We start from the raw sequence: 230686 nt of genomic DNA, 5'->3' as shown, positions 1-230686 counted from the left end.
GCCTCGAGTCCGACGGCCGCGAGAACCGAGTTCAACGGGCCGTCCACCTGGAAGATGAAGCGGAAGATGTAGGAGACCGCGAGCGGGCTCAGGACGACGGGAAGAAAGAGCAGCACGCGCAGGATGTAGCGGGTCCGGATGCCGCGATTGAGGGCGAGAGCGAAAAGCAGCCCGACGACGTTGACGATCACCAGCGAGGCGAGTGCGAGAAAGACCGTGTTGCCGATCGACCCGAAGGCCTTCTTGTCACTCAGGATCTCAACGAAGTTGTCGAAGCCGATCCACTCGAACGAGCCGATGCCCTTGAAGTCGGTGAAGGCGTAGCCGGCGCCGATTCCCGTGGCGACGTAGTGCACCGAGAAGACCGCGAGCAGGCCCGGGAGCGCCCACCACCACGACCCGTAGGTCATGAGCTTGGGCCGGGCACGGGGGCCGGACTGACGTCCGGTCCCCGTGCGCCGGGTACTGCGGGAATCGGCCGAGGGAGTGATCGTGTGCGTCATTGCTCTCGTCGATTCCTCTGGGTGGTGCTTCAGCGTGGTGAGATTCTGCTCCTGGTTACCAGGATGCGTCCATCTCGGCGAGGACGTCGTCGACGGTTGCCTGGCCGGTGAGGATGCCCTGCACGCCCGTCCCGAGTGCTGCGTAGACCTCCGGCGATTCCCAGCCGGAGTTCGGCAGGGCGTAGGTCTTGCCGTCGGTCAGGAGCTGCGCGACTCCGCCGTACTGCGGCGGAAGGGCACCGAAGTCGGCTCCGACGACGGGCAGGTTGCCCGAGACGCTCGGGAAGACATTCGCACCCTCGCCCGAGGCGAAGTTGAGGAAGTCCTTCGCCAAGGCGATCACTCCGGGCGACGACTTGGCATTGATCGCCAGGGCGTAGTTGACGCTCGCCGACACGAACGCGTCGTCGGCGGTAGCGGCCGGGAACGGGTTCACCACGAACTCCGCGTTCGGGTTGGCTCCGCCGAGTCCGAATGCGGCGCCCGACGGGATGGCTCCCGCGTACGACAGCTCGCCGACGAGGTTGTTGGTGATCGTGTCGAAGGTGCCGGCCTCGGGCGAGTCCTGGAAGCAGCCCGCCTCGTTGAGCTCCTCGAAGCGCGAGAGGGTCTCCTGCCAGCCCTCGTCGTCGGCGAAGGTGACCTCATCGGCCTGACGCTCGACGTTCCACGACGGGTTCGGACCGTAGACGAGGTCACCGGCCATCACCATCGAGAAGAAGCCCGTGTTCGGCTGCATCGAACCGGCGATCACGAAGAACGAGTGTCCGTGGTCCCGTGCGACAGCGCAGGCATCCAGAAGGTCCTCGTACGTCGTCGGGTAGCCGTCGAGACCATCGGCCTTCATCAGGGCGAGGTTGGCGACGACGGCGGCAACGGTGAAGTCCAGACCCTGCGCGTAGATGGTCCCGTCGACCTCGAACAGCGCCTCGTTCCCCGCCGGGATGGTCGTGTCGGCCGCGGTGTCGTCGAGCGGCGCGAGATAGCCCGCCTCAGCGAGCGTGAGCACGCTGTGCAGCTGGCCGCGTCCGGGGCCCGTCAGGAAGACGTCGGGCGCGTTGCCCGCCTGAAGCTTGGTCGCGAGACCTTGAGCGTAGGTGTCGCCTCCAGCCTCCTCGACGTTGATCGTGATGTCGGGGTTGGCCTCCATGTACGCGTCGGCAAGGGCCTTGTAGGGGTTGTCGCCCGACTCGGCGACGGGGAAGTAGAGCGAGAACTCGGTCGCTTCCTCGACGGGAGGTGCGGTGCACCCCGTGAGCGCGAGCGCGCCCAGCGCGAGGAGTGAGACGGCGGGCGTGAGAACGCGGCGCAATCTCGGGGTGTGCTGTGACATGAGCAGACCTTTCTTGACGGCATTGTCATGCTCCGGCGGGGTCGCGGAGCCAGTCGCCAACCGAGGTTGACTGCTCTGATCCTACCTACTTGTGCACGTCTCAGACATAAGCATTGTTTTTTCGGACATTTGTGGTGGTGATAGCGATCCAGGGCTAGAACATCGGATGGTTGTTGGCGACCTCGTCCGGCATCCGCTGCAGAACGTCCCAGTGTTCGACGACCTTGCCGCCCTCGAGCCGATAGATGTCAGCCACGGCCGCGACCGGGTTCCCCGGGAAGGTCGCCTTGACGTGGATCAACGCGAAGTCGCCGTCGACGAGAATGCGTTGGATGTCGAAGGCGGCACCCGGCGTCGCGAACTTGTCGGCGAGCATCGCCACCGCCGCGGCTCGCCCGTCGGGTACCGACGGGTTGTGCTGGATGTAGTCCTCGACCACGTAGGTCGCGAAGGCCGTCGGCACGTCTCGCTCGGTGTAGAAGAGGCGAGCGAACTCGGTGACGATGGCGCGGTTGTCAATCATGGTCAGGCTCCCAGTTCGGCGGCGAGACGCCGAGCGCCGCGCACGGCGATCGCCATGCTCATCAGAGTGGGGTTCATCGAGGTCGCGGTGGGGATCAGCGCGTTGCCGCCGACGATGAGGTTCTCGAACCCCCAGACGCGCGAGTACGGGTCGGCGACCGACGTCCCGTCGTCGGCCGCGCCCATGCGCATCGTGCCCTGATAGTGCAGGCTCGAGCCGTTCGGCAACAGCCTCGGCTCGGCGACGAAGGTTCCCAGGGCCGAGCCGGCCCGACGCAGAAGTGTGGTCGCCTCGTCGACTTCGGCCAGCTCGCGGTCGGTGAGTTCGTAGTCGATCGTGAAGTTCGGCATCCCCCGGTAGTCGAGCTCGGCGTCGGTGAAGGTGGCGCCGTCTTCGACGCGGGGATGCTTGCGCAGTCCGTAGCCCATGTTGACGTAGCCCCATCGATTGTCGGCGTGCGGGTGGGCAGGGTCGAGCTGGAACGGCGGGGACTCGGCGTACATCACCTGCAGTGAGAACGGGTGCTCTCCCTCGGTGTAGGGGATGCGGTTGACGGCCGCGACCGGATCGGTCGGGTTGGTCGAGCGTCGCGCGAGCTCGCGATCGAGATCGCCCTCCGTGACGAACCGCAGCATCTTCTCCGCGTCGACCGCAACCGTCGAGATCACCACGGGGTGCTCGGTGAGGTAGCGCCCGAGCGCCGCGGGACGGATGCCGGACGCCCAGAGCAGCTGCGGCGACCGGAACGCGTCGGCGGCGATGATGACGGCATCCGCATCCAGCGTCGTCGTCGTGCCGGTGCGCAGGTCCTCGACGACCACGCCGGACGCCCGGTGACCGTTGTGAACGACGGCACGCACGAACGAGAGATCGCGCAGGTCGAAGCGCGTGCTCAGCGGCGAGCCCGGATCGATGAGGGGGCCGAGCACCGTGTCGGTTCCCGTCCACCGGATCGACCCGTCGGGCTGCGGGTCGCCCGCGACCGGAAGGGTGCTCGGACGGCTCGACTCGGGCAGCTCGGCGAACTCCTCGGCGAGAAGGAAGCGGATCGCACCCCCGATCGGCGAGTCGGCGAAGGCGGCGCTCTGCGCGTGCAGGAGCTGTTCGGCGGCCTCGATCAGCTCGTCCCACTCCGCGTCGTCGATGAAGTCGACCTTCTCGCCGCCCGAAGGGCGCGGGATGGCGCAGGTCCAGTGCGCGCCCTGGCCCCCGACGTTGGTCGACGCCGCGGCAGCGGGGAATCCGTGGGTGTGCGCCGACCCCGCGCCCCCGAAGTCGAAGAGGTGCGTTCCCTGCCGCGCCGTGAACATCCCCTCGACGACGACGGCCGCCGGGATGCCGAGCGACTCGCGGTGGGTGCCGGCCTGTGGCCCCTGGGAGAGTTCGCGGGCGCGCGCCTTCGCATCGGGGTCGGCGATGTTGCGCACGCTCTCCCCCGGCACCTCGGTGAGTTGCGGGCCGGCTTCGAACATCACGACCCGCGCGCTCGGGTTGCGCTCGAGCACGACGCGCGCGTAGGCGGCACCGATCGGACCGCTTCCGACAATGGCGACGACGGGGTGGGACGACATGGCCTCTCCTTCGAGGTTCACGCGGATTGCCTGTGGACGTGGGGTTCGGCGGACGTGGGATCGGCGACCGGGTCACCCGGCTGCTCATCCGTCAGGCGTCCGGACGGGAGGAGGATCGCGGCCACGACGCCCACGGCGTACACGCCGGCGAGGGCTGCGAACACGGGGGCCATGACGGCACCGTAGACCCCGGCGACCTCCTGTTGCAGGCCGACCGCGAGGCCGCGCACGAGTTCGGGGGTCAGGGTCGAGGCGTTGAGGCTCTCGGGCAGCCGAGCCAGCACGCCGATGCCGATGACCGCTCCGACCGCGGCCGTGCCGACCGTGGCGCCGACCTGACGTACGAGGTTGAGGGTCGCCGTGACCGAGCCGGTCTGCGCACGCGGAACCGCGCTCTGCACGACCGCGATGACGAGACTCATGAAGGCACCGGTTCCGATGCCGACCAGGCCCATGACCACCATCGGCACCCACAGCGGCAGGCCGACGGGAAGCAGAGCCATGATCGCCAGACCCGACGCCGCGACCGACGTGCCGGCGATCGCGAAACGACGGTACCGGCCGGTGCGGCTGGCCAGGAAGCCGGTCGCAAGACTGGCCAGCAGCATCCCGAGCACCGTCGCGATCGGGACCAGACCCGAGACGGTCGCCGTCGTGCGATAGGCCATCTGGATGTAGGTGGGGATGTAGGAGACGACCGAGAACAGGCCGATGCCGATGATCGCGCTCAGCGTGATCCCCGCCGCGACCGAGCGGTTCCGGAACAGGCGCAACGGCACGAACGGGTCGTCGACGCGTTGCTCGATGAAGAAGAAGGCGACGAAGGAGACCACGGCCACCCCGAGCAGGACGACCGTCGAAGCGCTGAACCCGCCGACGGTTCCGTTGACGGCGAGAACCAGCGCGACCATGGCGACGGTGAACGTCAGAGCGCCCGCGACGTCGAACCGGCCGCGCGGCTGCCCCGCGATCCGCGGGATGCCGACGATCGCCAGTACGAAGGCGGCGAGCCCCAGCGGGACGTTGATCCAGAACACCCAGTGCCAGCTGAGGTTGTCGCTGATCAATCCGCCGAGCACCGGACCGACGAGGATCGCGACCGGGAACGAGACCCCGAGGATGCTCAGCAGACGCGGTCGCTCACGCGGAGTCGTCACATTCGCGACGATCGTCTGCGACATCAACTGCAGTCCCGCCGAGCTGAGCCCCTGCACGACCCGCGCGGCCGTGAGCTGCACGATGTCCTGGGCGAACCCGCAGGCGATCGACGCGAGGAGGAACAGCGTGAGCGACGCCAGGAACACCCGGCGAGCGCCGAGCCCGTCGGCCAGCTTCCCGATCAGCGGGAGCGACACCGTCGCCGCGAGGGTGTACGCGACGACGATCCAGCTCATCTGCTGCAGGGCGCCGAGTTCGCCGGCGATCGTCGACAGCGAGGTGGAGACGATGGTGTGGTCGAGGGCCCCGAGGAAGGAGACGGTGAGCAGGGAGGCGACGAGGAGGCGCCGCTTCAGGGGAGTGAGTGTCATCGGTTGTCTGCCCAAACGATCGGGCGGTCGACGAGACCGGCTGTGCCCCGCGCGACGACGCGTGCGCGGGAACGGGCTCCGGAGAACCCCTGCGTCCCCGACATTCTATCGGGACTTTTGCCTACTTTCAACCAAAGGTCGCCCGTTCCGAGCTATCACCCGGGCTCCGCCATCTTCGTCGCGATCCCGAAGAGGAGCCCGGGGCGTTCGCGTCGCGGTCAGCCCTGCCCGTGCTTGGCGTACGGGTTGAAGAGGGCGTCCTTGATCTCGTCGGGCACCCCTTCTTCGGTCGCCGAGGGGCCGTCGGCCGGAGGGAAGGATTCCGTCATCGACATCGGCATCGCGCTGTTGCGATAGAAGTTGTTCGAGCCGAGCGACGGTCGCCAGGTGTTGGGCTCCCAGTCCGGCACGTAGTTGCGGTAGCCGCCGGTGTTGAGCTCGATGCGCAGGGTCGAGGGCTCCCGGTAGTACAGGAAGCTCTGCTCGCCGATGCCGTGGATCGACGGCCCGTACTCGATCGGGATGCCGTTCTCGAGCAGCACATCCGCCGCGATGAGGAGTTCTTCGCGGGTGTCGACCCAGAAGGCGTAGTGGTTGATGCGCCCGCCTCGCGTGGAACCATCGAGCACCACCCCGAGGTCGTGCGACTTCTCGTTGGTCGTCAGAACCGAGAACACCGAGATCGGTGCCTCGTCGAGGACGGTCTTGGCCATGATGCGGAAGCCGAGCACGCGGTTGTACCAGGCGGCGAAGTCGTCGACGCTGCTCGTCGCGATGGTGATGTGGTCGAGTTGGCGCGGGGCGCCGGCGACGCTGCTGCGCTTCTCGGGGCGGTCAGGGTAGATCGACGCCTCGGCGGGCGCGGCGACGCGGTGCTCGGCGTCCCAGTGGAGCGTCATGCTGTGGCCCCACGGCCCGACGAAGCGGTACGCCCGACCGATGCCATGACCCTCGAACCATTCGCCCTCGACGCCCTCGGCGTCGAGACGGCGGGCGGCCTCTTCGAGTGCTTCGGCACTCGACGTGCGCCAGGCCATCGTCGAGAGCGCCGGTTCGTCGCCCGGGAGGACGACGAGGCTGTACCGGTAGTAGTCGCCCCAGCAGCGCAGATACACGGCACCGTCGATGCGGTCGACGACCGTCAGCCCGACGCGCTTCTCGTAGAACTCCACGGACGCCTCGACATCGGGCGACGTGATCGCCACGTAAGAGAGGTGCGACAGCAGCTTGATCATCATCGATCCCTTTCGTACAAATCCTGTCTCAATAAGACTGATATCTACCTTGCGAGATCGCGGGCGCATCAGGGAACGCGAGGTTGTCTATCCGCTGTATTGCTTTCCCTGATCCGCGCCTCCTGCTCGCGGATGACCGCGACGAGCGTCACGTCCCGCTCCCACTCGGCGCACTCATCGGTGTCGCGACCGGCGTCGAGGGCCCGACGCACCACGACCCGCTCGGGCGACTCCCACCGCGGCGGCACGGTGAGGCGGCCCGCCGCCGTCGACCGGTCGACTGCGGCGGTGCCGCGAGCGTTGTCGATGGTCACTTCGACCCGGTCGGCACCGATCGCGGCCGCACGGATCCAGGCGGGTGCCGCTCGCCGGGATGCCAGCACCGTCACGGCGACCGGGCCACCGCCGGCATCGGCGGCCGGTCGTTCCAAGAACACGCACAGGCCCCGGGAGGTCGCCGTCACCTTCAGCAGGGTCAGCGCGCCACCGCCGAGCACGCGCGCCCAGCCCAAGGCATCCCTCAGAACCAGGTCGAACTCGGCGCTCGACCCGCTGCATTCCACCTGGATCAGAGCCAGCTCGGGAACCGGCGCCTGTGCGGCATCGAACGCGACGTCGGAGCGCAGCAGGAGGCGTTCGATGACGATCGGAGCCGTGCCAGCTGTGGCTTCCGGGCGGGCGGCGTCGATCACACCGGGATCCCGCACGATGATGGCGGCCGCCCCGTCGGCTTCGGCGCGTCGTGCCGCCTCGCGCCAGCCCGCATCCCCGGGCACGACGACGACCGCCCCGGCGCGTTCGGCGGAGCGGTGCGCGCTCAACGGGAGTTCGGCGACGGCGACCGCGTAGGGTCCGTCGGCGGTGTTCACGCCCCGGCTCATGCGCGCTGCCCGACGAGAACGGCCGCTTCGGCGGCATCGGCGAGGTCCGCGGCGAACACGGCGTCGTCGAGGATGTGGTCGTACTCGAGAACCCGCCCGGGGTGGAGCAGGTCGGCGAGGGAACGCCACTCCGCGAGGTACCCGTCGTCGTGGTCGGGACGGTACTCGGTGAAGCGCCCGTCGGCCGCCCACACCCGTGCGCGTGCACTCCCGGCATGCACGAAGGCCGGCGGGAACTCCACATCCAGCCGATCGATGTCGGTGACGATGCTCATCCGCCACAACGCGTCGGCGCCGCCGGGCACCATCACGGCCGAGGCCGTGATCAACGTCTCACCGCCGCGGATGCCCATGACGTAGCCGAGCGGGGGCACGAAGCGCGCGAAGGCGACCTCGTCGAGGCGGGGGACGACGTCGCGAAGCGCCGGCAGGTCGTGGATGCCGAGCCCGATCACGAGCTGACGCACGATGGCGGCCTGGGTGCGCGCGTCCAGCTCGGCCGGCGGACGACGGGTGGCGGCGAGCTCCCCCTCGAACTCCGTGACCAGCTGGTGATACCGCGTGTTGGGCGGCAGCGCGACCGTGATCGCCACGCTGTGCACGGGCCCGCCCCCCGCGTCGAGATGGTGCTTCGCCCGGCCCCAGGCCGGATCGAAGAGGTGGTTCGTGCCGACGACGAGCACGGTCCCCGCGGCGCGGCAGGCGCTGACCACCCGTTCGGCCTCGGCCACGGTGAACGCGATCGGCTTCTCGCACAGCACGGCGCGTTTACCCGCGGCGACGCACGCCAGGACCTGATCGGCGTGCTCGCTCGGCGGGCTGCACAACGCGACGACCTCGACGGCCGGGTCGGCGAGCAGGTCGGCGATGCCGGTCGACGACCGGGCATCGACCCGTTCGGCGAGTGCGCGAGCGCGACCCGAGCCGGAATCCGCGATGTGCACGACGGCGAATCGATCGGCGAGGCGGGCAAGGGTCGGCAGATGCAGGGCGCTGACGCCCGGGCCCGCGCCGACGAGGCCTACTCCGTGCACCATCATCGGCTCCCGACCGTCGCTCGCGGGCAAGAAGACTCTCGCCTTCTTCTGTCGGAAGCATACCTAAGTTGGCGTGAAGCTCGCTATTCGTAACGCAAAACGCGCTCATAGAACCCTCGCTTGTGTCAAAATTGGCCCATGGCCAGTCAATCGACCCTGCGTTTCGGCGCCCAGACGGACGAGATGACGAGCCTCCTGCGCATCGTCAACATGGTGCGCACGGGAGAGGCGACAACCCGTCCCGAGATCGGGCGGGTCACCGGCCTTGGGCGCGGTGTCGTCACCCAGCGCGTCGATCATGCGATCGACCTCGGCTACCTCGAAGACGGCGACTTCAGCCCGTCGTCCGGAGGCCGCGCCCCCCGTTCGCTGCGTTTCCGCGGCGATCGCGGGATCATCATCGTCTGCGCCCTCGGTGCCCTGCACATCCACGTCGGGATCGCGGCCCTCACGGGTGACATCCTCGACCAGAGCCACCGGGCCTGGGACATCTCGCGCGGCCCGGCGGAGACGCTCGAGGCGGCAACGGCCATGATCGACGAGGTGCTCGCCCGCAGCCCCGAGACCCCGGTCTGGGGGATCGCGGTCGGCGTGCCCGGGCCCGTCGACTTCGCGACGGGTCGCCCGGTGGCCCCGCCGATCATGCCCGGCTGGAACGGCTTCGACGTGCGACGCTGGTTCGAGCAGCGCTACGAGGCTCCCGTCTGGGTCGACAACGACGTGAATCTCCTGGCCTTCGGCGAGCAGGCCCGCCGCCGCGACGAGAGCCCCGACCTCATCTACTGCAAGGTCGGCTCGGGGATCGGCGCCGGGCTGATCTCGCAGCGACGGATCCATCGCGGCGCCAACGGCGCCGCGGGCGACATCGGGCACGTGCGCGTCCGAGACGCCGACGCGCTCTGCCGCTGCGGCAAGGTCGGATGCCTGGAGGCCGTCGCCGGCGGATGGGCGCTCGTTCGGGATGCCGAGCTCGCGATCGCCGAGGGGGCGACCGGCATGCTGGCCCAGTCGGGTCCCGACAACCCGGTGACGCCCGAGCGGATCTCCCGGGCGGCCGAGGACGGCGACGCGCTCGCCATCACCTTGATCCAGCGTTCCGCACGTGACGTCGGCGAGTCGATCGCGGCGCTGGTCAACATGTTCAACCCCGGCGTGATCGTCATCGGAGGAGCCGTCTCCGCCGCCGGCGAACTCTTCCTCGCCGAGGTGCGACAGCGCGTCTACGAGCTGTCGCTCCCCTTGGCCACCCGCGACCTGTCGATCGTGCAGTCGGTCGACGACGTGCGGGAACCGCTGCGGGGCGGGGCCGAGATGGTGCGGGAGCAGTTGTTCGACGTGACGTTCCCGCGCTGGTTCGCCGATGGACGCCCCACGGTGGCCGCCATCCGCGCCAACGGGTGACTCAGCCTTCGCGGTTGTAGTACGGCCACGGCAGGAACCGCCGCTCGCCGCGCCGGTCCGGGCCGGCCAGAATGATCTCACCGGTCGCGGCCCACTCGACGCCGCGCGGGAACATCATGATGAACTCGATCCGGCGGAACGTGTCGATGTCGTGACCGATCGTGATCGTGAATGACCGACCTGCTCCGTACTCGTTGATCCAGGCGATGGGTTGATCGGTGTCGATCCCGGCCAAGCCCGCCAGACCGTCCGGGCCGATCGCCACCGGATAGTGCGACATCGGCCACCGCGGCGCCTTCTCGTACGATTCGAGATCGTCGAAGACGGTCAGCAGCACCTGCGCGCCGTCGTAGAGCTGCACGCCGGTCAGGATGTCGTCGCCGGTGACCGTCCACGTCGCGCTGATGCCCTCGGTGATCGGATGCCGTGGCTCGGCTGTCGTCAGCAGGGCCTCACCCCACGGCCGGGGGCGGAGCCCGGTCGGCACGCTGAGCTTGGCGCCGCGCATGACGTTGTACTCCTCCGGGTAGCCCCAGTCGTCTTCCTGGGCTGCCGACCCGTGGAACCAGACGATGCCCTTGCCGTCGCGCACGAATTTCAGCAGCGCGGCATCCGTCTCGGCCCCGAAGCCGACCGCCTTCTCGTGGTAGCCGTCGCGACCTTCGAACACGACGATGACGACGTCGTACTTGTCGATGATCTCGGCCCCGAGCCCGCGCGGATCCTCGACGACCCGCACCCGGAATCGCCCGGTGTCCTCCAGCAGCGCGGTGATCCACTCGTTGTGCTTCCGGAAGCTGCGGAACTCGTTGTCGTGCTCCTGGGTCATGTGCCCGGACAGGATGAGGGCGTTCAGGACAGCGGTCACGGGATCTTCCTCCGGTCAGGCCACGTCGAGCGACACGCTCGGGATGGGGTCATGGTCGAGCTGCAGGCGGGCCGTCAGTCGGATCGGGAGTTCGAGGGGCCCGCCGCCGGGGCCCGCCATGAGGTACGGGATGAGCAGGCGGAACGACACGACGACGTCGTGCGCGCCCGGAGTCAGCGGTCGATCGACGTCGAGCACGAGGCGATCCTGGCTGAACCACCACGTCGTCTCGTCGACGACCTCGTCCGGGGAGAGTCGTCGCCCGCCCACGACGACGAGCGGTGCGGCCTCGATGCCGTCGATCATGATCGCGGGCGCTCGCAGGCACGCCACGGGAAGCGAGCGGATCCAGGGCAGTCCGACGCGCAGCCTGAAGCCGGTCGGGGTCGTCGTGAGCGCGTCATCGCGCAGGGCCGCCCGCATTCTCGTCTCCTCTGCTCACCCATGAGCTAGTCTTTATCCTGAACTCGACATAAGTCTGTCATGAACCGACACAAATGTCACCGAGCAAGGGACGACGATGACCACGGACCTCAGCACCGTCACGCTGTCGGCGAGCGCGTTCAACTGGACACCTGACGTGACCCGCGCCGAGCGATCGACCATCGACCTCGCCGTCGGCATCGTCGCCGACGGTCTCACCGAGGTCATCGAACTCGAAGCCGGACAGACCTTCCGCGGCTTCCCCACCCCGTCGGATGCCGAACTCGACGGCTTTCGCGCCCGGCTCGACGCCGTCGGGGGTCGGGTGAGCATCTTCGGCGCGAGCCTCGATGACGTCACCCCGCACGGCGGCCGGCTCACGGATGACGAGCGCGAGGCGTTCCTCATCCCCCAGCTCCGTGCCGCCCATCGGGTGGGCGCGTCCGGCGTGCGACTCCCCGTCGGCCAAGCCGGCGAGACCCTGCTGCGCCGCGTCCTTCCCGTGCTCCACGAGCTCGAGCTCACGCTGTTCGAGGAGATCCAGGGCCAGCAGACCCCGGACACGCCGCCCGTCGCCGCCGCCCTGCAGCTGCAGCACGATCTCGGCGACCCGCGCATCCGCATCCTCGTCGACATCTCGATGCTCATGCCCGCGCTGCCCCCGAGCTACCTCGAGCGGCTGCGGGCCGGCGGCGTGGCTGCCGACCTCCTCCACCGCCTCGAGACCGAGTGGCGCTCGCCCGACACGCACGCCGCCGTCGTCGACGTCCTGCGCTCGGGGCAGGTGCCGCCCGAGGTGCACACCCTGTACATGAACCTGATCGTTCGATTCGGTCGCTCGCAGGCCTCTGACCTGCGTGACATCCTGCCGCTGACCGGCGCCTTCCATCTGAAGTTCTGGGACCTCGACGACACCGACGACCGCGTGTCGGCGCCGATCCGCGACCTGGGCGAGGAACTGCGGCGCACCGACTTCGCCGGAACACTGTGCAGCGAGTGGGGCGGCCACGAATGGGTCACCGGCGTGAGCGGAACCGAGATCACCCGCGGGCATCTGGCCCTCGCGCGAGCCGCGCTGGCCGGGTGAGTCGCCTGCTCAGAACCGCAGCAGGCGAATCCGCACGACCCCGACCTCACGTACCGGGAGCAGCTGGAGTCGCTCGTCGCCGTTGAGGACCCGGGAGACGACGTGAACACCGTCCTCGAGTCGCAGCTCCTCTGCGCTGTCGATCTCGATGCGGCGGGTCGGATCGACGAAGTCGAGGGTGACCCCGCGGCCGATCACGAGGAACTCGTCGTCGGATTCGGCGGCGATCAGGGCGAACGGTCGCGGGTCCGCGGCAGCCGGCATCATGGCCCCCGGCTCGGTCTCGTCGGGGAACTCGGGCGTGGTCAGCGGCACTTGCACGCCGACATCCACGAGCAGGTGGTGGAACAGCACGACGGAGCCGCGAGCGTGTAGCTCCGTCTGGCCGAGTGTCAGCTCGACGATCTCTTCCGGTGACTCGATGACGACCGACCCGAGCCCGCGCCGCTCACGGGCCGCGAGGAGCGGCGCTTCGAGCGCGGTCAGGTGTCCGAGCAACTGGGCGATGGTGCCCTGCGACGTGAGCTCGTCGACGCCGAAGGCCGACCACCCGATCGCGGAGAAGGTGCCGAGGGCACGCACGAGTTCGCCGGTGCGGGGCTGCGACTCCGGCACGAACAGCGGTTGGTCCGCCCGCGCGTAGACCGCCATCGCGCCCGCCGCGTCCTCCACGTAGATGTCGGGCGCGACGAGGGCGAGCGTCGGCGCCATCGCCTTCCACACGTCGATCACGGTCGACGTCGGCCCGCCGCTGGGGTACTGCCCCGGCGACTCCTGCCCGGGTTGAGGGCCGAGCCAGGCATTCGTATACAAGGGCAGGATGGATTCGGCTCGGCCTCGCCGGGCGACACCCTCGATGTACGACGCGACGCCGCAGGCCATGAAGATCTCCTCGGCCCTGTCATCATCGCCGAAGACGCTCTCCCAGGTTCCCTCGAGCAGTCCGCCGCGCTCGCGCCAGCGCCGGGCGCTCGGAGAAATGCCATCCCCCGCAGCGAGCGCGGTGATCAGTTCGCGCGGCACGAGGGATGCCCAGACCGCGTCGGCCGTGCCGCTGCGGTCTCGGCTGTCGGTCAGAATGCCCGCCTCGTTCTCGACCTGCACCATCGCGACGATGCCGTCGTGGTCGACCTCCGTGATGCGACGCAGGAGCGCGGCGAACGCGGAGGCATCCGCCTGGAGCAGGTTCTCGCCGAACAGCGAGAGCACCGGCTTGGCGGTCGCTCCCTCATAGGTGAAGGCGGCCTTGCCGCGGCCCGACACGACCGCCCGCGGGAAGCGTTCGGGGTCGGCGCGCACCCAGCTGGGCGCGTATCCGGATCCGGCGTTCTTGACGGCGCCGAACCAGAGCGGAACCAGCCGCAGACCGTTCGCCCGCGCCTCCTCGATCATCCGGTCGATCAGCGTGGTGTCGAACGCACCCTCCTCGGGCTCGAACAGCGCCCAGCTGACCGGCGCCAGCACGGTGTTGGCGTTCACCGCGCGCGCCCTCGCGAAGGACTCCCGGATCGCGGACTCCGTCGAAGTGGAAGAGTTGTGCACCTGCCCGCCGAGCAGCAGGGCCGGCACGCCGTCCCGCCGCAGCACGCCCTGCTGATCGAGGGCCCACGCGCCCCGGCCCTGGCCGCTCACTTCGGGGTTGCGCCGGGGATCGACACCCACGCCGACTCGCGGCCCGAGCTGACCTCGACGGCCTCGAGAACGCGCTGCACGGCCAGGCCCTCGGCGAAGGTGCCATGCGGGTCGGTGCCGTCCACGATGCCCTCGATCAGGTCCTTCACCTGGTGCGAGAAGCCGTGCTCGTAGCCGAGCATGTGCCCGGCCGGCCACCACGCCGAGACATAGGGGTGCACGCCCTCGGTCACCAGGATCTTCGTGAACCCCTGCCGATCGGCGGGTGCGGTGCGGTCGTAGAACTGCAGCGAGTTGAGGTCTTCCAGATCGAACGCGAGAGCGCCCTTCGTGCCCGACACCTCGATCGTCAACTGGTTCTTTCGACCGGTGGCGAAGCGGGTCGCCTCGAACGAGACGAGTGCCCCGTTCGCGAGTCGCCCGGTGAAGATCGCGACATCGTCGACCGTGACCTCGCCGTAGCCGTCCGCGGCGGTCCCCGAGAGCCCGGAGCCCTCGCCGAGCAGCGGGCGCTGCTTCACGATCGTCTCGATCGTTCCCGACACGGCCGAAACGGCGAGGCCGGTCACGAACTGAGTCGTGTCGATCGCGTGCGCCCCGATATCGCCCAGAGCCCCCGAACCGGCGTGCTCCTTCTGGAGTCGCCAGGCGAGCGGCATCTCGGGGTCGACCAGCCAGTCCTGCCGGTACGCGGCGCGCACCTGCTGGATCTCGCCGACCACCCCTTCGGCGATGAGGTCGCGAAGGAAGGTGACGGCCGGAACCCGGCGGTAGGTGAATCCCACCATCGCCCGAACGCCGGTGGCGGCGGCAGCGGCCTGCGCCATCGCCTCGGCCTCCGCGACGCTGTTGGCGAGCGGTTTCTCGCAGAGCACGTGCTTGCCGGCCTTCAGCGCGGCGATCGCGATCTCGGCGTGCGAGTCGCCCGGGGTCACGACGTCGACGATGTCGATGTCGTCGCGGGCGATCACCTCACGCCAATCGCTCGCCGACTCCTGCCAGCCCCACTGCTCGGCAGCAGCGGCCGCGGCCTCGGGCTTGCGGCCCACGACCACGGCCATCTCGACGTCGGCGGGCAACGAGAACATCCGGGGCGCCTGTCGCCACCCGACCGAGTGGGCGGAGCCCATGAACCCGTGGCCGATCATCGCGACCCGCAGTGTCGTCACGCGATCACCACGTCCCGTTCGGTGGGGACGCGGTTGGTCACGTAGCGACCGGGCCCGCCGTCCTGACCGGGCATGATCTGCATGTAGAGCAGCCGCATGGTGAGCACGACCTCGACCGCGAGCTTCTCGCCGGCGTCAGGCGCGCGCCCGAGGTCGATGAGCAGGTCGGGGCGATCGGCGAGGAACCAGAGGGTGTCCCACTGGTCGGGCAGCTCCTCGATGCGGTAGCTGCGACCGTTGAGCACGAACGTCAGCTTCTCGGGGGGAATCGCGACGCCGTCGACGCTCGCGGCGACCCCGTCGACCGCAGAGAGCCAGAGGCTCCGGTACCAGGGGATCTGAAGCGAAACCGCGATGCCGGTATCGGTGCGCCGGACATCCTTCTCGCTGAAAGTGGTGTTGTGGGTGGCCATGACCGATCCGTTCCTCAGAGGTAGGTGTCGGTGAAGGTCGCATGCGGAACCGGCGGAGCCGGCTCGAGCTTCTGCACCGTCTCGGGGCTGTACGGGTGGTTCGGCTCGGCGACCGGCTCGTCGGCGGGCGGCATGAAGACCGGCTTACCGTCCTCGCCGAAGTACATGAGGTCGAGGTCGAACGCGCCCTGGTTCTTGAGGCCGAAGCTCACCCAGTTCTCCTCGAACGGGGCGCGAGCGAGCTCGTAGCAGCGGAACTTCCAGAACTTCCACTCGCCGTCCTGCTTGAGGAAGTCGATCGCGTACTTGCACCACACCCAGTGGGCCCAGACCTTCTTGCCGAGCACCTCTTCGGGCGAGTACATGTCGGGGAACGCCTCGGCGACCTTCGGGTCGGTGAGGCCCGACTCCGTGCCCGCCATCAGCCAGACGCCCTTGGCGGTCTGTCCGTCTCCCGCGACCTCGATCACCGGGGTGGTGGTCGCGTGGAGGATGAGCTTGCCCACCGGGCGGGGCCGGTCGCGGTGGTAGCGGGTCACGCTCTCCCACGTCGTGTACTGGCCGGCGTTGGTGTAGCGAGCGCGGATGCCTTCCGTGCCCTCCTTCACCCAGAGCGGGATGATCTGCTCGTCCTCGAACGCGTTGTGCAGGTGCATGTACCGGTTGAACAGGTTCTCGACCTGGCCCCGGTCCTCGGCACGCTGCGCCAGGTGGCGCACGGCGGCAAGCTCCTCACGCAAGGCCTGGATCTCGGCGGTGGTGTCGGTCACTTGCTTCCCTCTCGTACGGCGTCTTCGATGGTGGCGCGCATGAGCGCGTGCTGCTGCTGGACCTGCTTGATGGGATCGGCTCGTCCGAGGTCCTCGAACGCGTGGCCTTCCCACTCGCTCGACAGGTATCCGCGATAACCGCCCTTGACGAACTGGCGCACGATGCGCGGGATGTCCATCGCCGGCTCCTGACCCGATGCGTCGATGGCGTAGAACTTCGCGTGCACGTGGAAGATCTGCGGCATGATGTCGAGCCACTCCTCCGGCGGCACGAGGCCGTGCATGTTGAACGCGAGACGCGTGAACGGCCCGAACGCGAGGAAGTCGACGCCGTCGGCGGTGAGGACGTCCTCGAACTCCTGGTTGCGCACGTGCATCGGCAGTGGCTTGCGCCAGATCTCGTCCATGATCGGGAAGTACTTCTCGTCCATCCCCATCTCGCCGAGGGTGCGCAGCAGCGTCGGCGAGAGGCTGTGCATCGTCGACGAGAAGTCGGCGGTGAAGCCGAGGCGCTCGCTGCCGAGCTCGTCGTACACCTCGCGGATCTCGAGCACCTTCGGGTCGTTCGGACCCGAAGGTGCGTGGATCTCGTACCCGAGGTACTGGTCGTACTCCTCGGCCAGCGGCAGCAGCCGTCGCAGCAGCTCCTTGCCCGCGGATCGGATGACGATCCGGCGGAAGCCGAGCGTGTGCGCGGTCTTCAACTGGCGGGCGATGAAGTCGTGCTCCTCGTCCGGAGTCATGTCGCGATCCTTGCGGCGACCCATGTCGAGGTTGGTGCCGACGGCGCTCGCCTCGAGTCCGTACTTCTCGAGCGAGTCGAACCAGAGCTTCACGAAGTCGTCGTCGACGTCCGGATAGGTGCGCAGCAGTTGGGCGATGTTGAACTCCACGCCCGGCCCGATGCCCTCCTGCGCCACCGCGGCGATGAGCGTCTCGGGCGTGTAGAGCCCGGCGGCGAACTCGCTGGTCAGCGAGTAGAGGGTCGTGCCGAGCTTGATTCCGGTGCCGGCGATCCCGTCGGTGTCGGTCATGTCGTTCCTCTGGTCAGCCGCGCACGGGGCGCGCGAGATGGGCGGAATGCACGGCGCGTGCTTCCGCGGGGTCGGTGATCATCCGCGAACCCGCGTCGGCCGCAGCGGAGCGCTGGACCGCCTGCTCGGCGCGGATGATGTCGAAGGGGCTCTCCCAGTAGTTCCAGTGCCAGCCCTCGTACTCGCTCGACACCGCGCCGTTGTAGCCGATCGACACGAGCAGCGCGATGAGCTCCCGCACGGGCACCGAGGGCTCCTCGCCGTCGGCGTCGATGCCGAAGAACTTGCCGTGGCAGTGGCGGATGAACGGTGCGATCTCGAGCCAGGTGTCGACGGGGGCCGGCCCGAACAAGCCGGTGCCGTTGATGGCGAAGTCGATCCCGAGGTCGGGGCGGCCGTGCTGGTGGGCGAGACCGATGAACGCACCGAAGCGCTTGCCGTGCTCGGCCTCGGTCGTCGGCGGACCCTCGCGGTACGTCTGGTTCCACAGCTCCGACACCGCGGTCAGCAGCTCCTCGGTGGCGCCGCGTCGGCGGTAGGCCTCGAGCAGCGACGGCGCGAAGCCCTTGACCGTGGCGCCCCAGTCGGCGGTGAAGCCGAGCAGCGGGGAGTCGAGCTTCGCGAAGCGGTCGCGCAGCGCGAGGATGTCTTCGTGCCGTCCGTGGTGGTGGGCGTGCACCTCGAGGGCGAGCGTCACGCCGTACTTCTCGGCGACGGGGAGCAGCTGCTCCATCGAGTCGGGCGTGAGCGAGATCTGCACGCGCGCGATGGGGAAACCGAGTCGGGCGGCCGCCTCGATCTGACGCGTCATGTAGGCGATGAGCTCGTCCTGTGTCATCAGCTTCTGCGGCCGCAGCGCCCAGTCACCGTTGATGGCGAGCGACGTCGGCACGAGGTCGACCTCGGCGACGAGATCCCGGAACCAACCGACGTAGTCGTCCTCGAGCTTCGGGAAGCCCCGGAAGCTGGAGAAGCCGATGATCTCCAGGCCGGGGCCGAAGCCCTCGGCCGCGACCTTTCGGATGAGTCCCTCGAGGTCGTACTCACGGCCGTGGAAGGCCCGCGTGAAGCTGTAGAGGGTCACACCCTGCACGGGGGTGCCGAGCGTGTCGGTCATCGGGTCGCTGCCTTCATGGTCTTGGTGTCGTGCTCCTCGATACGCAGCACGCCGTGATCGGTCACGATGTAGGGGATGTAGAGCTTGAGCTCGACGTCGACCTGGTGCTCGGCACCGGCGTCGGCGACCGCGATGTCACCGGAGAGCTCGACCGAGTCGGTCGGGAACCACCATTCCTCGACCTCGTCGACCAGGTCCGCGAGCGCGAACGTGCGACCGTTCATGGTCCAGCGCACGGACTCGTCGGGGGCCCGAACGCCGTCGACCGTGAGGCTCGCCTCGGAGATGCAGGAACCGGGAATGGCGCGATACCACGGAAGGCGCACCTCCACCGTCGCGCGGGAGCCGTCGGTCGAGAGGGTGCCCTGCTCGATGATGCGATCGGGGATCATGAGACTCCTTTGTCGTCTTTCAACACTCTATTGTCGGATTCTGACGTAAGTCAAATGACCGGTCAGATGCTTCGGATGCCGGCGACCTGCGCGCCGTACTCGAGAGTCATGAGATCGGCGCCAGCACGTGCTGGACCTCCCAGCCGTTGAGCATGACGCTCGTGGCCGGGTGCGGCGAGAAGTCGCTCTCGACGACGACCCACCCCTCGTAGCCGGCCCGGACGAGCTCGGCGACGACGCCGGGCGCATCGACGAGCAGCGGTTCGGTCGCGAGCTCGTTGAACCAGCGCGGTACCACGCGGGCGCCGCCGGCCCGCAGGACGGTGTACTCGGCAGCGGAGGTGAGGTACTCCTCGTCGGTGTCGATGGCCGCCGCGTTCTTCAGGTGCACGTGCACGATCCGGTCGGCGTGGGCGCGCACCGCGGCGACGGCGTCCCGGCCCGCGATCGCGAACTCGGCGGTGTCGAGAGCGAGCCCCACGAGCGTGGGGTCGGTCGCCGCGAGCAGCCGCTCGAGCCCGTCGTCGGCGCGCAGCGACGAGAGGAAGTCGAAGTGCAGACCGAGCCGGATGCCGTGGGCCGCGATCGCGGTTCCCACGGCCTCCCACGACGCGGCGAGCGTCGCGATCGCCGCGTCGTCGAGGCGCGGCACCTGCCCGGCGTACGGCGCGGGGCGCACGACGAGTACGCTGCCGCCGAGTTCGGCGAGCGCCGCGGCGAACCACTCGGCGTGCGCGATCAGACCATCCCGCTTCGCCGGATCCGTCGGGTCGTCGCCGTGGGTGAGGTCCTCGCCGAAACGCGTCCACGGGTCCCAGAACCAGCTGCTGACGGCATCCAGGCCCGCCTCGCGCACGAACTCACCGAAGCCCGCGACCGAGCCGAAGTTCGCCGCGATCTGCGTCGGGTTGCCCAGCGGCTCCCAGCGCCCGGACCCGGACGAGAGTTCCACCCCGGAGAACCCCGAGATCGAGATGACCCGCAGGGCGCGCTGGTGCTGGCGCCGCCGCACGAAGTCGTCGAATTGCGGGTTGAACTGGTTGATCGCATAGCCCCAGCGGATCATCGGGCCACCTCCTCGGCCGCGACCTTCTCGAGCACGTTCTTCGCGTACCAGCGGGCGATCGCGGTGCTCTCGGCGTGGTCGCCGCCGAGCTTGTTTGCCTTGTCGTGCTCGACGCTCAGGTAGCCCTCGTAGCCGTGCCGCACGACCGCGCGCATGAAGTTCTCGAAGTCGACGAGTCCGCCCTCGTCGCCCATCTCGTGGAACCACTTCTCTGTGGTGTCGGCCATGATCTCCGAGTCGGGACGGCGGCGGTAGTCGCCGATGAGGTCCTGGTGGCGGGTGTCCTTGAAGTGGAACCCCGTGACGCGGTCCGCATACGACTCGTAGAAGTCGATCGGGTCGACGCTCGCGATGCAGTGCTGCGCGGTGTCGACGAACAGGTTCACCAGCTCGGGGTCCGTGTGCGCGTAGAAGGTGTCGAGCTCGGCCCGCGACTGGATGCCGCAGAAGAACTCGTGGTGGCACGTCAGTTTGACCCCCGCATCCTTCGTGATCGCGCCGACCTTGTTCCACAGCTCGGCGGTGGTCTTGATCTTGTCCTCGGTGACCGGCTCCATGTCGTAGTAGAGCGTCGCCGGCATCACGATGATGTTGTCCAGCTCGATGCCCGACCAGCGATCCATCGTCACCCGGAAGTCCTCGAGGATGTTCGCGTGCGTCTCCGGCACATGCGGGGCGTACACCCGCGGGTCGTAGTCGGCCGCGTGGAAGGTGTTCACGATCCGTTCCAGGCCGCGCTCCTGCACGAACTCCTGGTAGTTCGCGACCGAGCCGTACTCGCCCATGATCTGGTACCAGCGGAAGTCGAAAGTGTCGATCGCGTCGTAGCCGACCGCCGCCACCTGCTTGAGGAAGCGGTCCATCGAGGTGCGCGACTCCCACTGGTCGATCGGACCGTGCGGCGACATGCTGCGCCAGTGATCCATGTAGCTCCACTTCATGCGGCGCTCCCTTCGAGTTCGCGGGCGATCCGGCGGGCGCCGCGCACGGCGAGCCCCACCGAGGTCAGGGTCGGGTTGCACGCCGTCGGGGTCGGGATGACTCCGTTGCCCGCGACGAACAAGCCGGGCACTCCCCACACGGCGCTGTCCGGGTCGCACACGCTCGTGCCGTCGTCGGCGGTGCCCATACGCACGGTGCCCTGGTAGTGCAGCGAAGCGCCGCCGGGCAGGGTGAACGGCTTCTCGTCGAGCGGCTCACCGACCGCGCGCGCGAGACGCACGATCTCGGCGCGGGCGCGATCGAGCGTCGCGTGGTCGTTCTCGGTGAGCCGGTAGTGCAGGCGCATCGCCGGCATCCCGTAGCCGTCGACCTCGGAGTCGGAGAACTCGACTCGGTCATCCCACTGCAGATCCTTCGCGCAGAACAGCCCGAGGCCGACGATGGAGCCGGGCACGACGGGGTCGTCGACCGGAAGCGGCACCGGCGAGGTGTCGAGCTGCATGATCTGCCCGTGGAACGGCATCGCGTCGGTGAACGGCACCCAGCTGACTCCGCTCGTCTCACTGAGCGCTCCGTCGGCCGCCACAGCGTCACCCTGTGGCTGCGCGTCCCGGATGCGGGTGGCGAAGAGCACCTGCGGCTGGTCGTTGAGCGTGTGCCCGAGTGCCGGAGGGCGGATGCCGGATGCCCACAGCAGCTGAGGCGTGCGCAGGGCGTCGGCGGCGACCACGACGTACCGGGCTGCGACGTGAGCCGTCTCTCCCGTGGTCAGGTCGCGCACCTCGACGCCTGACACCTCACCGTCTTCGAGGGCGACCCGGGTCACCAGCGACTGGTCGAACAGCCGGAACCCCGGATTCGCGCGCGTGACGTCGCCGAAGACGACATCGGACCCCGACCAGACCAGCCGGCCGTCGGCCCGGCGATGCACCGCCAGGGGCATGCGCTGCACCCGTCGATCAGCGGGACGACCCTCGTCGACGACCGCCGCCAGGCGCTCGCGCACGAGCTCGGCGAACGGCGCGCCCTCGAACGCGTCGACCGTCACACCGAGCAGACGGTCGCCCTCGGCGAGCAGCTCGTCGAGGTCGGGGAGGAAGTCGATGCGCTCGCTCTCGCCGGGTCGCGGGCAGGCGGCCGTCCAGTGCGCCCCCATCCCTCCGACGTTGCTCGAGAACGCGGCGATCGGAATGCCGTCTTCACCTGGCGCCTGGAAGCCGTCGGGCAGCAGGTAGGTGCCGGGGCGCGCGCGCCGACCACCCATGTCTGCGGGCGACGCGGCCGTCTCCTGCCCCGCCGCCGGGCCCTCGGACAGTCGCTGGGCGCGAGCCCGGGCCTCGGGGTCGACGATGTTCTTCACGTGCGCGCCCGGCGGGTCGGAGACCGTGGGCCCGACCTCGAACAGGGCGATCGATGCTGCAGGTGAGCGCTCGCTGAGGATGCGTGCGTAGGCGGCCCCGGTCGGACCGCTGCCGACGATCACGACGTCGACGGCATCCGGGTACTGCCGGGGGCTCATGCCTCCGCCGCGACCTTCTGGATGAAGCGCACCGACTCGGCGGACGGCGTCGTCGGGTAGTACTCCAGACCGATCGGTCCGTCGTATCCGGCGGCGCGAAGGATCGCGAGGGAGGCGGGCCAGTCGATCGCGCCGGTGCCCGGCTCGCCGCGTCCCGGGGCGTCGGCGATCTGGACGTACTTGATCACGTCGGCGGCCGCGGCCACTTCGGTCGCCGGATCCTCCGACTCCACGGTCGAGTGGTAGAGGTCGTAGAGCACACCGAAGAAGGGCGAGCCGACTCCCCGTGCGACGTAGGCGGCTTCGGCCGTGCGGTCAAGGAGGGCGCCGGGGTGGTCGACCCGACCGTTGACCGGCTCCAGCACGAGCGTGATGCCCGAGCCGGCGATCTGCGCGCTCGCACGCGTGTAGATGTCGATCAGCTTGTCGAGCTGCACCTGGCGCTTGCTGCCGCCGAATCCGGTGCCGCTTCCGACGACGATGCGCGGGCAGCCGAGCTGCTGTGCGATCGCGACGCCTTCGTCGAGCTTGTCGAAGAAGGGGGAGTCGTCGAACGGCGGGATCATGAACTGGGTGCGGGGCTCCGAGAGCTGCGCGGTGAGTACCAGTCCCGTCTCGTCGAGAGCGGCCTTGAGCGCCGGGATGTCCTTGGGCTTGGCGGGGGCGTCGGCGCCCGTCGGACCCCACATCTCGACCGCGGTGAACCCCGCGGCCGCTGCGGCGCGGACCCGATCGGGGTAGTCGCCGGCCTCGGTGAAGAGCAGCTCGATGTTGGGGGCCAACTGATACATGGGATCTCCTCGGAGACAGTCGTCGTCTGCGGATAAGTCGAAACCAAGCATAACCTTTCCTGATTCACACATAAGACTTCGCGTATCGACCAATGCGATACGCCATCGATCGCGCATCCGTGCGAGCGATACACTGAAAGCCCGATGGAGAGAGGTGTCGCGACCGTGGCAGAGAACTCTCCCCTCTCGCGCCTGGACCTCAACCTCCTGGTCTCCCTCGACGCCCTGCTCACCGAACAGAGCGTCACGCGGGCCGCTGACCGACTCCACCTCAGCCAGCCCGCGTTGAGCGCCTCCCTCGCACGACTGCGCACCCATTTCGGCGACCAGATCCTCGCCCGCCGCGGCAACGCCTACGAGCTGACCCCCTTCGCGATCCGCCTGACCGAACACACCTCGACCGCTCTGGAAGCCGCCCGGCGGGTGTTCGAAAGCCAGGCGCAGTGGGAGCCGACCGAATCGACCCGAGAGTTCTCGATCTACGGATCCGACTACGGCTTCGTCACGATCGGCCGGGTCGTCTCAGAGCTCGCGAAGCAGCGAGCGCCCGGCGTGCGGTTCCGCTTCATGCTCCACAACCCCTCGATCGTCGAAGACGTGACCAACAGGCTGCGATCGGCCGACGGCATGGTCATTCCGCACGGCCATGTCTCCGACCTGCCGTACGCCGACCTGTGGCGCGACGAGTGGCGAGCCGTCGTCGCCGACGAGAGCGAAGTCGGCGAACAGCTGACGATGGACCACATCGCCCGGCTCCCCTGGGTCATGACCTACCAGTCGCGCTCGGCCTACACCTCGGCGGCACGTCAGGTGCAACAGCTCGGCGTCGAGCCGCGGATCGACGTCGTCGCCGAGAGCTTCCTCTCCGTCGCCCACTTCATCCGCGGGACCGACCGCATCGGCCTCATCCAGGCCGCGCTCGTCCCGCTCGCCCAACAGGCCGGCGGCATCCGAATCGTGGGCCTGCCCTTCGAGCCGACACCGCTGGTCAACGCCCTGTGGTGGCATCCCGTGCACGGCCGCGACCCCGAGCACGCGTGGATGCGCGGCCTCTTCGAGGAGGCGGGCCGCATCGTCGAGTCCCAGACGCACCGCGAGGACTGAGCGTCAGGCGGACCGAGCGTCAGTCCGCGTCGAGCCCTAACGAGCGCAGCGCCGCCTCGAGGACCGGCCGCATCACCTCGTACCCCGCGCGGTTCGGATGCACCCCGTCATTGCCGAGACGCTCGTCGAGGCCCGCCCCGGCGTCGGCGAGCGCCGGGAAGTAGTCGGCGTACACGGCACCGCGCTCGGCCGCGAACTCCCGCAGCCAGGCGTTCCAGCGGGCGATGATGGGGGCGGGATCGAGGTCGGGACTCCAGCCCAGGTTCGATGCGGGAATGATGCTGCCCAGGATCACGCGGATGCCGTTGGCGTCGGCGATGTCGAGCATCGACGTGACGTGGCCCTGGAATGTCTCGTCTGACACCGGGCCGAGGTTGCCGCCGATGTCGTTGGTTCCCACCATGACGTGCACGGCGCGCGGCTGCAGGCGCACGACATCCGGGGAGAAGCGGACGAGGAGTTGCGCGGCGATCTGACCGCCGATACCCCGGTTGACGAGGCCGCCGGCGAACAGGCCGGGATCGGCCGCGCTCCAGTTCTCGGTGATCGAGTCGCCGAGCAGGACGGCGGTCGGCGCCGGCCCGCGCCGCACCTCTTCGTTCGCGACGGCGTAGCGGCCGAGGTTGGCCCAGTCCAGCCGGAGGCGCTCCTCTCCCTCGCGACGGGCCTCCTGCACCTCGGGCGAGGCGAAGATCGCCTCGAGGTCCATCTTCACTCCGGGTTCGAGGATCTGCTCGAGGTACTCGGCCATCATGTTCTCGGTGCGCGACTTGGTCATCGGGTGTCTCCTTCGTTTCGTCAGTCAGTCGGTCGGTCGGGCCGCACGGCCCAGTGCGTGATCGCGTCGAGGGTCCGCAGTGCGCCCGGGTCGCCGGGATGGTCGATGTGACCGTGCTCGGCCCCGGGCTCGAGGTAGCGGGTCACCGGCACACCGGCCCGCTCGAGAGTGGCGGCGAAGGCCTCACCCGAGGGCCGGAGCCGGTCGTTCTCGCACAGCGCGATGAACGTCGGCGGGAAGCCGCGGCCGTCGCCGAGTCCGGCGAACACGCGATGGTCGGCGAGCGCCTCGACAGAGCCCGCGTAGTTGAGGGCGAGTTCGTCGAGGGGCGATGCCGGGTCCAGCTCCGCGGAGGGCGCGCTGCCGTTCGGGTGCAGCAGGGGGTAGACGAGCAGCAGTGCCGGCGGACGCCCCGGATCGTGCTCTTCGACCATGCGGGTGACGACGGCGGACGCGAGCGTGCTGCCCGCGCTCGCGCCGCCGAGGACGAGATCTCGCGGGTGCACCCCGAGCAGTCGTTCGGCGTTCTCGTGACCGAAGCGCCAGGCGGCGTGCACGTCGTCAAGCGGCGCCGGGAAGTGCACTCCGGCGAGGCACTTCACGTAGTCGACGGCGAGCACCGGGATGCCGCGGCTCGCGAGCTCGCGCGCCACCCAGTTCGACTCGGGCATCTCGAGGTGGCCGCCGATGAACGCACCCCCGTGCGCCCACACGAGGCCGCGCCCCGAGGGAGCCGCCGTGGGGTCGCGATAGGAACGCATCGGGATCGGCCCGTTCGGGCCGTCGACCGTGAGGTCCTGAGTCTCGACTGCGGCCAGGTGCGGGAAGCGGCGCACGAGGGAGTCGGTGTCGATGTCGGGCCGGGGGTCGGGCGGCTCCCCGTTCGCGGCGAGCCAGGCGAGAGCTTCCCGCACGGGCATCCGCCGGAAGTCGGGAAGCTCAGCCCGCTCGGCGGCCGGCTGGTCGGTCACGCGACCGCCCGCATGCTCGTGCGGATGAGATCGTGCTGACGGCGCACGAGCAGGAGCGGGTCGACCTCGCCGAGTTCGGCGAAGGCGTGACCCTCCCACTCGCTCGACCAGTACCCGCGGTAGCCGCCGTCGACGAACACCCGCACCAGCTCCGGGTAGTCGATCGCCGGCTCCTGACCCGATGCGTCGATGTCGTAGAACTTCGCGTGCACGTGCTTGATCTGGGGCATGATGTCGCCCCATTCCCGCGGGTCGACGTGCCCGTGCATGTTGAAGGCGAGGTGCGCGAACGACCCCAGCCGACCGGGATCGAAGTCGCGGCCCGTCAGGTAGCCGATGAACTCTTGCTGGCGTTCGCGCATCGGGGCATCGGTCGCCCAGATCTCCTGCAGCCGGGCGATGGCCTCGTCGTCGAGCCCGGCACGGCGCACGGCGCGCAGCAGCGTCGGCGACATCGCGTGCATCGTCGACGAGAAGTCGGCGACGAACCCGAGCAGTGGCGAGTCGAGGGTGTCGTAGAGGTCGCGCACCTTCATGATCTCGGGTGAGTTCGGCCCCATCGGCGCGTGGATCTCATAGGCGAGCACCAGCTCGAGCTGCTCCGCGATCGGCAGCAGCCGGCGCAACAGTTCCGGCTTCGCGCTCTGGATGCGCACGAGCGGAAAGCCGAGCTTCTTCGCGCCGCGGAACAGCAGTTCGGAGACCTCGAACTCCTCGTCGGGGGTCATGTCACGATCGCGACGGCGCCCCATGTCGAGGTTCGCCCCGAACGAGCTGGCTTCGAAGCCGTGACGGTCGAACGCCGCCCGCCAGGTCGCGACGAACTCGTCGCTCACCGCCGGATAGCTCGGGATCATCTGCGACGCCACGATCTCGATTCCGGGGCCGATGCCCAGTTCGGCCACCCGATCGAGCAGGCCGTCGAAGTCGTACCAGCCGGCGCGGAACTCGGCACTCGCCGAATAGAGCGTGACGCCCAGCTTGAACGGGTCGCCGCCCGCCTCGGGCACCGGCGGAAGGCTCTCGTGCCCGATGACGGGAGCCGGGGCATCCCGATCGGTCGCCGTCAGCGTCGACGACTGGCGCACGTGATTGGGAACGTACATGCCGGGTGCGCCGTCGGCGCCGGGAGCGATCTGCATGTACGGCAGTCGCAACTCACCCGAGATCGCGACCTCATGGCGCTCACCGAGCGCGATCGGGGTGTCGCGGCGCACGATGAGCAGCGGATGCTGCTGCAGGTACCAGAGCACCTCGCTCTGCTGCGCGAGTTCGTCGAGGCGATAACGGACGCCCGCGAGTTCGAGCGTCAGGTCGTCGGCGGGCACCGCGACGCCGTCGAGGGCGACCTCCAGCCGCACGACCGACGACAGCCAGAGGCTGCGATACCACGGCAGGGTGAGGGAGAGGGCGGCCCCCTCGGGGTGCACGCGAAGACTGTCGTCGGTGATCAGTCCGTTGGGCATGGCGTTTCCTCGTCGGCTAGAGACGTGCGGCGGTCTGACGCATCAGCGAGTGCTGGCGCCGCACCTGTTCGATCGAGCGCCAGGGGATGCGCTCGCCCTCGTACTCGCTGGAGAGGTAGCCGGTGTAGCCGGCGTCTTTCAGGGCCCGCAGGACGGGTTCCCACGGGATCTGCTGGTCGTGGAGGTTCTCGTCGATGTCGTGGAACTTCGCCTGGATGAAGACGACGTAGTCGATGATGTCGAGCACGTCGGCGGGGTCGACCCCGATGCCGTCGAGGAACGCCGGGCGGTGCCCGGGCAGTTCCCCCGGGCGGAGCGGAATGGGGCGATCCTGAAAGATCCCGGTGTCGAGCAGGATGCCGAAGTGCTTGGTTCCGGTGCGCTGGATCAACTCGATGTAGCCGTCGACGACCTCGTGCTTGATCGGGGTCGGCGAGTGGATCTCGGGACAGATGACGACATCCAGCTCGGCGGCGAGGTCGAGGCTGCGCTCGACGGACTCCGTCCAGATCGGGTCGGGCACGAGGTCGCTCGACACGACGCCGATCTTGGGCCGCACGAACGCGAAGCCGAGCTGTTTCGCCAGCCGGAGGTCACGCTGGATCGCCGCGGCTCCTTCGACGGGAGTCATCGAACGGCCCGGGTGCAGGCGGGTGTCGATCCACGAGCCGTAGTTGGTCGGTTCGAGCGAGTACTTCTCGAGCAGCCGGAACCACTCGTCGATCCACGCCGTCGAGGGATTCGGATATCCCGGGATGTGGCCTTCGCCGAGGATCTCGATGCCCGTCGCGCCGACGTCGGCGACGTGAGCCAGGGCGGTTTCCAGGTCGAGCACGGTGCCGAAGTCGCCCATGTAGCTATAGAGCGAGACGCCGTACTTGAAGGGGTCGCCGGCGATGTCGGAACTGAGGGTGATGTGGCGGGTCTCGCGATAGGTGCTCGGCTGGTGCTCGATCGGGATGTACGACATCCGCAGGCGCAGCTCGATCGACACCTCGTGGATGCCCTCCGGCAGGCCGCCGGCATAGGGCACGGTCACGACGGCGGCTTCGTCGAGCTGCCATCGCACGTCATCGCTCTCCCAGAGTTCGGCGAGCGTGTAGGTGGTGCCACCGAAGGTCCACAGCGGCGCGGTGACCTCGAACTCGAGGGCACCGACCTTCACGCCGATGCCGTCGATAAGGGATGCCGCCATGCCCCGGTAGGAGGGCATCCGCACCCGCAGCTGGAAGCCGGTGATCTCGCCCCCGGAGCGGACGTTGCGGAAGCCGGTCGCCTGGATGAGGTCTTTCTCGAGGAGCACGACCTGACGTTATCAGTATTTGTCAGAAAGATACATAAGTAGTCATGATCTACGCATAACATCGGGTGTGGCCCACTTCACGAATCCCGTTCTCGGGGGCGACCGTCCCGACCCGGCGGTCCTCCGAGACGACGACGAGTACTGGATGACCTACTCGTCGTTCGAAGGCGCCCCCGGGCTCCCCCTCTACCGTTCCACCGACCTCGTCACCTGGACCTACGAAGGCAGTGCCCTTCCTCAGCCTCCGGCGAGTGTCTTCGCCGTCGACATCGTCAAACACGGCGGCCGCTACTTCATCTACATCCCGTTCATCCCGACCTCGTGGTCGAGCGAGATCACCGAGCCGTCGATCGCCGTCATCCACGCCGACTCCATGCGCGGCCCGTGGAGCGAACCCATCGACCTCGGCATCCGCGGGGCGATCGACCCGGGTCACGTCGTCGGCGAAGACGGCGCCCGCTACCTGTTCGTCAACGGCATCCGCCGGATCCGGCTGACGGATGACGGGCTCGCCACCGTCGGGGAGCTGACGCAGGCCTACGACGGCTGGCGCTACCCCGACGACTGGGTCACTGAGGCGTACGCCCTCGAGGGGCCCAAGTTCTTCCGCCGCGGCGACTGGTTCTACCTCGTCAGCGCCGTCGGCGGCACGGCCGGCCCGCCGACCGGTCACATGGTGATCGTCGCGCGCTCGACGTCGGTGCACGGCCCGTGGGATAACCACCCCGGCAACCCGATCGTGCGCACGACCGATGCCGGGGAGCGCTGGTGGTCACGCGGGCACGCCACGATCGTCGCCGGGCGGGATGACGACTGGTGGATGCTCTCCCACGGCTACGAGAACGGGTACCGCACATTGGGCCGGCAGATCCTGCTCGAGCCGATCGAGTGGACGCCCGACGGCTGGCCGGTGGCGCCCGCCGACCTCTCCGGCGCGATCGACGGGCCCGCCGGCTCGGCACCACAAGCCGCTCGACCGCCGATCCACGGAGACTTCGCTCCCGTGCACCTCGGCGAGCGGTGGAGCTTCCACGCCCCCCAACCCGCCGAAGCCGAGCGGATCACCGAGGACGGTGGCGCACTGGTGTTGCGTGCGAAGGGCACCGGGATCGCCGACTGCTCCCCCCTCACCATGACCGTCGCCGACCGTGCCTACGAGATCGAGGTCACCCTCGAACTCATCGGCGGCCGGGTCGAGGGCGGTCTGCTGCTCTTCTTCAACAGCCGGCTCTTCTGCGGGTTCGGCATCACCGGCGAGCAGATGACCAGCTACTCCGGGGGCCTCCGTACTCATTGGCGCGAACCCGCCCCCGCGACGCGTCGCATCAGTCTGCGACTCCAGAACGACCACCACATCGTCACCGGCTGGTACCGCGTCGACGACGGCGAGTGGGTCAGGCACGGTGTCCGATACGAGACGTCGGGCTACCACGCGAACACGATGGGCGACCTGGTGAGCCTGCGACCCGCCGTGTACGCGGCCGGTGACGGGTCGGTGCGGTTCACGACGCTCGCGTATCGCGCCCTGACGTAAAAAACCCCGCCGCCGCTGGCGAGAGCGATGACGGGGTTTCGTACACCCCCCGGGACTTGAACCCGGAACCCACTGATTAAGAGTCAGTTGCTCTGCCAATTGAGCTAGAGGTGCGTAGCCCGCAAGCGGGACCGAGGGACAACGATAGCATGACCGCCGTGAGTGATCTCGTGCGTCTCGAAGCGGGTTCGCTCGCCCCCGACTTCACCCTGCCCGACCAGTTCGGGCATCCGTTCACGCTGTCGAGCACCCGCGGGTCGAAGACGATCGTCTACTTCTACGGCGAGGCGGGAACGCCCGCCTGCACCTCGCAGGCCTGCGACTTCCGCGACAACATGGCGGTCTTCGAGAAGGCCGGGTACCGGGTGGTCGGCATCTCCCGCGATGAGCCGAGCGTCAACGCCGGCTTCGCGCGCGACGAGCGGTTGCCGCAGGTCATCCTCAGCGATCCGACGCGCGCGGTGCACGAGCTGTACGGCACCTACGGCGAGAAGCAGCTCTACGGGCGCACGGTGAACGGGGTCATCCGCGCGACGTTCGTGCTGGATGAGGCGGGGCGCATCGACCAGGCGCTCTACAACATCAAGGCGACCCGGCACGTCGCGATGCTGCTCAAGAAGCTTCGTCTCGACCGCTGAGCCACGCGGCGGTCGGCCGGGCGACGGCGAGCACGAACCCGAGCACGGCGACCGCGATGAGCGGCCACCCCCAGCCGGGTTGAGCGAGCGCACCCTGCAGCGCGCCCACCCCGACCGCGAACAGCAGCACCTGGAAGACGACCGCGGCGGCACGCACCCAGGCGCGTCCCCGCCAGATGCCGAACAGCACGGCGCCGAGCGCGAACGCCACCAGACCGGCGAGCACGACGAGCGCGATCGCCGTGCCGGGCGACGCCGCGGGCGCGGTCAGCACCTCGACGAGCAGCAGGATGCCGAGCGCGAGCACGCCGAGGAACTCGGCCGCGACGACCACCATGAGGGCCCCGACGGTAGCCGGGCGGTTACCGGGAGCTGAAGGATCACCTATTGATTCGATGCTTCAAGTATGAAACCCTTACCAACGGTTGATGTGACGCCTACAGAGTCGTAGGTGAGTCCGGAAGGCCGAAACCCCAATCTTTCCGTTCTCACTTCGACCATGCGCGAATGTGCTTCCACAACAAGCAACCCGATTCGCGTCACGCGTCAGCAGCAACAAAAGGAGCACCACCCATGGATTGGCGTGACAAAGCCGCCTGTCTCACCGCAGACCCCGAGCTCTTCTTCCCGGTCGGCAACACCGGTCCAGCTGTCGATCAGATCGACAAGGCGAAAGCCGTGTGTGCACGGTGCTCCGTCACGGAACAGTGCCTTCAGTACGCCCTCGAGACCAACCAGGACTCCGGCGTCTGGGGCGGCCTGAGCGAAGACGAGCGTCGCGCTCTGAAGCGCCGCGCCGCCCGCGCGCGCCGCGCGTCCTGACTCACCCCCGCGTCAGCCAGAGCAGGGGCACGTCGATCGTGACCTCGGTGCCCTCGCCTTCGAGCGTGTGCCAGTCGATCGTGCCGCCGAGCTCACCCTGAATGAGCGTGCGCACGATCTGCGTGCCGAGGCCTGAGCCGACCTTCCCCTCGGGAAGCCCGACGCCGTTGTCGCGCACCCGGATCGTCAGGTGCTCGTTCTTGCGCTTCGCCGAGATCTCGACCTGACCGTCGGCGCGGCCCGCGAGTCCGTGCTCGACCGCGTTCGTCACCAGCTCGGTGAGCGCCAGCGCGAGCGGCGTGGCGTAGGCACTCGGCAGGGTGCCGAACTTGCCGGTCTTGATCGGACGCACCGTGGTGTTGTGGCTCGACGCCACCTCGGCGACGAGCAGCAGCACCCGATCGAACACCTCGTCGAAGTCGACGATCTGGTCGAGACCTTCGCTCAGGGTGTCGTGCACGACCGCGATCGCCGCCACGCGGCGCATCGCCTGGTTGAGGGCATCCTTCGAGTCGTCGCTGCGCGCGCGGCGGGCCTGGATGCGCAGCAGCGAGGCCACCGTCTGCAGGTTGTTCTTCACCCGGTGGTGGATCTCGCGGATGGTCGCATCCTTGGTGATGAGCTCCTGCTCCTGGTGCCGCACCTCGGTGACGTCGCGCACGAAGATCGCCGCCCCCACGCGTTCGCCGCGGAACTTGATCGGGATGGTGCGCAGCGTCACCGTCACCCCGCGGGCCTCGATGTCGGTGCGCCACGGGGCGCGCCCTGAGACCACGAGCGGCAGGGACTCGTCGACGTGCTGCTTGTTGGCGAGCAGGCCCGTCGTCACCTCGGCGAGGGATTCCCCCTCCAGCTCGCCCTGGAACCCCATGCGGTTGAACGCCGATAGCGCGTTCGGGCTCGCGAACGTGACGATGCCGTCGACGTCGAGGCGGATCAGGCCGTCGGAGGCGCGCGGGGCGCCGCGTCGCGGAAGGGTCGGGGCCGACAGGTCGGGGAAGTCGCCGCTCGCGATCATCGCGAAGATGTCGTTCGCGCACTGGTTGAACGTCAGCTCCTGCCGGCTGGGCGTGCGCGCCTCGCTGAGGTTGCTGTGCCGGGTGAGCACCGCGATCGGCTTCTCGGTGACCTCCTGCCCGCTCGGTGCGAGCCGGCGCACGACCGGAACCGCACGCACCCGGGTGGGGGTCTCCTCGTACCAGTCGGGCGCCGCGGTGTCGACGATCTGCGCGGTCTCGAAGGCGTCGGTCACCTGCTGCTTCCACTCGGGCTTGATCGGCTGCCCGACGAAGTCGCGGTAGAAGAGCGTGGCGGCGGATGACGGCCGCGCGTGCGCGACGGCGACGAATCCCCCGTCGGCGGTGGGCACCCAGAGCACGATGTCGGCGAAGGCCAGGTCGGCGAGCAGCTGCCCGTCGGCGACGAGCAGGTGCAGCCACTCGACGTCTGTCGCCGAGCGGTCCTGCGAGAGCATCAGCTCGGAGAGGGTCGACACGGCACCAACGTTACCCGCGCCCGCGGCCGGCAACCGGCGGGGTCAGCGGCGGGCGAGGTCGGCGGCGAGCTTGCGGATCACGGCCCGGGCGGCCGAGCGCGGCGCCGCCTCGGCGAGACTCCGGCCGCTCAGCAGCGCGGCGTCGAATCCGGCGGGATCCCACGGCACGAGATGGGCGGGGGTGACGCCGCCGAACCGCTCGAGGGTCGACCTCACCTGGGCGGCGGGGTCGAGGCCGACCACGCTGGAGCGCACCTTGTTGATCACGACGGTCACCCGATCCGGGGCGACGTGGTCGAGCAACTCGGCGTGCCCGCGCAGGAAGCGCGCCAGCCCGACCGGATCCGCAGCCCCGACGGCGACGACCCGGTCGGCGCGGCGCAGCGTCTCGACGGTCGCCGCGTTGCGGCGCGGGGCGGCCACGTCGCTCACCAGCTCTTCGTCTTGCTCGAGACCCGCGGCCACGTCGACGATCGTCACGCCCGCCCAGCCGCGCACGGCATCCAGAACCCCCGCGATCCGCTCGGCGGTGAGCTCCGGCCAGCGGGCCGGGCGGCCGATGCCGGTCAACACGCGGAACCCGCCGCGGTGGTGCGACGCGACCCGGTCGAGCTCGGCGATCGTCAACGAGCCGGTGCCCGCGAGCCGGCAGGCGGCCGCGAACCCCGGGGCCTCGTCGAGAAGGCCCAGCGACGGCGCGACCGCGGCCGCGTGGGTATCGGCGTCGGCGAGGGCGATCGGCACCCCCGACGCCGCGAGTTCCCCGGCGAGGGCGATCGCCAGGCTCGTTCGCCCCGGCGCTCCCCCGGGACCCCAGACCGCGATGACGCTCCCCCGCTCGACGATCGGCCGGGTGGGGCGACCCGTGGTCTCTTCGGTGACCTCGTGTGCGGGTGCCGCGACAGCGAGTGGCAGGGCGGGTGCGAGAGGCGGCACCACCGGGATGCCGCTGCCGGGGGTCAGCAGCGTCCAGGCCGGCGGCCCGGGCACGGGGTCGACCACCCCCAACCCGGCGGCGAACCGTCGCTCCCGCGGCGAGTCACCCACGACGACGAGCCGCACACCGTGCGCGTCGCACGCGGCGACCAGCCGCGGCGACAGGTGCGGCGCCGACGCGGCCGCGATGACGACCTCGGGTTTCGCGGCGGCGATCCGCGGGGCCAGTGCGTCGGCATCCGCCATCTCCGCCACCACCCGGTGCCCGTACCGCGCCGCCTCCGCACCGAGCCGGTCGGCGTCAGCGCTCGGCAGGGCGAGGCCGACGTCGGTCACAGCGACCCCAGCGGGATTCCCGACGGCACGACCGCGAGCGCGTCGCCGTTCGCGATCGCTTGCAGCAGCCGCGCGACGCGCGTGCGCGGCACCAGCACTTCGACCGTCGATGCGGCGCCGCTCGACCCGGCGATGAGGGTCTCGTCTTCGAGCACCCGCACCACCGTCGCCTGCGAGGCGAGCACGACCGGAGTGCCGAACTCGCCCTGATCGAGCGACGCGGTGCCCCAGACATCCACCAGGCTCCCGGTCTCGACGACGGTGCTCACCGGACCGCTGAGCTGCAGTACGAGCGAGGTGGCCCGCTCGCCGTCGAGTGACCCGGCGGCCGACAGCGGAACCAGCTGCCCGGCGGCGACCGGCTGCGCCACCACGAATCCGTCGGCGGGGAAGGCGTCGACGAGCAGATAGAGGTCTTCGGCACCGTCGAGGGCGACGCTGCGCTCCACCAGATCGTCGGCGTCGACGCGGTCGCCGGGTGCCAGCGACTCGGCGGCCGCGTAGACGGCGACGCGGGTGTCGGCGGCCCCGACGAGCAGGGTGACCGCGACCACGGAGGCGGCGACGAGGGCGAGGCCGATCAGCAGCCGCACGTCGAGCGCGAAGCGCCGACGCGGTGTCGGACGGGCGTCGGTCATCGGTTCCTCCAGATCGCGGCGGGGACGGCCCCCATGTTCACGCGCCGCCGAAACGGGGTGCGGAAGTTGTCCACAACCCCGTGCCGGATGAGCCGCCGGGTCGATAATCGGACCATGACGCACTCCGACACCGGCGGACTCGCGCGCTTCTTCACGCTCGCCGAGACCGCCGAGGTGCTGGCCATCTCGGTCAGCCAGGCGTACGCGCTCGTGCGTTCGGGCGAGCTGCCCGCCATCAAAGTCGGCGGCAACGGGCACTGGCGGGTCGAACGCACCGTGCTGCAGGGCTACATCGACGGCAAGTACGAAGAGAACCGCCGCCGCACCCTGTGGCAGCAGGCCGAGTACGCCGACGTGGCCGAGCTGTTCGTCGAGCGGTAGGCGTCGCTAGAACCTCACCAGGTCGAGGCCCGCGAACGCGACGATGCGGATGCGGGCCACCGCCGTCGTGCGCCGCGGTTCCCCCGGTGCGTGTTCGGCGAGGTCGAGATGATCCCGTCCGACGCGGTCGATCGTGCCGTGCCACCGCTCGGCACCCACATGCACCTCGACCGCGGTACGGCGTCGGCACAGGTCGCGCAGCACGAAAGCCAGCCCGAGGCGCGCCGAGAGCGCGGTGGGCGGTTCGGGCGTCGCGTCGGCCCGCAGGCTCGCCGCGAGCTGGGACCCGACGGGGTCGAGAGTCGTCACCGCAGCGAACGGCACGATCGCGGAACGCAGGATGCCGGCATCCAGCTCGCCCGCGAGCCAGTCGCGCCCGAGGGCGGCGATCGCGAGCGCCACCCGCTCGCCGCCGCGCAACGTCACACCGAGCGGCGACGCTGGGTCGGCGTCGTGCAGTGCTCGGATGCGGTCGCGCAGACTCAGCCGCCCGAGGCGCAGCCGCTCCTCCTCGGCGATCAGGTCGACCTCTTCGGCGCCGAGCTCGGTCTCGAGTTGGCTCTCCAGGTCGTCGAAGAGGTTCTGCCAGCGCACGGCGCGACGTTATCCACGCCCCCGCGCGCTGCCGGGGAGTTATCCACAGGGAGGTAGTTCCCATTTACGACCCGGTGACCGCGTGATCGGATGGGGCATCCCCGCTGGGACGGGAGGCACCGGAACCGATTCAGGGAGTTACCGATGACACATTCCCAGGCGTCTCACGCCGCGTTCGACGGCACCGCTGCGCGCCACCTGGAGCCGCGGTACCCGGCGGATGACTTCTTCGACCAGCAGCCGACCTCCTCGACGGCGTTACCCGATCCGCGACCCCTCATCGAGAACCTCACGCGTTGCGTCATCGAGATCCTGGCCGGCGCCCGCGAACTCGACCAGATCGCCCGCTGGCTCACCGACGACGTCTACCGCCACCTGCTCAAGCGCACCATCCTGTCGAGCCGGGCGCGGCAGGCGAAGGGAGCCCCGGCGCTGCGCCCGACGTTCTCGATCGGGTCGGTCCTCGTCTGCGAACCCCGAGACGGCATCGTCGAGGCGACGGTCGTCGTGCGGGGTCGCGCGCGCGTCCGCGCCGTCGCGCTGCGCCTCGAGGGTCTCGACCGCCGCTGGCGGGCCACCGCCATCCACGTCTTGTAGAGGCCCGCGGAGGGCAGAGCTTGCACGTGCCGAGCCCACCCCGATCCTGTCTCGACGCCCGCTGAGCAGCATTCCGTCGCGACACGCCGCCATTGCTCACCGACGGCGGCGTGTCGCTGCAGAACGGTGCTGAGCATTCGCCTGGCAGTCACTCCCGGTGGAAGCGGCCCTGCCGACACTTCCCGACTTCGGCGCTGTCGCGTTCGTGACGATAGAGGTGTCGGAGGTCAAGAACCGCTTTCATCGGGGTGGTCCCGATGCCATGCTCACCGTCGGACGCCCGCGCCTCGTACATCAAGCTGTGGCGCGGGCCGTACCAGCGCGTGATGCGGAAGCCCATCCGCAGCTACCGGCGCTTCTCCTGCGCGCGACGCTGGGCACGGTTGAGGGGCGGAGCCTGCGGGGCACCGCCTTCCTTCTGACCGAAGGCACCGCGCTGCGCCGCGGGAGCAGCACCTGGACGCCCCGCGGGCTGCTGCGGCGGAGCCGCCTGGCGGGTGAACGCCGCCGCCTGCTGGGCCGCCTGCTGCTGGGCGAGGGCCGTCGCACGGGCTTCGACCTGACCGCGCTGGTTGCGCACCTCGACCTCGCCCGACGCGTCGGCGCTGGGGGCGGAGTACGAGAGGGCCTGCTGCGGCGGCTGGTCGGCGTTCAGGCCGCGCGCGGCGATCCGCGCCTGGCCGGCCGCGTCACCGGTGACCTGCACGTCGAGGTTGAACAGGAAGCCGACCGCCTCCTCGCGGATGGCGCTCATCATGCTCTGGAAGAGCGCGTAGCCCTCACGCTGGTACTCGACGAGCGGGTCGCGCTGCGCCATCGCGCGCAGGCCGATGCCGTCCTTCAGGTAGTCCATCTCGTAGAGGTGGTCGCGCCACTTGCGGTCGATCACCGAGAGCACGACGCGCCGTTCGAGTTCGCGCATCGCGGGGGCACCGAGCTGCTCTTCGCGCTTGCGGTAGGCGACCTCGGCATCCGAGAGGATCTCTTCGGTGAGTCGCTTCGACGACAGCCGGCCCTTGCTGCCGACCTCGCTCAGCACCTCGTCGATCGTCAGCCCGACCGGGTAGAGGGTCTTCAGCTCGGTCCACAGGGCTTCGAGATCCCAGTCGTCGCTCGTGCCCTCGGAGGTGTGCTCGTCGATGACCTCGGTGAGCACCCGCTGCAGGAACTGCTGCACGCGCTCGTGCAGGTCGTCACCCTCGAGGATGCGGCGGCGGTCGGTGTAGATCGCGTCGCGCTGGCGGTTGAGCACGTCGTCGTACTTGAGCACGTTCTTGCGGATCTCGGCGTTGCGGCTCTCGACCTGCGACTGCGCGGAGCGGATCGCCCGGGAGACGAACTTGTGCTCGATCGCGACATCGTCGGGGATGCCGGAGCGCCCGAGCAGGTTCTCGACGGCTCCGGCGTTGAACAGCCGCATCAGGTCGTCTTGCAGCGACAGGTAGAAGCGGCTCTCGCCCGGGTCGCCCTGGCGGCCGGAGCGACCGCGCAGCTGGTTGTCGATGCGGCGGGACTCGTGCCGTTCGGTGCCGAGCACGTAGAGACCGCCGGCCTCCACGACCTTCGCCGCTTCCGCCTCGACCTCGCGCTTCACCTGCGCGAAGACCTCGTCCCACTGCGCCTCGTACTCGTCGGGCGTGTCCACGGGAGAGAGGCCGCGCTCGTGCATGCGCGCGGTGGCGATGAACTCGGCGTTGCCGCCGAGCATCACGTCGGTGCCGCGACCCGCCATGTTGGTCGCGACCGTCACCGCGCCCACGCGGCCGGCCTGAGCGACGATCGCCGCCTCGCGGGCGTGGTTCTTCGCGTTGAGCACCTCGTGCTTGATGCCGCGCTTCGCGAGCAGCCGCGAGAGCTCGTCGCTCTTCTCGACGCTCGTCGTGCCGACCAGGATCGGCTGCCCGGTGCGGTGGCGCTCGACGATGTCTTCGACGACCTGGGCGAACTTGATCGCCTCGTTCTTGTAGACCAGGTCGGACTGGTCGACGCGCACCATCGGCTTGTTGGTGGGGATCGGGATGACGCCGAGCTTGTAGGTCGCCATGAACTCGGCGGCCTCGGTCTCGGCGGTACCGGTCATGCCGGCGAGCTTCGTGTAGAGCCGGAAGTAGTTCTGCAGCGTGACGGTGGCGAGGGTCTGGTTCTCGGCCTTGACCTGCACGCCCTCCTTCGCCTCGATCGCCTGGTGGATGCCTTCGCTGTAACGGCGGCCCATCAGGATGCGGCCGGTGTGCTCGTCGACGATGAGCACCTCGCCGTTCATGACGACGTAGTCCTTGTCCTTCTTGAACAGGGCCTTGGCCTTGATCGAGTTGTTGAGGAACGAGATGAGCGGGGTGTTCGCCGACTCGTACAGGTTGTCGATGCCGAGGTAGTCCTCGACCTTCTCGATGCCGGGTTCGAGAACACCGACGGTGCGCTTCTTCTCGTCGACCTCGTAGTCTTCGCCCTCGACGAGGCGCTTGGCGACGTTGGCGAACTCGCCGAACCAGCGGTTGGCCTCGCCCGACGCGGGGCCGGAGATGATGAGCGGGGTGCGGGCCTCGTCGATGAGGATCGAGTCGACCTCATCCACGATCGCGAAGTAGTGACCGCGCTGCACCATGTCGGCCGTCTGCCAGGCCATGTTGTCGCGGAGGTAGTCGAAGCCGAACTCGTTGTTGGTGCCGTAGGTGACGTCGGCGGCGTACTGCTCGCGGCGCTCGGCCGGGGTCTGACCCGACAGGATGCAGCCCGTGGTCATGCCGAGCGCGCGGAAGACGCGGCCCATCAGCTCCGACTGGTACGAGGCGAGGTAGTCGTTGACGGTGACGACGTGAACGCCCTTGCTGGCGATCGCGTTGAGGTAGGCGGCGGTGGTCGCGGTCAGGGTCTTGCCCTCACCGGTCTTCATCTCGGCGATGTTGCCGAGGTGAAGGGCCGCGCCACCCATCAGCTGCACGTCGAACGGCCGCAGGCCCAGGGTGCGCTTGCTCGCTTCGCGGATCGCGGCGAACGCCTCGGGCAGCAGGTCGTCGAGGCTCTCGCCGTCGGCGTACCGGTCGCGGAACTGGCGCGTCTCGTCGCGCAGTTCGTCGTCGGTGAGGTCTTCGAAGTGCTCTTCGAGGTGGTTGATGGCCTCGGCGTAGTGCTTCAGGCGCCGGAGGACACGGCCCTCCCCGACTCGGAGGACTCTCTCGAGAACGTTCGCCACGGATGCTCCACTCGTCCTATTTCCCAGGCACGCGAGTGCCCGCCGTTACCGGCGCGTAACTCTAGCAAGCGTAGCGTTCGGGCTCCCTGTGAGCAGGGCTCAGCGTGAGCGGCGCTCAGCGCCGCCGCTTCTTCGCCACTTCGTCCTCTTGCTCTTCGAGCGAGATCACCCCGTAGTTCCAGCCCTTGCGGCGGTAGACGACCGACGGGTTGTCGGTCACGGCGTCGACGAACAGGAAGAAGTCGTGGCCGACGAGTTCCATGTGGTCGACGGCATCCTCTTGGGTCATGCGCACCGCGGGGAAGACTTTGTGCCGGATGACGACGGGGCTCCATTCGGGCTCCTCGCTCTCGGCGACCTGCACGGGGATCTCCCCCGTCGCGACGGCTTCGAGCAGCGCGGTGCTCGCCGGCACCAGCTCGGCGACGCGACCGTTGCTCGTCGCCTCCCCGATGGACTCGGGGCGGCGGGCGCCGCGGTGGATCTTGCGGCGATCCTTCGCCTGCCGGATGCGCTCGACCAGCTTCTCGAACGCGAGGTCGAACGCGGCGTACTTGTCGATGGCCGACGCTTCGGCCCGCACGACCGGCCCGGGGCCGATCAGGGTGAGTTCGACGCGGTCCTCGCCGGTCGAGCCGCCGGTCTCGTGGTGGCGGATGACGCGGATCTCGAGGGCCAACGCCTTGTCGGCGAGATGGGCGACCTTCTCGGACTTCTCGGTCGCGTAGTCCTCGAACCGGTCCGGGATCTCGACTCCGCGACCGGTGATGGTGATGTCCATGGGCGTCCTCCTCCTGTTCAGTGGCATTCGCCGTGACCCCAGGAGGCCCCGCCAGCGAGTGCCTGTGGCCCCACCGTAGACCCGCTCCCCTGGGATGTCACGGGAAGATCACGACGAGTTGCTGAGCATTCCCACTGAGCGCCCGTCCCGACGCGGGGTGGCGGCCAATGCGGCCGCTCCGACCACCGTCGCGCCGCCCGCGCGGAGCACGTGCGCGGCCGCCGCGAGGGTCGCTCCCGTGGTCACGACGTCGTCGACGAGCAACACCGGGATGCCGGGCACCGGCCGGGCGAGCGCGAACACCCCGTCGAGGTTGCGCGCCCGGTCGGCGACGCCGAGCGCCTTCTGGGCGGCATGCGGTCCTGCGGGCAGGAAGAGCGGAGAGAGCCGGATGCCGGCGCGATTCGCGAGCAGCCGCACCGGTTCGAAGCCGCGGCGGCGCATCGCCGGTCGTGACGACGGGACCGCCGTGATCAGGGCATCCGGTCGCCCGGCGAGTGCCGTCGAGACCGCGGCGGCGAAGGGAACGGCGAGCGGGGTGGCGAGCGCCGTGCAGCCCTCCTCTTTGAGCGCGAGCAGGGCGGCGCGGGCGACCCCGTCGTAGGCGAGCCCGGCGGTCACCGGTCCGACCCCCGGCAGGTCGATGGCGCGCGGCCGCGGGGCGAGCTGCGGTGTGCAGGCCGCACACAGCGTGCGACCCTCGGTCGCGCATCCCGCGCACGGCACCGGGAAGAGGAACGCGAGAGCGTCGACGAGGTCGGGGACGAGCATCCCGCCAGCCTCGCGCTCCGCAGCCGAACGCAACGAGGCGCGGGGCGAACTGGGGAGGCAGCTACTGCTGGGTGCCGAGGAAGGACGCGAGGACACCGGTGTCGCGCCAGCCGCCGGCCTCGCTCGGCCGGTGCACGGTGCCGTCCGCCAGCCGCACGCGGATGCCGGCGACGAGGTTGCCGCCGACGATCTCGACGGCTCCGTCGATCTCGCCGAGTTGCTCGGGCGGGCCCCCGAGCGCGAGCACGTCGACCTCGGTGCCGTCCTGCCCGGCCGACAGCACCGCGACATGCGTGCCGTCGACCCAGGCGACGTCGATGATCGATCCCCGAGGGTCGAGCTCATACACGGCCCCGAACGCCACCGGTACCAGGTCGGCATTGCGTTGCACCCCGATGACGAACAGCCGGGGACCGTTCGCGGTCGCGAGCGCGACGAGTGCTCGCGCGCCGTCACGCGACACCTCGAGGGCGACGACCTCGCCGTCGACGGCGAGCGGCAGCGGGAACTGCTCGCCGTCTCTCGTCACGATGAGCCCAGTCGGTGCGGAACGCGGCACCGTCCAGACGAAGCCGTACGGGTCGAGGCCGGGGGCGATCAGCCCGGCACGCCCGTCGACCGGTACCGGATCGCCGCTCGCTCCCACCAGGCTGACCCCCGCCGGGCCGAGCACGGCCACCGACTCGCGGTCCCGCGCCAGGGTGGCGGCGCTCGGCTGCAACGCGTCCGCGCGGGTGCGGATCACGGGGAGGGGCGCAACCCCCTCGGCGGTCAGTGACCCGAACTGCCCGTTCGACCCGCCGATCGTCCCATCGCCCACCCGGTAGTCGTCCTCCGGCGGGGCATCGTCCGAGGCCGGGGCGAGGTCGAACTCGCCCGCCGTCACCTCGAACTCGGTCACGTTTCCCAGCGCCCGCAGACTCGACTGGAGCTGATCCAGCATCCGCCGCTGAGTCAGCGCCGACTCGGTGCGCACCTCGGCGCCGAGTTCGACGCTCACCACGGGTGCCCGGTAGACGGCTCGTCCCGTCGTGCCCTGGGGGAACGCGCTGAAGAGCACGCCCGCCCCCAGCCATGCGGTCGGCCCCAGAAGGAGTTCATCGACGATGCGATCGGCGACCTCGCGGGTGATCGGGAACCACCGCAGGTCGGGTACCAGGAGCTCGAACGACGGGTCGTAGAAGTAGAGCGGGTAGGCGGCGAACGCGGTCGTGAACCCGTTACGGCTGAGCACCGTGCCCGGGTCCGCGCGCGCGATGCGGTTCTCGCCATCGACCGTCGTGATGTCGTAGCTCAGGGTCTGCACCTGCGACGGCACCTCGGTGTAGTGCCCCGACCCGTCGACCTCGCCGACCACCGTCACGGTCACGGCCACCGTGTCGGCATCCACGACGATCGGGTTGATCGCGCTCGACGTGACGAGCACGCGGCTCGTTCCGCTCCACTCCGCGCTCGGCGCGAGGAACTCCTGCGCCACCTGGTAGCGGTTCTGAGGCGCGCGACCCGCGTTGAGGAAGCCTTGCACGATCTCGACGGGCGTCTGACCCGGAACCGGGCTCGGCGGAAGGACGACGGTCGGCACCTCGTCGGGGTCGACCTCGATCTGTTCGGAGTGCACGTCGCCCGACATCGGAATGGCGACGCACCCGGCGAGCGCCACGGTCACCCCCAGTGCCACGATGACGGATGCCCGCCGCCTCGCCCTCACGAGAGCACCTCCTCGGGCGGCAGCCCGAGCGGTGAACCCCGCAAGGCCTCGCCCCGGTGCCGCGGCAGGGTGAGCCGGAAGCAACTGCCCTCGCCCGGTCGAGACCAGACTTCGAGCACCCCGCCGTGAACCGTCGCGTCTTCAAGCGCGATCGCGAGACCCAGCCCGGTGCCGCCCGTCGAACGCTGCCGCGAGGGGTCGGCGCGCCAGAACCGGTCGAAGACGTGCTCCAGGTCGCTCTCCGCCATCCCGATGCCGTGGTCGCGCACCGCGATCGCCACGGCATCCTTGTCGCTGTCGACGTACACGTCGATCGGCCGGCCTTCGCCGTGGTCGATCGCATTGCCGAGGAGGTTCTGCAGCACGCGGCGGATCCGCCGGGCATCGACGTCGGCCTCGAAGTAGCCGCCCGGCGCCAGCAGGCGCACCTCGGTCTGCTTCTCCTGGGAGAGGGGCGCGACCGCCTCGATCGCGTCTTCGACGAGCCGCACCAGGTTGGTGGGCTCGAACTCGAGCTGCACGGCTCCGGCGTCGTACCTGCTCATCTCGAGCAGGTCGGCGAGCAGGGTCTCGAATCGCTGAGTCTGCGCGTGCAACAGCTCGGCGGTGCGCGCCGTCGCGGGCGGGAAGGCATCCCGCTGGTCGTACAGCACGTCGCCGGCGAGGCGGATCGTCGTGAGCGGCGTGCGCAACTCGTGCGACACGTCGGAGACGAATCGCTGCTGGACGCGCGAGAGGTCGGCCAATTGCCGGATCTGACGCTGCAGGCTCTCGGCCATGCGATTGAACGACCGCGCGAGCGTGGCGAGTTCGTCGTCTCCGCCCTCCGGGAGGCGCTCTTCCAGCTCGCCCGCGGCGAGCTTCTCGCTCGCCTCGGCGGCGACCCGCACCGGCCCGACGACGAGACGCACGACGAGGTACGCGACGGCGCCGATCAGCAGCACGAGGGCGATGCCGGCGAGCACGAGTGCGCCCTGCACGAAATCGAGTGTCTCCTGCACCGCACTGAGGTTGTAGACGACGTAGAGCTCGTACTGCTGCCCCTGCGGCAACTGCACGAGCGACCCCACGATGATGCCCGGTTGCGCGCCGGACTCCGCGGGAATCGCGACCGACTGCCAGGTGAGGGTGTCGGGCTCGGCCCCGACGACGGCATCCCGAAGGTCCGCGCCCACCAATTCCTCTTCGAAGGAGTCGTTGCTCGCCTGGTCGAGCACGGGGGGCGGTCCGACCTGATCCGGTGCCCGGAACATGCCGACCATCGGGGCGGAGGAGATGATCGCCCGCATCGCCTCGAACGCCGCCACCTGGGTGACCTCGAGGTCGTCGACGATGCCCGCCTCCTCGGCATCCGCGAACACCTGTTGGGCGGCGAGGATCGCCCGCCCGGCCTCGGCCACCACCTGGTCGCGGTTCTGGTCGAAGAGGTTGCCGCGCACACTCGTGACGATGTAGGCGCCCACGATGGTGACGGCGACCGTCGACAGGGCGACCGTCAGCGCGATCGTGCGCAGCTGGAGCGAGCCCCGCCAGAGCCGGATGGCCCTCGCAAGGTAGACCCGCCAGTCGAATCGCATCTTCGGTCGTCGGGCTCCGCCGACGTCAGGTGACGGCGCCGGCGCGGTACCCGACGCCGCGCACGGTGGTCACGATGCGCGGGTCGTCGGGGTCGTGCTCGACCTTGGCGCGCAGGCGCTGCACGTGCACGTTCACCAGACGGGTGTCGGCCTTGTAGTGGTAGCCCCACACCTGCTCGAGCAGCATCTCGCGGGTGAACACCTGCTGAGGCTTCGTGGCGAGCGCGAGCAGCAGCTGGAACTCGAGCGGCGTGAGGCCGATCTTGGTGCTCCCGCGGCGCACCTCGTGGCCGGCGACATCGATCACCAGGTCGCCGATCGCGAAGGTCTCGCTGTCGACGGCGGGCGTCGGGCGCAGCCGGGTCTTGACCCGGGCGATGAGCTCTTTGGGGTTGAAGGGCTTGACCACGTAGTCGTCGGCGCCGCTCTCGAGGCCGCGCACGACATCCGTCGTCTCGCCTTTCGCGGTGAGCATGATGATCGGCACGCCGCTCTCGGCCCGGATGCGTTCGCACACTTCGATGCCATCGATTCCGGGCAGCATGAGGTCGAGCAGCACGAGGTCGGGGTTCGTCGCGCGGAAGGATTCGAGGGCGGCGGCACCGTCGGCGGCGAACGACGGCTCGTAGCCCTCGGCACGCAGCACGATGCCGATCATCTCCGAGATGGCGGCGTCGTCGTCGACCACCAGAATGCGTGCGTTCATCGTGCGGTACAGAGTAGTCGAGGCGTGCGCAGGTTCGAGGCGAGCAGGGCGTCGGGCATGAGAACATGGCGGTCAGTCCGTGACAGGGAAGGGCTCGCGTGAGCGACAGCGGATCCACCGAGGCGCCGATCGCGGCGCCTTCTTGGCGGGCGCCCGAAGTGCCGATCCCGGTCGACGTGACCCCGTCCGAGCTGCCGCGGCGCCGTCGCCTCGGGTGGACGCCGCCCCCGAAACGCGGCCTCGTGCCGTTGCGGCCGATCCCCTTCGGCGCCGTGCTCGGCGCGCCCTTCCGCCTGCAGCGTCGCGCGCCGCGCACCACCCTCGGGCCCGCGCTCGTCATCAGCCTCGCGACGACGACGCTCGCCGCGCTGCTGACCTGGGGGCTCACGGTCGGCCCGCAGGCCGCGCTCGACGCCGCGTACTACCAGGACTACCTGCTGGCCCAGAATCTGCTCGGCACGCTCGGAGTGATCGGCGGATTCGTGCCCCTCGTGCTCGCGCTCACCGGCAACGCCCTGCTCGCCGGTGCCGTCGTCGTCGCGGCCTCGCGTGCCGTGCTGGCCGAGCGGGTGTCGTTCCGCGGCCTGCGCTGGCGACTGCAGGGGCGCACGGGGCGACTCGTGGCGTGGACCGTCGTCGTGTTCCTGCTGACCGCCGGAACGCTAGTGCTCGCGTCGCTGCTGCCGCTGACGCTTGCCGTCAGTTCGTCTGCGGGTGCCGGTTTCGCGTTCGCGGTGGGCTTCCTCGAGGCGATCGCGATCCTGCTGGTGGGCGGGTATCTCGCGGGTCGCGTCGGGTTCACGAGCCACGCGATCGCTCTCGAAGGGCTCGGCGTCGCCGGGGCGCTGGCGCGCTCCTGGCGCCTCACCCGCCGCGCCGGCTGGCGGCTGTTCGGCGCGCAGCTGCTCATCTGGATCGTCGTCGGGCTCGCCGCCGCCGTGCTCACCCAGCCGATCAGCTGGGCGCTGGATCTCGGGGTCGGTCTGGTCTTCCCCACGGGGGCGACGCAGGCGCAGGGCGAGATCTACGCCGCGGCGCGCACCGTCATCCTCACGGCGGTCACGGCGATCGTCGGTGCCTTCGGCCTCGTCATGCAGTCGGTGTGCGCGGCGCTGCTCTACCTCGACCAGCGGATGCGGGTCGAGGGCCTCGACCTGGCGCTCGCGCGGTACGTGGATGAGCGGCAGCGCGGCATCAGCGTCGCCGACCCCTTCCCCGGTGGGGGCGCCGGATGACTCCCCCGACCCCTCGGCTCGACGTCCCGGTCGACCCCGACGACGAACAGGCACGCCGCTGGCTCGAAGACGAGCTGGGGCGCGGCGACGCGGAGTATCAGCCGCCCGAAGCGCCCGGGTGGTGGCAGGACTTCCTCGCGTGGCTCGAGAGCCTGTTCTCGGGTCTCGGCGGCTCCGAGGCCCCGACGCCGGCGTTCCAGACCGGCCAGACGGTCGGCATCGTCGCCCTGATCGTGCTGCTGATCGCCCTGCTCGTCGTGGCGTTCGCGATCTTCGGCCTGCCCCGGCTGCGCAAGCGCAGCAAGGTGACCGGTGACCTCTTCGGTGAAGACGACGACCGTTCCGCCCTTCAGCTGCGCACCGCGGCGCAGCGGGCGGCGGATGCCGGTGACTACACCGAGGCGTTCATCGAGCTGTTCCGCTCGCTGGCCCGGGATCTGGCCGAGCGGGGCATCGTGCTGACCTTCCCGGGCACGACGGCACGCGACTTCGCCCGGCGCACGGGCCTGGTGTTCCCCGCCGCCGCTGATCGGCTCGCCGAGGCGGCCGTGGTGTTCGACGACCTGCGCTACCTCGGCGTCGTCGGCACGCGCGAGCAGTGGCGACGGATGTCGGCGCTCGACGCCGAGCTGCGCGCCGCCCGTCGCCCCCGGGTGCGCGCCGCGGAGGCGCTGGGTCGCGCCGACGTCACCGCGGCCGCCGGGGAGGCATCCCGATGAGCGTCGCCGCCCCGCCCGCGCCGCCGACCCCGGCCGCCCCACCCCGCCGGACCTTGCGCGGGGTGCTCATCGGCGTCAGCCTCGCCGTGGTGTTCCTGCTCGTCGCGGTGATCGTCTACGCGGTGACCCGTCCGCAGCAGCGCGAAGTCGACTACCTGTCGCCGACCTCCGGCAGCCCCTACGGATCACGCGCCCTCGTCAACGTGCTGCGCGACCAGGGCGTCGACGTGGAGCAGGCGACCACCCTCGCCGAGGTGCGGGCCGTCGACAGCGACCCGGCCGAGACGACCCTCGTGCTCTACGACTACTACCTCGTGCTCGGCTCGGATCAGCGACGCGAACTCTTCGAGATCGCCGACCGCATCGTCGTGCTCGACCCCCTCGACGCCGAACTGGACGACTTCGCACCGGGCGTGCTCCACGCCGGCGACGACCTCGGCGACACCTTCCCGGCCGACTGCGACCTCCCCGCCGCCGAGAAGGCCGAGGCGGTCTCGGCGGCCCCCTACCTCTACGACATCGCCGAGGCCGACGCCGAGGTGACCGGGTGCTTCTCGGTCGGAGACGGGCTCTACTCGGTCGTGCACACCCGGACCCGTGGCTCGGAGGTCACGGTCGTCGGCCTCTCACCCGCCTTCACGAATGGCGAGATCCTGAAGGCCGGCAACGCGGCGTTCGCCCTCAACCTGCTGGGCGAGAACGAGACCCTGATCTGGTACCGCCCCGATCTGAGCGAACTGGAATCGGGCGAGATCCCGACCGCCGTCAGCCTGACTCCCCCCTGGGTGACACCGCTCGTGCTGTTGCTGGTGCTGCTCGGTCTCGCCGCCGCGATCTGGCGGGGGCGTCGCCTCGGACCGCTCGTGGCGGAGCGGCTCCCCGTCGTCGTGCGCGCCAACGAGACGATGGAGGGCCGTGCCCGCCTGTACGAGCGCGCGGGGGCCCGCGAGCACGCCCTCGACTCGCTGCGCATCGGCACGATCGCCCGGCTCGCCGTCTGGTGCGGACTGCCGCGACGTGCCACGGTCGACGAGGTCGTCGACGCCGTCGCCGCGCTCACGGGCCGCGATCGCGACACCCTCGCGCACCTCCTCGTCGACCGCATCCCGGCAGGCGACGGGGCGCTCGTGGAACTCTCCGACGAGCTGCTGGTGCTCGAAGCCGAAGTCACCCGCGTCGTGCGGGGACGTTGACCGACATGACCCCTCCCGTATCGAGAGAATGGCCCACATGACCGACAGCACCGACTCGCTCCGCGCCTCCCTCGCCGCCGTCCGCACGGAAGTCGGAAAGGCCGTCGTCGGCCAGGACGGCGCCGTGACGGGGCTGATCATCGCGCTGCTCGCGGGCGGTCACGTGCTGCTCGAAGGCGTGCCCGGCGTCGCGAAGACCTTGCTGGTGCGCTCGCTCAGCGCGGCGATGCGCCTCGACACCAAGCGCATCCAGTTCACCCCCGACCTGATGCCGGGCGACATCACCGGGTCGGCGGTCTACGACCCCAAGTCGGGCGAGTTCGAGTTCCGCGAAGGGCCGGTGTTCACCAACATCCTGCTCGCCGACGAAATCAACCGCACGCCCCCGAAGACGCAGGCGGCGCTGCTCGAGGCGATGGAGGAGCGTCAGGTCTCGGCCGACGGCGTGACCCGCAAACTGCCCGCCCCGTTCCTGGTCGCGGCGACGATGAACCCGATCGAGTACGAGGGCACCTACACGCTGCCCGAAGCCCAGCTCGACCGCTTCCTGCTGAAACTGGTGCTCGACCTGCCCGAGCGCGACGTCGAACTCGAAGTGCTGCAGCGGCACGCGAGCGGCTTCAACCCACGCGACCTGGCCGCCGCCGGGCTCACGCCCGTGCTCGACGCGGCGACCCTCGCGAAAGCCCAGGCGGATGTCGCGACCGTCACCGTGAGCCCGGACGTGCTCGGCTACGCCGTCGACCTCGCCCGCGGAACGCGGCACAGCCCGTCGGTGAAACTCGGGGTGTCGCCGCGCGGCACGACGGCGCTGCTCGCCGCGTCGCGAGCCTGGGCGTGGCTCTCCGGCTCCACGGGCGTGACACCCGACCACATTCAGACCATGGCCGTGCCGGTGCTGCGCCACCGCATCCAGCTGCGCACGGAAGCCGAACTCGAAGGCGTCGCGCCCGACACCGTGCTGCGTTCGGTGATCCAGCAGGTGCAGGTGCCGATCTGATGGGCGGCTGAGGCGTGGCCGTCTCGGGGTGGTTCGTGCTGCTCGTCGCGGCGGGTGCCGCACCTGTCGTGCTGCTCGGCGGCGTGCCCGGGCTCGCGCTGTGGGGCGTCGTGCTGGTGGCCGTCATCGCCGTCGATCTCGCGCTCGCGGGGTCGCCACGGGCGCTCGAGTTCGCGCGCGACCTGCCCCGCCGGTTGCGGCTCGGCGAGAGCGCCCCGGCCCGGCTCGCGGTCGCCAACCCGGGGCGTCGTGCGGTGCACGGCACCATCCGGGATGCCTGGGAGCCGTCGGCCGGCATCCGCCCGATGCGCCAGCGGCTCAGCGTCGCGGCCGGGGATGCCATCGCCCTGACGTTCGGCCTGCAGCCGGTGCGACGCGGCGAGCGGCGTGCCGCGCACGTGACGGTGCGATCCTTCGGCCCGCTGCGGATGGTCGCCCGGCAGGCCACCATCCCGGTGCCGGGCAGCGTGCGGGTGCTGCCGCCGTTCACCGCCCGCAAGCACCTGCCGTCGCGGCTCGCGCGCCTGCGAGAACTCGACGGTCGCACCTCGGTGATGGTGCGCGGCCAGGGCACCGAGTTCGACTCACTGCGCGAATACGTGCGCGGCGACGACGTGCGGTCGCTCGACTGGCGGGCGACGGCTCGGCGGCGTGACCCGGCGGGCGGCGGCGTGAAACTCGTGGTGCGCACCTGGCGCCCCGAGCGCGACCGCCGCGTCGTCATCGTCATCGACTCGTCGCGGACGTCGGCCGCGCGCATCGCCGACGAGCCCCGCCTCGACACGGCGTTCGAGGCATCCCTGCTGCTCGCCGCGCTCGCCACCCGCGCGGGCGACCGGGTCGACATGCTCGTGCACGATCGGGTCGTGCGCGGGCGCGTGCAGGGCGCGACCGGCGCCGACCTGCTGGCGAAGATGGTCGACGTGCTCGCGCCGATCGAGCCGGAGCTGCTCGAGGGCGACTGGCACGCCATCCCGGAACTCGTGCGCAGTGTGACCACGCAGAAGGCGCTCGTCGTCATCCTCACCTCGATCGACACCCCCGGCGGGTCGCGGCCGCTGCTCGCGATGCTGCCCACCCTCACCCGCCGGCACACCGTCGTGGTCGCGGCGGTCACCGACCCCGGAGTCGTCGAGGCCACCCGGGAACGCGGCGGCTCCGACGAGGTGTACCGGGCGGCCTCCGCCGAACGCGCCCTGCTCGACGTCGCCCGCGTCGCCACCGCGATCGGCCAGGTCGGCGCCGAAGTCGTCACCGCCCCACCCGCCGACCTGCCGCCAGCGCTCGCCGACCGCTACCTCGCGCTGAAGGCCGCCGGCCGGCTGTAGCCCGCACGGCGCGCATCCTGGGAAGCGGCTGAGGGCGGGAGTAGCGTTGCGGGTATGGCTGAAATCAACGCTCCCTCGTACGTCCGGCGCCTGATCGCCGAGACGTTCGGCACCTTCCTGCTCGTGTTCGGCGTCATCGGCGTCGCCCTCAACTACGGCGGCGAGGCCAAGCCCCTCGTCGTCGGTCTCGCGGTCGGCATCGCCGTTCTCGGCGGCGCCTACGCCGTCGGGCACATCTCCGGCGGGCACTTCAACCCCGCCGTCTCGATCGGTGCCGCGGCCGCGGGCCGGCTGCCGTGGAAGGACGTGCTGCCCTACATCGCGGCGCAGATCGTCGGTGGGCTCATCGCGACGCTCATCCACTTCCTCATCCTGCTGACCGCGGAAGCGCCGACGGCGGCGGCCTTCGCGGCCGTCTCGAACGGGTACGGCAACGGCTTCGCGGCACTCCTGCCGGTGCTGATCCTCGAGGTCGTCATCACCGCGGTGTTCCTGTGGATCATCCTGAGCGTCACCGCCGAGGGTTCGGGAGCGGGTGGCTTCGCGCCGCTCGTGATCGGCCTCGCGCTCGCCCTGTTCCACTTCATCGCGATCCCGCTCGACAACGCGTCGCTCAACCCGGCGCGTTCGCTCGCGACCGCCGTGTTCGGCGGCGTCGAACCGCTCAGCCAGGTGTGGCTGTTCTTCGTCGCCCCGATCGCCGGTGCCCTCATCGCCGGATTCACCTGGAAGCCCCTCTTCGGGCGCAAGTAGTTCGCTGTTTGCCTGGAAGCGCCCCTTCGGAGCTACTCGAAGGGGCGCTTTTGGGTAGATGGGCGGAATCTACGCCGAGATGGGGACCTTCGCGCCCGCGTCGAACTCCAGCACGTCGCCGGTCTCGCCCGCCCGGGCGGCTCGGCGGCCGACCACCCATTGGTAGAACAGGAACGCGGCGAGGGCGAAGGTGCCGATGCCGATCTTGAGGGGCCACGGCCAGTCCTGCCGCGTCACGAAGCCTTCGATGACACCCGAGACCAGCAGCGACAGCGCGAGGCCCACGACGATCGTGAAGAACGCGCGGCCGTCCTCGGCGAGGGCCTGCCGCCGCGTGCGGGCTCCGGGGGCGACCCATGACCAGAAGATGAGCAACCCCGCCGCCCCCGCGACGAAGATCGAGTACAGCTCGAGCTGTCCGTGCGGCGAGATGTAGAGGAAGAACTGGTCGAGCCGGTCGAACTCGTTCATCACCGCGGCCGAGATCCCCAAGCCTTGGGCGTTCACGAAGAGCAGGTAGACCGGATACACCCCGGTGATGCCGAACATCACGCACTGCGCGGTGAGCCAGGCGTTGTTCGTCCAGACCTGGCCGGTGAAGCCGCCCGACGAACTCTCCGAGTAGTACGAGACGAACTCCTGCTCGGCGTACTCGCGCCGCAGATCCTCGGGACCGAGCAGGTCGAGCAGGCCGGGGTTGACGGTGAACCACACCCCGAACGCGGTCGCGACCGCCCCGAACAGCACCGTGATGACGAGCGACGACCAGCGGATGCGGTAGAGCGCCGCCGGAAGCTGGTTGGCGAAGAACAGGGTGAGCTGGCGCAACGGATTGGTCGGGGCGCCGGTGAACCGCACCCGAGCCTTGGCGAGGGCGAGCGAGATGTGGTCGCCCTGCACGGTCTCGCCGACGGTCGCCTTGATCTCGGCGAGGTGAGCGGATGCCGACTGGTACAGGTCGATCAGCTCGTCGGCATCCCGCCCGCTGAGCCTCCGCTTGCCGGCCAGCACGGCGAGCCGATCCCACTCCGCGCGATGCGCAGCTGAGTAGGCGTCAAGGTCCATGCACTGGAAGGATATCGACATGGCCGCCGATCCCGACTCGGAGTGGATCGACGACTACGCCCCGGGCGAGGAAGGCACCCTCACGGGCGAGGCGGTCACGCTCGACCTGCACCCCACCGGCTTCCTGTTGCGGGCCCTCGGAGCCCTCCTCGATGTCGTGGCGAACGTCATCGTCTTCGTGGTGTTGCTGACGATCCAGAGCATCGCCTTCTTCTCCCTCGGTGTCGAGGAGGCAGTGCGGTCCGCCCTCTCGGTCGTGACGCTCGTGCTGTGCCTGGTCGGCATCCCGATCACGGTCGAGACCCTCACCAAGGGCAAGTCGCTCGGCAAGCTCGCGATCGGCGGACGCATCGTGCGGCTCGACGGCGGCTCGATCAACCTGCGGCACGCCGCCATCCGTGCCCTGGTCGGGGTCTTCGAGTTCTACACGACCCTCGGCGGGGCGGCCGCGCTGTGCGGGTTGCTCACGCCACGCACGCAACGCCTCGGCGACCTCGCCGCCGGCACCTACTGCCAGTACGAGCGGGTCTCGGGAACGGTGCTGCCGCTGTTCGGCATCCCGCCGCAACTGGCCGAGTGGGCGCACATCGTCGATGTCGCCCGGATGCCGACGCAGCTCTCGCGGCGCATCGGGCAGTTCCTCGCGCAGGCGCCGCAGTACGACCCCGAGCGGCGGGCGCGCATCGCCGCCGAACTCGCGGCCGAGGCCCAGGTGTTCGTCGCCCCGGTGCCGCCGGTGTCGGCGGAGCTGTTCCTCGCCGGCGTCACCGTCGTGCGCCGCGAACGGGAGGCCGAGGCTCTCCGCCTGGAACGCGAACGCCTCACCACTCTGCAACCCGCTCTCCGCGGTACCCCGCACGACTTCCCGCTCAGAGACGACTCCCCCGTGGGTCGAGGGCGTCGGGAGCGCGTTCAGTAGCGGTAGTGGTCGACCTTGTACGGCCCGGCAACCGGAACGCCGATGTAGGCGGCCTGCGCGGGGGTCAACTCGGTGAGCTCGACCCCAAGGGCGGCGAGGTGCAGCCGGGCGACCTTCTCGTCGAGCACCTTCGGCAGCACGTAGACGCCGACCGGGTACTGGGCGGTCTTCGTGAACAGCTCGAGCTGCGCGAGCACCTGGTTCGAGAACGAGTTGCTCATCACGAACGACGGATGCCCGGTCGCGTTGCCGAGATTCATCAGCCGACCCTCGGAGAGCACGAGGATGCTGCGGCCGTTGGGCAGGCGCCACTCGTGCACCTGCGGCTTGATCTCGACCTTCTCGGCTCCGGGGAGCGACTCGAGTCCGGCCATGTCGATCTCGTTGTCGAAGTGCCCGACGTTGGCGACGATCGCCTGGTGCTTCATCCCCTGGAGGTGCGCGACGGTGATGACGTCTTTGTTGCCGGTCGTCGTCACGAAGATGTCGGCGACCTCGAGCACCGACTCGATGCGCGCGACCTGGAAGCCGTCCATCGCCGCCTGGAGCGCGTTGATCGGGTCGATCTCGCTGACGATGACGCGCGCGCCCTGCCCGCGCAGCGCCTCCGCGGAGCCCTTGCCGACGTCGCCGTAGCCCGCGACGAAGGCGACCTTGCCGCCGATGAGCACATCGGTGGCGCGGTTGATGCCGTCGGGCAGCGAGTGGCGGATGCCGTACTTGTTGTCGAACTTCGACTTGGTGACCGAGTCGTTGACGTTGATCGCCGGGAAGAGCAACTGCCCCGCGGCGTGCAGGTCGTAGAGGCGGTGCACGCCGGTCGTCGTCTCTTCGGTGACTCCGAGGATGCCCGCGGCGATCCTCTGCCAGCGGTCGGGGCTCGCGGCGAGCGAGCGGCGCAGGGTGTCGAGGATGACGGTCCACTCGTGGCTGTCGCCGGGGGCGGCATCCGGCACGGCGCCGGCGAGCTCGAACTCGCGGCCCTTGTGCACGAGCAGCGTGGCATCCCCGCCGTCGTCGAGGATCATGTTCGGCCCCTCGAAGCCTTCCGCGCTCCAGTCGAAGAGCTGCTCGGTGGCCCACCAGTACTCCTCGAGCGTCTCGCCCTTCCAGGCGAACACCGGGATGCCGGCGGGCGCCTCCGGGGTGCCGGTCGGGCCGACGGCGACGGCCGCCGCGGCGTCGTCCTGCGTCGAGAAGATGTTGCACGACACCCAGCGCACCTGCGCGCCGAGCGCGACGAGGGTCTCGATCAGCACCGCCGTCTGAACGGTCATGTGCAGCGACCCGGCGATGCGGGCGCCCTTCAGGGGCTGCGACGGTCCGAACTCCTCGCGGAGCGCCATGAGGCCGGGCATCTCGTGCTCGGCGAGGCGGATCTGGTGGCGGCCGGCTTCGGCGAGGGAGAGGTCGGCGACCTTGAACGGCAGCGCGGTAGCGGTGGTCACTGGGGCGGTCATCCCCCCATCATCCCAGGCTCAGCCCCGTGTTACAGGGCCCGCGGTTTCAGCTCAGGCGCCGGGAGCCAGCTCTTCGACGACGACATGCCGCACGACCTGCCAGCCGAGGGGAACCGAGAGCCGTTCCGAATGTCGCGGGCACAGGTCGTAACTGTGCGGCTCGGGACGGTAGCTCAGCGGGCCCAGCACCGCCATCGCATCCGCGTAGTCGTAGGTGAGCGTGGCGACGGCATCCTCACCGCACGCCACCTTGCCGCACGGTCGTCCCCTCACCATGCCCCTTTCGCTGTTCGAGATCACGGTAAGCCCCCCGACCGCCATGGGCCGTCCGGCACGCCGCCGACACGGTCGCGCTTCGCGCCTAAACTGGGGCGCATGGCGAGGATCGGGCGGCGCAGCACGCCGAGCGCTCGCGCGACGTCCCGCGACCGGCACGGTCGCGGGATCCGCTCGTCGGTGACCGGACCGCTCCTTCGTCGCCAGCGCACCCGGCTTGACTTCTTCGACTCATGCATCGCCTCGGCGGTCGAGTACCTGCGCGACCTCTGGCCTGACGAGATGGGGCGGGTGCGGTTCGAGGTCGCCGCCGTCCCTCCCGGTGAACCGTCGAAGCACGGGGTCGATCGCTGGCGGGTCGACGTGGCGCGCCGCATCGTCCTGCTCTACCGGGTACCGATCGAGCGGCTCGCACACCTGCATAAAGACGACGAGTGGCACCGCCGCTCGCTCATCGAGAGCTGCGTCTTCCGCGCCGTCGCCGAGTTGCTCGGCAAAGACCCCTGGGACATCGCGCCGGAGCGCTACCGGCACTTCTGACCCGATCGGGACGCCGGTCAATCGGGGTGGACGACCAGCGGGCCCGCGACGGGTCGCGCTGGCGACGCGACGAAGGATGCCAGGGCGCCGGGCGCGGCGAAGGTCACGGCGATCGACAGCTCCTGAGCGCCCGACACCATGTATCCACCCGGTTCGACGCCGACCGACACCGCTCCGCCCGCGGGGATCGCGACGAGAATCGGGGTCGCGCCGGCACGGAGCGGGGCGAGTTCCACCTCGACGTCGCCCTGGGTCGGGTTGACGATCGACACCAGCGGAGAGGGAGCGTCGGGCACGACGACGAGCGCCTCGCCGTCGAGCGGCGGAGCGGCCGCGAACCACGCCAGGTCGCTGTCGGGGGCGTCGAGGATGGCGTCGGGTTCGGGTTCCACGCCGGAGTCGACAGCGGTCGAGGCACGCACCCCGGCCACGACCGGCACATCGGCGTCGACGAAGACCGTGTAGACGCCGTCGCCCAGACCCCCGACGGCCAGACCACCTACGCCACCGGTCTCCTCACCTGCCTCGCCGGTCACCTCACCCTCGCCGAACCCGGAGTCGAGCGGCACCTCGGTCACGGTGCCCGGTTCGAGGTCCAGCACGAACGACGTGCCCACCGACCCGGGGGTCTCGGGAACGACGCGCACGGTCGCGCGCCCCTCGGCGTCGCCCGGCGCGGCGATCCGGATCACCGGCCCGACGTCCTGCCAGTCGGCGAGGGCGCTCGCCCGGTTGGTGCCGATGGTGTCGACGACCCGCACACCCGGCACGACGAGACTCGCGGCGGGGTCGGTGCCGCCGCCCGTCGCCTCGACCCCCACGGCGTCGAGGCCGCGCACGATCGACTGCTGCAGCGTCGCCACCACCCGGCCGCCGCGCGCCGTGACGTGCACGATCGGTGAGGCGACCCCGGGGGCGAACCCGGCCAGGGAGAGCACCGTCTGCCCGTTCGCCGGCACATCGATCCCCGCCATGCCCGGTGCCGAGATCGGCCCCTCCTCGCCGAAGATCTCCAGGGTCACGCGCGACGGCACGTCGGTGGGATTCGCGAGCACCAGAAGGGTCGTGCGGCCGACCGTCATCGCGCCCCCCACGAGCCAGATCGATCCGCTCGGCTCGGCGCACGACGCGGCGGCCAGGCCGCGGAAATCGGTCGCGTCGACGCTCTGAATCTGTGCGCCGCCGATGAGGGCGCCGTCTCCGGGCGCGGAACGCAATTCCTCGGGAGCGGCCGCGGGAGATGCGCTGGCATCGGCGGAGGCGAGGCGAGTCCGTTCGAGGTCGCCCGTGAGAACCGCGCCGTCGGTCGTCGCGGCTCCGATCGCGAACGCGGTGTCGGCGCTGCCGCCGGTCTCGTCGCCGATGCGCATCGTCGCGCCCGGGCAGACCCGCACCTGGTCGGCGGGCGCGGGTTCGACGGTGACGGAGCGCGGCTCCGGGCCGACCGTCGGCAGGGGCAGGAAGGCGACCGCCGCGATGACGAGAGCGGCGACCCCGGCGGCCACGGTTCCGCTCGCGATCCGCGCCCCGATCACGAGACCCCGTTGATCAGCCACGGTCATCCCCGAATCCGTCATCGTCGAAGCCCGCCGAGTCGAAGCCCTCGTCGTGGTCGTCGTCGAGCTCATGGTGGGTTCCGGGGCCGGCGAGGCGCCGTCGACGACCGGTCGGCAGCGCGAGCAGCACCGTGAGACCGACGACGACGGCCTGGGCGGAGAGGGCGAGCGCCCCGAGCGACGAGGACCCTTCGGATGCCGCGACGGGCACGTGATCGGGGTACCGCCAGAGCGAACCCCGGCCGGTGTCCCCGACGGCGTCGAGGGCGGGCTGTGCGTCGAGGGCCTCGGCGGCCCGCTCGCGCACGAGCTCGCTGTCGCCCCCCGTGCCCGGGGTCAGCACGACGAACTCGATGCCGAGCCGGTCGAGGACGGGGGCCGGATCGAATCCGCCCCGCGACGCGAGGTTGCCCGCGAGTTCCGCGAGCTCGCGCTGACTCTCATCGGGGGCGGGTCGCGTCGCCGCGAAGGTCGACATCTCGTCGAGGGTCGTCCCCGCCCCGCGGTCGATCGACGCGGCGAGCGAGCCGTCATCCAGCGGACGCAGCACCAGCGTGCCGAGATCCGGATCGCCGACCGCCTCGGCCGCGACGATCGCGGGGAGCGTGCGGCCGTCCGTCGCGATGACCGGCCCTGCCCCCGTCGCGAGAGCGACGAGTGAGGGCGTGACCGCGAGGGCGGTCGAGAGCAGAACGGCGGCGCCGACTCCGACGGCGAGCCTTCCGAGGGCGGCCATCGCGACGACCACGGCCGCGATGAGGCCGGCCCAGTAGAGGCTGAGCCCGGTGCCCGCCCAGATGGTGACCGCGGAACCGCCCGAACTCGACGGGGCGAGGTGAACGGAGGCGACGGCGGTGAGCAACCCGCCGAGCGCGAGGACCGTGGCGGGGAGGGCCCGACCGGCGCCGGGCAGGAAGAGCGCGAGCAGCACGACCGCGGCGAGCGGCGCGAGCAAGGCGATCGAGGCCGGCGTCGCGACGAGTTCGGGAAGCCCGAGAGCGGAGGCGAACTGCGTCCACCCGCCGACCCCGGCGCTCGGCGACCCGAGCAGCAGCTGCCAGCCGCTGGGCACCGCGCTCGGCACGGCGACCCCGGGGTCGGCGAGCAGGCCGAGCGGGGTCCCGCGGGCGAGCTGTGCGGCGATGAGCGGAGCGGCGAGTACGAGCGCCGGGAGCGGGATGGCGACGATTCGGATGAGCGCCCGTGGATGCGCGACGGCCCACGCCACGATCGCCGCGACGAGCACCGGGGCGAGAACGGGAGCGCAGGCCACGACGGCGGCGAACAGCAGCCCGGCCGCCCCTGCCGCGCTCCACGACCGCGGGGCTTCGAGCAGGGCGAACAGCAACCAGGGCAAGAGCACGTGCGCGAGCACGGCCCCCGGACGACCCTCGATCAACGCCGCGAGGAACGACGGGGCGAGCATCCACAACGCTGCCGCCAGGATCGGCGGCCAGGTGCGCGTGCTCAGCCGCGTGGCGCACCACCAGGCGGCGAGTGCGGCGAGCGGGAGCGCGACGACCCAGAGCGCGACGAGCGCGAGCGACGGATTCCAGGGCGTGAGCGAGCCGAGGACGGCCAGCACGGCACGGAACGGGTCGACCGGGCCGTCCTGGGCGCCCCCGGTCAGCCCGGCCCACAGCGTGCCCGGGTCGACGGAGAGGGGGAGCAACGCGCCGCCGGTGATCGCGGTCGAGCCGAGGAGCCGAAGGGCGAGTACGGCCCCGAGCAGGGCGGCGACCAGGGTGACGGCGAGCCCCCCGGGGAAGAAGCCGGCGCGCACGAGGTCGGGAGGCCCGGTGCGCGCGTGTTCCCGATCGCGGGCGCTCGCGCGTCGTTCCCGCACGACGTCGGGCGGGATGCGCAGCGGCGCGATCGCCGTCCAGCCCACGCGCCGGGATCGGCGGAAGGTGCGCCGCGCTCCGGCCACGGACCCGTCGAAGATCGCCGTCAGCGCGGCGGCGATCTCACCGGGAATGGCGGCGGGACGCTTTCCGAGCAGCAGACCGAGGGACCGCACGAGCGCGAGCGGCAGGAGCGACAGCCAGTGCAGCGGCACCGCGGCACCAGGGGCGTACGCCATCCGACGGTGGAGCTGAGCCGCCCGCCGCGCGCGATACTGCGCCGCGGCGCCCAGCGGGCGACGACGGGTGAAGTCCTGCGGACTCGGCGCCACCGCGACCCGGGCGCCGGCGACGCGCACGACGCGGCCCCCGGCGAGGCGAGCGCGGATCGAGAGGTCGAGGCCCGCGTCGCTTCCTCGCAGGCCGGGGTCGGGTCCGCCGAGCAGATCCCACATGGCGCGTCGAACCAGCATCCCCGGGAGCACGACGCCGAGCACGTCGTCATCGGCGTCGTGCTGCGACTGGTCGAGTTCGTCGTCGGCGAGACCCACCGTCGCGCCGTAGCCCGTGACGCTCTCTCCGAACGATCGCAGCAGCGCCCGGTCGCCGGGATCGACGAGCTTCGGACCCGCGATGACGACGGAGGGGGCGACCTCGACGGCGGCGAGCAGTCGGGCGAGGGCATCCGGCTCGGGGACGGCGTCGGCAGGAAGCAACCACAGCCATTCGGGGCCGTCGGCCGTCGGCAACCCCGCGACGGCCCGGGCGAGCGACGTTCCCGCCGACACCACCACGACGGCATCGGGGCGTCGGGTCTGGGTGTCCAGCGCGCGCTCGGCGGTGTCGCCGCCGTCGCGGGCGACGAGGATCGCACTCACCCCAGGCATCGTCTAGAGGCTAGGCGGGTCTCCGCCCGTCGTGGGGACGACGCGCCCGCGCCCGTCCCGTTGGTGCAGTGCGGCGCGGAGCGCGGTGTATCGAGACCCTTACGCCGACTTCGACCGGCGGAGGCGGCGACGCTCCCGCTCGGAGAGCCCGCCCCAGATGCCGAAGCGCTCGTCGTTCTGCAGGGCGTAGTCCAGGCACTGCGCCTTGACCTCGCAGGTCGTGCAGATGCGCTTCGCGTCCCGGGTGGAGCCGCCCTTCTCGGGGAAGAACGCTTCGGGGTCGGTCTGCGCGCACAACGCGTCGGTCTGCCAGGCGAGCGGGTTGTCGTCATCGATCGGCTGGGGCCGCAGACCCGGGATGCCGAGCCGCACGGGGTCGACGAACCAGTCGTCCGGAACGGACGGCTTGTAGCTGCTGTGAGCCATCTCGTTCCTCGTCATGCGTGTTGCCCCTTCGGTTGTAACCGCCACCCCCCGCTGGGCGCCTTGGTGATAATTACACTGCTGTCATTCACCCGAAGTCAAGTCGCGGATCATAAGTCGCAGCTCGGGTTGAAGGTTGGCACGACGCGCCGACGACACCGGGATGCAACCAGCTAGTTCCCAAGCAACGCTCAGCTCGGGCTGACGGCGGCGCGTGCCGCCCAGGCGCTGGCGACCATCTCGTCGAGGGTGTGGCGCATCTGCCAGTCCAGATCGCGTGCCGCGAGGTCGCCGTTGGCGACGATCCGCGGCGGATCTCCGGGCCGGCGCGACGCGATCTCAGGCTCGAACGGGATGCCGGTGACCCGCGCGACGGCGGCCATGATCTCGGCGACCGACACCCCCTCGCCGCTGCCGAGGTTGTAGGCCGGTTCGATCGGCTCGCCGGCATCCAGTCGTTTCGCCGCCGCGACGTGCGCGCGCGCGATGTCGGAGACGTGCACGTAGTCGCGCACGTTGGTGCCGTCGGGGGTCAGGTAGTCGTCGCCGTTGATGTGCGGGGTGCGACCCTCGACCAGCGCCTCGAACACCAGGGGGAAGAGGTTGTGCGGGCTGGTGTCGCGGATCTCCGGATACCCCGACCCGACGACGTTGAAGTACCGCAGGCTCGTGTGTTTCAGCCCCGCCGCGATCTCCTGATCGCGCAACAGCCACTCGCCGATGAGCTTCGACTCGCCGTAGGGCGACTGGGGGGCTTTGGGGGTGTCTTCGGTGACCAGGTCGACGTCGGGGGTGCCGTAGACGGCCGCGCTCGACGAGAACACCATCTTGCCGACGCCGCGGTCCTGCATCGCGGCCAGCAGCACCGTCGTGCCGTCGACGTTCTGCTCGTAGGTGTGCAGCGGGCGTTGCACCGACACGCCTGCGTACTTGAAACCGGCGACGTGCACGACCCCGGTCACGTCGTGTTCGTCGAAGATCCGCTCGAGCAGGGCTCCGTCGAGGATCGTGCCGCGGGTGAACGACACCCGCCCGGGGATGAACCCGAGTTGCCCGGTGGAGAGATCGTCGAGCACGGTCACGTGCATGTCCGCCGCGAGGAACTCGCGCACGACGTGCGCGCCGATATAGCCGGCGCCGCCGGTCACGAGCCAGGTCACGACTCCAGGGTAGAGGCCGTGCGACGGGGGATGCGACGGTAGCCGTCGCGGCGCACGACGACGACGGTGGCGACGATCGCCACGACGGAGAGCAGGGAGAGAAGGATGAGCAGCACCATGGCAGAAACGGTATGACTTGTGCGTTTCCGCCACGAGTGGCAGGATTGCCGCAGTTCGTCGAAAAGCTGCCAGGAGGCGCTCGTGCTCAACAAGGTCGTCTGCCTCGTGCTTCCCGGCACCGCCCCCTTCGAGTTCGGCGTCGTCTGCGAAGTGTTCGGCGTCGATCGCAGCGCGATGGGCGGTCCGGCCCTCGACTTCCAGATCGCCACCGCCGACCCCGGGCCGGTCGCGACCAGCTTCGGTTTCACCCTCCAGGTCGACAACGACCTGTCGATCGCGGCGGACGCCGACCTGATCGCCGTTCCCGCCCACCTGGTCGGCGGCGAGATCATCGACGAGCGCTACCTCGAGGTCGTGCGCGCGGCCGCCGCCCGCGGCGCCTGGGTGCTGAGCGTCTGCACCGGAGCCTTCGTGCTCGCCCAGGCCGGCATCCTCGAAGGGCGCCGTGCGACGACGCACTGGATGCACGCCGACCGCCTCGCCGAGGCCCACCCGAACATCGACGTCGACCCCGACGTCTTGTTCGTGCAGGACGGCACGATCGTCACCAGCGCGGGCACCGCATCCGGAATCGACGCCGCCCTCCACATCGTGCGCGTCGAACACGGCGCCGCCGCCGCCAACGTCATCGCCCGCCGCATGGTCGTGCCTCCGCAGCGCGACGGCGGTCAGGCCCAGTACATCCCCACCCCGATGCCCGAGAACCGTGCCGACTCGTTCGCCGAGGTGACCGAGTGGATGCTGGAGAACCTCGACCAGGACCTCACGATCGACCAGCTCGCCCGCCGCGCGCTCATGTCGTCACGCACCTTCGCCCGCCGGTTCCGCGCCGACCTCGGCACGACCCCGGCGGCGTGGCTGAACCGGCAGCGCATCCTGCGGGCCCAGCAGGCGCTGGAACAGACGGATGCCGGCCTCGAGGAGGTCGCGCAGCTCGCCGGGTTCGGCACCGCCGCGGTCATGCGGCACCACTTCCTGAAGGTGCTGCAGACCACCCCCACCGCCTACCGGCGCGCGTTCACCTGCCGGCTCGACGAGGTGATGGCGGGCTGAACCTCACGGTGTCGCCCCGTTGCGCTGCCTGCGATCCGCTCGCACCTGGCTCGAGCTCGACAGGTACAGATCCGGATTGAGTCGGGGCCTGAGGTACCGAGGCAGTCGTTCGACGGCCGCGAGCATCCGGCGAAACCGACGAGGGTTGCGCATGAGTCGCAGCCCGAGGCGCCGCCGCCACGACATCTTCGAGCCGTCGATCCGGGCGATGTGCTCGAGTGCCCGGAGCGTGACGGATGCCCGGTCGTACTCCTGGAACGCGAGCGCCTGGGCGTAGTCGCGGATCGTCGCCTGGAAGAACCTCGGCCCGATGTACTCCGCCGACAGATACAGCCCCAGACGGTGATCATCCGGGATCGACCGCAACAGGTTCGTGAGGAACAGAAGGCGGCTTCGGAGGAACAGGGCGGTAGACGACGCCCCGCCGACGTGCATCCGGTAGCGCACGGTCGACTTGGCCACGTGGCGGTAGGTCCACCCGCGCCGAAAGAGGCGAACGAACAGGTCGTCATCCTCGTATCCCACGAGGCGACGATCGAATCCCTGCACCGACAGCAGGGCGCGACGGCGCAGGAGACTGGCGGAGGGCAACGCCATGATGTCGGCGGAGATCACCCCGGTCACGCTGTTGCGGGGGTGCTGCACCTGCGTGTCCTCGACGAAATTGCGCACCAAGGTGCGGCCATCGTGGTCGACCGCATCGAAGTCGGTGAAGACCCAGGCCAGCTCGTCGTCCCCGACCAGGGCTTGCTGAAGCGTCTCAAGGTGACCGGGGCGCCACTCGTCGTCCTGGTCGATGAACGCCACGAACGCGCCGCCGGCGGCTCGGATCCCCACATTCCGGGCCGAAGACTGGCCGCCATTGGGGCGGCGGATGATCACGACCGGGAACGGCACCACCATCGCCGCGACTGCTTCCGCCCCTCCGTCTGTCGAGCCGTCGTCGACGACGATCAGCTCCGCCGGCGCGACCGTCTGCGCGACGACCGATCGCACCGCTCGCTCGACGTAACGCACGCCGTTGTACAGCGACAGGACGACCGAGATCTGCGCCCTCTTCTTGCCCCTCGAGGTCGTGGGGCCCGCCGCGGCCCACAGGAGCGTCTCGTCGGATGGCGTAATGGACGGTGTCTCCGAAGGATCGACCGAGTCGGCGAGCTCGCTCACCGTGGCTCGGAGGTCGGCGAGCGCGATCCGCCGCGACGCGATCTCGTCGTCGGTCAGCACGCCGGGTGCGCGTTCTGCGAGCAGATCCTCCTCGAAGCCGATCCACCCGATCGCCGTCCAGCGCTCGCTCTTGGACCGTGAGATCGCGGCGAGGCCCCGTGCGGTGTTCATGGCGATGCGGACGCCATGAGCATCGGCCGGCAGGTGGGCGAGCCCGAGCTGGGCGTCAACCGCCATCCGGGACGCCTCAGCCAGGTGCCCATTGAGCGCGAGTTCACAGAATGTCCGGGTGACCCACTCCGCGGCCGCCTCCGGACCGAGTTCGGACAGGAGGCTCCTGGCCGCCTCCGGTGCCCGCTCGGGATCCACGCGCGCCAAGGCGATCGTGCGGTTGCGCCGTGCGCTGTCGAGCAGCGACTGGCTGCCGGCGTCGAGACCCACCTCCCCGCTCCTCAGCTGGTCAGCCGCTCGTTCGCACAGATCGAACAGCTCGACGACCCTCGCGGGTTCGCGTCCGCGGGCGAGTCGTGAGAGGGCGACCCCGTGCGCAAGGGCGAGCAACCCGCCACTCCCGCGCCTCGCATCCACCCCACGAGGCTTCGACAGGTCGTGGTCGTAGCGCGAGCTGAGGGCCGCGAGGGCGTCCGCCTCGCACGCATCCGCGGATTCCCAGAGGCCCTGGGCGACCAGCGAGGTGAAACGCCGGATCCGCATGCCGAGTCCGAGGGCGCCCGACAACTCCGCCCGACCGATCAGGTCGGCATAGTACTCGTCGAGCTCAGCGGCCGACGGACCGCTCGCGATCGTCGAGAGAGCCTCCCCCTCCCCGGCAGCGGCCACCGCCACGAGGCTGTCGCCATCCGTGGCGACCACCACGCTTCCGAACCCGGCGGCGGTCAGCATCTCCGCCATGGCGCGATCACTGTAGAGGGTCAGATGGGCGCCGAGCGCAACGGCCCGCTCCGCCGCGCGAGGACGGCGGGGCGTGACCGAAGCCGCGTCGGGGGTGGTGAGGACGAGGCGACCCCGGTCGGGGAGGTGCGCCCGGGCAGCGACGAGGAACCCCAGGGGATCAGACACGTGCTCGAGCACCTCGGACGCGATGATGAGGTCGAACGTGCGACCCAGCCGAGTGTCGGCCCGCAGCGGTTCCGAGCGGATGACGAGGCCGAGCTCCTCGGCTCCCCGGCGCGCTTCGGCGCCTGGATCGACGCCCACGGCGTCCCATCCGTTCCGGAACACGGCGTAGGCGATCGCCAAGCCGAATCCGCACCCGACGTCGAGAACCGATCTGACCCCGCCGACGCGGAAGAGATTCGCCAACAACGCGTCCACGCCGGCACCGAACTCCAGATAGTCATCGATCGCGTCGTCGGTCGCGATCGGATCCCCGTCGGCACCCACGATCTTGAGCGAGCCGCAGACGCTGCAGGCGACGACGTCGAGCCGCGGATTCGCACCGCGACGGGCGATCGTCGTGCCGTGCGTCCTGCGGCGGCACACGACGCATTCGGCCACGCTGGGTTCAGCGATCCAGTCGAGCATGCCGGCACTCCATGACGTTGTCGTTCCTCACGCTAGCAACACACGAGAGCGCGCCCCGCGGCGGAGGGCGCGCACGCAGCTGGACACGCATCCGCGCGCTCTGATTTCATGTCTCACCCGAGCAGTTCTCACGCTCGGCTCCCCCATGATGGCCGACTCCCCCGTCCCATCGCACCCGTCAAGGACTCCCCCTGCCTTCGCCCACCGTCGCCGCCCCACCCGAGCGGTCCCCTGCCGAGGCAGCCGGCGACCCCGTTCGGCGCGCCGTCGGCGTGTCACCACGCACCGTCCTCATCTCCTTCCTCGCGGTCGACGTGATCCTGCTGATCGGCTACCTGGTGAGCCGTGAAGTGCTGTACTCGGTTCCGCAACCGAGCCACTTCCGGTTCCACGCGACCCGCCTCTTCGACATCGGGGGTGAGCCGACCCTCGCCACGTGGTGGGCCGTCGGCCAGTTGCTCGTGGGCGCCGCCCTGATGGTGTGGGCCGGTGTCGCCGCGCGCCGTCGGCGACAGCCGGCCGTTCACTGGTTCGTGTTCGGCGGCATCCTCGCCTACATCTCGATCGACGAGCAGGCGGAGATCCACGAAACGCTCGTCGAACCCGTGCGCAAGCTGTTCGGCATCACGACCGGCCCCCTGCTTCTCGCCTGGGTGATCCCGGCTCTCGTCGCGGTCGCCCTCGTTCTCGTGTTCGTCGCCGCCGTCGTGCGCGCTCTGCCTCGGGTCACGTTCATCCGCCTCGCGATCGGTGCGATGGTCTTCCTGGTTGGCGCGATCGGCATGGAGATGGTCGACTCTGCGACATTCGAGACCCTTCAAGCTCAACCGACGGAGACCCTGCGTACCGCTAAGCACCTCATGACCGCGATCGAGGAGGTGCTCGAGCTCGTGGGCGTGACCCTCGTCGTCTGGGCCGTGCTCAGCGAACTCGCGGCGGGGCGACGAGGCGATGAAGTGATGCAGATCGCGCGAAACGACTCGGCCGTCGGCCAGGCGGTTAGCTAGTGGCCGTGCGTGTCGCGGTCGTCGGAGCAGGGATCGTCGGCACGCTGTCGGCGCTCTTCCTCGCCGGGCGCGGGCACCGCGTCGACCTGTACGAGCGCGACGCCGAACTGTGGTCGGGCGCCAGCGCCGTGAACGAGGGGAAGGTGCACCTCGGCGGCGTGTACGCCCTCGGCGGTGCGCGGACCCACGAGGTCATGATGCGCGGGGCCGTCGAGTTCGCGCCCTGTATCGAAGCCGCGATCGGGCAGCGTGTCGACTGGGACGCGGTCACGGGCGACCCGTTCGACCACCTGGTGATGCCCGACTCGCTGGTGAGCGTCGACGACCTCTCCCGGGCCTACGCCGCGATCAACCAGCGGGCCGCTCGAGTGATCGGGCCGTCGGAACGCTACCTGGGTCGCCGGGTCGACGAGGTCGTCGACCCCCGGCCGCATCAGGACGCCGACACCGGACTCGTCGCGTTCTCGACGCAGGAGCGAGCGGTCGACCCGCTGCAACTGCGGGCGCTCGTTCTCGGTGCGATCGCGGCGCAGCCGGGCATCCTCGTCAGGACCGGCACGCCGGTGACCGACATCACCACCGACGACGACCAGGCGACGCTTCACCTGTCGGCCTCCGCGGAGGGTTACGACGCCGTCGTCAACGCCACTTGGGCGTGGCAGAACCGTTTCGTCACGGCGGCCAGGCCGCGCAACTTCCGGGTGAAGGCGGCGGTGCGACTGAAGCCCGGCATTGCGCGACGCACGGTCACGATGGTTCAGGGACCGTACGGTGACGTCGTCGCCCACCGCGACCACGGCTACGCCTCGTGGTATCCCACCGGTCGGCTGATCACCGAGGAGGGCATCCATCCGTCGGCCCACGCCGAAGCCGCCCTCGACTCGATCTCACAACGCGACGACCTGGTGCGGAGCCAGCTCGACGCGCTCGCCGCAATCGGGGTCCTTCCCGCCGGATGCGACGGAGAGTCGATCGGCGGGATCATCGTCGGCGACGGCGCCCCCGACATCGACGACCCGACATCGCTGCTGCACGACCGCCCCGACTTCGGGGCGGAAGCGAACGGTCGGATCGTGACCCCCGTCACCTTCAAGTTCACGACCGGCCCCCTCGCTGCGCGTGTCGCGGCCGACACCATCGAGGCGTGGGCATGACGACGAGGCTTCGCACGACCGTCGCGATCCCCCTGCACGCCTCCGCACGCTGGTTCGAGGTCATCGACGCGAACCTCGACCGGCTGGTCGGCCACGCGCACCTCGTCGTCTCCGACCCGACGGGTCTCGACGACACTCTCGCCCGCCTCCGGGTCGGGCGGGAGCACCTCGCCGGGATCGAGTGGCGCACGACTCCGACGGCAGCGGGATGGGTGGCGCACTGCAACGCCCTCCTCGCCGAGGCGACAACCGAGTACTTCATGTGGTTGCCGCACGACGACGAAATCGGTCCGGAGTGGATCCACCTCGCCGAGCAGGAGCTCCAGGGCGACCCGAATGCGATGCTCACCGTCGGCGAGATCGTTCCGGTCGGCACGGGCGTCGAGTTCCCGTTCAACCCGGCGTTCACGCTCGCCGATCCCGAGGAGCGCGTGGCGGCCGCACTTGCCGACGTCGTCAACGGACGGGCGAGAACTCTGGGACTTCTCTACCGATCGGTGTTCCGACGCGCGGGTGCGAGCCCGCTGCCGGACACCGACTACGCAGATGTCCCGTGGGCGATCGCGATGCTGGCCACGGGTCACGCCGTGCAGATCGCCGCCCGCTACGGCAAGCGGTGGCATCCGACCTCGGTGAGCGCGTCGTGGTCGGGCATGTTGACCTCACCGCGGTTCCGCTCGACCCACATCGCCGACGCCGTGTCCCGGGTGGGCGCGCGCGCACCCGCCCTCCTGGCTCAGGCCTGGGAGAGCGAGACCACCGCGATCGCCACTCGCCGAGAAGCCCTTGCGGTCGAGCTGTACGCCCTGCAGCGTTCCCGCAGCTGGCGAGTCACCGCGCCGTTCCGGTGGTTGGCCACCCGGATGCGATCATCACGCGGGGGCGGCTAGGCCGCGCGCGCCGCCAGGAGTTGAGCGACCTGCGTCGACCAGTCGAGGAACTCGTCCCGACTGGCCGCTCCCGCCCCGAAGGACACGAAGCTCCCCTCGAGCGCGAACAGGATGTCGTAATAGCCTCCGTCCTCACCGAGGTAGGCGGTACCCAGCCCCTCGAGAGCGATCGCCTCACGCGGGGTTTCGTACCACTGCGTCGGCGGGTCGATCTGCCACTCCTCGGTGACCCAGCCGCCGCCTTCGACCACTACCAGACTGAGGTACCGTTCCGGGGCGCCTGCGGACGTGAGGGTGCACCACGACGGGGCGACCGCGTCGACCATGGCCGAGAAGGTCGGATCTTCCCAGTCGGTACCCGTCGGGTTTGGATCGGGCAATCCAGCGATGGCGCCGAGTTCGGCAATCGGGGCTTCGTCGCCGCATGCCCACCCCCACCCCGGGAGGGCGGACTCGGGCGCGGCCCACGCTGGGCGTTCGTGGGGAATGGCTTCGGCCACCGAACCGGCGACATCCTCGAGAACCGGCAGCATCAGCGGCTCGAGATCGAGTTCGTCCATGAGGTCGGGACGGTTCGCGTATCCGCCGATGAGATAGTCGCCGACGAGGATGCTGAAGCTGCATTGACCGTAGGCGCAGCGATGAACCGATCGGTCACCCACGGCGTCGTAGCGCTCGTAGTAGCTGGGGAAGACCGAATCGATGTAGCCCGTAAAGAATCGCCCGGCGTCGGGCATCACCCCGACTGAGAGCGCGACCCGTTCGCGATCCGCCCCCCATCCGCAGGTCAGCATTCCCGCCTGGCGCTGGGCGACCTCCACCCAGGAGTCGGGTGAATCGTTCTCACTCCAGAGCAGCGGCGCCGACTCGCCGGCAAGACCTGCGACGGTCGCCGGAGCGACGAGATCGTCGCAGGTGATCGGAAGCCGCGGGAGGGGCGCCTCGACCGCGACTGAGGTCGCCGTCGGCGACACGGTGGGGGTCGGCGTAGCGGGGCCGCATCCACTGATCGTCACGGTGAGGGCGACGACGCCCGCGAGATACGAGAGCGTCCTGGTCCGCATGACGTCACGCTATCGATCGCACGAGTTGCATGCGATCACGATACGGTGACGATTTCTCGACTGCTGGATCGGGTCATCACGCGCCTCGATGCGCCGCGACGCCAGGTGCGCAAGACTGTGCGCCATCACGACTCACCCGCCCACTTTCGCCCGGCCCCAGAGCACGTCGGGTGTCCTGGCGCATCGCGACGACATCCAGGGCCTGCGCGGACTCGCGGTACTGCTCGTCCTCGCGTTCCACCTCGCGCCCCGCCTCCTCCCGGGAGGCTTCGTCGGGGTCGACATCTTCTTCGTCCTCTCCGGCTTCCTGATCACCGGGCTGCTGCTCAAGACGCCGGGACCCGGCCCCGGGCTCGGCGCCTTCTTCGCCCGTCGGGCGCGTCGCCTTCTCCCGACGGCGGGTCTGGTCTTGCTCGCCACCCTCGGGGCGAGCCTGCTGGTGCTCCCCCGCACCCGCTGGGAGCAGGTCGCGACGGAAGCGGTCGCGTCGGCCCTGCAGTTCGAGAACTGGTGGCTGGCACGATCGGGGGCCGAATACTCGGCCGCCGAGGTCGCCAGCCCGCTGCAGCACTTCTGGTCGCTCTCCGTCGAGTGGCAGATCTATCTCATCTGGATGCTGCTGTTCGGGGTCGCGACCATCGCCGTCCGGAATCGGGTGCGGGTCGCCCTCCTCGGTGCGGTCGCGCTCACGGTCGCCTCGCTCGGGTTCACGCTCCTGTCGGGACCGCTCGACGCCGACCTCCGGTACTTCGCTACGCCGACCCGGGTGTGGGAGTTCGGCGTCGGGGCGCTCCTCGCCTTCCTCCCCGCGCTGCGCGGAGCACGGTGGGTGCGCGAGGCGGTGGCCGCTGCCGGGTTGGTCGCGATGATCGGCGGGGCCGTGCTGATCGACCTCGCCGCCCACCCGGGCGCTTCGGCGCTGCTGCCGGTCGCGGGAGCCGCCGCCATCATCCAGGTCGGTCGAAGCGGGCAGGCGACGGTGATCGGGCGGGTGCTCGCGGCCGCCCCCCTCCGGACCATCGGAGACCATTCCTACGCCGTCTACCTGTGGCACTGGCCGGTGCTTCTGCTCGTGCTCGCCGCGATGGACACCACCTCGCCCGGGATCGGGGAGATCCTCGTGGTGCTTCTCTTCACCGCCGTCCTTTCGATGGCGACGAACCGCTGGCTCGAGCGTCCGGTCCGAGAGCGGATGCCGCTGCGGCGAGCGCTGGTGACCGCAGGTCTCGCGGTCGTGCTCCCGACCCTGGCGGCCCTCCCGGTGGTGAGCGCGACGGCGGCCCTCCGCGCCCAACTGGCGGTGACCGCGCCCAGCGCCGAACATCCCGGGGCACTCGCCCTCGGAGCCGGAGCCGACGAGACGCTCCCCGATGTGCCGTTCATCCCCGACGTGGCGGTCGCCGGCGAGGATCGCGGCGATACCGGACCCGACCTGCACTGCCTCACACCGCGCGTGACGCCCGTCGTCTGCGACTTCGGCGACCCCACTGCCGATCGCGTGATCGTGATCGTCGGCGACTCCCACGCCTGGCAATGGGTGCCCGTGCTCGACCTCGTGGGGCGCGACCTCGGATGGCGGGTCGAGAGTCTGGTGCGGCCGTCGTGCCCGCTGGCTCCGACCGGCGTCGACATCCCCGGGATCGGTGACGACGGCGACTGCGCCCTGTGGCGGGAGAACGCCCTCCGTCTCCTGGAGTCCGAACGGCCCGACGTCGTGCTGACCACGGGTCTCACCCCGTCGGGTTACGAAGCCATCGACTTCCACGTCGCCGATGTCGCGACCTTCGCCGACGGGTACCTCGACGTCTGGTCGCGGCTGACCAACGCCGGGATCACCGTCGGAGCCATCCGGGACACACCGTACTTCCCGGTCGACGTGCCCGGATGCGTCGCCGAGCACTTCCGGAACCCGGACGTCTGCGACAGCTCACGCGCCGAGGTGCTGGATCCGACCGACGACCCGCTCGTCACCGCCGCGAAACGGGCGGGGGTGCCGCTCATCGACCTCTCCGACGCGATCTGCCACGCCACGACGTGCCCGGTCATCATCGGCAACGTGCTCGTCTACCGCGATCGACACCACCTCACGGCGACCTACGCCCGCACCCTCGAGGCCGCCCTGATCGAACGCTTGGAGGCTCACGGCCTTCTCGGATGAGGTGGGCGGATGCCGGGTGACTATCCGTGATCCCCGACGACGGTCGCTGCGGCCGCGAGCGCGGCCAGGAAGGCCTCTCGCGTTCCGCCCTCGACTGAGAACCACGCGAGGCTGCCTTCGATCGGCACATATGCGTCCCATCGTGAACCCTCGTCACCGAGATACACGACGCCGACGCCGTCCACCTCGACGGGCTCGTAGAACCCCGAGTCCCACTGCGCCGGGGGCTGGATGGCCCACTCGGCGGTGACCCAGGCACCGCCCTCGACGACGACCGCCTCCCCGAGGTAGGTGGACGTCCCCGGATTCAGCAGGGTGCAATGGGGAACCGCGATGCGAGACGTGACCAGTCCCCACGCCCCACCGTCGCTCTCGAGCGGACTCGCAACCACCGGATTCGAGACTCCCAGGGCGGCCGCAAGATCGGCGACCGGTGCCGTGTCGTCACACCCGGCACCCCAGCCGGTGAGCACGCCGGCGGGCACCTCCCACGGTTCGCGCCGTTCGGACAACCCTGCTTCGATCGCGGCGGCGATCTCCGTGAGCACGGGCAGGAACAGGGGTTCGAGGTCGGCGTCGTCCATCATCGTCGGCCGGTTGGCGAAGCCGCTGACCCAGAAGTCTCCGATGAGCACCTCGAACCGGCACTGCCCGTACCCACACTGGTGTACCGACTGATCGCCGACGACATCGAGTCGGTCGTAGTGATTCGGCACGAGCCCCGCCCGGTAGGCGGCGAAATCGGTCGCGGCGTTCGGGATCGCGATGACCGTCAACGGAGCCAGATCGCGGTCCGCCGACCACACGCAGGTCAGGATCTGGTGCTGGCGCTTGGCGACCTCGTACCAGCTATCCGGGGTGGATCCTGCATCCCGGTGCACCGGAACCACCTCCCCGGCGAAGGCCGCGAGAGTCGACGACGTGACGATGTCACCACAGGCGAGGGGCAGGGCGGGCAACGGCGGTTCGACCACACTCGAGCCGGCGGTCGGGGTCGGACTCGGGGCGGGAAGCGGTGCGACGCCGCACCCCGCCAGAGACACGACGACGAGGAGGACGAGGGCGACCCTGAGACGCATGGCTCTGAGGATAGTTCAGGCACAAGTGACGCGAGCCCGGCGCATCGTCACGATCCGGACACGGTCATGAGCTCGTCGCGACGACAGCCAACCCCGGGCTGTCCGTCGCGATCAGGTCCCCGTCGACGAAGGCGAATCGCCCAAAGCCGAGTTGCACGTCGCCGAGTCGCACGGAACCCGAGAGCACGGTCACGATCGCGGGCGTCGCGGGCGACAACCGAGCCCCCGGCCCCTCCAATACGGTCAGCACGAAGCCGGCGCCGGCCGGCGCGAACACGCTTGCTCCGTCGGATCTCGAGGTCGGACGCAGCCGCGGATCGCCAACGGGGGTGAAGTCGACGACCCGCAACAGCTCGGGCACGTCCACGTGTTTCGGCGTGAGGCCGCAGCGCAGCACGTTGTCGGACGGGCCCATCAGCTCGATGCCGAGCCCCGACAGGTACGCATGGATGTTTCCCGCAGGCAGGTACAGCGCCTCCCCGCGGCGCAACACGATCGTGTTGAGCAGCAGCGAGATCGCGATCCCCGGGTCACCCGGATAGTGCTCGGCGAGCAACCGCACGGTCGCCCACGAGTCGCCCTCGGCATCCTGCGCCGCCGCCGTCACCGCCTCGACCACTGATGCGACCTCGGGATCAGCCGACAACAGCCATTCGAAGACCGGGCGGATGTCGGCATCCGTTCGCAGCTCGGGGAGGAGCCCGGCCCTCCCGGCATCCAGCACCGCGCGAGTCGTGGTGACGGGACGGAAGCCGCAGAGCGCCCGGAACTCGTCGCTCAGCGCATAGATCATCTCGGGCTTCGCGTGCGGGTCCTTGTAGTTGCGATGGGGGGCGTCGATCGGGATGCCGGCGGCGTTCTCGCGGGCGAACCCCTCCTGCGCCTGCGCGGTCGTCGGGTGCGCCTGCAGCGACAGCGGGGCACCCGCCGCCAGGATCTTCAGCAGGAACGGCAGCTCGCCCGCGACATCCCGCAGGTCGCCGTCCCGCCCGACCAGCCGCGCCGGCGAGCCCGGATGGGTGCCCAGCCAGATCTCCGCCTGGGGGCGACCGTCGGGGGCGACGCCGAGCAGCTCCGGGATCAGCGTCGGCGAGCCCCACGCGTAGTCACGCGGCTCATTGGTGATCTCCACGAACAATGCGGCCACACATCCCCTCGGTGATTGCACCAAAGTACCAACGCCGTTGGTGCTCCCTCGCCACGCTCCTAGGCTCACGCCATGAACCTCACCCCGCTGGCCAGTGACTTCTACGGTTTCGAGAACGCACTTCAGGACCGCGAGAAGGCCGTGCTCGCGAAGCTGCGGCACTTCCTCGAGACCGAGGTCAAGCCGATCGTCAACGACCACTGGGCCCGGGCCGAGTGGCTTCCGGCGTCGGTCGTGAAGGGCCTCGCCGAGATCGGGGTGTTCGGGATGCCGTGGAAGGAGACCCAGCCGTTCGAGAACTCCGCGGTCTTCCGCGGCTGGGTGGCGCTCGAGCTGGCGCGCATCGACGCCTCGGTCGCGACGCTCGTCGGAATGCAGAACGGCCTCGTGATGGGCGCCGTCGGCGTCGCTGGCTCGCCCGAGCAGCGCGCCGAATGGCTGCCGAAGTTCGCCAGCGCCGAGTGGCTGGGCTGCTTCGCCCTCACCGAGCCGCTGTCGGGCTCGGACTCGGCACGCGGCCTTCGCACGGTCGCCGAACGTGACGGCGACGACTGGGTGATCACGGGTGAGAAGCGCTGGATCGGCAGCGGAACGATCGCGACGCACGCGATCGTCTGGGCGAAGAGCACCGAAGACGGCGAGGTCAAGGGCTTTCTCGTCCCCACCGACACCCCCGGCTGGTCGGCCTCGAGAATCGAGAACAAGCAGGCGCTGCGGATCGTTCAGAACGCCGACATCACTCTCGACAAGGTGCGGGTGCCCGCGGGGATGAAGCTGGCGAACGCGAACTCGTTCCGCGACACCGCCTCCGTGTTGCGCCTCACCCGTGCCGAGGTCGCCTGGGCGGCGGTCGGCAACTCGATCGGCGCCTACGAGGGCGCCGTGAAATACGGCGCCCAGCGGGAGCAGTTCGGGAAGACGATCGACGGCCACCAGCTGATCCAGGAGCACTACGCCAAGATGCTCGGCAACATCACCTCGTCGATCGCGCTGTGCACCCGCGTCTCGGCGATGCTCGACGAGGGGACCCAGAAGGACGAGCACGCGGCACTCGCGAAGGAGTTCGCCGCCTCACGGATGCGTGAGACGGTCGCGTGGGCGCGCGAGAGCATGGGCGGCAACGGCATCGTGCTCGACTACGACGTCATGCGGCACTTCGCCGACGCCGAGGCGCTCTACTCGTACGAGGGCACGCGAGAGATGAACGCCCTCATCGTCGGCCGCGCGATCACGGGGAAGGCCGCTTTCGTCTGACCCTCCGGTCGTTATGCTCGTCGCGACAGCCCGACGAAGGAGACCCCCGATGACCCTCGGACAACGAGACCAGGCGACCGTCACGAGTGCCGGTGTCGCGTTGGCGAAAGCCATCGTCGGCGTCAAGACCCGGTCCACCCCGAACCACGTCGACCACCGCGGCACCGTCTTCGAGATCTACGAAGGGCTGAACGACTACTGGGACGAGCCCGTCGTCTACGCCTACCAGTTCTCGGTGCATCCGCATCAGATGAAGGGCTGGGGCCTCCACGAGCGGAAACTCGACCGCTACACGATCATCGCGGGAGAGATCCTGCTCTTCCTCTGGGACGATCGCCCCGACTCCCCGACCCGCGGCGTCGTGCAGAAGGTCGTGATGTCCGACCGCGGAACCCGACAGGTCACCATTCCCGTCGGCGTCTGGCACCTCTCCGTCAACCTCGGCGACACGGAGGCGCGCCTCATCAACTTCCCCACCGAGGTCTACCATCACGACTCGCCCGACCGGCTGCTGCTCGGCTGGGACGACCCGGCGGTGCCGGTCGACATTCGCGCCCACCTGCCTCGCTTCTGACGTGCTCGTCACCCTTGAGGATGACCCGCAGATTCTCGCCGTCATCCCGACCCTCGGCACCCGGCCGGCCCGGCTGGCCCGGTGCATCGAGGCACTGCGGGAGCAGACGTCTGCCACTCGAGTCGCCGTCGTGGTCGTCCTCAATTCCGACGACGAGACCGCGATCGACGCTTCCGTCATAGCTGACTGCTCCGTTCTCCTTCCAGGTCTGAACCTGGGATGGGCCGGGGGCCTGCAGCTCGGCCGGGCGAGTTCGCCGACGGCCAGCCGGCTGTGGCTGATCCAAGACGACATGACCCCGGAACCCGGTTGTCTGGCAGCCCTCGAGTCGGAGCTCGAGCGTGATCCGGATCTCGCCGTGGTCAGCCCCCTCGTCGTCGACGAGGCAGGGATGGTGCCGCCCCGGTCGTGCGGCGGTGTTCTGCGCCGCGAGCCGCTCATCGACATGGACCACTGGTATCCGGCTCGGCCGACGGCGCCCGCGGATATCGACGAACTCGACACCCTCGACTACGTGCCCAGCAGAGGCATGCTCATCGACATCGCTGTCTGGGACACCGTCGGCGGCATGTATCCCGGCTATTACCCGGTGATCTGGGCCGACGTCGACTTCTGCACCGCCGTTCGGGAGGCGGGGCGGAGCTTCGGCATCGCCCGCGAGGCCCGCACCCGCCATGAGGGACACGGCTCGACGCCGAGCCCGTTCGTGCGGCTCCTCTCCGAACGGCATCGCGACCTCTACCGATCGCGGTGGAGTGCCGGCGGTGAGGAGCCGCGCGCCGCGCGGACGCCGATCCCCGCGGAGTTGACGGAGGTCATCGCGCGTGCGGCGGCAGCTCTCGCAGCAGACCTTGCCGTGCGGTACAGCGACCTGGTGGGCGAGAACGAGCGCATGGCGGGCGCCACCGAGGAGATCCGTCAGCTGCGCGCCTCCACGTCCTGGCGGGTCACCCGGCCTCTCCGTCTGCTGGGCCGCATCATCGGGCGAGGGCGGCCTCCCGGCTAGCCTGGTGGACATGACGCCCGCGAGCTCCTACCGCCTGTTCTTGGCGACGTTGGGGTTCTTCACCCTCGTGGCCGGCGACGCGTGGCGCTACCTGCTCTCGTGGTGGGGCTGGGGTGCGATCGTCGTGATCGTCGTCACCCTCGCGGTGATCGAACTGGTGCGCAGCCGAGTGGATGTGCGCCGCCTGCCGATCCTGCTGCTGGCGACTCTCGCGCTCATGACGCTGTCGATCGCCTGGTCGGCCTATCCGGGTGCGAGTGCGCTCGGGGTGGCCGCGACGCTCGCCACGACGGTCTTCGCCGTCTTTCTGGCGACCTGTTTCACCTGGGCGGAACTGGTGGATGCCCTCGCCCGGGCCGTGCGCATCGTGCTCGTGCTGTCGCTGCTGTTCGAGCTCGTCGTGGCGGTATTCGTGCGCGGCCCGGTACTGCCTCTGTGGGTCGACCACTCGGGCCTGGAGGAGATCCCGAAGGCGTTCTACTGGTCGCGTGACGTGCTGTTCGACGGCGGGCGCATCCAGGGCATCGTCGGCAACGCCAACATCCTGGCGATGGCCGCGCTGCTCTCACTCATCGCCGAGATCGCGCGCCGGGTCGCGGGGCGCGGAAGCGGCCTGGGCTTCGTCACCTGGGTGGTGCTCGCGGCCGGCGTGCTCGCCCTCACCCGATCGTCGACCGTCTTCGTCGCCGCGGCGGTCGTCGCCGTCGTCTGCCTGGCCGCCTGGTTCGCCCGGCGCGGGTCGGGTCCGCGGCGGGTCGCGACCGCGATCGGGCTCCTTGCGCTCACCGCCGGGTCCGCCGTCGCCGCCGTGATCTTCCGCGGCCCGCTGCTCGAACTCCTCGGCAAGAGCGCCGACCTCACCAACCGGCTCGACATCTGGGCGGTCGTCGCCGACCTCTCGGGCCGACGACCGATCGCCGGATGGGGCTGGATCAGCTACTGGGCACCCTGGGTGGAGCCGTACGACGACCTCGTGGTCATCAAGGGCGTCACCTACCTCCAGGCCCACAATGCCTGGCTCGATGTCTACCTCCAGCTCGGCATCCTCGGCCTGGTCGTCGTCGGGCTGTTCGCGCTGACGACGCTCGCCCGCACCTGGGTCTACGCGCTCGACGGGCCGCGCGACAGCGCGCTCGTGCCGATGGCGCTCCTGGTGGCCGTACTCGTGCAGGGCCTGGCCGAGAGCCGGCTGCTCATCGAGATCGGCTGGGCGATCCTCGTGCTCGTGAGCATCCGCACCGCGACCAACCGGTGGGAGCGCCGGTGATCGGCGCCGCCCTCGAATTGCTCCGCTCGCCGCGAGCCACCGCGGCTCTGACCACGACCGGCGCGGGACTCGTCGCGATCGCCTTCACCCTCCAGCAGGTCATCGGCTGGCCCGGCTACCTCGCCGCTCTCATCGTCCTCACGCTCCTTCTCGTCGCCTCGCTGATCGCCCGGCGGGACGAGATCGACTGGCACTGGGCGATCCTGCCGATCTCCCTGCTCGCCTACCTGGGGTGGGCGGGGCTCTCACTGCTCTGGAGCGAGTACCAGCGCGTCACCCTGATCTCGTTCAGCTACCTCGTGCTCGTCACCTTCGTCGGCGTCTTCATCGGACTCTCGCGCGACACGATCCAGGTCATCCGCAGTTTCGGTGACGTCCTGCGCGCGGTGCTGCTGGTGTCGCTCGTGCTCGAGGTGCTCTCGGGCATCATCTTCGACGCCCCTCTCGCGGTGTTGAACATCCACGGAGAGCTCGCCGAGGGCGGCCCGATCTCGGGGCTCGTGAGCACCCGCAACCAGCTCGGGCTGCTCGCGGCGATCGCGGTCGTGACCTTCGCCATCGAATGGCGCACCCGGTCGGTCACCCGCTACGTCGCCATCCCCTCGCTCGCCCTCGCCGCCGGAACCATCGCCTTCACGCGCTCACCGGTGGTCGGGATGGTGACGGTCGTGCTGTTGCTCGCCGGTGCCGCCCTCTACGGCATCCGCCGTCTGCCCGAAGAGCGCCGCCAGTTCGCGCAGTACGCCATCCTCGCGGCGCTCGCGCTGTTCGCCGTGCTCGCCTGGGTGTTCCGCGCGCCGATCATCGCGCTGTTCAACGCCACCGGCGAACTCGAGTTCCGGCTCAAGCTCTGGCAGCGCGTCCTCGATTTCGTGCCGGTGCATTGGCTCGAAGGGTGGGGCTGGATCGGCATCTGGAACTCCGCGTCTCCGCCCTACTCGGGGCTCACCCCGACCGGCGGACGGCCCCACGACTCCGCGCTCAACGCGGTGGTCGACCTCTGGCTGCAGGTGGGCGCGGTCGGAGTGTTCCTGTTCCTCGCCGTCGTCGGGCTCGCGTTCGTGCGCTCCTGGCTCCTCGCCGGACGCCGCCGCAGCGTCGTGCACACCTGGCCGGCCCTCGTGCTCGTCGCCCTCATCACGGTCTCGGTGGCCGAGAGCTCGATCCTCACCGAGTTCGGCTGGCTGCTCTTCGTGATCTGCGCGGTCAAGGCCTCGGCCGAGCTGAGTTGGCGCTCGGCGTTGTCTCCACGGCCGGAGCGGCCCGAACCGCTCCCCCACGAGTAGCGAGGGTCAGGCGGGCCGGAACAGGTCGCGCACCGCGTCGAGTGAACGCTGACTGGCGAACCGTCGGTAGCCCCCGCTGAACAGCCCGCCCAGGATGCCGGGCACCCGCGCGATCTTCAGGGCGGGCAGCCGCGAACGGCGACCTTCGAACCGGGCCTTCGCGGCGGCCTGCGCGGCGTGCTCGGGGAGCCCTCGGGCGGCGAGCCGCTCCGCAAGCACCTGCGATCGTCGAGCCAGGAGCGCCGCGCGGTCGCCCGAGTCGCCGAGCACCCGCGCGATGCGATAGCGCAGGGTCGGCTCGGCGACGCCGATCTGATTCGCTCCGTGCAGCCGGTAGTCGATCTCGACGTCGCGCACCATCCGCACGGCCTCGCGCGCCGCAGCGAGGATCGCGAGCCACTCGTCGTGCACCCACTCCGCCGGAAAGGGCAGCGCATCGTCGAGCAACTCCCGACGGAAGGCGGTGGTGGCACCCGTCGCGAGGTTGCGGCGAAGGTAGGTCGCGAAGGCCCGGCCGCCATCGATCGCGGCGGCCTCGGCGGCGCCCACCCGCAGACGCGCGAACAAGGTCGTGCCGAGGTCATCCCCGACCTCGTCGACGAGGCGGGCGTCACTGTGACGCAAGAGCACGCCGACGCCGCCGAGCTCGGCTTCGATCCGGGCCAGGCGCGACGGATGCCAGACGTCGTCCTGATCGGCGAGCGCGATCAGGTCGCCCGTCGTGGCACGCACGGCCTGCTCGAAGTTCGCGGTGACCCCGAGCGCTCGGGGGTTCTCGAGGATGCGGTGCGCCACCCCGGCCGAGCCGAGCACGGTGCGGGCGACCTCGAGTGTCGCGTCGGTCGACGCGTCGTCGCTCACGACGACCTCGTCGGGAACGCGCGTGCCGTCGAGGATGCTGCGCAGCTGCGCCTCGAGATAGCGCTCGCCGTTGTGGGTGCACAGGGCTACCGAGATCCTCATGCCGCCACCTCGACGCGTCGGGCCGCGAGGGCGACGAGCTGGACGAGCAGCGCAGCCCCCGGGCCGGCGAGCGCCGCGACGACGATCCGAGGTTCGGCGGGGAGCGGCAGTAGGAAGGCCGCGACGGTGACCACGACCGCGACGACCCATCCGGCGACGTAGACCGAGTGACGCGACGCCGCGAGCAGCCCCGCCCCTCCCACGATCACGGCGGCGATGAGCCCCGACGAGGCGACGAGCGCCGCGAGCAGCGCGCCGTCGACCGCGTAGTCCGGGCCGAAACCCGCGAGGAGGAGGGCAGGGCCGGCAACGGCTGCGAGTACCGCGAGGAGGGCCGTCGCCACCCCGACCAGCGCGACCGCGAGCAGCACGAGACGAACCCCGGCATCCCGGAACCGCACGATGAGCAGGCTCTGCATCGCCATCGCGGGGATCACGATCGGTGCGCGGGTGATCATCAACGCGAGCAGCAGCGGTGCGAGCGCGGCGGCCGGCTCACCGGGCGTCGCGGCGCTCACCAGGGCCGGGAACCCGCTGATCAACACGGCACTGGCCCCCGCGGCGAGCACGGCGAGCAGGGTGTTGCGGGCGAGGCGGGCGAGCGGCACGTCGGCTCGGATCCCACGCAGTCGGCGCGCGACGACCGGCAGCACGATCGCCAATGCGAGCGGGAAGGGCAGCACGACGGCGATCTCGAGCGCACGCTCCGGTTCGGGGAGCGCGAGGGAGACGAGCACTCCCGCGAGACGCAGGACGCCGTCGACGAGGATGAGGGTCGCGATCGGCAGCCATGCCCGTGCCCCGTAGAGCGCGCCACTCGTCACCGCGACGAGGCAGTAGGCGCCCGCACCGGCCACGAGGGCGACGACCGTGAGCGGATGTCCGCCGGCGACGAGCGTCCACAGCGGCGCGGTCGCCAGCAGCACGATGACCGCTGCGAGCGCCGCCGCGACGGCGAATCGGCCGAGGCTCGCCATGCCGTCGACAGCATCCCTCACCCCGGCTGCCCGGGTGATCTCCTGCTGGATACCACCCAGGGCACCGACGACGAGGAAGAGCGTCGACCAGAAGACCGCGAACGTGGCGTACGCCGCCGGCGTCACCGCCGCGGCGACGAAGAAGGTCACGAGGTAGCCGGCCAACCCCGAGACCGCGGTCGCGGCGAGCAGCACGACGGCAGGCCGGGGCATCGTCATCCGTTCTGTCGCTCGCCCGGCTCGACGAGCACCGCCTCGTCGCTGGGTTCCTGATCCCGCTTCCGAACGCGACTCACGATCCGGTCGCGCCAGTGCGAGATGCCCCGGCCCGGTCCCCAGTCCTTGAGTTTCAGGGCCTGCTTCTCGACGCCGTGCCAACTGAGCCACGCCAACGCGAACGCGCCCAGCAGGGCGAGCAGGACGTAGGGCAGATAGCCCCACTCGTTGACGCCGAGGAAGGAGAGGATCTGCTGCACGACCCAGCCGTAGAGGTAGACGCCGTACGAGTAGTCGTTCTTCGCCCCGACCCGCTGGAGGGCCTTCGGCAGCCGAGCCGCGAGGTAGAGCACGAAGTAGGTGAAGGCGATGTAGCCGACGGTGTTGAACCCGCCGAACCGCAGTAGCGCGATCGACGTGATGCCGGAGAGCACCCCCAGACGATCGTCGAACGGGATGCGATCGGCATACATCGCGATCGTCGCGCCGATGAAGAAGACCAGGCCGAAGTTGATCCGCCACGGGTCGCCGAACGTCGGGAAGAGCGGGGCGAGGGCTCCGGGCTCGAGCAGGAGCGCCGCGACCTGGGCGACGAAGAAGAACGCCGCGATCAAGGGCACGACGATCTTGGCGCGCTTCATCACGCCGAAGGCGACGAGCACGGCGATGACCAGATAGCAGCCCCACTCGTAGACGAGAGTCCAGATCGAGCCGTTGATGGCGCCGCCCGGATAGGGCGTCGTGTCCAGGTAGACGTCGTGGATGCCGTATTGGCCGATCGCGAGCGTCCAGTTCGAGTACAGGTACGCGATCGGACCCCCGGGGCCGAGCGTCAGGTAGTCGCCCAGGGCGTTGCCCTCCGCGACCCAGATCGCGGGGCCGACCAGGAAGGCGCCGACGAGCAGCACGAGCCAGTACCCGGGGAAGATGCGCAGGAACCGTCGCCACATGAACTGGACGACGTCGGAACTCATCCCCGACTTCGCGATGAGGTAGCCGCTGATCGCGAAGAACCCGACGACCGCGAGACCGCCGAGCGACTGCTGGTTGTCGGTGTAACCGAGGAACGGAGCCGTGCCCCACCCGCCGAGCGGGAACGCGTGGTCGAAGATGACCGCGGCGGCGAAGACCAGGCGCAGCAGGCCGAGGGAGTTGCGGTGGCCGCCGAGCGCTTCTTGCAACGACATCCGTCGCTCGTCCTTCCCGGCTCTCCGCCGGTCCGGAGGCTCCTAGGATTATAGGAGCCGCACGCGGAGCCCCTCGGCGCCGACGGCATTCGTAAGGAGTCCTGTGCCCACGCCTGCTCTCGAGTTGTCGATCGTCATGCCGTGCCTCAACGAGGCCGAGACGCTCGCCGTCTGCATCGACAAGGCACAGGCATACCTCGATCGCACGGGGATCGCGGGCGAGGTGCTCATCGCCGACAACGGCAGCACCGACGGGTCGCAGGCGATCGCGAGGGAGCACGGCGCGCGGGTGGTCGACATCCCGCTCAAGGGCTACGGCGCCGCGCTCATGGGCGGCATCGAGGCCGCCCGCGGCACCTACATCATCATGGGCGACGCCGACGACTCCTACGACTTCTCGAACCTCGACCTCTTCGTCGAGCGGCTCCGCGCCGGCGATCAGCTGGTGATGGGCGATCGCTTCAAGGGCGGAATCGCCCCGGGCGCGATGCCTCCTTTGCACTACTACCTGGGCAACCCGGTTCTCTCCTGGCTGGGCCGGGTGCTGTTCCGGTCGCCGATCCGCGACTTCCACTGCGGGCTTCGCGGCTTCTCGCGCGACGCCGTGCGGGAACTCGGCCTGCGCACGACCGGAATGGAGTTCGCGAGCGAGCTCGTCGTGAAGTCGACGTTGGCCGGGCTGAAGGTCGGCGAGGTGCCGACGACGCTGAAGAAGGACGGTCGCAGTCGGCCCCCGCACCTGCGGTCGTGGCGCGACGGGTGGCGGCACCTGCGGTTCCTGCTCATCTTCAGTCCGAAGTGGCTGTTCCTCTACCCCGGCCTCATCGCCTTCGTCATCGGCGTGCTCGGCTCGGTCGCGCTGCTCTTCGGTCCCCTCGAGATCGGCCCGGTGGGCTTCGATGTCTCAAGCCAGCTCTACCTGTCGGCATTCGCCGTGGTCGGCTATCAGGGCGTCATCTTCTGGCTGCTCACCAAGATGTACGGCCAACGCGAGGGCTTCGCTCTGCCGCGGGGACGGCTGTTCTCGCGAATCGCCGAACGGGTATCGACCGAGAGCGCCGCGTTCTTCGGGGCACTCGCGTTCGTCGCCGGCCTGGCGATCGCCATCACCCAGGTCGCCATCTGGGGTGCGTCGGGATTCGGTGCGCTCGACCCTCTCGACACGATCCGGCTCGCCGTGCCGGCGACCCTGCTGATGATCCTCGGCGCCCAGACGGTGATGGCGGGAATGTTCCTCGGCATCCTCTCGATCGACCACCGGCCCGCCACCTGAGATGGCACGCATCCTCGTCAACCTCATGTCGTTCACCGGCACGAAGGGCGGAATGGAGACGTACACGCGCGAGCTCTACCGCGAGTTCGGCCGACGCGCGACCGGTCACGAGTTCATCGGCTACGCGAGCAACGAGTTCATGGCGCGTGATCATTCCTGGTTCCCCGGAACGGTGATCGCCTCGGGGTTCAGCGGAGAGAACCGCTACGCCTGGGCCTTCGCCGAACTGTTCATGGTCTCCCGCGCCGCGAAGAAACACGGCGCCGATCTCATCCACTCGCCGGCGACCCTCGGCCCGTGGCGGTCGAAGATGCCGGCCGTCTACACGATGCACGACATGCTCTACTTCCGTGCGCCGGAACTCATGGCGACGCCGCACTACACCGAGCCGATGAAGTGGCTCGAGAAGCGGGCGGCGAGCAATGCGACCCTCATCCTCACCGACAGTGTCGCCTCCGCCGAGGACATCGAGCTCTACCTGAGATTCCCGCGCGAGGCGATCGACGTCATCCCGCTCGCCGGCACCGCACCCGTCGAGGTGCCGAAGGTCGCTCCCGAGCGCGAACGCGACCTGCTGCTCGCGGTCGGCAACCGCCTGCCGCACAAGAACTTCGCCGGGTTGATCCGGGCGATGGCGCTCATCCCGCCCGCCGAACGCCCGCGACTGGTCATCACCGGCAGCCGTGGCGACGACCCGTTGCGCCCGTTGGTCGAGCAGCTCGGCGTGGGCGACGCGGTCGAGCTCAAGGGTTGGGTCGATCAAGACGAACTCGAGTGGCTGTACACCCACGCGAGCGCCCTCATGGTTCCCAACTATTGCGACGGGTTCTGCCTGCCCGCCCTCGAGGCGATGATCGTCGGCCTTCCGGTGCTGATGAGCGACATCCCCGTGTACCACGAGGTCGGCGGGGACGCCGTCGACTACTTCGAGCCCACATCCGATCAGTCGATCGCCGACGCCATGCTCGCCGCGGTCGCCAACCCGGAGCGTCTCGCGGAGCTCTCCCGCCTCGGCCGCGAGCGTACGGCCCTGTTCACGTGGCCGAAGACCGCCGACCGCACCCTCGCCGCCTTCGATCGCGCGTTGCGCGACCCGGCCCGAGCGAAGTCGCGGCGGCGACGGCGTGCGCGATAGCATTCAGCACCGAATTCCCGAACCCCTTCGACCAGAACGGCACCGATGCCCGAACGAGTAAGCGTCGCGCGCGCCTACCCGTCGGACGACGACGTCCGTGCGGAGTATCAGGCGATCGTCGAAGGGCACCGACGCACCGGACCCCGCGGCAACCTGCTCTTCATGGTGTCGACCGCCGACCTGTCCGCGGGCCGCGGTGACCTGTACGTCGGACTCGGCCTTGCGCGTGGCCTGTCCAAGGCGGGCTGGGGTGTGTCGTTGTGGCCCACCGAGCGGATGACGGAAGAGACCCCCGACGACATCGACGTGGCGATCGTCATGGTCGAGTCGTTCGTGCCGGGCCTGGTGCACGAGCGCACCCACGTCATCGCCTGGGTGCGCAACTGGGCCGACGAGTGGGCGAAACTGCCCTACCTCGACCGGTTCTCGCAACTGTGGTGCAGCTCGCAGGCGTCCGCGGACCGCATGGCCGACGTCTTCGACGGGCCGATCCACGTCGTGCCGCTCGGCACCGACACTGAGTTGTTCCGCCCGAGGCCGATCGAACGCACCGAAGAGGTCGTCACGACGGCGAACTACTGGGGTGTCGCCCGCGGTCTGACCGCGGCGCTCGAATCGCTCGCGACGAAGGCGCGCGTGACGTGGTTCGGCGCGAACTCGAAGTATCTGCAGTTCCAGGGACCGATCACCCACCGCGACGCGATCGACTACTTCGCGCTGCCCTGGGTCTACTCGCAGTGGTTGATCGTCATCGACGACGTCATCCCCTCGGCGGCGCTCTACGGCAACCAGAACAGTCGACTCTTCGACGCGCTCGCCAGCGGGGCCATCGTGATCAGCAACGAGTCGCGGGGGTTGACGGATCTCGCCCTCGACGAGGTTCCGGCGTATTCCGACCCGCTCGACCTCGCGGCGATCGTCGGCCGCCTGCTCGCCGACCCCGCCGGCACCGCCGCGACCGCCGCCCGACTGGGCGCTCTCGTGCGCGAACGACACAGCTACGACGCCCGGGCAGCCGCGGCGACGGGGATGCTCGAAGCGGCGATCGCGAGCGGCGCGCCCCCGGCACGCTCGGCGTTGTTGCGCTGGGCGACGCTGCAGCGGGAGGAGTTGCGTTCGATGGAGATCGAGCGCAGCGATTGGCGCACCCGCTTCTTCGACACCCAGGGCGACTCGGAGTCCGCCCGCAAGGCGGTCGAGGAGATCCGCGCGTCGCGCACCTACAAGGCCGGCCGGATGGTCACCGGGCCGATCCGCGCGATCCGCCGCAAGGGCGACTGACGGCGCTGATCAGTCACCGGTCAGGCGCGGGCCGAGGTAGGGCATGAGGCTCAGCGCGTAGCTGCCGGAGATGTGATTGTGGTCGGCGTACACGACCACTCCGCCCACCACGGCGTAGCACCGCGACTCGTCACAGTAGGCATCGGAGAGGTCGATGCCCTGCACCTCCGGCGTCAGGGCCAGGGCCGCGTCCTGCGGGTCCTCAGGAAGGCTGACGGCACGATCGGTCGAGCACGGCCCGGTTTCGCCGACGTGCGACGTGAGGCAGACCGGAATGCTGTCGCCGTCCGTGCGGGGCCAGTCCTTCACGACGTGCACGTCCTTGCCGGCCGCAAGCATCTCCTGCCAGGTGGCGACGATGTCGTCGACCGTGAGCACATACTCGGGAGCGCGATCGAGATAGCTGCTGGTGTAGTTGAGGTAGACGATGTCGGTGATGTCGTCACGCGCGACCAGTTCGGCGCGAACCCGCTCCGACCAGACTCGGCAGGCGTACTCCTTGCGACCCTGCTCGGTCACGTCGTCCGCGCCGGCGAGTCCCTGGTTGAGCCCGGAGCAGCCGAACCGCGTGTAGGTGACGACCTTCCAGCCCGCGGTCGCGAAGTACTCGTCGAACGCGGCCACCATCGAGGCGGCGTGGGAGTCGCCGACGAGGGCGAGGGTGCCGTTCGTCGCGGCGAGGTCGCCGAACTCGCAGCTCGCCCACTCCTGGTCGAACCAGGTCAGGCACCAGTTCTGGTAGTCGAGGTCGTACGCCGCCGCCGTCAGGTCGGTGTCGGCGCCGAGAACGAAGGGGTCAGGGCACGCGGTGTCGCCGAGCAGGGCGTTGGCGCCGAAGCATCCTGATGTGTTCGCGGCGTTCTCGATCAGCTGCTGCCGGTCGGCGACGCGCTGCGCCGCGGTGACCTCCCGGTCGACCAGGTAGGTCCCGACGAACGCCGCCCCACCGATCGCGGCCAACGCGAACGCGGCGACGAGACGACGGGAGAGCAACTGCGAGCGTCGCGCGGGATCCTCGACGAGCACCTTGGTGAGCGCCGCCAGCACGATGCTCGCGATCACGATCGCGACCGCCTCGATGATCGCCGGGCGCCGACCGGCGATCAGCACGAAGCCCATGATGAGCGGCCAGTGCCACAGATAGAGCGAGTACGAGATGTCACCGAGGAACTGCACCGGCCGCCAGCGCACGGGAGCGCCGAGGATGCGTGGTTCGGGCATCCCGCCGAGGATGAGCAGCATCGTGCCGACGACGGGGAAGGCGGCGAAAGCACCGGGGAACGGCGACGCCCCGTCGAGCAAGAAGGCGGCCCCGACGACGAGCACCGCCCCGATGACCGTCAGCAGGCCGGTGCGCACCCCGGCGACTGACGCGCGGACGCGTTCCCAGAGGGCGGGGGCGACCAGCGCGGATGCGGCCAGCGATCCGCCGGCCGCGAACTCCCACGCCCGGGTGAAGGTCGAGAAGTACGCGAACGCCGGGTTGAGCCAGGTGAACACGATCGAGTAGGCGAGCGACACCACGACGACGACCGCCGCGACGACGGCGACCAGACGCGCGGGATGCCCGACCTTCCTGCTGCGCGAGAACCGGGCCGCGACGAATGCGGCGACGACGAGCACCAGCGGCCACAGCACGTAGAACTGCTCCTCGACCGAGAGCGTCCAGTAGTGCTGCACCACGGTCGCGGTGTCCCCGGCGGCGAGGTAGTCGACCGCGTCGATGGCGAGCACCCAGTTCAGGCCGTAGAGGGATGCGGCTGCGATCTGCCGGAGCGCGTCGGAGCGCACGACGTCGGGCAAGACGAAGAACGCGGCGATCGCGCACACGGCCAGCACCAGGAACGCGGCGGGAAGGAGTCGCCGAATGCGTCGCGACCAGAACGCCGCCACCCGGATGCGTCCCTCCGCGGCATACTCCCGCAGCAGGTGCGCGGTGATGAGGTAGCCGGAGATGACGAAGAAGACGTCGACCCCGACGAATCCCCCGGTGAGTCGGCCGGGCCAGACGTGGTAGACCACGACGAGCATCACCGCGAGCGCGCGAAGCGCCTGCACCTCGAGCAAGAGCGGTTCGCGGTGGAGCGTCCCCTGCTCGGTGCGCTGCGGAACGGTCGTCGTCACGGGCGGCTCTGCCTCGGACGCAGCCGGTTCCGGAAGCGGATGAGGCGCTGGGTCGCGTCGGGGTGGTATCGCACCAGCCACTCCTTGACGAAACCCCGGAATCCCTGGGCGAGGCGGATCGACGTGTCGGCGTGTTCACGCACGACGCGCGCCTCGTCGATCGCATAGCCCTGCACCGGGCGGCTGAGCTGGTCGAGCTTGAACTCGAGGAAGGTGTGGCTGATCGCCGCATACTCCGGATTCGCGACGGTGCGGGTGTGATACCCGAGCTCGCCCGCGACGTAGGCGACGGCGCGCTCCTGCACGTGTGCGAGGCTGCCGTCCCCGTGCTCGGTCTCGGGCTGGTAGTCCTCGTAGGAGTACTCGATGTCGGTCAGCAGCTTGAGCGCCTCGGGGCGGGCGATCCACATCGCGCCCATCGCGCCGAGGGGCGAGACCTCGTCGAGGGGGATGTGCACGCCGATGCGCTCGAACAGCTCTCGCGTGGGCTCCTTGTTGGTGAACCAGGCGCCGCCGAGGGTGGGAAAGCCGATGTGCACCGTCGGCGGGAACACGATGCCGAGGTGCTCCTCCCGCTGGAACAGGGCGAACAGGTTGGCGGCGTAGCCCGGCGAGTTGAGGAGGTTGTCCAGCTGCTGGCGTTTGAAGAACGTACCGACCCCGGCTCCCTGCTGCACGGTCTTCTTCGAGTGGATCTTCACCACCAGGTCGTACCCGCCGCCGACCACGACATCGCGAACCCCGATGAAGAACGCGCTCAGGTCACGGCCGCGGTTCGACGGCAGAACGCGCACCTCGCTCGAGCCCACCTGCGCGTCACCGCGCGCGGCGATCCGTTCGCGGATGAAGGCGGCCTTCGTCTCGTCGGTCGTCGTGACGTAGAGGTCGTAGGCGCCGGGGAGCATGGCGAGGCGGTCGAGCAGCTCGTCGGTGAGGTCCTCGTAGAAGATGTGCACCGTCGCGGCGACCCGGAAGGGGCGCGCGCGGTCGTACCCGCCGAGATCGACGTCGGGCAGGATCTCGAGCATCGACGCGTTCGTGTTGAGGATCTTGGGCGCCGCGGTGTGCGCCATGTTCTGCAGGATGTGGCCACCGGGGTAGCCGGACTCCTCGGCCGCGTCGATGATCCACCTGCCGATGATCGCCTCGCGATCGAGGTACAGCGGGTCGTGGAAGAACGTGCGGCGTTTCAGCACCGGGCAGCCGTCGTGGATGAGCTGCAGGGCCGCGTCGAAGGCCGCGTGCGGCGTCGAAGGGTAGTCGGCTGCCGGAAACGCCGCGATATGCCGGAACCCCGCCTCCTCGAAGTGCCGGGTGAAACGGGACTCGTGCTGCAGGATCGACTGGTCGTACGAAGTGATGAGCGGCATCTCATCCCAGTAGCGGCGCCAGGTCTCCGACGTGAACATCCGCTTGCGCACCGCGATCCAGTGCGACTGGAGGTGCAGCGGCATCGGCTCGTCGAGCCCGTGCGGGTGCGGGTCGACGGCGTCGTGCTCGGTGATGCCCCAGAAGTCGGCCTCCGCCGCATCCATGCGCTCGAAGATCGGCTCGAACGGGCGCACCGGACCGAACCAGGTGTAGTTCATGAGCACGACCTCGTCGTACTCGGCCAGCCGTTCCGCACCGAACCGGTGCAGCACGGCCTGATACCCGCCCACGTCGAAGCCCTCGTTCGGGCGCTGCCAGACGTCGTCGGCGACCGCCTCGAGCCGCTGCCTGCTCTCTTCGGTGAGGTCGCCGTTGACGACGACGACGATGTCCTCGGCGAAGGGGCGCAACCGCGCGAGCTTGTACGGGATGTAGTCGTCGACGACGCCGCGCACGTCATAGAACAGATAGAAGATGATCCGGCGACCCCCGGCGGGGAAGGATGAACCCTGGGTGGTCACGTGGTGTGCTGCTCCCGATCGGGCGGTGCCCCCGGATCGGGACGGCGACGCGCGCGGATGGATATCCTGAGAATCCTACTGTGGGCCTTCCTGCATACCTGCCGAGCGCCCGCCCTCGCGATCCCAGGAGAACCATGCCGGCGGATGCCGTCCTCGTCACCGGAGCCGGCGGTTACCTCGGCCGCCACGTCGTCACCGCCCTCGCGGATCGTGGCCACCGGGTGCTCGCCGCGGTCCGTCCCGGCTCGACCGCCGACCTCGACGCCCGGGCGGAGGTCATCGAAGTCGACGTGCTCGACCCCGGCCTCGATCTCGCGGTGTTCGGCGCCGACCTCCCGGGCACCGTCATCCACCTCGCCTGGCAGGACGGCTTCACCCACAACGCGCCCTCGCACATGCTCAACCTCTCGGCCCACTATCGATTCCTCGATGGACTCGTCGGGGCCGGAGTGGGCCGGCTGGCGGTGCTCGGCACGATGCACGAGGTCGGCTACTGGGAGGGCGCGATCACGGCCGACACCCCCACCAAGCCGCTGTCGCTCTACGGCATCGCGAAGGACGCCTTGCGCAGCGCCGCCTTCACCTCGTGGGCCGAGAAGACCGAACTGCAGTGGCTGCGCTGCTACTACATCCTCGGGGACGACCACCGGAACCGATCGGTGTTCACCCGCATCCTCGAAGCGGCCGAGCGGGGTGAACGGGAGTTCCCGTTCACGAGCGGCAAGAACCGGTACGACTTCATCGACGTCGCCGAACTCGGACGCCAGATCGCCGTCGTCGCCGGCGCACCCGACGTGAGCGGCATCATCAACTGCTGCACCGGCGAACCCCGGTCGTTGCGCGAACAGGCGGAGTGGTTCATCGCCGACCGCGGTCTCGATATCGAGCTGAAGCTCGGAGCGTTCCCCGACCGCCCCTACGACTCGCCGGGAACGTGGGGGGATGCCACCCAGATCCGCGAGCTGATGGCGCGCTACGCCTGAGAGCGACCGACGGCGTGGCGGAGCAGTGATCGCACCGAGCCGCCGCCGGAGCGCGCCGCCGCGGGGAGCTGCGTCAGGGCGTTGAGGCGTGACGACCAGTGGTGTCGCGCCGCCCGCGCGGCACGGGGCCAGCCCAGCACGGTGAAGCGCCGCTGCTGACGCGCGAACAGTTCACGTTCCTGGGCGAATCGCGTGCCGTCGACGGCGGTCGCCGACGACACGCTCGAACGGTGCCTCCGATACTGGAACACGACCCGGTCGTCGAGCACCATGGTGCCCCCGTCGGCGACGATGTCCAGCAGCATCCCGAGGTCTTGCACGACGTCGAGGTCGGGATCGAATCCGTGACGACGCAGTTCCGACACCCGCCAGACGAGCGACGGGAAGTAGGTCCAGTTGCCGCGGAGAAGACTGGCCGCGAGCGGCTCGCCACGCAGCACCCGCACGCCGCGGCCGCCGGGACGCAGCAGGTCCTTGATCCGGTCGCCGAGGGGGCGGAAGGGCCTCCCGTCGGCGTCGATCACCTCGGCCCCGGGCTGCACGATCGACGCGTCGGGGTGGGCGGCGAGGAGTTCCGCCACGCGGGCAACGAAGTCCGGCAGCATGACGTCGTCGCAGCCGAAGAGCATGGAGTGCTCGCCGGTCATCAGCTCGACGCAGCGGAGGTAGTTGCGGCTCACGCCGAGGTTGACCTCGTTGCGCAGATACTCGATGCGCGGGTCCCCGAGTCCGGCGACCCACCGCCCCGGCTCCTCGTCAGGGTAGCGGTCGTCGACGACGGTGAGCCGCCAGTCGGCGTCGGTCTGCGCGAGCACGCTCTCCACCGCGATGCGCAGGTGGTCCGGCCGGCCGTAGAACGGCAGCAGGATGTGGAAGGTCATCGACGGCGGCGCGGGCGGGCTCAGGCGAGACCGGCGAGCACCTCGTGCACGAGATCGATCCCCTCGTGCACCGGGTAGTGGTGGTTGCCGACGAACAGGCCGTCGACGTGAACCCGGTCGGCGGCCGGAAGCTCGTCGGGCACGATCGCGTCGAGGTACGCCATCACCGGATTCCGGGTGAAGTTGCCGGCGACGATCGGGCGAGACTCGATGCCCGCCGCGCTGAGCGCCGCCACGGCGTCGGCGCGGCGACCCGCGAGACCCTGCTCAAGGATGAACGAGAACCCGAACCAGCTCGACTCGCCGGTCTCGCGCTGGATGCGCACGAACTCGGCACCGTCGAACTTCTGCTGGAAGTAGGCGGCGTTCTCGCGGCGGCCGGCGACCAGCGCGGGGATCTTCTTCACCTGTTCGACGCCGATCGCGCCGCTCATCTCGATCGGTCGCACGTTGTAGCCGGGCAGGACGAACCGGAACAGGTCGTCGAACGCCTCACCTGATTTCGGATGCACGAAGTTGTCGGCCGGCAGTTCGCGGGTCCAGCCGTGCGCCCGAAGTGACACGAGCTCCTGATAGAGCTGCTCGTCGTCGGTGAGCACGACGCCGCCCTCCATCGTCGAGATGTGGTGCGAGAAGAACGCGCTGAACGTGCCCATCAGTCCCGCGGTGCCTGCCCAGATCCCGTCGGAGCGGGCGCCGAGCGACTCGCAGTTGTCTTCGAGGATCACCAGCCCATGACGCTCGGCGATCGCCCGCAGCCGGGTGAAGTCGATCGGATTGCCGAGCAGATTCACCCCGAAGACGGCCTTGGTGGCCGGGGTGATCGCCGCCTCGAGCAGGTCGAGGTCGATGTTGAGCGTGTCGAGGTCGACGTCGACGAATCGCAGCTTGAGCCCGTACTGGGCAAGCGGGTAGTAGGTGGTCGCCCAGGAGACCGCGGGCACGAGCACCTCGTCTCCGCGATTCAGGTCGATCCTCGGGTCGAGCACCGCCGCCGCGACGGCGATCAGGTTGGCGCTCGACCCGGAGTTGACCATCACCCCGAAGCCGGCGCCGAACAGGTCGGCGAAGTCCCGCTCGAAGCGTGCGACCTCGGGACCCATCGTGAACCGGCGGGAGTCGACGGTGCGTTGAATCGCGGCGTACTCGGCGTCGTCCCAGGATGAGGTGGCAAGAGGGAAGGCCGGTTCGGTCGGCTGCGTCATAGGGCTGCTCGTTTCGAGGTGAGGAGATCGGTGTAGCACGCGGCGAACCCCTCGTCCCACGAAGTCGTGGGCTCCCATCCCAGGGCACGCGCCGCGGAGGAATCGAGGAGGCGCCGGGCGACTCCGGATGGTCGCTCGGGATCGAACACGAGCTCCCCTGAGAATCCGGCCGCCGTCGCCGCGTGCTCATAGTACTCGCGCACGGTGGCCTCCATCCCGGAGCCCGCGTTGAGCAGCTCGGGCCACGCGGTGAGCCGGCCGACCTGGGTCACCAGCCAGCTCGCGAGATCGGGCGCGTACGTGAACTCCCGGCGTGCGCTGCCGTCGCCCCACACCTCGACGACATCCGAGCCCGCCGCGGTGGCGGCGTGTGCCTTGGCGAGGGCGGACGCCACGAGGTGGGCGCGACCGGGGCGGAAGTCGTCGCCCGGACCGTACAGATTGCTCGGCAGAACGGCACGGTAGGCCCAACCGTGTTCGCGCGAGAGGTAGGAGCAACGTCGGGTGCCGACGATCTTGGCGAGGCCGTAGCCTTCGTTGGCCGGTTCGAGCGGCCCACCCAGAAGCGCAGACTCGGGGATCGGCTGGGAGGCTTCCGCGGGGTAGACCGCTGCGCTCGAGACATAGAGGAACTCGGGAACCTCCGCGGCCACGGCCGCCGAGAACACCGAGTCGTCGAGACGCAGATTCGCCGACAGGAATCCGTCGGGCGAGCGCAGCTTGTCTTCGATCCCGGCGACGTGCGCGGCCGCGTGGATGACGGCGTCGGGGGCATGTCGGGCGACGACGGCAGCCGTCGCGTCGGCATTGCTGAGGTCGACGTCCGCGCGGGTCAGCGCGACGAGCTCGTCACCCGGCCGGGTCGCGCGCCAGGCGCGCACGATGCTCGAGCCGAGAAGCCCGGCTGATCCGGTGAGGACGACCTTCACTCGGAGACGACGACGTCGACGTGGTGTTGGCCCTCGATCGCGAGGGCGGCGACATCCGCATCGACCATGATCTGGGCGAGTCGCGGCGTGTGCACCTTGGGCACCCACCCGAGCAGGTCGGCGGCCTTCGACGGGTCACCGATGAGCGCGTCGACCTCGGTCGGACGCAGGTAGCGCTCATCGAACTTCACGTACTTCTCCCAGTCGAGACCGACGTGCTCGAACGAGAACCGCAGGAAGTCACGCACCGTGTAAGCGGTGTTCGTCGCGACCACGTAGTCGGTCGGCTCGTCGTGCTGCAGCATCCGCCACATCGCCTCGACATACTCCGGGGCGTAACCCCAGTCGCGCACCGCGTCGAGGTTGCCCAGGTAGAGCTCCTTCTGCTGGCCGGCCGCGATCCGGGCCACAGCGCGGGTGATCTTGCGGGTGACGAAGGTGCCGCCGCGCCGCGGGGACTCGTGGTTGAACAGGATGCCGTTGACGGCGAAGAGCCCGTACGCCTCCCGATAGTTGCGGGTGATCCAGTGCGAATAGACCTTGGCGACGCCGTAGGGCGAGCGCGGGTAGAACGGGGTGTCCTCGTTCTGCGGCGGCGGCGACGCCCCGAACATCTCCGAGCTGGAGGCCTGGTAGAACCGCGGGGAGACGCCGGCGGTGCGGATCGCTTCGAGCAGGCGCACCGTGCCGAGGCCGGTGGTCTGGCCGGTGTACTCGGGTTCGTCGAAGCTCACCCGCACGTGCGACTGGGCCGCGAGGTTGTAGACCTCGTCGGGGTTGATCTCGTTGAGCAGGGTGACCAGTCGCGAGCCGTCGGCGAGGTCGGCGAAGTGCAGGATGAGCCGCTGGTCGTCGACGTGCGGGTCCTGATAGACGTGATCGATGCGCTCGGTGTTGAAGGTCGAGGAGCGGCGGATGAAGCCGTGGACCTCGTAGCCCTTCGCGAGCAGCAGCTCGGCGAGATAGCTTCCGTCCTGACCGGTGATCCCGGTGATCACGGCCTTCTTACGGGGAGTGTCGCTCATGTCGCTCTTTCGTTCCGCCGACGCCCAGGACGGCGCCCCCGAGAGTCTACCGAGCCGGTCAGCGGGGATCGACGCGGGCGATCCACTCCTGCAGGCGGGCCACACCGTCGACGACGTCGACAGCGGGCTCCCAGTCGAGAGCGGCGCGCGTGAGCGCGATGTCACTCGACGCGTGGCGCACATCCCCGTCGCGGAACCGCCCGGTGACGTGCGGGGCGGGCGCGCCGTGGAAGGCCGCGATCGCCTCCGCCAACTGCGCGATGGTGGTTCCCGTGCCGGTGCCGACGTCGAGCGCGTAGGGGTATCGGGCATCCGGCCGCCGGAGGGTCGCGACGACGGCTGCGGCGACGTCGTCGATGAAGACGAAGTCGCGCGTGATCGCTCCGTCTTCGTAGAGCGGGATGGACTCTCCCCGTCGAGCCAGCTGCGAGAACAGCGAGACGATGCCGGTGTAACTGTTGGTGAGCGACTGCCCGGGGCCGTACACGTTCTGGAACCGCAGCACGTGCAGGTGGGTCGACCGGGCGCCGGCCCAGGCGGAGAGCACGTGCTCCTGCGCGAGCTTCGTGGCACCGTAGACGCTGGTGGGCGCCGCCGGCGTCCGGTCCGCGCGGCTCGGCAGCCCCTCGGAGTCGGGGAAGTCCCACTGGCCCGCCTCGAGTTGGGCGTGCGACCGCATCGGCGCGGCGAAGACGCTGCCGTCGGTGCGTCGCCACTGACCCTCGCCGTAGACCGCACGACTGCTCGCGAGCACGATCTGCGCAGGCTCGACGCCCGCGCGGCCGAAGGCGTCGAGCATCTGCGTGGTGCCGACCAGGTTGACCATCGCATGACGGGTCGCCTCATCGAGCGACTGCGCCGTGCCGGTCTCGGCGGCCAGGTGGATGACGACGTCGGGGCGCACCTGCGCCAACAGCGCATCCCAGGTCGCGGCATCCGACACGTCGCCGACGACGAGCTCAGCCGCATCAGGGAGGTCGGCGGGGCGCGCGCCGCTCGCGTGCACCTGCGGATGCAGGTTGTCGAGCACGACCCAGCGGCGTGCTTCGGCAGCGACACGCTGAGCGAGCGCGCAGCCGATGAAGCCGGCGCCGCCGGTGACGAGGACAGTGGCTTCGTTCATCGGGACTCCTCGGGGACGATGCGATAGATCTGGAAATCGGTACGGCCCTGCTCGACGTCGTCGAGTTCCTCCAGGCACGCATCGGAGGGTGGTGTCTCGTCACTCACGACGTATGAGACGTGGGTCTGCGCGAAGTCCGAGCAGGCGTCGAACTGCCCCAGGATCTGGTCGCGCTGCGAGGCGGTGAAGACGGGGTCACCCGACCCCCAGGTCCAGCGCACGTGGGCGAGGCGATTCCAGACGTTCTCGTCGGAACCGTCGGGATCGATCTGCTCCCAGGTCTCCTCCGGCGGGTACATCTGCACGCCGTTGTATCCGTCGACGCCGGTCTGCATGACGAGTGCCATCGTCAGGTAAGAACCGACTCCGACCCAGGCACCGCCATCGTCGACGGCGTGGATCGCCTCACCGATCTCGGTGTCGTTGAGGTCGTAGACCCCCCGGTAGAGCGGGTTCACGGCGGCGCCGATCGTCAAAGAAGCGACGAGCAGTACGCCAGCGGCAGCCGGTGCCAGCCGGGGCACGAAGACCAGCCCGCAGGCGAGGGCGATCGCGACCGCCGCCACCGGCCAGAGCCGCGCCGAGTCGAGCACCTCGGGGCTGACCTCGCGCAGTTCGAGATAGAGCAGCACGGTGATCAGTCCGACACCGACCGCGGTCGCGATCGCGGGGATCCACAGCCGCGGCGAGGGGAGCCGGTCGACGTGCCGGACCACGAGCGCGAAGAACACCGGCAAGAGGGCGGCGAAGCCGACCCGGAACCGGGAGACCGGAACGCGATCGAGGAGCAGGAGCCGCGCCAATGGATCCCACCCGGGGATCAGCAGGAAGGCGAGGAGCAGGAGCAGCACGGCGACGGCGGCGATGTCGAGCCCGTCGAGCCGCCTCTCCCGCCGCCACGCCCGCACGATGAGGTACCCGAATCCGGGAAGCACGAAGAGGGCGAGCAGGATCGCGGTCGACGCCTCCGAGGGGTTGGGGCCGAGCACCGTCGGGCCGCCGACGGTGGCGAACGACTGCCCGAAGGGGGCGCCGAACAGGCCGAGCAGAGTCGGGTCTTCGCGCAGGAGCGCGCCGCTCGGGTCGGATCGCGCGCCCGGGTAGACGGTCTCCCCGATAGCGGCGAAGGACGACAATCGAGTCGCCACCCAGGCCAGCACGACCGCGATCGCCCCGACGCCCGCGAGCAGCAGCGGGGCGAGGGCGCGAACGGTCGGCCGGAACCGGGCGCCCCACGGGCGGCGAGCCAGGACGAGGCCGAGGAAGAGCCCGACGAACATGAGCACCGGCGGCACCAGGAACGGCACGTACAACCCGATCGCCGCGGTGACCGCGAGCCAGCCGACGACGACCGCCCACGCGACGCGCACGCGCAGACGCGGGTCGCGCAGCATCCAGATCGTCGCTGTCGTGGCGAGCAGCGCCCATGCGGTCGGCCAGAGAGCGTTGGGGCCGTACCACCACTGGAAGATCGGCGAGAAGTAGACGACGCACGCGATGAGGGCCGCCGTGATCGGCCGTCGCGGCAGGATCGTGACGACGAACAGGTACACCGCGGCGACGAGCCCGAGCGCCGGGATCCACCACTGCCACGCGGTGCCGATTTCGGGGCCGAACAGCAGGTGCCCCCACAGGTGCGGACGGAATAGCGTCACCCAGTCCCAGGCGGGGAGCTCCATCCCGACCGTCGCGTCCATCCCGCCGGGGAACGTTCCGTTGACGCTCGGATACCCCTGCTGGGCCTGCGAGATGATCCACGACTGATTGACGAGCCATTCGTCGGATCGGATGAGCCGCGGGCCACCGAGCACCGCATCGGGATCGACGCCCTCGCCGAATTCGAGCCAGTAGGCCCCGGAGGAGGTCCCGCTGATCCCGAGCGCGATGAGGACCAACGCACCGAGCGCGACGATTGCCGGGAACCAGACCATCACCCGCCAGGTCGGCAGCCCGGTGACGGCGGGTTCGACGAAGCGGTTCCAGCGTGACCGGAGGCTCGTCGGGCGGAGCGCCGTCACCGTCGCCGCCCGAGCCGTCGTCTGATCTTGGCGAACACCACCCCGGGTCCGCCGTTGCGCAGGTAGTGCGCGGCCTGACCGAGATCGTGCCGCAGCCCGGAATGCGTGCGCCGCGCCCGTGGCCCGCGCACCCCCACGGAGGCCCGGGGGCCGACGCGGTCGGCTGCCGGACGCGCGTGCGCGATGAAGCGCTCCAGCGGCTCGAGCACACGCTCCCAGGTGTAGTCCTCGCGCACCCGCGCGACGTTGGCGATCGCGGCGGAACGGAAGGCGTCGTCGTACAGCACGCGCTCGATGCCCGAGGCGAGCGCGTCGACGTCTTCGGCCGGAACGACCACCCCGAGTCCCTCCCGGGCGATCAGCTCGGCGAAGTGGTCGCCGTCGGTGACCACCATCGGCAGCCCGGCCCAGAGGTAGTCGAGGATGCGCGTGCGGAACGAGAACGTCGTCTCGATGTGCTCGAAATGGGTGCTCACCCCGGCGTCGGCCTCGAGCAGGTAGTTCTGCCGGTCGGCGTACTCCACCCAGGAGTCGTTGAAGAACACCGCGCGATCGAGCACGCCGAGCTCCTCGGCGAGGTGCCGCGACCGGGCGACGACCTCCATCTCGGGAACGTCGGGATGCGGGTGCTTGGTGCCCTGGAAGAACAGCCGGATCTCCGGGTGGCGTTCGGCGACCTGCGCGACGGCGCGGATGAGCGTCTCGGGGTCGAACCAGTTGTAGAGCCCCCCGCCCCAGAGCAGCACCTTGTCGTTCGCGCCGATCCCCGGACGCACGCCCTTCAGCACGTCGCGCTCGTGCACCGGCGGGGTCGACGAGAGACCGAAGGGCACGACGTCGAGCAGCCGGCGCAGGTCGGGGTCTCCGTCGTAGACCGCCGGGCTGACGCGACCGAGCGCGGCGAGCTGGCCGAGGTAGAAGTGTCGTTGCCGCTCGGACGCGGCGAGGAAGAAGTCGCCTCGCTCGAGCTGCTGGTTGAGCACGTCGGTCGCGTCGCCGACCGCCTTCTGCCAGGTGGCCTTCCCGAGTTCGCGGGCCTGCTCGAGCTGTTCGAGGTGCATCGGGTCGTAGATGTCGACGACGACGATCTTCGACGTGCGCCGCAGGGCGTCGAAGACCGCCATCGCGTGGCCCTGGAAGAGGATGACGTCGGCCCAGGCCTCGAACGGAGCGAAGCGACGGTCGTCACCGGGGGCGACGTGCTCGACCGCGAACGGCGCCGACACCGCCTCGGCGCCGGAGAGCGTCAGCAGGGTGACATCGTGCGAGACGCTCAGCCGTTCGGCCATGTTCCACGCGCGGATGGCGGGGCCGGCGAGTTTCGCGCCGATCGGGTCGCCGGTGATGATGAGCACCTTGGTCGAAGTCGGACCTTGGGTCACGTCGAATGTCGTCGCGATGTTCTCGTAGCCGCGCACGTAGTCCGCCTCCTGGGTGATGGGCGCATCCGCCTTGCCGAAGAGCCGCCAGATCGCCGCGTCCGACACGACGCGGGATGCCTGCACGGCATCCCGATCCGCCTTCAGCTCCGGCAGCTCCTCGACGAGCCGGTCGATCGCATAGAGCGGCACGAGCCCGAGTCGTGGCACGGTCTGGTCGGCGTCGTCGGGCCCGCGGCGCACCAGCTCGAACTCCTGCGAGTCGAGCCCGGCACGCACGACCCCGCGCCGCACCGCGAGCGCCATCGCCGCCGGGAGCGCCTCGGCGAGCATCGCGTCGCCAGCGTTCTTGTAGAGCGTGAAGAGCGCGTTGCGTTCGAGGAGGTAGGCCTCCTTGTGCGAGCCGTACGACGACATCGACGCGTGATGCTTGTGGTACGCCGTCGATGCCGGCACATAGGCGTACCGCCAGCCGCGCAGATTGAGCCGCCAGCCGAGGTCGACGTCCTCGAAGAACATGAAGTACCGCTCGTCGAAGCCGCCGAGCTCGAGGTACACGTCGCGGCGCACGAACATCGCCGACCCGGTTCCGAACAGCACGTCGCGCGGCTCGTCGGGGGTGGACGGGATGGGGTCACCGGTGAGCGGCTTGTAGCCCATCCCGTACCAGGTCATCGCCGACCCGAGGTAGTCGACGAGTTTGCCGTCCCAGTCGAGCACGCGACTCGCGACCGCGCCGATGCGCGACGACCTCGCGAAGGCGGCCATCGCCTCGGAGATCCAGCCGCGGTCGGGCCGTGCGTCGTTGTTGAGGAACGCGACGACGTCACCGGTGCTGTGGGCGACGCCGAGGTTGCAGCCGCCCGCGAAGCCCAGGTTGTCGGTCGACTCGACGAGCACGATGCCCGGCACGGCACGCAGCCGCGCGGCGCTGTCGTCGCCCGAACCGTTCTCGACGACGACGATCTCGAGCCGATCCGCGGGCCAGTCCAACTCCCGCAGTCCCGCGACGGCGGTGATCGTGTCGTCGGTGCCGCGGAAGTTCACGAGCACGACCGAGACGACGCCGGTGCCGAGGTCAGGCATCGGGAACCTCCCCGCCGGAGGGCAGGCGCTTGCGGATGCCGAGGCCCAGTTTGAGCGCGACGCGCAACGGCCAGAGGTACCAGGCCGTGTAGCGCCGGGCGAGGTAGCGATACGCGCTGTCGTGATGCGCGGCCCGCATCCGGGACGCCGAGCGACGTGTCGAGTGGGCACCGGTGTGCGTCACCTCGGCGTCGGGCACGTAGAGGTTGACCCGACCGGCTCGCGTGATCCGCGCCCCGAGGTCGACATCCTCGAAGTACATGAAGTACGCCTCGTCGAAGCCGCCGAGCTCGGCGAACACGTCGCGCCGCACGAGCACGCACGAGCCCGAGAGCCAGCCCGCCTCGCGCTCGCGGATGTCGGCCGCCGCCTGGCGGTAGGCGCGGGTCCACGGGTTCATCGGCCAGAGGTTGACGAAGAGGGCGTGTCCGAGGCCTTCGCGCAGCGACGGCAGGCGCCGGGCCGACGGGTAGACGGCACCCCCGGCATCCCGCACGAGGGGGCCCAGCGCCGCCGCCTCGGGGCGGCTGCGCCCGCGGGCGACGAGCGTGTCGAGCGAGCCGGCGCCGAGCACGGTGTCGGGGTTCGAGACGAGCACGAACTCGACGTCGCCGAGCAGCTCGACCCCGGCGTTGACTCCGCCGCCATAGCCGCGGTTCTCGGCGAGCTGGAGGAACCGCGCACCGTGACGCTCGGCCGTCGCCCGCGCCTCAGCCGCGCCCGCCGACGCGTTCTCGACCACCACGACCTCGACCGGCTCCGAGGCGGCGCCCGGGATCGAGGCGAGGAAGGCCTCGAGAGACTCCCCCGACTCGTAGGCGACGGTGACGACGCCGACGCGTGCGGCCGTCATCCGTCGACGATCTCGAAGCGGGGCTCGATGTGCACCGTTCCGAACGACGTGCGGTAGTCGTGCATGTCGAACGAGATCGCCTGCGGCCAGTCGTAGAGGTGCACGCCGATCTCGTCGATCACCGAGATGTGCACGAAGTACTTGCCGGGGCCGAACTGGCAGTCTTCGAGGCGGAACCGCACCCGCCTCGTTCCGGTGAACGGCTCGAGGTCGACGCCGAGCAGCCGTGTCGTGGTGCTGTAGGCGACCTGGCCGCGCGAGCTGTCGATGCCGATCGCCAGGATCATCCCGGCCTTCGGTGCGTCGCAATGCAGATCGAACTCGATGTCGAGGTCGGTGCCGGCCATCAGCTCGCCGTCCGGCCCGGGCGCGGAGGGCGTCGCGAGCGCCGAATCGACCCACTGGAGGTACTGCGGGGCGGCCGCGCCGCCCCCCGCCTGGACCTCGGCCTTGCGTCGGGTCTCGAGGATGCCGCGGAACTCGCGCACGGCATCCCGGGGGTCGCCGTCGAAGACGACCTCGCCGTTGTTCAGCAGAACGGTGCGGTCGCACAGGTCGACCACCTGGTCGAGCGAGTGGCTCACCAGCACGATCGTGCGGCCCTCCTGTTGGAAGGTGCGGATCTTGTCCATGCACTTGCGTTGGAACGCCTCGTCGCCGACCGCGAGTACCTCGTCGACGAGCAGCAGATCGGGGTCGGTGTGCACCGCGACCGCGAAGGCGAGTCGCACGAACATGCCCGACGAGTAGAACTTCACCTGGGTGTCGATGTGGTCGCCGATGCTCGCGAAGGCGAGGATCTCGTCGAGCCGAGCCTCGGTCTCGGCGCGGGTCAGCCCGAGGATCGCGGCGTTGAGGAAGACGTTCTCGCGCCCCGTCAGGTCGGGATGGAACCCCGTGCCGAGCTCGAGCAGCGCCGCGATGCGGCCGCGACGCTCTGCCGAGCCCGATGTCGGGTCGATGATGCCGCCGAGCACCTTCAGCAGCGTGCTCTTGCCCGAACCGTTGTGGCCGATGAGACCCACCGTCGTGCCGGCGTGGATCGTCAGGTCGATGTCGCGCAGTGCCCAGAAATCGCTGCGGTGCTTGCGTCCGATCCGCCCGAGCGTGACGAGACGCTCCTTGAGCGAGTTGTCCTGACGCACGATGAAGCGCTTCGAGACACCCCGCATCCTGACGATCTCGGGGGCGGCGGGGGGCGCCTCGGGGGCGGGCTTCTTCGCCATCACAGCTCCTGCGCGAAGTTGCCCTGCAGACGGGCGAAGACGAACTGCGAGAACACGATGAAGATCAGGCCGGCGACGAGGGCGACGCCGATCCGCATCAGCAGGAACTCCGGATAGGCCGACTCGGCGCCGGCGATCCAGAACGCCTTGTGGAAGGCGAGCACGGCGAGGGTGACCGGGTTGTCGGTGTAGATCTCGAGCAGCAGGCTCGGGCCGACGGCATCCCGCACGAAACCCCAGCCGTACACGATCGGGGAGGCCCACAGCATGAGCAGCAGCACGACCTCGACGAGGTAGCCGATATCGCGGAAGTAGACGTTGAGCGCCGCGAGCAGCAGCCCGAGGGCGTACCCGTAGATGAGCAAGAGCGCGAGGCCGGGAAGGGCGTACCAGAGGTCGGCGTGCAGGGGGAAGGTCCCGAGCAGCAGTGTCGCGCCCACGAGGATGACCAGTTGCATCGCGAAGTTGAAGAGCGCCGAACCGACGCTCGCGAGCGGGAAGATCGCGCGCGGCAGATAGACCTTCTTGACCAGCCCGGCGTTGTTGAGGATCGAGCTGGTGCCGCTCGACACGATCTCGCTGAACAACCCGTAGGCGATGAGCCCGGAGAAGATGTAGATCGCGAACTCCGGCAGACCGCGTTCGGCGCCGAGGAACTTGCCGAGCACGACGTAGTAGACGACGAGTTGCGTCAGCGGTCGGATGAGCGTCCAGACCACGCCGAGCGCGCTGTCCTTGTAGCGCGACTTCAGGTCGCGCCGGACGAGCAGACTCAGCAGGTCGCGTCGGCGCACGATCTCGAGCGAGGTGCGGAACACCCCGCGGATGGTGGAATCCGACGCTGTGGAGATGAACGGTTGCCGTTCGAGGACTCGGAAGCGATCGTGGGCGGCGGTCATCGTCTCGTCTCGGCGCCGGGCAGGCGCCCGTCAGGTGTCCGGGCGGAGCGCGTCAAGTATACGGGTGCCTCAGCGGCCCGGGTTGGGAGCGGTACCGGGGCCGATCTCGACGGGAGCGTCGAGCGCGCGCACCAGTCCATCCAGCCCGTTCGCCGGCACGACCCAGGGCGTCGAGCTGACCCCGTAGGTCGAGGAGTACCAGGCGATCGCAGCGTCGTTCATCGCGGTCAACCCGTTCGAGCCGACGAGGTAGACCTGGGCCGAGTCCTGCTCGCGGACGAAGAACGTCGACGTCGTCGTGCGATTCGCGAGGGCGCGACGCAGCTCGTCGGTTCCGGCAACGAACTCCGCCGATCCCAGCGTCGTGCCGTTCACGTCGAGCCAGCCGAGCGTGGTGAGCAGGTAGAACCGCCCGCCCGTCGTCATCCGCGACGGAGCCGTCGTCGAGCTTCCGACGAGGGCGAAGGATGCGGCGGTCAGCCGCGTCGCGGTCGAGGTCACGGCGGGATCGAGGAAAGCCGGGGGCACCGCGTAGCCGGCGTTGGCCGCGAGCTTCAACCCTCCGGCACCGTCGGTCACCAGGCTGGGGGCGAGCAGCGGTGGGCCGATCGTGACGGGCGCGATCGTGCTCTCCGACACGTAACTGAACGTCGACGGGATCCCGAAGGGGACGAGCAGCGACGTGTCGGGCATCTCACGCCGCGTCCCGTTCTGCACGAACCAGTTCGCGCCGTCCGGGCCGCGCACGATGTGCTGCAGGTAGCCGGCCGACACGACGGGGTTGAGTTGAGTGCTGGCGACCACCGGGAGCTGCCCACAGGTCATGCCGTACGACGCGAGTTGCTCACAGTTCTGGAACGCGTATCGCTTGACATCGATGAGCCAGATGCGGCCGTCGGTTGTCGCGACCGCCTTCTGCACCGTCTGACCGCCCCAGTAGTAGTTGCCCAATTCGCTGGTCGTCATCGTTCGGATCGTGCCGAAGGCGCTGTACCGGGCGAGGGTTGCGGCGTCGCCGAACCGGTAGCGAACCCCCGGGCCGAGCAGCCAGACATCACTCGAGCCGCTCACCTGCGCCAGCGAGGGCGACGTGCCGGTGGTCGGGCCGAACCAGTCGGTCCACAGCCGCCAGAAGTTGCGGTTGCCGTACGACGCGCAGCCGTCACCCGTGCCGTACATGTTGGCGAGTGCGGAATCATTGGGACGGTAGGGCGTGTAGTTGTACAGGCCGGCGGTGGCGGCGTTGCGAATGTAGGTGTTCACCCGGCCGCACGCCGCGTTCGGATGCCACAGGATGGCGTTCCACTGGCCGGCCTGGTGGTTGAAGTTCTGAGGCCGGATCTTATAGATGTTGAACTGCCGAGCCGCGTTGTAGATCTGGTAGAAGAATCCGGCGTAGGCGGGATCGCAGGGCGCCGTGTCGGGACAGGCGAATCCCGTCGCCTTGTTGAACCGGCTCGCGCTCGCCTCGCGCAACGTCACGAGGCTCTGCTCCTTCTGCAGGATCACGAGAAGCGCCTTCTGGCTGATATTGCACGCCGCGCCGACGCGCGCGATGATGCTCGCCGCCGATTCGTTGGCGATCCCCGGCATCGCCTGGCAGTACGAGGTCGCCGCCATGCTCGGGGTGTTCTGCGTGTAGTTGAGCAGGCACGTGGTTCCCGCGTAGCATCCCGGATTCTTGCTCGCGATGAAGAGCTGCACCGCTCCCGCGTCGAGCGCACCGCCGTTGTAGAAGTTCTCGTCGCTGACGATGTAGCCGGGATCGAAGTCGGCCGCGTTGGCCGCAGCTGCCGGGGTGGTGGCGCCGGGCAGGGCCGGAAGGACGGTGACCACGACGGCGAGGGCAACGATCATCGTCACGATCCGCCGGAGCAGACCGGGGCGCGACGGCGCGCTGGGAAGAGACGTCATTCCGCGTTCACCCCCGCTCACCGGACCCTTCATTATGCGCACGAATGGCGGAAATCGGGGGAAATCCGCTGATCAGGTGTCGGAGCGCATGCGAGCGAGGCTCTCGGGGGTGTACGTCGCGGCGATCTGAACGTCGTTGCCGCCCCCCACGATGTTGGTGAAGTACAGGCCGCCGGACTGGGTCCCCGGCACGAACGGGAAGTGTTGCGACTGCGGCCGGGTCTGCACCACGCGTCGGCCGTTGAGCACCGCCACGTGGTGCAACCAGAGGTCGTCGTTGTTCGGGGCGACGGTGAGGAAGGTCTCCCCCGCCTCACGCACCTCGTCGAGGAACGCGGGCGGATAGATCTGCCCCGAGACGCTCGTGCCGAAGTTGCGGAAACTCGGACGATCGTCGCGCACCGGCTGCCACGAGGCATACGGGGCGACACGGTCGCCGTCGAAACCCACCTTGTGGGCACGCGGGGTCGCGAGGTCGCCGGGATGCTTCTCGAGCGTCGCGACGAGTTCCGCCAGCCAGTGCGGCGGGAACAGGATGTCGTCTTCGCTCGTCGCGAGGGGCACCTCGTGGTGATCCGTCGAGTTCACGTAGAACCAGTGCTTGGTGTGCACCTTGTAGCCGTGCGGCACCTCGACGATCTCGAGCCCGCGCCGCTGCAGTCGTCGAAGCTGGGGCGTCAGGCGCCGGAACGCCTCGGGATCGTCGAGGTAGAGCACGTGGCGTCGGGGCCGGAGGTCGCCGCGGGCGACCGACTCGATCGCCAGATGCACGGTGCGCAGCCGGGGGCCGTACGTCGTGGTGCAGACAGCGACAGGCGAGTCGGGATCGACGATCGACCGGCGGGAGAACCGGTTGGCGAATCGCAGCCGTCGTAAGAGTCGGCGCGTCTGTCGGTCGGGACGGTCGTCGTAACCGGTCGGGGTCGGGGGATCGACGATCCGGCGCCAGGCACCGTAGACCGTCCGCCACGCCTCGCGGACCCCGGGAATGCGCCCGAGGAGCCGGCGGAGTCCGCTCACTGCGGCGGGCCGTCGAGCAACTGCTGGAGATAGACGCCGTAGCCGCTCTTCGCGAGCGGAGCCGCGATCTGTCGCAGCCGATCGTCGTCGATCCACCCTGCGCGCCACGCCACTTCTTCGATGCAGCCGATCTTGAGTCCCTGGCGGTCTTCGATGACGCGCACGTACTCCGACGCCTGCATCATCGACTCGAACGTTCCGGTGTCGAGCCACGCGGTGCCGCGGTCGAGCACCTGCACGCGCAGGCGACCCGCGTCGAGGTAGCGCTCGTTGACGGTCGAGATCTCCAGTTCGCCGCGGGCGCTCGGCGTGATCGTCTTCGCGATGCCGACGACGTCGTTGTCATAGAAGTACAGCCCGGGAACCGCGTAGTTGCTCTTGGGTCGCTCGGGCTTCTCTTCGATCGAAAGGGCGCGCATCTCGGCGTCGAACTCGACGACGCCGTACGCCTTGGGATTGGCGACCGGATAGGCGAAGATCATCCCGCCCTCGAGCGCGCCGTCCTGCTGCAGAGCGGAGCCGAGGTCGGCGCCGTGGAAGATGTTGTCGCCGAGCACGAGGGCGACCGACTCGTCGCCGATGAACTCCTCGCCGATGATGAAGGCCTGGGCGAGCCCGTCGGGTGAGGGCTGAACGGCGTATTCCAGGCGGATGCCGAGCTCCGAGCCGTCGCCGAGCAACGCCCGGAACTGCTCGTTGTACTCGGCGGTCGTGATGATCAGGATCTCGCGGATGCCGGCGAGCATGAGCGTCGACAGCGGGTAGTAGATCATCGGCTTGTCGTAGATCGGCATCAGCTGCTTCGAGATGCCTTTGGTGATCGGCCACAGCCGCGTGCCGGATCCGCCGGCGAGCACGATGCCGCGCATCAGCTGGTCGCCCCGAGCGAGTCGTAGAACGCGCGCACGTCGTCCCACGCGGGCAGCAGGCCGGTGGCTGCGGCGTCGGCCAGGGTCGGGGCCTCGAGATCCTTCGGCGACAGCAACGGCTCGCCCGCGGCCTCGGGGAAGACGAGTGCGATCTGCGGATCGAGCGGCGAGATGCCGTGTTCCGCCGTCGGGTTGTAGACGTCGCTCACCAGATAGCTCACCGTGGCGTCGTCGGTGAGCGCGACGAACGCGTGACCGAGGCCCTCGGCGAGGTAGATCGCACGACGGTCGACGTCATCCAGCAGCACCGAGTCCCACTGTCCGAACGTGGGCGACCCGACGCGGATGTCGATGGCGAAGTCGAGAACGGCACCGTGGGTGGCGGTGACGTACTTCGCCTGCCCGCGCGGCACATCCGCGAAATGGATGCCCCGCACGACGCCACGCTTCGACACCGAGGTGTTCGCCTGCCGGAGATCGAGCGGATGCCCGATCACCTCGGCGAGTCGGTCGAATCGGTACCACTCCATGAAGACGCCGCGGTCATCGGCGAGTTGCTTCGGGGTGATCTCGTAGGCGTCCGGGATGGAAAGCTCGCGGATCTGCACCGGGGAAGTCTACCCGGGCGAATTCGAGCCCCCGCCCCGGGCCGCGTCAGCAGCGCTTCAACGCGGCGACCTCGGCCGACAGGCTCGGCGTGTTGCCGAGCAGCGAGACCTCGGTCACCTTGAGTCGCGCCAGCTCCGCGTAGATCTCCGCCCGGATGCAGTTCTGCACCGTGATGTACAGCGGAGCGCCCCACTCGCCGGCGAGCGCCGAACCGGCGAGCGCGTCCGGGTAGTTGGTGCCCGTCGCGAGCAGGGCCCGGGTCTCGGTCGGCGAGAACCGGTACGCGTTCACGGCCGCGGACGTGCCGAACCTGTCGGCTCCGGTCTGACGGATCACGGTCGAGAACTCGGCATCCAACTGCGCGAAGATCCCCGCCGACACGCTGTTCGTGCCGCCGGTGACGACGATCTCGGTCACGCCGAGGTCGGTCAGCAGGTCGATGGTCTCGGTGGGAACCGTCGACGCGGGCCCGTTGACCAGGATCACCGGGGCGTCGACGGATGCGGCGGCCCCGCCTGCCGACAGCGCGTCGGGGAAGTTGAGGCCGTTCGAGATATAGGCCACCGTCGAGCCGCCCGGATCGGTGTCGGAGTCGAGGAAGGCGTCCCGCGCGATCGCCCGCGACGTGGCGAACCGGTCGGGTCCGGTGATCCGCTCGGCGTTGACGCCGGTCGCATCGAACACGGCTTCGTCGATCTGCGCGAACGAGGTCGCCGAGACCGAGTTCTCGCCGCCGAGCACGATCACCCGCTCCGGCTGGAGCGCGACGATCTGGTCGAGCACGACCTGGCTCACCCCGCTCGGCTGCACGAGCATGACCGGGCCGCCGAGGTGCGCAGCGGCCGGTCCCGAGCTGAGCGCGTCGGGGTAGTTGAGGCCGGTCGTCAGGTACAGCACCGGCACGGGAGCGGTGAACTCCTGCGCGATGTCGATCGAGGTGCCCCAGCGGTCGGTGCCGGTGAGCCGGGCGACGGTGACGCCCTTCGAGAAGTAGCCGTTCGCCGGGCTGGAGAACGAATTGGCTCCGTACTGGGTCACCGCCGTGAAGGTGTGGAGGCCTGCGGCGACGCTCGAGACGTCGACCGACCAGGTGCCGCTGGTCACCGACGAGTCGGACAGGATCGATCCGTCTTCGAAGGTGACGATGACCGAGTTGGTGGCGGTTCGCGCCGACAGCGGAACAGTGCCGGTGAGGGTCGTCGGGTTGACGGCGCCCTGCGCGGTCGTGATCCCCGGGGTCTCGGGGCGCACCTCGAGCTCCCAGTCGGTGTAGGCCGTCGCGACCGTCGCCTTGGCCCCGTCGGTGGAGACCATCGGGAAGAACCCGGCGACGTCGGTTGACTGGCAGCTCGCGCCGTCGGCCGTCGACCAGGAGGTGATGCCCACCGCGTTGGTGCCGACGATCGCCGACCCGCCGCTGTCTCCGGGGAGGGTGCACACCTGCGCGACGATCGAGTTGACGTGCAGGTCGGGCAGCGGGTCGCCGTTCTCGTCGACGAAACTGTTGGCGTCGTAGTCGACTTCGAGAATGGGCCCGCATCGCCAGCCGGTGCGCATCCCCGAGGCGCACAGCGTCGCCCCCACGATCGTGGCCGTCTGGCCCGTGATGTACGTGCGCGGCGTCGCTCCCGGCGCACCCGCGCCATAGCCCCAGGTGAGCACGCCCGGCTGCGGCGTGACGCCCGCCTCGGTGACCGCGATCCGGGACACGTCGTAGTTGACGTTGCCCGCGCCGGTACCCCACTTGCGGGTCGAGACGAGCGGGGCGCCGATGTCGAAGAAGCCCGTGACGGTGTTCGGCGCCGAGAGCACGAGAGCGCTCACCGGACCGACGATGCCTTCGGCCCCCTCGAGGCAGTGGCCGGCGGTGACGAACTCCGGGTCACCGGTCGTGTCGTTGAAGCCCTGGAATCCGGTCGTGCAGACGTAGCCCGACTGGTCGAGCGGGTCGTCGCTCCAGTAGTAGGCCTGGCCATCCCAGAGGTCGGTCGTGGTGCGGATCGGCTTGTCGAGCACGAACGGCTCGGGCTCACCGAGTTCGGCCGTGGCTCCGGCGTCCTCGACCACGGCGGCGGCCGCCTCGTCGCCGACGTTGACGACGAGCTCCGTTCCCTCCATGCGCGAGCCGAGCACGTCGATGCCGGCGTCTTCCTCGAGCGACTCGACGACGAGGACGGCCTGCGTGGCCGCGGCAGCTTCGGCGAGGTACTCGGCCCCCGTGACGTCGACGTCACGGTCGAGCGCCTCGATGAGTTCGGCAGGAAGCTGCGCCGCCTGCTGGGCGAACATCGCCGGCGAGTACTCATCCATCTGTTCGACGTCCGGGTCGGTGACCGGAGCGGCGTTGGCGATCACCCCCGGAACGAGAGCTGCACTGACGACGAGCGTCGCGACCGCGACGGCAGAAGTGAACAGACGACGACCCACCAGAAATATCCCCTCATCCGCGAATGCTTCCCCGACGCGGGCGAGGCGCAATGCGTTCATCGTAAAGGCATCCTCGCGTTTGCGCACTCCCCCCGACCGCGCGTCGGGCGGCCGCGACACGCCGTTAGACTCGCGGGGGACTTCGCCTAGGAGGCTTCGTTGAAAATCCTCGTCACCGGGGGAGCCGGGTTCATCGGCTCCAACTTCGTGCGGCGCACCCTCGAAGACGCGTATCCGGGGTTGGAGGGCGCCGATGTCGTCGTGTACGACGCCCTGACCTACTCCGGCAACCTCGAGAACCTCGCGCCCGTCGCGGACTCACCCCGCTACTCGTTCGTGCACGGCGACATCCGTGACTCCGCACTGCTCGACGAGGTGCTGCCGACGGTCGACACCGTCGTGCACTTCGCCGCCGAGTCGCACGTCGACCGCTCCGTGCGGGACGCCGGCCCGTTCGTCGAGACCAACGTCGTCGGCACCCAGCGTCTGTTCGACGCGAGCCTGCGCGCACAGGTCGCGCGTTTCGTGCACGTGAGCACCGACGAGGTGTACGGCTCGATCGCCGAAGGCTCGTGGGACGAGGAGCGCCCGCTCGAGCCGAACTCCCCGTACTCCGCGAGCAAGGCCGGCAGCGATCTGCTCGCCCGGTCGTTCCACCGCACGCACGGGATGAACATCTCGATCACGCGCTGCTCGAACAACTACGGGCCGTACCACTTCCCCGAGAAGGTCATCCCGCTGTTCGTCACGAACCTCATCGACGACAAGCACGTTCCGCTGTACGGCGAAGGCAACAACATCCGCGACTGGCTGCACGTCGACGACCACACCCGCGGCATCGCGATGGTCACCACGCGCGGGCGGGCCGGCGAGATCTACAACATCGGCGGCGGCACCGAGCTGACCAACAAGGAACTCACCCAGCTGCTGCTCGACGCGACCGGCAAGGACTGGTCGTACGTCGACCGCGTCGAAGACCGCAAGGGCCACGACCTGCGCTACTCGGTCGACATCTCGAAGATCCGCAACGAACTGGGCTACGAGCCGCTCGTTCCGTTCGAGCAGGGCCTCGCCGACGTCGTGCAGTGGTACCGCGACAACCGCGGCTGGTGGGAGCCGCTCAAGACCCGCGCCGCGCTCGCCTGACCATGGCCGCGCTCCGGGTGATCGCCGACGACATCCTCGACCCCGGCGCGGGCGAGCGGTCGGTGCTCGCCGAGCAATGGCTGCGCGCCCTGATCGCCGTGAAGCCGCGCGGGATGCGGGTGACGGCGTTCGTGTCCGCGTCACCGGAAGGCGACTACGACCGGCTGCGCGACCTCCTGCCCGGCCTCGACGGCATCCTCAAGAGCGCCCTCGCGCGGCGCGAGCTGCAGGCCGCCTGGGCGCACGGCTTCACCCCGCTCCCCGGCGAGGGCTTCGTCCACGCCCTGTCGCCCCTCGCGCCGCTTCGCCGACACGATCGCGACGTCAATCCCGAACTGCAGACCGTGGTCACCGTGCACCGTGCGACGGCGTGGACCGATCCCGACCTGTTCGACGGGCGCACCCTGCGTCGGGAACTGCAGTTGGTGAAGCGCGCCGTGAAGTACGCGGATGCGATCGTCACCCCGACGCACACCGTGGCCGCTCTCGTCGCCGAGCAGTTCGACGTCGGCGATCGGGTGCGGGTCATCGGGGCGGGCGCCGGCATGGCGGGAACGCCGACGACCCCCGGCGACGACCGCTCGGCGGGCGCCGTCGTCGCGGTGGCGGGTGACAGTCGTGCCGACGGGCTCGACGCGCTGCTGGAGGCGTTCGGCTCCCCCGTCCTCGCCGACCGTCGACTCGTCGTCGTGCGCACCTCCGCCGACCGCGCCCTGCCGCACGAGGCCGAGGCGGCGCTCGGCGAGCGGTTGCTCGTCGTCGACGCGGGGGACGCCGCGCAGCTCCATGCCCTGGTACGAGGTGCGGCCGTCGTCGCCGCCCCGCACCTCTCCGACGGTCCCGGCCTCGCCGTGTTGAGCGGCTTCGCGGCCGGGGTGCCGGTCGTGCACTCCGATGAACCGTCGCTTCACGAGATCGCCGCCGACTCCGGAGTCGAGGTCACCCGCGGCGACGGCTACGCCGACCGGCTCGCCGACGCGATCGCGACGACGCTCGACGATGCCGACGAACGCGCCCGGCTGAGTGTGATGGGCGAAGACCGGGCGAAGGCGTTCACCTGGCGGGATGCCGCCGAGAAGATCTGGCAGCTGCACGCCGACCTCTAGGGGCTGGGCGAAGGCGACGGGGTGTAGGGCACCAGCGCGGCGTCGACGGTCGCCTGGATGAGCGCGAAGTCGGGATTCGCCTCCTCCTCGATGAGCGGCGGCACGAAGTCGATCTTGGTGAGCGGCAGCTCCTTGGTCTTCGCCGCGAGTTCGACGAAGTAGCCGAGCATCGACTGCGGGATGTCGGTCGAGACGACCTGTGAGCCGGCCTGCGCGATGCCCTGGAACTTCAGCAGCACGTTCGCCGGATCCATCTGTCGCAGGATCGCCTCCTGCACCTGCCGCTGCCGCTCCATCCGCTCGTAGTCGGTCGTGCCGTAGCGCGACCGCGCGTACCAGAGCGCGTTCTGCCCGTCCATCCGCTGTAACCCCGGTTCGATGTACCCGATCGGGTCGGCGGGGCTGCCGTCGTCGAAGGTGTTCGACCCGAGCGGAACCCGCTCGGTCACGTTGATCTCGACCCCGCCGAGGGCGTCGATGAGTTGCGCGAAGCCCTGCATGTCGATGAGCACGTAGTACGGGATCTCGAGGCCGAGGATGCCTTCGGCGGCGTCGCGCATGGCCTCCACCCCCGGACGGCTGTTCTCGGCGGCGGCGTCGGGGTAGAGGTCGGGATGCTCCTCGCCGTAGGTGTAGAGGTAGCTCACGAGGCATTCGGTGCCGCAGTCGTACCCGTTCGGGAAGGGGCCCCAGAGCGGGGAGTCGGCGGCGAACGGAACGTCCTCCATGTTGCGCGGGATGCCGAAGATCGTCGCCGCCCCGGTCGCCGCTTCGATGCTGACGACCGAGATGCTGTCGGGGCGCAGGCCCAGCCGGTCGGGGCCGGCGTCGCCGCCGAGCAACAGGATGTTGTACCGTCCGTCGATCGGCGGCTCCGAGGCGCCCGGGGCGAAGATGCCGAGCAGCCCGATCGCCGCGATCGAGTTGGCGACGACGAACCCGCCGCCGGCGAGCGACACGACGAGCGACAGCACCCCGATCCCGGCGACGACACCGCGCGCGCGCGGAGCGAGCCGCACGAAACGCACGAGACGCAGGGTGTCGAGGGTCAGCACGACCCACAGCACGACATAGAAGACGGCGAGCGCGGCGAGCGCGACGAGGGCGGGCGTGAAGGTCACGATCGCCAGCAGGACGCCACGTGCGGCGAGAGCCAGCACGATGCCGACGGCGACCAGCATCCAGAAGAGGATCGTCGTGGCGAGCCCGAACCTGCCGAGGCGGCGGTTCCCGGCCAGCACTTGAGCAGAGCCGGGGATGAGCAGGTTGAGCACCACCAGCCACCAGCCGCGCCGGGACATGAATCGGGGCGAGCGGAGGTCCGGGTTGCGGACCGTGGGAGTGGACTGACTCACGAGCCGTCTGCGAGGCGCGCGTTCTTCTCGGCGACCATGCGCTCGAGACCGGCCGCGAACTCGACGAGCTTCGCGGTGAGCGCCTCGTCGCCCGACGCGAGGATGCGCACCGCGAGGATGCCCGCGTTGCGGGCGTTGCCGATCGCGACGGTCGCCACCGGGATGCCGGCCGGCATCTGCACGATCGACAGCAGCGAGTCGAGGCCGTCGAGATTCTTCAGCGGCACCGGAACGCCGATCACCGGAAGGGTCGTGACCGAGGCGATCATGCCCGGCAGGTGCGCGGCGCCGCCCGCGCCGGCGATGATGACGCGGATGCCGCGGCCGGCCGCGTCGGCGGCGAAGTCGATCATCGCGCGCGGGGTGCGGTGCGCCGAGACGATCTTCACCTCGTGCGGGATGCCGAACTCGGCCAACGCCGCGACGGCGTCGTTCATGACGGGGAGGTCGGAGTCCGATCCCATGACGACGGCGACGAGCGGAGGCACGGCGCCATGCTATTGCTCAGGCCTCGAAGAACCCTGCCGCGGCACGCGCCCGTGCCCGCACCTCGGCGAGATCCGCCCCGGTCGCGGTCACGTGGCCGACCTTGCGGCCCGGGCGGGAGGCCTTGCCGTAGGAGTGGAATTTCACATCCGGGTGGGCCGCGAACGCCTCCGGATAGCGGTCGGGCATCGTCGCCGCGACGGGGCCGCCGAGCACGTTGACCATCACGCTGACCGGTGCGAGCGGGGTCGGGTCGCCGAGCGGCAGGTCGAGCACGGCGCGCAGATGCTGTTCGAACTGGCTCGTGACCGCGCCCTCGATCGTCCAGTGCCCGCTGTTGTGCGGGCGCATCGCGAGTTCGTTGACCAGGAGGCGGCCGTCCGTCGCCTGGAACAGCTCCACGGCGAGGACTCCGGTCACTCCGAGCCCCTCGGCGATCGCCTCGGCGATCGCGCGCGCCTCGACCGCGGCATCCCCCGCGTCGGGTGCCGGAGCGAGCACCTCGGCACACACCCCCTCGCGTTGGATGGTCTCGACCAGCGGCCAGGCCGCGGTCTCACCCGACGGGCGGCGCGCGATCAGCTGGGCGAGTTCCCGGCGGAAGTCGACGAGTTCCTCGGCGAGCACGTCGCCCTCGGCGAGCCAGTCCGCGGCATCCCCGGCGGAGCGCACGACCCTGACGCCTTTGCCGTCATACCCGCCGCGCGGCGTCTTCACGATGGCGACCCCGCGATGCGCGGCGAGGAACTCGGCGAGGTCGGATTCGCTGCGCACCGCCGCCCAGTCCGGGATCGGCACGCCGAGCGCCGCGAGGCGCTCCCGCATCCGGATCTTGTCTTGCGCCGCTTCGAGCGGGTCGCGTCCCGGCCGCACCGCCACTCCCGACGCCTCGAGGCGGGCGAGCACGTCTTGGGGCACGTGCTCGTGATCGAACGTCACGACGTCGATGCCTGTCGCGAAGTCGAGCACCGTCGCCGCATCCCGATAGTCGCCGACGGCCGTCGCCGCGATGCGGGCCGACGAGTCCGCCGACTCGGCGAGCACCCGGATGTCGATGCCGAGCGCGACCGCCGGCGGCACCATCATCCGGGCGAGCTGGCCGCCGCCGATCACTCCGACGCGCACGGCTCCTCCTCCGGGCGGATTACGCTGGTCCCCGCCCGTACTCGACCCTAGTCGGGCCGACGAGTGACGAGATCGAGACGAGAGCGATGCGTGGCCTGATCGCCCAATTCACCCGCTTCGGGCTGGTCGGGCTCGTCGGGCTCGTCATCGACGTCGGGCTGTTCAATCTGCTGTCGGTCACGGTGCTCCGCCCCGACGACGTGCACGAGGGGCCGATCATCGCGAAGGTCATCTCGACCTCGGTCGCGATCCTGTGCAACTGGATGGGCAACCGTCACTGGACCTTCCGCGCTCACCGCGGTCGCCAGCTGCTCCGCGAAGGCGTGGAGTTCGCGCTCGTGAGCGTCGGCGGCATGCTGATCGGCCTGTTCTGTCTCTGGATCTCGCACTACGTGCTGGGCTTCGACAACCTGCTGGCCGACAACATCTCGGGCAACGTCGTCGGGCTCGGGCTCGGCACCCTGTTCCGGTTCACGCTCTACAAACTGTGGGTCTTCGCCCCTCGGCGCGGCGAGAAGATGCCGGTGTTCCCTCCGACGACGCACGACCTCGAGGTGGCGGCCGACATGCCGGAGGAGGATCAGGCCCGACCGAGCCCGCGGTAGACCCAGCCCTCGGCTCGCCACGCCGCCGGATCGAGCACATTGCGACCGTCGATCATGACGCGGGTCGCGGGCTCCAGGTCGGCGGGCTGGAGCCCGCGATACTCGGCCCACTCGGTCAGCAGCACGACGACGTCGGCACCGCGCGCGGCGGTGGCGGCGTCGACGACGTACTCGAGTTCCGGCAGCAGCCGCTCGGCACCGTGGCGGGCGGCGGGATCCGTCGCGACGACGTGGGCGCCCGCGGCGCGGAGCTGCCGCGCGACGTCGAGAGCGGGCGAGTCGCGCACGTCATCGGAGTCGGGCTTGAAGGCGAGGCCGAGCAGGGCGACCCGGGCGCCGGCGAGGTCGCCGACGGCGTCGGCCACCAGCTCGACGACTCGCGCTCGCCGACGGAGATTGATGGCGTCGACCTCGCGGAGGAAGCCGACGGCGTGACCGACCCCGAGCTCTTCGGCGCGTGCGGCGAACGCCCGGATGTCCTTCGGGAGGCAGCCGCCGCCGAAGCCGACCCCCGCGTTGAGGAAGCGCCGGCCGATGCGGGCGTCGTGGCCGATCGCGTCGGCGAGTGCGGTGACGTCCGCCCCCGTGACCTCGGCGATCTCGGCCATCGCGTTGATGAACGAGATCTTCGTCGCCAGGAACGCGTTCGCGGCGACCTTCACCAGTTCGGCGGTGGGCAGATCGACGACGAGGCGGGTGACGCCCTCCGCAAGGGCCTGCGCATAGACGGCGTCGAGACGGTCGACGGCGGAGGTGTCGCCGTCGGCCACGCCGTAGACGATGCGGTCGGGTTTCAGGGTGTCCTGGATCGCGAACCCTTCGCGGAGGAACTCGGGGTTCCAGGCCAGCGCGATGTCGCGGGCGGTGAGGTGCGCGGCGAGGCGAACCGCCGTTCCGACCGGCACGGTCGATTTGCCGACGACGAGGCTGCCCGGGCGGGCGTGTTCGGCGAGGCCCGCCACAGCGGCATCGACGTAGGTCAGGTCGGCCGCGCCGTCGACGCCCTGCGGCGTCCCGACGGCGACGAAGTGCACCTCGCTCCCCGCCACCGCGGAGAGGTCGGTCGTGAACGTGAGGCGGCCCGAGTCCAGCGAGGCGCGCAAGAGCTCCTCGAAGCCGGGCTCGAAGAACGGCGGTTCCCCCGCACTCAGAGCGCGAACCCGTTCGGGGTCGACATCGACCCCGACGACCTCATGTCCCAGCGAAGCCATCGCTGCGGCGTGGACCGCGCCGAGGTACCCGCATCCGATCACCGACAGCAGCACTCGCGCACCCTAACATCGGCGGGCGGGATGCGGGATTCAGCTGCGGACGTGAACGACGTCACCGGCGGCGACGGCGACCTTTCCGCGCCCCGCGACATCGACGACGAGCCGCCCTTCGACGTCGATGCCCGTCGCCCAGCCGGTGAGGATGGAGCCGTCGGGAAGCCCGATCCGCACGGTGCGTCCGCGCGTCGAGAGCCGAGCCATGACCCGTTCGCGGAGCTCCTCCGGCGTCCGGGCGAGGTGTCCGCGCAACGCGGTCAGATAGCGGGCGACGACCGCATCCGCCTCGACGGGAGCAACCCCGGCGATCTGCAGCGACGTCGCAGTCGGCACCGGCAGTTCCGCCACGGTCATCGCGGTGTTGAGCCCGGCGCCGACGACGATGCCGTGGGGCGTCCACTCGGCCAGGACGCCGCAGATCTTGGCGTCGTCGACGAGCACGTCGTTGGGCCACTTCAGCGTCACCCGGTCTCCGAGCAGCGGCCGCAGGGCCTCGACCATCGCCAGACCCGCGGCGAGAGCCGTCCACCCTCCGAGGGTGTCGGGAACGAGGGTCGAGACGGCGACGGAGGCTCCCCGCGGCGCGACCCAGGTGCGATCGAGGCGCCCGCGACCCGCCGTCTGGTCTTCGGTGAGGACGGTCGTGAACCACTCCAGTCGTGGCGTGGCCGCACCGACAAGCACGGCGAGCTCGGAGTTCGTCGAGGCACAGGAGTCCAGCGCCTCGAGCCGCGGCACGGCCGCACGCACCAACGGGAAGTCCATGGTGCGAGCCTAGGATGTCGGTCATGCCGGAGCACGCGAGCGCCCCTCGCGACGGCACCCCCCGCATCCTCGTCGTCACCCCCACCTACAACGAAGCGGGCAGTCTGGCCGACACGGTCGCGGCGATCCTGTCGGCGACACCGGAGGCGCACGTGCTCGTCGTCGACGACGCGAGCCCCGACGGCACCGGGGCCATCGCCGACGGTCTCGCCGCCGCCGAGCCCCGGGTCAGCGTGCTGCACCGAGCCGGCAAGCAGGGCCTGGGGCGCGCCTACGTCGCGGGATTCCGGGTCGCCCTCGACCGCGGGTATGACGTGATCGTCGAGATGGATGCCGACGGTTCGCATCCGGCATCCGCCCTGCCCGCCCTGGTGGCCGCCCTCGCCGACGACCCCGCGGTCGGTCTCGCGATCGGGTCGCGCTACGTGCCGGGCGGCGGGCTCGCCGACTGGGCCGCGGGCCGGCGCCTGCTCAGCCGGGCCGGCAACGCCTATGCCCGCTTCATGCTGCGGCTCGGCGTGCGCGACGTCACCGCGGGCTACCGCGCCTACCGGGCAGAGGTGCTGCGCGGCCTTCCCCTCGACGAGATCGACTCGCGCGGCTACTGCTTCCAGATCGACATGACGCTGCGCACCCTCGACGCGGGCTGGCGGATCGTCGAGCGCCCGATCGAGTTCCGGGAGCGCACGGCGGGCCGGTCGAAGATGAGCAAGGCCATCGTCGCCGAGGCGATGCTGCGGGTCACGGTGTGGAGCTTCGCCCGGCTGCTGCGCCGACGCACCCCGGTCAGCCGGCCGATGCCCGGAGCGAACGCCACGCGCTGAGCCGCCCCCGCACCCGCCGGTGCAGACGCACCACCCCGCGCGCCGGCATCCCGACGGCGAGCGCGACGAGCCCCCCGAGCGACCGGTCGGCTTCCCCGAATGCGCGCTTGCGGTCCCAGGCCGCACGCAGCCGACCCCCGGGCGGCAGCTGCGCCGGGCGCGGCTCGAGCTCTCCCGCTCGCCGCGCGGCGACGAGCGTCTCGAGGGTGATCGCCCAGTCGTCGGTCGCCGGGTTGTGGAAGTAGTTGTCGTCGAGCCAGCCGGGGTCGGGATGCCGGAAGTCGCGACCGACGACGGCGTCGCGACCGCCGAACAGCCCGCTTCCGACGAAGACCGGGTTGATGAGCGAACGCCGCACGCCGAAGGTGGCGATGACGACGGCCGGGATGCGGCGGGCGATGGCTTCGACCACGGCGGTCGACGACACGGTGACGAGTCCCGCAGCGGTGTCGAGTGCCTCCGCCATCGGAGCGGCCGAGACGACGAGATTCCGCGGCACCGGCCCCAGTTCGGCGATCAGGTCGGGGTAGCCGTCACGTTCGGGATGCGTCTGGTTCTCGCCGGCGAGCGCGCGCACCTTCACCACCACGCGACGCGTCGGATCGGCGAGCGCGGCATCCCGCAGCATCGCCGCGACGAGGAGCCGGTCGCTGCGTTCCGCGGGCACGATCGCTTGAGCCGCGAAGACCAGATCGCTGCCGGCCGCGGGTCGCCGCGACGCGAAGGGCAGTGTCGCGAGGCCGAAGCGGTGATCCCAGCCCTTCGCCTGCGCGAGTCGAGCGAACTCGCGCACCTCGCGGCGGGAGTGCAGCACCACGAGATCCGCCTGACGACGGTAGAGCAGCGCCTTGCGGGTCGTCGGGATCGAGATGCCCGGCAGCCCCGTGACGACCACGGGCCTCGGCGACAGGTCGGCGACGATCCGGGTGAGCACGCGCGCGATCGGCCCGGGGGTCGCGACGAGCACGGCATCCGGCGGATCGACGGCGAGCCGTGCCGCGATGTCGGGAAGCACGATCCGCTCCCCGGCGGCGATCCCGCTCCCGGCCAGCGCGGTCGCGAGCTGGGCGTCGCTCACCACGATCGGCGACTCGACGACCAGGAGCTCGCGCTCCCACTCCGGCGGAAGGGTGCCAGCGAGCGCCGCCCCCCACTTCACGTACGAGTCGGAGTCGGCGAGAACGACGAGTCGCACTACGCGGTGACCCGGCGCAGCTTCGCCATGGGCGCCTCTTCGCCGGGCATGATGCGCTTCACGCCGTCGCCCAGCGCCGCCTCGATGATGCGGATGTCGCGCACCAGATGCTGCAGCCCCGTCGGTTCCAGCGATGCGGCGTGGTCGGAGCCCCACATCGTGCGGTCGAGGGTGATGTGCCGTTCGATCGCGGCGGCCCCGAGCGCGGCGGCGGCGAGCGAGATCTGCAGGCCCGGCTCGTGGCCGGAGTACCCGACCGGCACGCCGGGGAAGCGATCGCGCAGGGTCGCGATCATCCGCAGGTTGGCCTCGTCGGCGGGCATCGGGTAGGTCGAGGTGGCGTGCAACAGCACGAGGTTCTGCACCCCGAGCACATCCACCGCCGCCTCGATCTGGTCGAGGGTCGACATGCCGGTGGAGAGGATGATCGGCTTGCCGGTCGCCGCGAGCGCGCGCAGCAGCTCGAGGTCGGTGACGGATGCCGACGCGACCTTGTGGGCGACGACGTTGAGATCTTCGAGGAACTCGACGCTCGGCACGTCCCACGGCGATGCGAACCAGTCGAGGCCGCGCAGGGTCGCGTGGTCGCCGACCTCGATGTACTGGTCACGGTCGAACTCGACCCGGTAGCGGTACTCGAGGTAGCTCATCGTGCCCCACGGCGTCTCGCGTGGGACGTCGCGCATGTGCGCCGGGGTGGAGATCTCGGGGGTGCGCTTCTGGAACTTCACGGCCTGCACTCCCGCGTCGGCGGCCACGTCGATGAGACGCTTGGCGATCTCGACATCGCCGTTGTGGTTGAGGCCGATCTCGGCGATGACGTAGGCCGCGAGGCCCTCTCCGACGGTGGTGCTTCCGATGCGGACGTTCATGGTGTGCTCCTCGTGGTGTTCGCTGTGGTCGATGCGCGGGCTGCCCGCTCCCGGGCGGCGAGGATGCGTTCCGCCGCCTCGCGCACGGCCCCGTGCCCGCCGCTGCTGCCGAGCACCAGCCGCGCGGCGGCGAGCACCCGCGGGTGCGCCTCCGGCACGGCGAGCGGCCAGCCGACGAGGTCGAAGCAGGCGAGGTCGTTGACGTCGTTGCCGAGATAGGCGACCCGGTCGAGGTCGAGGGAACGCTCGGCCGCCCAGGCACGCAGCACCGCCGCCTTGTCGCCGAGGCCTTGGCGCACCTCGACGCCGAGCTTCGCGGCTCGCGCCCCGACGACCGGATTCGTCTCGGTCGACAGGATGAGGGTAGGCACCCCCGCCGCGCGGAGCAGAGCCACGCCCATCCCGTCGCCGCGGTCGACACGCACGTACTCGCTGCCGTCCTGCCCGACCAGCACCGAGTCGTCGGTGTGCACCCCGTCGAAGTCGGTCACCAGGGCGTCGACGTCGAGCGCCCCCACCGGCGACGCGAGCGGCGCGATCGCGTTCGCGAGCCGCAACTGCTCGACGGTGTCGATCTCGAGCGCGTGGCGCTCCTCGACGAGCGCGACCCCGGTGCGGCCGAAGAACCGGTGCCATGCGACCCGGAACCCGGCGGCGTCCAGCACGTAGAAGGCGCCGGTCTCGAGGTACTCGGGCGTGCGGTCCTGCCGACGCGGACGGGCGGCGGGGTCGTGGTTGATCCCCGTCATCCCGTCGCCGCCGTGGCGCCAGAGGAACCCCCACGACTCCACCGCCGAGAAGACCACGTCCTCGGATCCCGCGGCGACCCGTCCGATCGCGTCGTCGAGGTCGGCCGGGTCGATGAACGGCGACGTCGCCTGCAGGAAGACCAGGATGCCGGCCTCGACGCCGCGCACCCGCAGCGCATCGAGCGCATGCACGAGCGCCGCCTCGCTGGATGCCGTGTCGCCGGCGAGTGCCGCGGGGCGGTCGACGATCTCGGCCCCCCACTCCCGGGCGACGGCGGCGATCTCGGCGTCGTCGGTCGACACCACGACCCGGTCGACCCGCGCCGCACCGCGTGCGGCAGCTACCGCGCGCCCGATGAGGGGGATGCCGCCCACCCGACGGAGGTTCTTTCCCGGAACGCCCTTCGAGCCGCCGCGCGCCGGGATCACCGCGACGACCTCTCCCCGGATCTCCGGTCCTGAGGTCACGCGGCACGCCCCACCGGACGCGGCCGACCCAGCACGTGCGCGAGCGTGGTGTCGGCGCTCGACCCCGACGACCGGATCTCGAGCCCGTCGAGGCCGGCAAGAAACAGCTCGACCGGCAGCCCCGGCTCGACGACGGTCACCCCGGGGATGGCGCGGATCGCATCGACTTCCCTTGCGGGTTCGCGACGGTGCGGCAGATAGACGGCGCTGCCGAGCGCCGCGAAGCGAGCCACCTGCTGCCGATGTTCGGCGCCGTCGAGCAACCCGTCGGCGACCCGCGCCGTGCCGAGCAGCACCCGGGTGCCGGGCAGCTGCGGCGGCCGCGCGGTACGGCGGATCCACGCGAACCGATTGGCGCGCAGCCGCACCCCGAGGGCGGCGGCAGCGCGGAACTCGTCACGCTCCGTGCCGAAGACGCTGAAGAACACCAGGCGTCCCATGCCGGCGAGGCGCAGCAGGTGGTCGCGGGCAAGACCGCCCAGGAGTCCGCGCAGGCCCGGGGCACGTTGCTCGGGCCGCTCGAACGAGCACTGCCCGGCCAACGCGGCCGCTAGTCGCAGGCTCATCGTGCCGTCGTCGAGCAGCGTGATGGCTCGCGGCCGAAGCACGGCAGCGGCGAGACGGAACTGTCCCGACAGCCCGTCGCCGACAATCCACTCCGATGCGCGCGCGAGCTCGCTCCACGGGATCCCCACGTACGGCACGCAGGATGCGAAGTCCGCACCGCGAGCGAGCAACTCGGCGGCCGTTTCCGGCATCTGCGGGCCGAGGCGGAAGACGACGCGCATCCGCACTCCGCGCTCGGCGGCGAGCTCCGTCGCGGCCACGAACTGCAACGGTGACTCCACCCACACCACGGGATACCCTGCCGTCACGTTCGCCTCATCCCCCCGCTTGCTGAAGGCGGGTTACGGCTCCACCGTCACTCGCGACGGTTGACGGCAGCCCTCCCCGATGTGTCCGGCGGGTGAACCGCACGTGACCGGTCCTCCCGAGGGGTTCGGCATCCGGTTCTCCCCCGTCCATCGCGACGTTCAGCCCGGCAGGTGGCGCTCGCCGTAGCGTCGATCACACGATCCGGAGACAATGGAAAGGTGATCGACGTGACCGAGCCGCAGGTGTGGGTGCTCATCGGCGTCTTCGCGACGGCGATCTTCGGGATGCTGACCTGGCAGACGATCAGCTTCAACCGCGCACTCAAGGCGACGATCGATGGCCTCGCGGCGCGCATCGACGGGCGATTCGCCGCTGTCGACGCGAAACTCGATGGCCTCGACCGCGATGTGCAAGCGCTCACCCGCCACGTGTTCGGCACCGACCCGCGCTGAGGTCTTTGGAGGTTCCCGCCAAGGGCGGCCGGTGAACGCTCGGTAGGCTGAGGGCCGTGACTGCCGACCCGACCTCCACGCCCCAGCCCGACATGTCGACGACGGCGGGCAAACTCGCGGACCTCAAAGTTCGGTACCACGAAGCGGTCACCGCCAGCGGCGCGGCCGCGATCGAGAAGCAGCACGCGAAGGGCAAGAAGACCGCCCGGGAGCGGATCGAACAGCTGCTCGACCAGGGCTCTTTCGTCGAGCTCGACGAATTCGTGCGGCACCGCACCACCGCCTTCGGCATGGAGAAGAACCGCCCCTACGGCGACGCCGTCGTCACCGGAACCGGCACCATCCACGGGCGCCAGGTGGCCGTCTACTCTCAGGACTTCACGATCTTCGGCGGCTCGCTCGGCGAGGTCGCGGGCGAGAAGATCATCAAGGTCATGGAGCTCGCCCTGAAGACCGGCGTGCCGATCATCGGGATGCTCGACTCCGGCGGCGCGCGCATCCAGGAGGGCGTCGTCGCCCTCGGCAAGTACGGCGAGATCTTCCGCCTCAACACCGCCTCGTCGGGCGTCATCCCGCAGATCTCGATCATCATGGGCCCGGCCGCGGGCGGTGCCGTCTACGGACCGGCGCTCACCGACTTCGTCATCATGGTCGACAAGACCTCGCAGATGTTCGTCACCGGCCCCGACGTCATCAAGACGGTCACCGGCGAAGACGTGGGGATGGATGAGCTCGGCGGCGCCCGCACCCACAACGAGCGCACCGGCGTCTCGCACTACCTCGCCGACGACGAAGACGACGCCCTCGACTATGCCCGGGCGCTCATCTCGTTCCTGCCCGACAACAACCTCGTCGATGCCCCGATCTACGAGTCGGAGACCGAGCTCGAGATCACCGACGAGGACCGCCGGCTGAACACCGTCATCCCCAACTCCCCGAATCAGCCCTACGACATGCGCTCGATCATCGAGCTGCTGGTCGACAACAACGACTTCCTCGAGGTGCAGCCGTTGTTCGCGCCGAACATCCTCATCGGGTTCGGCCGGTTCGAGGGGCGCAGCGTCGGCATCATCGCCAACCAGCCGCAGGCCATGGCCGGCACGCTCAACATCGACGCCGGCGAGAAGGCCGCCCGCTTCGTGCGGTTCTGCGACGCGTTCTCGATCCCGATCCTCACCCTCGTCGACGTTCCCGGCTACCTCCCCGGCACCGACCAGGAGTGGACGGGCGTCATCCGCCGCGGCGCGAAGCTGCTGTACGCCTACGCAGAAGCCACGGTGCCGCTCGTCACCGTCATCACCCGCAAGGCCTACGGCGGCGCGTACATCGTGATGGGCTCGAAGCAGCTCGGGGCCGACCTCAACTTCGCCTGGCCGACGGCCGAGATCGCCGTCATGGGCGGCCAGGGTGCGGTCAACATCCTCTACCGCGGCGATCTGAAGAAGGCCGAGGAGGCCGGTGAGGATGTCGCCGCCGTGCGCACGCGCCTGGCGAACGAGTACACCTACAACGTCGCGTCGCCGTTCCTCGCCGCCGAGCGCGGCGAACTCGACGGCATCATCGAGCCGGCCGCGACCCGGGTCGCGATCGTCAAGGCCCTGCGAGCGCTGCGCACCAAGCGGGCCTCGCAGCCGCCGAAGAAGCACGGGAACATCCCGCTGTGAGCGTGCCCGAGATCCGCATCCTCGGCGGGAAGGCGACGGCCGACGAGATCGCTGCAGTCACCGCCGTGCTCACCGCCGCACTCGACGAACTGGCGAGCGCGAGCCGGCGCAGCAACGAAACCGGCCGCACGGCGTGGCAGGTCAGTCAGCGCCCCGTGCGCGTCCCGCTGGCCCACGGGTCCTGGAGCAACTTCCCGCGCTGACCGCTCACGACGGAATCCGTCGTGGCCGCACTTGATTCCGTCGAAACCGTGAACATCGGCGGTGGAACACCCCCGCGTTGTCCCCCGAACTCACGTCGGAATGCTCCGAAATGGCGCCTGATCGTCGGACTCCCGGACTATTCCTGTCCCCCGAAATGATGACTTGGTGTCTCTGCCGTCCGCCGGTAACTTGGCAGTCGAAGGTGCATCTCATCGAGATTCACCGCCATAGATCGGCGTCAAGGGTAAGCATGCCGATCATGTGGGGGCGAGTCAGGGCGATATTCGGGTTGTCGCCCTGACTCGATTATTGGACGGGGCCGGATCTCTCACGGAGACCGGCCCCGTTTCCATGCCCCGTGAGTCCGTTCCCCCGCGAGAAACGGTCCGGGCCATCGGCATTAGAGTTGTCGCGACCCGCCCGCCGCCCTGATCGAGGTACCGTGACCGAAGCCGCCGCCCCGACGGCCTCCGCCCTCTCCCGGCCGCCCCGCCGCGGCGGGTGGCGCTCCCGTCTGGGCACGTCGCTGTACATCGCGGCGAGCCGCATCGACTGGGCCGAACCCGAGATCAAGGGCCTCGCCCAGGTCGTGAAGCCGGGCGATACCGTGATCGACATCGGGGCCGGCCTCGGCATGTACACCGTGCCGTTGTCCTACCTCATCGGGCCGACCGGGAGGATCGACTCCGTCGACCCGCAGCCGCGCAACTTTCACGTCGTGCGGTTTCTGCGAGCGCTCGTCGGCACGGCACGCGGCAAGCTGCGTCGCGTGGCGATGGGTCCGAGCGCCGGCGAGGGCGAGATCGTCGTGCCGATCCACGGCCCGTTCCCGATCTTCGGCCACGGTCACCTGCGACCCGTCGGCACGCCGTCCCCGAACCGGGTGCACCGCATCCGAACCGCGATCGACACGGTGGATGCCTGGGTGGAGCGGGAAGCCCTCGGCCGGGTCGCGTTCATCAAGATCGACGTCGAGGGTTTCGAGCCCTCCGTCGTCGCCGGCGCCCGGCAGGTGATCGACCGGGATCGGCCGAGCCTGCTGATGGAGATCGAGGATCGCCACCTCATCCGCTACGACCGCGACGCGGCCGGATTCCTGCAGGAGATCGCCGACCGCTGGCCCGAGTACCGCATGTACACCTGGGTCGATGACGCGTGGAAGCGCACCGACGAGGTGCGTCCCGAGGTGCGCAACTACCTGTTCTCGACTCAAGCGCCCGCTTAGGCCGACCCGAGGGCCGAGACGGCCCTCGGCGCTGGCACCCGCGCGAAGGCCAGAAATGGCCTTCGCTCTATGCGGGAGTGCGCGGGATCTCCAGCCAGAGCTCGACCTCGTCGTCGTCGAGGGAGTCACCGAGCAGGCTGGCGCTGCCATCGTCGCTCGAACGCAGACCGACGACGGTGACCGCCACATCCGAACCCTCCGGAACGGTGCGGGCGATGACCTTGTCGGCATTGGTGCGGCGAAGCGCATCGGCGAGCGCTCCGAGCACCCGGTCGAGATCCTCGCCCTCGAGGTCGTCGAGGCCGCCCTCGTCGAGCAGGGTGACCGTCGTGCCGCGCCGACGGGCGAGCATGACCTGCTCGCGCACCGCGTCATTCAATAGCTTGCGCCCGCGGATCTCGTCACGGATCGCCCCCTCGAGGTGCAGGCACTCGGCGCGCTGCGCGGCGGTGAGTTCGCCGCCGCTTTGCTGAATCGTGCGCAACATCGGCAGGGCCATGACGGTCGTCTGCCCGAGCCGGAACTGCCGCTCGTTGAGGTGGGCCTCCTGCGCGGCCTGCCACTCCGCGGCCCCCCGCTCGGCGATCGCGAACCGCTGCGAGTCACGCACCGCCTTGGCGAGCGCGTTGGTCAGCAGATGGGCGACGCCGACCCAGGATGCCGAGCCGATGACCCCGAGTGCCGCGAGATACCCCGGCCCCGCCCACAGCACCGTCTGCACCACGAGGAACCCGATCCCGAACCAGGCGAAGCCCGGACGACGGCGCACCGCGGTGATCGTCATGAGGGTGCCGACGGCGGCGACGTACCAGGTGCCGTAGCCGTTGCCGCCCTCGCGGTGCGGGTCGAGCACCGACGCGACGAGCAGGGGCAGCACGACCGAGATCCCGACCGCGAAGGCCGCCAACCAGACCGGCATCCGCGGCCGCTTGTCGGGGAAGAGCACGGCGAACGTCGCGACGGCGTAGATCGCCATCGCGGCGATGACCGGTTCGGCGGCCGAGGCGAACCCGAACCCGAGCGAGTACCCGGCGAGCACGATGATGTACGCCGAGAACAGCGCGGCGACCAGAACGATCAAGGGCCGCGGGACGGAGACTCTCATCGCGCCTCCTCGACATCGAGCGACTCGGATTCGGATGCGGAATCCTCGACCGGAGCATCCCACTCGAGGGTGATGACGGTGCCTTCGCCGGGAGAGGTGTCGATGCGCGCGTGGCCCCCGGCACTCGCGACCCGTTCGAGGATCGAGACCCGCACCCCGAGGCGTTCCGTCGGGATGAGGTGGGGGTCGAAGCCGGCCCCGCGGTCACCGATCTCGATCGTGAACGCCTGATGTCCGTGCGACCGCACGTCGATCCAGCGGTCGACTCCGGCACCGGCATGCTGGAGGCTGTTGACCATCGCCTGCACCGTTGCGGAGTACGCCGCTTCGGCCACGTGTACCGGAATGTCGCACCATTCCTCGGCGAACAACCGCACCTCGAACCGCTCCGACATGCTCTCGGCGGCCGTGACGATCCGCTTCGCGACGGTCTCACCCGACACCGTCGCCTCCGAATCCGGCGCGACGGTGACGGCTTCCCGCAGGTGTCCGATGGCGTTGCCCGCCATCGTCGCGGCGAGGGTCTTCGCCTCGGGGCTGAACGCACGCGCGGCCGACAGCAGGGTGGTGAGCACGCTGTCGTGCACGATCGAGTCGACCTGCACGCGCTCGGCCTCCGTCGCGTGCTGCCGCACGGCGTGCGAGTAGCGTTCGAGCGCGTTCTGTTGTGCCGTGTCGACGCCGCTCGCCGCGGAGCGCAGCACCGCGATCATGATGAGGATGCCGCCCCCGAGGAGCATCGAATAGACCGAGTCCAGAACCGCGGCCACCGGATCGGCACCGCCCCCTGGCGGCGTCACCCGGATCACGCCATAGAGGATCGGGGCACCGATCGTGTAGACGACGGCGATCGGGATCTCCAGCGCGACCGAGGCCATGGTCGTCGCGATCGTGAGCAGAAAGTACAGCCAGTAGCTGTCAATCGGCGCGGCCTCCTCGCTGAGCACCGCGAACGGCCAGCTGACGAGGGCGATGAGGTAGGCGGCCGCGAACGTGACATAGGTGACCCGCACCCCTCGCTTGATGATCGCGGCGATCACGCACGCGACGAGCGACGCGACCAGCAACGCGATGATCGTGATGCTCCAGGCGGGAGCCATGTTGCCCAGTTGACCGAGCTGCAACGGGATCGACTGAAGGAAGAAGGCGACGCCGATGACGGCAGCGAGCCGGGCGATGGCCGCATCGACGCGGAGCAGACTGAGCGGGTTGCGGACCGGGCGCCCGAATGCGGGCTGGCCGGCGGCCTGGTTAGTTGTCGCCACCGTCGGGGTCGAGCCCCGGCAGAATGCCGTCTTCGACTGCGCGGCGGAGCAGGTCGACCTTCGTCGGGGCGGGTCGGCCCACCTCGACATACTTCACGCGGATGCGGTCGAGGTACTCCCGGGCTGTCGAGTAGCCGATGCCGAGTTGTTCGGCGGCGAGCTTGAGCGGCAGACCCGAGGCGTAGAGGTGCAGGATCTCCCGCTCGCGGCGGCCGAGCTGCGCCTTGGCGAAGTCGCGGTCGGCGTCGATCGCGGTCGCCCATTCGAGGTTGTTGAGCACCTCACCCCGCGCGACGGTGGCGGCGGCGGCGATGACGGTCTTGGTGGCCGACGACTTGGGGATGACCCCCGCGGCCCCGGCGGCGAGCGCCTCACGCACGAGGCCGACCCGGTCGGCGATGCTGTGGATGAGCACCGCGGCTCCCGCGGCCTGCACGCGCTTGACGTTCTCGGTGACACTCGAGCCGTCGCCGAGCGAGAGGTCGAGAACGACCACGTCGACCTCGGCGCCGGCGAGCGACGCGATGAGATCATCGACGGTCGGCGCGACGGTCACGACGTCGAAACCCTCGTCGGCGAAGGCGGCCTTCAGCCCCAGTCGCACCGATTCATGGTCGTCGACGATCGCGACCCGCGCGCTCGCGGTTTCCGAACCGGATGCTTGGTCCTGGTCGACCATGTGCGTCACGCTCATCCCGCTCTCCTCCGCAGTCGGACAACGTTCGTCCGGGGCGGTCCTGATCCGTGCCCATCGTACCCTCCCGCGGGGTGGACGAACCGATCTATCCATACCCCGAATTCGGGCGGCATGCCGTATTCATGCTCGACGGAAGGAACCGACCGCCTCGACATGATGCGTGTGCGGGAACAGATCGAGCGCGCGAAGCCCGGTGAGTTCGTACCCGTGCCCCGCGAGCAGGGCGACATCGCGCGCGAAAGCGACCGGATCGCAGGCGACGTAGACGATCTGGGCGGGTCGGAGGGCGGCCAGCGGGTCGACCACGGCGGCCCCCGCCCCTGAGCGCGGCGGGTCGAGCACGACCGTCGCCGCGGCGAGCCGCGCCGCCTCCCCGACCGACGCATCGCGCAGCCTGCGCAGGTAGCTGTCGACCCGCGCGGTGACGACGGCCGCCCCCAGCCAGTCCGCGAGGTTCTCGGCGGCGTGCTCGGTGGCCCGCGCGTCGGATTCGACCGACGTGATGCGCACCCCCGAACCGAACCGGTCGCCGACGGCCGCGGCGAGCAGCCCGACGCCGCCGTAGAGGTCGAGGTTCGCGGCCTTCGGATCGAACAGCTCGACGTCGATCGCGTCCTGCACCGCGGCGCTCAGGGTGGCCGGAGCGGCGGCGTGCACCTGCCAGAAGCCGGTGTCGTCGACGCGGAACTCCCGGGTCCCCACCCGCTCGCGGATCACCGTGGGCTTCTGCGCCCCGATCACGAGCCGTGCCCCGTCCCCCACGCTCGGCGCGAGCACGGTGACGTCGCCGACCCCCGGCATCCGCTCATCGAGGGGGGCGTGCTCGCGCACGGCGGCGACCGCGAGCGGCAGGTCGGCGACCGGGATCACCCGGTGCGAGCGGGCGGCGTACGGGCCGAGGGTGCCGTCGGCCGCGGCGTGCAGCCGTTCGCGGGTGCGCCATCCGGTGCCGTCCGCCTCGCCGGGAAGCGCCTCGACGACCACGTCGCGCTCGATCTTCGCCATGCGGCTGAGCGCGTCGGTGAGCACGTGGGTCTTCAGCGTGCGCTGATGACCCAATTCGATGTGGCCGTAGTCGGCGCCACCCGGGCGGTCGGCGGGATCCCGGTCGACCGAGGCCTCGGGCCAGACGTGAGCACGCCGGTGCGGGCTCGGCTCGAGCACCCGCAGGGTCTCGGCGCGCCAGAAGCTCTTCTTGGCGTCGTCGGTGACGCGGGCGACGACGCGTTCCCCCGGGATCGCGTCGGCGACGAACACGACCCGTCCCTCGTACCGGGCGACCGACTCGCCCCCGTGGGCCATGTTGGTAGCCTCGACCTCGATCTCACGGCCCTGCATTTCGCCCATCCGTGAAGCATAGGAGGCACGCCCTGTGAGTACCGGTGCCGTGCGGCTCTACCTCGCCTCGACGTCGCCGGCGCGACTCGCCACCCTGCGGGCGGTCGGAATCGAGCCCGTCGCGCTGCCGCCCGGCGTCGACGAGGATGCCGCGGTCGCCGCAGCCGGACCGCTCGCGGTGCCCGAGATGGTGATGCTGCTCGCCCGGCTCAAGGCGGAAGCCGTCGCGTCGGCGCATCCCGACCTCGACGGGCTGGTGCTCGGCGGCGATTCTGCGTTCGAGCTCGACGGGGTCGTCTACGGCAAACCTCACCTCCCGGAGGTCGCCCGCGAGCGCTGGCACGCCCAGCGCGGTCGGTTCGGGATGCTGCACTCCGGGCATTGGCTCATCGACACCCGCACCGGCCGTGCCGTCGGAAGCCCCGCGGTGGCGCGCGTGGAGTTCGCCACCGACATCAGCGACGCCGAGATCGACGCCTACATCGCGACCGGAGAGCCGCTCGAAGTGGCGGGAGCGTTCACGATCGACGCACGGGGCGCCGCGTTCATCGAACGCATCGAGGGCGACCCGCACGCCGTGGTCGGGCTCAGCATCCCCCTCTTGCGCACGATGGTGCGGTCGCTCGAGATCGAATGGACGGATCTCTGGACGTGACCCACCGCATCCCGTGCCGCTTTCTGTGGAACCCCCACAAGAGGCGGCGCCCGCAACCCTGACTAGGCTCGGTTCTTATGGTCGCCGCCCCCGCACGTCGTATTACCAAGGTGCTCATCGCGAACCGGGGGGAGATCGCCGTACGCGTCATCCGCGCGGCGCGCGATTCCGGGATCGGGTCGGTCGCCGTGTACGCCGATCAAGACCGGGATGCGCGTCACGTGAAGCTCGCCGATGAGGCGTACGCGCTCGGCGGCACCACCTCGGCAGAGACCTATCTCGTGATCGAGAAGCTGCTCTCCGTCGCCCGCCGCTCCGGCGCCGACGCCGTGCACCCCGGGTACGGCTTCCTCGCCGAGAACGCCGACTTCGCCCGCGCCGTCATCGATGCCGGCCTCATCTGGATCGGCCCGAGCCCTGACTCGATCGAGCGGCTCGGCGACAAGGTCTCGGCCCGCCACGTCGCCGAGAAGGTCGGCGCCCCGCTCGCCCCCGGAACCCTCGAGCCCGTCGCCGATGCCGCCGAGGTGCTGAAGTTCGTCGACGAGGTCGGGCTGCCGGTCGCGATCAAGGCGGCCTTCGGCGGCGGCGGCCGCGGCCTCAAGGTCGCTCGCACCCGCGAAGAGGTGCCCGAGATGTTCGACTCGGCGGTGCGGGAAGCCACGGCGGCGTTCGGGCGCGGCGAGTGCTTCGTCGAGAAGTACCTCGACGAGCCGCGCCACGTCGAGACCCAGTGCCTCGCCGACTCCGCCGGCACCGTCGTCGTCGTCTCGACCCGCGACTGCTCGCTGCAGCGCCGCCACCAGAAGCTGGTCGAGGAGGCTCCGGCGCCGTTCCTGACGCCCGAGCAGACCGAACTGCTGTACACGTCGTCGAAGGCGATCCTCAAGGAGGTCGGCTACCTCGGGGCGGGCACCTGCGAGTTCCTCATCGGCAAGGACGGCACCGTCTCCTTCCTCGAGGTGAACACCCGTCTTCAGGTCGAACACCCCGTGTCGGAGGAGGTCACCGGCATCGACCTCGTGCGGGAGCAGTTCCGCATCGCCGAGGGCGGGCTGCTCGACCCCGTGGATCCCGTCACCCACGGCCACTCGATCGAGTTCCGCATCAACGGCGAAGACCCGGGCCGCAACTTCATGCCGACGCCCGGACCGGTGCACGTGCTGCGCTTCCCCGGCGGTCCCGGCGTGCGCGTCGACTCCGGGGTCACCACAGGGGACGTCATCTCCGGCTCGTTCGACTCGCTGCTCGCGAAGCTCATCGTCACCGGCCACACCCGCGCCGACGCCCTCGAGCGGGCCCGTCGCGCCCTCGACGAGTTCGAGGTCGCCGGGCTGCCGACCGTGCTGCCGTTTCACCGCAAGATCGTGCGCGACCCGGCGTTCATCGCCGCCGACGGCCACTTCGGGGTCTACACCCGCTGGATCGAGACCGAGTTCGTGAACGACATCGAGCCGTGGGGCGGGATGCTGACCGACTCCGGTGCTCCCGAGAAGCGCCACGATGTCGTCGTCGAGGTCGAGGGCAAGCGCATCTCGGTGTCGCTGCCGACCAAGCTGCTGCCGTCATCCGGTTCGGTCTCGGCCGCCCCGGCGCCGCGACGTCGCGCGGGCGGCGGGAGCGTCGCGACCGCGACCGGAACGACGATCGCCTCGCCGATGCAGGCGACGATCGTGAAGGTCGCCGTCGCCAACGGCGACAAGGTCGTCAAGGGCGACCTCGTGCTCGTGCTCGAGGCGATGAAGATGGAGCAGCCGATCTCGGCCCACCGCGACGGCACGATCTCCGCCCTCGACGCCAAGGTCGGCGCGACCGTCTCCGCCGGCCACCGGCTGCTCGCGATCGAAGACTGACTCGACAGGGCGGCCCGCGGCGCTGCGAAGGTCCGACAATCCGCGTTTTGCGTCGTAACCCACGAAGCAGAACGCGGACTTCGACGCAGAACGCGGACTACGGAAGTCAGCCGACGATGTGCATCGCGCGGGCGGCGTCGGTGATCGAACCCGAGAGCGACGGGTAGACGCTGAAGGCGCGGGCGAGCTGGTCGACCGTGAGGCGGTGCTCGACGGCGAGGGCGATCGGCAGGATGAGGTCGCTCGCCTTCGGGGCGACGACGACACCCCCGATGACGGTTCCCGAGCCGGTGCGGGCGAACAGCTTCACGAAGCCGTCCTTGATGCCCATCATCTTCGCCCGGGGGTTGCTCGCCAGCGGCAGCTTGTAGATCTCGCCCTGCGCGATGCCCTGCTCGATCTGGTGCTGCGACCAGCCGACGGTGGCGACCTCGGGCTGGGTGAAGATGTTGCTCGTCACGTTGCGCAACTCGGTCGGGGTGACCGCGTCGCCCATCGCGTGGAAGACGGCGGTGCGGCCCTGCATCGAGGCGACGGATGCCAGCGGCAGGAAGTCGCTGCAGTCGCCGGCCGCATACACCGACGGCATCGACGTGCGCGCGACCCGGTTGACCCGGATGTGTCCCGATTCGGTGAGCTGGATGCCGGCCTCGGCGAGCCCGATCCCGCCGGTGTTCGGCACCGAGCCGAGCGCGAGCAGCGCGTGCGAACCGGTGACCTCCCGCCCGTCGACGAGTTTCACGATGACGCCGTCGCCGTTGCGCTCGACGGAGGCCATGCGGCTCTTGTTGAGCACCGTCATGCCGTTGCGCCGGAAGACGTTCTCGATGACGGTGGCGGCGTCGGAGTCTTCCCCGGGCAGCACCTGGTCGCGGCTGGAGACCAGCGTGACCTTCGCGCCCAGGGCGAGGTAGGCGGAGGCGAACTCGGCTCCGGTGACCCCCGAGCCGACGACGATGAGGTGCTCGGGGATCGACTCGAGCGAGTAGAGCTGCGTCCAGGTGAAGATGCGTTCACCATCGGGCTTCGCGGTCGGCAGCACCCGCGGCGAGGCGCCGACCGCGACGATGAGGGTGTCGGCGGTGATCTCGTCGAAGTCGGTGCGGGCTTTGCCTCGTCCGGTCGACGCGATGATCGTGTTCGCGTCCTCGAGCCGGCCGTCGCCCTGCACGATGCGCACCCCGGCGCGCACCAGCTGGGCCTTCATGTCGGCCGACTGCTGCTGGGCGAGGGCGAGCAACCGCTTGTTCACCGCGCCGAGGTTGACCGCGACCTCGGGACGCACCGGCCGGTCCCGGTCGTTGCGGGTGAAGAACTGCACTCCGAGGTCGGCCGCCTCGCCCACCGCGGTCGCCGCCTCCGCCGTCGCGATGAGCGTCTTCGACGGTACGACGTCGGTGAGCACCGCGGATCCGCCGACCCCGGCCCGCTCGACGAGGGTGACGTCGGCGCCGAGCTGCGCGCCGGTGAGAGCGGCTTCGTAGCCTCCGGGCCCACCGCCGAGGACGGCCAGGCGGTGAGTGCGCTCGAACTCATACGACATGCGTTCATTCTCACAGCTATCGCGGGCGGCCCCGGCGCGGGTGCGTTCTAGAGTGAACGGATGGTTCACGCATCCAACCCCCTCGACGATCCCGCGGCCGACCCGTTCGCCATCGCGAAGGAGGCCGCGGCGCAGCTCGCCGCAGCCACCGGTGTCGTGAAACACGACATTGCGCTCACGCTCGGCAGCGGCTGGGCGAAGGCCGCCGATCTGCTCGGCGAGACCGTCGCGACGGTTCCGGCAACCGACATCGTCGGTTTCAGCCAGCCGGCGGTGGTTGGGCATGTCGGCACCATCCGCAGCATCCGCCTCCCCGACGGTCGGCACGCTCTCGTCCTGGGCGCCCGCACGCACTACTACGAGGGCCACGGCGTGCGCCGGGTCGTGCACTCGGTGCGCACGGCGGCCGCGGCAGGGGCATCCGTCATGGTGCTCACCAACGGGGCCGGCGGCATCAAGGAGCACTGGACGCCGGGCACGCCCGTGCTCATCAGCGACCACATCAACCTCACCGCGAACTCGCCGCTCGAGGGCGCGACCTTCATCGACCTCACCGACCTCTACTCCCGCCGGCTGCGGGACATCGCCCGGTCGGTGCAGCCCGACCTCGACGAGGGCGTCTACACGCAGTTCCGCGGCCCGCACTACGAGACCCCCGCCGAGGTGCAGATGGCGAAGGCGATCGGGGGACACATCGTGGGGATGTCGACGGCGCTCGAAGCAATCGCGGCCCGCGAGGCGGGGATGGAGGTGCTCGGCTTCTCACTCATCACCAACCTCGCGGCCGGAATCTCGCCCGATGCGCTCAGTCACGCCGAAGTGCTGCAGGCCGGTAAGGACGCCGAACCGGTGATCTCCGACCTGCTCGCCCGCGTGGTCGCGGAGCTCTAGGTGAGCCTGCTCGACGACGCCCGGGCCTGGATCGCGCAAGACCCCGACCCGGTCACCCGCACCGAACTCGACGCCCTCGTCGCGCGGGCGGAAGCGGGAGAGGATGCCGCCACCGCCGACCTGGCCGAGCGGTTCTCCGGCCGGCTCGACTTCGGCACCGCCGGCCTCCGGGGCGAGCTGGGCGCCGGCCCGATGCGCATGAACCGGGTACTCGTCGCGCAGGCCGCCGCCGGACTCGCGGCGTACCTGCTCGAACGCGAGCCGAACCCGTCGGTCGTCGTCGGCTACGACGGGCGCCACAACTCCGCCGTGTTCGCCCGCGACAGCGCCGCGATCCTCGCCGGTGCGGGAGTGCAGGCGACGATCCTGCCCCGCCCCCTGCCGACCCCCGTGCTCGCCTTCGCCGTGCGGGAGCTGCGGGCATCCGCCGGGGTCATGGTCACCGCGAGTCACAACCCCGCCCGCGACAATGGCTACAAGGTGTACCTCGGCGGCGCCGACGGCGGCTCGCAGATCGTGTCGCCGGCCGACGGCGAGATCGCCGCCGAGATCGAGCGGGCCGCGACCGTGGCCTTCGCCGACCACCCGACCTCGACGGATGTGCACACCGCCGACGAGTCGCTCGTCGACGCCTACATCAGCCGAACGGCCGAGATCGCGAGCGAGCCCGCACCGCTGCGCTACGTCTACACGGCGATGCACGGCGTCGGGCGCGAGGTCGCCGAGAAGGTGTTCGCGCAGGCCGGCTTCGCCGCCCCCGTCGTCGTGGCGGCGCAGGCCGACCCCGACCCTGACTTCCCGACGGTCGCGTTCCCGAACCCCGAGGAGCCGGGCGCCATGGACCTGGCGTTCGCCGCCGCCCGCGAGTCGGGCGCCGACCTGGTGATCGCGAACGACCCCGACGCCGACCGCGTCGCCGTCGGCGTTCCCGACGCGGATGCGGCAGGCGGCTGGCGACGGCTCACCGGCAACGAGGTGGGCTGGCTGCTCGGCTGGAAGGCCGCTCGGGCTTCCCGCACGGGCACCCTGGCCTGCTCGATCGTGAGTTCCCCCGCCTTGCGCGAGGTCGCGCGGGTGCAGGGCCTCGACTTCGTCGAGACCCTCACCGGCTTCAAATGGATCTCCCGGGCGCCGGGGCTGATCTACGGCTACGAGGAGGCCCTCGGCTACCTCGTCGACCCCGATAAGGTGCGCGACAAGGACGGCATCTCGGCCGCCGTCGCGGTGCTCTCGCTGTTCTCCGAACTGCGGGCGGCGGGCGAGACCCTGGAGTCGCACCTCGACCACTTCGCCCTCGAGTTCGGGGCGTTCGCGTCGGCTCAGATCTCGATCCGGGTCGCCGACCTCGACGAGATCCCGCGCACGATGGCCCGGCTGCGTGCCGCACCGCCCACCGAGGTGGGCGGCATCCTCGTCGAGGGCGTCGACGACTACCTGCTCGGGGTCGACGGCTTCCCCGCCAACGACATCCTGCGGCTGCGTCTCGCGGGGGGCGGACGGGTGATCGTGCGCCCGAGCGGCACCGAGCCGAAGCTCAAGTGCTACCTGGATGCCTCGTCGGCGCACGGGTCGGCATCCGAGCGCCGGGCCGCCGCCGCCGCGACCGTCGCAACCCTCGAAGCCGGGATGCGGGCCCTGCTCGAGTGACTACGCCCGGCCGAAGCCCGCGATGATGCGCTCGATGAGCTCTTCGCGGTCTTCGAGCGGCAGGAACGCCGCCTCGGCCGCGTTGACCATGAACTGCTCGACGTCGTCGGCGTCGTAGCCGAAGGCATCCACGAGCAGCGCGACCTCCCGCGTGAGCGAGGTGCCGCTCATCAGGCGGTTGTCGGTGTTGACGGTGACCCGGAATCCGAGCTGGTAGAGCACGTCGAACGGATGCCCGGTCATGCCCGGCCCCCACGCGGTGAACGCGGCGGTCTGCAGATTGGATGAGGGGCTCGTCTCGAGCGGGATGCCGCGGTCCTTGATCCACTGGGCGAGCCGGCCGAGCGTGACGTAGCTCGCGTCGTCGTCACCCTCCTCGAGTTCGATGTCGTCGGCAATGCAGACGCCGTGGCCGATGCGCAAGGCGTGCCCGTCGACGAGGGCGCTGCGGATGCTCTCCAGCCCGTCGGCCTCGCCGGCGTGCACCGTCACGGGGAAGCACTCGCGCGCGAGCAGGTCGAAGGCGTCGGCGAACCGCGACGGCGGGAAGCCCTTCTCGGGTCCGGCGATGTCGAAGCCGTGGGCACCGGCATCCCGGTGGCGCAAGGCGAGTTGGGCGATCTCCATGCCGCGATCGTTCTGCCGCATCGCCGAGATGAGCTGCCCGGCCCGGATCCAGCCGCCGTCGGCCTCGATCGCCTCGACGGCCTCATCGATCCCGGCCTGCACCGCCTCGACGGCCTGGTCGAGGGTGAGCCCCTGCCGCTGATGCTGCTCGGGCGCCCAGCGCAGTTCGCCGTAGATGACGCCATCCTTCGCGAGGTCCTCGACGAACTCCTGCGCTATGCGGGTGAGGTTCTCGGCGGTCTGCATCACGGCGATCGTGATGTCGAAGGTCTTCAGGTAGTCGACCAGTTCGCCCGACGAGCACGACTCGACGAACCAGGAGGCGAGGGCATCTGCGGTGTCGGCCGGCAGCTCGACCCCCGCGGCCGGCGCGAGGTCGATGATCGTCTGCGCCCGCAGCCCCCCGTCGAGATGGTCGTGCAGCGAGATCTTGGGCAGCTCGCCCAACGGAACCCGGGTGCCCGGAAGGATGCGCTCAGCGTCAGTCGTCACCCGTTCAGCCTAGGACCGCAGACTGAGGGGTCGAAAAGGGTCGCGAAACGCTGCGCGTCGCGACCCTTTTCGACCCCTCAAACCCCTCCACAACCCACGTCGCTCGCAGTGTGCTCGCAATCATCGTCGGTTCGGCGTGGGGCGCGGCACCTGTCGGCGACAGTTCGCGGATGACGAGACCGCATTCCGTCCCAGAAGACTTGGGGGCCCACTTCAGCATCCGGGCCGCCCGCGAGCAGGGGGTGGGCCGCTCACGAACCCGCCATCCCGATCTCGCGCGCCCCTTCCATGGCACCCGCTCCCTGAGTCGCCCCCTGACAACCGATGAACGAGTGGCGGCGTACGCACCACGCCTCCGGGACCACGGCTTCTTCTCCCACAGCACAGCCGCCGCACTCTGGGGTCTTCCCCTGCCGCCCTACATCGATCCACGTCTCCACGTCAGCTACCCGCACGGCCGCCGTGCCGTTCGGACGACGGGCGTTGTGGGACACCACCTGGTCATGCGGGATGAAGAGCTGACGCTGCTCGATGGGATTCCGGTCACGACGCCCGAGCGCACGTGGTGCGACCTTGCGGGTCTGGTCGGCTTCGAAGACCTGATCGCCGCCGGAGACCGCGTCGTCTGGCATCGTGATCGCTTGGCCCCGCTCGATGCGCTGGCCGAGCTCGCGCGACGTCACCCCGGCCGACGCGGCCGGGCCGTCCGACTCGCCGCGCTGAACTGGATCTGCGACCGAAGTGACTCCCCTCCGGAGTCGGTGCTTCGCGTCCGCTTCACTCGCGCCGGCCTTCCCCATCCTGTCGTCAACGTCGACGTCTTCGATGAGCACGGAACCTTCGTCGGTCGACCGGACCTCGCCTTTCCGGACTACCGAGAGCTGGTGGATTACGAGGGCGACGGACATCGCACCAGTCGGAGTCAGTGGCTCAGCGATCTGGCGCGTGTTCCGCGATTCGAGGCCATCGGCTGGCACACGACTCGGGCGGCAGGCCCCGACCTCGCCGATGGCTCGCGTCGCCTGATTCTCCTCGTAGCCACGAATCTTCGAGACAAGGGCTGGCGCGGCGAACTCACGATCTGAGGCGTCGAAAAGGGTCGCCGCGTGCCCCATCACCCGACCCTTTTCGACCCCTCACGCTGGGAAGGGCTACTCCACGCGACCGGCGATGAGGGGGCCGCCGTCGTCGACGGGGGTGCCGGGGTCGCCGATCGCCCAGGCGCCGTCGAGGGCTTCGAGGGCGCGGGCGAAGCGCTCGGGCTCGTCGGCGGAGAGGGTGAACAGCGGCTGACCGGCGCGCACGGTGTCACCGGGCTTCGCGTGCAGGTCGATGCCGGCGGCGTGCTGCACCGGGTCCTCCTTGCGAGCGCGCCCGGCCCCGAGGCGCCAGGCGGCGATGCCGAACGGCAGCGCTTCCTGCTTGACGAGGATGCCGTCCCGGTCGGCCGTGACGACCTGGGTCTCGCGGGCGGTCGGCAGCGCGGCATCCGGGTCGCCCCCCTGCGCGGAGATCATCGCGCGCCAGGAGTCCATCGCGCGGCCGTCGGCGAGTGCCGACTCGACGTCGGCGTCGGGCAGCCCGGCGAGGGCGAGCATCTCGCGGGCGAGGGCGACGGTGAGCTCGACGACATCCGCCGGCCCGCCCCCGGCGAGCACCTCGACGGATTCGCGCACCTCGTTGGCGTTGCCGATCGCGAGCCCGAGCGGCACGTGCATGTTGGTCAGCAGCGCGACCGTGCGCGTGCCCGCGTCGTTGCCGAGCCGCACCATCACCTCCGCCAGCTCCCGGGAGCGAACCGGGTCCTGCATGAACGCGCCCGAGCCGTGCTTGACGTCGAGCACGAGCGACGCCGTGCCTTCGGCGATCTTCTTCGACATGATGCTCGACGCGATGAGCGGGATCGCCTCGACCGTTCCGGTGATGTCGCGCAGGGCGTAGAGCTTCCCGTCGGCCGGCGCGAGCCCGGCTCCGGCCGCGCAGACGACCGCCCCGACTTCCTCGAGCTGGCGCATGAACTCGTCGTTGCTGAGCTTGGCGCGCCACCCCGGGATGCTCTCCAGCTTGTCGAGCGTGCCGCCGGTGTGCCCGAGCCCGCGGCCCGACAACTGCGGCACGGCGACGCCGAAGGATGCCACGAGCGGCGCGAGCGGGAGGGTGATCTTGTCGCCGACCCCGCCGGTCGAGTGCTTGTCGGTCGTCGCCTTCGACAGACCCGAGAAGTCGAGGGTCTCGCCGGTCGCGATCATCGCGAGCGTCAGGTCCTTGATCTCCTGCGGCTGCATCCCGTTGAGGAAGATCGCCATCGTCATCGCCGACATCTGCTCGTCGGCGACATACCCGCGCGTGTAGGCGTCGACCAACCAGGAGATCTGGGGGGTGGAGAGCGTCCCACCGTCGCGCTTGGTCTTGATCAGATCGACGGCGTCGAAGGGCTCGATGCTAGCCACGCCGCCGCCGCTCCTGCGGCGTCGAACCGCTCCGCGGCACGAGCGCGGTCGCGCCGCTCCGTCGGCTAGCCACGCGAATACTCCTCGAGCTGGCGCGGGCCGAACGCGTCGGGCAGCACCTCGTCGATCGTCTTGATCCCCGACACCGTCTCGAGCAGCATCCCGGGCGCGGAGAACTCGTAGAGCAGCTGACGGCACCGGCCGCACGGCATCAGCACGTTGCCGTGCCCGTCGACGCACGAGAACGCGACCAGCTTGCCGCCGCCCGTCGCCGCGAGGTTCGAGACGAGCCCGCATTCGGCGCACAGCCCGACGCCGTACGAGGCGTTCTCGACGTTGGCGCCCTGCACGATGCGACCGTCGTCGACGAGCGCCGCCGCCCCCACCGGGAAGTTCGAGTACGGCGAATACGACCAGCCGAGTGCTTCGTTGGCCTTCGCCCGCAGCACATCCCAATCGACGGACACGGTCACTCCTTGACGTAGGGCCGGCCGACCGCCTTCGGGGCGACGGCGCGACCGACGAGCACCGCGACGGCGATGAGCGTCACGAGATACGGCGTCATCGCGATCAGGTCCGGCGGGATCGTCGATCCGGCCTGGCCCGCCCAGATGCGGAAGTTACGCGAGAACCCGAACAGCAGCGCCGCCGAGGCCGCGAGGAACGGGTTCCAGCGACCGAGGATGACGCAGGCGAGCGCGATGAAGCCCTGGCCGGCGCTCATCTCGCGCACGAACGGACCGATCGATCCGAGGGTCAGCGCGGCGCCGCCGAGGCCGGCGATGAGCCCGGCGACGGTGACCGTCCAGAAGCGCCAGCGGTTGACGTTGATGCCGACGGTGTCGGCCGCGAGCGGGTGCTCGCCGAGAGCCCGGATGCGCAGGCCCCACCGGGTCTTGAACAGGAAGAACCAGACCGCCGGCACGAGGATGAACATCGCGTAGGTGGTCGGGCGCTGGTCGAACAGCACGGGCCCGATCACCGGGATGTCGGAGAGCAGCGGGATCGGCAGGAACGGCAGGGTGCCGGGGAAGTTCAGCTCCTCGCTGTTGCCGGAGAGCGCGGCCGAGTAGAAGAAGTTCGTCAGGCCGATCATGAGCGCGACGAGCACGACGCCGACGATCACCTGGTCGACGAGGTACTTGATCGAGAACCCGGCGAGCACCATCGACAGCAGGGCGCCGGTCACCATGCCGGCGACCAGTCCGAGGATGAGGCTGTCGGTGACGCTCGCGACGACGGCCGACGTGAATGCGCCGCCGAGCAGCTGCCCCTCGATCGCGATGTTCGTGACGCCGACGCGCTCCCCCAGCACACCGGCGAGCGAGCCGAAGATCACCGCGGTCGAGAGTCCGATCGTGCCGGTCAGCAGGAAGACGACCGGGATGTTGCCGCTCTGACTTCCCGCCGCGACCGAGGCGACGAGGGCGATCAGGAACGTGAACGCGACGACGAACGTGAGGATCAGCGGCGCCTTGCGACGCATCCCGACGAACACGAACGCCGCGACGGCGCACAGCTCGGCGATGACGGCGAGCACGAGGCAGATCAACTGGGCGTCGACGACGGTGGCGGGGATGACGGCGGGCTGACCGGTGTCGTTCCAGGAGAAGAACACCTCGACGGATCCCGTGGTGAGAGCGAAGGCGAGCGTGATCTGGGCGACGACCGCCATGACGATCGCGCCCTTCCAGTTGCGGGGCGCGACGACGACCGGTCCGACGACCGGCGCCTCGGGGGCGAGGGTCTGGGTCATAGCGGGGACTCCTTCTTCGCCGTCGCGGTGCTGTCGCCCGCACCATCGCCCTGGGCCGTGTCGACCTGCGCCACCGGAGCCTGTGTCGCCGGTGCCTCCGCAGCCGTCGCCCTGAGCGACCGCTTGGGCGCCGACGTGCGGACCACGACGCGCGGCTCCGGCAGGAACCGGAAGATCGACCGCACGAGCGGCGGTGCCGCGACGAACAGCACGATGAGACCCTGCATGACGACGAGCACCTCGGGGGCGACATCCTGCACCTGCATCGACGGGCCCGCGGCCTTCATCGCGCCGAACAGCAGTCCGGCGAACAGCACCCCGAACGCGCGCGAGCCGCCGAGCAGGGCGACGGTGATCGCGTCGAAGCCGATGCCGGCGTCGATGCTCGGGCCGAAGGTGCCGGTGCGGCCGAGCGCCTGGTTGATTCCCGCGAGGCCGACGAACAGACCCGACAGCACCATCGCGACGATGAAGACGGCCTTGACGTTCACCCCGGCAGTGCGCGCGGCATCCGGATTCAGGCCCACCATGCGGAGGCGGAAGCCGAGCTTGCTGCGTTCCATCAACCACCAGAAGACGAACACCGCGGCGATGCAGAGGAGGAAGCCGAGGTGGAGCGAGAAGTCCTGCCCGAGGATCGTGGGCAGCTGCGCGGTGGGCTGCGGGGCACGGGCCGTCGGGTTGTTGCCGGAGTCCATGTCGTGCAGCACCGGCGTGCGCATCAGGTAGGTGATGAGGCTCACCGCGATGTAGTTGAGCATGATCGTGACGATCACCTCGTGAGCGCCGGTGAAGGCCTTGAGAAGTCCGACGATTCCCGCCCACAGCCCCGCGCCGATGAACCCGAACGCCATCGCGACGAGCAGGTGCAGGCCCCACGGCAGCGAGAGGTTGGCAGCCGCGAAGCCCGCGAACGCGGCCCCCATCAGCATCTGCCCCTGACCGCCGATGTTGAACATGCCGACCCGGAAGCTCAGCGCGATGCCGAGCCCCGCGGCGATGAGCGGTCCGGCGAAGCGCAGCGACTCGGTGAGCGGCCGGATCGCGGCTTCGAAGGAATCGGCGCGGTAGTTGAACACCGCGCCGCGGAACAGCGCGGCGTACGCCTCGCCGATCGCCTTCCCCGCCGCACCGAAGAAGTCGGTCGGTCGCGCGCCGAAGTAGCCGAGGGTGTCGAGCACGTCTTCGTTGGTGAAGACGATCAGGAGCGAGCCGACCACGAGCGACAGGAAGACCGCGAGGAGGATGCGCAACGGTCCGCCGCTCGCGATGTCGGAGAGCACCTCGCGCGCCGTCGGCCGCTTCCGCGCCGCGGGATCGACCTCGGCGTCGACGGGCAGCGGCTCGAGCACGGGGGCGCTCACGCCGCGACTCCCGCCATCAGCTGGCCGAGCTTCTCGCGCGGGGTCCCGGCCGGGACGATGTCGATGATCCGGCCGCGGTACATCACGGCGATCCGGTCGGCGAGGGCGAGCACCTCGTCGAGTTCGGTGGAGATGATGAGCACGGGCACCCCGCTGTCGCGCACGGCGACGATGCGCTCGTGGATGAACTCGATGGAGCCGACGTCGACGCCGCGCGTCGGCTGGGAGGCGATGAGCAGCTTGAGGTCGCGCGACAGCTCGCGGGCGAGCACGACCTTCTGCTGGTTGCCGCCGGACAGGCGGCCGACGAGGGTCTCGCCGTCCGGGGTACGGATGTCGAACTCGTCGATCGCGTCGGCCGCGAACTGGTCGCGGTACGCGAAGTCGATGTTGAGCCCCTTGGTGAACGGACCAGAGACGCTGCGGTCGAGCATGAGATTCTCGGACACGGTGAACTCGGCGACGAGACCGTCCTTCTTGCGATCCTCCGGCACATAGCCGACGCCGGCGTCGAGGGTGTGCCGAACCGCCGCGTGGGACAGCTCCATCCCGCTGAGCTTGATCGAGCCGTGCACCTTCTCGCGGAGGCCCATGATCGCCTCGGTGAGCTCGGTCTGCCCGTTGCCTTGGACCCCGGCGACCACGAGGATCTCGCCGGCGCGGATCTCGAACGAGATCTCGTCGAGCAACTTGCGACCGAGGTGGTCGAAGAGGTTGACGTCCTTCACGACGAGAGCGGGGTCGCCGAGCCGGGCGGCAGCCTTCTCGACGGTGAGCTCGACCTCGCGGCCGACCATCATCGTCGCGAGTTCCTCGGTCGAGGCGCTCGGGTCGGCGGCGCCGACGACCTTGCCCAGCCGGATGACGGTGATGGTGTCGGCCACGGCCTTCACCTCGCGCAGCTTGTGGGTGATGAACACGATCGAGGTGCCGGCATCCGACAGCTGCCTCATCGTCTCCATGAGCTCGTCGGTCTCCTGCGGGGTGAGCACGGCGGTCGGCTCGTCGAGCACGAGAACCTTCGCCTCGCGGGAGAGCGCCTTCACGATCTCGACGCGCTGCTGGGCACCGACGGGCAAGTCTTCGACCTTCGCGTCGGGGTCGATGTCGAAGCCGAACTTCGCCGAGATCTCCCGCACGCGTGCCCGGGCGGCGTCGAGGTCGATGATGCCGAACCGGGAGGGCTCGTGGCCGAGCATGACGTTCTCGGCGACGGTGAAGACGGGGATGAGCATGAAGTGCTGATGCACCATGCCGATGCCGGCGGTCATCGCCTGGCCGGGGCCGCTGAACTGCACCGGTTGGTCGTCGAGCAGGATCTCGCCCTCGTCGGCGTGATAAAGGCCGAAGAGCACGTTCATCAGCGTCGACTTGCCGGCGCCGTTCTCACCGAGCAGGGCGTGGATCTCTCCCGGCTCGACCGTGATGCTGATGCCGTCGTTGGCGACGAGACTCCCGAAGCGCTTCGTGATGCCGCGGAGTTCGAGTTTCATCGGGTCCATCCTGCACGAGGGGGCGGGCCGACGCGAGGCCGGCGGAGAAAGCGATGTGCCGGGGCGGCCGAAGCCACCCCGGCACATCAGTCGATCAGCGCGGACGCCGATCAGGAACTACGGGATCAGGCGAGCGGGTCGATCGATCCGTCGATGATGCCGGCCTTGAGCTCGTCGAGCTTCGCGAGAAGCTCGTCCGAGATCTTGTCACTCTGCGACAGCGCGGTGCCGTCGTTCTCGAGGGTTCCGACGTAGGCGTCGACGTTGAACTCGCCGCCCGACGACAGGTCGGAGATGATGTCGAACACGGCCTGCGTCATGCGCTTCTCGACCGAGGTGAGGACGAGGTCCGCGTACTCGGGCGAGGTGACGGCGATGTTCTTGTCGACGCCGAGGAAGACCGCGGTGGTCGAACCCGACTCGGTGATCGCCTCGGCGGTCGAGGCGAACAGGCCACCCGCGACCGGGAAGATGACGTCAGCGCCCTCGGCGAGGAAGCCCGCCGAGATCGACTTCGCGCCCTCGGTATCGCCGAACGACAGGGCCGGGTCGGTGAAGGTGCCGGTGCCGGCGATCGGGTCGCGGCCGAGCACGGTCACGGCGGTGCCGGTCTCCGTCTCGTACGCCTTCGCGCCGTAGTAGAAGCCGTCCATGAACGCCGTCACGGCCGGGATGTCGAGTCCGCCGTAGGTGCCGATGACCTTGCTGGTCGAGTACGCCGCGGCGAGGTAGCCCGCGAGGTACGACGACTGCTCCATCGCGTAGGTGATGGGCTTGAGGTTGGTCTGGCCCTGGTTCCAGCCGTCGATCCAGACGAACTGCGAGTCGGGGTTGGCGTCGGCGACCGTGAAGATCGTGTCGTTGATCGAGAAGTTGAAGCCGACCGCGAACGTGACGTCGCATCCGGCGTCGATCATCGTGGTGAGGTTCGGCTCGAAGTCCTCGATGGACTGCGACTCGGCGTCGTTGATCTCGACGCCCAGCTCGTCCTCGGCCTTGAGCAGGCCGTCGTAGGCCGCCTCGTTGAAGCTCTTGTCGTTCCAGCTGCCCTCGTCGGAGACGGCGCAGGCGAGGTAGTCGACGGCCTCGCCGCCGTCGCCCTCTTCGGGAGCAGCGCCACAGCCGGCGAGCACGAGCGCGCTCGCGCCGGCGAGCACGAGGCTCGCGAGGGCGCGCTTACGGGTGATCAGGTTCACTTGGGATCCTCCATGTGCAAAAGCCCCGGCGGGACGCCAGGGTGTGATGGGCTCAGGCTAACCCCCGGGTCACCCCGGCGACCAGTGGCCAAGGTCCTACCGGAGGATTAGTTACCAAAGCGCGACACATGCGAAATGTGGCCGAAATGATCTCCTAGAGTGCGGGATCGAACGGTCGAGGTGGGGTCGTCGCGGTGCCGAACAATCCGATGAGGTACTCGAGGAAGGCGAGCCGGTCGACGGCTTCGACGACCGTCGCGTTCGGCTCCAGCCCGTGGACGCCCCAGGACATCGCCGAGTAGCCCCGGGTCAGCTCGGAGTCCGCCTCCACGTCGACCGCGTAACGCGAGCTGGCGGAGATCAGCTCCGGGTGCAGCAGCACGGCGGCGGTCAGCGAGTCGGGATGCGTCGAGCCCATGATGCCGACCGACTCGTCGAAGGCGAGGGTGGCCTCGCAGACCCGCACCACGAAGCGCGCGAGCGGGGTGCCGACCGCGGCGATGCGGGCGATCTCGTCGCGGCTGAAGACGCCGTCGACGAGGGTGAGCGGCGCCCACGGCACCACGACGATGTCGGCGAACCCGGCGGCGAACACGGTCTTGGCGGCATCCGGGTCGACATAGAAGTTGAACTCACCCGCGGCGGTGATGTTGCCGCGGGCGTTGTTCGAGCCGCCCATGATGTAGAGCGACTTGACGTTGGTGACGAAGCCCGGATCTTTGATGATCGCCATCGCGATGTTGGTGAGCGGGCCGATGCAGACGATCGTCAGCTCCCCGGGCGATTCGGCGGCGAGGCGGATGAGCGCATCCACCCCGTGCTCGGGCTGCGGCGCGAGACCCGACTCGTCGATCGCCAGCCCCCCGCCGCCGTCGCCGTGCACGTTCTCGGCCGACACCCACTCGCGCACCAGGGGCCGCCGGCAGCCGAGGTGGACGGGCACGTCGAGCCGGTCGGCGACGTTGAGCGTCATCCAGGCGTTCTTGACCTGCTTGTCGAATCCGACGTTGCCGGCGACCATCGTGATCGCCCGCAGGTCGGCCTCCGGGTCGAGAAGCCCGACGAGGATGGCGACGCAGTCGTCTTGGGCGGTGTCGGTGTCGATGACGAGGGGGAGGGGCACAGTCCAACGGTAGGACAGTGGCCGTGGCCGCGCGCGCCCGGCGGGGATAGCGTCACGGCATGTTCGATCGCTTCGCGACCCTGACGACCCCCCACCTGGCCGATGCCTGCCTGCGCGCGGGCATCCCGGTGCGCTGCGCTCCGACGGGGGTGCGGGCGTTGGCGCCGGGCATGCGGATCGCGGGGCGCGTTCTGCCGGCCGTGCATTCCGGAAGCGTCGACGTCTTCCTCGAAGCGGTGTCGGCGGCGCAACCGGGTGACGTACTGGTGGCCGACAACGGCGGGCGGCTCGACGAGGCGTGCATCGGCGACCTGGCGGTTCTGGATGCGGCCGCGGGTGGGGTGAGCGGGATCGTCATCTGGGGACTGCACCGTGACAGCGCCGACATCGCACAGCTCGGGATGCCGCTGTTCAGTCTCGGCACGCTGCCCACCGGGCCGCAGCGGCTCGACCCGCGCGTTCCGGACGCCCTCACCACGGCCCGGGTCGGCGAGTGGGCGGTCACGAGAGCGGATGCCGTGTTCGGCGACGACGACGGCGTGCTGTTCGTGCCGCTCGAGCGGGTGGAGGAGCTACTCGAGGTGGCGGCAGGCATCGCGGCGACGGAGGGGCGGCAGGCCGACCTCATCCGGGCCGGCACCTCGCTGCGCGACCAGGTGCGCTTCGGCGACTACCTCGCCGCTCGGGCCATCCGGCCAGACCTCACGTTCCGCGACCACCTCCGCGGCGTCGGCGGCGAGATCGAGGTGTGAGGTCTACAGCACCTCGGAGCGACCGCTGAGCTTGAGGGCATCCACGACGCTCTTCACCCGCTGGGCGTTCGCGCTCGTCGTGACCAGCAGGGCGTCGGGGGTGTCGACCACGATGATGTCGCGCACGCCGATGAGCGAGATGATGCGGTCGGTCTGGCTCACGACGATGCCGCTCGAGGCGTCGGCGAGCACGCGGGCGTTCTCGCCGAGGATCGCGAGGTCGTTCTTGCGCCCCCCGGAGTGCAGTTTGGCGATCGAGGCGAAGTCGCCGACGTCGTCCCAGTCGAAGGTGCCGGGCACGACGGCGAGGCGTCCGGCCCGGGCGGCGGGCTCGGCCACGGAGTAGTCGATGGCGATCTTGGTGAGTCCCGGCCAGATGCGGTCGACCGCCGGGCCGCGGCGTGCCGGATCGTCCCAGACGGCCGCCAGCTCCTCGAGGCCGCTCACCAGTTCCGGCTGGGTCTCGCGCATCTGGTCGAGCAGAACGTCGGCCCGGGCGACGAACATGCCCCCGTTCCAGAGGTGCTCACCGCCTTCGACGTACTGCTCCGCCGTCGCCAGGTCGGGCTTCTCGACGAAACTCTCCACCCGCAGCGCCTTCGGGGCCCCCGGGATGTCGAGCGACTCGCCGCAGTGGATGTAGCCGAAACCGATCGCCGGTTCGGTGGGGGTGATGCCGATCGTCGCGATGTAGCCGGCGTCGGCGACGACGACGGCCTGCTCGATCGCGCGGCGGAACGAGCGCACATCCCGGATCACGTGGTCGGCGGCGAACGACCCGACGATCACGTCGGGCTCGCGGCGCACCAGGATGGCGGCGGCGAGTCCGACCGCGGCGGAAGAGTCCTTCGGTTCGCTCTCGAGCACGACGTTGGCGTCGGCGAGCTCGGGAAGCTGCTCCTCGACGGCGGCGCGGTGGGCGCGCCCGGTGACCACCATGATCCGCTGGTCACCCGAGAGCGGGGCGAGCCGGTCCCAGGTGCTGCGCAGCAGGGTGCTGCCCGATCCGGTGAGGTCGTGCAGGAACTTCGGGGCGTCGGCGCGCGAGAGCGGCCAGAGCCGGGAGCCGATGCCGCCGGCGGGGATGACGCTGTAGAACCGGGCGAGCGCGTCGGGGGTGTCGGCCATGCGCCTCAGCGTAACCGTGGGGCATGAGCGCAGTCTTCAGCCGCCGTACACCCGCACGTCACGCCGAGGTCGCCTGCCCCCGCCCGAGCGCTCCGTAGCGTCGCGGCATGAGGGTCGCCGTGGTGAGCGAGAGCTTCCTGCCGACGGTCAACGGCGTCACGACGTCGGTCGTCCGCGTGCTCGACCACCTCGCGATGCGTGGGCACGAGGCGACGGTCATCGTTCCCGCGGCGGGTTCGCCGCGCGAATACGCCGGATTCCGCATCCATCAGGTGCCCGCCCTCGCCTACCGCCAGTTTCCGGTGGGCCTGCCGAACTCGCAGGTGAGCGGACTGCTCGCCGCCTTCCGGCCCGACGTGCTGCATGTGGCCTCCCCGTTTCTGCTCGGCGCGCAGGCGATCGCGTCGGCGAACCGCCTCGGCGTGCCCAGCGTCGCGATCTACCAGACCGACGTGTCGGGATACGCGCGGCGCAATCGGCTCTCGGCCGCGAGCGCGTTCGCCTGGCGCCTCGTGCGGTGGATCCACGAGGGCGCGGATCTGACCCTCGCCCCGTCGACCACGGCGCTCGCCGACCTCCGCGCCGCGGGCGTGCCCCGCCTGGAGCGCTGGGGTCGCGGCGTCGACATCGAGCGCTACCACCCGAGCCGGCGGACGGGCGCCGGCGCAGCCGACCTGCGGGCACGACTCGCTCCCGACGGCGAGACGATCGTCGGCTACGTCGGCCGGGTCGCCCCGGAGAAGAGCCTCGAGCGGCTGGCCGAGCTGCGCGACATCCCCGGGATGCGGCTCGCCGTCATCGGGGACGGCCCCGCGATGCCGCAGGTCGTGCGCGCGCTCGACGGGATGCCGGTCACCTTCCTCGGCGCCCTCGGTGGCGACGACCTCGCCGACGCCTACGCCGCGCTCGACCTGTTCGTGCACACCGGCACCGAGGAGACCTTCGGGCAGACCCTTCAGGAGGCCCACGCGAGCGGGCTCCCCGTCGTCGCTCCCCGGGCGGGCGGCCCGATCGACCTCGTCGAACCCGGCGTCGACGGGTTGCTCTACGACCCCGCGTCCGACTCCGACCTGCGGACGGCCGTGGCGGGACTGGTCGCCGCTCCGGAGCTGCGGGCCCGGATGGGCGAGGCCGGTCGACGGCGGGTGCTCGGCCGGTCGTGGGCGGCGATCTGCGACGACCTGCTGGAGTTCTACGCTCGCGTCATGACCGACCGCGCCCTCGCCGGCGCGCGCATCTGAGGCTCGCCGGTCGCCTAGACTGACGAGTACTGATTCACACTGCGGCGCGCCACCCCGCGACGGAGCACAAGGAGGAATCCGTGTCCACGACTGACGCGGCGAAGATCCGGGCTCCCAAGATCACAGCCCCGAAGCGACCGGTCGGAACCCTGTACCGCGGCCGCGAAGGAATGTGGTCCTGGGTGCTGCATCGCATCACCGGGGTCGCCATCTTCTTCTTCCTGTTGGTGCACATCCTCGACACCGCGCTCATCCGGGTCAGCCCGGAGGCGTACGACGCGGTGATCGGCACCTACAAGACCCCGATCATGGGCCTCGGCGAGATCGGCCTCGTCGCCGCGATCGGCCTGCACGCCCTCAACGGCCTGCGCATCATCGCGATCGACTTCCTGAGCATCGGCCCGCGCATCCAGCGCCTCATGTTCTGGATCGTGGTCGCCGTGTGGCTTCTGCTGCTCGCCGGCTTCATCCCGCGTCAGCTCCTGCACGTCTTCGGAGGCGAGTGATGGCCACCTCGACCGCGATCCCGGCGCCCAACACTCGTCAGCTCAAGCGCCGCAGGGTGAACTGGGAGATGTGGGGCTGGCTCTACATGCGCGTCTCGGGCGTGCTGCTCGTCGTGCTGATCTTCGGCCACCTGCTGGTGAACCTCTTCCTCGGTGACGGGGTGAAGGCGATCGACTTCGCGTTCGTCGCCGGCAAGCTCGCCGACCCGTTCTGGGTGGTCTACGACATGCTGCTGCTCTGGTTCGCCCTCATCCACGGGGCCAACGGCATGCGCACGATCATCAACGACTACGCCCACGGGCGCCTGCGGATCGTGTTCCTGGTCGCCCTCGCGGGCGCCACGATCGTGCTCCTCACCCTCGGAACCCTCGTTCTCACGACGTTCGACCCGTGCATCGGGGAACCGTCGGCAACCCTCGCTCCGCTCTGCGCGGCGCAGTGATCCCGGAGCACACACGCATGGATTTTGAAGACGGCGACGTCATCGACGGCGTTCACTATCACCGCTACGACGTCGTGATCGTCGGGGCCGGCGGCGCCGGCATGCGCGCGGCGATCGAGGCGGGACCGAAGGCGAAGACGGCGGTCATCACGAAGCTCTACCCGACCCGGTCGCACACCGGTGCGGCGCAGGGCGGCATGGCTGCGGCCCTCGCCAACGTCGAGGAGGACAGCTGGGAGTGGCACACCTTCGACACCGTCAAGGGCGGCGACTACCTCGTCGACCAGGATGCGGCCGAGATCCTGGCGAAGGAAGCCATCGACGCCGTGCTCGACCTCGAGAACATGGGCCTGCCGTTCAACCGCACGCCCGACGGCAAGATCGACCAGCGGCGCTTCGGCGGCCACACCCGCGACCACGGCAAGGCGCCGGTGCGCCGGGCCTGCTACGCGGCGGACCGCACCGGCCACATGATCCTGCAGACGCTGTTCCAGAACTGCGTGAAGCTCGGCGTCGAGTTCTACAACGAGTACTACGCGCTGGATGTCGTCATGACCACGGTCAAGGGCAAGGAGCAGCCCTCGGGCGTCGTCGCCTACGAACTCTCCACCGGTGAGATCCACGTCTTCCAGGCGAAGGCGATCGTCTTCGCCACCGGCGGCTTCGGCAAGATCTACAAGACCACCTCGAACGCGCACACCCTCACCGGTGACGGCGTCGGCATCATCTGGCGCAAGGGTCTGCCGTTGGAAGACATGGAGTTCTTCCAGTTCCACCCGACCGGACTGGCCGGCCTCGGCATCCTCTTGACCGAGGGCGCCCGCGGTGAGGGCGCCATCCTGCGCAACGCCTCCGGTGAGCGCTTCATGGAGCGCTACGCCCCGACCATCAAAGACCTCGCGCCGCGCGACATCGTGTCGCGCTGCATGGTGCAGGAGGTCGCCGAGGGTCGCGGGGCCGGACCGCACAAGGACTACGTGCTGCTGGACTGCACCCACCTCGGGGCCGAGGTGCTCGAGACGAAGCTGCCCGACATCACCGAGTTCGCCCGCACGTACCTGGGCGTCGACCCGGTCGTCGAGCCGGTGCCCGTCATGCCGACGGCGCACTACGCGATGGGCGGCATCCCGACCAACGTCAAGGCCGAGGTGCTGCGCGACAACGACACCGTCGTGCCCGGTCTCTACGCGGCCGGTGAATGCGCCTGCGTGAGCGTGCACGGCTCCAACCGCCTGGGCACCAACTCGCTGCTCGACATCAACGTGTTCGGCAAGCGGGCCGGCAACAACGCCGTCGAATACGCCAAGACGGTGGACTGGACGCCGCTGCCGAAGAACCCCGCCGCGTTCGTCACCGGGCTCGTCGCGCAGCTGAAGAACTCGACGGGCACCGAGCGCATCGCGCATCTGCGCAAGGAACTGCAGGAGGAGATGGACCGCAACGCGCAGGTCTTCCGCACCGACGCGTCGCTCGAGAAGGTCACCCACACGATCTACACGCTGCGCGAGCGCTACAAGAACGTGTCGATCCAAGACAAGGGCAAGCGGTTCAACACCGACCTGCTCGAAGCGATCGAACTGGGCTTCCTGCTCGACCTCGCCGAGGTGGTCGTCTACAGCGCGCGCAACCGCAAGGAGAGCCGCGGCGGCCACATGCGCGACGACTACCCCGACCGCGACGACGCCACCTACATGAAGCACACGATGGCGTACCTGACCGGCGACCCGCATTCGCCCGACGCGTCCGACCACATCACGCTCGACTGGAAGCCGGTCGTGATCACCAACTACCAGCCGATGGAGAGGAAGTACTGATGGCCGTCGCCGAGGCGCCCGTGCAGGCATTCACCGTCACCCTCATCATCCGCCGCTTCGACCCCGAGGTCGACGAGGAGCCGCGCTGGGTCGACTACGACGTGCAGATGTACCCGACCGACCGGGTGCTCGACGCGCTGCACCAGATCAAGTGGGAGCAAGACGGGTCGCTGTCGTTCCGCCGCTCGTGCGCGCACGGCATCTGCGGTTCGGATGCGATGCGCATCAACGGCAGGAACCGGCTCGCCTGCAAGACCCTCATCAAGGATCTCGACATCAGCCAGCCGATCTACGTCGAGGCGATCAAGGGCCTTCCGCTCGAGAAGGACCTCATCGTCGACATGGAGCCGTTCTTCGAGTCGTACCGCGCCATCCAGCCGTTCCTCATCGCGAGCGACAAGCCCTACAAGGAGCGCATCCAGTCGGTCGCCCAGCGCGCGATCTTCGACGACACCACCAAGTGCATCCTCTGCGCCGCGTGCACCTCGTCGTGCCCGGTGTTCTGGACCGACGGCCAGTACTTCGGCCCGGCCGCGATCGTCAACGCGCACCGCTTCATCTTCGACAGCCGCGACGAGGGGTCGCAGGTGCGCCTCGACATCCTCAACGACAAGGAGGGAGTGTGGCGCTGCCGCACGACCTTCAACTGCTCCGAGGCCTGCCCGCGCGGCATCGAGGTCACCAAGGCGATCGCCGAAGTGAAGCAGGCCGTCCTCCGCGGAAACCCCGGCCTCCCCCGCCTCGACCTCACCGTCGTTTAACGAGGAAGGCCCGGCCCCGCGAAGGCTGGGATCACCGCGGGACCGGACCGAGTGCCCTCGGATGGGACGTCGAAGGGCTGAGACCCGGAGGTCTCAGCTGAAGAGACGTGAGCACTCGGCGGGTATGACGCGGCTTTCGCGACTTTCGTCCCCCGAGTTCGGGGGACATCGATCAGCCGATGAGGTTGACGTCGACGGTGCCGCCGCCCGACGACAACCCGAGGGGCTGGATGAGCGCGTTGATGAGTCCGTCGAGCAGGCCGAGCACTTCGGCGAGCGGGTTGCTGCCGAGCACGAGGGCGCCGAGGTAGTCGCGGTCGACGGTCTGCACCAGGTCGATCGATGAAAGCCCGCCCGGGAACGCCGCGATGTCGATGACGTAGTTGCCTGCGGCGTTGACCTGCACCGTGGCGTAGACGGTGCCGGCCGCCTGCGCGGTGATCGTGGCGCCGGGGGTTCCCGTACCGGTGAGGTGAAGGGCGATGTCGGCGTCGACGATGGAGCCGTTGTCGTCGGTGATCGTGTCGATGACCGAGTCGACCGTCTCTTCGAGCACCCCGCCGACGGTGTCGGCATCGCCGGCGACGACCTCTTCGATGTCGACGACCCCGTCATCGGATGTCGTCGAGCCGGCGTCGTCGGTCGTCTCGTCCTGCTCGACGGCGGCGGGCGGCGGGGCGGATCCCCCGTCGTCGACGGTCGGCGCGACGCCGAGCGCGACGCTGCCGACGATCACGGCGGCGACGGCGAACCCGCCGACGAGCGTGCCCGTTCCGGCGGCGGCTCCCATCGAGAGTCCGCCGACGATGGGCGCCGCGAGCACTCCGCTGCCGGCGATCGTGTCGAGGGCGACGGGCACGTCGGGGATCGGCAGGGTGGCGGCGGAGGCTCCCGACGCTTCGCTGAGCGACGCCAGCAGCGACCCCCCGGCGACGCCACCGAGGAGCAGCGGGAGCAGCACCAACGCGAGGCGGGAGCCGACCTCGTCGACCTCTTCCGACACGATGGTGCACTTGGCGCAGCCGGCGAGGTGCGCGGTGAGCCGCTCGCGATCGCGGTTCGAGAGACCGTCGCGGGCATGCTCGCCGAGCCGCGACATCGCCCACTGGCATTCACCGGACGCGCTGGCATCCGACACATGCGCCTGCAGCCACGCCTTGCGCAGGCCTTCCCGGGCGCGGTACGAGAGGGCGGCGACGCCGTTCGCGGTCATGCCCATCAGGGGCGCGACCTCGTGCGGGTCCATGCCTTCGACCTCGGTGTACCAGAGCACGGTCTGCCACCGCTCGGGGAGGGAGCGGAAGGCGCGCGCGGTCAGTGTCCGGTCGAGGGCCCACGCGGCCGGGTCGTCCGGAATCCTGTCGTCTTCGAAGTCTTCGATGATGTCCACCTGGACGTCACGCGAGGCGGCCCCCCAGGAGCTCGCTAGGTTTCGGATAGTCGTGTACAGGTAGGGACGAAAGGCGCCGGTAGGTCCGCCGCCCGCCAGAACACGTTGGTAGATCCGTGCATAAGCCTCGCTGACGAGGTCATCCGCATCGATCGACGACGTGAACTGGCGGGCGACGCGAGCGGCAGAACGATAATGACGGCGCCACAATTCCCCGAACGCCCGCGTATCCCCCGATCGCGCGCGTTCGATCAGCTCCGCATCCGAAGTGGTTAGCTTCGTATCCTGCTCGCTCATCCCCCTGATCCATTCCCGGGCCTCTCTGTGTCCCTCATTCAGGAATCGAAACCCGTCGAGAGCGTTGCCGCGACGCGACGGCTTTCACCAAAAGAGACAGCCCGTTCCGTCTACTATGACGCCGATGTTCACCCGCGACTCACCCCCCGAATGGGGGGCACCTAGGCCCCGCCTAGGCTGACACCCATGCGACTGACGGATCGGATCGCTGCCGCAAACGCCTGGGCGCAACGCCAGAAGGCCGTGCGGGTGTTCGTGCGCTACGGTCGCGACCGCGGCCCGATCCTGGCGAGCGGACTGGCGTATCAGGCGCTGTTCGCCGTGTTCGCGGGCCTGTGGGTCGCCTTCTCGGTCGCGGGTGTCGTGGTGAGCGGCGACACGCTCCTTCGACAGACCCTGCTCGACTTCCTCGCCGGGGTGGTGCCGGGTCTCATCAAGGACGGCTCGCGCAATGGGGCGATCGACCCGGAGGTGTTCTCGGCGGGCGTCGAGTTCGGCGTTTCGGGCCTGGTCGCATTCGTCGGGCTGCTGTTCACCGCGCTCGGCTGGCTCGCCTCCGCCCGCGACTCGGTGCGCACCCTGTTCGATCTGCCACCCGCGTCGACCAACGTGGTGCTGCAGAAGCTCATCGACCTCGCCCTCGGCGTCGCCTTCGGCGTGCTCCTGCTGATCGCTGCGGGACTGTCGTTCGCCGGCACCACCGCGACGGAGGGCGTGCTCGGCTGGCTGGGCATCGACGCACGGTCGGTCATCGGCCTGGTGCTGAGCCGCACGGTCACCCTGGTCGTCGCGGTGCTCGTGTACGCGACCGCCCTTGCCGGGCTCTACCGGCTGCTCGCCGGAGTGAAGGTGCCCGCCCGCATCCTGCGGCACGGGGTGATGCTCGGCGCGATCGGGCTCGCCGCGCTGACCGTCGCCGGGGGCCTGCTGCTCGGCGGCGCGCGGAGCAACCCGCTCATCGGATCCTTCGCGGTCGTCGCCGGCCTGCTGATCTACTACAACTTCGTGTCGCAGGTGATCCTGATCGCCGCCACCTGGATGGCGGTGGACGTCGACGACGAGGGGATCGTGATCGACCGGAAGGTCTTCGAGGCCCGGCTCGAGCAGGCACGAGCACTCGTCGCCGCGCACACGCCGCAGCCTCCCCCGAAGCGCGGATTCTGGCAGCGGCTGTTCGGCCGTCGCTGAGCGCCGCCGTCTCGGTGGTCGCCGCTACCGTAGATGCGTGACTCGCCTCCGCATCGCCAGTGTCAACGTCAACGGGGTGCGCGCCGCGTTCCGCAAGGGGATGGGCGACTGGCTCGCCGGCCGGGATGTCGACATCCTCGCGATGCAGGAGGTGCGGGCCGAGACCGAGCACCTCGACGAGCTGCTCGGCGACGAGTGGGACATCTTGCACGACCCGGCGACGGCGAAGGGCCGGGCAGGGGTGGCGATCGCGTCGCGGCGCGCGGCGTCGGTGCACCGGGTGACCTTCGGCCCCGACGACTTCGACTCCGCCGGTCGGTGGCTCGAAGCCGACTACGACGTCGACGGCACCGTCGTCACCGTCGTGTCGTGCTACGTGCCGTCGGGGGCGGTCGGCACGCCCAAGCAAGACGAGAAGTTCCGGTTCCTCGAGGGGATGCTCGTGCACCTGCCGGAGCTGCGGCAGCGCAATCCGCTGTCGGTCGTGATGGGTGACCTGAACGTCGGGCACCGCACGCTCGACATCCGCAACTGGAAGGGCAACGTCAAGAACGCCGGGTTCCTGCCGGAGGAGCGGGCGTACTTCGATCGGTTCTTCGGGGCGGAAGACGACCCCGGCTACAACGCCGGGGCCGGCTTCGGCTTCGTCGACGTCGGGCGCCGCTTCGCCGGCGAGGTCGACGGCCCCTACACCTGGTGGTCGAACCGCGGCAAGGCGTTCGACACCGACACCGGCTGGCGCATCGACTACCAGGCGGCGACCGTCGAGCTGGCCGCTAAAGTCGTCGATGTGAAGGTCGATCGGGCTGCGGCATGGGACGAGCGATGGTCGGACCACGCTCCCCTCGTCGTCGACTACCAGCTCTAGAACGGACCTTCCCATGACCAAGCCCCGCCTCTTCTCGGGGATGCAGCCCTCTGCCGCGTCGCTGCACGCCGGCAACTACATCGGCGCGCTGCTGCAGTGGCGCGACCTGCAGGTCGAGTACGACGCCGTCTTCTGCGTCGTCGACCTGCACGCGATCACCGTTCCGCAGGATCCGGCGGAGCTCCGCGAGGCGACCCGCCGCACCGCCGCGCAGTACATCGCGGCGGGAATCGACCCGGCATCCTCGATTCTGTTCGTGCAGTCGCACGTGCCCGCCCACGCCGAACTCGCCTGGGTGCTCAATACCCTCACCGGCTTCGGCGAGGCGAGCCGCATGACGCAGTTCAAAGACAAGTCCTCGAAGCAGGGCTCGGATGCCGCGTCGGTCGGGCTGTTCACCTACCCGATCCTGCAGGCCGCCGACGTGCTGCTCTACGACGCCGAGATCGTGCCCGTCGGCGAAGACCAGCGCCAGCACATCGAGCTGACGCGCGACCTCGGCCATCGGTTCAACACCCGCTTCGGCGAGACGTTCGTGCTGCCCGAGGTGCGCATCCTGCCCGAGACGGCGAAGGTCTACGACCTGCAGAACCCGGGCTCGAAGATGTCGAAGTCGGGCGAGTCGCCGCAGGGCATCCTCTGGCTGCTCGACGAGCCGACGGTGCTGGCGAAGAAGGTGAAGTCGGCGGTGACGGATGCCGACCGCGACATCCGCTTCGATCCGGCCGAGAAGCCCGGGGTGTCGAACCTGCTGTCGCTGCTGTCGGTGCTCGGCGGTCAGCCGGTGCCGGCGCTGGTCGACCAGTTCGCCGGCCGCGGCTACGGCGACCTCAAGTCCGAGACGGCGGATGCCGTGGTCGCCGCGTTCGCCCCCGTGCGCGAACGGGCGCTCGAGCTGCTCGCCGACCCCGCCGAACTCGACCGGCTGCTCGCGGGCAACGCCGATCGGGCCGAGGCGATCGCGTCGGCGACCCTCGCGAAGGTGTACGACCGCATCGGATTCCTCCCCCGCCGCTGAGGGCGCGGAAGCTACTCGAAGACGATCGGGATTCTGACAGAGTCGTCATTCTCCGGCAGCCCCGACGCGTTCGCCTTCAGCAGCACGAGGAACCCGGAGGGATTCGTGCCCGGCGGAGGCTCGAAAGTCAGGGTGACGCTGAACGGCACCATCTCGTCCGTCATCCAGTCGCCCTCGAGCTGCGCGGGGGCTTCGACGAGCACGTTGCCCTCCGCGTCGGTCAGCTGCACCGAGAAGCTCGCCTCGAACGACCAGTTGCCCGGCACCTCCCCCGTGATCGTCAGCGGGCTGGCGACGAGGGCGTCGGTCCACCCGTCGAGGGTGATCGTCGTGCCGCCCTCCGAGGTGAACTCCCCGGTCGGCCCGATCGGCGTCGCGTCGGGGTTCACGAACGTTCTGCCGTCGGGCGTACGGCACTGTTCGGGGTAGGTCTCCAGTACCGGGTATCCGGCGGCGACGCATTCGGCGTAGCTGTTGACCGTCGGCGGAGCCGACTGCCGCAGGAGCAACCAGGTCACGAGCGCGCCCGCGAGGGCGGCGAGCACGATGACGACGACGATCAGTGCACGTTTCATGCCGCTTCTCCTTGACGGAACGGTACTCCCGAGAACGCGGGACGAACAGGCCCCGCACTCGGCCGCCGACGGCGGGAATGCCGGCCGCTCGACGTGAGTTATAGGCTGGTGACACGAAGCACGTGCTCCAGGGGCGGTGAAATCCCGCACCGGCGGTCATAGTCCGCGAACTCCTCGCCTGCGAAGGCGGGGAGCCGATCCGGTGGAAATCCGGAACCGACGGTTAAAGTCCGGATGGGAGGATGCACGCTGACCGAACACGCCGCGCGTGCTCGGATCGCACCCCTCCCGTTGCCCTGGACTGACCAGGAGTGAACGGGATGAGCGAGACCTCGCGGTACGAGGCGCCGATGCGCCGCGCACTGGATCTCGCCGCGCGCGGGCCGCTCGTCGGCGGCAATCCGCAGGTCGGTTGCGTGCTGCTGGATGCCGACGGCCGCATCGTCGCCGAAGGCTGGCACCGCGGCGCGGGCACCCCGCACGCGGAGGTCGACGCGCTCAGCAAGGTCACGGATGCCGCCGGCCTCACCGCCGTCGTCACCCTCGAGCCATGCAACCACACCGGCCGCACCGGACCCTGCTCCGAGGCGCTCATCGCGGCGGGCATCGGCAAGGTCGTGTTCGCGGTGCCCGACCCGGGCGCCGTGTCGGGTCACGGCGCGCAGCGACTCGCGGAGGCCGGCATCCCGGTGGTGCACGGCGTGCTGCACGACGAGGCCGAAGCCCTGCTGCGCCCCTGGCTCGAGGCGATGCGCCGCGGTCGGCCCTGGGTGGTCGTGAAATGGGCCTCCACCCTCGACGGTCGCGCCGCCGCCGCCGACGGTTCGAGCCAGTGGATCACCGGCGCGGCCGCGCGCCAGAAGGTGCACGAGCAGCGCGCGCAGAGCGACGCGATCCTCGTCGGCACCGGCACCGTGCTCGCCGACGACCCGTCGCTCACCGCCCGGGGGGATGCCGGCGAGCTGCTGCCCGCCCAACCGCTGCCAGTCGTCGTGGGTGAGCGCGCCATCCCGGCCGACGCCGCCCTCCACGCACACCCGCGCGGCGTGCTCCAAACCGGCACCCGCGACCTGGCCCGCGTCATGGCCGACCTGCACGCCCGCGGCATCCGCCGGGTGTACGTCGAAGGCGGGCCGACCCTCGCGAGCGCCGTCATCGCCGCCGGGTACGCCGACGAGTTCGCGATCTACCTGGCCCCCGCCCTGCTGGGTGGGCCGAAGCTCGCGATCGGCGAGCTCGGCATCCCGAGCATGGATGCGATCCTGCGCCTGCACGTCGACACCGTCGAGCAGCTGGGCGACGACCTCTATCTGCACGCTGTTCCGAAGGAAGGCTGAGATGTTCACCGGCATCATCGAAGAGTTGGGCGAGGTGCTCGCCTGGGATCGGGCGGGCGACTCCGGGCGCCTCACGATCAAGGCTCCGCTCGCGGTGAGCGATGCGAAGCACGGCGACTCGATCTCGGTCGACGGCGTCTGCCTGACCGTCGTCGACCAGGGACCCGACTGGTTCACCGCGGATGTCATGGCCGTGTCGATCGCGATGTCCACTCTGGGCGAGCGGAAGGTCGGCGACCGCGTCGACATCGAGCGCGCCGCCGCCCTCGGCGACCGTCTCGGCGGCCACATCGTGCAGGGTCACATCGACGGCACGGCGACCCTGCTCACCGTGACGCCGGGCGACGCCTGGCGCGTGCTGCGCTTCACCCTCGACCCCGAGCACGCTCCCCTCGTCGTGCGCAAGGGCTCGATCGCGGTCAACGGCGTCTCGCTCACCGTGAGCGACGCCGGCGACGACTGGTTCGAGGTCTCGCTCATCCCCGAGACGCTCGCCGCGACCACCCTCGGCACCCTCACCCCCGGCGACCGGGTCAACATCGAGACCGACATCGTCGCCCGTCACGTCCAACGCCTCATCCACTTCGGAGCGGGCGCACTCGAGTCACCCAGCGGGGCTGTCGGCGCTTTCGCCGCGGGTTCGGTGGGCATCTATGGGCACGGCGGAAGCGCCGACAGCCCCGCAACAGGAGGAAACGCATGAGTCTCGCCGACATCCCTACCGCCCTTCAGGCGCTGCGTGAGGGCAAGCCCGTCATCGTCGCCGACGACGAGGGCCGCGAGAACGAGGGCGACGTCGTGATGGCGGCGCAGTTCGTGAGCCAGGAGTGGATCGCCTGGACGGTGCGGCACACCTCCGGGTATCTCTGCGCGCCGCTGACGAACGAGATCGCCGACCGGCTCGAGCTGCCCCCGATGTGGGCGCACAACGAAGACCCGCGCGGCACCGCGTACACGATCAGCGTGGATGCCGCCGACCGGTTGTCGACGGGCATCTCGGCCTCCGACCGCGCGCACACCCTGCGTGTGCTCGCCGACCCCGAGTCGACGCCGGCCAGCCTCATCCGACCCGGCCACATCATCCCGTTGCGTGCCGTCGACGGTGGGGTGCGGGAACGCGACGGCCACACCGAGGCGACCGTCGACCTGCTGAAGCTCGCCGGGCTGACCCCGGTCGGGGTGATCGGCGAGATCGTCGAAGACGGCGGCGAGATGATGCGTCTGCCCGGGTTGCTCGCGCTCGGCGCGGAGCACGACATCCCGGTGATCACGATCGAAGAGCTCATCCGGTTCATGGAGGAGCGCAAGTGCGAGAAGGATCCGACGGCGGTCGTCGAGATTCCCGAGACGGCCCGTGTGTCGTTCGAGGTGGAGACCAACGTGCCGACGGCGCACGGCACGTTCCGGGTGCGGGCGTACCGTGACCGGTCGACCGGCGCCGACCACGTCGCGTGGATCTCGGGTGAACCGAAAGACGGCGCGCTCGTGCGCGTGCACTCGGAGTGCCTCACCGGCGAAGCCTTCGGGTCGCTCAAGTGCGAGTGCGGCCCGCAGCTCGATGCGGCGCTGGAGCGCATCCGGGATGACGGCGGCGTCGTCGTCTACCTGCGCGGCCACGAGGGGCGCGGCATCGGTCTGATCAACAAGCTGCGCGCGTACAAGCTGCAGGAGGAGGGCCTCGACACGCTCGACGCCAACCTCATGCTCGGGCTGCCCGCCGACGCCCGCGACTACGGCGCGGCGACGGCGATCCTGAAGGACCTCGGCCTGAGCTCGGTACGGCTGCTCAGCAACAACCCCGAGAAGGCCCGCCAGCTGCAGGAGCGCGGCGTGACGGTGACCGAGCTGGTACCGCTCGTCGTCGGTGTCGGCGACTTCAACGAGGGCTACCTCGAGGCCAAGCGCGACCGCATGGGTCACGCCCTTCCCGACCAGGAGGGCCTCGACGCGGCCCGCCTCGCCGACGAACTGAAGGCCGACGAACTGAAGGAGACGACGCGATGAGCGGCGAAGGAATGCCCGAGCTCGACACCGACGGCACGGGACTCAACGTGACGATCGTGTCGGGGCTGTGGCACACCCGCATCTCGGAGGGGCTGCTCGCGGGTGCCCGCGGCGTGCTCGCGGCGTCCGGGGCGACGGTGACCGAGATCCAGGTCGCCGGCAGCTTCGAGTTGCCGGTCGTCAGCAAGGTCGCCCTCGAGACGGGGGCGGATGCCGTGGTCGCGTTGGGCGTGATCGTGCGCGGCGAGACCCCGCACTTCGACTACGTCGCCGCCGCCGCGACCGACGGGCTGACCCGGGTCGCCCTCGACACCGGCAAGCCGGTCGGTTTCGGGGTGCTCACGGTCGACACCGAGCAGCAGGGACTCGACCGCGCCGGGCTGCCCGAGTCGAAGGAGGATGTCGGCGGTCGCGCCGCCGAGGCCGCCCTCGCCACCGCGAAGGTGCTGCGAGCTCTGCGGGGTTAGCCGGCGCGCCGCAGGAGGCGCACGACGACGGATGCCGCGAGTGTGAGCACGAGAATCGCCGCACCCGCGAGGGTGCCGGCGTCGAAGGCGGTGTCGCGCAGCTGCGCGTAGCTGCCGGGTACGCCGTCGCGGGCGACGTGTGCCGCGAACGATCCGAGAAGCAGCAGGCCCGCCGACATCCACGCGGCGACCCGCACGATGCCGACCGCCGGCGGGTCGGTGCGGTGCACCACTCCGGCGCGACGCAGCGCGAGCACCGCCCAGGCCGCGACGACCGCCAGGCCGAGTGCCGAGAACCCCTGCTGCAGCCAGGTGGTGCCGTCGACCGGCCCCCACTGTTCGCCGAGCACGGGGAACCACTCCGAGCCGAGCCGGTCGGGATGCGTGAACAGGTCCCAGAAGACGTGGGTCACGACGCCGATGAGGGCGGCGACCACGAGGAGCACCGCCGACCGTACCGGCCGCTCGGGGCGACCGACGCGATCCCAGGCCCACGGCATCCGCGCCCTCAGCGCTTCCGGAAGGAGCAGCGCCGACGCCGCCGGGCGGATCACCAGGCGCCACACCGCGTAGAGCACCAGCGCGAGCGGCACCGACACCACGAGCAGTCCGGGGAATCCGTGGGTCACCGAGTACGGCGCCACCCAGGGGAAGAACAGCGGCAGGTCGGGCGCCATCGCCCCGACCGCCACCGCCCCCGCCGGGATCGGGGTTCGGATGAACGGCAACGCCACGATCGCGTGACTCGGCGTGAACGGCACGCGCTCATCCTCATAGGCCGAAGCTGGGCGTTTGCTCCGCCGATTCCGCGCCGCTCCGCCGGATTCGCGCGGAGCAACGCGAAAGCTGCGGAGTAACCCCGATTAGTCGAGGAAGAGCGCGCGCAGGCGGCGGGTGGTGAAGATCAGGCCGACGGCGATCATCACGAGGTAGTAGGCGAGGTGGCCGAGCATCGCGACCGAGAGCGCGCCGGTGGTGAGGCCGCGCACCAGCTCGACGCCGTGCCACAGGGGCAGCGCCATGATGAACCACTGCACGGTCTCGGGGTAGACGGTGATCGGGAAGAACGTCGCCGAGAGCAGGAACATCGGCAACAGCACGAGCGGGATGACCTCCATCTGCTGGAAGGTCTTCAGGTACGACGTGATGCCCATGCCGAGCGAGGCGAACCCGAACGCGATCACCAGGATCGCGGGCAGGGCGAGCAGGGCGGTCCAGGCGAGGTTGAGGCCGAGCGCCTGCATGACGAGCAGGAACGTGACGCCGTACGCCGCACCGCGCAGCAGGGCGAGCGAGATCTCGCCGAGGGCGACATCGAGCGGGCCGAGGCGGGTGGCGAGCATGCCCTGGTAGAGCTTCCCGAAGTGCATCTTGAAGAACACGTTCCAGGTGGAGTCGTAGATCGCGCCGTTCATCGCCGAGACCGCGAGCAGGGCGGGGGCGATGAATGCCGCATACGGGATGTCGTTGCCGGCCGAGTCGGTGACGGTGCCGATCAGCCCGCCCAACCCGAGGCCGAGCGAGAGCAGGAAGAAGATGGGCTCGAACACCCCGGTGAGCACGATCCACCAGTTGGTGCTGCGGGTGGCGAGCAGCCCCCGACCCAGCACCGCGCGAGCGTTGCCGGAGTAGAGGGCGCGCACCCCGCCGGTGTCGCGGCGCTGCGCCGCCCGGTACGTCGCCGCGGTCGTCATCGGTCGAGCCTCTTCACCGAGAAGTGCACCGTGAGCCGCCAGCCGACGATGGCGAGCGCGAGCAGGAACAGCACATGGATGACGCTGAGCCAGATCGGCTCGGTCGGCCCGTAGGAGAACTGGCGGGAGAGTTCGCTGCCGTGCCAGATCGGCGAGATCCAGCCGATCCACTGCAGGAAGACCGGCAGCTGGCTGAGCGGGAACACGGTGCCGCTGAACAGCGACAGCGGCATGATGATCAGCCGGTTGACGATGTTGAACTGCCCGCGGTCTTCGGTGATCGTCGCCGACCAGGCCGCGACGGGCGAGAACGCGAAGGCGGTGAGCATCGCGATCGGCACGACGAGCACGCTCCACGGCGAGATCACCCCGCCGAACAGCGCGACCGCGGCGAAGTAGATGCCGGCCGTGAACGCCGCCCGGATGGCGACGAACAGGAACATGCCGTCGATGATCTGCCGCCCGGTGAGGGGGGCGGAGTTCATCCCGATGAAGATCGCGTTCCACTTGAAGCCCAGCAGCATGCCGAACATGTACTCCTCGGCGGCGACGAGCACGGCGGCGTTGACGATGAGCGCCGGGGCGACGAACTGCAGGTAGCCGACGCCGTCGACGAACTCGTCGCCCTGGCTGTCGACGACGAGCGACGCGAGCCCGACGCCGAACGCGAAGAGGTAGAGGAACGGCGTGCCGAACGCGGTGACGAGCATCGTCCAGAAGTAGGCGCGCACGGCGCGCAGCTTGTGCTCGACGACGTACCAGGCGCCGTAGCGCCGGCTCTTCGCGGGGTCGGCCCGCACGGCGGCCCGGGGTGGGATGACGGAGGTCATTCGATCAGCGACCGTCCGGTGAGGCGCAGGAAGACGTCTTCCAGCGACGACCGCCGCACGAGGCTGGTGATCGGCTCGAGGCCGCGGCGGGTGACTTCGACGAGGGCGGCCTCGCCGTCCTGGGCGTAGACGAGCACCCGGTCGGGCAGCACTTCGAGTCGCTCGCCGATGCCGGCGAGGTCGGCCGCGGCGGTCTCGTTGCGCTCCGACCCGAACCGCACCTCGAGCACCTCGCGGCTGGAGTGTTCGCGGATGAGCGCCGCGGGTGCGCCTTCGGCCATGATGCGGCCCTTGTCGACGACGATCAGCCGGTCGCAGAGCTGCTCGGCCTCATCCATGTAGTGGGTGGTGAGCACGAGCGTGGTGCCCTGCTCCTTGAGGCGGAACAGCCGGTCCCAGAGGATGTGGCGCGCCTGCGGGTCGAGCCCGGTCGTCGGCTCGTCGAGCAGCAGGATGCGGGGGTCGTTGATGAGGGCGCGCGCGATCGTCAGGCGGCGCTTCATGCCGCCGGAGAGGTCGTCGATCTTCGCCTTCTTGCGGTCGGCGAGCTGGGCGAACTCGAGCAGCTCGTCGGCGCGCTGCGCGACGTGCGACCGCGGCAGCCCGAAGTAGCGGCCGTAGACGATGAGGTTGTCGCGCACCACCAGTTCGGTGTCGAGGTTGTCCTGCTGCGGCACGACGCCCAGCTGGGAGCGGATCTCGGGGCCGTGGGCGTCGGGGTCCATGCCGAGGATGGAGAGGTGACCCGACGTGCGGGTCGACACCGCGCCGACCATGCGCATCGTCGTCGACTTGCCGGCGCCGTTCGGGCCGAGCAGACCGAACGATTCGCCCGGCGCGACCTCGAACGAGATCCCGTCGACCGCAGCTGTCTGCTTGTAGGTCTTGACGAGGTCGGTGGCGACGATCACGGGGGCTGACACGAGAGTCGAGTCTAGGTCTGCCCCTCCGACACCGCGAGGTTCCCTCCGTTTCGGTGTCGCCCGCCGCTCAACCGCGCCGCATACGCTGGCTTCATGCGCATCCGATCGCTGGCCGTCACCGGTCTCCTCGCGGGAGCCCTGCTGCTCACCGGCTGCGGGCCGGCGACCCCCGAGCCCTCGGGCACGTCGTCCGACCCGGCGGCGACTCCCGACGCGACGCCGACCGAGGGTGCGCTGGTGCCCGCCGAGCTGGTGCTGCCCGACGACGCGCTGCTCGGGCTGGTCGGCATCCTCACCGCCCCGAACGGCGCGACCGCCGACCTCGCGGTCATCGTGCACGCCTCGCTTCCGCACATGGTGCCCGAGGCGGCGGATGCCGTGGCCGCGACCGCCGCGTGGTGCGCCGGCGAGGTGGATGAGTCGGTGATCAGCGGGCGCGGCTTCACCTTCACCTTCGTCGACGTCACCGTGACCCCGCGCGACGGCGACTGGCCCGACGACCTGTCACTGCTCGTGCTGCCGGTCGCGAACCCGGAACTCGGCTCGACGATCGTGGCGGGTGCGGGCCTGCGGCAGGTGGAGGAGGCGACGGACGAGGTGTTCGCCGACTACGTGCCCCACTGCCAGCAGCCCGCGGTGCTCGACGGCGCGGGCGCCGGCACCCTCTACCTGGGGATCCCGCAGGACATCGCCGGGGCGAACGACAACGCGTCGTTCACCGCCTGGGCGCTGCACGACTTCGGGATGACGGCGGTGCTTCCCGGCGACCTGGGGGCATCGGATGTGGAGTTCAGCATGTGCGAATCCGAGGTGACCCTGCTCGGTGAAGAGTTCGGTGCCGTGATCGAGAGTTGGGCCGAGGGCTTCTCGTCCGCCGGCTGCTTCGTCGGGGGCGCCTCGTGAGCGACGCCCGCGGCGGCGTGCTCCGGCGGAGCCGGAAGGATGCCGACACCGGCCCCCGCGCGAGCTTCCGCGAACTGCTCCCCTATCTCTTCGAACACCGTGCCGCGCTCGTCGCCGTCGCGTTCCTCTCGCTCGCGAGTGCGGCCGCGGGTCTCGCGCAACCGCTGCTCGCCGGACAGGTCGTCGGCATCGTCGAGGCCGGCGGAACGCTCGGGATGCTCGTCTGGGTACTCGTCGGACTCGTCGTCGTCGGCGCGATCCTCGGCGGCATCCAGCACTACCTGCTGCAGCGCATCGGCACCGCCGTCGTCTTCTCGGCCCGGCGCTCCTTGGTGCGCCGGATGCTGCGCCTGCCGATCTCGGAGTTCGACCGTCGCCGCACCGGCGACCTCGTCTCGCGGGTCGGGTCGGACACGACGCTGCTCTACGCCGTCATCACCCAGGGCCTGCTCGATGCGCTCGGCAGCGCCATCCTCTTCGTCGGGTCGCTCATCGGCATGCTGCTCGTCGATGCCGTGCTGCTCGGGCTGACCCTCGCGGTGATCGTGATCGCGCTGGCCAGCGGCATCCTGCTGTCGTCGCGCATCCGGCCCGCGTCGCTGCAGCAGCAGGAGCGCGTCGGCGCAGTCGCCGCCGCCGTGGAGCGCGCGATCGGCGCCATCCGCACGGTGCGCGCCGCGAACGCGACCGAACGCGAGACCGACGCGATCATCGTCGAGGCCGAAGCCGCGAAGCGCGCCGGGTACAAGGTCGCGAAGATCTCGGCGATGGTCGTGCCGATCGCCGGCATCGCGATGCAGGTGGCGTTCCTCGTCGTCATCGGCGTCGGCGGATTCCGGGTCGCCTCGGGGGCGATCTCGATCGCGTCGCTCGTGACGTTCATCCTGTTCCTGTTCATGCTGATCATCCCGCTCGGCTCGGTCTTCGGCGCGGTCAACTCGATCAACCAGGCCCTCGGAGCGCTCGGCCGCATCCAGGAGATCACCAACCTGCCCGGCGAGACCGACGAGGATGCCGCGATCGAGCCCGCCGCCCCGGTGTCGACGTCGGCGGCGATCCGCTTCGACGACGTGCGGTTCACGTACGCGGTGCCCCCGGTCAGCCCCGAGGGCACTAATCCGCCAATTTCGGGTGGGTCGAGCGTGCAATCCGTCACAAATGCCACGGATTCGGCGGCAGGCACCCCCGAACCCGAGATCCGCGAGGTGCTGAAGGGCGTGACGTTCGAGGTGCCGCGCGGGTCGCGGGTCGCGCTCGTCGGGCCGAGCGGCGCGGGCAAGAGCACGGTGTTCGCGCTGATCGAGCGGTTCTACGACCCCGACGCCGGCGTCGTGCGGCTTGACGGGCGGGATGTGCGCGGGATGCCGCGCGACGAGTTGCGCGCGCAGATCGGGTATGTCGAGCAGGACGCCCCGGTGCTCGCCGGCAGCCTGCGCGACAACCTGAAGCTGGCGTCCCCCGAGGCGACCGACGCGCAGTGCATCCAGGTGCTGCGCGATGTGAACCTCGGCGCGGTGCTCGACCGCGACCCCGCGGGGCTCGACGCTCCCGTCGGGGAGGACGGCATCATGCTCTCCGGCGGCGAACGTCAGCGCCTCGCGATCGCCCGTGCGTTGCTCGCGGCCCCGCCGATCCTGCTGCTGGACGAGTCGACGTCCAGCCTCGACGGCATGAACGAGCAGCTGCTGCGCGAGGCGATCGACGCCGTCGCGCACGACCGCACGCTGCTGGTCATCGCGCACCGGCTCTCGACGGTCGTCGACTCCGACATCATCGTCGTGCTCGAGCACGGCGAGGTGGTGGGCATCGGCACGCACTCCGAACTGGTGTCGAGCACGCCGCTCTACCGCGAACTCGCCAAGCACCAGCTGCTGGTGTAGCCGGTGGCCGGGCGGTCGGGCGAGCCGGGCGTCTCGCTGCTGGAGCGGGCGTTCCGGATGCTGCGCGCCCTCCCGGCGGACGGCACCGCGATCGCCGTACCCGACCTCGCGCACGCCGCGGGGCTCCCGGTGTCGACCACGCACCGCCTGGTCGCCGAACTCGCCCGGCTCGGCGCCGTCGAACGCACCGCCGACGGAGTCTCGATGGGACTCGGGTTGTGGGAGCTCGGCGAGCGCTCCGCCGTGTTGCGGCAGCTGCGCGAAGCCGCCCTGCCCGAACTGATCGAGCTGTACGAGGGCACCGGCGAGAACGTGCACCTCGGGGTGCTCGTCGGCCACGAGGTGCTGTACGTCGCGAAGGCGAACGGCAAGCGCGCCATCCCGACGCTCAGCGAGGTGGGGCAGCGGCATCCGCTGCACGCCACCGGCGTGGGCCGGGCGATCCTGCTGACCCGCACCCCCGCGTGGCTCGACGAGTACCTGCGCGCACCGCTCGAAGCCGAGACCCGGCACACCATCACGGATGCCGCGAAGCTGCGCGAGGTGATCGTCGCCGAGGCGGGCAAAGGGTGGGCCTACACCCGGCAGGAGATGACGCTCGGCAACATCTCGATCGCGATGCCCCTTCGCGACCGGCCCGGGCTGCCCGCGGCCGCGATCGGCATCGTCGCCCACGCCTCCAGTGCCGACGAGGTGCGTCTGCTGCCCCTCCTGCGCCGTGCCGTCGCCGCGATCGAAGCCCGGTTGGACACGACTTTCGGTGGTTGAGTAGCCGCCGCAGGCGGCGTGTCGAAACCACCCCGACGGGTTACTCGGGTTGTGGTTTCGACACGCCCGCTGCGCGGGCTACTCAACCACCGAGGGGAGGGGGATTCCACTGAGTGAGACGGGATGCGTGGTCGGCAACCCCCGGGCGGGAGAATCGCTGCGACCACATTGGAGTGACATGGACGACATCCCCAAGAGCGCCGCGACGTATCCGCCGGGGCATCCCACCCAAGCGGACATCGACGCCGAGATCGCCGACATCCGCAAGAACAAGCCGACGAGCAGCGACCCCAACTGGGGAGATCACCGCACGCTCATCGACTACCCGCCGTACCGCTCGAGCATCCTGCGGCATCCGAGCGCCAACCTCGAGCTGGTCGACCCCGAAACCATCGAACTCGCGAGTCCGGCGTTCGGGCACCGCGACGTGCACTGGACCGAGTACGACCTCACCACCCAGGTGAACGGCGAGCCGCAGGGCGAGCGCATCATCGTCACAGGCAGGGTGACGGATGCCGACGGTCGCCCGGCTGCAAATCAGCTGGTGGAGATCTGGCAGGCGAACGCGGGAGGCCGGTACCGGCAGAAGAAGGAGCGCCACCCCGCGCCGCTCGACCCGAACTTCAACGGCGTCGGTCGCGTGATCACGAACGACCAGGGCGAGTACAAGTTCGTCAGCATCAAGCCGGGCGCCTACCCGTGGCCCAACCACGAGAACGCCTGGCGGCCCGCGCACATCCATTTCTCGGTGTTCGGCAACGAGTTCACCGAGCGCATGGTGACGCAGATGTACTTCCCGGGCGACCAGCTGATGCCGCTCGACCCGATCTTCCAGTCGATCACGAGCCCGATCGGGCAGAAGAGCCTGATCGCGAAATACGACCACGACGTCACGGTTCCGAACTGGGCTCTCGGATACCGTTGGGACATCGTGTTGAACGGGCGCAACCGCACCTGGTTCTCGAGCGTCGATGGGCCGGAGGAGGACGAATGAGCACCGCCAAGGCAAGCGCCCCGAAGCTGTTCCCGACCGCCGACCAGACCGTCGGCCCGTACTACGCGATCGGCATGGCCTTCGACGGCTCGGAAGAGATCGTGCCCGCCGGCAGCGCCGGGTCGATCGTGCTGAGCGGTTACGTGTACGACGGCAACGGCGACCCGGTTCCGGATGCGGTGGTCGAGATCTGGCAGACGGATGCCGAGGGTCACGTTCCGGCGGTGTCGGGCTCGATCGTGCGCAAGGCCGACTCGTTCTCGGGCTTCGGCCGCAGCGGTTCCGACGAGGAGGGGCACTACGAGTTCACGACGGTGCTGCCCGCACCGACGGAACCCGGCAAGCCGGCGTTCTTCGCGGTGATCGTGTTCGCCCGCGGCCTGCTCGCGCGCCTGCACACCCGCATCTACGTGCCGGGGCCCGAGCTGGAGAACAGCGAGTTCCTGGGCCGGCTCACCCCGGAGCGCCGGGCGACCCTCATCGCGACGGAAGTTCCCGGCGGGCTGCGCCACGACATCCATCTGCAGGGTGAGAAGGAGACCGTCTTCCTTGCCTTCAACTGACGCCGACGTCGGCCTGCTCGACCCCGTGTGGGCGGGCAGGCCGGTCGCGTCAGTGACCTCGGATGCCGCCATCCTCGACGCCCTCGTGCGCTTCGAGTCGGCCCTCGCGTCGGCGTGCGCCCCGGCCGGGGTGGCCGCCGCGATCGACGCCGCCGGGTCGGATCTGGATGCCGCCGCCCTCGCCGCGGAGGCGCGCGCCGGGGGCAACCCCGTCATCCCGCTGCTCGCCGCCCTGCGATCGCGCCTCGAGGGCGATGCCGCGCACTGGCTGCACCGGGGGGCGACCTCGCAGGATGCGCTCGACACCGCGCTCGCGCTCGTCGCCCGGGATGCCGCCGCCGTCACGGTGACGGATGCCACCGGCACCGCGCGGATGCTCGCCGAGCACGCCACCGCTCACCGCCGCACGGTGATCGCCGGCCGCACCCTCACACAGCCGGCGACCCCGACGACGCTCGGGCTGAAGCTGGCGGGCTGGGCGTGGAGCGTCGCGCGCGCCACCTCGGCGGTGCGCACGGCGGCGGATGCCCTGCCCGTGCAGCTCGGCGGAGCGGCTGGCACCCTCGCCGCGTTCTCGGCGTCGGGTCTCGACGGCGTGTCGATCGCGTCGCGCGTCGCGCGGGAACTCGGGCTCGCCGAGGCGATCGCCCCGTGGCACGTGCACCGCTCCCCCGTCACCCGGCTCGGCGACGCGCTCGTGGAACTGACGGATGCCACCGGCACGATCGGGCGCAACGTCGCCACCCTCGCGCGGCTGGGCGAACTCGACGACGGTGCCGCGGGCGGGTCGTCGACGATGCCGCACAAGTCCAACCCGGTGCGGGCGGTGCTGCTGACGGGTGCCGCGACCCGGGCGCCGTTCCTGGGCGCGTCGCTGCACGCCGCCGCCGTCACCGTCGACGAGCGTCCGGATGGTGCCTGGCACGCGGAGTGGGCGCCGTTCCGCGATCTGCTGCGCCTCGCCGGCGGGGCTGCCGCGACGGCACTCGAACTCGCGGAGGGCCTGCGGGTGTACCCGTCGGTGATCGCCGCGCACGTTGCCTCGTCGGCTGGGGATCTGCTCGCCGAACGCGCGAAGTTCGCAACGGGGCCCGCCGCGCCCGCCGACGCTGTGCCCTCTAACTACCTCGGCTCGTCGGACGTGCTGCTCGACCGACTGCTGGTCGCCATCGAGGAGGAGCTCACGTGACCGTGCCCGACATCCGCCTGGTGCCTCTCGCGACGGGAGGCGGCGGCCTGCCGTTCGTGCTCGGCCCGTCACTGGGCACGCGTGTCGCCCGCGTCTGGGACGGTGTGCGTCCGCTGCTGGCCGACCGGCATCCGCTCTTCGGTTGGGACCTGCCGGGCCACGGCGTCTCACCCGCCGCGACTTCTGGGTTCACGGTCGACGAGATCGCCGAGGGCGTGCTGAGGGCGGTGGATGACGTCGGCCTCGGTCGCTTCGCGGTGGCGGGCATCTCGCTCGGCGGCCTCGTGTCGCTCGCGCTCGGACTGCGCGCCCCGGAGCGCATCGTCGCCACGACGATGATCTGCTCGCTGCCCCGCCTCGGAACCGCTGAGGGCTGGGCCGAGCGCGCCGCATCCGTTCGCGCGTCGGGAACCCCGTCGCTCGTGCAGGGCTCGGCGTCGCGGTGGTTCGCCCCCGGGTTCATCGACGCCTCGCCGACGGTCGCGTCGCCGCTGCTGAGCGACCTGATGGATGTCGACGACGAGAGTTACGCCCTCTGCAACGAGGCACTCGGGGCGGCCGACTACCGCGCGCGGGTGCGCGACCTCGCGATGCCGCTCACCGTGATCGCCGGCGAACTCGACCCGGTGCTCACCCTGGCCGCCGCCGAGGAGACTGCGGCTGCGGCGCGCACGGGTTCGTTCCACGTCATCGCCGGGGCGTCGCACCTGGCGCCCGTCGAGAAACCGGCCGAGGTGGCCGCGATCCTGCTGTCGGAGGTGCCGCTGTGAGCTCGGATGAGGAACGTCGCACCAACGGGATGCGCGTCAGGCGTGAGGTGCTGGGCGACGCGCATGTGGATCGTGCCGTCGCCAACGTGAACCCCGACAACGCCGACTTTCAGGACTACATCACCCGCGTCGCCTGGGGTGACATCTGGTCACGCCCCGGGCTCGACCGCCGCTCCCGCTCGATCGTGACCCTGACGGCGCTGATGACCGCGGGCTACTGGGAGGAAGTGCCGATGCACTTTCGTGCGGCTATCACCAACGGCCTCACCCGGGAGGAGATTCGCGAGATCATCCTGCAGGTCGGCCTTTACCGCGGTGTGCCTGTCGCGAACCACGGCACTGCGCTGTTGAGAGAGACGTTGGGCGACTCCGCCTAACCCGCTGGTTGAGTAGCGCCCGCCGAAGGCGGACGCGTATCGAAACCTCTCCACAGACTTCGACCAGCCCGCCTTGAAAGTGTCTAGTGTTCCTAGACTATATTGGTGGGATGACCGCGTACCGCGTCGAGGTGACCCGCGACGGCAAGTGGTGGATGGTCGCTATCCCCGAGGTCGATGGCCTCACCCAGGCTCGCCGGCTCGAGGAAGCCCCGCTCATGGCCCGCGACTACATTGCCGTCAGCCTTGACGTACCGATTGAAGAGGTCGACGTGGCGGTCGCCGTCATCGACGTCGACGGCATCAACATCTTGGACGCGATCACAAAGCTTGAGGCGGAGAGGGCGGAGGCAGAGGCGGCACGTGATCAAGTCGCCGAAGACACTCGCCGCTTGGCGCAGACGCTGGCCGGAAAGAAGATTCCCGTTCGCGACATCGGGGCGATTCTCGGCGTCTCCCACCAACGCGCTCACCAGCTCGTCGGCTGACGAGCCCGATCTTGGAACCGAGAAGTAGCGTGAGCCGAGCACCAACGAGGGGACACCGATGAAACTCGCGCTCACCGGATCGAACGGAAAGCTCGGCGCCGTCGTCGAACGCGAACTGCGGGAAGCCGGCCACGACGTCGTCGCCCTCGATCAGGCCGGACCCCGCCGCGCCGGGTTCACCCGCATCGACCTCACCGATTCCGGATCAGTCTTCGACGCGCTCAGCGGCATCGACGAACGGCACCGCGGGCTCGACGGGGTCGTGCACCTGGGTGCCGTTCCGGCGCCGGGGATCGAAACCGACGTGGCGACGTTCCGCAACAACATGCTCGCGACGTTCAACGTCATCCACGGGGCCCGCAAAGCGGGCATCCGTCGCGTCGTGTTCGCGTCGAGCGAGACGGTGCTCGGCCTGCCGTTCGCGATCGACCCGCCCTACGCGCCGGCCGACGAACAGTACGACACCCGCCCCGAGAGCATCTACTCGCTCACCAAGCACCTCGAAGAGGAGCTCGCCCGCAAGGTCGTGCGCTGGGATGCCGACCTCTCGATCACGGCGCTGCGGTTCTCGAACGTGATGACCCCCGACGACTACCCGGGTTCGCCGCCTTCCAGAGCGACCCGGAGAGCCGCAGGTGGAACCTCTGGGGCTACATCGACGCCCGCGACGGGGCGCAGGCGATCATGAGAGCTCTGGATGCCGGCCGCCCCGGGTTCGACCGGTTCATCATCGCGGCGGCAGACACCGTGATGGAGCGCTCGACTGCCTCGTTGATGGCGGAGTACTTTCCCGACGTCGAGGTGCGGCGCGAGCTCGGGGAGCACGAGACGCTGCTGGGGATCGACCACGCCCGCGAGGTACTTGGGTACGACCCGCGGTACTCATGGAGGGCCCAGCACTGAGCCTCCCATGACGCGCGCCGGTGCGGCTTGCGTTGGCGGGGCGACGGGTCGAAGTCGGAACTGTCACGAATTGGTAAGCGGTACGCCGCTGCGCCGTCTCCTGCGGGCTTGCCGCCTGAGCTGCGCTATTCCTCGTAGATGGAGATCCCGTCCCACGCGTCAGACTTCGGCGAAAGGTAGAAGGTCCAGGCCCAGTCGATCGCCACCCCGCGCAAGCCCTCCACGTCTATTGGAAGGTCTTCGAGAGGGCGGCCCTTGTCGGCAACTCGAATGCTGAGCACCAGACCGCCATGAACCTGCACGAACTTCAAACTGAAGGCCACCCCAATGTGCTCCTCGAGTGCATCCCGAATCTCGCTGAAGGCTTGGCGCTTCGAACCCCGGTTGGAGAGTTCCCGCACGGCCAGCAGCACCTCCTCCATCGTGTCCTCGGGGGCTCGTTTCGCCTTCACTGGCTTGTAGTTCAGCGCCTCGGTGACCGCGGTTTCCAGCGTCGGCCACGCCGCCTCATACAAGGTCCGCCGCGGCCCTTCAGGGATTGCCAGGTCAATGTGGGCGTTCAGGTCGGAGACGAGTTGCCAAACGTCCTCCTTGTCCGTGAGTGTCGTCATCTGAAACTGGCTCAAGGGGCCTTTCACATCACCCTCGGGAAGGTCGAGCAAGAGCGGCGAGACCTTCTCGTGGCCAAGAGTCCGCCCGAGCGCCCCGGCCTCGAAGTTGATCCAACTCGAACCCAAGTTCGCGCGAGTGACGACGACGAGGCCGAAGTCCGAGTTGTTGAGGTTCTCCGCGATGACGTTTAGGCCGCGCGCACCCTTCGCGATGTCCTTGCTCGATACGAAGCACTCGACCCCATTGAGCACTTCGGCTAGCACGACCTTCAGGGTTTCTGCTACCCGACGTGCCGGACGACCCGACCAGCTAATGAACACTCTCACCGCGTCAGGATAGCGATGCCGTGTTCGAGCGGGGCGAAGGCGCAATCACTCAGTCGCCCAAGCCATCCCCGTCCTGGTCTGGGTCCGCCACGAGTCGATCGCCATCCACGTCGAAGCGTTCGCCTCGAAGCGGAAGGTACGCACACCGAGGTTGTCTGGCGACGCCGAACGGCTTCAGAGATCCGGCGTGGTTTCGGACCACTGCCGTACGAGTCACCCCCGGTCGATTTAGTCGGTGCTCGGCCGCGGAATCGGCCATCTGGGGGACGCTCAGACGCTATTTGCAACCTCCGGCCCGCCCGGTGCCTTGCCTAGACGGATGCGCTCCATGCGCTCTTCACGCTGCTGGTCATCCTCCCGCTGCGCCGCGACGCGCTGAACAATGTTAGAGACCATCAGGCTGGCGGCCGCTACTCCAGCCCCGATTAGGACGCCAAGCAGGGAGGTCAGAATCGAGTCCTCGATACCGAAGACCTGATAGGTGATGAAGAGGCCCGCGACTCCGAGGATGTAGAGCGAGCCAGCGATGAACCGGACGACCGCACGTTGCGCCTTCTTCGCCGGGGAGACCCACTCATTCAGATCCGCGACAGCGCGCCGAAGGTGGCCCTCGAAATCCTTCTTCTCCGGCGACTCCGGCATCACAGCGAAGGCTGACCCGAGGCGATGGACACGCAGCAGGAGCCGACCCTCGCGGGTGAGTCGTTGAGATGACCATGCGAAAAGCGGGATCAGGACGACGGCGGCGCCACCGATGACCGCCGCGACGATCTCGTTCATGTGAGGACCGTATCGGGAGCCTCAGACGGTGGACTCGGCTTCGCGATGTCGTCGCGCGCGACCAAGATGGTTGCCAGCCGAAGGAGAATCGCGTGCCATCTATCATCACCGCCGAGATGAGCGTCCGAGAGCTGCTCGGCGTATACGTGGCCGTGCTCGACGAACTCCTGAAACGCGGCATCACGCGAACCCGGAATGCTCCTCTCGGTGACCTTGCCGAGTACATCGCCTGGCGCGCTTATGGCGGCGAGATCGAGACGAACTCCAAGAAGTCCTACGACATCCTCGACTCCGAGGGTAGGAAGCTCCAAGTGAAGGCCCGCTTGGTCGCGGGCGCGAAAAACACCGACTTTTCCGCAATCCGAAGCTGGGACTTCGATGCGGCGGTCTTCTTGGTGCTGGACGCCCGCACCTACGAGGTGACCTGGGCGCGAGAGCTTTCGTTGGCGGAGACCGAAGCGCTTGGGAGGCACGTGGCGCTGACGAACTCACACGCGATTAGTACCCGCCATGTGCTCCCACTCGGCATCGATGTCACTGATCGCATCCGCGGTGCATTCGCGGAAATGGATCTGACGTGAGCACGCCGACCGCGCGGGAGCTCCTGGCCCAATACGAGGCGGCTCTCTCAGCTCTCATAGATCGCGGCGTGATTCGAACACGCAACGCTGTTGGAGACATCGGAGAGGCGATCGCGGCGGCGACATACGGCGGGAAGCTCGAAAAGAACAGCAACGCCGGCTTCGACTTCCTTTCCCCCGATGGTCGGCGGTTCCAAGTCAAGACGCGAGTGATCCGCCCTGGCTATAGCCAAGCCACCATCTTCAAGAACTGGGATTTCGATGTTGCGGTCTTGATCGGGCTTAGCCGCGAGGACTACGGCATCGTATGGGCACGCGAGGTTGACGTAGTCGAAACTCGCGCTCTCGCTCGCGGAGGGTTGCGCTTCAACGTCACACAGGGCGCGAAAGCCGGCATGGATGTGACAGCGAGGCTGCGCGATGCTTACGCGAAGCTCTAGTGAGTCCGGCGCGGTTTGCCGCGGGCCCCGGAACTCTCCTACCTCTCCCCGTCCACCAGCTCGCGCCTCCGTCTCAGATAGTCAAGGTTGGGCTGCTCAATGGAAGGCAACGACAGTGCGTGACCGTCGTAGGGAAGGAGCGAGTCGAGGAGCGCGGCGTCGCCTCCAACTCGTTCGCGATCAACCCGGAGTGAGAAGTCGTCCTCGATTCTGAGGTAGCCGGCTTCAAAGGCGCGGTCGACCATCAACGAGAGACAAATCCCGTTCGACGGATCGAGGCGGATCGACTGGTCTTCGCTCCACGGCACAATGTGGGATGCGACCAAGAACCTTCGTGTCGTGATCCCTGTGACAGCACACCGGTATCCGTAGTTCGCCTTGACCGCGTCGGCGAATGCACGCTGAGCACTGCCGCGAGTCTTCACCGACGCCGTCGCATCAAGAACGGAGTAGTCCTTCGATTCGATCTGACCGCGGAGTTCTTCCACTTCGGTCGAATCGGTGGCAAGGTATTCTGCCGCAATGTCATCATCCGTACCTACCGGAGGATGTCCGGCCAGAAGATCCAGAATCGCGGGCGCCGCGGCTAGAAGTTCATCTGCCAGGGCGGGTGCAAGCGTCCAAGCATCGTGATTCTTTGATGGGTCAAAGAACAACCCGTGCCCTGGATCACGGAGGTAGTCCGAGAGTTGGGTGCTGTCGACGGAGTTCAGTTGGCGCGCAGTCGCAGAAACATCGGCTGACTGCAACAGCGCCGCAATCGCGTTCTCAGTAGACGAAGTCGGAGCCACCCCTCGGCTATCAAAAAGCTGCCACGCGAGCGCCCGTCGCTGCGTCGTCTGTCGAGCGAGGTCCGCGATCGGAGTGGGAACGCGATCGAGCTCAGCGAAACCGAAGTCGCTCGACGCTCCATCCAGATACGCGCGAACGTGCAAAGTGCCGGGCTGATCGCGCAGCTTCACGGCAACAAGGTAAGGCTGACCAGCCCCCTTCGCTGCCAAGGTTCGATACTCGCCTTCTGCAGCTTCGAACTCTTCCAGACCCGGGGTTCCTGGAATAGTTTCAGCCGTCGACTCCGTTGGTGACTGTGCCATTCTCCAAGCGAGCGGCGCTCCGTCACGCGTGTCCCACTTCAGGTGCGGACGATCGGCAGACTTGTACACAAAATCCCCGCGCCGAGACCCGCCTGGCCACTCGTACGTGAGCGGAACGCTGACCTCGGCACCGGGCGGCCGCGGGAACAGTCGCTCAGCCCAGTCGATGAACGCAGGCATCCGTGAGAGCTGAATGTAGTCCTTGGTGTACCCACCGCCTCGAACCTGTCGACCATAGGTCACGTGGTGTGCCTCTGGCCCATAAAAGACGACGAGAACAGCTTCGACGGGCAGAGCAGCCATTAGAACCTCCCGATCACGATCGCTTCTGGCGACTGCGGTGCCTCGACCTGCCGCTTGCTTTGCGCACCCAACGAGCGATGAGTGGTAAATGACACGATGTCGGCGCCCGAGAATAGCTCGCGAACGTACTCAGTGTCGCGGTTGGACATAACCCACGCAACGCCCCGCTCCGTCAGGTGCTCACAGATGCGGGCAAGATCCTCCAGGTCCGGCTGCTCAAAGGTCTTCGCTGTGTACTTGTTGAACTTGGAGGTCGGTTCCTTCTCGACATCGGGTCGACTGTAGATGGGGAGGTACGGCGGATCGAGATAGACGAAGTCGCCGCCCTGCGCGTCCGCCAAGACCTCTCGAAAATCTGACGCTCGGATCACCGTGCGCTCGAGCGCAACTCGCAGCGCCTCGTATGTCGATGAATCGAAACCCTTGAACGAGCGATCCCCCCAGGGGACGTTCATCGCACCCGTCTTGGAGTTCTCGCGCCAGAGGTGATTCCAAGAGACCCCATTCAGGTAGAGGAACCTTGCCGCGCGATCGATCAATCCAGCGGGGGAAGCGGCCCTGACCTCGTAGTAGAAGTCCTTCGAGTCCCGATCCTGGTACCACTCGAGCAAAGACTTCAGTTCGTCCTGATGGTCCCGCATAGCGACCCACGCCGCGACGAGGTGCTCGTTCAGATCAGCGAGGAAGGCGTGCCCAGCGACTCGATCGTTGACGGCCAGAAAGACCGCGCCACCGCCTAGAAAGGGCTCGAAGTAGTTCTCGATTCGATCGGGGACGTGCGGCAAGATCCGGGGCAAGAGTCGGGACTTGCCGCCCGCCCATCGCACGAAGGGTCTAAGGGGACCTCGGGTCGACGGGCGCTCGCTCACGGAGTCAGTCGACCACGATTTTGGTTCGGCGAGTTTCACGGTCCCCCTCGCGCCTATCCCCGCTCATCGGTGGCTCGTGACATCGTATTCAAGACGCTGCGACCGTCGCGCCTGGCTCGCCGTCCAAACGCCCAGGGGTTCCCACATGTCCGAAGTTCAGCTGATCTGGCCCAACAAGGATCTCTCGCTGCGTGCGTCGGGAGTCGACGGATACGAGTGGCTTCCCGCTTCCGACGAACGGCTGAAGGTAACACCACCGCTGAACGTGCTGACAGGGAACGAGCTGGCTCCGCGGGCGAACGCCGTTGTGATTGGGGACGGCCTCGACGCACTGGAGGCACTCCGCGAACACAGCGTCCTACTCGACGGCGGAATCCGGCTCGTGTACATAGACCCTCCGTTTAACACCCAAGTGAACTTCCGCCAGTACAACGACTCGATGCAGCGCTCCATGTGGCTGAGCATGATGCGTGATCGCCTTGCGGCAATTCACCCGCTGCTTGCCGAGGACGCGAGTGTGTGGGTTCACTTGGACGACGCAGAGGTCCATCGGGCCCGGTCGATCATGGACGAAGTGTTCGGCGAGAAGGCTTTTGTCACGTCCGTGGTCTGGCAGAAAAAGACGACGCGGGACTCCCGGGCAGCCTTCTCTTCCAATCACGACACGATCCTGGTGTACGCACCCAGTGGCCCGCAGAAGTGGAAGACCTCGCGCAACTTGCTGAGCAAGGACGAGTCCCATCTCCGCAACCGCGATGACGACCCCAGAGGCCCTTGGGCCGATGCCCCTTTCACAGCTCCAGGCTTTCGCAAGGCTCAGCAGTACGACATCGTGACGCCGACGGGCCAGGTTCTCCGACCGCCCCGGGGTCGGTCCTGGTACGCAACGCAGCCCACGTACGAGGATCTCCTCGCCGACGGGCGAATTTGGTTCCCAAAGGGTGGCGAAGGGTCACCACGACTGAAGTTGTTCGCCCATCAGCTGCGAGGGTTGGTCCCGTTCACTGTGTGGGGATCGAGCGATACGGGCACGAACGACGACGCGAAGCGACACCTGATGTCACTCTTCCCCGAGATCGAAGTTTTCGACACTCCGAAACCCGAGTCGCTTCTGGAACGAATTATTCACATCGCGACAAATCCGGGCGAGTTGGTCGTCGACATATTTGCCGGCAGCGGCACCACTGCCGCCGCGGCGCACAAGATGCGGAGGCGATGGATCGCGGTCGAGCGAAACCTTGAGACGGTGCTCGGATTCATCGTTCCCCGACTCAACCGAGTCATCAATGGCAGCGACGGCGACGGGATATCGGAAGCAGTGTCCTGGCACGGAGGAGGCGACTACGAGGTCGTCTGGGTACCTCCGCGACTGGGTTCGCTAACGGCCGATCACCAACCGACACGCATCCGCCAGCGGATAGAGCGTTTACCCGCTGAGGACGTCCGCGCAACCGCCGTCTGACGGTAGATCACCTTGGCAACGTCACGGAAGGCTGACACAATTCACTCGCCGTGACATGCGTGCCGCCGCTACGGGGGAGACGATCGCGGAAGACGCCGCACTAGGGTCGCGGATACGCGAGCGAAGCACCGAGGTGCGCAGCGATTCCGACCGACGTCAAGCGGACAAGGCGGTTGAGGAACGAAACACATTGCTCCGCATCAGCGAGCTGAAGCGAGGGGTCGCGCGAAACGCCCTTGATTCGTACCGCTAGAAGGGCCTGAACAACGGGCAGCGAATCGTGCCCATGCGCGACTGCGTGCCTCACTTTGAGCCACTCATCTAAGCGCGAATCGACCATCGACGGCGTCCAAACGAGTCGTTGCCGCCCCCTCCCACCCGCCAGCTCGTAGGTCCAGAGCGGCCGAGGGTCGAATCCCGCGCTCACCATTAAACGGCGCGTGTTCTGAGCGTTGGGTGTCGCGAAGTCGCTGATCGCCTTGCGCACTGGCCCGGTGACTACGTCATACCGCGCAATGTCGATGGATGTGGGACCCGCGGGTCGGGCCGTATCCAGCAAGGCGGCAGTCAGATCTTGAATCGCTGCCTGCCACGCAGCAACCGCAAGAACAATCACTGCACGGTCGAGCGAGACCTCCGAGAAACGTCGGCCCCGACTGGTCCCGCCATGCCTTCGATGGACGGCAACTATGTTGTCGCAATGCCGAAGAGCGTTGTCGAAGCTATTCACTGCTCCCTGGACGTCCACGCTCGTAGTGTCGCAGACTATGTGGACGTCGCCCACGGCTACTCGGGCACGTCTCCCAGTGCCCGGCTACCCGAGCGATTCTGTTAGCGCACGCTCGCAAGCGTTTCGCCCTTGTGTTGCAGGAACGAGACGACAGATCGCTCGCCACAGAGTAGGCACGCAAACTTGAGCACCAGGCGGTTGCGGCGTCCCGCACCCTGTGCGTCATTGCCCAGGCTAAGCGTGATGCGAGCACCGTCGTCTTCCCCACCGGCCCTCGCGGCTAGCCGCTGACCACTCGCTGAATGCAGTTCCAACTGCTCGAAATGCATATCTTCGACCCGCCCGCATTTTGGGCACTGAAGCGAACCTTCGCCGGCGTCGCTTAGCGACTCAGCGACAAGCACGGGAATCTGCGTGCCCTTGCTCGGGAGCCTGTCCACTAATACCTCCAGATCGGTGCGGGCAACTTTCACTGCGCTAGCACCCTACGCGTGAAGTCGAGCGACGAGAAGCGGAGCGATGCGCTTGCCTCAAGTTGATCCGAGGCCTACTGCGGCGGGTGACAGGAGCGACGTGCAACGGGTACCTTGTTCTCAGAGAGAACGCTCGTACGCATCCCGAACGAGCGGTGAGGAGCAGACATGCGGACGAAGATCGTCCCCGACGTCGCTGCCGCACTCGACGGCATCCCAGACGGCGCGACGGTACTCGTGGGCGGCTTCGGCCTCGCGGGCCAGCCGATCGCGCTGATCGATGGGCTGCTCGAGGTCGGCACGAAGGATTTGACCATCGTCGCGAACAACGCCGGCAACGGCGACACCGGCCTCGCGGCACTGCTGAAGGCCGGTCGCGTCAGGAAGGTCGTCTGCTCGTTCCCGCGCCAGGTCGACTCCTGGGTGTTCGACGAGCTGTACCGCGCCGGCAAGATCGAGCTCGAAGTCGTGCCCCAAGGCAATCTCGCCGAACGAATCAGAGCAGGCGGCGCCGGGATCGGCGGCTTCTTCTCCCCCACCGGCGTCGGCACCCTGCTCGCCGAAGGCAAAGAAGAACGAGTCATCGACGGCAAGACCTACGTGCTCGAATCCCCCATGAAGGGCGACGTCGCCCTGATCGGCGCGTTCAAGGGTGACCGGCTCGGCAACCTCGTGTATCGCGAAACGAGCCGCAACTTCAATCCGGTGATGGCGACCGCCGCGACCCTCACGGTCGCCCAGGTCGACCAGATCGTGGAGGTGGGCGACCTCGACCCCGAGAGCATCGTCACCCCCGCGCTCTACACCGACCGGGTCGTCGAAGTGGGGATGAGGGAGTGGCTGCGATGAACCGCGACGAACTGGCGAAACGGATTGCCCAAGACATCCCGTATGGCGCCTATGTGAACCTCGGAATCGGCGCGCCGACCCTCGTCGCCGACCACCTCGACCCCGAGCGCGATGTGACGCTGCACACCGAGAACGGGCTGCTCGGAATGGGCCGCGCCGCGAAAGGCGACGAGATCGACCCCGACCTCATCAACGCCGGCAAGATTCCGGTGATCGCGGAGCCGGGGGCGGCGTACTTCCATCACGCCGACTCGTTCGCGATGATGCGCGGGGGGCATTTGGATGTCTGCGTGCTCGGCGCCTTCCAGGTGGCCACCAACGGCGACCTCGCCAACTGGCACACCGGTGAGCCCGACGCGATTCCGGCGGTCGGGGGCGCGATGGATCTCGCCATCGGCGCCAAACAGGTGTGGGTGATGACCGACCTGCTCACCAAAGACGGCTCGTCGAAACTGGTCGAAGCGTGCACCTACCCGCTCACCGGCAAAGGATGCGTCAGCCGCGTCTACACCGAACGTGCCGTGATCGCCGTCGGTCCGGGTGGCGCGAGCGTGATCGAACTCTTCGACACCACCCTCGACGAATTGAACGAACTGACCGGCCTGAAACTGGAGATGTCATGACCGCCGCCTACGTCTACGACGCCGTGCGCACGCCGTTCGGCCGCTTCGGCAAGTCGCTCGCCGGGGTGCGACCCGACGACCTCGCCGGCTCGACCTTGAAGGCGCTGCTGGGGCGGCATCCCGACCTCGACCCCGCGCGCATCGACGATGTCATCCTCGGCGACGCCAACCAGGCGGGCGAAGACAACCGCGACGTCGGCCGCTTCGCCGTGCTGCTCGCCGGGTTGCCCGTGTCGGTGCCCGGCAGCACCACCAACCGGCTCTGCGGATCTGGGGTGGATGCCGCCATCCAGGCGTCCCGCGCTATCGAGACCGGCGACGCGTCGATCATCGTCGCCGGCGGCGTCGAGTCGATGACGCGCGCGCCCTACGTGATGCTCAAGCCCGACGCCGCGTTCCCGCCGCGCAACTCCGAGCTGGTGTCGACGCACATCGGCTGGCGGTTCACCAACCCGAAACTGCCCGCCGAGCAGACCATCTCGAACGGGCAGTCGGCCGAACTGCTCGCCCAGATGTATTCCATCTCGCGCGAGGAACAGGATGCCTTCGCCCTGCGATCGCACCAGCTTGCGGCGGCGGCGTGGGCGGCGGGCACCTTCGCGAACGAGATCGTGCCAGTGCCCGGCGTCGACCTCGCCATCGACGAGGGCATCCGTGCCGACACGACCCTCGAGGCGCTGGCCGGGTTGAAGCCCGCCTTCGCCGCCGACGGCTCGGTGACCGCGGGCAACTCGTCGCCGATCAACGACGGCTCGTCGATGGTGCTCATCGGTGCCGAAGGTGCCCTGTCATCGGAACCGTTGGCCCGCATCACCGGCCGCGGCGTCTACGCGAACGAGCCGCAATACTTCGGCATCGCCCCGGTCGAGGCCGCGAACCGTGCCCTCGCCCGCGCGGGTCGCACCTGGGCCGACGTCGACTTCGTGGAACTCAACGAGGCGTTCGCGTCGCAGTCGCTCGCGTGCGCGAAGCTCTGGCCCGAACTCGACCCGGCGAAACTCAACGAGAACGGCGGCGCGCTCGCGATCGGGCATCCGCTCGGCGCCTCCGGCGGACGCATCATCGGCCGCGCCGCGCACGAACTCGCCCGCCGCGGCTCCGGGGTCGCCGTCATCGCGATCTGCATCGGCGTCGGGCAGGGTCTCGCGATGGTGCTGGAGCGCTGAGCGGATGCTCGAGCCCGACGGCAGCACGTACGTGCAGTCGCTCGCGCGCGGGCTCGCCGTCATCCGTGCGTTCGGAGCGGAGCGGCCCCGCCTCTCCCTCTCGGACGTGGCGCGCGCGACCGACCTGACCCGGGCATCCGCTCGTCGTTTTCTGCTGACACTGGAATCCGAGGGCTACGTGCGGGCGCGCGACGGGATGTTCGAGCTCACCCCGCGGGTGCTCGAGCTGGGGTTCTCGTACCTGTCGGCGCAGTCGCTGCCCGAGGTGGCGCAGCCCCACCTCGAGGCGCTGTCGCACGCCGTCGGAGAGTCGTCGTCGGCATCCATTCTCGACGGGTGGGACATCGTCTACATCGCCCGCGTGCCCACCCGGCGCATCATGTCGGTGGGCATCACGATCGGCACGCGCTTTCCCGCCTACGTCACGTCGATGGGCCGGGTTCTGCTCGCAGCGCTAAGCGCCGCCGAACTTGACACCTTCTTCGAGGGTTTCCGCGGGGAGGCGTTCACCGCCCGCACCATCGTCGATGCGGGTGCCCTGAGGGCCGAACTCGACCGGGTGGCCGACCAAGGCTGGAGCCTCGTCGACGGCGAACTCGAGACCGGCCTGCGCGCCCTCGCCGTACCCGTCGCCCGGGGCCCCGCGACGGTCGCGGCGATCAACGTGTCCATGCCCGCGACTGGCGAGGACCCGACCGAGCAGGCACTCCGCCTCCTCGCGGCGATGCAGGAGTCCGCCGCCGCCATTTCTCGCGACTTGGACTTGACGGGATGACCCGGGCGAACGCTCAGAGGATCTCGTAGGGGCGCAGCGCGGTCCCTCCGGCGCGCATCACCTCGAGATTGTGGATGGCCGGCAATCGGACGTCACCGGCGCCGACGTCCGACGCACGCGCAATCGCGACCTCCGTCTCGCGAATAGCCTCGCCGATTCGGCCGTCCTGGAAGGCGACGAGTGCTCGACCGGCAACGACTTTGGCTTCGCCGCGCGCATCACCGGCGGCGAGGATCAAGGCCGCGTCGTAGCTCTCTCGAGCCTCGGTATGGCGACTGAGCAGCATGAGCAAGAATCCGCGCTTCTCGGCATAGAAGCGACTGATCCGCTGTCGAGTCGGCGACTGGCCGCCGATGTCTCGGCCGCTCGCCTCCCGTGAGACGTACGGTGCCATCTCATCCAGGATGTCTAGGGCACCCCTGCTCCCTTGTACCGAACGCAGCGTCCTCCCGGCAGGGTACGAGTCGTTGTCCTGGGAGAGCCTCGCAAACGCAAGAGACATGATGCAGGCCGCGACACCCTCATGCCAGCCCGTAAGCACGAAGCGAGAGAAGGCGCGCACGCGCCAGATTTCGACCGCGCTGCCCGCGCCCTGTTGGGCGGTCGCGAGCATGACGAGACGACATGACTCTGCGTCGTGCGGCACGGGTGAACGTCGGGACATGTCGCCCCACGCGGCCGACCCGAACTCGCCGACACCCGCAAAGTCTCCGGCGTCGAAGAGCTCGGCGATGCATCGGTGGACGGCGGAGGGGTCCGCCAGCGGAGATGACCCCATCAGTGCCACACCACCGGCGAGTCAGTCTGAGTCACCGGTGGCGGCGCCTGCTTGGGCGCCGGCCCTTCGAGGGAGTACCCCATCGCCAGGACCCCCATGAGGTCGCCTTCGATCCCGAGCAGCGTCCGCGCCTCGCCTTCGGCGATCACGAGGTCGCCGAGGAACGCGGCGTCGATCCCCAGCGAGTTCGCAGCGAGCCACATGTTCTCGAGCGCCGTTCCGAGCCCCATCGTCTCGAAGCCGTAGGCGGTGAGGTTTCCGATGAGCGCTTCGTGGCTCGCCGCGTACAGGGTGGCGCGCCCGCCGCTAAACACTCCGCGGTTCTCGATCGCGATCGCAACAGCTGCTGTCCGAAGCACCGCGGAGGATTCAAGAACGGTCGAGCTCCAATGCGGCGAGGGGTTCCCGGTGCGGGGATCGTGCGGGACGTACTCCTCGATGCCCGACGAGCGGTCGACCGCGTCCGCGATGCGGGTCCGGAGTCCGACAGTCTCTAGAACATGGAAGCGCCAGGGCTGTGCATTCTTGGAAGAGGGCGCTGCAAGACCGCTCGCGAGCACCAGCTCGACGTGGCCCCGCGGGACGGGTCGGTCGTGGTACGGACCTCGGATGCTCCGACGTCGGAGGATCGTCTCGATCACCGCGTTGCCTGCGGTCGTCTGCTCCTGAGCGCTCATGGGACGAATGTATCGGGGTAGCTGCGCCTCGAACCCGCCGATGCGCTGCCGGGCTAGGATGATTCGCGCCCCAGACCGAAGAGAGGCCGAATGGTTGCGGATCTCTCCGACGCCGAGCACCTGAAGTTCGTCCTGCTCGCTGAGGGTGCCGTCGTCAGTGCCGCCGCCGAGCGCGCGATCGAGGTGATCGTCGACGGCGGGCCCTGGTCACCCGACGACTACGCGTCGACACGTGGCGTCATCCTGCGCCTCGACGACGACGTTTGGGTCAACGTCCCCATCGAGCGCTACAACGCCAACTTCGTGGCCGGCTCGACCATTACTCTCGACCTCGGCCCGGACGGGTTCTTCGTCCATGGCCGCGGATGGGAGAGTCGCGCCGCCTTCTGGGCCCCGGCCGCCTTCCACTCCCGTGTCAACGGGGCCGGGCGGCCGTACCGCCACTTCGTCGTCACCCACGGAGACCGGTCCCGGCTCTCGCCGACGATCGGGTGCGCGATGGTCTGCGACTTCTGCAACATCCCGTTCGATGACGCCTACGGCGGGGTCAAGCCCGTCGACCCGATGATCGACGCCATCGAGGTCGCGCTCCGCGATCAGCAGCAGCCCGGGCACCATCTGCTCATCTCCGGGGGCACCCCGGGACCGAAACATGTTCCCGCTCTGCAGCGCGTCTATGAGTCGGTGCTCGAGTCGTTCCCCGGGATCGCCGTCGACATCATGATGGTTCCGCTCCCCGGCCTGTTCGACCTGCCCAGGCTCGACGCGCTCGGGTTGAACGAGATCTCGGTGAACCTCGAGGTATTCGACGAAGGCATCGCGGCGAAAGTCATGCGTCACAAACATCGGCAGGGCCGCGAGTTCTACCTGAACTTTCTGGAGGACGCCGCCGCGACGCTGGGCGGCGACCGCGTACGCTCGATGCTCATGGTCGGCCTGGAGCCGATGGAGAGCACCCTACTCGGGGTGCGAGCGATCGCTGAACGCGGCGCGGTTCCGGTGCTGAGTCCGTTCAAGCCGGATCCAGTCACCCCCCTCGGACACTCGCAACCGCCCACCGCCGACGAGACGCTCGAACTCTACCTGCGGGCGCGCGACCTCATCGACGAGCTCGGCGCCTCACTCGGCCCGACGTGCCCACCCTGTACGCACAACACTCTGACCTTTGTGCGCCACAACGTCACCCGCGGCGACTACCAGCACCCGCTGCCGGTCCTCCACACCGGGGCCTGAAATGGCCCGTCGCATCCACGCGGTGGCCGACCTGTCGGATGCGGAGATCGACGCCGTCCTGGATCGGGCGCGCGCACTCGCGCGCAAGGAGGTCTCGCCCCGTGCACTGCGGGCATCAATCGGTCTCGTGTTCTTGGAGCCCTCCCTCCGCACACGGGTCGGATTCGAGGCCGCCGCGTACGCGGTCGGTGCGACGCCGATCCTGATCCAGGAGCGCCGCACCTCGGAGCGGTCCGTCCCGGAACGGCTGGAAGACACCCTCCGCACCGTGAGCGGCTACGTGGATGCGCTCATTGTGCGGTCCGGGCGCCCGTCGGCCGAGCTCGCAGTCGCGACGCGGGACGACCGCGGCTGGCTCAACGGGGGCGACTCCCGAGACCACCCGTCGCAAGCGCTCATCGACCTGTTCGCGATCGAGATGCTGCAGGGGCCGGTCGACCGCACCCGGATCGCGATCGTCGGCGACCTGCGGATGCGCTCCGTCACCAGCCTGCTGGAGCTGCTCGAGCGCCATCCCCCGGCTGCACTCTCACTCGTCACGTCCGCCGGACTCACCGACGGGGTCGTTCTTCCTCCGCAGCTCGCAACCCTGTGCCGCTTTGTCGACGCCCGGGAGCTCGACGACATCGACGTCGTCTACGCCGCCGGAGTCCCCGACGGCGCCATCCCTGACGAGGCGCGGCCGGCGCTGCGGGTGGGGCGCGAGGTGCTCGCCGCCCTGAGGCCAGACGGCGTCGCGCTCTCCCCGATGCCGGTCATCGACGAGATCGCCTCGAGCGTGCGTGACGACCCGCGGGTGCGCTACTTCGAGCAGAGCGATCTCGGACTCTTCGTACGCATCGCCCTTCTCGAGCTGCTACTCGCCTGAGAGCCCGACAGCCTCGTCGATCGTGTCGGCGTCGCCCCGGTAGTCGGTCGTGCGCGACAGGAAGCGGAGACGATCCCCCTCCCCTCCGAGGTTCCATGCGTCCGGCTGATCGCCCGATCCCGGCGGAGGCTCGATGCCGATGTTGACCAATCCAAATCCTTTCGAGGCTCGGACATTCACAGCGGCGCCAGTTGCGAGCTCGTCGTCGAACGAGAAGGTGAAGTCGTCACTGGTGCCGGCGTGGAGAACCTGCCAGACGACGCTGTCGACGATGGTGAGGTGCCCGCGCACTCCCTCGGAGACCCAGATGTTCCCCGCGAGGCACTTTGCGATGCGCACCGCGAGCCGGGCATCCGGCGCCGGAGCCGTCGCGTAGGCCGGGCTGATGCTGAACCCTCGGAGCACGACATCGCGGAGGTAGAGGCTGCCCGCGCCCTGTTCGGCGAACTCAAGGGAAGTGCCGGAGCTGTAGAGCAGACCCACCGCGCTGCCGTGCCCGAACTGGCACCCAGCGAACATCAACGAGCTCAGCCGACTGCCGAGGAGGAACAATCCACCCGTGCGGCGTGAGATCTCGCGGTCGCTGTCCGCGGGTGCGCCGGGGGAGGCGGGGCCCAACTCGGACCGCAGACCCGAAGGCTCCATATCGGACTCGCGATACCGGGAGATGATCCTCGCCTCGGGCTCGGCGGGAGTATGGAACGTCGGGTGCCCCGTACTCGGCGCTTCTTCCTCGCCCACAGTCAGATCGCCCACGTCACCCACGATCGCGCACCCGCGGAACGTCACCCCGTCGAGGAGACAGTTGACGAACTGGACGCCTTCGAAGGCGCACCCCTGGAACACCGACTCGCGGAAGTCGCAGTTCAAGAAGACCACGTTGCGGAACTCGACCTTGACGTGACAGGCGCGCCATCGCAGGTTCGCCACGAGACGCGGTGTTTCCGGGTCGGCCCCCTCGACAGATACCGACCAGTCGATGCGGCGTCCGAGCAGTGCCGTCAGAACACGGAGGTCGCGCTCGGGATCCGCCTCGTTGCGAGCCGCCCACTCGTCCAGGCCGCGCCCGATGGCGTCGTGGGTGAGGAAGACGATGGTACGGAACGGGTTCACCGTCGACTGACGCACGATCGCCGCTTCGTCGAGCCACTCGAGCGCGAGGAAGAATCGGCGGAACTCCTCGACCAGGGCGTGGGCTGGCGGGAGGTCCATCACAGGCCCCGAGGTTGACTCGTTTGAGTCCCGCCCGCTGGGAATAGATCGTAGCAGGTAGGTCGCGTCATCACCCGAGTACGACGGCGCGCGCGCGGCTCTCGGAGCGTCGACGAGGTCCCGACGGTGCATGGTTAGCCAGTCGGCCCCGGGTTCGTGGCCGTGTCGCGCCTGGTGCTCTGCGTCGACCGACCACGCGACCTGATGGAAGACCCGGCCCGCGTCGTCGGGGTCGATCTCCAGGATGCGGATCTCGTCGGCGAGCACCTGGCGGGCGAGATGCCAGCGATCCTGATCCACCTTGAATCCCCCGCTCGAGAGCATCCGCGCCATCCTCACGACGTGACTGCGAGCCCCGGCGATGAGATACGGGTCACCGATCGCGTCGAAGGACGTCTTCGCATGCTGGAGGCCGAGAGCGACCGCCCTCCGGATCGAGGACTCGAAGGCGTGCTCGGCGATCTCCTCCGACAACGCGAAAGAGGGGTTCCCGCCGCTCTCTGCTCCCGTCGCGAAGCGGACGACGTCGCCCGCTTCGATCACCGTGCGGCCATCTTCCGCGACGCCACCCCACAAGGCGTAGAGCAACGCTTGCAAGTGGGGAAGACCGACCCGGGCCCACCCCTCGTTCCCCTTCGCGGCGGTCCAGAGTTCGAGCACTCGGGCGACTGCATCCTTCGAGATCGCGGCCGGGCCGGCATCGACGATCTCGCCGATGTGCTCCTGCTGGATCGGGCCGAGATAGAGATCGATCCGCTGGTATGGAGCGATCTTGAGGTTCCGAAGACGGTGCTCGTACTCCGATCGCAAGGCGATGACGATGCGGAAGTCGTAGCGTTCGGTCGCCTCGACGACCCACGCTTGGACCCGCTCTGAGAGCTCGGGCTGGTGGCGGATTGCCTCCTCGAACTGATCCAGGATGAGGACAAACCGGCGACCGTACCTGTCGTCCAGCTCCTCGAACCCGCCCTCGCTCAGCTGCGCCGCGACCTGGGCGTCGAGATAGGGCTCGACATCGCCGCTGACCTCGCGCCACTCGCGGAACCAGGCAACCCTGAAACCCTCGTCGGCGAGCTTCGGAATGACCTTGACCGCGAGTAACGAGGTCTTGCCGACACCCGAGTCGCCAAAGAGAACCGTGAGTCGATGGTCACGGATCTCGTACATGATGTCGATCGCGTCGGTGTCGCGGCCCTTCAGCTGGCCTGCTCGCGCGCCGTCGACGATTGGGCGCAGACCCGGCCACGGGCACGCGTCCTCGATCCGGCGCAACGCCTCCCAGCTATCGCGGAGGCTCCCGTCTCCTGCGGTCATGCTCCCCACTCCTTCGCGAACAGCCGGTTGAACTCCAAGAGCGAGGGGGTCAACTCCACGCTCGTCCCGAGCACGGGCTCAAGGCGATACCACGCGAAGGCGTCGGTGTCTTCCGGGGTCGAATGGACGTTCAGGACAATGCCGGCCCTCCACGCCTCCTGCTCGCTCGCCACCGGGGTGTTGGAGGCAGCGGCGGCGATCTCGTGGGCGAGCAGACGCAACCGAACCGCGGGGTCGCCGAGCTGGACTCCGACAAACGTCCAGAAGCGCCGCGGGCTCTCCGCGTCCCCCGAGGAGGTGAGCTGATGTGCGAGCTCACCGGTTCGCAGGTCGAGCGCCGCCAGGTTGTACGCGGAGTAGTCGTCGAGAAGGAGTGCGTGATAGACCGTCTCGCCGCCATCCTCGAGCTGTGCGGCGACCGCACGACCCTCGTTCTCGAAGGTCATGAGGGGCGACCCGGCAAGCCGGACGATCACCGGATGCGCCGTGACGCCGCCGCGCCCGTGACGGAAGCTCGTCGCTCGGAGCGGCTTCCACTCAGCGGGCGTGAGCAGCCCCGCCGGGACTGCATCGGACGGGGAACCGGTGGGGGTGATCGTCGTCGTGACCCACTGGAAGGTTGCGTCGCGCGTCAACTGACGCTCGTTGACGCTGATTACAGGGACGACCACCGAGAAGGGCTTTCCGGCAGCCCAGAAGGCCATCTCGAGTTCAAGATCGAATGAGCTCACGAAGACCGTGGGAAGAGGAAGACTCTCCGAGGCTTTCGACCGACGGTGCAGCTCGGCTTGCGTGTGCACGGTGGCGACCACCGCGTCGTAGAACTTTTGGCGACTCGATGTAGCTGCGCTTCGTCGTTGCGCCCACGACCGAGTCGTGGCGAGGTGGAACCGCTTCGTCACCGAACCCGCAAACGGCGTCCGCTGATTCGAACGACGCGGCCGCAGGGAGATGTCCGTGCCGACCTCCTCCGTCAAGCCCTGCAGCAGCAACAACTCCCCCCACCCCGGGTAGGTCTCCGCCCCCTCTGTGACGAAGTACCAGGCGATCGAGCTGAAGAGATCGACCTCCTGCCGCACGATCTGGTGCTGCTTCAGCCGCGTGGCAATGGCTCCGGCGAGCGCGGCGAGTCGACCGTGCGGCGGTTCACCGGTTCGCTCGTTCAGCGCCGTCAAGACCGTCGTGAGCGGCTGGACCACGTGGTAGTCGACGGCGGACCATCTACCATCCGTAGCGAGGAAGCCGACGGGTGAGCGTCGACTCGCGGTGATGACGTGCCCGAACTTCGCGACAGCCTCCGCGTAGACGCGCCCCAGGAGAGCGGCAGCAAGCACGACCTCGAATACGGCGCCCGCGTCCCAGCTGACGAGATCGCCAGCCGTCGTGTCTGCGTCGACCGATTCAAGGGCGACGCCGCCTTCGTCGGCAACCGTGGCGACCCACTGCTTCACCAGTTCCCCGACCGCACGGGCCGGATCGGCTGCCGTCGCGGCGTCCGCGTGGGTCGCCAGCGCCCGCAGACGTTGAGCGACGACGGGTACATCAGACGATGTGTCATCGGTGAGGCATCCGTTGCCGAGCACGAACGTCGGCCAGGGCGTCACCCCGACGCCCTTCGACTCGGTCACGTGCTCAGTCTTTGCCGTGTCCGGGCCGGTCAGAGGCCGACGCAGAGCGTTCTTCTTGACAAGCCGGTAGAAGCGTTGTCCCTCGTCGGCATCCGTCCCCGCTGATTGCAGGTAGGTCTTCAAGTCCGGCGGGGCCGTCAACGTCGCGGGGTGTCGCATCGACGGCACCCGGAAGATCCCGTTGCCTACTTGGACGTTGCTGCTCAGACTGCTCACGGGTGCTCCTGTCGCTCTGCGCCGAGAACCGCGCTGAGATGGTTGAAGGGGTCGAGGAGTTCGTAGCCCGAACGCGTCACCGTCTGCCACGTGGTCCACCGGAGCATGGCGGCGCCGGGCGCGCATTCGATCTCAGAGGGGAGTACGAGTTCCGTCCCGTTCCGGCCCGGAAGCTCGCGGATGCTCCGCACGAGCGGGGTGATGTCGAGGACGTCCGGCTCATCCGCGATTCTGTGGAAGACGACGTGGGAGAAATCGGAAGCGGCAGCGACACGATCACGTAGCGGCGGAGCCGCTGGCCGGTCGAGGTCGAGCCATGCGGCGAGGTGCTCAAGCATCAGGTCCGGGAGTCCCTGCTCGATGTCGAGGCGAGCGGATGCGTGAGTGGACCCCTGGAATCGCGGATTCACCTCGAGGAAGAGCGGCCGACCGTCTGCGACCAGGAAATCGACACCGAAGGAACCCCGGAAACCGTACGACCGCAGCCAGTCGCCGATGCGTGTCGTCGACTCCTCGATCTGATCGAGCACCTCCGCGCCCAGATCCTTGGCCCGCGCGAAGTCGTTGCCGCAATAGCCGAACTCGCGACTCACCAGGCCCGGGATCCCGATGAGCTGCACGGACGCATGGTGGACGGTCACACCGTCGCGCCAGACCGTGGCTCCCACGTTGACCGGGATGGCGTCGTCGATGAACCGGGAGATGCTGGCAAAGGCGTCCGCCCCGCGAGGCCAGTTCGAGCGGACGTCGTCGGGATCGCGGACGTGAACGATGCCCTCGCCGCCAGACGTGCGGCTCCGCCGGAGGACCACCGTACCGTCGCCGAAGAACGACCGGGCGAGCATCTGATCTTCGTCGGCGATGTAGGTCCACGGCACGTACGGGACGTCACCGAGCGCCGCGATTGAGGATTCGACCCACGGCTTGTGCTCGAATGCAGACTGGAGCGACGGGAACAGGCCGAGACAGGCGACACGCTCGCGTTGGGAGAACGAGATCGCGCTGAGCAGCGCGGATGGGCGATACGGGAGGATCGCTGACTCCCGCGAGAGCGCACGCAACAGCGCGTGCCGGAAGGCGACCACGGGTTCGTCGTTCAGGTGGTCGTCGATGTCCCAAGTCTCAGGATCGACGCGGGCTCCGGAGAACTGCTCGTAGCTCTCCGACACGACGTCGCGGCGGCGGACGTAGCGCCCGATCAAGCTGAAGGAACCCGCGAACTGCTCGAGATCTGAAAGAGGCTCAGCATCGTCACCCCGTAGCCCGACCCAGAGCAACTGGCGTGCGCCGAGCCTGCTCTCGACGGCGGTCTTCAGAGCATCGCGTTCCACTAGGCGGCCGCCATGCCCACGGAGTCGGCGGCCGCGTCGAGGGAGCGAACGAGTCGACCGGCGGCGACCTCGGCGTCGGTCTCGGTGACCACCCAAGACCCGTCGCGCCACGATGCGATGCGCGCGGAGCCGCCTGGCAGCCCGCCCACGAGCACGGGTCCGTCGGGGGCGTCGATGCCGTCGAGAGACACGATCCCGCCGAGGTTGCCGAAGGGCACGACGCTCGTCGCCTGCGGCGCGCGACACGTCCCCTCGATGTCGAGAACAAACACCCCGAGCGAACAGTGGACGGCTGCCGACACAGGCCGCTTGACCAACGTCGACACGACGATAGACCGCGTTCCGTCCGCTGAGAGCACCGCGAGGTGAGTGACCGTCGCCGTGCTGATGACGGTCACGATGGCGTGTCCGAGCGAGCGGCACGCGAGCAGCGCACCGCCGTCCCGTGCTTCGTCGATCACCACGCTCGCCGCACCCGCGAGATGGAGACTGTCCGCGCTCGGCCGCACCCAGGCGGTGGTGAGCACGGTTCCGATCAGCGCGCCCACCAACCGGCCGTCCGAGGACACCGCCGTCGAACCAACCCTCGACGCGGAGGGCGCGTCGACCTCTGGAGCCGAAAGCCGGTCGCGAACCGTGAGTTCGAGGTCTCCCGATGCTAGCGAGGGCGTCGCGAGATGCGTCCCAAAGGCGATGAACGTCGCCGCACCGTTCTCCTGCGTCCGAGCAGGATCGTCCGCGATCGACGAGTCCGCGTTCGCGACGATCCGCCGTGCGATCCAGTCGGCGATGAGGTCGAGGTTGGACTCCAGGACATTGCGGCCGCCGACTTCGGGAAAGGCCCCACGCCTTCCGCTGGCGAATCGCAGCTCGCGCTTGCGTGTCGCGAGGTCGACGGAACGCGGATCGGACGAGACCGGGATCAGTCTCGCCTCGGTCGGATGGATCGCGAAGGGCGCATCGAGTGAGAAGTCCAGCGCCCACCCGACCTGGACCGATCTGACGAGGATCTCCTCGGTGACGACGGCCACCCTCTCGGCGCGACCTAATGACTTCCTCAACGTCGCGTCTCGGGCGGCACTGATCACGTGCTCTCGGAGCTCGCGCTTGAACTGCTCGACGTCGAGCAGCTCGTTCTCGATCGGCAGGTACCGGGCGACGGTCTCGGTGGCGGCGATCTGCGGGCGAAGGTCCTGAACTCCCCTTCCTCTGTTGAGCCCGCAGAAGAAGGCTGCGAGCTCGCTCACGACCTCCTCCTCGCTGATGGGAGGCTCGGGGACGGGACGACTGGTCGCCGATTCCGAGAACCCGCCGGCCGAGTGAGTCTGCATCGCCTTGGAGTCCGACGCCCACATGGCCACGGCCTTCTCGATCAGCAACCGAGAGATCGTCTGGACGGTCTTCCGGTCTTTGCCGACCGCGTGTATGCGGGTCGCCCACGGACCGCTGCCCCACGAGGCGGCCCAGATCTGCTCCTGGTCGGCCGAGATGCTCCCGAAGCGGTCATGCGCCGACTGGAGCCGCGCCATCAACTGTGGCAAGTCGACGTAACCGGAGCCGTCGTCCGGGAGGTCTGTGAGCAAGTGGGCGGGCACCTTCAGGACGCCTGCCTGCGCCTCGATCCCATCGCCCGTTCGCAGCTTCATGAGGAACTCAACGAGCGTCAGCGGCTTACCGGCCTCGCGCATCGACATGCCCGAATTCTGACATGCGCGGGACCTCTGGATGAGCGAGCCGGAGCCCGCGCCCGGAGAGCACCCCGAATCTCCCCAAATCACCCCAGATCCGTCCCGAATCGGGGTCGATTCATCCCGTGCCTGCTGAGCGAATGGGGTGTCGCAAACCGACGGCGCCGACTATCGCAGGAGGACTCCTTGACGAGAACCCCGACGACGAAAGAGTCTCTGACCAATCCCGGTCAGATCCCCGAATCGCGCTGGTACACGTTCGACCTGGTCTCCGCCGAGGGTGAGATCGGCGGCTGGGGTCGCGCATTCGCCCCGTCGCCCGCCGCCGCCCACCGCTTCGCCACCTCCTTTCTCGCCGGAACGTCTAGCGTGCGACTGCGTGGGGCGGCCAACCATGACTAGGGCGTTCACCGCAGCGGCCGTCGTCGTGCCCGGCGCCGAGAGCGTCTTCATCGCACAGCGCGAGCTGTTCGCCGAGCAGGGCGCGGCCTTCGTCGGGCTCCTCGAGGTCGCGCGGTTGTGCGAGCCCCGGCTCCCCCTCCTCGTCGAGGTCGTCACGCGCACGGTCTTGCCGATCGCCAGCGCGGGGGCCGAGCGCCGCTCCGGCTTCACCGTCTCCGCCGACGCGTGGGAGTTCGGCGGAACGATCCGGGTCAGCGAGCTCGTACTCGTGGGCGACAGCATCGACGGGCTCTCGCGCGGCGAGAACCTGCTCGTCCGGATGCTCCACGGCCTCGCCCACGTCTACAACCACTGGGCCGGCGTGAAGGACACGTCCAACCGCGAGCGGTACCACAACGCCCGGTTCGCCCGCACCGCGAGTCTCCTGGGCCTCGACGTGACCCGGGGAGACTCGCTCACCGGCTTCGTCGTGACCGGGATCTCCCCGGTCACCGCCACGGAGTACGGCCCGATCATCCGCGCACTCGACCAGGCGCTCGTGCTCACGACTCCGACGGGAACGGACGACCCGCTCGCCGCCGCGTTCGACGAGATGCGCACGGCCCGGGTCGTGACGCCGAAGACGTCGCGCTACGTGTTCGCGTCGTGCTCGTGCCTCGGCGACCGCGGCGCCCCGCGTACGATCCGGATCGCCGTCGGGTCGTGGCAGGCGGACAGCATCCATTGCTCCCTCTGCGGCACGCCGTTCCGGGCCCCCGGCGGTGAGTCTCTGACCACCCCCGGTCAGAACCCGGCGGACGGCGGGCTCGAACGGCTCCCCGCCGTGGGCCGGGTCGAGGCACGGCGAGGCCCGCCGTGACCTTCCTGCCTCACGTGCCCCGGACTTCCATCGCAACTGCAAGGACGCACACCCCCACTCACACCCCCTGGAGACACACCATGACGAAGACCCCCGCCTCCCCGCTCCGCCACCGCACCCGCCGCAGCCGGGGCGAGAGCTTCCGCAAGCACGCCGTCGACACCTGCCCGGTGACCGGGGCGGCCCGGTACCGCGACCGCAAGCAGGCGCGCGACGCGGCGAACGCCACCATGTGGAGCCGCGAGAAGAAGGGCGGATCTTCGTCGCCCATGTCGGTGTACCGCTGCCCCGAGGCGACGTGCGGCTACCACCTCGAAAGTCGCGCGGCCGCGGCCGAGCGCGCCGGCACGGCCGCGGCCGCATCCACCGTCTCTCCCGCCGACCGAGCGCCGCGCCCGGTGGTCGCCCCCGTCTACTTCAGCCACGCCACCGCGATCGCCGCGTAAGGGAAAGGAACAGACCATGAAGAAGTTCTTCGCAGCCCTGATGGTGGTCGCCGTGATCGGCGGCTTCGCCTACCTCAACTGGGATCGGGTCGGCCCGATCGTCGGGCCCTACCTCGGGATCGAGCCCGAGGCGGGCCCGACGACGCCTCCCGAGGCGTTCCTGCTCCCGCCGGCACCGGACCCCCGCTACCGCTTCGTGCTGCTCGACCCGTCGACCAGCACCGACACCTCGTTCCGCGAGTCGATGAAGGCGCTCCTGATCTCGGTCGTCGAGGGCTACCTCCCCCCGAAGCCCGAGGACACGCGCCCCGGGGTGCCCGAGATCGTCGGGCTGGAGCTCACCGTGCGCCTGGTCGCAACCGACTCTCTGGCCTATGGGCAGCCGAACTACACGGTGTCCATCCCGAGCGTCCCGGCGCTGTCGGCCCGCGCGGACATGACCGAGGAGGGTGCGCTCGACGCCGACGGCACCTACGACACCTGGGTCGAGTCGGAGGCGAGCTGGTCGGAGGCCTACGACGCCGCGGTCGCAGCCGCCGCCGACGCGGTCGCCGCGATGCAGAGCATCAACGTGAACACCGACGAGTCGTCGGGCATCACGGCGGGGGCCGCGGCCCTCACGCTGCTCGCCCCCGCCGAGGGGGATGTGCAGTACGCCGTGCTCTCCGACCTGGCCGACAACCGTCCAGTTCAGGCGGCGACGTTCGCCGGGCGACCGGTGATCTGCATCCAGCCCGACGCGGTGGGAAGTCGCGCCAACTGGGACGCCCTCTTCAACGACTTCGCCGCCTGGGCCGCCGCCGGCGGCGCCGGACCCGTCACCCACGTGCGCCCCGAACTCGCGGCGGCCACCCTCACCACCTTCCTCACAGGAGCCTGACCATGATCCTCAACATCTTCGTCACCGTCCTCGTCCTCGGTGCCCTCAGCTGGGCCCTCTACTGGGCGGCCCGCCGCTTCGGGCCGCAGATCCCGGCGCTGCTCGCGCTCCGTCACGCCTCGCGCGAGCGGATCCGGCAGAACCCGCTGGATGTCGTCCGCGCCTGGGTCGCCCGCATCGCTCCGTCCCGGCTGCGCAGCGAGCAGCGCACCGCGAAGGCACAGGGCGTCGTCGAGGCCGCGACGGGCCGCGAGACCCGCCTCCTCACCGGCTTCCCGGACGGGGTCGAACCCTCCCACCGGCGGGCGATCTTCCTCCTGGCGATGCTCGTGCTGTGGATCATCGCGATCTGCGCGGCGGCGCTCATCGACCTGCCGATCGTGACCGCGGTCTCCGGCGGCAACGTCCTCTACGGCGTGCTCGGCACCCTGCTCGCGCTCGGCGTGCCCGTGGTGTGCTCGTTGCTCTTCGGCGATCTCATGCTCAAGCGCCGCGACGGCATGCGGCCCGTCGTGTTCAGCCTCGCGGTCGCCGGGCTGCTCACCGCCTTCGCCGCCGTCGTCTTCACCCTCACCGCCCTCGCGCCGATCCGGGCTCAGATCGAGTACGCGGACGAGATCCGCGCCACGAACCAGCAGATCGTGCAGTTCACGGAGGACGAGGACGACATCGCGCTCGTCTTCGCCGAGCAGAAGCTCGCCGAACTCGAGGCGGACCAGACCCGCTCGGCCGAGTGGAACAGCGCGCTCGTGCCGATCGCGGCCGGCGTCGAGTTCGCGAGCGGCTTCTTCGTGCCGCTCGCGATCCCCGTCGTGCAGTTGCGCACGACGCGCCTCGCGAAGGGCAAGGCGCAGGACAAGGTGCGCAAGTCCGTCGACGCCGAGACCCGCCAGCGGGCAGGCCAGTACCGGCGCCTCTCCCGGGCGTTCGAACGTGCCGGAGTGACGCAGGGCGACCTGCAGCGGCACCTCGCTCTGGTCGTCGCCGAGAGCCAGGTCGCCGCCCCGCCGCTGAACGTCCTCGAGGACGCACCTCCGGCCGGCGAGTCCGACGTGTCCCCGGCCGAACCGCCACCCGGCGCCCCGCAGGACACCCCGCGTCCGCGCGAGAACGACCTCGTCGACCCCACGTTCGACGCGTCCTGAAACACCCCCACCTCGAAAGGCACCACCATGTCCACTTACACCAATTCCGAGACGGCGTTCCAGACGGACGTCGCGGGCGCGTACGACCTCTCCACGAGCGAGTACTCGGCCCTCTTGAACGGGATGTGCTCGCTCGACGTCGCGAAGCTCGCGACCGAGGCGTTGCAGGTCCCCACGTCCGGCCTGAACAGCGACGCCATCGGCTGGGAACGGGTCGAGCAGGCGATGCCGGCCTGGCGACAGCAGTTGCCGGCGACATCCACGGCGGCTCTCGAGTCCGCGCGGACGGGGGCGATCCCGCTGGGCGTCGCGCTGTCCACCGTCGCGCTGGAGCTCGGGACGCTCGAGCGACTCGCCGTCGCCGACACGTCGGTGCCGGCCCTCGTCGGCCTCGGCTACGCGGTGACCCGTGTCGACGGGATCCGGACGAGTGCGATCGAGGCCCGGCGCGGTCACGAGACGCTGCTCGTCGTCGTCGGCGACCAGGGCACTGTCGCGACCGACCACCTCGGTCTCGTCGGCGACGCGTGCGACGCGCGGCAGAGCGACTTCGTCGCCGCGATGGATACCCGCGGCGTGCTGTTCGACGAGAGCGTCCGCGTGCGCCACGACGACCCGCGCGGGGGCAGCCCCGTCGACAACGCGGTGCGCAGCGGCGGCGCTTCCCTCGCCGAGGGCGCCGTGCGCCACGGCGACGCGAAGGTCCCCGAGCTCCGCACTCGCCTCCTGCCCGCCGCGACCCGCGCGACGCGTCTCGCTCAGCGAGGTGCCCGGTGAGCGACACCCTCGTACTCGGCGCACGGCGTGCCGGACAGGTCGTCCGCGCCCTCGAGGAGGCGCGCGTCGATCGGAGCGTCATCCTGATCGACGACGCCGACGGCGACTTCTACGTCGACGGCGACGCCCTGCGCGAGATCACTCGCGTGCTGAGCGTCCACGCGGCGCTGTGGGGGATGCCGACCCTCCTCTACACGCTCGCCGGCGGCGCGGAGGTGGTCGTGGCGCCGGGCGGTCCGGCCGCCAACCTCCCCGAGGGGATCGCCGACCACACCCCGGCGACGGTCGCGATCGACATGTTGCGCGAGGCCTGCCTGCGCGAGAGCACGCCGCACCTCCTCGTGCTCGACTTCGCCGAGCACCTCCTCCCCGGCGACGAGGCGGGTCCGGCGGTCGGCGACACCGCGCGCGTCATCGAGCAGGTGGCGGACTTCACGAAGAACCCCGCGTGGGCCGAGGGCGGTCATGTGCTCGTCCTCATCGGCCGTACCGCCCGGATCGATCAGCGGGTCGCCCGGCTTCCCGGCGTGCGCGTCGTCGACGTGGGACTCCCGCAGCTCCCCGAGCGCCGGGAGGCTCTCGCGCTGATGGCCGGGAGCAACCGGCACCCTCTCGCGTTCGCGCCCGACCTGCCCCTCGACCGCGCGGCGCGATTGACCGGCGGCATCTCGCTGCACGCCCTCAGCTCGCTGAGGTATCACACCTCGCCCGAGCGGCCCCTCGAGGTCGGCCACATCCTCGAGCTCAAGCGGGCCGCCATCCGCCAGATGGCGGGCGACACGCTCCTCGTGCACGACGATCTGTTGAGCCTCGACGCCGACGTGGCCGGGCTGCCTCAGGTGCGGCGGATCCTCCGCGAGGAGGCACGGCGCGGCAACGACACGCTGCGACTGATCCTCGCCGGCCCTCCGGGCAACGGCAAGAACCGGGTCTCGACCGCGATCGCCGCGGCGCTGGGCGTGCCCGCGATGCAACTCGGGCGCATCCGGGGCCGGTATGTCGGCGAGAGCGAGGACAACCTGCGTCGCGCCTTCGACACGGTTGAGGCCAACGCCCCCGGGCTGCTGATGCTCGACGAGGTAGATCAGTCGGGGCTCGGCCGCCGCGGCGAGTCCGCGGGAGCCGAGGGCAGCGAGGTGACCGCCAACCTGCGGGCGGAGCTCTACACCTGGCTCGGCGACACGGGTTCGCGGCTGGGCATCTCGGTCATCGGGCTCACCAACCGCCCCGACCTCCTCGACGAAGCCGCGACCGACAGGTTCACGATCGTGCCGGTGCTCCATCCGTCGCCGACCGAGGCGGCGCAGATCATGGCGATCCAGGCGCGGCGCGTCGGCATCGACTTCGACCTGGAGGGGGCGACTGAGGCGCTGATCGGCTCGAGCGCGGCCTTCTCGGGCCGCGAGGCCGTGCGCATCCTCGACCGGGCCCAGGTGCACGCCCAGGAAGCCGGCCGGGAGCGGATCACCGGGATCGATGTCGCCTCCGCGATGGCCGAGTCGCTGCACGCGATCGGTCCCGAGGAGGAGCGCCAGTCGCTCCTAGCCCTCCGTGCGACGTCCTGGTCCGGGCACCTGCCCTGGATGGCCGAGCGGTACATCGGCGGAGGCGACATCGCCCCTCCCGGTTACGTGCAGCCTTATGTCGACGCGTCCGGGTCGCTCGATGTCGCCGGGATCGAGACCCGCATCCGGGCCCTGGAGTCGCTCCGTGGCTATTGAGCATCCCGACCGGGAGTGGATCGAGCGCACGATCGCGTCGCTCGAGGCGTGGCTGCGCACGGACGTCGACACGCCGACGAGCCAGATTACCGGCGGCGGAGCCATCGGACGTGTCGAAGCGCGGCTCTCCGCGCTCCACTCCGATCGCCCCGTCGTGCTGATGCCCAGCGCCACGGGCGCGCTCCACGCGGTGCTCTCGGCCGTCGGGGTCGGGCCGGGCGACGAGGTCCTCATCCCCGACCACGACTGGACCTCGTCGCTCGCCGTCGTCCGCATGCTCGGCGCGACGCCGGTGGCGGTGCCGGTCGACCCAACAACCCTCACGATCGATCCGGCGGCAGCGCTCGTTCGTCTCAGCGCCGCGACACGTGCCGTCATCGCGACCCATCTCTTCGGGATCGCCGCTGACGTGCCCGCACTTCGGGTTGCCCTCCCCGGGGTCGTGATCGTCGAGGACTGCGCACAGGCGCTCGGCTCAACGCTCGACGATCGACCGGTGGGTTCGCTCGGCGACGCCGCGGTCCTCAGCATGGGGCCGGGCAAGCGACTTGACGTCGGCGAACTCGGCGCGTTGGTCCTGTGCGACGCGGACCTTCGCACGGCCGTCCTCCGGGTGGCCGCGCATCCTGTACGCCAGCGACTCGGCGGCGTGCGCCTTCCCCGCCTCGACGCGTTCGCCGTGCGCCCTCATCCGCTGGCGGCCGTCCTGCTGGATGCGGCTCTCAGCGACGACGATCCGGGCGCGGTCATCGAGGCGCACCGCCGCACGGCGAGGGCGCTCGCCGCGAGAGGTGTCCGCGTGCTCGGTGCAGACGAGCGACGCGGAGTCGCCGCCAACACCCTCGTCCTGGCGCCCGACCGCTACACGTCGACGACCATTGCGGCGCACGTCGGGCACGTCGACGTGATCGACATCGGGGCACTCGCCTCAGGGTCGTCGACTCTGCGACGGTATCCCGTCGTCGCGGTCGATGCTCCTGTCATCCAGGACGTCCGCGGATGAGCGGCTCAAGCCTCGGCGGCTTCGTGCTCGGCGTAGCCGTGACGGTGGCGCTCCTCAACCCGCTCGACTGGGCCCTCCCCTGGGATCCCTGGGTTGACGGTCTGCTCACCGAGATCGATGGGGCGGTGGGTGCCGCGGCCGACCCGGTGCCACCCATAGGACTCGTCGAGGGCGTTGACTTCAGCTTCCTAGTCGACCGGACGGGCACGCAAGTGCGCTGGGACTGCGTGTCCGAGATCTCGGTGGCGACCTCGGGCGTGGTCCCGCCGGGTACCGACCCCGCCCTCGAGACCGCCGTGTCCCGGCTGCGCGAGGCGTCGGGCCTTCCGCTCGTGATCAGCGCGTCCGACCAGCCCGCCGACATCACGGTGAACTACGGGCCGCTCGGCTCGAGTGTCGGGACGATGGTGCTCGATGAGCCGTCGGTGCTCGGTGTTGGGGGCCCGAGTTCTGTTCTCGGTCGGATCATGCACGGCGACGTGCTCATCCGATCCGATACGCCGAGCGCCGACCCGGCGACGGTCATCGGCGTGAGTGTCCTCATGCACGAAATCGGGCACGCTCTCGGCCTCGATCATGCGGCCGAGGGGACCGACGAGATCATGGCTCCGGCGATCCGGCCCGACGAGGATGCCGAACTCGGTGACGGCGACCGCTGGGCGCTCGCGGCGATCGGCTGCCACGGTGTGGCAGGATGATCCGCCGTAGCGTCGCCGTCTGGACGGCGGACACCTTCGCGCGGCTCGTCCGCGCTGGCGGCCGCCGGCCTATACCCCGCACTTGGGCGCATCTGGTGGTGACCGGCCCGTTGCCGCTCGTCGCGATGGTGGCCGGCCAGGCGGTCGTCACGACGTGCTTCATCTCCCCGCGCACCGTCTCCGATCGCTACGGGATGCTCACCCGCGCCCTGGTCCCGAGTGACGTGCTTCTCGTCGTCGGCGTCGGACTCGCCGCGGCCCTCATGACGGTGCTCGTCGCACATCTCGCGATTCGATCCCGTACGACCGTCGCGCAGAAGGTGATGCAGGTCGCGGCAGTGTCCGCCTTGGGGCTCGCCGTGCCGCTGCTCGACCAGGTGGCGACGGCATCCATCGTCGCCGCGGTCGGGTTCATCGCTTGGTCGATCTGGCCGCGGGTCGCGCTCTACTTGGGCCTCGGCGAACGAGCGGCGTTCTCACTCGACTCGGATCACGCCGGGAAGCTTGCCCCCTCTCACGGGAAGGAGGTGATGAGAATGTTCGACCATCTCGAGTTCGGGCGCTCCTGGGCGCCCTACGTCTGCCGCGGCTGCGGCACCGAGATCTCCTACAAGGATCGCTTCTTGAAGTGCCCCGTCTGCGGCATCAAGTTCAATTGATCGACTCGGCCCGGCGGACCCTGCCGCTGGGCCGAGTCCGGGCACGGCGGGTGCGGTCGCATCCCCGAGTGCGCGACCGCACTGCTGACCCTCTCGGACGTGGCGCGCGCGACCGAGCTGACCCGGGCATCCGCTCGTCGTTTTCTGCTGACGCTGGAATCCGAAGGCTACGTGCGGGCGCGCGACGGGATGTTCGAGCTCACCCCGCGGGTGCTCGAGCTCGGGTTCTCGTACCTGTCGGCGCAGTCGCTGCCCGAGGTGGCGCAGCCCCACCTTGAGGCGCTGTCGCACGCGGTCGGGGAGTCGTCGTCGGCATCCATTCTCGACGGGTGGGACATCGTCTACATCGCCCGCGTACCCACCCGGCGCATCATGTCGGTGGGCATCACGATCGGCACGCGCTTTCCCGCCTACGTCACCTCGATGGGCCGGGTTCTGCTCGCAGCGCTAAGCGTCGCCGAGCTTGAAACCTTCTTCGAAGGTTTCCGCGGGGAGGCGTTTACGACCCGCACCGTGGTCGATCCGGGAGCGCTGCGGGCCGAACTCGACCGCGTGGCTGCCCAAGGGTGGAGCCTCGTCGACGGCGAACTCGAAACCGGGCTGCGGGCGCTCGCGGTACCCGTCACCCGCGGCACCGCGACTGTGGCGGCGATCAACGTCTCGATGCCCGCAACCGATGAGGATGCCAGCGTCCAAGCCCTGCGCCTCCTGCCCGCGATGCAGGAGGCCGCCGCCGCCATCTCGCGCGACCTCGAACTGACCCCCACCGCGGGTTGAGGAGCGCGCCTCAACCGGCGGGCACGGTGCCGATGACCGACAGCAGTTGCAGCTTCTCGTACGACTCGCTGCCCGGCGCGGCGGTGTAGACGAGCAGGAGGTGCGACTGGTCGGGGTCGAGCAGGGTCTGGCAGGTGAGCTCGAGCAACCCCACCTCCGGATGCCGATAGCGCTTCGTCGGCCCCGGCCGCACGCCCACCTCGTGCAGCGACCAGACGTCGCGGAACTCGGCGCTCTCATCCATGAGCAGCTCGACGTACTGCGCTGCCCGCGAGCCGGGGCCGCGCACCCCGACGAGTTCGCGCAGGCCCGACGCCCACAACCGCGAGAGGAACGGGTGATCCTCCTCCGGATAGAGCTCCCGCATCGATGGATCGGTGAACCAGCGGTAGCCGAGGCTGCGCGCCGGCCCGGTGTACCGGGTCAGGTCGCCGGTGAGGGCGACCCCGAGCGGGGTCTGGCGCAAGGTCTCGCCGAGCTCGGTGACGATCTCGGCGGGGGTGTCGTGCAGGCGATCGAAGATGCGCAGCATCCCGGGGCTGATGTGTTCGCTCGATGCCCCGCGCTCCGGCGGAGCGTGTCCGGCGAGCCGGAACAGGTGGTCGCGCTCGTCGAGGGTGAGGTGCAGGCCCTGCGCGATCGAGGCGATCATCTGCTCCGACGGCTGCGGTCCGACCTCGCGTTCGATGCGTGCGTAGTAGTCGGTCGACATGTGGCTGAGCGCGGCGACCTCTTCACGACGCAGCCCCTCGGTGCGGCGACGCTGCCCGCGCGGGAGGCCGACATCCTCGGGCTGCAGCGCCTCCCGGCGGAGTCTGAGGAAGCCCGCGAGGCCGGCCCGATCGATCGCCATGACTCGTTTCTACCCCGCCTCGGTCGGCGCAACCACGGATCGGCGAGTCCTGGATGCGATCGGCCGGGCGTCGCAGGGTCGAACCATGACACGCAATCGACACGACATCCAGCTTCCTGACCTGACCGGAAAGCGCGCCCTCGTCACGGGCGCGAGCGACGGGATGGGTCTCGTCATCGCCACGAGGCTCGCCGCGGCCGGCGCCGAACTCGTGCTGCCGGTGCGCAACCCGCGCAAGGGAGAGGCGGCGGTCGCGGCGATCCGCGAATCGGTGACGGGCGCGACGATCACTTTGCGCGACCTCGACCTCTCGTCGCTCGCCTCAATCGCGGCGCTCGGGGCGACGCTGCGGGATGAGGGTGACCCCATCCATCTGCTCATCAACAACGCGGGCGTCATGACACCGCCCGAGCGCCAGACGACCGCCGACGGCTTCGAGCTGCAGTGGGGCACCAACCACCTCGGCCATGTCGCCCTCGTCGCCCACCTGCTGCCGTTGCTGCGCGCCGGCCAGGCCCGCGTCACGTCGCAGATCAGCGTCGCCGCCGCGCGCGGCACCATCAACTGGGACGACCTCAACTGGGAGCGCTCATACGACGGGATGGCCGCGTACCGGCAGTCGAAGATCGCGTTCGGGCTCTTCGGGCTCGAGCTGCAGCGGCGCAGCATCGCCGAGGGCTGGGGCATCACGAGCAACATCTCCCACCCCGGCGTCGCCCCGACGAACCTGCTCGCCGCACGACCCGAAGTCGGTCGCGCCCAGGCGGTCGGCTCCCGGCGGCTCATCGTCGCCATGTCGCGGATGGGGCTCGCGGGCACCGTCGCGTCGGCGGGGCTTCCCGCGCTGCTCGCGGCGACGACTCCGGATGCCGGCGGCCTGCAGTTCGGTCCGAACGGCCCGGGCCGCGTCGCCGGTCGTCCCGGGGAGCAGTCGCTCTACGCTCCGCTCACCGACGCCGCCGAGGCCGCCCGCGTCTGGGGCGTCTCCCAAGAACTCACCGGCGTCGCCCTCTCGGTGGTCCGGTAGCGCCCGGAATCAGGCGAGGAAGAAGACCTGCAGGGTGAAGACCACGGCGATGAGGATCGCGCCGACGACGGCGGCGACCATGAGGAGTTGGGCTGCCATCAGGCGTCCTTCCGGATCGGTACGGGTCCATCATCTCGCGACAGGCGCGACGGCCACCAACTGATGCGGCCGAGGTCGTGGATCGCGGCCGGCACGAGCAGCGACCGCACGACGAGGGTGTCGAGCAGCACGCCGAAGGCGACGATGAACGCGATCTGGGCGAGGAACAGGATCGGGATGACGCCGAGCGCCGCGAAGGTCGCCGCGAGCACGATGCCGGCCGAGGTGATGACGCCGCCAGTGACGGTGAGACCACGCAGCACGCCCTCGCGGGTGCCGTGCTTCAGCGACTCCTCACGCACGCGCGTCATCAGGAAGATGTTGTAATCCACGCCGAGCGCGACGAGGAACACGAACCCGAACAGCGGCACCGACGGGTCGGCTCCCGGGAAGTGGAAGATCCCCTCGAAGACGAGCGCCGACACCCCGAGCGCGGCGGCGAACGACACGATGACGCTGGCGACGAGCACGAGCGGGGCGACGAGCGACCGCAGCAGCAGGATCAGGATGACGAGGATCACCAGCAGCACCACGGGGATGATGACCGTGCGGTCGCGGATCGCCGTCTGGTCGGTGTCGTACGCCAGCGCCGTGACGCCGCCGACGAGAGCCGCCTCATCGACCGCATGCACGGCATCCCGCAGCTCGCGGATCGTGGCTTCGGCCGCGGCCGAGTCGGCGGCATCCGTCAGCGTGGCCCGCAGCATCACCTGCCCGTCGACCACCGTCGGCTCGAGCGGCACGAGCGTCGGGATCGGGAACGGCTCGGCGTCGGTTCCGACCGGCATCGTGCCGGTCGGTGAGTTGTCACTCAGCGCCTCCACTCCGTCGACGCCGTCGAGGCCGGCCGCGGCATCCGCGAGTTCGGTGATGAGGTTCTCGTCGCCGACGATGACGGCGGGCGAGCCGGATCCCGCGGGGAAATGCTCGCCGAGCAGCACCTGGCCGTCACGGGCGGGGCTCTCGCCGAGCACCAGCTCGCTCTGCGGCACCCCGTCGGCCTTGAAGAGCGCGAGACCGGCGGATGCGATGAGCAGCACCACGAGGGACAGTGCCCAGACGAGGCGGGCGCGCTTGGCGATGAGGCGGCCGACGGCGGGCCAGAGTTTGGTGGAGGTGGGGTTTCGAGATGCGTCGCCTTCGGCGGCGCTCCTCGACCCGCGAACTTTTCGCGGCCAGAAGGCCACCCGACCTGCCGCCAGCATCAGGGCGGGGAGAAGGGTGAGTGCGGCGAGGAGGGAGAAGGCGATGCCGATCGCGGCGACCGGGCCGAGGGCCTTGTTGGAGTTGAGGTCGCTGAGCAGCAGGCACAGCAGCCCGGCGATCACCGTCAGGCCCGACGCGAGGATCGGCTCGAACGACCCGCGCAGGGCGGCCCAGGTGGCATCCCAGCGCTTCTCGTGGTCGCGCAGCGCCTCGCGGTAGCGGGCGACGTAGAGCAGGGCGTAGTCGGTGGCGGCGCCGATCACCAGGATGAACAGGATGCCCTGCACCTGCCCGTTGATCGTCACGAGGTCGGCGGCGGCGAGCCAGTAGACGACGAGGATCGCGGCGCACAGCGCGAAGACGGCGGTGCCGAGCACGATGAACGGCAGCAGCGGCGAGCGGTAGACGATCACCAGGATGACGAGCACCGCGCCCAGCGCTGTGAGCAGCAGGATGCCGTCGATGCCCGCGAAACCGGCGACGAGGTCGGCGGTGAATCCGGCCGGTCCGGTGACGTAGGCCTCGAGGCCGTCGGGCGCGTCATCGAGCAGCGCGGTGAGGGCCGCCACGGTGTCGGCGATTTCGGCGGAGATCGGCACGACGATCTCGGCGGCGTCGCCGTCATCCGAGGGGATCACCGGGCTCAGCCCGTCGCCGACCCCCTCGACGTCGGCGGCGTCGGCCGCGAAGTCGTCGAGGAAGGCGAGGTCGTCGTCGGTGAGTCCGCCGTCACGCGCGGCGATGACGATCGCCGGGATATCGTCGGCACCCGAGAACTCCGGAACGAGCTCGGCCACCTGCGTCGACTCGGCCGACGCGGGCAGGAAGCTCGCCTGATCGTTGGTGGAGACATCCGAGATCTTGCCGAACGTCGGCCCGCCGAAGCCGGCCAGCGCCAGCCAGCCGACGATGAGCAGGGCGGGAACGACCGCGCGCAGGATGCGCCGCCCCAGCGTCGGGCGCATCAGCGGGTCTCGAGCAGTTCGGCGCCGGCGGCCTCGAGCTCGGCGAGCGCGGCCGTCGACGACTCCGGGGCGACTCCGGCGACGAGGTCGGTCAGCACGGCCACCTCGCGCCCCGCATCCAACGCGTCGCGGGCGGAGGCCAGCACGCAGTAGTCGGTGGCGATGCCGGCGACGTGCACGACATCCACGCCTTTCTCGTCGAGCAGGTCGATGAGGTCGCGGCCATCGTCGGTGACGCCCTCGAAGATCGAGTACGCCGGAACGCCCTGCCCCTTCTTCACGTGCACATCGATCAGGCTCGCGTCGAGCGCCGGGTGATACTCCGCCCCGGGGGTGCCGGCGACGCAGTGCCGCGGCCAGGTCTCCACGAAGTCGGGCTCGGCACCGGCCGCGAAGTGCCCGCCGTTGTCGTTGTCGCCGTCGTGCCAGTCGCGGCTCGCGATCACCAGGTCGTAGCTGTCGGCGTGCTCACGCAGGTACTCGGTGATGCCCTCGGCGACGGCGGCCCCGCCGGTCACGCCCAGCGCACCGCCCTCGGTGAAGTCGTTCTGCACGTCGATGACGAAAAGAGCGCGCACGATCTGCTCCAGCTAGTTGTTCGAAAGGTTGTCGCCGCAGGTGAAGACCCCGGTGGTGAGGGTGTCGAGCGCCGCGCGGGCATTGCTTTGGATGCCGTCGCCGATCGCGTAGAAGGCGAACGCGAAGACGGTGCCGTCGGCGGCCTGCACGAGACCGCCGAGCGAGTACGAGGTGTCGATCCAGCCGGTCTTGGCGAACACGTGGCCGCGGGCGACCGCATTCGCCCCGGTGAAGCGCCCGGCGAGCGTGCCCGACTGCCCGGCGACCGGCAGCCCGTTGAGGATCACGTCGAGGTTCGGCGCGGTGGCGTTGTTCACCGCGATCATCAGCTGGGTCACCGTCGCCGGCGGCACGGCGTTGAACTCGCTGAGCCCCGACCCGTCTTTGATCGTGATGCCCGTCGCCGGAATGCCGATCGTCGACAGCGCGCTCGGGATGGCCTGCTGCAGCGAGGCGGCCGACCCGTTGAGGGCCGATTCCTTCGACGTGATGCGCGCGATCATCTCGGCCATCGTGTTGTCGCTCACCAGCAGCATGTGCGGGATGATCACGCTGAGCGGCTGCGACTGCACCTCGCCGAGCACGGTCGAGGTGTTGACCGCGCTGCCGGTGCTCAGCGTGACGTTGCCGGCGACCTCGCCTTCGGTGTCGGCGGCGCGGAGGGCATCCAAGAAGTACTGTCCGGCGCGCCCGACCGGGTCGGTGCTGCGCGGGCTGTCTTGCGCGGCCGGGTTGGCGCGGTCGCCGTCGACCTGCAGCGCCGTCACCTCGGAGTGGTAGCCCTGCGTCTGCTCGGAACGCTTCCACGCCGGGTCCCACTTGTCGGCGGTCGACCAGTAGCTGGCGTCGAGCACGATGTTGGTGATCGGCGCCCCGCTGTAGTTGGCGAGCACCTGCGCGGCGAGATCGGCCAGCTTCGGGGCGCCCTTGTAGACGCTCTCCTGACCGGCGGGCAGGCGGCTCAGGGTCGCGTCGCCCCGACCGACCAGCACGATCGAACCGGCCTGGCTTCCCGGATACACCGAGGTGCGGATGCGGTAGTCGGGGCCGACCGTCGCGAGCGCCGCCGCGGCGGTGAGCAGCTTCAGCACGCTCGCGGTGCGGGCGGGCGTCGTGCCGGCCCGGTCGAACAGCACTTCCTGCGTGTCGACCCGCACGACGTATCCCGAGAGGGCCATCAGCCGCGGGTCGGCCGCGAGACCGGCGATCGAACAGGTGCGCAGCCGGCTCGCCGCGAGATCGCCCTCGGGCACGTCGCGCGGAGGTTCCGGAGTCGGGGTAGGGCTCGGAAGCACCGCGGCGGCCGATCCGACGCTCACGCCGGCGAAGACCGCCCCGGTGCCGAGCAGGGCGAACACGACGACGATCGCCCCGATCAGCCATCCGGTCGGATGCTTGGCGAAGAACGCCCCGGTGCCGCGCGGCTTCTCGCCCTCGGCATCCATCGACGGTTCGCGCTTCGATGGCTTCGGCCGGGTACCGCGTCCCGACGCCGGAGCCGCGGCTTCGCGGGCCGCGCGGCGCGAGATCGGCTGCTCGTCGGTCACCTAGCAATGATAGGTGACCGTCGCGCGGCACATTCTGAGTGGGAACGACGCCGGAGGCCTCACACCCGCCGCACCCGGACCCGTTCCGGATGCGGCGTGTGAAAGACCTCCGACGCCGATCAGTCGGTCAGCAGCCGCCCCAGCGGGCCGCGGCCCGGGTGAAGCTGTAGGGCTCGTTCGGCACGCCGCCGTGGGTCATCGCGAAGTAGATGCACACCCCGTTGACGGGACCGGTGATGCTGGGCCGGTAGAGCGAGTTGCGGTGAGAGGTGGAGTTCCACCACTTCTGCGCGACTGTCGCTCCGCTGTTGCCCGAACCGCCCGCCAGGTTGCCATCGCAGCCGTACGAGGGAACGCCGTCACTGCGCTGCGAGCCGATGTGGCCCCAGGCACTGGCGGGGTCGGTGCTGGGGTCCTCCGCCATCCAGAACAGGCGGTCCTCCATGCAGGAGTCGTACCGGATGTTCGCCATCGGCACCGGGTACAGGCAGTTGGCGACGCGGATCGCGTTGTAGGCCGCCGCGAACGAGGCGAGGTCGTCCGACGTGGTGCCCTGCACGCCGCCACCGGAGACACGACCAGGAGCACCGCCGGTGCTGCCGCCGACGTTGCCCGGGCACGACAGGCCCTGTGCCGCGAGAACCGCGCGCCGCTCCTCCGTGCCGCTGGCACGGCCGGCTGCGGTGACCGGCGGAAGCGGCTTCGGCACCGGCTTCTGCGCGAAGTGCTCGGAGTCGACCGTGAGCGTCGCCTCAGCCGACACCGCGACATTGATGGCCTGTGCCGCTGCGGCGAGCACTGTCGGCGTCGTGTCGGTGGTGATCGTGGTCGCCACGACCGGACTGGTCGCGGTCGTCGGTGCGGTCGCGGCGTTCAGCCCGCTCGCAGCCGACACGGCAGTGGTCGCCGCGTTGGCGGGAGCGAGGAACGAAGGACCCCCGCCGCCGACGAACGGCAACACGAGAACCATGACCGTCGTGAAGACGACCCCCAGAAAAATGGTGCGTTTCATTGCGTGAGCCCCCCGACTCGGGTGACGCGGTCCCCCCGGACCGTGTGCGTCGAGCGCATAAAGCGCTGTGAAGGGGACGCTACGCCTTTCTGTGGGCCGGAAACAACCCCGCGACCCTCAAAAGACGGCCTTCTGCCCGCGAACTGGGGGCACGACAGCGCGCTTCTGGGGCGAATCCGGGCTGCTGTCGAGCCGGATCGCGGACGGAATTGCGATCGGAGCCGCCTGTGGGAATCGAACCCACGACCTTCTCATTACGAGTGAGATGCTCTGCCGACTGAGCTAAGGCGGCGGACCCGGCGGGCCGGGAACCGTCGAGAAGTTTAGCCGACGCGCGTGGGCGGGGATGACGCGATCAGATCCGCCCCGAGTCGGAAGGCCCGCTCCACCAGGTCGGGGAGGCCCGGAGACGCGTCCGGGTGGTCGAGCCAGGCGAACCAGGCGTGCCGGATGAAGGCGAATGCGGTGAGCGCGACGAGACGGGCGCGATCACGGGCCTCGTCATCCGGCAGTTCCGGATGCTCGGAACGCAGCCGACGCAGGGCGAGGTCGGTGAGCTCCTCCTCGAAGCGATGCACGTTCGCCATGCGCCGCACGCCGAGCTCGGGATACCGCTTGCCGAGGGCGCGGCGTTCCATGAGCAACTCGGGGTCGCTGAGCAGCCGGGTCGAGCCGTGCACGACGACCCGGGCGAGTCCGCTCAGGATCGGGCCGCGGTCGGCGACGAACCACTCGATCTCGGGGTTGCCGTCGAGCGTCGGAGCGTCGCCGAGGATCGCGTCTTCCTTCGAGGGGAAGTAGTTGAAGAACGTGCGCGGCGAGACGTCGGCGATGCGCGCGATCTCGTCGACGGTCGCCCCGTGGAGCCCCTGTTCGCGCACCACCTGCAGCGCCGCACGCTGGATCGCGTGGCGCGTCGCGAGCCGCTTGCGTTCGCGCAGGCCGAGCTGATCGGGCTGGTCGGGAGACGTCATCCGCTCATTTTATTGCATCGACTGCAAACTTGCATCCTGGGTCTCGACACGCGCCAGCGGCGCTACCCGACCACCGAGCAGCTCAGCAGAGGGGGTCGGATGCCGGCACCGTGCCGTCGATGAAGTAGGCGTCGACGGTGCGCTGCACGCACGGGTCACCCGTCGTATACGCGGTGTGCCCCTCGCCCTCGTAGGTCACGAGGTGCCCGTTCTCGAGCTGATCGGCGAGGGCGACGGCCCAGACGTACGGCGTCGCCGGGTCGTTCGTCGTGCCGACGACCAGGATGTCGGCCGACCCCTCGGCGGCGATCGCCACGCGATCCCGGGTCGCCGGGAACGGCCACGCGTCGCACAGCGTGCCGCCGTACGACATCACCGGGCCGAACACGGGTGCCGCCTCCTTGAGCAGCGCCGCCTCCGCCCTCATCGACTCGGGGGTGATCTCCGTCACGTAATCGAGGCAGTTGATCGAGAGGAACGCCTCGGTCGAGTTGTCGGCGTACGTGCCGTCGGGGTTGCGGCCGTTGTAGTTGTCGGCGAGGAAGAACGCCGTCGTGGTCTCGCCGGCGAACACCTCGCTGAACAGGTCGTCGAGGTAGGGCCAGTTGCCCTGGTTGTACAGGGGCAGGATGATCGCGATGAACATCGTGCTCGACCCGAGCATCCTGCCGTCGACTCCCGGCAGCGGCGTGACCGCCAGCTCGCTGAGCAGCGCTCCCGTACGGGCCATCGCGTCGTCGACGGAACCGGTGAACGGGCACTCTTCGCGGGTCACGCAGTCGGCGAGGTAGGCCTTGAACGCGTTCTCGAAGCCCACCGCCTGCGTCTTCGTGACGTCGAACTCGGTCGTCGACGGGTCGACGGCGCCGTCGAGCACCAGGCGCCCGGTCTTCTCGGGATAGAGGTCGGCGTAGGTCGCGCCCAGGAACGTGCCGTAGGAGAAGCCGAGGTAGTTGAGCTTCTCGTCGCCGAGCACGGCGCGCAGCAGATCCATGTCGCGGGCGGCGCTCACCGTGTCGACGAACTGCAGGAGCGCCCCGGTGTGGGTGAGGCAGCTCTGCGCGAACTCGGCGTTCGCGGTGGCGAGATCGGCGATCCACTGATCCGATCCGACCGTTCCCGGGATGATGCCGTAGTTGTACTCGTCGAGGAAGGCCGGATCGTCGTAGCAGGAGACGGCCGACGACCGGCCGACGCCCCGAGGGTCGAAGCCGACGATGTCGTAGCTGCGCTGAAGCGTCGCACTCGTCGCGTAGTCGGCGCTCTCGAGCACGAAGTCGTAGCCCGACCCGCCCGGTCCGCCGGGGTTCACCAGCAGTGACCCGATCTTCGTGCCGGTCGCCGGCTGCCGCACGAGCGCCAGCTCGATCTCGGCCTCGCCGGGGTTGCTCCAGTCCATCGGGGCTCGGGCCGTCGTGCACTGCATGCCCCCGCCGCAGGAGTTCCACCGCAGCACCTGGTGGTAGTACTCCTCGAGGTCGGCGGCGACCTCCTCGCCGGTCGGCTGCGAGGTCGACTCCACCCGCGGCGGCACGAACCATTGCAGGCATCCGGTGAGGGTCGCGACGACGGCGACGCCCGCAAGCACGGCGAGGCTCACGCGAGTGGTCTTCATGGCGACCTTTCTAACGCACGGGAGCGGTGTCGCGCACCGCGGTGATCAGCATGGCTTCGAGGGCCAGTGCGGGGGCGACGTTGCCTTCGATGCGCGTACGGGCCTCGGTGATCGCGTCAAGGGTGGCGAGGGTGGCGGCGGGTGTGGTCGCCCGCGCCGCCGCGTCGAGCTCGGAGTAGATCGCGAGGTTCACCGGGTCGGACGTGACCCCCAGTTGCATCAGCAGGATGTCGCGGTAGAGCGACAGCAGATCGACGAGGATGCGGTCGAGCCCGTCGCGCAACGACCGGGTCGCCCGGCGCTTCTGGTCTTCTTCGAGGCTCTTGAGTTGGGCCCGCAACCCGGCAGGCACGGTGCCCCCTGGCTCGATGCCGAGCGACCGCAGCGCGCTCGCCCGCTCCTCGGCGTCGCGTTCCTCGGTGATGGCCTTCGCGTCGGCTCCCGCCACCTCGAGCAGCTCGGCGGCGGCGAGCACGGCACCGGACACGCTGCGGATGCCGAGCGCGAGTTCGAGCGTACGAGCCCGGCGATCGCGGGCCTCGGCGTTCGTCGCCAGGCGATGCGCCATCCCGATGTGGCTCTGCGCTTCGCGGGCCGCGCGCGTCGCTTCGGGCAGGCTCACCCCGTCGCGGCGCGAGATCAGCTCGGCGACTTCGGCGACGTCCGGCACGCGCAGCCGCACGGTGCGCACCCGGCTGCGCACCGTGGGCAGCAGGTCGGCGTCGCTCGGCGCGCAGAGAATCCAGATGGTGCGCGGCGGCGGCTCCTCGAGCGCCTTCAGCAGCACGTTGCTGGAGAGTTCGGCCATGCGGTCGGCGTCTTCGATCACCATCACGCGGTAGCGACCGACCGACGGCGAGAAGTAGCTCGAGGTGACGAACTCCTTCACGTCTTTGCGCAGAATCGTGACGCCTTCGGTGCTCAGCACCCCGAGATCGGGATGCGTGCGTGCCGCGACCTGCGCCTCGGTCTCGGCCTCATGCCCCGGGCGCGCGATGAGCGCGGCGGCGAAGGCGTAGGCGAGAACCGACCGCCCCGAGCCGGGGGGACCGGTCAGGAGCCAGGAGTGCGTGAGGCCGTCGCCCGCGGCGGCGGCGCGCAGTGTTGCAACCGCCTCCGCCTGCCCCGTCAGGTCGTCCCAGCTCATACGCTCACCGTATCCGTCGGCGACGACCTCAGCCGACCGAGGGTGCCGAGGCTCGGCGACGAGCGAGGCGGAGCGCGACGGCCCCGGCGAGGAGCAGCGCCAGCGCGGCACCTCCGAGGAGCCCGGGCGTCTCGCCGGTCGGGGGCAGCAGTGCGGCCAAGGTGACGCCCGACGTGGTCGCGACGGTCGGGCCGGCGCCGACGGCGTTCACCGCGGAGACCCGGAAGAGGTACGCCTGACCCGCGACGAGCCCGGTCACCCTCGCCGTCGTCGCGGTCGAAACGCCGTCCGCGAAGATCGACCAGGTGGTGCCCCCATCGGAGGAGTACTCGACGACGTAGTCGGTGATCGGGCTGCCCCCGTCGGACGCGGGCGTGACCCAGGCGAGCACCGCTTCGCCCGAGGCGGGGTCGGCCGTCAGGGCCGTCGGCGGGCCCGGCACCGTCGTGAGCGGGGTGCCCGTGTTCGACGCCGCGCAGGCATCCGCGAGTTCGGTGCCCGTTCGGGCGACGTTCGAGATGCGCATCGCGTCCACGTGCCCGAGGATGTTCTCGTTCGGCACCGACAGGTCGTCCATGAAGAACCACGCCTGGGTCGGCACGGCGTAGGAGCGCCCGACCTGCCCGAGGTAGTCGCCGTCGAGGTAGAGGTCGAGGGTGTTCACGGGGGTCTCCGGCGCCGACCAGGCGAGACAGTGCAGCGTGTCGGCGGGAAGCGAAACGCCGGCGAGAGGCGCATCGGGGTAGTTCTGCAGCCCACCGTCGAAGTAGTACAACCCGTTGTCGTCGAGGTTGTCGTGCGTGAACAGGCGCTTCCACGAATCGATGTCCGTGGGGTGCACGAGCACCTCGACGGTGTAGGGCGGAGTGAGGAGAGAGGCGTAGGCGCTCCAATCGATGCCTTGCGCCTGGTCGTCGATGCGCGGCAGCACGAGTCCCTGCCCATAGGTGCTTGCGACGTAGGTCGCCGACGGATCGAGCAGCGTCGCGTGCCGGCCGTTGCCGCTGGAGTCGAGCACGTCGCCGTTGAACTCGAAGATCGCGAGGGTCGCCGGGTCGGACGGAAAGAAGACGTCGGGGTCGGGCGCCGCGGCGACGCCGACGGGTGCGAGACTCACCGCGACTCCCAGCACAACGGCCGCAGATGCCCGGGCGGTGAGTGCGGCGCGACGCGTCATGGTGGCGTCATCGTCCCACACCGCACGCCCCGTCGGGCGACAGCCGCTACTTCTTCTTGGCTGCGGCTTTGCGCGGCGGTGCCTTGCGCTTCGGGGCGGGGCCCTTCGCGCGCTTGTCGGCGAGCATCTGCACCGCCCGCTCGAAGTCGATCGACTCGATGTCTTCGCCGCGCGGGATCGTCACGTTCGTGATCGAGTCGGTGACGTAGGCGCCGAACCGGCCGTCGCGGATGCGGATCGGCTTGCCCGACTCGGGGTCGGCCTCGAACTCTTTGAGGGCGCTCGAGGTGCGCGCAGCGCCGTACTTGGGCTGCGCCAGGATCTCGAGGGCCTTGTCGAGGGTGAGGTCGAAGATGAGATCCTCCGACTCGAGCGAGCGCGAGTCGGTGCCCTTCTTCAGGTACGGGCCGTAGCGCCCGTTCTGCGTCGTGATCTCGACGCCGTCCGCCGGGTCGACACCCACGACGCGCGGCAGGCTGAGCAGCTTGAGGGCCGTCTCGAGGTCGACCGTCATCGGGTCCATCGACTTGAAGAGGGATGCCGTGCGCGGCTTCACCGCGGGCGCCTTCTTCGCGGGCTTCTTCTTCGGCGTCTTCACCTCACCCGTCGCGATGTCGACGACAGGCTCGGGTTCGGGAGTCGGCTCCGGCTCGGGCTCGAGCTCGGTGACGTACGGACCGTACCGGCCGTCCTTCGCCGCGATCTGCTTGCCGGTCTCGGGGTTCACTCCGAGGATGCGGTCGCCCACGACCGGCGCGTCGATGAGCTCCTGCGCCTTGGCGGCGGTGAGCTCGTCGGGCGCGAGTTCCGGCGGAACGTTGACCCGGCGCGGGGTGCCGTCGGCCGACTCGGGGTCGGGCGTCTCGAGGTACGGCCCGTACTTGCCGATGCGCAGGGTGATGCCGTTCGCGAGCTTCACCGAGTTGATGTCGCGCGCGTCGATCTCGCCGAGGTTGTCGACGACGGTGCGCAGACCCTTGTGATGTTCGTTGCCGAAGTAGAACCCGGTGAGCCAGTCGACCCGGTTCTGCTCGCCGTCGGCGATGCGGTCGAGGTCGTCTTCCATCTCGGCCGTGAAGTCGTACTCGACGAGGTCGGCGAAGTGGTCTTCGAGCAGCCGCACGACGCTGAACGCGATCCAGTTCGGCACGAGGGCCGTGCCGCGCGGAGTGACGTAGCCGCGGTCGATGATCGTCGAGATGATGCTCGCGTACGTCGACGGGCGCCCGATGCCGAGCTCTTCGAGCGTCTTCACCAGGCTCGCCTCGGTGTAGCGCGGCGGCGGGCTGGTCTCGTGGCCCTTCGCCTCGAGCTGCTGCAGCGGAAGCTCCTGCCCGACGGTGAGGTTCGGCAGGCGCTTCTCGTCGTCGGCTTCCTTCGCCTCGGGGTCGCGGGCCTCGTCCTTGCCTTCTTCATACGCGGCGAGGAAGCCGCGGAAGGTGATGACGGTGCCCGATGCGGTGAACTCGGCCGTGCCGGCATCCGCTGTCGTCCCGGCGATCGTGACGGATGCCGTCGACCCGCGCGCGTCGGCCATCTGCGAGGCGACGGTGCGCTTCCAGATGAGGTCGTACAGCTTGAAGTCGTTGCCGCGTAGCACGGTGGAGAGTTCCGACGGGGTCTTGAAGACATCCCCGGCGGGGCGGATCGCCTCGTGCGCCTCCTGCGCGTTCTTGTTCTTGCCGGTGTAGACGCGCGGCTTCTCGGGCACGGTCTCGGCACCGTACAGCGCCGCGGCCTGGCTGCGCGCGGCATCCGTCGCCTGCTGCGACAGCGTCGGCGAGTCGGTGCGCATATAGGTGATGTGTCCGTTCTCGTAGAGCCCCTGCGCGACGCTCATCGTCTGCCGGGCCGAGAACCGCAGCTTGCGCGCGGCCTCCTGCTGCAAGGTGCTCGTGGTGAACGGGGCGGCCGGGCGGCGCGTGTAGGGCTTGGTCTCGAGATTGGTGACCGTGAAGGATGTCGTGTCGGCGCGCAGGGCGGTGGCCAGCTTCTCGGCGGCGGCCTCGTCGAGGGCGACGACGTCGCCGGTGAGCTGACCCTTGTCGTCGAAGTCACGACCGCTCGCGACGCGCTTGCCGTCGAGGCGGGCGAGTCGGGCCTGGAAGGTCTCGCTCGAGGCGCCGAGTTCGGCGGTGAGATCCCAGTAGACGGCCGAGACGAAGGCGAGGCGCTCGCGCTCGCGGTCGACGACGAGCCGGGTCGCGGCCGACTGCACGCGGCCGGCCGAGAGTCCCGGGCCCACCTTGCGCCAGAGCACCGGGCTGATCTCGAAGCCGTACAGGCGGTCGAGGATGCGGCGGGTCTCCTGCGCGTCGACGAGTGCGGTGTCGATGTCGCGGGTGTTCTCCTGCGCCCGCTGGATCGCCTCCTTGGTGATCTCGTGGAACACCATGCGCTTCACGGGAACCTTGGGCTTCAGCTCTTCGAGCAGGTGCCAGGCGATCGCTTCGCCTTCGCGGTCTTCATCCGTCGCGAGGTAGAGCTCGTCGGCGTTCTTGAGCGCCTTCTTGAGGTCGGCGACGGTGCGCTTCTTCTCGTCGCTCACCACGTAATAGGGAGCGAAGCCGTTTTCGACGTCGATCGAGAACTTGCCGAGCGAGCCCTTCTTCAGCTCCGGCGGGAGGTTCTTCGGCTCGATCAGATCGCGGATGTGGCCCACCGAAGCCAGCACTTCATAGCCGTCGCCGAGGTACTGGCCGATGGTCTTCGCCTTCGCGGGGCTCTCGACGATGACCAGCTTGCGGCCGGCGGACTTCGACTCGGGCACTGTTCTCCTTCTATCCGGTGCACACCATACACACACTTTTCTCCTGCAAGCCGGGGCGGCCCGTCGGGCGTCATCGTGGCGTCATCGTGGCGGGCCGGCGCGCGCCTCGGCGGTGACGAGCACTCCGGCGACCCGCGCCGACACCGTGATCGTCGCCACGACACCCTCCAGCTCGCAGGCGACGAGGGCCGCCCCCGAGGTCTCGACGACCTGAGCGGCCACCTCGCACGGGATGCCGGGATGGATGCCGAGAGCCGTGTCGGCGGCGGCGAGCGCCCCGGCATCCGCGGCCGCGATCACCCGCTGCCGCTGCGCGAGCGCCGCACCCACCCCGACCGCGGCGAGGGTCAGCACCGCGAGCATCGCGAGGGCGGCGAGCGCCAACACGCCGCCCGAGCCGCGTTCTTTCTGGCGAGTCATCGCCCGTCGTCGTGCCGCCTCGACGCCGGTCATCGCCCGTCGTCCAAGGCGCACGCCCCCGCGCGGGCCTGCAACCCGAGCACGGCCGCCGGCCCTATCGGCGCGACTTCGACCCGCACGCATCGGAGGTCGCCGTCCACCCAACTGCTGAGCACCGCGCCCGGAACCTGACGCTGCAGTCGGGCCGCCACCGCCGCCGCGGAGTCTCCGCGACCGAGCCCGCGCGCGGCGTCGGCCGCGGCATCCTGCGCCCGCACCTGCAGCCCGGCGACCTGCACCCCGCCGAGCAGCAGCGCGACGACGCCCAGCACCGCCGGAAACGCGAGCGCGAACTCCGCGGTCGCGCTGCCCCGCTCGGCACGCCACCGGGCCACACCGCCGCGTGCGGTCATCCCGCCGAGTTCAGTGCCCGTTGCACGAGATCGGTGAGGATCGCCTGCACCTCGCCCGACCGCAGGATCACCACGAGCAGCCCGGCGAAGCCGACCGCCGCCATGATGACGATCGCGTACTCCGCCGTCGCCGCTCCGGTATCCGCGCGGAGCCTCGCCGCCATCCGCTGCCACATCGATCGCATCGCGTACCTCTTTATCTCTCCGCAGAGGCGGAGGGTCGGGGCACGAGCACTCCGATTCTGCGCGACCGGCGCGTCATCCCGTCGTCTTCCCGGCTCTCGGGTCGAGCAATCGGGCCGGGCCGGCGTTGTGCAGGACGAGACCCGGATCGGGGCTCACAACGAGGCGATCGTCGAGGAGATCATCGCGAGTAAGAGAGGAGCGACGCCGAGCGCGACGAACGCGGGCAGCACGCACAGCCCGAGCGGCAGCAGCAGCCGGGTGCCGAGGGCGGCGATGCGCATCCGCACGGCGGCCTGCGCCTCGCGTCGGGCCCCCCGGGCCTCGGCGCGCAGCAGCGCGGCCACCGGCACCCCCGCGCGTTGCGCGAAGGTGATCGCCGGAGCCGCGGAGTCGTCGGGCGGCAGACCCGCCTCGGCGAGCGCCGCCGCGGCCCGCTCGAGTGCGGTCGACGCCGGCGCTCCCCCCGAGACGGCGACGGCGACGAGCTCACAGCCGAGGCCCGGCGTCGGGTCGGCCTCCCGCGCGCGGGCGACCAGCCGCCGCATCCACCGCCGGGCGATGAGCAGCAACCCTCCGCCGGCGACCAGGCAGAACCACCCCGGCGGTGTCGTGGCGAGCACCCCGAGGGTGTCGACGCCGAGCAGCGCCCCGCCGAACAGACCCAGCACGGGCAGCGCGAGCACCACCCGCGACGTCGCGAGCGGGCCGGCGAGCGCGATCTCCACCTCGCGACGCGCGTCGTCGGTCGCGATGAGCACCTCGCCGAGACGGGCGAGGGTCGCGGCAAGCGGAGCCCCCGCGTCGGTCGCCACTCGCCACGCCGCCGCGACGCACGCCCAATCGGATGCCGCCGCGGCATCCCGGGTCGCCTCGAGGATCGCGGCGGGCAGCTGGTCGGCGCCACCGCCCTCGGCCACCCGGGCGGCGACGGGGTCGGACTCACCGAGGTGCCGCCACGCGGTGAGGGGCGGCAACCCCGCTTCGAGCAGCACGGCGAGCCGCAGCACCGCAGCCGCAGGAGTCGACGCCGTCACGTGCGCACCTCCAGCCGGCCCCGACGGTCGAGCCCGAGCCTCCCGAGGGCGGCGAGCCGTCGACCCTCCGGGACACGCTCGACATGCAGCACGACGTCGAGTGCGCTCACCGCCTGCCGGGCGACGGCGTCGGGCGACATGCCGGCGAGCGCGCCGAGGGCTTCGAGCCGGGCGGGAACGTCGGCGAGCGAGTTGGCGTGCAGGGTGCCCGCTCCCCCGTCGTGTCCGGTGTTGAGCGCGGCGAGCAGTTCGCGCAGCTCAGGTCCGCGGCATTCGCCCACCACGAGGCGATCGGGGCGCATCCGCAGCGCTTCGCGCACCAGCCGGTCGAGTCCGACTCCGCCAGCACCTTCGAGGTTCGGCTGCCGCGCCTCGAGCGACACCACGTGCGGATGGGCGATGCGCAGCTCGGCGACGTCTTCGAGCACGACGATGCGTTCGTGCGGGGGCGCGGCACCGAGCAGCGCGGCGAGGAATGTGGTCTTGCCGCTGCCGCCGGCCCCGGTCACCAGGAGGTTGGCACGGCGCGCGACGAGCTGCCGGATGCGCCCCACCGCGACCTGCGCGAAGAATCCCACGGCGTCGAGATCGTCGAGCCCGGGACGCACCTCGGCCGGTAGCCGCACCGACACCAGGGCCCCGCCACCCGACACCGGAGGCAGCACGGCATGCACGCGCACGCCGTCGCCGAGCCGCACATCCACCGCCGGGGTCGCCTCGTCGAGGTGCCGCCCGCCGAGGGCGATGAGTCGCACCGCGAGCTCCCGCGCCGCCGCGGCAGGCACCCGCACCGCCTCGACGGCGGCCGCCCCCGTACCCCGATCGACCCACACCGTGCCGTCGCCGTTGAGGAAGACATCCGTCACCCCGCGCTCCGCGACGGCCGCGGCGAGCGGTCCGAACGCCCCCGCGGGCACCCCTCGTGCCACGCCGCTGCCCTGGGCGACGAAAGCGGTCATGCGTCGATGATTCGCCTCGGAGCGTCGCGCCCCCAGTTCGGGGCATCCCACGTGCACAAAGCGCGCCGACCGGTGGACGGGGAGGACGCGACGTGGTCGGCGCGTTGTACCCCATCGGGGCGCAACGCATCGGGATCAGCCGGCGCGCCTCTCGACGGTGAGGCCCTGCTGTTCGATGCCCAGAACCGCACGACGAACGGCAGAAAACCGCGTCGTTAAAAGGAGAGGGGCGGCGCCCATTGGGGGGAACAGGCGCCGCCACAGCGACGTTGGATTGGGGGGAATCGCGCACGTCGCGAGCCGAGATTGCGCTCGGATGGTCCCGAGTGTACTCCAAATGGAGGACACCGCAATGGGCAGAAATGATCACGAATTCCCCAGAACCCGCAAGAGGCCGAGCACCCCCTATCCAGGGCACGATCACGGGCCTCGGAACGCTGGCTAGGATCGATCACGGACCCCGTCGCGGGGGCCCCCGGCAACGCCGCCCGGCCGGTCGAACAGACGCCGCGGGAGCCTGCTCCCGCAGAGAGGCCCATCGTCATGACTTCGATCGACAACCTGCTCCACGAGGACCGCCGGTTCCCGCCGGGCCCGGAGTTCGCGGCGGCCGCGATCGCCCAGCCTCGCCTCTACGAGGAGGCGGCATCCGATCGCCTCGCCTTCTGGGCCGACCAGTCGCGACGGCTGCTGCACTGGAACGAGCCCTTCACCGAGGTGCTCGACTGGTCGGCGGCTCCCGTCGCGAAGTGGTTCGGCGACGGGAAGCTCAACGTCGCCTACAACTGCCTCGACCGGCACGTGCTCGCCGGCCACGGCGACCGGGTCGCCTACCACTGGGAGGGCGAACCCGGGGATGCCCGCACCGTCACCTACGCCGAGCTCACGAGCGAGGTGAAGAAGGCCGCCAACGCCCTCGCCGCCCTCGGCGTCGGCCAGGGCGACCGGGTCGCGATCTACCTCCCCAACATCCCCGAAGCCGTCGTCGCGATGCTCGCCGTCGCCCGGCTCGGCGCCATCCACTCGGTGGTCTTCGGCGGCTTCAGCGCCGAGTCGCTGCGTGCCCGCATCGACGACGCCCAGGCGAGACTCGTCATCACCGCCGACGGCGGCTGGCGCAAGGGCAAGGTGTTCCCGCTCAAGCCGACGGTGGATGCCGCGGTCGCTGGTGAGTCGCCCGTCGAGCACGTGCTCGTGGTGCGCCGCGGCGAGAACGAGGTCGAGTGGACCGACAAGGATCTGTGGTGGCACGACGTCGTCGACGCCGCGAGCAACGAGCACGAGGCCGAGGCGTTCGAGGCGGAGAACCCGCTGTTCATCCTCTACACCTCGGGCACCACCGGAAAGCCCAAGGGCATCCTGCACACCTCCGGCGGGTACCTCACCCAGGTCGCGTTCACGCATGAGAACGTGTTCGACCTGCACCCCGAGACCGATGTCTTCTGGTGCACCGCCGACGTCGGCTGGATCACCGGCCACAGCTACGCGGTCTACGGCCCGCTCGCCAATGGCGCGACCTCGGTGATGTACGAGGGCACCCCCGACACCCCGCACCCGGGCCGCTGGTGGGAGCTGATCGAGAAGTACAAGGTCTCGATCTTCTACACGGCGCCCACCGCCATCCGTTCCTTCATGAAACTCGGCGGCGCGATCCCGGCGAAGTTCGACCTCACGTCGCTGCGCGTGCTCGGCAGCGTCGGAGAGCCCATCAACCCCGAGGCGTGGGTCTGGTACCGCGACATCATCGGCGGCGGGAAGACCCCGATCGTCGACACCTGGTGGCAGACCGAGACCGGCGCGATCATGGTGTCGGCGCTGCCGGGCATCACGACGCTCAAGCCCGGGTCGGCGCAGGTGCCGGTGCCCGGCATCTCGATCGCGATCGTCGACGACGACGGCACCCCCGTCGGCAAAGACGAGGGCGGTCTGCTCGTCATCACCGAGCCCTGGCCCGCCATGCTGCGGGGCATCTGGGGCGACATGGACCGCTACGCGGAGACCTACTGGTCGAAGTTCGCCGACCAGGGCTACTACTTCGCCGGCGACGGCGCCCGGTACGACCGCGACGGCGACATCTGGCTGATGGGACGGGTCGACGACGTCATGAACGTCTCGGGCCACCGGCTCTCGACCGCCGAGATCGAGTCGGCCCTCGTCGGCCACGCCGCCGTCGCCGAGGCCGCCGTCGTCGGTGCGCACGACGAGACCACCGGTCAGGCGGTCGTGGCGTTCGTGATCCTGCGCTCCGAATACGCCGAGCTCGAGGATGCGTCCACCGAGTTGCGTGCGCACGTCGCGACCGCGATCGGCGCGATCGCCCGCCCCCGCGAGCTGTACGTCGTCGCGGAACTGCCGAAGACGCGGTCGGGCAAGATCATGCGCCGCCTGCTGCAGGACATCGCTGAAGGCCGCGACATCGGCGACACCACCACCCTCGCCGACACCTCAGTGATGTCGATCATCTCGGACAAGTACGCCGCGTCGCCGAAGTCCGACTGAGGGTCAGGCGCGGTCACAGTTCGAAGGGCTCGAGTCCGCCCATCAGTTCGACCGCGCCCGCAGGGCACTCGGCGTTGGCGGGTTCACCCACCGTGCGCGCAGGTAGATCGACCGGGAGTGACCAGCACGCGTAAGCCGCGGCTTGACCGTTGCCGAATCCGACGCCCCCCTCAACGACGCTCTTGCTGAGCAACGTCAGTTCGCCACGGCCGCCGGCTTCGTCGATCTCGAAGGTGATGGTGAGGGTGCCGCCGGGAATCGTCTGCAGCTCAAGCTCCTCCGGGCTCAGTCCCGCGAATGACGGTCCGATCCGGATCTGGTTGGTCTCGATCGCTTCGTGCAGAGTCGACGCCTCCGCGATCGCGACATCGCCGGACACGCGCTCAGCGATGACCTCGATCTCGTTGCGCACACTCGCCTGCGCCGCCTCCTCCATCGATCGCGAACTCGCGCAGCCAGTCATGGCCCAGAGGGCCACGGCAGCGACCGCAAGAGCCACCGCGTTACGGGCAGATCCCGGCAAGCGCCGTTTCTCCTGTCTAGGCGAATTCGAGGATGAGCTCGAGCTCGACCGGGGAGTCGAGGGGGAGTTCGGAGACGCCGACGGCGCTGCGGGCGTGACGGCCGGCGTCGCCGAAGACCTCACCGAGCAGTTCGGAGCCCCCGTTGGCGACACCGGGCTGGCCGGTGAATCCGGGGGCGGAGTTGACGAAGACGACGGCCTTCACGACACGGGTGACGCGGTCGAGCGACCCGATCGCCTCGGCGGCGGCGGCGAGCGCGTTGAGGGCGCAGCGCCGGGCGAGGAGTGCGGCTTCTTCGGGCGTGACGGCATCCCCGACCTTGCCGGTCGCGAGAAGGGCCCCGTCGGCGAACGGGAGCTGGCCCGCGGTGAAGACGAGGTTGCCGGTCACGACGGCGGGAACGTAGGCGGCGACGGGTTTCGCGACGACGGGCAGCTCGAGTCCGAGTTCGGCGAGCCGGGCAGCGATGACGCTCACTGCGCGGCCTCCGTCGAGAGCGGACGCTTCAGGTAGGCGACGAGGCCGCCTTCGGGGCCGGTGACGATCTGCACGAGCTCCCAACCCTGCGATCCCCAGGTGTTCAGGATGGCCGTCGTGTTGTGGATGAGAAGGGGCGTCGTGACGTATTCCCACGTGGACATTCCAGGGTTTCCTTCAGGTTCGCGGCGTATTCCGTGACGTAGCCTCACCATATGGCGGACCAGAGATCGACGGCGACGAGTCTTCTGAGGGCCATTGCCGGAACCCTCGGGTTCAGCGTACTCGCCGGTTTTCTCGTGACCATCCTGGTCGCACCCGCCATCGCTGTCACCGGCGTCACCGCGACGAACACGGTCGGCATCTTCAACGAGCTGCCCGAGTACATCCAGCTCGACTCCGCCAGCCAGCAGAACACGATCGCCGTGCGCAACGCCGACGGGACGCTGACCACCGTCGCGACGATCTACCGGCAGAACCGCCAAGAGGTAGGTCTCGACCTGATCGACGACGACCTCGAGTGCGCCGCTCTGGCAGGCGAGGACCGCCGTTTCTACGAGCACGCCGGGGTCGACCTGCCCTCCCTCGTGCGTGCGGCCATCGGTCAGATCACCGATACCAGCGATTCCGGTGCCTCGACCCTGACGATGCAGCTGGTGCGCAACATCCTCCAACACGAAGCGCTCAACA

General features: G+C 69.6%; 213 protein-coding genes, 2 tRNA genes, 1 pseudogene and 1 riboswitch (2 of these 217 only partly in view). Of the genes and pseudogenes, 89 read left to right on the top strand and 127 right to left on the bottom strand.

Translation table 11 applies throughout. From position 1 onward, the window contains the following. From IE173_RS08255 to IE173_RS08220, 8 genes are all read right to left on the bottom strand, one after another. Window positions 1–503: the 5' portion of a carbohydrate ABC transporter permease gene (locus IE173_RS08255; protein ID WP_191282961.1), read on the bottom strand. 457 nt of this gene lie to the left of the window's left edge; the window shows 503 of its 960 coding nt (coding positions 1–503); it begins with the start codon at window positions 501–503; the stop codon falls past the left edge of the window. 55 nt (window positions 504–558) lie between these two features. Continuing rightward, a complete protein-coding gene (locus IE173_RS08250; RefSeq protein WP_191282960.1) occupies window positions 559–1836 on the bottom strand; it encodes an ABC transporter substrate-binding protein in 1278 nt (425 codons plus the stop codon). A 154-nt stretch (window positions 1837–1990) separates the two neighbouring features. Continuing rightward, the gene (locus tag IE173_RS08245; RefSeq protein WP_191282959.1) at window positions 1991–2359 is read right to left on the bottom strand and encodes a nuclear transport factor 2 family protein; all 369 of its coding nucleotides are present in this window, start codon (window positions 2357–2359) and stop codon (window positions 1991–1993) included. Window positions 2360–2361: 2 nt separating this feature from the next. Beyond that, on the bottom strand, window positions 2362–3930 hold the full coding sequence (locus tag IE173_RS08240) for a GMC oxidoreductase (protein ID WP_191282958.1): 1569 nt from the start codon (window positions 3928–3930) through the stop codon (window positions 2362–2364). A gap of 17 nt (window positions 3931–3947) precedes the next feature. After that, window positions 3948–5459 (bottom strand): MFS transporter, encoded by a 1512-nt coding sequence (locus IE173_RS08235; protein ID WP_191282957.1) that lies wholly within the window; start codon window positions 5457–5459, stop codon window positions 3948–3950. Between the two features lie 218 nt (window positions 5460–5677). After that, window positions 5678–6694, bottom strand: a complete 1017-nt coding sequence (locus IE173_RS08230; protein ID WP_191282956.1) for a VOC family protein — start codon at window positions 6692–6694, stop codon at window positions 5678–5680. Window positions 6695–6762: 68 nt separating this feature from the next. Then, window positions 6763–7563 carry a hypothetical protein gene (locus tag IE173_RS08225; RefSeq protein ID WP_191282955.1) on the bottom strand — a complete coding sequence of 267 codons (801 nt, stop codon included), beginning with the start codon at window positions 7561–7563 and terminating at the stop codon, window positions 6763–6765. 8 nt (window positions 7564–7571) lie between these two features. After that, window positions 7572–8642 (bottom strand): Gfo/Idh/MocA family protein, encoded by a 1071-nt coding sequence (locus IE173_RS08220; protein WP_229841972.1) that lies wholly within the window; start codon window positions 8640–8642, stop codon window positions 7572–7574. A gap of 108 nt (window positions 8643–8750) precedes the next feature. On the opposite strand from IE173_RS08220, the gene IE173_RS08215 reads away from it, so the two are divergent. Next, entirely contained in the window at window positions 8751–10013 is a 1263-nt protein-coding gene (locus tag IE173_RS08215; RefSeq protein WP_191282954.1) for an ROK family protein, read from the top strand. A 1-nt stretch (window position 10014) separates the two neighbouring features. Here the strand turns inward: IE173_RS08215 and IE173_RS08210 are convergent, their stop codons facing one another. Together IE173_RS08210 and IE173_RS08205 are read right to left on the bottom strand one after the other, a co-directional pair. After that, window positions 10015–10881, bottom strand: a complete 867-nt coding sequence (locus tag IE173_RS08210; protein WP_191282953.1) for a ThuA domain-containing protein — start codon at window positions 10879–10881, stop codon at window positions 10015–10017. A gap of 15 nt (window positions 10882–10896) precedes the next feature. Beyond that, entirely contained in the window at window positions 10897–11304 is a 408-nt protein-coding gene (locus tag IE173_RS08205; RefSeq protein WP_191282952.1) for a hypothetical protein, read from the bottom strand. Window positions 11305–11401: 97 nt separating this feature from the next. Here IE173_RS08205 and IE173_RS08200 point away from each other — a divergent pair, with 97 nt between their 5' ends. Then, complete coding sequence (locus tag IE173_RS08200) at window positions 11402–12391, top strand: restriction endonuclease subunit R (protein WP_191282951.1); 990 nt, start codon at window positions 11402–11404, stop codon at window positions 12389–12391. Window positions 12392–12400: 9 nt separating this feature from the next. Here the strand turns inward: IE173_RS08200 and IE173_RS08195 are convergent, their stop codons facing one another. The 11 genes from IE173_RS08195 to IE173_RS08145 all read right to left on the bottom strand — a co-directional run bounded on the left by IE173_RS08195 (window position 12401) and on the right by IE173_RS08145 (window position 23236). Beyond that, on the bottom strand, window positions 12401–14053 hold the full coding sequence (locus IE173_RS08195) for a DUF5597 domain-containing protein (RefSeq protein ID WP_191282950.1): 1653 nt from the start codon (window positions 14051–14053) through the stop codon (window positions 12401–12403). After that, window positions 14020–15171, bottom strand: coding sequence for a Gfo/Idh/MocA family protein (locus IE173_RS08190; RefSeq protein ID WP_191283058.1), 1152 nt, complete (start codon window positions 15169–15171; stop codon window positions 14020–14022). The genes IE173_RS08195 and IE173_RS08190 overlap by 34 nt, the downstream gene beginning before the upstream one ends. 17 nt (window positions 15172–15188) lie before the next feature. Beyond that, window positions 15189–15605 carry a C-glycoside deglycosidase beta subunit domain-containing protein gene (locus tag IE173_RS08185; RefSeq protein ID WP_191282949.1) on the bottom strand — a complete coding sequence of 139 codons (417 nt, stop codon included), beginning with the start codon at window positions 15603–15605 and terminating at the stop codon, window positions 15189–15191. A 14-nt stretch (window positions 15606–15619) separates the two neighbouring features. Next, complete coding sequence (locus tag IE173_RS08180) at window positions 15620–16375, bottom strand: nuclear transport factor 2 family protein (RefSeq protein ID WP_191282948.1); 756 nt, start codon at window positions 16373–16375, stop codon at window positions 15620–15622. After that, window positions 16372–17409, bottom strand: a complete 1038-nt coding sequence (locus tag IE173_RS08175) for a sugar phosphate isomerase/epimerase family protein (protein WP_191282947.1) — start codon at window positions 17407–17409, stop codon at window positions 16372–16374. Before IE173_RS08175 ends, IE173_RS08180 begins: the two co-directional genes overlap by 4 nt. Before the next feature lie 13 nt (window positions 17410–17422). Then, window positions 17423–18526: a sugar phosphate isomerase/epimerase family protein gene (locus tag IE173_RS08170; RefSeq protein WP_191282946.1), complete on the bottom strand. Its 1104-nt coding sequence runs from the start codon at window positions 18524–18526 to the stop codon at window positions 17423–17425. After that, window positions 18523–18918, bottom strand: coding sequence for a C-glycoside deglycosidase beta subunit domain-containing protein (locus tag IE173_RS08165; protein ID WP_191282945.1), 396 nt, complete (start codon window positions 18916–18918; stop codon window positions 18523–18525). The genes IE173_RS08170 and IE173_RS08165 overlap by 4 nt, the downstream gene beginning before the upstream one ends. A 106-nt stretch (window positions 18919–19024) precedes the next feature. Further along, window positions 19025–19984, bottom strand: a complete 960-nt coding sequence (locus IE173_RS08160; protein WP_191282944.1) for a sugar phosphate isomerase/epimerase family protein — start codon at window positions 19982–19984, stop codon at window positions 19025–19027. Next, window positions 19981–20925, bottom strand: coding sequence for a sugar phosphate isomerase/epimerase family protein (locus IE173_RS08155; protein ID WP_229841971.1), 945 nt, complete (start codon window positions 20923–20925; stop codon window positions 19981–19983). The genes IE173_RS08160 and IE173_RS08155 overlap by 4 nt, the downstream gene beginning before the upstream one ends. Beyond that, entirely contained in the window at window positions 20922–22445 is a 1524-nt protein-coding gene (locus IE173_RS08150) for a GMC oxidoreductase (RefSeq protein ID WP_191282943.1), read from the bottom strand. Before IE173_RS08150 ends, IE173_RS08155 begins: the two co-directional genes overlap by 4 nt. Continuing rightward, the gene (locus tag IE173_RS08145) at window positions 22442–23236 is read right to left on the bottom strand and encodes a TIM barrel protein (protein WP_191282942.1); all 795 of its coding nucleotides are present in this window, start codon (window positions 23234–23236) and stop codon (window positions 22442–22444) included. Before IE173_RS08145 ends, IE173_RS08150 begins: the two co-directional genes overlap by 4 nt. 144 nt (window positions 23237–23380) lie before the next feature. Here IE173_RS08145 and IE173_RS08140 point away from each other — a divergent pair, with 144 nt between their 5' ends. After that, complete coding sequence (locus tag IE173_RS08140; RefSeq protein WP_373298457.1) at window positions 23381–24340, top strand: LysR family transcriptional regulator; 960 nt, start codon at window positions 23381–23383, stop codon at window positions 24338–24340. Between the two features lie 19 nt (window positions 24341–24359). On the opposite strand, the gene IE173_RS08135 is transcribed toward IE173_RS08140, so the two are convergent. Genes IE173_RS08135 through IE173_RS08120 form a run of 4 tightly spaced genes read right to left on the bottom strand, consistent with a single transcriptional unit; the run spans window position 24360 to window position 28858 of the window. Beyond that, window positions 24360–25118, bottom strand: coding sequence for a GDSL-type esterase/lipase family protein (locus tag IE173_RS08135; protein WP_191282941.1), 759 nt, complete (start codon window positions 25116–25118; stop codon window positions 24360–24362). Between the two features lie 20 nt (window positions 25119–25138). After that, the gene (locus IE173_RS08130) at window positions 25139–26089 is read right to left on the bottom strand and encodes an alpha/beta hydrolase (RefSeq protein WP_229841970.1); all 951 of its coding nucleotides are present in this window, start codon (window positions 26087–26089) and stop codon (window positions 25139–25141) included. Next, the gene (locus tag IE173_RS08125) at window positions 26086–27555 is read right to left on the bottom strand and encodes a C-glycoside deglycosidase beta subunit domain-containing protein (protein WP_191282940.1); all 1470 of its coding nucleotides are present in this window, start codon (window positions 27553–27555) and stop codon (window positions 26086–26088) included. Before IE173_RS08125 ends, IE173_RS08130 begins: the two co-directional genes overlap by 4 nt. A gap of 16 nt (window positions 27556–27571) precedes the next feature. Continuing rightward, complete coding sequence (locus IE173_RS08120; protein ID WP_191282939.1) at window positions 27572–28858, bottom strand: C-glycoside deglycosidase beta subunit domain-containing protein; 1287 nt, start codon at window positions 28856–28858, stop codon at window positions 27572–27574. A 67-nt stretch (window positions 28859–28925) separates the two neighbouring features. Between IE173_RS08120 and IE173_RS08115 the strand changes: the two genes are divergently transcribed. Continuing rightward, entirely contained in the window at window positions 28926–30392 is a 1467-nt protein-coding gene (locus tag IE173_RS08115) for a family 43 glycosylhydrolase (protein ID WP_191282938.1), read from the top strand. 41 nt (window positions 30393–30433) lie between these two features. Here IE173_RS08115 and IE173_RS08110 read toward each other — a convergent pair. After that, a tRNA-Lys gene (locus IE173_RS08110) sits at window positions 30434–30506 on the bottom strand. Window positions 30507–30550: 44 nt separating this feature from the next. On the opposite strand from IE173_RS08110, the gene IE173_RS08105 reads away from it, so the two are divergent. Further along, window positions 30551–31030, top strand: a complete 480-nt coding sequence (locus IE173_RS08105; RefSeq protein WP_191282937.1) for a peroxiredoxin — start codon at window positions 30551–30553, stop codon at window positions 31028–31030. Here IE173_RS08105 and IE173_RS08100 read toward each other — a convergent pair. Next, window positions 31005–31367, bottom strand: coding sequence for a hypothetical protein (locus tag IE173_RS08100; protein ID WP_191282936.1), 363 nt, complete (start codon window positions 31365–31367; stop codon window positions 31005–31007). The genes IE173_RS08105 and IE173_RS08100 overlap by 26 nt on opposite strands. A gap of 236 nt (window positions 31368–31603) precedes the next feature. Here IE173_RS08100 and IE173_RS08095 point away from each other — a divergent pair, with 236 nt between their 5' ends. Beyond that, complete coding sequence (locus IE173_RS08095; RefSeq protein ID WP_191282935.1) at window positions 31604–31852, top strand: WhiB family transcriptional regulator; 249 nt, start codon at window positions 31604–31606, stop codon at window positions 31850–31852. Window position 31853: 1 nt separating this feature from the next. Here the strand turns inward: IE173_RS08095 and IE173_RS08090 are convergent, their stop codons facing one another. From IE173_RS08090 to IE173_RS08080, 3 genes are read right to left on the bottom strand one after another with little or no spacing between them, the layout of a single operon-like run. Next, entirely contained in the window at window positions 31854–33347 is a 1494-nt protein-coding gene (locus tag IE173_RS08090; RefSeq protein ID WP_191282934.1) for a sensor histidine kinase, read from the bottom strand. Between the two features lie 42 nt (window positions 33348–33389). Then, a complete protein-coding gene (locus tag IE173_RS08085; RefSeq protein WP_191282933.1) occupies window positions 33390–34619 on the bottom strand; it encodes an AAA family ATPase in 1230 nt (409 codons plus the stop codon). Further along, window positions 34616–35257 (bottom strand): hypothetical protein, encoded by a 642-nt coding sequence (locus tag IE173_RS08080; protein WP_191282932.1) that lies wholly within the window; start codon window positions 35255–35257, stop codon window positions 34616–34618. The genes IE173_RS08085 and IE173_RS08080 overlap by 4 nt, the downstream gene beginning before the upstream one ends. 114 nt (window positions 35258–35371) lie before the next feature. On the opposite strand from IE173_RS08080, the gene IE173_RS08075 reads away from it, so the two are divergent. Beyond that, window positions 35372–35638, top strand: a complete 267-nt coding sequence (locus tag IE173_RS08075) for a helix-turn-helix domain-containing protein (protein WP_191282931.1) — start codon at window positions 35372–35374, stop codon at window positions 35636–35638. A 6-nt stretch (window positions 35639–35644) separates the two neighbouring features. Here IE173_RS08075 and IE173_RS08070 read toward each other — a convergent pair whose 3' ends face one another. Further along, on the bottom strand, window positions 35645–36232 hold the full coding sequence (locus IE173_RS08070; protein WP_191282930.1) for a hypothetical protein: 588 nt from the start codon (window positions 36230–36232) through the stop codon (window positions 35645–35647). 144 nt (window positions 36233–36376) lie between these two features. Here IE173_RS08070 and IE173_RS08065 point away from each other — a divergent pair, with 144 nt between their 5' ends. Beyond that, window positions 36377–36829 carry an Rv3235 family protein gene (locus tag IE173_RS08065; protein ID WP_229841969.1) on the top strand — a complete coding sequence of 151 codons (453 nt, stop codon included), beginning with the start codon at window positions 36377–36379 and terminating at the stop codon, window positions 36827–36829. A gap of 346 nt (window positions 36830–37175) precedes the next feature. On the opposite strand, the gene secA is transcribed toward IE173_RS08065, so the two are convergent. From secA to mtrA, 6 genes are all read right to left on the bottom strand, one after another. Then, entirely contained in the window at window positions 37176–40022 is a 2847-nt protein-coding gene (secA, locus tag IE173_RS08060; protein ID WP_191282929.1) for a preprotein translocase subunit SecA, read from the bottom strand. Between the two features lie 115 nt (window positions 40023–40137). Then, window positions 40138–40803 (bottom strand): ribosome hibernation-promoting factor, HPF/YfiA family, encoded by a 666-nt coding sequence (gene hpf / locus IE173_RS08055; RefSeq protein WP_191282928.1) that lies wholly within the window; start codon window positions 40801–40803, stop codon window positions 40138–40140. A 108-nt stretch (window positions 40804–40911) separates the two neighbouring features. Next, window positions 40912–41574: a ComF family protein gene (locus IE173_RS08050; protein WP_191282927.1), complete on the bottom strand. Its 663-nt coding sequence runs from the start codon at window positions 41572–41574 to the stop codon at window positions 40912–40914. 61 nt (window positions 41575–41635) lie between these two features. Further along, window positions 41636–43282, bottom strand: coding sequence for an LpqB family beta-propeller domain-containing protein (locus IE173_RS08045; RefSeq protein ID WP_191282926.1), 1647 nt, complete (start codon window positions 43280–43282; stop codon window positions 41636–41638). Then, a complete protein-coding gene (mtrB, locus tag IE173_RS08040) occupies window positions 43279–44859 on the bottom strand; it encodes an MtrAB system histidine kinase MtrB (protein WP_191282925.1) in 1581 nt (526 codons plus the stop codon). Before mtrB ends, IE173_RS08045 begins: the two co-directional genes overlap by 4 nt. A 25-nt stretch (window positions 44860–44884) precedes the next feature. Next, a complete protein-coding gene (gene mtrA, locus IE173_RS08035) occupies window positions 44885–45565 on the bottom strand; it encodes an MtrAB system response regulator MtrA (protein ID WP_191282924.1) in 681 nt (226 codons plus the stop codon). A 98-nt stretch (window positions 45566–45663) separates the two neighbouring features. On the opposite strand from mtrA, the gene IE173_RS08030 reads away from it, so the two are divergent. From IE173_RS08030 to IE173_RS08005, 6 genes are read left to right on the top strand one after another with little or no spacing between them, the layout of a single operon-like run. Then, entirely contained in the window at window positions 45664–46800 is a 1137-nt protein-coding gene (locus tag IE173_RS08030; protein WP_191282923.1) for a glycerophosphoryl diester phosphodiesterase membrane domain-containing protein, read from the top strand. Next, window positions 46797–47519, top strand: a complete 723-nt coding sequence (locus IE173_RS08025) for a DUF4129 domain-containing protein (protein ID WP_191282922.1) — start codon at window positions 46797–46799, stop codon at window positions 47517–47519. The genes IE173_RS08030 and IE173_RS08025 overlap by 4 nt, the downstream gene beginning before the upstream one ends. Further along, window positions 47516–48712: a DUF4350 domain-containing protein gene (locus tag IE173_RS08020; protein WP_191282921.1), complete on the top strand. Its 1197-nt coding sequence runs from the start codon at window positions 47516–47518 to the stop codon at window positions 48710–48712. The genes IE173_RS08025 and IE173_RS08020 overlap by 4 nt, the downstream gene beginning before the upstream one ends. Window positions 48713–48740: 28 nt before the next feature. Further along, window positions 48741–49712, top strand: a complete 972-nt coding sequence (locus tag IE173_RS08015; RefSeq protein WP_373298456.1) for an AAA family ATPase — start codon at window positions 48741–48743, stop codon at window positions 49710–49712. Between the two features lie 14 nt (window positions 49713–49726). Further along, window positions 49727–51040, top strand: coding sequence for a DUF58 domain-containing protein (locus IE173_RS08010; protein ID WP_191282919.1), 1314 nt, complete (start codon window positions 49727–49729; stop codon window positions 51038–51040). A gap of 54 nt (window positions 51041–51094) precedes the next feature. Further along, the gene (locus tag IE173_RS08005; protein WP_191282918.1) at window positions 51095–51793 is read left to right on the top strand and encodes an aquaporin; all 699 of its coding nucleotides are present in this window, start codon (window positions 51095–51097) and stop codon (window positions 51791–51793) included. Between the two features lie 69 nt (window positions 51794–51862). On the opposite strand, the gene IE173_RS08000 is transcribed toward IE173_RS08005, so the two are convergent. After that, entirely contained in the window at window positions 51863–52858 is a 996-nt protein-coding gene (locus IE173_RS08000) for a stage II sporulation protein M (protein WP_191282917.1), read from the bottom strand. A 19-nt stretch (window positions 52859–52877) separates the two neighbouring features. Between IE173_RS08000 and IE173_RS07995 the strand changes: the two genes are divergently transcribed. Further along, window positions 52878–53777: an RDD family protein gene (locus IE173_RS07995; RefSeq protein WP_191282916.1), complete on the top strand. Its 900-nt coding sequence runs from the start codon at window positions 52878–52880 to the stop codon at window positions 53775–53777. Here the strand turns inward: IE173_RS07995 and ahcY are convergent. Together ahcY and IE173_RS07985 are read right to left on the bottom strand one after the other, a co-directional pair. Continuing rightward, window positions 53771–55237: an adenosylhomocysteinase gene (gene ahcY / locus IE173_RS07990; RefSeq protein ID WP_191282915.1), complete on the bottom strand. Its 1467-nt coding sequence runs from the start codon at window positions 55235–55237 to the stop codon at window positions 53771–53773. The genes IE173_RS07995 and ahcY overlap by 7 nt on opposite strands. Before the next feature lie 51 nt (window positions 55238–55288). Next, complete coding sequence (locus tag IE173_RS07985) at window positions 55289–55513, bottom strand: DUF3499 family protein (protein WP_308433090.1); 225 nt, start codon at window positions 55511–55513, stop codon at window positions 55289–55291. Between the two features lie 99 nt (window positions 55514–55612). On the opposite strand from IE173_RS07985, the gene IE173_RS07980 reads away from it, so the two are divergent. After that, window positions 55613–56053: a metallopeptidase family protein gene (locus IE173_RS07980; RefSeq protein ID WP_191282914.1), complete on the top strand. Its 441-nt coding sequence runs from the start codon at window positions 55613–55615 to the stop codon at window positions 56051–56053. 17 nt (window positions 56054–56070) lie between these two features. Here the strand turns inward: IE173_RS07980 and IE173_RS07975 are convergent, their stop codons facing one another. The 5 genes from IE173_RS07975 to IE173_RS15600 form a co-directional block, all read right to left on the bottom strand. Continuing rightward, complete coding sequence (locus IE173_RS07975) at window positions 56071–57615, bottom strand: DUF5719 family protein (RefSeq protein ID WP_191282913.1); 1545 nt, start codon at window positions 57613–57615, stop codon at window positions 56071–56073. Beyond that, window positions 57602–60340, bottom strand: coding sequence for a glycosyltransferase (locus IE173_RS07970; RefSeq protein ID WP_191282912.1), 2739 nt, complete (start codon window positions 60338–60340; stop codon window positions 57602–57604). Before IE173_RS07970 ends, IE173_RS07975 begins: the two co-directional genes overlap by 14 nt. A 99-nt stretch (window positions 60341–60439) precedes the next feature. Next, window positions 60440–60781 carry a WhiB family transcriptional regulator gene (locus tag IE173_RS07965; protein WP_229841968.1) on the bottom strand — a complete coding sequence of 114 codons (342 nt, stop codon included), beginning with the start codon at window positions 60779–60781 and terminating at the stop codon, window positions 60440–60442. Window positions 60782–60954: 173 nt separating this feature from the next. Continuing rightward, window positions 60955–61923, bottom strand: coding sequence for a UDP-glucose 4-epimerase GalE (gene galE / locus IE173_RS07960; RefSeq protein WP_191282911.1), 969 nt, complete (start codon window positions 61921–61923; stop codon window positions 60955–60957). After that, window positions 61920–62042, bottom strand: coding sequence for a hypothetical protein (locus IE173_RS15600; protein ID WP_268248906.1), 123 nt, complete (start codon window positions 62040–62042; stop codon window positions 61920–61922). Before IE173_RS15600 ends, galE begins: the two co-directional genes overlap by 4 nt. Before the next feature lie 82 nt (window positions 62043–62124). On the opposite strand from IE173_RS15600, the gene IE173_RS07955 reads away from it, so the two are divergent. Further along, window positions 62125–63096 (top strand): GlxA family transcriptional regulator, encoded by a 972-nt coding sequence (locus tag IE173_RS07955; RefSeq protein WP_191282910.1) that lies wholly within the window; start codon window positions 62125–62127, stop codon window positions 63094–63096. 3 nt (window positions 63097–63099) lie between these two features. Here IE173_RS07955 and IE173_RS07950 read toward each other — a convergent pair whose 3' ends face one another. Beyond that, window positions 63100–65808: a glycosyltransferase gene (locus IE173_RS07950; RefSeq protein ID WP_191282909.1), complete on the bottom strand. Its 2709-nt coding sequence runs from the start codon at window positions 65806–65808 to the stop codon at window positions 63100–63102. Window positions 65809–66080: 272 nt separating this feature from the next. Here IE173_RS07950 and IE173_RS07945 point away from each other — a divergent pair, with 272 nt between their 5' ends. Genes IE173_RS07945 through IE173_RS07935 form a run of 3 tightly spaced genes read left to right on the top strand, consistent with a single transcriptional unit; the run spans window position 66081 to window position 68859 of the window. Further along, on the top strand, window positions 66081–66815 hold the full coding sequence (locus tag IE173_RS07945; protein ID WP_191282908.1) for a hypothetical protein: 735 nt from the start codon (window positions 66081–66083) through the stop codon (window positions 66813–66815). Continuing rightward, window positions 66815–67969 carry an FAD-dependent oxidoreductase gene (locus tag IE173_RS07940; protein WP_191282907.1) on the top strand — a complete coding sequence of 385 codons (1155 nt, stop codon included), beginning with the start codon at window positions 66815–66817 and terminating at the stop codon, window positions 67967–67969. Before IE173_RS07945 ends, IE173_RS07940 begins: the two co-directional genes overlap by 1 nt. Beyond that, on the top strand, window positions 67966–68859 hold the full coding sequence (locus IE173_RS07935) for a glycosyltransferase family A protein (RefSeq protein WP_191282906.1): 894 nt from the start codon (window positions 67966–67968) through the stop codon (window positions 68857–68859). Before IE173_RS07940 ends, IE173_RS07935 begins: the two co-directional genes overlap by 4 nt. On the opposite strand, the gene IE173_RS07930 is transcribed toward IE173_RS07935, so the two are convergent. Beyond that, window positions 68856–69923, bottom strand: a complete 1068-nt coding sequence (locus tag IE173_RS07930; protein ID WP_191282905.1) for a hypothetical protein — start codon at window positions 69921–69923, stop codon at window positions 68856–68858. The genes IE173_RS07935 and IE173_RS07930 overlap by 4 nt on opposite strands. 88 nt (window positions 69924–70011) lie before the next feature. Between IE173_RS07930 and IE173_RS07925 the strand changes: the two genes are divergently transcribed. Continuing rightward, window positions 70012–72081: an acyltransferase family protein gene (locus IE173_RS07925; RefSeq protein ID WP_191282904.1), complete on the top strand. Its 2070-nt coding sequence runs from the start codon at window positions 70012–70014 to the stop codon at window positions 72079–72081. 20 nt (window positions 72082–72101) lie between these two features. On the opposite strand, the gene IE173_RS07920 is transcribed toward IE173_RS07925, so the two are convergent. After that, window positions 72102–73160 carry a hypothetical protein gene (locus IE173_RS07920; protein WP_191282903.1) on the bottom strand — a complete coding sequence of 353 codons (1059 nt, stop codon included), beginning with the start codon at window positions 73158–73160 and terminating at the stop codon, window positions 72102–72104. A 64-nt stretch (window positions 73161–73224) separates the two neighbouring features. Then, window positions 73225–74307, bottom strand: a complete 1083-nt coding sequence (gene manA, locus IE173_RS07915) for a mannose-6-phosphate isomerase, class I (protein WP_308433089.1) — start codon at window positions 74305–74307, stop codon at window positions 73225–73227. Window positions 74308–74379: 72 nt separating this feature from the next. On the opposite strand from manA, the gene IE173_RS07910 reads away from it, so the two are divergent. Genes IE173_RS07910 through IE173_RS07890 form a run of 5 tightly spaced genes read left to right on the top strand, consistent with a single transcriptional unit; the run spans window position 74380 to window position 79694 of the window. Continuing rightward, a complete protein-coding gene (locus IE173_RS07910) occupies window positions 74380–75561 on the top strand; it encodes an acyl-CoA dehydrogenase family protein (RefSeq protein ID WP_191282902.1) in 1182 nt (393 codons plus the stop codon). Between the two features lie 49 nt (window positions 75562–75610). Continuing rightward, entirely contained in the window at window positions 75611–76135 is a 525-nt protein-coding gene (locus tag IE173_RS07905; RefSeq protein ID WP_191282901.1) for a dTDP-4-dehydrorhamnose 3,5-epimerase family protein, read from the top strand. A gap of 1 nt (window position 76136) precedes the next feature. After that, window positions 76137–77141, top strand: a complete 1005-nt coding sequence (locus tag IE173_RS07900; RefSeq protein WP_191282900.1) for a glycosyltransferase family 2 protein — start codon at window positions 76137–76139, stop codon at window positions 77139–77141. Between the two features lie 10 nt (window positions 77142–77151). After that, the gene (locus IE173_RS07895; protein ID WP_191282899.1) at window positions 77152–78408 is read left to right on the top strand and encodes an O-antigen ligase family protein; all 1257 of its coding nucleotides are present in this window, start codon (window positions 77152–77154) and stop codon (window positions 78406–78408) included. Continuing rightward, entirely contained in the window at window positions 78405–79694 is a 1290-nt protein-coding gene (locus tag IE173_RS07890; protein WP_191282898.1) for an O-antigen ligase family protein, read from the top strand. The genes IE173_RS07895 and IE173_RS07890 overlap by 4 nt, the downstream gene beginning before the upstream one ends. 6 nt (window positions 79695–79700) lie before the next feature. Here the strand turns inward: IE173_RS07890 and IE173_RS07885 are convergent, their stop codons facing one another. The 3 genes from IE173_RS07885 to IE173_RS07875 are packed head-to-tail and all read right to left on the bottom strand — an operon-like array spanning window position 79701 to window position 83037. Further along, window positions 79701–80657: a glycosyltransferase family 2 protein gene (locus IE173_RS07885; protein ID WP_191282897.1), complete on the bottom strand. Its 957-nt coding sequence runs from the start codon at window positions 80655–80657 to the stop codon at window positions 79701–79703. Then, window positions 80654–81853 carry a hypothetical protein gene (locus IE173_RS07880; RefSeq protein WP_191282896.1) on the bottom strand — a complete coding sequence of 400 codons (1200 nt, stop codon included), beginning with the start codon at window positions 81851–81853 and terminating at the stop codon, window positions 80654–80656. Before IE173_RS07880 ends, IE173_RS07885 begins: the two co-directional genes overlap by 4 nt. Continuing rightward, complete coding sequence (locus IE173_RS07875) at window positions 81850–83037, bottom strand: acyltransferase family protein (RefSeq protein WP_191282895.1); 1188 nt, start codon at window positions 83035–83037, stop codon at window positions 81850–81852. Before IE173_RS07875 ends, IE173_RS07880 begins: the two co-directional genes overlap by 4 nt. Window positions 83038–83140: 103 nt before the next feature. Between IE173_RS07875 and IE173_RS07870 the strand changes: the two genes are divergently transcribed. From IE173_RS07870 to IE173_RS07860, 3 genes are read left to right on the top strand one after another with little or no spacing between them, the layout of a single operon-like run. Continuing rightward, window positions 83141–84310 (top strand): glycosyltransferase family 2 protein, encoded by a 1170-nt coding sequence (locus IE173_RS07870; RefSeq protein WP_229841967.1) that lies wholly within the window; start codon window positions 83141–83143, stop codon window positions 84308–84310. Window position 84311: 1 nt separating this feature from the next. Then, window positions 84312–85445 (top strand): glycosyltransferase family 4 protein, encoded by a 1134-nt coding sequence (locus tag IE173_RS07865; RefSeq protein WP_191282894.1) that lies wholly within the window; start codon window positions 84312–84314, stop codon window positions 85443–85445. A gap of 45 nt (window positions 85446–85490) precedes the next feature. Continuing rightward, window positions 85491–86726 carry a glycosyltransferase family protein gene (locus tag IE173_RS07860; RefSeq protein ID WP_191282893.1) on the top strand — a complete coding sequence of 412 codons (1236 nt, stop codon included), beginning with the start codon at window positions 85491–85493 and terminating at the stop codon, window positions 86724–86726. A gap of 9 nt (window positions 86727–86735) precedes the next feature. Here IE173_RS07860 and IE173_RS07855 read toward each other — a convergent pair whose 3' ends face one another. Both IE173_RS07855 and IE173_RS07850 read right to left on the bottom strand, forming a co-directional pair. After that, window positions 86736–88850 (bottom strand): acyltransferase family protein, encoded by a 2115-nt coding sequence (locus IE173_RS07855; RefSeq protein WP_191282892.1) that lies wholly within the window; start codon window positions 88848–88850, stop codon window positions 86736–86738. Further along, window positions 88847–90742, bottom strand: coding sequence for a rhamnan synthesis F family protein (locus tag IE173_RS07850; protein WP_191282891.1), 1896 nt, complete (start codon window positions 90740–90742; stop codon window positions 88847–88849). The genes IE173_RS07855 and IE173_RS07850 overlap by 4 nt, the downstream gene beginning before the upstream one ends. 134 nt (window positions 90743–90876) lie before the next feature. Here IE173_RS07850 and IE173_RS07845 point away from each other — a divergent pair, with 134 nt between their 5' ends. After that, window positions 90877–91725, top strand: a complete 849-nt coding sequence (locus IE173_RS07845) for an NAD-dependent epimerase/dehydratase family protein (RefSeq protein WP_191282890.1) — start codon at window positions 90877–90879, stop codon at window positions 91723–91725. Here IE173_RS07845 and IE173_RS07840 read toward each other — a convergent pair. From IE173_RS07840 to IE173_RS07770, 15 genes are all read right to left on the bottom strand, one after another. Further along, window positions 91716–92606: a glycosyltransferase family 2 protein gene (locus tag IE173_RS07840; RefSeq protein ID WP_191282889.1), complete on the bottom strand. Its 891-nt coding sequence runs from the start codon at window positions 92604–92606 to the stop codon at window positions 91716–91718. The genes IE173_RS07845 and IE173_RS07840 overlap by 10 nt on opposite strands. A gap of 20 nt (window positions 92607–92626) precedes the next feature. Beyond that, window positions 92627–93811 carry a DegT/DnrJ/EryC1/StrS family aminotransferase gene (locus IE173_RS07835; RefSeq protein WP_191282888.1) on the bottom strand — a complete coding sequence of 395 codons (1185 nt, stop codon included), beginning with the start codon at window positions 93809–93811 and terminating at the stop codon, window positions 92627–92629. Continuing rightward, a complete protein-coding gene (locus tag IE173_RS07830) occupies window positions 93808–94740 on the bottom strand; it encodes an NAD-dependent epimerase/dehydratase family protein (protein ID WP_191282887.1) in 933 nt (310 codons plus the stop codon). The genes IE173_RS07835 and IE173_RS07830 overlap by 4 nt, the downstream gene beginning before the upstream one ends. Continuing rightward, on the bottom strand, window positions 94737–95765 hold the full coding sequence (gmd, locus tag IE173_RS07825; RefSeq protein ID WP_191282886.1) for a GDP-mannose 4,6-dehydratase: 1029 nt from the start codon (window positions 95763–95765) through the stop codon (window positions 94737–94739). Before gmd ends, IE173_RS07830 begins: the two co-directional genes overlap by 4 nt. A gap of 58 nt (window positions 95766–95823) precedes the next feature. Continuing rightward, a complete protein-coding gene (locus IE173_RS07820; RefSeq protein ID WP_191282885.1) occupies window positions 95824–96888 on the bottom strand; it encodes an NAD-dependent epimerase/dehydratase family protein in 1065 nt (354 codons plus the stop codon). Then, window positions 96885–98906: a DUF7657 domain-containing protein gene (locus IE173_RS07815; RefSeq protein WP_191282884.1), complete on the bottom strand. Its 2022-nt coding sequence runs from the start codon at window positions 98904–98906 to the stop codon at window positions 96885–96887. Before IE173_RS07815 ends, IE173_RS07820 begins: the two co-directional genes overlap by 4 nt. Next, window positions 98903–101371 carry a glycosyltransferase gene (locus tag IE173_RS07810; RefSeq protein ID WP_191282883.1) on the bottom strand — a complete coding sequence of 823 codons (2469 nt, stop codon included), beginning with the start codon at window positions 101369–101371 and terminating at the stop codon, window positions 98903–98905. The genes IE173_RS07815 and IE173_RS07810 overlap by 4 nt, the downstream gene beginning before the upstream one ends. Next, window positions 101364–102224 carry a glycosyltransferase family 2 protein gene (locus IE173_RS07805; protein WP_191282882.1) on the bottom strand — a complete coding sequence of 287 codons (861 nt, stop codon included), beginning with the start codon at window positions 102222–102224 and terminating at the stop codon, window positions 101364–101366. Before IE173_RS07805 ends, IE173_RS07810 begins: the two co-directional genes overlap by 8 nt. After that, the gene (locus IE173_RS07800) at window positions 102221–103450 is read right to left on the bottom strand and encodes an ABC transporter ATP-binding protein (protein ID WP_191282881.1); all 1230 of its coding nucleotides are present in this window, start codon (window positions 103448–103450) and stop codon (window positions 102221–102223) included. The genes IE173_RS07805 and IE173_RS07800 overlap by 4 nt, the downstream gene beginning before the upstream one ends. Continuing rightward, entirely contained in the window at window positions 103450–104349 is a 900-nt protein-coding gene (locus IE173_RS07795) for an ABC transporter permease (RefSeq protein ID WP_191282880.1), read from the bottom strand. Before IE173_RS07795 ends, IE173_RS07800 begins: the two co-directional genes overlap by 1 nt. Before the next feature lie 69 nt (window positions 104350–104418). Beyond that, window positions 104419–106206 (bottom strand): hypothetical protein, encoded by a 1788-nt coding sequence (locus IE173_RS07790; RefSeq protein WP_191282879.1) that lies wholly within the window; start codon window positions 106204–106206, stop codon window positions 104419–104421. Window positions 106207–106335: 129 nt separating this feature from the next. Then, window positions 106336–107283: a hypothetical protein gene (locus IE173_RS07785; protein WP_191282878.1), complete on the bottom strand. Its 948-nt coding sequence runs from the start codon at window positions 107281–107283 to the stop codon at window positions 106336–106338. Then, a complete protein-coding gene (gene rfbA / locus IE173_RS07780; RefSeq protein WP_191282877.1) occupies window positions 107280–108152 on the bottom strand; it encodes a glucose-1-phosphate thymidylyltransferase RfbA in 873 nt (290 codons plus the stop codon). Before rfbA ends, IE173_RS07785 begins: the two co-directional genes overlap by 4 nt. Continuing rightward, complete coding sequence (locus IE173_RS07775) at window positions 108152–108760, bottom strand: dTDP-4-dehydrorhamnose 3,5-epimerase family protein (RefSeq protein WP_191282876.1); 609 nt, start codon at window positions 108758–108760, stop codon at window positions 108152–108154. The genes rfbA and IE173_RS07775 overlap by 1 nt, the downstream gene beginning before the upstream one ends. A gap of 46 nt (window positions 108761–108806) precedes the next feature. Next, window positions 108807–111248, bottom strand: coding sequence for a cell wall-binding repeat-containing protein (locus IE173_RS07770; protein WP_191282875.1), 2442 nt, complete (start codon window positions 111246–111248; stop codon window positions 108807–108809). A 99-nt stretch (window positions 111249–111347) separates the two neighbouring features. Between IE173_RS07770 and rfbB the strand changes: the two genes are divergently transcribed. Continuing rightward, window positions 111348–112334: a dTDP-glucose 4,6-dehydratase gene (gene rfbB, locus IE173_RS07765; protein WP_191282874.1), complete on the top strand. Its 987-nt coding sequence runs from the start codon at window positions 111348–111350 to the stop codon at window positions 112332–112334. Between the two features lie 2 nt (window positions 112335–112336). Beyond that, complete coding sequence (locus tag IE173_RS07760; protein WP_191282873.1) at window positions 112337–113440, top strand: glycosyltransferase; 1104 nt, start codon at window positions 112337–112339, stop codon at window positions 113438–113440. On the opposite strand, the gene IE173_RS07755 is transcribed toward IE173_RS07760, so the two are convergent. From IE173_RS07755 to IE173_RS07745, 3 genes are read right to left on the bottom strand one after another with little or no spacing between them, the layout of a single operon-like run. Beyond that, entirely contained in the window at window positions 113437–114741 is a 1305-nt protein-coding gene (locus tag IE173_RS07755) for an LCP family protein (protein ID WP_191282872.1), read from the bottom strand. The two genes, IE173_RS07760 and IE173_RS07755, sit on opposite strands and share 4 nt — an antisense overlap. A 50-nt stretch (window positions 114742–114791) precedes the next feature. Next, entirely contained in the window at window positions 114792–115259 is a 468-nt protein-coding gene (gene purE / locus IE173_RS07750; RefSeq protein WP_191283049.1) for a 5-(carboxyamino)imidazole ribonucleotide mutase, read from the bottom strand. Window positions 115260–115299: 40 nt separating this feature from the next. After that, window positions 115300–116406 carry a 5-(carboxyamino)imidazole ribonucleotide synthase gene (locus IE173_RS07745; RefSeq protein ID WP_268248905.1) on the bottom strand — a complete coding sequence of 369 codons (1107 nt, stop codon included), beginning with the start codon at window positions 116404–116406 and terminating at the stop codon, window positions 115300–115302. Window positions 116407–116492: 86 nt separating this feature from the next. Here IE173_RS07745 and IE173_RS07740 point away from each other — a divergent pair, with 86 nt between their 5' ends. Further along, a complete protein-coding gene (locus IE173_RS07740; protein WP_191282871.1) occupies window positions 116493–117011 on the top strand; it encodes a GtrA family protein in 519 nt (172 codons plus the stop codon). Here the strand turns inward: IE173_RS07740 and IE173_RS07735 are convergent. Then, entirely contained in the window at window positions 116987–118276 is a 1290-nt protein-coding gene (locus IE173_RS07735) for a UDP-glucose dehydrogenase family protein (RefSeq protein WP_191282870.1), read from the bottom strand. The genes IE173_RS07740 and IE173_RS07735 overlap by 25 nt on opposite strands. A 36-nt stretch (window positions 118277–118312) precedes the next feature. Next, the gene (locus tag IE173_RS07730; RefSeq protein ID WP_191282869.1) at window positions 118313–119044 is read right to left on the bottom strand and encodes a biotin--[acetyl-CoA-carboxylase] ligase; all 732 of its coding nucleotides are present in this window, start codon (window positions 119042–119044) and stop codon (window positions 118313–118315) included. Window positions 119045–119067: 23 nt separating this feature from the next. Between IE173_RS07730 and IE173_RS07725 the strand changes: the two genes are divergently transcribed. Continuing rightward, complete coding sequence (locus IE173_RS07725) at window positions 119068–119868, top strand: polyprenol monophosphomannose synthase (protein WP_191282868.1); 801 nt, start codon at window positions 119068–119070, stop codon at window positions 119866–119868. On the opposite strand, the gene IE173_RS07720 is transcribed toward IE173_RS07725, so the two are convergent. From IE173_RS07720 to IE173_RS07705, 4 genes are read right to left on the bottom strand one after another with little or no spacing between them, the layout of a single operon-like run. Continuing rightward, window positions 119831–121063, bottom strand: coding sequence for a DUF6716 putative glycosyltransferase (locus IE173_RS07720; protein ID WP_191282867.1), 1233 nt, complete (start codon window positions 121061–121063; stop codon window positions 119831–119833). The genes IE173_RS07725 and IE173_RS07720 overlap by 38 nt on opposite strands. Continuing rightward, window positions 121063–121935, bottom strand: coding sequence for an N-acetylneuraminate synthase family protein (locus IE173_RS07715; RefSeq protein WP_191282866.1), 873 nt, complete (start codon window positions 121933–121935; stop codon window positions 121063–121065). Before IE173_RS07715 ends, IE173_RS07720 begins: the two co-directional genes overlap by 1 nt. After that, the gene (locus IE173_RS07710) at window positions 121932–123152 is read right to left on the bottom strand and encodes an acylneuraminate cytidylyltransferase (RefSeq protein ID WP_229841966.1); all 1221 of its coding nucleotides are present in this window, start codon (window positions 123150–123152) and stop codon (window positions 121932–121934) included. The genes IE173_RS07715 and IE173_RS07710 overlap by 4 nt, the downstream gene beginning before the upstream one ends. Beyond that, window positions 123149–124027, bottom strand: a complete 879-nt coding sequence (locus IE173_RS07705; protein ID WP_191282865.1) for a hypothetical protein — start codon at window positions 124025–124027, stop codon at window positions 123149–123151. The genes IE173_RS07710 and IE173_RS07705 overlap by 4 nt, the downstream gene beginning before the upstream one ends. A 219-nt stretch (window positions 124028–124246) precedes the next feature. Here IE173_RS07705 and IE173_RS07700 point away from each other — a divergent pair, with 219 nt between their 5' ends. The 4 genes from IE173_RS07700 to IE173_RS07685 all read left to right on the top strand — a co-directional run bounded on the left by IE173_RS07700 (window position 124247) and on the right by IE173_RS07685 (window position 127573). Further along, window positions 124247–124480, top strand: a complete 234-nt coding sequence (locus IE173_RS07700; RefSeq protein WP_229841965.1) for a hypothetical protein — start codon at window positions 124247–124249, stop codon at window positions 124478–124480. A gap of 92 nt (window positions 124481–124572) precedes the next feature. Continuing rightward, the gene (locus tag IE173_RS07695) at window positions 124573–126144 is read left to right on the top strand and encodes an acyl-CoA carboxylase subunit beta (RefSeq protein WP_191283045.1); all 1572 of its coding nucleotides are present in this window, start codon (window positions 124573–124575) and stop codon (window positions 126142–126144) included. After that, window positions 126141–126347: an acyl-CoA carboxylase epsilon subunit gene (locus IE173_RS07690; RefSeq protein WP_191282864.1), complete on the top strand. Its 207-nt coding sequence runs from the start codon at window positions 126141–126143 to the stop codon at window positions 126345–126347. The genes IE173_RS07695 and IE173_RS07690 overlap by 4 nt, the downstream gene beginning before the upstream one ends. Before the next feature lie 443 nt (window positions 126348–126790). Beyond that, a complete protein-coding gene (locus IE173_RS07685; protein WP_191282863.1) occupies window positions 126791–127573 on the top strand; it encodes an FkbM family methyltransferase in 783 nt (260 codons plus the stop codon). Window positions 127574–127640: 67 nt separating this feature from the next. Here IE173_RS07685 and IE173_RS07680 read toward each other — a convergent pair whose 3' ends face one another. The 4 genes from IE173_RS07680 to IE173_RS07665 form a co-directional block, all read right to left on the bottom strand. After that, complete coding sequence (locus IE173_RS07680; protein ID WP_191282862.1) at window positions 127641–128678, bottom strand: hypothetical protein; 1038 nt, start codon at window positions 128676–128678, stop codon at window positions 127641–127643. Further along, window positions 128675–129943: a sensor histidine kinase gene (locus IE173_RS07675; protein WP_191282861.1), complete on the bottom strand. Its 1269-nt coding sequence runs from the start codon at window positions 129941–129943 to the stop codon at window positions 128675–128677. Before IE173_RS07675 ends, IE173_RS07680 begins: the two co-directional genes overlap by 4 nt. Next, the gene (locus IE173_RS07670) at window positions 129930–130622 is read right to left on the bottom strand and encodes a response regulator transcription factor (protein WP_191283044.1); all 693 of its coding nucleotides are present in this window, start codon (window positions 130620–130622) and stop codon (window positions 129930–129932) included. Before IE173_RS07670 ends, IE173_RS07675 begins: the two co-directional genes overlap by 14 nt. 138 nt (window positions 130623–130760) lie before the next feature. Continuing rightward, window positions 130761–131987 (bottom strand): class I SAM-dependent RNA methyltransferase, encoded by a 1227-nt coding sequence (locus IE173_RS07665; RefSeq protein WP_191282860.1) that lies wholly within the window; start codon window positions 131985–131987, stop codon window positions 130761–130763. A 40-nt stretch (window positions 131988–132027) separates the two neighbouring features. Between IE173_RS07665 and IE173_RS07660 the strand changes: the two genes are divergently transcribed. Both IE173_RS07660 and IE173_RS07655 read left to right on the top strand, forming a co-directional pair. Beyond that, on the top strand, window positions 132028–132633 hold the full coding sequence (locus IE173_RS07660; RefSeq protein WP_191283043.1) for a Maf family protein: 606 nt from the start codon (window positions 132028–132030) through the stop codon (window positions 132631–132633). A 77-nt stretch (window positions 132634–132710) separates the two neighbouring features. Continuing rightward, complete coding sequence (locus IE173_RS07655) at window positions 132711–134486, top strand: acetyl/propionyl/methylcrotonyl-CoA carboxylase subunit alpha (protein ID WP_191282859.1); 1776 nt, start codon at window positions 132711–132713, stop codon at window positions 134484–134486. A gap of 106 nt (window positions 134487–134592) precedes the next feature. Here the strand turns inward: IE173_RS07655 and IE173_RS07650 are convergent, their stop codons facing one another. After that, window positions 134593–136029: an NAD(P)H-quinone dehydrogenase gene (locus IE173_RS07650; protein ID WP_191282858.1), complete on the bottom strand. Its 1437-nt coding sequence runs from the start codon at window positions 136027–136029 to the stop codon at window positions 134593–134595. A gap of 60 nt (window positions 136030–136089) precedes the next feature. Between IE173_RS07650 and IE173_RS07645 the strand changes: the two genes are divergently transcribed. Beyond that, window positions 136090–136920 carry a purine-nucleoside phosphorylase gene (locus IE173_RS07645; RefSeq protein ID WP_191282857.1) on the top strand — a complete coding sequence of 277 codons (831 nt, stop codon included), beginning with the start codon at window positions 136090–136092 and terminating at the stop codon, window positions 136918–136920. Beyond that, window positions 136921–138567: a phospho-sugar mutase gene (locus IE173_RS07640; protein WP_191282856.1), complete on the top strand. Its 1647-nt coding sequence runs from the start codon at window positions 136921–136923 to the stop codon at window positions 138565–138567. Here the strand turns inward: IE173_RS07640 and IE173_RS07635 are convergent, their stop codons facing one another. Continuing rightward, a complete protein-coding gene (locus IE173_RS07635) occupies window positions 138568–139686 on the bottom strand; it encodes an adenosine deaminase (RefSeq protein WP_191282855.1) in 1119 nt (372 codons plus the stop codon). Between the two features lie 110 nt (window positions 139687–139796). Between IE173_RS07635 and IE173_RS07630 the strand changes: the two genes are divergently transcribed. Beyond that, window positions 139797–140771: a hypothetical protein gene (locus tag IE173_RS07630; RefSeq protein WP_191282854.1), complete on the top strand. Its 975-nt coding sequence runs from the start codon at window positions 139797–139799 to the stop codon at window positions 140769–140771. A gap of 66 nt (window positions 140772–140837) precedes the next feature. Here IE173_RS07630 and IE173_RS07625 read toward each other — a convergent pair whose 3' ends face one another. The 7 genes from IE173_RS07625 to IE173_RS07595 form a co-directional block, all read right to left on the bottom strand. After that, complete coding sequence (locus tag IE173_RS07625; RefSeq protein WP_191282853.1) at window positions 140838–142136, bottom strand: thymidine phosphorylase; 1299 nt, start codon at window positions 142134–142136, stop codon at window positions 140838–140840. A gap of 65 nt (window positions 142137–142201) precedes the next feature. Then, entirely contained in the window at window positions 142202–142609 is a 408-nt protein-coding gene (locus tag IE173_RS07620) for a cytidine deaminase (RefSeq protein ID WP_191282852.1), read from the bottom strand. Then, complete coding sequence (locus IE173_RS07615; RefSeq protein ID WP_191282851.1) at window positions 142606–143892, bottom strand: ABC transporter permease; 1287 nt, start codon at window positions 143890–143892, stop codon at window positions 142606–142608. Before IE173_RS07615 ends, IE173_RS07620 begins: the two co-directional genes overlap by 4 nt. Beyond that, window positions 143889–145256: an ABC transporter permease gene (locus tag IE173_RS07610; protein ID WP_191282850.1), complete on the bottom strand. Its 1368-nt coding sequence runs from the start codon at window positions 145254–145256 to the stop codon at window positions 143889–143891. Before IE173_RS07610 ends, IE173_RS07615 begins: the two co-directional genes overlap by 4 nt. Next, complete coding sequence (locus IE173_RS07605; protein WP_191282849.1) at window positions 145253–146749, bottom strand: ABC transporter ATP-binding protein; 1497 nt, start codon at window positions 146747–146749, stop codon at window positions 145253–145255. Before IE173_RS07605 ends, IE173_RS07610 begins: the two co-directional genes overlap by 4 nt. 125 nt (window positions 146750–146874) lie before the next feature. After that, window positions 146875–147945 carry a BMP family lipoprotein gene (locus IE173_RS07600; RefSeq protein WP_191282848.1) on the bottom strand — a complete coding sequence of 357 codons (1071 nt, stop codon included), beginning with the start codon at window positions 147943–147945 and terminating at the stop codon, window positions 146875–146877. A 154-nt stretch (window positions 147946–148099) separates the two neighbouring features. After that, window positions 148100–149068 (bottom strand): nucleoside hydrolase, encoded by a 969-nt coding sequence (locus tag IE173_RS07595; RefSeq protein WP_191282847.1) that lies wholly within the window; start codon window positions 149066–149068, stop codon window positions 148100–148102. A gap of 59 nt (window positions 149069–149127) precedes the next feature. Here IE173_RS07595 and IE173_RS07590 point away from each other — a divergent pair, with 59 nt between their 5' ends. Then, window positions 149128–149820, top strand: coding sequence for an RraA family protein (locus IE173_RS07590; protein ID WP_191282846.1), 693 nt, complete (start codon window positions 149128–149130; stop codon window positions 149818–149820). Between the two features lie 3 nt (window positions 149821–149823). On the opposite strand, the gene IE173_RS07585 is transcribed toward IE173_RS07590, so the two are convergent. Next, window positions 149824–150948, bottom strand: a complete 1125-nt coding sequence (locus tag IE173_RS07585) for a mannose-1-phosphate guanylyltransferase (protein ID WP_191282845.1) — start codon at window positions 150946–150948, stop codon at window positions 149824–149826. 107 nt (window positions 150949–151055) lie between these two features. Here IE173_RS07585 and IE173_RS07580 point away from each other — a divergent pair, with 107 nt between their 5' ends. The 5 genes from IE173_RS07580 to IE173_RS07560 all read left to right on the top strand — a co-directional run bounded on the left by IE173_RS07580 (window position 151056) and on the right by IE173_RS07560 (window position 155713). Next, window positions 151056–152189: a glycosyltransferase family 4 protein gene (locus IE173_RS07580; RefSeq protein WP_191282844.1), complete on the top strand. Its 1134-nt coding sequence runs from the start codon at window positions 151056–151058 to the stop codon at window positions 152187–152189. An 80-nt stretch (window positions 152190–152269) separates the two neighbouring features. Beyond that, window positions 152270–152695, top strand: coding sequence for a succinate dehydrogenase, cytochrome b556 subunit (gene sdhC / locus IE173_RS07575; protein WP_268248904.1), 426 nt, complete (start codon window positions 152270–152272; stop codon window positions 152693–152695). Further along, the gene (locus tag IE173_RS07570) at window positions 152695–153138 is read left to right on the top strand and encodes a succinate dehydrogenase hydrophobic membrane anchor subunit (RefSeq protein ID WP_191282843.1); all 444 of its coding nucleotides are present in this window, start codon (window positions 152695–152697) and stop codon (window positions 153136–153138) included. Before sdhC ends, IE173_RS07570 begins: the two co-directional genes overlap by 1 nt. A gap of 17 nt (window positions 153139–153155) precedes the next feature. Further along, window positions 153156–154952 carry a succinate dehydrogenase flavoprotein subunit gene (sdhA, locus tag IE173_RS07565; RefSeq protein ID WP_191282842.1) on the top strand — a complete coding sequence of 599 codons (1797 nt, stop codon included), beginning with the start codon at window positions 153156–153158 and terminating at the stop codon, window positions 154950–154952. After that, entirely contained in the window at window positions 154952–155713 is a 762-nt protein-coding gene (locus IE173_RS07560; protein ID WP_191282841.1) for a succinate dehydrogenase iron-sulfur subunit, read from the top strand. Before sdhA ends, IE173_RS07560 begins: the two co-directional genes overlap by 1 nt. A gap of 172 nt (window positions 155714–155885) precedes the next feature. On the opposite strand, the gene IE173_RS07555 is transcribed toward IE173_RS07560, so the two are convergent. After that, window positions 155886–157400, bottom strand: a complete 1515-nt coding sequence (locus tag IE173_RS07555; RefSeq protein WP_191282840.1) for a sigma-70 family RNA polymerase sigma factor — start codon at window positions 157398–157400, stop codon at window positions 155886–155888. Window positions 157401–157586: 186 nt separating this feature from the next. Here IE173_RS07555 and IE173_RS07550 point away from each other — a divergent pair, with 186 nt between their 5' ends. From IE173_RS07550 to trpS, 3 genes are read left to right on the top strand one after another with little or no spacing between them, the layout of a single operon-like run. Then, on the top strand, window positions 157587–158588 hold the full coding sequence (locus tag IE173_RS07550; protein ID WP_191282839.1) for a YihY/virulence factor BrkB family protein: 1002 nt from the start codon (window positions 157587–157589) through the stop codon (window positions 158586–158588). A gap of 37 nt (window positions 158589–158625) precedes the next feature. Next, entirely contained in the window at window positions 158626–159456 is an 831-nt protein-coding gene (locus IE173_RS07545) for an exodeoxyribonuclease III (RefSeq protein WP_191282838.1), read from the top strand. 13 nt (window positions 159457–159469) lie between these two features. Further along, window positions 159470–160474, top strand: a complete 1005-nt coding sequence (trpS, locus tag IE173_RS07540; RefSeq protein WP_191282837.1) for a tryptophan--tRNA ligase — start codon at window positions 159470–159472, stop codon at window positions 160472–160474. A gap of 11 nt (window positions 160475–160485) precedes the next feature. Here the strand turns inward: trpS and IE173_RS07535 are convergent, their stop codons facing one another. Then, window positions 160486–161049 (bottom strand): Gmad2 immunoglobulin-like domain-containing protein, encoded by a 564-nt coding sequence (locus IE173_RS07535; protein ID WP_191282836.1) that lies wholly within the window; start codon window positions 161047–161049, stop codon window positions 160486–160488. 119 nt (window positions 161050–161168) lie between these two features. Beyond that, window positions 161169–161300: riboswitch (FMN riboswitch) on the top strand. Window positions 161301–161369: 69 nt separating this feature from the next. Between IE173_RS07535 and ribD the strand changes: the two genes are divergently transcribed. Genes ribD through ribH form a run of 4 tightly spaced genes read left to right on the top strand, consistent with a single transcriptional unit; the run spans window position 161370 to window position 164857 of the window. Continuing rightward, window positions 161370–162386, top strand: coding sequence for a bifunctional diaminohydroxyphosphoribosylaminopyrimidine deaminase/5-amino-6-(5-phosphoribosylamino)uracil reductase RibD (ribD, locus tag IE173_RS07530; RefSeq protein ID WP_191282835.1), 1017 nt, complete (start codon window positions 161370–161372; stop codon window positions 162384–162386). Between the two features lies 1 nt (window position 162387). Further along, the gene (locus IE173_RS07525) at window positions 162388–163089 is read left to right on the top strand and encodes a riboflavin synthase (protein ID WP_191282834.1); all 702 of its coding nucleotides are present in this window, start codon (window positions 162388–162390) and stop codon (window positions 163087–163089) included. Next, complete coding sequence (ribB, locus tag IE173_RS07520; protein WP_191282833.1) at window positions 163086–164390, top strand: 3,4-dihydroxy-2-butanone-4-phosphate synthase; 1305 nt, start codon at window positions 163086–163088, stop codon at window positions 164388–164390. The genes IE173_RS07525 and ribB overlap by 4 nt, the downstream gene beginning before the upstream one ends. Continuing rightward, the gene (ribH, locus tag IE173_RS07515) at window positions 164387–164857 is read left to right on the top strand and encodes a 6,7-dimethyl-8-ribityllumazine synthase (RefSeq protein WP_191282832.1); all 471 of its coding nucleotides are present in this window, start codon (window positions 164387–164389) and stop codon (window positions 164855–164857) included. Before ribB ends, ribH begins: the two co-directional genes overlap by 4 nt. On the opposite strand, the gene IE173_RS07510 is transcribed toward ribH, so the two are convergent. From IE173_RS07510 to IE173_RS07495, 4 genes are all read right to left on the bottom strand, one after another. Next, on the bottom strand, window positions 164854–165618 hold the full coding sequence (locus IE173_RS07510; protein WP_191282831.1) for a DUF4184 family protein: 765 nt from the start codon (window positions 165616–165618) through the stop codon (window positions 164854–164856). The genes ribH and IE173_RS07510 overlap by 4 nt on opposite strands. A gap of 102 nt (window positions 165619–165720) precedes the next feature. Then, window positions 165721–166551 carry an ABC transporter permease gene (locus IE173_RS07505; protein ID WP_191282830.1) on the bottom strand — a complete coding sequence of 277 codons (831 nt, stop codon included), beginning with the start codon at window positions 166549–166551 and terminating at the stop codon, window positions 165721–165723. Beyond that, window positions 166548–167381: an ABC transporter permease gene (locus IE173_RS07500; RefSeq protein WP_191282829.1), complete on the bottom strand. Its 834-nt coding sequence runs from the start codon at window positions 167379–167381 to the stop codon at window positions 166548–166550. Before IE173_RS07500 ends, IE173_RS07505 begins: the two co-directional genes overlap by 4 nt. Beyond that, the gene (locus tag IE173_RS07495) at window positions 167378–168304 is read right to left on the bottom strand and encodes an ABC transporter ATP-binding protein (protein WP_191282828.1); all 927 of its coding nucleotides are present in this window, start codon (window positions 168302–168304) and stop codon (window positions 167378–167380) included. Before IE173_RS07495 ends, IE173_RS07500 begins: the two co-directional genes overlap by 4 nt. A 93-nt stretch (window positions 168305–168397) precedes the next feature. Here IE173_RS07495 and IE173_RS07490 point away from each other — a divergent pair, with 93 nt between their 5' ends. The 10 genes and pseudogenes from IE173_RS07490 to IE173_RS07445 all read left to right on the top strand — a co-directional run bounded on the left by IE173_RS07490 (window position 168398) and on the right by IE173_RS07445 (window position 177139). After that, window positions 168398–169207 carry a hypothetical protein gene (locus tag IE173_RS07490; RefSeq protein WP_191282827.1) on the top strand — a complete coding sequence of 270 codons (810 nt, stop codon included), beginning with the start codon at window positions 168398–168400 and terminating at the stop codon, window positions 169205–169207. Next, entirely contained in the window at window positions 169204–171087 is a 1884-nt protein-coding gene (locus IE173_RS07485; protein WP_191282826.1) for an ABC transporter ATP-binding protein, read from the top strand. The genes IE173_RS07490 and IE173_RS07485 overlap by 4 nt, the downstream gene beginning before the upstream one ends. A 3-nt stretch (window positions 171088–171090) precedes the next feature. Further along, window positions 171091–171855: an IclR family transcriptional regulator gene (locus IE173_RS07480; protein WP_191282825.1), complete on the top strand. Its 765-nt coding sequence runs from the start codon at window positions 171091–171093 to the stop codon at window positions 171853–171855. 178 nt (window positions 171856–172033) lie between these two features. Continuing rightward, window positions 172034–172849: a protocatechuate 3,4-dioxygenase subunit beta gene (gene pcaH, locus IE173_RS07475; protein WP_191282824.1), complete on the top strand. Its 816-nt coding sequence runs from the start codon at window positions 172034–172036 to the stop codon at window positions 172847–172849. Then, complete coding sequence (gene pcaG / locus IE173_RS07470; protein WP_191282823.1) at window positions 172846–173412, top strand: protocatechuate 3,4-dioxygenase subunit alpha; 567 nt, start codon at window positions 172846–172848, stop codon at window positions 173410–173412. Before pcaH ends, pcaG begins: the two co-directional genes overlap by 4 nt. Next, on the top strand, window positions 173399–174601 hold the full coding sequence (locus IE173_RS07465; RefSeq protein WP_191282822.1) for a lyase family protein: 1203 nt from the start codon (window positions 173399–173401) through the stop codon (window positions 174599–174601). The genes pcaG and IE173_RS07465 overlap by 14 nt, the downstream gene beginning before the upstream one ends. Continuing rightward, a complete protein-coding gene (locus tag IE173_RS07460; RefSeq protein ID WP_191282821.1) occupies window positions 174598–175371 on the top strand; it encodes an alpha/beta fold hydrolase in 774 nt (257 codons plus the stop codon). The genes IE173_RS07465 and IE173_RS07460 overlap by 4 nt, the downstream gene beginning before the upstream one ends. Continuing rightward, entirely contained in the window at window positions 175368–175748 is a 381-nt protein-coding gene (locus IE173_RS07455) for a carboxymuconolactone decarboxylase family protein (protein WP_308433088.1), read from the top strand. The genes IE173_RS07460 and IE173_RS07455 overlap by 4 nt, the downstream gene beginning before the upstream one ends. 110 nt (window positions 175749–175858) lie before the next feature. After that, window positions 175859–176236 carry a HicB family toxin-antitoxin system gene (locus IE173_RS07450; protein ID WP_191282820.1) on the top strand — a complete coding sequence of 126 codons (378 nt, stop codon included), beginning with the start codon at window positions 175859–175861 and terminating at the stop codon, window positions 176234–176236. Window positions 176237–176294: 58 nt separating this feature from the next. After that, window positions 176295–177139: pseudogene (locus IE173_RS07445) on the top strand (NAD-dependent epimerase/dehydratase family protein). A gap of 125 nt (window positions 177140–177264) precedes the next feature. Here the strand turns inward: IE173_RS07445 and IE173_RS07440 are convergent. Both IE173_RS07440 and IE173_RS07435 read right to left on the bottom strand, forming a co-directional pair. Next, window positions 177265–178077, bottom strand: a complete 813-nt coding sequence (locus IE173_RS07440) for a toll/interleukin-1 receptor domain-containing protein (protein ID WP_191282819.1) — start codon at window positions 178075–178077, stop codon at window positions 177265–177267. Between the two features lie 270 nt (window positions 178078–178347). After that, complete coding sequence (locus IE173_RS07435) at window positions 178348–178857, bottom strand: hypothetical protein (protein ID WP_191282818.1); 510 nt, start codon at window positions 178855–178857, stop codon at window positions 178348–178350. 92 nt (window positions 178858–178949) lie between these two features. Between IE173_RS07435 and IE173_RS07430 the strand changes: the two genes are divergently transcribed. Further along, window positions 178950–179438 (top strand): DUF6998 domain-containing protein, encoded by a 489-nt coding sequence (locus IE173_RS07430; RefSeq protein WP_191282817.1) that lies wholly within the window; start codon window positions 178950–178952, stop codon window positions 179436–179438. Continuing rightward, window positions 179435–179878 (top strand): DUF6998 domain-containing protein, encoded by a 444-nt coding sequence (locus tag IE173_RS07425; protein WP_191282816.1) that lies wholly within the window; start codon window positions 179435–179437, stop codon window positions 179876–179878. Before IE173_RS07430 ends, IE173_RS07425 begins: the two co-directional genes overlap by 4 nt. A 38-nt stretch (window positions 179879–179916) precedes the next feature. On the opposite strand, the gene IE173_RS07420 is transcribed toward IE173_RS07425, so the two are convergent. Continuing rightward, window positions 179917–181275, bottom strand: coding sequence for an HNH endonuclease (locus IE173_RS07420; RefSeq protein ID WP_191282815.1), 1359 nt, complete (start codon window positions 181273–181275; stop codon window positions 179917–179919). Beyond that, window positions 181275–182144, bottom strand: a complete 870-nt coding sequence (locus tag IE173_RS07415) for a DNA adenine methylase (protein WP_191282814.1) — start codon at window positions 182142–182144, stop codon at window positions 181275–181277. The genes IE173_RS07420 and IE173_RS07415 overlap by 1 nt, the downstream gene beginning before the upstream one ends. A 145-nt stretch (window positions 182145–182289) precedes the next feature. Here IE173_RS07415 and IE173_RS07410 point away from each other — a divergent pair, with 145 nt between their 5' ends. The 5 genes from IE173_RS07410 (at window position 182290) to IE173_RS07390 (ending at window position 188222) form a co-directional block, all read left to right on the top strand. Next, the gene (locus IE173_RS07410; RefSeq protein ID WP_191282813.1) at window positions 182290–183606 is read left to right on the top strand and encodes a site-specific DNA-methyltransferase; all 1317 of its coding nucleotides are present in this window, start codon (window positions 182290–182292) and stop codon (window positions 183604–183606) included. 1371 nt (window positions 183607–184977) lie between these two features. Beyond that, window positions 184978–185658, top strand: a complete 681-nt coding sequence (locus tag IE173_RS07405; protein ID WP_191282812.1) for a 3-oxoacid CoA-transferase subunit A — start codon at window positions 184978–184980, stop codon at window positions 185656–185658. Beyond that, on the top strand, window positions 185655–186281 hold the full coding sequence (locus IE173_RS07400) for a 3-oxoacid CoA-transferase subunit B (RefSeq protein ID WP_191283040.1): 627 nt from the start codon (window positions 185655–185657) through the stop codon (window positions 186279–186281). The genes IE173_RS07405 and IE173_RS07400 overlap by 4 nt, the downstream gene beginning before the upstream one ends. After that, a complete protein-coding gene (locus IE173_RS07395) occupies window positions 186278–187447 on the top strand; it encodes a thiolase family protein (protein ID WP_191282811.1) in 1170 nt (389 codons plus the stop codon). Before IE173_RS07400 ends, IE173_RS07395 begins: the two co-directional genes overlap by 4 nt. 4 nt (window positions 187448–187451) lie before the next feature. Beyond that, a complete protein-coding gene (locus IE173_RS07390; protein ID WP_191282810.1) occupies window positions 187452–188222 on the top strand; it encodes an IclR family transcriptional regulator domain-containing protein in 771 nt (256 codons plus the stop codon). A 13-nt stretch (window positions 188223–188235) separates the two neighbouring features. Here IE173_RS07390 and IE173_RS07385 read toward each other — a convergent pair whose 3' ends face one another. Next, entirely contained in the window at window positions 188236–188616 is a 381-nt protein-coding gene (locus IE173_RS07385) for a hypothetical protein (protein WP_191282809.1), read from the bottom strand. 383 nt (window positions 188617–188999) lie between these two features. Further along, window positions 189000–189641, bottom strand: a complete 642-nt coding sequence (locus tag IE173_RS07380; protein WP_229841964.1) for a nitroreductase family protein — start codon at window positions 189639–189641, stop codon at window positions 189000–189002. Between the two features lie 126 nt (window positions 189642–189767). Between IE173_RS07380 and IE173_RS07375 the strand changes: the two genes are divergently transcribed. Then, window positions 189768–190910: a radical SAM protein gene (locus tag IE173_RS07375; protein WP_191282808.1), complete on the top strand. Its 1143-nt coding sequence runs from the start codon at window positions 189768–189770 to the stop codon at window positions 190908–190910. A 1-nt stretch (window position 190911) separates the two neighbouring features. Continuing rightward, window positions 190912–191778 (top strand): hypothetical protein, encoded by an 867-nt coding sequence (locus IE173_RS07370; RefSeq protein WP_191282807.1) that lies wholly within the window; start codon window positions 190912–190914, stop codon window positions 191776–191778. Here the strand turns inward: IE173_RS07370 and IE173_RS07365 are convergent. The 4 genes from IE173_RS07365 to IE173_RS07350 all read right to left on the bottom strand — a co-directional run bounded on the left by IE173_RS07365 (window position 191767) and on the right by IE173_RS07350 (window position 199173). Beyond that, complete coding sequence (locus IE173_RS07365; protein WP_191282806.1) at window positions 191767–194304, bottom strand: nSTAND1 domain-containing NTPase; 2538 nt, start codon at window positions 194302–194304, stop codon at window positions 191767–191769. The two genes, IE173_RS07370 and IE173_RS07365, sit on opposite strands and share 12 nt — an antisense overlap. Further along, on the bottom strand, window positions 194301–195932 hold the full coding sequence (locus IE173_RS07360; protein ID WP_191282805.1) for a hypothetical protein: 1632 nt from the start codon (window positions 195930–195932) through the stop codon (window positions 194301–194303). Before IE173_RS07360 ends, IE173_RS07365 begins: the two co-directional genes overlap by 4 nt. A 212-nt stretch (window positions 195933–196144) precedes the next feature. Next, window positions 196145–197479: an ATP-grasp domain-containing protein gene (locus IE173_RS07355; protein ID WP_191282804.1), complete on the bottom strand. Its 1335-nt coding sequence runs from the start codon at window positions 197477–197479 to the stop codon at window positions 196145–196147. After that, window positions 197479–199173 (bottom strand): hypothetical protein, encoded by a 1695-nt coding sequence (locus tag IE173_RS07350; RefSeq protein WP_191282803.1) that lies wholly within the window; start codon window positions 199171–199173, stop codon window positions 197479–197481. The genes IE173_RS07355 and IE173_RS07350 overlap by 1 nt, the downstream gene beginning before the upstream one ends. A gap of 180 nt (window positions 199174–199353) precedes the next feature. On the opposite strand from IE173_RS07350, the gene IE173_RS07345 reads away from it, so the two are divergent. From IE173_RS07345 to IE173_RS07295, 11 genes are all read left to right on the top strand, one after another. Further along, window positions 199354–199569, top strand: coding sequence for a hypothetical protein (locus tag IE173_RS07345; protein WP_191282802.1), 216 nt, complete (start codon window positions 199354–199356; stop codon window positions 199567–199569). Then, window positions 199562–200428 (top strand): hypothetical protein, encoded by an 867-nt coding sequence (locus IE173_RS07340; RefSeq protein ID WP_191282801.1) that lies wholly within the window; start codon window positions 199562–199564, stop codon window positions 200426–200428. Before IE173_RS07345 ends, IE173_RS07340 begins: the two co-directional genes overlap by 8 nt. A gap of 80 nt (window positions 200429–200508) precedes the next feature. Beyond that, entirely contained in the window at window positions 200509–200874 is a 366-nt protein-coding gene (locus IE173_RS07335) for a hypothetical protein (protein ID WP_191282800.1), read from the top strand. A 16-nt stretch (window positions 200875–200890) separates the two neighbouring features. Then, window positions 200891–201754 carry a hypothetical protein gene (locus IE173_RS07330; protein WP_191282799.1) on the top strand — a complete coding sequence of 288 codons (864 nt, stop codon included), beginning with the start codon at window positions 200891–200893 and terminating at the stop codon, window positions 201752–201754. Window positions 201755–201756: 2 nt separating this feature from the next. Next, the gene (locus tag IE173_RS07325) at window positions 201757–202899 is read left to right on the top strand and encodes a hypothetical protein (protein WP_191282798.1); all 1143 of its coding nucleotides are present in this window, start codon (window positions 201757–201759) and stop codon (window positions 202897–202899) included. 27 nt (window positions 202900–202926) lie between these two features. Beyond that, window positions 202927–203676, top strand: a complete 750-nt coding sequence (locus IE173_RS07320) for a hypothetical protein (RefSeq protein ID WP_191282797.1) — start codon at window positions 202927–202929, stop codon at window positions 203674–203676. Next, window positions 203673–205397, top strand: a complete 1725-nt coding sequence (locus tag IE173_RS07315) for an ATP-binding protein (protein ID WP_191282796.1) — start codon at window positions 203673–203675, stop codon at window positions 205395–205397. The genes IE173_RS07320 and IE173_RS07315 overlap by 4 nt, the downstream gene beginning before the upstream one ends. Then, window positions 205387–206400 (top strand): aminotransferase class I/II-fold pyridoxal phosphate-dependent enzyme, encoded by a 1014-nt coding sequence (locus IE173_RS07310; protein ID WP_191282795.1) that lies wholly within the window; start codon window positions 205387–205389, stop codon window positions 206398–206400. The genes IE173_RS07315 and IE173_RS07310 overlap by 11 nt, the downstream gene beginning before the upstream one ends. Further along, on the top strand, window positions 206397–207098 hold the full coding sequence (locus IE173_RS07305; RefSeq protein WP_191282794.1) for a matrixin family metalloprotease: 702 nt from the start codon (window positions 206397–206399) through the stop codon (window positions 207096–207098). Before IE173_RS07310 ends, IE173_RS07305 begins: the two co-directional genes overlap by 4 nt. Next, complete coding sequence (locus tag IE173_RS07300; RefSeq protein ID WP_191282793.1) at window positions 207095–207757, top strand: hypothetical protein; 663 nt, start codon at window positions 207095–207097, stop codon at window positions 207755–207757. Before IE173_RS07305 ends, IE173_RS07300 begins: the two co-directional genes overlap by 4 nt. A gap of 60 nt (window positions 207758–207817) precedes the next feature. After that, a complete protein-coding gene (locus IE173_RS07295) occupies window positions 207818–208534 on the top strand; it encodes an IclR family transcriptional regulator domain-containing protein (protein WP_191283038.1) in 717 nt (238 codons plus the stop codon). Window positions 208535–208544: 10 nt separating this feature from the next. On the opposite strand, the gene IE173_RS07290 is transcribed toward IE173_RS07295, so the two are convergent. Further along, window positions 208545–209387, bottom strand: a complete 843-nt coding sequence (locus IE173_RS07290; protein ID WP_191282792.1) for a helix-turn-helix transcriptional regulator — start codon at window positions 209385–209387, stop codon at window positions 208545–208547. A gap of 85 nt (window positions 209388–209472) precedes the next feature. On the opposite strand from IE173_RS07290, the gene IE173_RS07285 reads away from it, so the two are divergent. Further along, window positions 209473–210414 (top strand): SDR family oxidoreductase, encoded by a 942-nt coding sequence (locus IE173_RS07285; RefSeq protein ID WP_191282791.1) that lies wholly within the window; start codon window positions 209473–209475, stop codon window positions 210412–210414. A gap of 98 nt (window positions 210415–210512) precedes the next feature. On the opposite strand, the gene IE173_RS07280 is transcribed toward IE173_RS07285, so the two are convergent. The 15 genes from IE173_RS07280 to IE173_RS07210 all read right to left on the bottom strand — a co-directional run bounded on the left by IE173_RS07280 (window position 210513) and on the right by IE173_RS07210 (window position 226496). Next, on the bottom strand, window positions 210513–212684 hold the full coding sequence (locus tag IE173_RS07280) for an MMPL family transporter (RefSeq protein WP_191282790.1): 2172 nt from the start codon (window positions 212682–212684) through the stop codon (window positions 210513–210515). Next, window positions 212684–213265, bottom strand: coding sequence for an isochorismatase family protein (locus IE173_RS07275; RefSeq protein ID WP_308433093.1), 582 nt, complete (start codon window positions 213263–213265; stop codon window positions 212684–212686). Before IE173_RS07275 ends, IE173_RS07280 begins: the two co-directional genes overlap by 1 nt. Window positions 213266–213274: 9 nt before the next feature. Beyond that, window positions 213275–214810: a D-alanyl-D-alanine carboxypeptidase/D-alanyl-D-alanine endopeptidase gene (gene dacB, locus IE173_RS07270; protein WP_229841962.1), complete on the bottom strand. Its 1536-nt coding sequence runs from the start codon at window positions 214808–214810 to the stop codon at window positions 213275–213277. A gap of 127 nt (window positions 214811–214937) precedes the next feature. Continuing rightward, entirely contained in the window at window positions 214938–215822 is an 885-nt protein-coding gene (locus IE173_RS07265) for a hypothetical protein (protein ID WP_191282788.1), read from the bottom strand. Window positions 215823–216041: 219 nt separating this feature from the next. Further along, window positions 216042–216114: transfer RNA gene (locus IE173_RS07260), tRNA-Thr, on the bottom strand. Window positions 216115–216145: 31 nt separating this feature from the next. Continuing rightward, entirely contained in the window at window positions 216146–216796 is a 651-nt protein-coding gene (locus IE173_RS07255; protein WP_191282787.1) for a TetR family transcriptional regulator, read from the bottom strand. 82 nt (window positions 216797–216878) lie between these two features. After that, the gene (locus IE173_RS07250) at window positions 216879–218411 is read right to left on the bottom strand and encodes an alpha/beta hydrolase (protein ID WP_191282786.1); all 1533 of its coding nucleotides are present in this window, start codon (window positions 218409–218411) and stop codon (window positions 216879–216881) included. Window positions 218412–218421: 10 nt separating this feature from the next. Further along, the gene (locus tag IE173_RS07245) at window positions 218422–219558 is read right to left on the bottom strand and encodes a DNA polymerase III subunit delta' (protein WP_191282785.1); all 1137 of its coding nucleotides are present in this window, start codon (window positions 219556–219558) and stop codon (window positions 218422–218424) included. A 28-nt stretch (window positions 219559–219586) separates the two neighbouring features. Then, window positions 219587–220735 carry a fibronectin type III domain-containing protein gene (locus IE173_RS07240; protein WP_191282784.1) on the bottom strand — a complete coding sequence of 383 codons (1149 nt, stop codon included), beginning with the start codon at window positions 220733–220735 and terminating at the stop codon, window positions 219587–219589. A gap of 46 nt (window positions 220736–220781) precedes the next feature. Then, a complete protein-coding gene (gene topA / locus IE173_RS07235; protein WP_191282783.1) occupies window positions 220782–223505 on the bottom strand; it encodes a type I DNA topoisomerase in 2724 nt (907 codons plus the stop codon). An 81-nt stretch (window positions 223506–223586) separates the two neighbouring features. Further along, complete coding sequence (locus IE173_RS07230) at window positions 223587–223925, bottom strand: Rv3654c family TadE-like protein (RefSeq protein WP_191282782.1); 339 nt, start codon at window positions 223923–223925, stop codon at window positions 223587–223589. A 29-nt stretch (window positions 223926–223954) separates the two neighbouring features. Further along, the gene (locus tag IE173_RS07225) at window positions 223955–224317 is read right to left on the bottom strand and encodes a TadE family type IV pilus minor pilin (protein ID WP_191282781.1); all 363 of its coding nucleotides are present in this window, start codon (window positions 224315–224317) and stop codon (window positions 223955–223957) included. After that, the gene (locus IE173_RS07220; protein WP_191282780.1) at window positions 224314–224502 is read right to left on the bottom strand and encodes a DUF4244 domain-containing protein; all 189 of its coding nucleotides are present in this window, start codon (window positions 224500–224502) and stop codon (window positions 224314–224316) included. Before IE173_RS07220 ends, IE173_RS07225 begins: the two co-directional genes overlap by 4 nt. A gap of 153 nt (window positions 224503–224655) precedes the next feature. Further along, window positions 224656–225537 carry a type II secretion system F family protein gene (locus tag IE173_RS07215; protein ID WP_191282779.1) on the bottom strand — a complete coding sequence of 294 codons (882 nt, stop codon included), beginning with the start codon at window positions 225535–225537 and terminating at the stop codon, window positions 224656–224658. Further along, window positions 225534–226496: a TadA family conjugal transfer-associated ATPase gene (locus IE173_RS07210; RefSeq protein ID WP_191282778.1), complete on the bottom strand. Its 963-nt coding sequence runs from the start codon at window positions 226494–226496 to the stop codon at window positions 225534–225536. The genes IE173_RS07215 and IE173_RS07210 overlap by 4 nt, the downstream gene beginning before the upstream one ends. A gap of 543 nt (window positions 226497–227039) precedes the next feature. On the opposite strand from IE173_RS07210, the gene acs reads away from it, so the two are divergent. Beyond that, the gene (gene acs, locus IE173_RS07205; protein WP_191282777.1) at window positions 227040–228995 is read left to right on the top strand and encodes an acetate--CoA ligase; all 1956 of its coding nucleotides are present in this window, start codon (window positions 227040–227042) and stop codon (window positions 228993–228995) included. 13 nt (window positions 228996–229008) lie between these two features. On the opposite strand, the gene IE173_RS07200 is transcribed toward acs, so the two are convergent. The 3 genes from IE173_RS07200 to IE173_RS07190 are packed head-to-tail and all read right to left on the bottom strand — an operon-like array spanning window position 229009 to window position 230160. After that, on the bottom strand, window positions 229009–229518 hold the full coding sequence (locus IE173_RS07200) for a hypothetical protein (RefSeq protein ID WP_191282776.1): 510 nt from the start codon (window positions 229516–229518) through the stop codon (window positions 229009–229011). A 16-nt stretch (window positions 229519–229534) separates the two neighbouring features. Beyond that, window positions 229535–229996 (bottom strand): RidA family protein, encoded by a 462-nt coding sequence (locus IE173_RS07195; protein WP_191282775.1) that lies wholly within the window; start codon window positions 229994–229996, stop codon window positions 229535–229537. Continuing rightward, a complete protein-coding gene (locus IE173_RS07190) occupies window positions 229993–230160 on the bottom strand; it encodes a DUF4177 domain-containing protein (RefSeq protein WP_191282774.1) in 168 nt (55 codons plus the stop codon). Before IE173_RS07190 ends, IE173_RS07195 begins: the two co-directional genes overlap by 4 nt. A 51-nt stretch (window positions 230161–230211) precedes the next feature. On the opposite strand from IE173_RS07190, the gene IE173_RS07185 reads away from it, so the two are divergent. Continuing rightward, a protein-coding gene (locus IE173_RS07185; RefSeq protein ID WP_191282773.1) for a transglycosylase domain-containing protein crosses the window boundary here: on the top strand, window positions 230212–230686 show its beginning. Its footprint extends 2135 nt past the window's final position; the window shows 475 of its 2610 coding nt (coding positions 1–475); the start codon lies at window positions 230212–230214; its stop codon lies beyond the right edge, outside the window.

This window comes from Pseudolysinimonas yzui, from assembly GCF_014653215.1.
Classification (GTDB): Bacteria; Actinomycetota; Actinomycetes; order Actinomycetales; family Microbacteriaceae; genus Pseudolysinimonas_A; species Pseudolysinimonas_A yzui.
Note: the sequence above shows the minus strand (reverse complement) of the source record. Positions and strands in the feature narration are given on the sequence as shown.

Excerpts from the sequence above, each read along its gene's own strand:
- IE173_RS08250 (WP_191282960.1), bottom strand. The coding sequence starts at position 1,836 with ATGTCACAGCACACCCCGAGATTGCGCCGCGTTCTCACGCCCGCCGTC.
- IE173_RS08245 (WP_191282959.1), bottom strand. The coding sequence starts at position 2,359 with ATGATTGACAACCGCGCCATCGTCACCGAGTTCGCTCGCCTCTTCTAC.
- IE173_RS08240 (WP_191282958.1), bottom strand. The coding sequence starts at position 3,930 with ATGTCGTCCCACCCCGTCGTCGCCATTGTCGGAAGCGGTCCGATCGGT.
- IE173_RS08235 (WP_191282957.1), bottom strand. The coding sequence starts at position 5,459 with ATGACACTCACTCCCCTGAAGCGGCGCCTCCTCGTCGCCTCCCTGCTC.
- IE173_RS08230 (WP_191282956.1), bottom strand. The coding sequence starts at position 6,694 with ATGATCAAGCTGCTGTCGCACCTCTCTTACGTGGCGATCACGTCGCCC.
- IE173_RS08215 (WP_191282954.1), top strand. The coding sequence starts at position 8,751 with ATGGCCAGTCAATCGACCCTGCGTTTCGGCGCCCAGACGGACGAGATG.
- IE173_RS08205 (WP_191282952.1), bottom strand. The coding sequence starts at position 11,304 with ATGCGGGCGGCCCTGCGCGATGACGCGCTCACGACGACCCCGACCGGC.
- IE173_RS08200 (WP_191282951.1), top strand. The coding sequence starts at position 11,402 with ATGACCACGGACCTCAGCACCGTCACGCTGTCGGCGAGCGCGTTCAAC.
- IE173_RS08190 (WP_191283058.1), bottom strand. The coding sequence starts at position 15,171 with ATGATCGGCCACGGGTTCATGGGCTCCGCCCACTCGGTCGGGTGGCGA.
- IE173_RS08185 (WP_191282949.1), bottom strand. The coding sequence starts at position 15,605 with ATGGCCACCCACAACACCACTTTCAGCGAGAAGGATGTCCGGCGCACC.
- IE173_RS08175 (WP_191282947.1), bottom strand. The coding sequence starts at position 17,409 with ATGACCGACACCGACGGGATCGCCGGCACCGGAATCAAGCTCGGCACG.
- IE173_RS08170 (WP_191282946.1), bottom strand. The coding sequence starts at position 18,526 with ATGACCGACACGCTCGGCACCCCCGTGCAGGGTGTGACCCTCTACAGC.
- IE173_RS08165 (WP_191282945.1), bottom strand. The coding sequence starts at position 18,918 with ATGATCCCCGATCGCATCATCGAGCAGGGCACCCTCTCGACCGACGGC.
- IE173_RS08160 (WP_191282944.1), bottom strand. The coding sequence starts at position 19,984 with ATGATCCGCTGGGGCTATGCGATCAACCAGTTCAACCCGCAATTCGAC.
- IE173_RS08155 (WP_229841971.1), bottom strand. The coding sequence starts at position 20,925 with ATGAAGTGGAGCTACATGGATCACTGGCGCAGCATGTCGCCGCACGGT.
- IE173_RS08150 (WP_191282943.1), bottom strand. The coding sequence starts at position 22,445 with ATGAGCCCCCGGCAGTACCCGGATGCCGTCGACGTCGTGATCGTCGGC.
- IE173_RS08145 (WP_191282942.1), bottom strand. The coding sequence starts at position 23,236 with ATGTATCAGTTGGCCCCCAACATCGAGCTGCTCTTCACCGAGGCCGGC.
- IE173_RS08140 (WP_373298457.1), top strand. The coding sequence starts at position 23,381 with ATGGAGAGAGGTGTCGCGACCGTGGCAGAGAACTCTCCCCTCTCGCGC.
- IE173_RS08135 (WP_191282941.1), bottom strand. The coding sequence starts at position 25,118 with ATGACCAAGTCGCGCACCGAGAACATGATGGCCGAGTACCTCGAGCAG.
- IE173_RS08125 (WP_191282940.1), bottom strand. The coding sequence starts at position 27,555 with ATGCCCAACGGACTGATCACCGACGACAGTCTTCGCGTGCACCCCGAG.
- IE173_RS08100 (WP_191282936.1), bottom strand. The coding sequence starts at position 31,367 with ATGGTGGTCGTCGCGGCCGAGTTCCTCGGCGTGCTCGCGCTCGGCATC.
- IE173_RS08095 (WP_191282935.1), top strand. The coding sequence starts at position 31,604 with ATGGATTGGCGTGACAAAGCCGCCTGTCTCACCGCAGACCCCGAGCTC.
- IE173_RS08080 (WP_191282932.1), bottom strand. The coding sequence starts at position 35,257 with ATGACCGACGCCCGTCCGACACCGCGTCGGCGCTTCGCGCTCGACGTG.
- IE173_RS08075 (WP_191282931.1), top strand. The coding sequence starts at position 35,372 with ATGACGCACTCCGACACCGGCGGACTCGCGCGCTTCTTCACGCTCGCC.
- IE173_RS08065 (WP_229841969.1), top strand. The coding sequence starts at position 36,377 with ATGACACATTCCCAGGCGTCTCACGCCGCGTTCGACGGCACCGCTGCG.
- hpf (WP_191282928.1), bottom strand. The coding sequence starts at position 40,803 with ATGGACATCACCATCACCGGTCGCGGAGTCGAGATCCCGGACCGGTTC.
- IE173_RS08050 (WP_191282927.1), bottom strand. The coding sequence starts at position 41,574 with ATGCTCGTCCCCGACCTCGTCGACGCTCTCGCGTTCCTCTTCCCGGTG.
- mtrB (WP_191282925.1), bottom strand. The coding sequence starts at position 44,859 with ATGCGATTCGACTGGCGGGTCTACCTTGCGAGGGCCATCCGGCTCTGG.
- mtrA (WP_191282924.1), bottom strand. The coding sequence starts at position 45,565 with ATGAACGCACGCATTCTGGTGGTCGACGACGACGCCGCCATCTCGGAG.
- IE173_RS08025 (WP_191282922.1), top strand. The coding sequence starts at position 46,797 with ATGACTCCCCCGACCCCTCGGCTCGACGTCCCGGTCGACCCCGACGAC.
- IE173_RS08020 (WP_191282921.1), top strand. The coding sequence starts at position 47,516 with ATGAGCGTCGCCGCCCCGCCCGCGCCGCCGACCCCGGCCGCCCCACCC.
- IE173_RS08015 (WP_373298456.1), top strand. The coding sequence starts at position 48,741 with ATGGCCCACATGACCGACAGCACCGACTCGCTCCGCGCCTCCCTCGCC.
- IE173_RS08005 (WP_191282918.1), top strand. The coding sequence starts at position 51,095 with ATGGCTGAAATCAACGCTCCCTCGTACGTCCGGCGCCTGATCGCCGAG.
- IE173_RS08000 (WP_191282917.1), bottom strand. The coding sequence starts at position 52,858 with ATGGACCTTGACGCCTACTCAGCTGCGCATCGCGCGGAGTGGGATCGG.
- IE173_RS07995 (WP_191282916.1), top strand. The coding sequence starts at position 52,878 with ATGGCCGCCGATCCCGACTCGGAGTGGATCGACGACTACGCCCCGGGC.
- ahcY (WP_191282915.1), bottom strand. The coding sequence starts at position 55,237 with ATGACCGCCCCAGTGACCACCGCTACCGCGCTGCCGTTCAAGGTCGCC.
- IE173_RS07985 (WP_308433090.1), bottom strand. The coding sequence starts at position 55,513 with ATGGTGAGGGGACGACCGTGCGGCAAGGTGGCGTGCGGTGAGGATGCC.
- IE173_RS07980 (WP_191282914.1), top strand. The coding sequence starts at position 55,613 with ATGGCGAGGATCGGGCGGCGCAGCACGCCGAGCGCTCGCGCGACGTCC.
- IE173_RS07975 (WP_191282913.1), bottom strand. The coding sequence starts at position 57,615 with ATGACCGTGGCTGATCAACGGGGTCTCGTGATCGGGGCGCGGATCGCG.
- IE173_RS07970 (WP_191282912.1), bottom strand. The coding sequence starts at position 60,340 with ATGCCTGGGGTGAGTGCGATCCTCGTCGCCCGCGACGGCGGCGACACC.
- IE173_RS07965 (WP_229841968.1), bottom strand. The coding sequence starts at position 60,781 with ATGACGAGGAACGAGATGGCTCACAGCAGCTACAAGCCGTCCGTTCCG.
- IE173_RS15600 (WP_268248906.1), bottom strand. The coding sequence starts at position 62,042 with ATGGTGCTGCTCATCCTTCTCTCCCTGCTCTCCGTCGTGGCGATCGTC.
- IE173_RS07950 (WP_191282909.1), bottom strand. The coding sequence starts at position 65,808 with ATGCTCGACTGGATCGCTGAACCCAGCGTGGCCGAATGCGTCGTGTGC.
- IE173_RS07935 (WP_191282906.1), top strand. The coding sequence starts at position 67,966 with ATGACGACGAGGCTTCGCACGACCGTCGCGATCCCCCTGCACGCCTCC.
- IE173_RS07930 (WP_191282905.1), bottom strand. The coding sequence starts at position 69,923 with ATGCGGACCAGGACGCTCTCGTATCTCGCGGGCGTCGTCGCCCTCACC.
- IE173_RS07925 (WP_191282904.1), top strand. The coding sequence starts at position 70,012 with ATGCGCCGCGACGCCAGGTGCGCAAGACTGTGCGCCATCACGACTCAC.
- IE173_RS07920 (WP_191282903.1), bottom strand. The coding sequence starts at position 73,160 with ATGCGTCTCAGGGTCGCCCTCGTCCTCCTCGTCGTCGTGTCTCTGGCG.
- IE173_RS07910 (WP_191282902.1), top strand. The coding sequence starts at position 74,380 with ATGAACCTCACCCCGCTGGCCAGTGACTTCTACGGTTTCGAGAACGCA.
- IE173_RS07905 (WP_191282901.1), top strand. The coding sequence starts at position 75,611 with ATGACCCTCGGACAACGAGACCAGGCGACCGTCACGAGTGCCGGTGTC.
- IE173_RS07895 (WP_191282899.1), top strand. The coding sequence starts at position 77,152 with ATGACGCCCGCGAGCTCCTACCGCCTGTTCTTGGCGACGTTGGGGTTC.
- IE173_RS07885 (WP_191282897.1), bottom strand. The coding sequence starts at position 80,657 with ATGAGGATCTCGGTAGCCCTGTGCACCCACAACGGCGAGCGCTATCTC.
- IE173_RS07880 (WP_191282896.1), bottom strand. The coding sequence starts at position 81,853 with ATGACGATGCCCCGGCCTGCCGTCGTGCTGCTCGCCGCGACCGCGGTC.
- IE173_RS07875 (WP_191282895.1), bottom strand. The coding sequence starts at position 83,037 with ATGTCGTTGCAAGAAGCGCTCGGCGGCCACCGCAACTCCCTCGGCCTG.
- IE173_RS07865 (WP_191282894.1), top strand. The coding sequence starts at position 84,312 with ATGGCACGCATCCTCGTCAACCTCATGTCGTTCACCGGCACGAAGGGC.
- IE173_RS07860 (WP_191282893.1), top strand. The coding sequence starts at position 85,491 with ATGCCCGAACGAGTAAGCGTCGCGCGCGCCTACCCGTCGGACGACGAC.
- IE173_RS07845 (WP_191282890.1), top strand. The coding sequence starts at position 90,877 with ATGCCGGCGGATGCCGTCCTCGTCACCGGAGCCGGCGGTTACCTCGGC.
- IE173_RS07840 (WP_191282889.1), bottom strand. The coding sequence starts at position 92,606 with ATGACCTTCCACATCCTGCTGCCGTTCTACGGCCGGCCGGACCACCTG.
- IE173_RS07835 (WP_191282888.1), bottom strand. The coding sequence starts at position 93,811 with ATGACGCAGCCGACCGAACCGGCCTTCCCTCTTGCCACCTCATCCTGG.
- gmd (WP_191282886.1), bottom strand. The coding sequence starts at position 95,765 with ATGAGCGACACTCCCCGTAAGAAGGCCGTGATCACCGGGATCACCGGT.
- IE173_RS07820 (WP_191282885.1), bottom strand. The coding sequence starts at position 96,888 with ATGAACGAAGCCACTGTCCTCGTCACCGGCGGCGCCGGCTTCATCGGC.
- IE173_RS07810 (WP_191282883.1), bottom strand. The coding sequence starts at position 101,371 with ATGCCTGACCTCGGCACCGGCGTCGTCTCGGTCGTGCTCGTGAACTTC.
- IE173_RS07805 (WP_191282882.1), bottom strand. The coding sequence starts at position 102,224 with ATGACGGCCGCACGCGTCGGCGTCGTCACCGTCGCCTACGAGTCGGGG.
- IE173_RS07800 (WP_191282881.1), bottom strand. The coding sequence starts at position 103,450 with ATGGCGAAGAAGCCCGCCCCCGAGGCGCCCCCCGCCGCCCCCGAGATC.
- IE173_RS07795 (WP_191282880.1), bottom strand. The coding sequence starts at position 104,349 with ATGACCGCCGCCCACGATCGCTTCCGAGTCCTCGAACGGCAACCGTTC.
- IE173_RS07790 (WP_191282879.1), bottom strand. The coding sequence starts at position 106,206 with ATGATCGTTGCCCTCGCCGTCGTGGTCACCGTCCTTCCGGCCCTGCCC.
- rfbA (WP_191282877.1), bottom strand. The coding sequence starts at position 108,152 with ATGCGCGGCATCGTGCTCGCCGGCGGATCCGGCACGCGGCTGTGGCCG.
- IE173_RS07770 (WP_191282875.1), bottom strand. The coding sequence starts at position 111,248 with ATGAACGCATTGCGCCTCGCCCGCGTCGGGGAAGCATTCGCGGATGAG.
- IE173_RS07760 (WP_191282873.1), top strand. The coding sequence starts at position 112,337 with ATGGCCGCGCTCCGGGTGATCGCCGACGACATCCTCGACCCCGGCGCG.
- IE173_RS07755 (WP_191282872.1), bottom strand. The coding sequence starts at position 114,741 with ATGTCCCGGCGCGGCTGGTGGCTGGTGGTGCTCAACCTGCTCATCCCC.
- purE (WP_191283049.1), bottom strand. The coding sequence starts at position 115,259 with ATGGGATCGGACTCCGACCTCCCCGTCATGAACGACGCCGTCGCGGCG.
- IE173_RS07740 (WP_191282871.1), top strand. The coding sequence starts at position 116,493 with ATGCGTGGCCTGATCGCCCAATTCACCCGCTTCGGGCTGGTCGGGCTC.
- IE173_RS07730 (WP_191282869.1), bottom strand. The coding sequence starts at position 119,044 with ATGGACTTCCCGTTGGTGCGTGCGGCCGTGCCGCGGCTCGAGGCGCTG.
- IE173_RS07725 (WP_191282868.1), top strand. The coding sequence starts at position 119,068 with ATGCCGGAGCACGCGAGCGCCCCTCGCGACGGCACCCCCCGCATCCTC.
- IE173_RS07715 (WP_191282866.1), bottom strand. The coding sequence starts at position 121,935 with ATGAACGTCCGCATCGGAAGCACCACCGTCGGAGAGGGCCTCGCGGCC.
- IE173_RS07695 (WP_191283045.1), top strand. The coding sequence starts at position 124,573 with ATGTCGACGACGGCGGGCAAACTCGCGGACCTCAAAGTTCGGTACCAC.
- IE173_RS07680 (WP_191282862.1), bottom strand. The coding sequence starts at position 128,678 with ATGAGAGTCTCCGTCCCGCGGCCCTTGATCGTTCTGGTCGCCGCGCTG.
- IE173_RS07670 (WP_191283044.1), bottom strand. The coding sequence starts at position 130,622 with ATGGTCGACCAGGACCAAGCATCCGGTTCGGAAACCGCGAGCGCGCGG.
- IE173_RS07665 (WP_191282860.1), bottom strand. The coding sequence starts at position 131,987 with ATGGGCGAAATGCAGGGCCGTGAGATCGAGGTCGAGGCTACCAACATG.
- IE173_RS07655 (WP_191282859.1), top strand. The coding sequence starts at position 132,711 with ATGGTCGCCGCCCCCGCACGTCGTATTACCAAGGTGCTCATCGCGAAC.
- IE173_RS07650 (WP_191282858.1), bottom strand. The coding sequence starts at position 136,029 with ATGTCGTATGAGTTCGAGCGCACTCACCGCCTGGCCGTCCTCGGCGGT.
- IE173_RS07645 (WP_191282857.1), top strand. The coding sequence starts at position 136,090 with ATGGTTCACGCATCCAACCCCCTCGACGATCCCGCGGCCGACCCGTTC.
- IE173_RS07615 (WP_191282851.1), bottom strand. The coding sequence starts at position 143,892 with ATGACCCAGACCCTCGCCCCCGAGGCGCCGGTCGTCGGACCGGTCGTC.
- IE173_RS07605 (WP_191282849.1), bottom strand. The coding sequence starts at position 146,749 with ATGAAACTCGAACTCCGCGGCATCACGAAGCGCTTCGGGAGTCTCGTC.
- IE173_RS07590 (WP_191282846.1), top strand. The coding sequence starts at position 149,128 with ATGTTCGATCGCTTCGCGACCCTGACGACCCCCCACCTGGCCGATGCC.
- IE173_RS07585 (WP_191282845.1), bottom strand. The coding sequence starts at position 150,948 with ATGGCCGACACCCCCGACGCGCTCGCCCGGTTCTACAGCGTCATCCCC.
- IE173_RS07580 (WP_191282844.1), top strand. The coding sequence starts at position 151,056 with ATGAGGGTCGCCGTGGTGAGCGAGAGCTTCCTGCCGACGGTCAACGGC.
- IE173_RS07570 (WP_191282843.1), top strand. The coding sequence starts at position 152,695 with ATGGCCACCTCGACCGCGATCCCGGCGCCCAACACTCGTCAGCTCAAG.
- sdhA (WP_191282842.1), top strand. The coding sequence starts at position 153,156 with ATGGATTTTGAAGACGGCGACGTCATCGACGGCGTTCACTATCACCGC.
- IE173_RS07560 (WP_191282841.1), top strand. The coding sequence starts at position 154,952 with ATGGCCGTCGCCGAGGCGCCCGTGCAGGCATTCACCGTCACCCTCATC.
- IE173_RS07555 (WP_191282840.1), bottom strand. The coding sequence starts at position 157,400 with ATGAGCGAGCAGGATACGAAGCTAACCACTTCGGATGCGGAGCTGATC.
- IE173_RS07550 (WP_191282839.1), top strand. The coding sequence starts at position 157,587 with ATGCGACTGACGGATCGGATCGCTGCCGCAAACGCCTGGGCGCAACGC.
- trpS (WP_191282837.1), top strand. The coding sequence starts at position 159,470 with ATGACCAAGCCCCGCCTCTTCTCGGGGATGCAGCCCTCTGCCGCGTCG.
- IE173_RS07535 (WP_191282836.1), bottom strand. The coding sequence starts at position 161,049 with ATGAAACGTGCACTGATCGTCGTCGTCATCGTGCTCGCCGCCCTCGCG.
- ribD (WP_191282835.1), top strand. The coding sequence starts at position 161,370 with ATGAGCGAGACCTCGCGGTACGAGGCGCCGATGCGCCGCGCACTGGAT.
- IE173_RS07525 (WP_191282834.1), top strand. The coding sequence starts at position 162,388 with ATGTTCACCGGCATCATCGAAGAGTTGGGCGAGGTGCTCGCCTGGGAT.
- ribB (WP_191282833.1), top strand. The coding sequence starts at position 163,086 with ATGAGTCTCGCCGACATCCCTACCGCCCTTCAGGCGCTGCGTGAGGGC.
- ribH (WP_191282832.1), top strand. The coding sequence starts at position 164,387 with ATGAGCGGCGAAGGAATGCCCGAGCTCGACACCGACGGCACGGGACTC.
- IE173_RS07505 (WP_191282830.1), bottom strand. The coding sequence starts at position 166,551 with ATGACGACCGCGGCGACGTACCGGGCGGCGCAGCGCCGCGACACCGGC.
- IE173_RS07500 (WP_191282829.1), bottom strand. The coding sequence starts at position 167,381 with ATGACCTCCGTCATCCCACCCCGGGCCGCCGTGCGGGCCGACCCCGCG.
- IE173_RS07490 (WP_191282827.1), top strand. The coding sequence starts at position 168,398 with ATGCGCATCCGATCGCTGGCCGTCACCGGTCTCCTCGCGGGAGCCCTG.
- pcaH (WP_191282824.1), top strand. The coding sequence starts at position 172,034 with ATGGACGACATCCCCAAGAGCGCCGCGACGTATCCGCCGGGGCATCCC.
- pcaG (WP_191282823.1), top strand. The coding sequence starts at position 172,846 with ATGAGCACCGCCAAGGCAAGCGCCCCGAAGCTGTTCCCGACCGCCGAC.
- IE173_RS07450 (WP_191282820.1), top strand. The coding sequence starts at position 175,859 with ATGACCGCGTACCGCGTCGAGGTGACCCGCGACGGCAAGTGGTGGATG.
- IE173_RS07435 (WP_191282818.1), bottom strand. The coding sequence starts at position 178,857 with ATGAACGAGATCGTCGCGGCGGTCATCGGTGGCGCCGCCGTCGTCCTG.
- IE173_RS07420 (WP_191282815.1), bottom strand. The coding sequence starts at position 181,275 with ATGGCTGCTCTGCCCGTCGAAGCTGTTCTCGTCGTCTTTTATGGGCCA.
- IE173_RS07410 (WP_191282813.1), top strand. The coding sequence starts at position 182,290 with ATGTCCGAAGTTCAGCTGATCTGGCCCAACAAGGATCTCTCGCTGCGT.
- IE173_RS07405 (WP_191282812.1), top strand. The coding sequence starts at position 184,978 with ATGCGGACGAAGATCGTCCCCGACGTCGCTGCCGCACTCGACGGCATC.
- IE173_RS07400 (WP_191283040.1), top strand. The coding sequence starts at position 185,655 with ATGAACCGCGACGAACTGGCGAAACGGATTGCCCAAGACATCCCGTAT.
- IE173_RS07395 (WP_191282811.1), top strand. The coding sequence starts at position 186,278 with ATGACCGCCGCCTACGTCTACGACGCCGTGCGCACGCCGTTCGGCCGC.
- IE173_RS07390 (WP_191282810.1), top strand. The coding sequence starts at position 187,452 with ATGCTCGAGCCCGACGGCAGCACGTACGTGCAGTCGCTCGCGCGCGGG.
- IE173_RS07385 (WP_191282809.1), bottom strand. The coding sequence starts at position 188,616 with ATGGCACCGTACGTCTCACGGGAGGCGAGCGGCCGAGACATCGGCGGC.
- IE173_RS07375 (WP_191282808.1), top strand. The coding sequence starts at position 189,768 with ATGGTTGCGGATCTCTCCGACGCCGAGCACCTGAAGTTCGTCCTGCTC.
- IE173_RS07370 (WP_191282807.1), top strand. The coding sequence starts at position 190,912 with ATGGCCCGTCGCATCCACGCGGTGGCCGACCTGTCGGATGCGGAGATC.
- IE173_RS07365 (WP_191282806.1), bottom strand. The coding sequence starts at position 194,304 with ATGACCGCAGGAGACGGGAGCCTCCGCGATAGCTGGGAGGCGTTGCGC.
- IE173_RS07350 (WP_191282803.1), bottom strand. The coding sequence starts at position 199,173 with ATGTCGATGCGCGAGGCCGGTAAGCCGCTGACGCTCGTTGAGTTCCTC.
- IE173_RS07340 (WP_191282801.1), top strand. The coding sequence starts at position 199,562 with ATGACTAGGGCGTTCACCGCAGCGGCCGTCGTCGTGCCCGGCGCCGAG.
- IE173_RS07335 (WP_191282800.1), top strand. The coding sequence starts at position 200,509 with ATGACGAAGACCCCCGCCTCCCCGCTCCGCCACCGCACCCGCCGCAGC.
- IE173_RS07330 (WP_191282799.1), top strand. The coding sequence starts at position 200,891 with ATGAAGAAGTTCTTCGCAGCCCTGATGGTGGTCGCCGTGATCGGCGGC.
- IE173_RS07325 (WP_191282798.1), top strand. The coding sequence starts at position 201,757 with ATGATCCTCAACATCTTCGTCACCGTCCTCGTCCTCGGTGCCCTCAGC.
- IE173_RS07320 (WP_191282797.1), top strand. The coding sequence starts at position 202,927 with ATGTCCACTTACACCAATTCCGAGACGGCGTTCCAGACGGACGTCGCG.
- IE173_RS07305 (WP_191282794.1), top strand. The coding sequence starts at position 206,397 with ATGAGCGGCTCAAGCCTCGGCGGCTTCGTGCTCGGCGTAGCCGTGACG.
- IE173_RS07300 (WP_191282793.1), top strand. The coding sequence starts at position 207,095 with ATGATCCGCCGTAGCGTCGCCGTCTGGACGGCGGACACCTTCGCGCGG.
- IE173_RS07290 (WP_191282792.1), bottom strand. The coding sequence starts at position 209,387 with ATGGCGATCGATCGGGCCGGCCTCGCGGGCTTCCTCAGACTCCGCCGG.
- IE173_RS07285 (WP_191282791.1), top strand. The coding sequence starts at position 209,473 with ATGACACGCAATCGACACGACATCCAGCTTCCTGACCTGACCGGAAAG.
- IE173_RS07280 (WP_191282790.1), bottom strand. The coding sequence starts at position 212,684 with ATGCGCCCGACGCTGGGGCGGCGCATCCTGCGCGCGGTCGTTCCCGCC.
- IE173_RS07265 (WP_191282788.1), bottom strand. The coding sequence starts at position 215,822 with ATGAAACGCACCATTTTTCTGGGGGTCGTCTTCACGACGGTCATGGTT.
- IE173_RS07255 (WP_191282787.1), bottom strand. The coding sequence starts at position 216,796 with ATGACGTCTCCCGACCAGCCCGATCAGCTCGGCCTGCGCGAACGCAAG.
- IE173_RS07250 (WP_191282786.1), bottom strand. The coding sequence starts at position 218,411 with ATGAAGACCACTCGCGTGAGCCTCGCCGTGCTTGCGGGCGTCGCCGTC.
- IE173_RS07245 (WP_191282785.1), bottom strand. The coding sequence starts at position 219,558 with ATGAGCTGGGACGACCTGACGGGGCAGGCGGAGGCGGTTGCAACACTG.
- IE173_RS07240 (WP_191282784.1), bottom strand. The coding sequence starts at position 220,735 with ATGACGCGTCGCGCCGCACTCACCGCCCGGGCATCTGCGGCCGTTGTG.
- IE173_RS07230 (WP_191282782.1), bottom strand. The coding sequence starts at position 223,925 with ATGACTCGCCAGAAAGAACGCGGCTCGGGCGGCGTGTTGGCGCTCGCC.
- IE173_RS07225 (WP_191282781.1), bottom strand. The coding sequence starts at position 224,317 with ATGACCGCACGCGGCGGTGTGGCCCGGTGGCGTGCCGAGCGGGGCAGC.
- IE173_RS07220 (WP_191282780.1), bottom strand. The coding sequence starts at position 224,502 with ATGCGATCGATGTGGCAGCGGATGGCGGCGAGGCTCCGCGCGGATACC.
- IE173_RS07210 (WP_191282778.1), bottom strand. The coding sequence starts at position 226,496 with ATGACCGCTTTCGTCGCCCAGGGCAGCGGCGTGGCACGAGGGGTGCCC.
- acs (WP_191282777.1), top strand. The coding sequence starts at position 227,040 with ATGACTTCGATCGACAACCTGCTCCACGAGGACCGCCGGTTCCCGCCG.
- IE173_RS07190 (WP_191282774.1), bottom strand. The coding sequence starts at position 230,160 with ATGTCCACGTGGGAATACGTCACGACGCCCCTTCTCATCCACAACACG.